The 230,686-nt window shown below is 40.5% G+C and carries 170 protein-coding genes, 2 tRNA genes, 3 rRNA genes, 8 pseudogenes, 1 CRISPR repeat array and 1 riboswitch (1 of these 185 cut by a window edge); of the genes and pseudogenes, 90 read left to right on the top strand and 93 right to left on the bottom strand.

Annotated elements, in window-relative coordinates; translation table 11 throughout:
• Window positions 1-70: 70 nt before the first annotated feature.
• A complete protein-coding gene (locus tag HG267_RS30860; protein ID WP_155539516.1) occupies window positions 71-217 on the bottom strand; it encodes a hypothetical protein in 147 nt (48 codons plus the stop codon).
• 130 nt (window positions 218-347) lie between these two features.
• Here HG267_RS30860 and HG267_RS30855 point away from each other — a divergent pair, with 130 nt between their 5' ends.
• A complete protein-coding gene (locus HG267_RS30855) occupies window positions 348-1,652 on the top strand; it encodes an agenet domain-containing protein (protein ID WP_045873047.1) in 1,305 nt (434 codons plus the stop codon).
• Between the two features lie 524 nt (window positions 1,653-2,176).
• On the opposite strand, the gene HG267_RS30850 is transcribed toward HG267_RS30855, so the two are convergent.
• The 22 genes and pseudogenes from HG267_RS30850 to HG267_RS30750 all read right to left on the bottom strand — a co-directional run bounded on the left by HG267_RS30850 (window position 2,177) and on the right by HG267_RS30750 (window position 28,735).
• Window positions 2,177-4,342, bottom strand: a complete 2,166-nt coding sequence (locus tag HG267_RS30850; protein ID WP_045873048.1) for an AAA family ATPase — start codon at window positions 4,340-4,342, stop codon at window positions 2,177-2,179.
• Window positions 4,343-4,365: 23 nt separating this feature from the next.
• A complete protein-coding gene (locus HG267_RS30845) occupies window positions 4,366-4,872 on the bottom strand; it encodes a hypothetical protein (protein WP_228045444.1) in 507 nt (168 codons plus the stop codon).
• 153 nt (window positions 4,873-5,025) lie between these two features.
• The gene (locus HG267_RS30840) at window positions 5,026-7,158 is read right to left on the bottom strand and encodes a DUF4157 domain-containing protein (RefSeq protein WP_052335338.1); all 2,133 of its coding nucleotides are present in this window, start codon (window positions 7,156-7,158) and stop codon (window positions 5,026-5,028) included.
• A gap of 109 nt (window positions 7,159-7,267) precedes the next feature.
• Window positions 7,268-7,696, bottom strand: a complete 429-nt coding sequence (locus HG267_RS30835; protein WP_045873050.1) for a hypothetical protein — start codon at window positions 7,694-7,696, stop codon at window positions 7,268-7,270.
• Window positions 7,697-7,717: 21 nt separating this feature from the next.
• On the bottom strand, window positions 7,718-9,607 hold the full coding sequence (locus HG267_RS30830; RefSeq protein ID WP_045873051.1) for a phage tail protein: 1,890 nt from the start codon (window positions 9,605-9,607) through the stop codon (window positions 7,718-7,720).
• A complete protein-coding gene (locus tag HG267_RS30825; RefSeq protein ID WP_045873052.1) occupies window positions 9,589-10,551 on the bottom strand; it encodes a baseplate protein J in 963 nt (320 codons plus the stop codon). The genes HG267_RS30830 and HG267_RS30825 overlap by 19 nt, the downstream gene beginning before the upstream one ends.
• Window positions 10,552-10,554: 3 nt before the next feature.
• A complete protein-coding gene (locus HG267_RS30820) occupies window positions 10,555-14,142 on the bottom strand; it encodes a baseplate J/gp47 family protein (protein ID WP_045873053.1) in 3,588 nt (1,195 codons plus the stop codon).
• Window positions 14,143-14,148: 6 nt separating this feature from the next.
• Window positions 14,149-14,535: a GPW/gp25 family protein gene (locus HG267_RS30815; protein ID WP_045873054.1), complete on the bottom strand. Its 387-nt coding sequence runs from the start codon at window positions 14,533-14,535 to the stop codon at window positions 14,149-14,151.
• Entirely contained in the window at window positions 14,535-15,242 is a 708-nt protein-coding gene (locus HG267_RS30810) for a phage baseplate assembly protein V (RefSeq protein WP_045873055.1), read from the bottom strand. Before HG267_RS30810 ends, HG267_RS30815 begins: the two co-directional genes overlap by 1 nt.
• Window positions 15,239-16,306, bottom strand: a complete 1,068-nt coding sequence (locus tag HG267_RS30805) for a phage late control D family protein (protein ID WP_045873056.1) — start codon at window positions 16,304-16,306, stop codon at window positions 15,239-15,241. The genes HG267_RS30810 and HG267_RS30805 overlap by 4 nt, the downstream gene beginning before the upstream one ends.
• Before the next feature lie 12 nt (window positions 16,307-16,318).
• Window positions 16,319-16,999 (bottom strand): LysM peptidoglycan-binding domain-containing protein, encoded by a 681-nt coding sequence (locus HG267_RS30800; protein WP_045873057.1) that lies wholly within the window; start codon window positions 16,997-16,999, stop codon window positions 16,319-16,321.
• Entirely contained in the window at window positions 16,990-20,508 is a 3,519-nt protein-coding gene (locus HG267_RS30795) for a hypothetical protein (RefSeq protein ID WP_045873058.1), read from the bottom strand. The genes HG267_RS30800 and HG267_RS30795 overlap by 10 nt, the downstream gene beginning before the upstream one ends.
• A 125-nt stretch (window positions 20,509-20,633) precedes the next feature.
• Complete coding sequence (locus tag HG267_RS30790; RefSeq protein ID WP_045873059.1) at window positions 20,634-21,101, bottom strand: phage tail protein; 468 nt, start codon at window positions 21,099-21,101, stop codon at window positions 20,634-20,636.
• A 252-nt stretch (window positions 21,102-21,353) separates the two neighbouring features.
• Window positions 21,354-21,500 (bottom strand): annotated as a pseudogene (locus HG267_RS41790) (DUF6760 family protein); the annotation flags it as partial.
• A 17-nt stretch (window positions 21,501-21,517) separates the two neighbouring features.
• The gene (locus HG267_RS30785; protein ID WP_045873060.1) at window positions 21,518-21,880 is read right to left on the bottom strand and encodes a hypothetical protein; all 363 of its coding nucleotides are present in this window, start codon (window positions 21,878-21,880) and stop codon (window positions 21,518-21,520) included.
• Between the two features lie 11 nt (window positions 21,881-21,891).
• Window positions 21,892-22,335 (bottom strand): phage tail protein, encoded by a 444-nt coding sequence (locus HG267_RS30780; RefSeq protein WP_045873061.1) that lies wholly within the window; start codon window positions 22,333-22,335, stop codon window positions 21,892-21,894.
• A gap of 24 nt (window positions 22,336-22,359) precedes the next feature.
• Window positions 22,360-23,550 carry a phage tail sheath family protein gene (locus HG267_RS30775; protein ID WP_045873062.1) on the bottom strand — a complete coding sequence of 397 codons (1,191 nt, stop codon included), beginning with the start codon at window positions 23,548-23,550 and terminating at the stop codon, window positions 22,360-22,362.
• A gap of 31 nt (window positions 23,551-23,581) precedes the next feature.
• Entirely contained in the window at window positions 23,582-24,739 is a 1,158-nt protein-coding gene (locus tag HG267_RS30770) for a phage tail sheath family protein (RefSeq protein WP_045873063.1), read from the bottom strand.
• Window positions 24,740-24,803: 64 nt separating this feature from the next.
• Window positions 24,804-25,709 (bottom strand): hypothetical protein, encoded by a 906-nt coding sequence (locus HG267_RS30765; RefSeq protein ID WP_045873064.1) that lies wholly within the window; start codon window positions 25,707-25,709, stop codon window positions 24,804-24,806.
• Between the two features lie 203 nt (window positions 25,710-25,912).
• Window positions 25,913-26,494: a DUF4255 domain-containing protein gene (locus tag HG267_RS30760; RefSeq protein WP_045873065.1), complete on the bottom strand. Its 582-nt coding sequence runs from the start codon at window positions 26,492-26,494 to the stop codon at window positions 25,913-25,915.
• A 38-nt stretch (window positions 26,495-26,532) separates the two neighbouring features.
• Window positions 26,533-26,763 (bottom strand): hypothetical protein, encoded by a 231-nt coding sequence (locus tag HG267_RS30755; RefSeq protein ID WP_045873066.1) that lies wholly within the window; start codon window positions 26,761-26,763, stop codon window positions 26,533-26,535.
• Between the two features lie 37 nt (window positions 26,764-26,800).
• Entirely contained in the window at window positions 26,801-28,735 is a 1,935-nt protein-coding gene (locus HG267_RS30750) for a hypothetical protein (protein ID WP_045873067.1), read from the bottom strand.
• Window positions 28,736-30,067: 1,332 nt separating this feature from the next.
• Here HG267_RS30750 and HG267_RS30745 point away from each other — a divergent pair.
• A complete protein-coding gene (locus tag HG267_RS30745) occupies window positions 30,068-30,472 on the top strand; it encodes a hypothetical protein (protein WP_096621773.1) in 405 nt (134 codons plus the stop codon).
• A 1-nt stretch (window position 30,473) separates the two neighbouring features.
• Here HG267_RS30745 and HG267_RS30740 read toward each other — a convergent pair whose 3' ends face one another.
• The 3 genes and pseudogenes from HG267_RS30740 to HG267_RS30730 all read right to left on the bottom strand — a co-directional run bounded on the left by HG267_RS30740 (window position 30,474) and on the right by HG267_RS30730 (window position 35,111).
• Complete coding sequence (locus HG267_RS30740; RefSeq protein ID WP_045873069.1) at window positions 30,474-30,713, bottom strand: hypothetical protein; 240 nt, start codon at window positions 30,711-30,713, stop codon at window positions 30,474-30,476.
• Between the two features lie 180 nt (window positions 30,714-30,893).
• Complete coding sequence (locus HG267_RS30735) at window positions 30,894-32,954, bottom strand: hypothetical protein (protein WP_045873234.1); 2,061 nt, start codon at window positions 32,952-32,954, stop codon at window positions 30,894-30,896.
• 652 nt (window positions 32,955-33,606) lie between these two features.
• A pseudogene (locus HG267_RS30730) lies at window positions 33,607-35,111 on the bottom strand (IS5 family transposase).
• A 727-nt stretch (window positions 35,112-35,838) separates the two neighbouring features.
• Here HG267_RS30730 and HG267_RS30725 point away from each other — a divergent pair.
• The 21 genes from HG267_RS30725 to HG267_RS30625 all read left to right on the top strand — a co-directional run bounded on the left by HG267_RS30725 (window position 35,839) and on the right by HG267_RS30625 (window position 64,480).
• Window positions 35,839-37,065 (top strand): succinate--CoA ligase subunit beta, encoded by a 1,227-nt coding sequence (locus HG267_RS30725; protein WP_045873126.1) that lies wholly within the window; start codon window positions 35,839-35,841, stop codon window positions 37,063-37,065.
• Between the two features lie 213 nt (window positions 37,066-37,278).
• The gene (locus HG267_RS30720; RefSeq protein WP_045873246.1) at window positions 37,279-38,163 is read left to right on the top strand and encodes a succinate--CoA ligase subunit alpha; all 885 of its coding nucleotides are present in this window, start codon (window positions 37,279-37,281) and stop codon (window positions 38,161-38,163) included.
• 1,426 nt (window positions 38,164-39,589) lie between these two features.
• A complete protein-coding gene (locus HG267_RS30715) occupies window positions 39,590-41,635 on the top strand; it encodes a polysaccharide biosynthesis protein (protein ID WP_045873127.1) in 2,046 nt (681 codons plus the stop codon).
• 97 nt (window positions 41,636-41,732) lie between these two features.
• The gene (locus HG267_RS30710) at window positions 41,733-42,611 is read left to right on the top strand and encodes a hypothetical protein (protein ID WP_228045690.1); all 879 of its coding nucleotides are present in this window, start codon (window positions 41,733-41,735) and stop codon (window positions 42,609-42,611) included.
• 38 nt (window positions 42,612-42,649) lie between these two features.
• Window positions 42,650-43,924, top strand: coding sequence for a lipopolysaccharide biosynthesis protein (locus HG267_RS30705; RefSeq protein ID WP_045873128.1), 1,275 nt, complete (start codon window positions 42,650-42,652; stop codon window positions 43,922-43,924).
• A complete protein-coding gene (locus HG267_RS30700) occupies window positions 43,921-44,643 on the top strand; it encodes a class I SAM-dependent methyltransferase (RefSeq protein ID WP_045873129.1) in 723 nt (240 codons plus the stop codon). Before HG267_RS30705 ends, HG267_RS30700 begins: the two co-directional genes overlap by 4 nt.
• A 41-nt stretch (window positions 44,644-44,684) precedes the next feature.
• Window positions 44,685-46,613: a glycosyl hydrolase family 28 protein gene (locus HG267_RS30695; protein ID WP_045873130.1), complete on the top strand. Its 1,929-nt coding sequence runs from the start codon at window positions 44,685-44,687 to the stop codon at window positions 46,611-46,613.
• 9 nt (window positions 46,614-46,622) lie between these two features.
• Window positions 46,623-47,828, top strand: coding sequence for a glycosyltransferase (locus tag HG267_RS30690; protein ID WP_235623109.1), 1,206 nt, complete (start codon window positions 46,623-46,625; stop codon window positions 47,826-47,828).
• Entirely contained in the window at window positions 47,825-49,408 is a 1,584-nt protein-coding gene (locus HG267_RS30685) for a hypothetical protein (protein ID WP_052335343.1), read from the top strand. Before HG267_RS30690 ends, HG267_RS30685 begins: the two co-directional genes overlap by 4 nt.
• A complete protein-coding gene (locus HG267_RS30680; protein ID WP_063749843.1) occupies window positions 49,405-50,709 on the top strand; it encodes a glycosyltransferase family 4 protein in 1,305 nt (434 codons plus the stop codon). Before HG267_RS30685 ends, HG267_RS30680 begins: the two co-directional genes overlap by 4 nt.
• Before the next feature lie 140 nt (window positions 50,710-50,849).
• Window positions 50,850-52,007: a glycosyltransferase family 4 protein gene (locus HG267_RS30675; RefSeq protein WP_045873131.1), complete on the top strand. Its 1,158-nt coding sequence runs from the start codon at window positions 50,850-50,852 to the stop codon at window positions 52,005-52,007.
• A 69-nt stretch (window positions 52,008-52,076) separates the two neighbouring features.
• Window positions 52,077-52,814 carry a sugar transferase gene (locus tag HG267_RS30670; RefSeq protein WP_045873132.1) on the top strand — a complete coding sequence of 246 codons (738 nt, stop codon included), beginning with the start codon at window positions 52,077-52,079 and terminating at the stop codon, window positions 52,812-52,814.
• A 113-nt stretch (window positions 52,815-52,927) separates the two neighbouring features.
• A complete protein-coding gene (locus tag HG267_RS30665) occupies window positions 52,928-53,632 on the top strand; it encodes a WbqC family protein (protein ID WP_045873133.1) in 705 nt (234 codons plus the stop codon).
• Entirely contained in the window at window positions 53,629-54,297 is a 669-nt protein-coding gene (locus tag HG267_RS30660) for a PIG-L deacetylase family protein (protein ID WP_045873134.1), read from the top strand. The genes HG267_RS30665 and HG267_RS30660 overlap by 4 nt, the downstream gene beginning before the upstream one ends.
• A 39-nt stretch (window positions 54,298-54,336) precedes the next feature.
• Window positions 54,337-55,422, top strand: a complete 1,086-nt coding sequence (locus HG267_RS30655) for a GNAT family N-acetyltransferase (protein WP_309227780.1) — start codon at window positions 54,337-54,339, stop codon at window positions 55,420-55,422.
• Between the two features lie 222 nt (window positions 55,423-55,644).
• Window positions 55,645-56,715 (top strand): 7-cyano-7-deazaguanine synthase, encoded by a 1,071-nt coding sequence (locus tag HG267_RS30650; RefSeq protein WP_045873135.1) that lies wholly within the window; start codon window positions 55,645-55,647, stop codon window positions 56,713-56,715.
• An 88-nt stretch (window positions 56,716-56,803) separates the two neighbouring features.
• Window positions 56,804-57,889, top strand: coding sequence for a peptidoglycan bridge formation glycyltransferase FemA/FemB family protein (locus HG267_RS30645; RefSeq protein WP_045873136.1), 1,086 nt, complete (start codon window positions 56,804-56,806; stop codon window positions 57,887-57,889).
• Between the two features lie 164 nt (window positions 57,890-58,053).
• Window positions 58,054-58,833 carry a class I SAM-dependent methyltransferase gene (locus tag HG267_RS30640; protein WP_045873137.1) on the top strand — a complete coding sequence of 260 codons (780 nt, stop codon included), beginning with the start codon at window positions 58,054-58,056 and terminating at the stop codon, window positions 58,831-58,833.
• Between the two features lie 143 nt (window positions 58,834-58,976).
• Window positions 58,977-60,143: a DegT/DnrJ/EryC1/StrS family aminotransferase gene (locus tag HG267_RS30635; protein WP_045873252.1), complete on the top strand. Its 1,167-nt coding sequence runs from the start codon at window positions 58,977-58,979 to the stop codon at window positions 60,141-60,143.
• Window positions 60,144-60,271: 128 nt separating this feature from the next.
• Entirely contained in the window at window positions 60,272-62,446 is a 2,175-nt protein-coding gene (locus HG267_RS30630; RefSeq protein ID WP_045873138.1) for a GumC family protein, read from the top strand.
• A gap of 267 nt (window positions 62,447-62,713) precedes the next feature.
• The gene (locus HG267_RS30625; RefSeq protein WP_045873139.1) at window positions 62,714-64,480 is read left to right on the top strand and encodes a hypothetical protein; all 1,767 of its coding nucleotides are present in this window, start codon (window positions 62,714-62,716) and stop codon (window positions 64,478-64,480) included.
• A 355-nt stretch (window positions 64,481-64,835) separates the two neighbouring features.
• Here HG267_RS30625 and HG267_RS30620 read toward each other — a convergent pair whose 3' ends face one another.
• Window positions 64,836-65,786: an NAD-dependent epimerase/dehydratase family protein gene (locus tag HG267_RS30620; RefSeq protein WP_045873144.1), complete on the bottom strand. Its 951-nt coding sequence runs from the start codon at window positions 65,784-65,786 to the stop codon at window positions 64,836-64,838.
• 358 nt (window positions 65,787-66,144) lie between these two features.
• Between HG267_RS30620 and HG267_RS30615 the strand changes: the two genes are divergently transcribed.
• Window positions 66,145-69,519, top strand: a complete 3,375-nt coding sequence (locus tag HG267_RS30615; RefSeq protein WP_052335345.1) for a filamentous hemagglutinin N-terminal domain-containing protein — start codon at window positions 66,145-66,147, stop codon at window positions 69,517-69,519.
• Window positions 69,520-69,962: 443 nt separating this feature from the next.
• On the opposite strand, the gene HG267_RS30610 is transcribed toward HG267_RS30615, so the two are convergent.
• The 4 genes and pseudogenes from HG267_RS30610 to HG267_RS30595 all read right to left on the bottom strand — a co-directional run bounded on the left by HG267_RS30610 (window position 69,963) and on the right by HG267_RS30595 (window position 73,741).
• Complete coding sequence (locus HG267_RS30610; RefSeq protein WP_045873146.1) at window positions 69,963-70,124, bottom strand: ribbon-helix-helix protein, CopG family; 162 nt, start codon at window positions 70,122-70,124, stop codon at window positions 69,963-69,965.
• Window positions 70,125-71,036: 912 nt separating this feature from the next.
• Entirely contained in the window at window positions 71,037-71,969 is a 933-nt protein-coding gene (locus tag HG267_RS30605; RefSeq protein ID WP_045873147.1) for a competence protein CoiA family protein, read from the bottom strand.
• 401 nt (window positions 71,970-72,370) lie between these two features.
• Window positions 72,371-72,553: a hypothetical protein gene (locus HG267_RS30600; protein ID WP_045873148.1), complete on the bottom strand. Its 183-nt coding sequence runs from the start codon at window positions 72,551-72,553 to the stop codon at window positions 72,371-72,373.
• 64 nt (window positions 72,554-72,617) lie between these two features.
• Window positions 72,618-73,741: pseudogene (locus HG267_RS30595) on the bottom strand (RNA-guided endonuclease InsQ/TnpB family protein).
• Between the two features lie 38 nt (window positions 73,742-73,779).
• Between HG267_RS30595 and HG267_RS30590 the strand changes: the two are divergent.
• From HG267_RS30590 to HG267_RS30570, 5 genes are all read left to right on the top strand, one after another.
• Window positions 73,780-73,926 carry a ribbon-helix-helix protein, CopG family gene (locus HG267_RS30590; protein WP_045868487.1) on the top strand — a complete coding sequence of 49 codons (147 nt, stop codon included), beginning with the start codon at window positions 73,780-73,782 and terminating at the stop codon, window positions 73,924-73,926.
• 566 nt (window positions 73,927-74,492) lie between these two features.
• Complete coding sequence (locus tag HG267_RS30585) at window positions 74,493-74,750, top strand: hypothetical protein (RefSeq protein WP_045873149.1); 258 nt, start codon at window positions 74,493-74,495, stop codon at window positions 74,748-74,750.
• A 212-nt stretch (window positions 74,751-74,962) separates the two neighbouring features.
• Entirely contained in the window at window positions 74,963-75,427 is a 465-nt protein-coding gene (locus HG267_RS30580) for a CYTH domain-containing protein (RefSeq protein ID WP_045873150.1), read from the top strand.
• Window positions 75,428-75,493: 66 nt separating this feature from the next.
• Window positions 75,494-77,038: a phytoene desaturase family protein gene (locus HG267_RS30575; protein ID WP_045873151.1), complete on the top strand. Its 1,545-nt coding sequence runs from the start codon at window positions 75,494-75,496 to the stop codon at window positions 77,036-77,038.
• 188 nt (window positions 77,039-77,226) lie between these two features.
• Window positions 77,227-79,458, top strand: coding sequence for an ATP-dependent RecD-like DNA helicase (locus HG267_RS30570; protein ID WP_045873152.1), 2,232 nt, complete (start codon window positions 77,227-77,229; stop codon window positions 79,456-79,458).
• Window positions 79,459-79,937: 479 nt separating this feature from the next.
• On the opposite strand, the gene HG267_RS30565 is transcribed toward HG267_RS30570, so the two are convergent.
• Window positions 79,938-82,463, bottom strand: a complete 2,526-nt coding sequence (locus HG267_RS30565) for a tetratricopeptide repeat protein (RefSeq protein WP_045873153.1) — start codon at window positions 82,461-82,463, stop codon at window positions 79,938-79,940.
• 203 nt (window positions 82,464-82,666) lie between these two features.
• On the opposite strand from HG267_RS30565, the gene HG267_RS30560 reads away from it, so the two are divergent.
• From HG267_RS30560 to HG267_RS30550, 3 genes are all read left to right on the top strand, one after another.
• A complete protein-coding gene (locus tag HG267_RS30560) occupies window positions 82,667-83,602 on the top strand; it encodes a ferritin-like domain-containing protein (RefSeq protein WP_045873154.1) in 936 nt (311 codons plus the stop codon).
• A gap of 198 nt (window positions 83,603-83,800) precedes the next feature.
• Window positions 83,801-84,547 carry an isoprenyl transferase gene (locus HG267_RS30555; RefSeq protein WP_045873155.1) on the top strand — a complete coding sequence of 249 codons (747 nt, stop codon included), beginning with the start codon at window positions 83,801-83,803 and terminating at the stop codon, window positions 84,545-84,547.
• A 253-nt stretch (window positions 84,548-84,800) separates the two neighbouring features.
• Window positions 84,801-88,130, top strand: a complete 3,330-nt coding sequence (locus tag HG267_RS30550; RefSeq protein WP_052335346.1) for a filamentous hemagglutinin N-terminal domain-containing protein — start codon at window positions 84,801-84,803, stop codon at window positions 88,128-88,130.
• Between the two features lie 919 nt (window positions 88,131-89,049).
• Here the strand turns inward: HG267_RS30550 and HG267_RS30545 are convergent.
• Entirely contained in the window at window positions 89,050-89,541 is a 492-nt protein-coding gene (locus HG267_RS30545) for a DUF1772 domain-containing protein (RefSeq protein WP_096621775.1), read from the bottom strand.
• A gap of 585 nt (window positions 89,542-90,126) precedes the next feature.
• Here HG267_RS30545 and HG267_RS30540 point away from each other — a divergent pair.
• Window positions 90,127-90,669, top strand: a pseudogene (locus tag HG267_RS30540) (carbonic anhydrase); the annotation flags it as partial.
• 289 nt (window positions 90,670-90,958) lie between these two features.
• On the top strand, window positions 90,959-91,252 hold the full coding sequence (locus HG267_RS30535; protein WP_045873158.1) for a hypothetical protein: 294 nt from the start codon (window positions 90,959-90,961) through the stop codon (window positions 91,250-91,252).
• Between the two features lie 141 nt (window positions 91,253-91,393).
• Here the strand turns inward: HG267_RS30535 and HG267_RS30530 are convergent.
• A pseudogene (locus HG267_RS30530) lies at window positions 91,394-92,275 on the bottom strand (sugar phosphate nucleotidyltransferase).
• 69 nt (window positions 92,276-92,344) lie between these two features.
• Window positions 92,345-92,482 (bottom strand): hypothetical protein, encoded by a 138-nt coding sequence (locus HG267_RS30525; protein WP_155539528.1) that lies wholly within the window; start codon window positions 92,480-92,482, stop codon window positions 92,345-92,347.
• Between the two features lie 242 nt (window positions 92,483-92,724).
• Between HG267_RS30525 and HG267_RS42035 the strand changes: the two are divergent.
• The 5 genes and pseudogenes from HG267_RS42035 to HG267_RS30505 all read left to right on the top strand — a co-directional run.
• Window positions 92,725-94,785: pseudogene (locus HG267_RS42035) on the top strand (PAS domain S-box protein); the annotation flags it as partial.
• Window positions 94,768-96,339 (top strand): PAS domain S-box protein, encoded by a 1,572-nt coding sequence (locus HG267_RS42030; protein WP_411863274.1) that lies wholly within the window; start codon window positions 94,768-94,770, stop codon window positions 96,337-96,339. The pseudogene HG267_RS42035 and the gene HG267_RS42030, both read left to right, overlap by 18 nt.
• Window positions 96,340-96,408: 69 nt before the next feature.
• Window positions 96,409-96,789 carry a response regulator gene (locus HG267_RS30515; protein WP_045873160.1) on the top strand — a complete coding sequence of 127 codons (381 nt, stop codon included), beginning with the start codon at window positions 96,409-96,411 and terminating at the stop codon, window positions 96,787-96,789.
• A gap of 650 nt (window positions 96,790-97,439) precedes the next feature.
• A complete protein-coding gene (locus tag HG267_RS30510) occupies window positions 97,440-98,069 on the top strand; it encodes a hypothetical protein (protein WP_045873161.1) in 630 nt (209 codons plus the stop codon).
• A 103-nt stretch (window positions 98,070-98,172) separates the two neighbouring features.
• Window positions 98,173-99,075 (top strand): alpha/beta fold hydrolase, encoded by a 903-nt coding sequence (locus HG267_RS30505; RefSeq protein WP_045873259.1) that lies wholly within the window; start codon window positions 98,173-98,175, stop codon window positions 99,073-99,075.
• Between the two features lie 109 nt (window positions 99,076-99,184).
• Here HG267_RS30505 and HG267_RS30500 read toward each other — a convergent pair whose 3' ends face one another.
• Together HG267_RS30500 and HG267_RS30495 are read right to left on the bottom strand one after the other, a co-directional pair.
• A complete protein-coding gene (locus HG267_RS30500; RefSeq protein ID WP_045873162.1) occupies window positions 99,185-99,784 on the bottom strand; it encodes a hypothetical protein in 600 nt (199 codons plus the stop codon).
• Window positions 99,777-100,415 (bottom strand): ParA family protein, encoded by a 639-nt coding sequence (locus HG267_RS30495; protein ID WP_045873163.1) that lies wholly within the window; start codon window positions 100,413-100,415, stop codon window positions 99,777-99,779. The genes HG267_RS30500 and HG267_RS30495 overlap by 8 nt, the downstream gene beginning before the upstream one ends.
• A 322-nt stretch (window positions 100,416-100,737) precedes the next feature.
• Between HG267_RS30495 and HG267_RS30490 the strand changes: the two genes are divergently transcribed.
• Window positions 100,738-102,120 carry a cytochrome P450 gene (locus HG267_RS30490; RefSeq protein WP_045873164.1) on the top strand — a complete coding sequence of 461 codons (1,383 nt, stop codon included), beginning with the start codon at window positions 100,738-100,740 and terminating at the stop codon, window positions 102,118-102,120.
• A 517-nt stretch (window positions 102,121-102,637) separates the two neighbouring features.
• Here the strand turns inward: HG267_RS30490 and HG267_RS30485 are convergent.
• On the bottom strand, window positions 102,638-103,222 hold the full coding sequence (locus HG267_RS30485) for an acyltransferase (protein ID WP_052335352.1): 585 nt from the start codon (window positions 103,220-103,222) through the stop codon (window positions 102,638-102,640).
• 205 nt (window positions 103,223-103,427) lie between these two features.
• Here HG267_RS30485 and HG267_RS30480 point away from each other — a divergent pair, with 205 nt between their 5' ends.
• The gene (locus HG267_RS30480; protein WP_045873165.1) at window positions 103,428-105,302 is read left to right on the top strand and encodes a HEAT repeat domain-containing protein; all 1,875 of its coding nucleotides are present in this window, start codon (window positions 103,428-103,430) and stop codon (window positions 105,300-105,302) included.
• 52 nt (window positions 105,303-105,354) lie between these two features.
• On the opposite strand, the gene HG267_RS30475 is transcribed toward HG267_RS30480, so the two are convergent.
• The gene (locus tag HG267_RS30475; RefSeq protein WP_045873166.1) at window positions 105,355-105,783 is read right to left on the bottom strand and encodes a hypothetical protein; all 429 of its coding nucleotides are present in this window, start codon (window positions 105,781-105,783) and stop codon (window positions 105,355-105,357) included.
• 80 nt (window positions 105,784-105,863) lie between these two features.
• Window positions 105,864-107,672, bottom strand: a complete 1,809-nt coding sequence (locus HG267_RS30470; protein ID WP_045873167.1) for an ABC transporter ATP-binding protein — start codon at window positions 107,670-107,672, stop codon at window positions 105,864-105,866.
• Between the two features lie 62 nt (window positions 107,673-107,734).
• On the opposite strand from HG267_RS30470, the gene HG267_RS30465 reads away from it, so the two are divergent.
• From HG267_RS30465 to HG267_RS30450, 4 genes are all read left to right on the top strand, one after another.
• Window positions 107,735-107,866: a histidine kinase gene (locus tag HG267_RS30465; RefSeq protein ID WP_096621777.1), complete on the top strand. Its 132-nt coding sequence runs from the start codon at window positions 107,735-107,737 to the stop codon at window positions 107,864-107,866.
• Window positions 107,867-107,882: 16 nt separating this feature from the next.
• Complete coding sequence (locus HG267_RS30460; protein WP_045873168.1) at window positions 107,883-108,731, top strand: prohibitin family protein; 849 nt, start codon at window positions 107,883-107,885, stop codon at window positions 108,729-108,731.
• An 81-nt stretch (window positions 108,732-108,812) separates the two neighbouring features.
• Entirely contained in the window at window positions 108,813-109,229 is a 417-nt protein-coding gene (locus HG267_RS30455; RefSeq protein WP_045873169.1) for a DUF1824 family protein, read from the top strand.
• Between the two features lie 82 nt (window positions 109,230-109,311).
• Window positions 109,312-111,240 carry an ABC-F family ATP-binding cassette domain-containing protein gene (locus HG267_RS30450; protein ID WP_045873170.1) on the top strand — a complete coding sequence of 643 codons (1,929 nt, stop codon included), beginning with the start codon at window positions 109,312-109,314 and terminating at the stop codon, window positions 111,238-111,240.
• Between the two features lie 71 nt (window positions 111,241-111,311).
• Here HG267_RS30450 and HG267_RS30445 read toward each other — a convergent pair.
• A pseudogene (locus HG267_RS30445) lies at window positions 111,312-111,506 on the bottom strand (DUF1778 domain-containing protein); the annotation flags it as partial.
• 92 nt (window positions 111,507-111,598) lie between these two features.
• Between HG267_RS30445 and HG267_RS30440 the strand changes: the two are divergent.
• Complete coding sequence (locus HG267_RS30440; protein ID WP_045873171.1) at window positions 111,599-112,096, top strand: pentapeptide repeat-containing protein; 498 nt, start codon at window positions 111,599-111,601, stop codon at window positions 112,094-112,096.
• A gap of 54 nt (window positions 112,097-112,150) precedes the next feature.
• Window positions 112,151-113,320, top strand: coding sequence for a formate-dependent phosphoribosylglycinamide formyltransferase (purT, locus tag HG267_RS30435; RefSeq protein ID WP_045873172.1), 1,170 nt, complete (start codon window positions 112,151-112,153; stop codon window positions 113,318-113,320).
• A gap of 156 nt (window positions 113,321-113,476) precedes the next feature.
• Here purT and HG267_RS30430 read toward each other — a convergent pair whose 3' ends face one another.
• From HG267_RS30430 to crtH, 3 genes are all read right to left on the bottom strand, one after another.
• Window positions 113,477-113,797, bottom strand: a complete 321-nt coding sequence (locus HG267_RS30430) for a CVNH domain-containing protein (protein ID WP_052335348.1) — start codon at window positions 113,795-113,797, stop codon at window positions 113,477-113,479.
• A 436-nt stretch (window positions 113,798-114,233) separates the two neighbouring features.
• Window positions 114,234-115,565 (bottom strand): serine hydrolase, encoded by a 1,332-nt coding sequence (locus HG267_RS30425; RefSeq protein ID WP_045873173.1) that lies wholly within the window; start codon window positions 115,563-115,565, stop codon window positions 114,234-114,236.
• Window positions 115,566-115,723: 158 nt separating this feature from the next.
• Window positions 115,724-117,226, bottom strand: a complete 1,503-nt coding sequence (gene crtH, locus HG267_RS30420; RefSeq protein WP_045873174.1) for a carotenoid isomerase — start codon at window positions 117,224-117,226, stop codon at window positions 115,724-115,726.
• A 786-nt stretch (window positions 117,227-118,012) separates the two neighbouring features.
• Between crtH and upp the strand changes: the two genes are divergently transcribed.
• The 9 genes and pseudogenes from upp to rrf all read left to right on the top strand — a co-directional run bounded on the left by upp (window position 118,013) and on the right by rrf (window position 125,566).
• Window positions 118,013-118,663 (top strand): uracil phosphoribosyltransferase, encoded by a 651-nt coding sequence (gene upp / locus HG267_RS30415; RefSeq protein WP_045873176.1) that lies wholly within the window; start codon window positions 118,013-118,015, stop codon window positions 118,661-118,663.
• 76 nt (window positions 118,664-118,739) lie between these two features.
• Window positions 118,740-119,093, top strand: coding sequence for a hypothetical protein (locus HG267_RS30410; protein ID WP_045873177.1), 354 nt, complete (start codon window positions 118,740-118,742; stop codon window positions 119,091-119,093).
• 233 nt (window positions 119,094-119,326) lie between these two features.
• Window positions 119,327-119,605, top strand: coding sequence for a YggT family protein (locus tag HG267_RS30405; protein ID WP_045873178.1), 279 nt, complete (start codon window positions 119,327-119,329; stop codon window positions 119,603-119,605).
• A 63-nt stretch (window positions 119,606-119,668) separates the two neighbouring features.
• A pseudogene (locus HG267_RS42025) lies at window positions 119,669-119,797 on the top strand (IS701 family transposase); the annotation flags it as partial.
• Between the two features lie 549 nt (window positions 119,798-120,346).
• Window positions 120,347-121,838: ribosomal RNA gene (locus tag HG267_RS30400) — 16S ribosomal RNA — on the top strand.
• Between the two features lie 121 nt (window positions 121,839-121,959).
• Window positions 121,960-122,033: transfer RNA gene (locus HG267_RS30395), tRNA-Ile, on the top strand.
• An 87-nt stretch (window positions 122,034-122,120) separates the two neighbouring features.
• Window positions 122,121-122,193: transfer RNA gene (locus tag HG267_RS30390), tRNA-Ala, on the top strand.
• 334 nt (window positions 122,194-122,527) lie between these two features.
• Window positions 122,528-125,355 (top strand): 23S ribosomal RNA (locus tag HG267_RS30385).
• A 93-nt stretch (window positions 125,356-125,448) separates the two neighbouring features.
• Window positions 125,449-125,566 (top strand): 5S ribosomal RNA (rrf, locus tag HG267_RS30380).
• The 16S, 23S and 5S rRNA genes sit together here with 2 tRNA genes alongside, the layout of an rRNA operon.
• A 103-nt stretch (window positions 125,567-125,669) precedes the next feature.
• On the opposite strand, the gene HG267_RS30375 is transcribed toward rrf, so the two are convergent.
• Window positions 125,670-126,941, bottom strand: coding sequence for a glycosyltransferase (locus tag HG267_RS30375; RefSeq protein ID WP_045873125.1), 1,272 nt, complete (start codon window positions 126,939-126,941; stop codon window positions 125,670-125,672).
• Window positions 126,942-127,077: 136 nt separating this feature from the next.
• Here HG267_RS30375 and HG267_RS30370 point away from each other — a divergent pair, with 136 nt between their 5' ends.
• The gene (locus HG267_RS30370) at window positions 127,078-127,719 is read left to right on the top strand and encodes a TetR/AcrR family transcriptional regulator (RefSeq protein WP_045873124.1); all 642 of its coding nucleotides are present in this window, start codon (window positions 127,078-127,080) and stop codon (window positions 127,717-127,719) included.
• Between the two features lie 185 nt (window positions 127,720-127,904).
• Here the strand turns inward: HG267_RS30370 and HG267_RS30365 are convergent, their stop codons facing one another.
• The 6 genes from HG267_RS30365 to HG267_RS30340 all read right to left on the bottom strand — a co-directional run bounded on the left by HG267_RS30365 (window position 127,905) and on the right by HG267_RS30340 (window position 135,052).
• Entirely contained in the window at window positions 127,905-128,876 is a 972-nt protein-coding gene (locus tag HG267_RS30365; RefSeq protein WP_045873123.1) for a glutathione S-transferase family protein, read from the bottom strand.
• Window positions 128,877-129,267: 391 nt separating this feature from the next.
• Window positions 129,268-130,248: a magnesium transporter CorA family protein gene (locus HG267_RS30360; protein ID WP_045873122.1), complete on the bottom strand. Its 981-nt coding sequence runs from the start codon at window positions 130,246-130,248 to the stop codon at window positions 129,268-129,270.
• 43 nt (window positions 130,249-130,291) lie between these two features.
• Complete coding sequence (locus tag HG267_RS30355; protein ID WP_045873121.1) at window positions 130,292-130,480, bottom strand: hypothetical protein; 189 nt, start codon at window positions 130,478-130,480, stop codon at window positions 130,292-130,294.
• Between the two features lie 125 nt (window positions 130,481-130,605).
• Window positions 130,606-132,666, bottom strand: a complete 2,061-nt coding sequence (locus tag HG267_RS30350; protein ID WP_052335342.1) for a hypothetical protein — start codon at window positions 132,664-132,666, stop codon at window positions 130,606-130,608.
• A 1,667-nt stretch (window positions 132,667-134,333) separates the two neighbouring features.
• Window positions 134,334-134,606: a GNAT family N-acetyltransferase gene (locus HG267_RS30345; protein WP_045873120.1), complete on the bottom strand. Its 273-nt coding sequence runs from the start codon at window positions 134,604-134,606 to the stop codon at window positions 134,334-134,336.
• Between the two features lie 248 nt (window positions 134,607-134,854).
• Window positions 134,855-135,052, bottom strand: a complete 198-nt coding sequence (locus HG267_RS30340) for a hypothetical protein (RefSeq protein ID WP_045873119.1) — start codon at window positions 135,050-135,052, stop codon at window positions 134,855-134,857.
• Window positions 135,053-135,591: 539 nt separating this feature from the next.
• Here HG267_RS30340 and HG267_RS30335 point away from each other — a divergent pair.
• The 4 genes from HG267_RS30335 (at window position 135,592) to HG267_RS30320 (ending at window position 142,676) form a co-directional block, all read left to right on the top strand.
• A complete protein-coding gene (locus HG267_RS30335; RefSeq protein ID WP_045873118.1) occupies window positions 135,592-136,554 on the top strand; it encodes an AAA family ATPase in 963 nt (320 codons plus the stop codon).
• A 15-nt stretch (window positions 136,555-136,569) separates the two neighbouring features.
• Window positions 136,570-137,919 (top strand): DUF58 domain-containing protein, encoded by a 1,350-nt coding sequence (locus HG267_RS30330; protein WP_045873117.1) that lies wholly within the window; start codon window positions 136,570-136,572, stop codon window positions 137,917-137,919.
• Entirely contained in the window at window positions 137,916-139,919 is a 2,004-nt protein-coding gene (locus HG267_RS30325) for a transglutaminase domain-containing protein (protein ID WP_045873116.1), read from the top strand. The genes HG267_RS30330 and HG267_RS30325 overlap by 4 nt, the downstream gene beginning before the upstream one ends.
• Before the next feature lie 506 nt (window positions 139,920-140,425).
• Window positions 140,426-142,064: a CRISPR direct-repeat array (repeat unit 37 nt; unit sequence GTTTCAATCCCTAATAGGGATTAAGTGAAGTTTAAAC).
• Between the two features lie 354 nt (window positions 142,065-142,418).
• Window positions 142,419-142,676, top strand: coding sequence for a hypothetical protein (locus tag HG267_RS30320; protein ID WP_263419989.1), 258 nt, complete (start codon window positions 142,419-142,421; stop codon window positions 142,674-142,676).
• A 330-nt stretch (window positions 142,677-143,006) separates the two neighbouring features.
• On the opposite strand, the gene HG267_RS30315 is transcribed toward HG267_RS30320, so the two are convergent.
• The 4 genes from HG267_RS30315 to HG267_RS30300 all read right to left on the bottom strand — a co-directional run bounded on the left by HG267_RS30315 (window position 143,007) and on the right by HG267_RS30300 (window position 151,864).
• Entirely contained in the window at window positions 143,007-143,807 is an 801-nt protein-coding gene (locus HG267_RS30315) for a DUF928 domain-containing protein (RefSeq protein ID WP_045873114.1), read from the bottom strand.
• Window positions 143,808-143,972: 165 nt separating this feature from the next.
• Window positions 143,973-146,318, bottom strand: a complete 2,346-nt coding sequence (locus HG267_RS30310) for a CHASE2 domain-containing protein (RefSeq protein WP_045873113.1) — start codon at window positions 146,316-146,318, stop codon at window positions 143,973-143,975.
• A 130-nt stretch (window positions 146,319-146,448) separates the two neighbouring features.
• Window positions 146,449-147,417, bottom strand: a complete 969-nt coding sequence (locus HG267_RS30305) for a DUF1822 family protein (protein ID WP_045873112.1) — start codon at window positions 147,415-147,417, stop codon at window positions 146,449-146,451.
• 1,702 nt (window positions 147,418-149,119) lie between these two features.
• Window positions 149,120-151,864: a CHAT domain-containing protein gene (locus HG267_RS30300; RefSeq protein WP_045873111.1), complete on the bottom strand. Its 2,745-nt coding sequence runs from the start codon at window positions 151,862-151,864 to the stop codon at window positions 149,120-149,122.
• Between the two features lie 814 nt (window positions 151,865-152,678).
• Here HG267_RS30300 and HG267_RS30295 point away from each other — a divergent pair.
• The gene (locus tag HG267_RS30295) at window positions 152,679-152,876 is read left to right on the top strand and encodes a hypothetical protein (protein ID WP_045873109.1); all 198 of its coding nucleotides are present in this window, start codon (window positions 152,679-152,681) and stop codon (window positions 152,874-152,876) included.
• A gap of 283 nt (window positions 152,877-153,159) precedes the next feature.
• On the opposite strand, the gene HG267_RS30290 is transcribed toward HG267_RS30295, so the two are convergent.
• Window positions 153,160-153,318: a hypothetical protein gene (locus tag HG267_RS30290; protein ID WP_155539524.1), complete on the bottom strand. Its 159-nt coding sequence runs from the start codon at window positions 153,316-153,318 to the stop codon at window positions 153,160-153,162.
• 308 nt (window positions 153,319-153,626) lie between these two features.
• Between HG267_RS30290 and HG267_RS30285 the strand changes: the two genes are divergently transcribed.
• The 13 genes from HG267_RS30285 to HG267_RS30225 all read left to right on the top strand — a co-directional run bounded on the left by HG267_RS30285 (window position 153,627) and on the right by HG267_RS30225 (window position 169,048).
• Window positions 153,627-153,995 (top strand): hypothetical protein, encoded by a 369-nt coding sequence (locus HG267_RS30285; protein ID WP_045873107.1) that lies wholly within the window; start codon window positions 153,627-153,629, stop codon window positions 153,993-153,995.
• 170 nt (window positions 153,996-154,165) lie between these two features.
• Window positions 154,166-155,893, top strand: a complete 1,728-nt coding sequence (locus tag HG267_RS30280) for an ArnT family glycosyltransferase (RefSeq protein ID WP_045873106.1) — start codon at window positions 154,166-154,168, stop codon at window positions 155,891-155,893.
• 680 nt (window positions 155,894-156,573) lie between these two features.
• The gene (gene der, locus HG267_RS30275; RefSeq protein ID WP_045873105.1) at window positions 156,574-157,935 is read left to right on the top strand and encodes a ribosome biogenesis GTPase Der; all 1,362 of its coding nucleotides are present in this window, start codon (window positions 156,574-156,576) and stop codon (window positions 157,933-157,935) included.
• Window positions 157,936-158,041: 106 nt separating this feature from the next.
• Entirely contained in the window at window positions 158,042-158,968 is a 927-nt protein-coding gene (locus HG267_RS30270) for an energy-coupling factor transporter transmembrane component T family protein (protein WP_045873104.1), read from the top strand.
• A gap of 110 nt (window positions 158,969-159,078) precedes the next feature.
• Window positions 159,079-160,602 (top strand): anthranilate synthase component I, encoded by a 1,524-nt coding sequence (locus HG267_RS30265; protein ID WP_045873244.1) that lies wholly within the window; start codon window positions 159,079-159,081, stop codon window positions 160,600-160,602.
• Window positions 160,603-161,122: 520 nt separating this feature from the next.
• Window positions 161,123-161,401 carry a transcriptional coactivator PipX gene (gene pipX / locus HG267_RS30260; RefSeq protein ID WP_045873103.1) on the top strand — a complete coding sequence of 93 codons (279 nt, stop codon included), beginning with the start codon at window positions 161,123-161,125 and terminating at the stop codon, window positions 161,399-161,401.
• A 731-nt stretch (window positions 161,402-162,132) separates the two neighbouring features.
• Window positions 162,133-162,810: a YggS family pyridoxal phosphate-dependent enzyme gene (locus HG267_RS30255; protein ID WP_045873243.1), complete on the top strand. Its 678-nt coding sequence runs from the start codon at window positions 162,133-162,135 to the stop codon at window positions 162,808-162,810.
• A gap of 366 nt (window positions 162,811-163,176) precedes the next feature.
• Window positions 163,177-163,767 (top strand): cell division protein SepF, encoded by a 591-nt coding sequence (locus HG267_RS30250; protein WP_045873102.1) that lies wholly within the window; start codon window positions 163,177-163,179, stop codon window positions 163,765-163,767.
• 160 nt (window positions 163,768-163,927) lie between these two features.
• Window positions 163,928-164,749, top strand: coding sequence for a pyrroline-5-carboxylate reductase (gene proC / locus HG267_RS30245; protein WP_045873101.1), 822 nt, complete (start codon window positions 163,928-163,930; stop codon window positions 164,747-164,749).
• 91 nt (window positions 164,750-164,840) lie between these two features.
• Window positions 164,841-165,077 (top strand): hypothetical protein, encoded by a 237-nt coding sequence (locus HG267_RS30240; RefSeq protein ID WP_155539522.1) that lies wholly within the window; start codon window positions 164,841-164,843, stop codon window positions 165,075-165,077.
• Window positions 165,074-167,743, top strand: a complete 2,670-nt coding sequence (locus HG267_RS30235) for a DEAD/DEAH box helicase (RefSeq protein ID WP_045873100.1) — start codon at window positions 165,074-165,076, stop codon at window positions 167,741-167,743. The genes HG267_RS30240 and HG267_RS30235 overlap by 4 nt, the downstream gene beginning before the upstream one ends.
• A gap of 385 nt (window positions 167,744-168,128) precedes the next feature.
• Window positions 168,129-168,746, top strand: coding sequence for a TMEM165/GDT1 family protein (locus tag HG267_RS30230; RefSeq protein ID WP_045873099.1), 618 nt, complete (start codon window positions 168,129-168,131; stop codon window positions 168,744-168,746).
• 128 nt (window positions 168,747-168,874) lie between these two features.
• Window positions 168,875-169,048, top strand: a complete 174-nt coding sequence (locus HG267_RS30225; protein ID WP_045873098.1) for a hypothetical protein — start codon at window positions 168,875-168,877, stop codon at window positions 169,046-169,048.
• On the opposite strand, the gene HG267_RS30220 is transcribed toward HG267_RS30225, so the two are convergent.
• The 4 genes from HG267_RS30220 to HG267_RS30205 all read right to left on the bottom strand — a co-directional run bounded on the left by HG267_RS30220 (window position 169,045) and on the right by HG267_RS30205 (window position 175,015).
• Complete coding sequence (locus tag HG267_RS30220; protein WP_045873097.1) at window positions 169,045-170,433, bottom strand: response regulator; 1,389 nt, start codon at window positions 170,431-170,433, stop codon at window positions 169,045-169,047. The two genes, HG267_RS30225 and HG267_RS30220, sit on opposite strands and share 4 nt — an antisense overlap.
• Window positions 170,430-172,643 carry an ATP-binding protein gene (locus tag HG267_RS30215; RefSeq protein ID WP_045873096.1) on the bottom strand — a complete coding sequence of 738 codons (2,214 nt, stop codon included), beginning with the start codon at window positions 172,641-172,643 and terminating at the stop codon, window positions 170,430-170,432. Before HG267_RS30215 ends, HG267_RS30220 begins: the two co-directional genes overlap by 4 nt.
• A 14-nt stretch (window positions 172,644-172,657) precedes the next feature.
• Window positions 172,658-173,620 carry a phosphate/phosphite/phosphonate ABC transporter substrate-binding protein gene (gene phnD, locus HG267_RS30210; protein ID WP_045873095.1) on the bottom strand — a complete coding sequence of 321 codons (963 nt, stop codon included), beginning with the start codon at window positions 173,618-173,620 and terminating at the stop codon, window positions 172,658-172,660.
• Between the two features lie 516 nt (window positions 173,621-174,136).
• Window positions 174,137-175,015: a tetratricopeptide repeat protein gene (locus HG267_RS30205; RefSeq protein WP_045873094.1), complete on the bottom strand. Its 879-nt coding sequence runs from the start codon at window positions 175,013-175,015 to the stop codon at window positions 174,137-174,139.
• A 374-nt stretch (window positions 175,016-175,389) separates the two neighbouring features.
• On the opposite strand from HG267_RS30205, the gene HG267_RS30200 reads away from it, so the two are divergent.
• Entirely contained in the window at window positions 175,390-176,415 is a 1,026-nt protein-coding gene (locus tag HG267_RS30200; protein ID WP_045873093.1) for a hypothetical protein, read from the top strand.
• On the opposite strand, the gene HG267_RS30195 is transcribed toward HG267_RS30200, so the two are convergent.
• The 4 genes from HG267_RS30195 to HG267_RS30180 form a co-directional block, all read right to left on the bottom strand.
• Window positions 176,387-176,575 carry a hypothetical protein gene (locus tag HG267_RS30195; RefSeq protein ID WP_071989463.1) on the bottom strand — a complete coding sequence of 63 codons (189 nt, stop codon included), beginning with the start codon at window positions 176,573-176,575 and terminating at the stop codon, window positions 176,387-176,389. The genes HG267_RS30200 and HG267_RS30195 overlap by 29 nt on opposite strands.
• Window positions 176,572-177,741 (bottom strand): homocysteine biosynthesis protein, encoded by a 1,170-nt coding sequence (locus HG267_RS30190; RefSeq protein WP_045873092.1) that lies wholly within the window; start codon window positions 177,739-177,741, stop codon window positions 176,572-176,574. Before HG267_RS30190 ends, HG267_RS30195 begins: the two co-directional genes overlap by 4 nt.
• Window positions 177,742-178,172: 431 nt before the next feature.
• Window positions 178,173-178,874, bottom strand: a complete 702-nt coding sequence (locus HG267_RS30185) for a histidine phosphatase family protein (RefSeq protein ID WP_210403124.1) — start codon at window positions 178,872-178,874, stop codon at window positions 178,173-178,175.
• 283 nt (window positions 178,875-179,157) lie between these two features.
• Window positions 179,158-180,306, bottom strand: a complete 1,149-nt coding sequence (locus HG267_RS30180) for an AI-2E family transporter (protein ID WP_045873241.1) — start codon at window positions 180,304-180,306, stop codon at window positions 179,158-179,160.
• 36 nt (window positions 180,307-180,342) lie between these two features.
• On the opposite strand from HG267_RS30180, the gene HG267_RS30175 reads away from it, so the two are divergent.
• Window positions 180,343-180,618 (top strand): hypothetical protein, encoded by a 276-nt coding sequence (locus HG267_RS30175; RefSeq protein ID WP_045873091.1) that lies wholly within the window; start codon window positions 180,343-180,345, stop codon window positions 180,616-180,618.
• 135 nt (window positions 180,619-180,753) lie between these two features.
• Here HG267_RS30175 and HG267_RS30170 read toward each other — a convergent pair whose 3' ends face one another.
• The gene (locus HG267_RS30170) at window positions 180,754-180,948 is read right to left on the bottom strand and encodes a hypothetical protein (RefSeq protein WP_071989462.1); all 195 of its coding nucleotides are present in this window, start codon (window positions 180,946-180,948) and stop codon (window positions 180,754-180,756) included.
• 300 nt (window positions 180,949-181,248) lie between these two features.
• Here HG267_RS30170 and ftsH point away from each other — a divergent pair, with 300 nt between their 5' ends.
• Window positions 181,249-183,186 carry an ATP-dependent zinc metalloprotease FtsH gene (gene ftsH / locus HG267_RS30165; RefSeq protein WP_045873090.1) on the top strand — a complete coding sequence of 646 codons (1,938 nt, stop codon included), beginning with the start codon at window positions 181,249-181,251 and terminating at the stop codon, window positions 183,184-183,186.
• 348 nt (window positions 183,187-183,534) lie between these two features.
• Window positions 183,535-183,882, top strand: a complete 348-nt coding sequence (locus HG267_RS30160) for a hypothetical protein (RefSeq protein ID WP_045873089.1) — start codon at window positions 183,535-183,537, stop codon at window positions 183,880-183,882.
• Window positions 183,883-183,946: 64 nt separating this feature from the next.
• Here the strand turns inward: HG267_RS30160 and HG267_RS30155 are convergent, their stop codons facing one another.
• On the bottom strand, window positions 183,947-184,156 hold the full coding sequence (locus HG267_RS30155) for a hypothetical protein (RefSeq protein ID WP_045873240.1): 210 nt from the start codon (window positions 184,154-184,156) through the stop codon (window positions 183,947-183,949).
• A 153-nt stretch (window positions 184,157-184,309) separates the two neighbouring features.
• Between HG267_RS30155 and HG267_RS30150 the strand changes: the two genes are divergently transcribed.
• On the top strand, window positions 184,310-184,867 hold the full coding sequence (locus HG267_RS30150) for a Uma2 family endonuclease (protein ID WP_045873088.1): 558 nt from the start codon (window positions 184,310-184,312) through the stop codon (window positions 184,865-184,867).
• A 34-nt stretch (window positions 184,868-184,901) separates the two neighbouring features.
• On the opposite strand, the gene HG267_RS30145 is transcribed toward HG267_RS30150, so the two are convergent.
• The 4 genes from HG267_RS30145 to HG267_RS41785 all read right to left on the bottom strand — a co-directional run bounded on the left by HG267_RS30145 (window position 184,902) and on the right by HG267_RS41785 (window position 192,330).
• Window positions 184,902-185,741: an SWIM zinc finger family protein gene (locus tag HG267_RS30145; protein WP_045873087.1), complete on the bottom strand. Its 840-nt coding sequence runs from the start codon at window positions 185,739-185,741 to the stop codon at window positions 184,902-184,904.
• A gap of 5 nt (window positions 185,742-185,746) precedes the next feature.
• Window positions 185,747-188,989, bottom strand: a complete 3,243-nt coding sequence (locus tag HG267_RS30140) for a DEAD/DEAH box helicase (RefSeq protein WP_045873086.1) — start codon at window positions 188,987-188,989, stop codon at window positions 185,747-185,749.
• 356 nt (window positions 188,990-189,345) lie between these two features.
• Window positions 189,346-189,741 carry a hypothetical protein gene (locus HG267_RS30135; protein WP_045871324.1) on the bottom strand — a complete coding sequence of 132 codons (396 nt, stop codon included), beginning with the start codon at window positions 189,739-189,741 and terminating at the stop codon, window positions 189,346-189,348.
• 1,023 nt (window positions 189,742-190,764) lie between these two features.
• The gene (locus tag HG267_RS41785; protein ID WP_045871323.1) at window positions 190,765-192,330 is read right to left on the bottom strand and encodes a caspase, EACC1-associated type; all 1,566 of its coding nucleotides are present in this window, start codon (window positions 192,328-192,330) and stop codon (window positions 190,765-190,767) included.
• Between the two features lie 551 nt (window positions 192,331-192,881).
• Between HG267_RS41785 and HG267_RS30120 the strand changes: the two genes are divergently transcribed.
• From HG267_RS30120 to HG267_RS30095, 6 genes are all read left to right on the top strand, one after another.
• Window positions 192,882-193,892 carry an alpha/beta hydrolase gene (locus HG267_RS30120; RefSeq protein WP_045871322.1) on the top strand — a complete coding sequence of 337 codons (1,011 nt, stop codon included), beginning with the start codon at window positions 192,882-192,884 and terminating at the stop codon, window positions 193,890-193,892.
• Window positions 193,893-194,567: 675 nt separating this feature from the next.
• Entirely contained in the window at window positions 194,568-195,434 is an 867-nt protein-coding gene (locus HG267_RS30115) for a hypothetical protein (RefSeq protein ID WP_045871321.1), read from the top strand.
• Complete coding sequence (crtA, locus tag HG267_RS30110) at window positions 195,410-196,282, top strand: cyanoexosortase A (RefSeq protein WP_263419988.1); 873 nt, start codon at window positions 195,410-195,412, stop codon at window positions 196,280-196,282. Before HG267_RS30115 ends, crtA begins: the two co-directional genes overlap by 25 nt.
• Window positions 196,279-196,995, top strand: a complete 717-nt coding sequence (locus tag HG267_RS30105) for a cyanoexosortase A system-associated protein (RefSeq protein WP_052335239.1) — start codon at window positions 196,279-196,281, stop codon at window positions 196,993-196,995. Before crtA ends, HG267_RS30105 begins: the two co-directional genes overlap by 4 nt.
• 27 nt (window positions 196,996-197,022) lie before the next feature.
• Window positions 197,023-197,703, top strand: coding sequence for an HpsJ family protein (locus tag HG267_RS30100; protein WP_045871319.1), 681 nt, complete (start codon window positions 197,023-197,025; stop codon window positions 197,701-197,703).
• Window positions 197,704-197,816: 113 nt separating this feature from the next.
• On the top strand, window positions 197,817-198,266 hold the full coding sequence (locus tag HG267_RS30095; protein WP_045871318.1) for a hypothetical protein: 450 nt from the start codon (window positions 197,817-197,819) through the stop codon (window positions 198,264-198,266).
• A gap of 639 nt (window positions 198,267-198,905) precedes the next feature.
• Here the strand turns inward: HG267_RS30095 and HG267_RS30090 are convergent.
• From HG267_RS30090 to HG267_RS30080, 3 genes are all read right to left on the bottom strand, one after another.
• Complete coding sequence (locus tag HG267_RS30090) at window positions 198,906-199,304, bottom strand: hypothetical protein (protein ID WP_045871317.1); 399 nt, start codon at window positions 199,302-199,304, stop codon at window positions 198,906-198,908.
• A gap of 132 nt (window positions 199,305-199,436) precedes the next feature.
• Entirely contained in the window at window positions 199,437-200,306 is an 870-nt protein-coding gene (locus HG267_RS30085; RefSeq protein ID WP_045871316.1) for a zinc metalloprotease HtpX, read from the bottom strand.
• Window positions 200,307-200,733: 427 nt separating this feature from the next.
• Window positions 200,734-201,144, bottom strand: coding sequence for a four-helix bundle copper-binding protein (locus tag HG267_RS30080; RefSeq protein WP_228045759.1), 411 nt, complete (start codon window positions 201,142-201,144; stop codon window positions 200,734-200,736).
• A gap of 109 nt (window positions 201,145-201,253) precedes the next feature.
• Here HG267_RS30080 and crcB point away from each other — a divergent pair, with 109 nt between their 5' ends.
• Together crcB and HG267_RS30070 are read left to right on the top strand one after the other, a co-directional pair.
• On the top strand, window positions 201,254-201,652 hold the full coding sequence (crcB, locus tag HG267_RS30075) for a fluoride efflux transporter CrcB (RefSeq protein ID WP_045871314.1): 399 nt from the start codon (window positions 201,254-201,256) through the stop codon (window positions 201,650-201,652).
• Window positions 201,653-201,888: 236 nt separating this feature from the next.
• A complete protein-coding gene (locus tag HG267_RS30070; RefSeq protein WP_045871313.1) occupies window positions 201,889-203,367 on the top strand; it encodes a CoA-acylating methylmalonate-semialdehyde dehydrogenase in 1,479 nt (492 codons plus the stop codon).
• Between the two features lie 411 nt (window positions 203,368-203,778).
• Here HG267_RS30070 and HG267_RS30065 read toward each other — a convergent pair whose 3' ends face one another.
• From HG267_RS30065 to HG267_RS30020, 10 genes are all read right to left on the bottom strand, one after another.
• On the bottom strand, window positions 203,779-204,858 hold the full coding sequence (locus HG267_RS30065) for a WD40 repeat domain-containing protein (protein WP_045871312.1): 1,080 nt from the start codon (window positions 204,856-204,858) through the stop codon (window positions 203,779-203,781).
• A gap of 27 nt (window positions 204,859-204,885) precedes the next feature.
• Window positions 204,886-205,887, bottom strand: coding sequence for a porphobilinogen synthase (gene hemB / locus HG267_RS30060; protein WP_045871311.1), 1,002 nt, complete (start codon window positions 205,885-205,887; stop codon window positions 204,886-204,888).
• A 143-nt stretch (window positions 205,888-206,030) separates the two neighbouring features.
• Complete coding sequence (locus HG267_RS30055) at window positions 206,031-206,153, bottom strand: hypothetical protein (protein WP_255325239.1); 123 nt, start codon at window positions 206,151-206,153, stop codon at window positions 206,031-206,033.
• 133 nt (window positions 206,154-206,286) lie between these two features.
• Complete coding sequence (locus HG267_RS30050; RefSeq protein WP_052335238.1) at window positions 206,287-206,889, bottom strand: nuclease-related domain-containing protein; 603 nt, start codon at window positions 206,887-206,889, stop codon at window positions 206,287-206,289.
• 377 nt (window positions 206,890-207,266) lie between these two features.
• The gene (locus HG267_RS30045; protein WP_045871310.1) at window positions 207,267-208,016 is read right to left on the bottom strand and encodes a metallophosphatase; all 750 of its coding nucleotides are present in this window, start codon (window positions 208,014-208,016) and stop codon (window positions 207,267-207,269) included.
• 484 nt (window positions 208,017-208,500) lie between these two features.
• Entirely contained in the window at window positions 208,501-209,313 is an 813-nt protein-coding gene (locus HG267_RS30040; protein WP_045871309.1) for a metallophosphoesterase family protein, read from the bottom strand.
• Window positions 209,310-210,080, bottom strand: a complete 771-nt coding sequence (locus tag HG267_RS30035; RefSeq protein WP_045871308.1) for a GTPase G3E family protein — start codon at window positions 210,078-210,080, stop codon at window positions 209,310-209,312. Before HG267_RS30035 ends, HG267_RS30040 begins: the two co-directional genes overlap by 4 nt.
• A gap of 36 nt (window positions 210,081-210,116) precedes the next feature.
• Window positions 210,117-211,358: an FAD-dependent oxidoreductase gene (locus HG267_RS30030; RefSeq protein ID WP_045871307.1), complete on the bottom strand. Its 1,242-nt coding sequence runs from the start codon at window positions 211,356-211,358 to the stop codon at window positions 210,117-210,119.
• Between the two features lie 76 nt (window positions 211,359-211,434).
• On the bottom strand, window positions 211,435-212,070 hold the full coding sequence (gene folE, locus HG267_RS30025) for a GTP cyclohydrolase I FolE (RefSeq protein ID WP_045871306.1): 636 nt from the start codon (window positions 212,068-212,070) through the stop codon (window positions 211,435-211,437).
• A gap of 467 nt (window positions 212,071-212,537) precedes the next feature.
• Entirely contained in the window at window positions 212,538-213,572 is a 1,035-nt protein-coding gene (locus HG267_RS30020) for a CobW family GTP-binding protein (RefSeq protein WP_045871305.1), read from the bottom strand.
• 250 nt (window positions 213,573-213,822) lie between these two features.
• Here HG267_RS30020 and HG267_RS30015 point away from each other — a divergent pair, with 250 nt between their 5' ends.
• On the top strand, window positions 213,823-214,635 hold the full coding sequence (locus tag HG267_RS30015; protein WP_045871304.1) for an SDR family oxidoreductase: 813 nt from the start codon (window positions 213,823-213,825) through the stop codon (window positions 214,633-214,635).
• 212 nt (window positions 214,636-214,847) lie between these two features.
• Here the strand turns inward: HG267_RS30015 and HG267_RS30010 are convergent, their stop codons facing one another.
• From HG267_RS30010 to HG267_RS30000, 3 genes are all read right to left on the bottom strand, one after another.
• On the bottom strand, window positions 214,848-216,083 hold the full coding sequence (locus HG267_RS30010; protein WP_045871303.1) for a membrane protein: 1,236 nt from the start codon (window positions 216,081-216,083) through the stop codon (window positions 214,848-214,850).
• Window positions 216,084-216,652: 569 nt separating this feature from the next.
• Window positions 216,653-218,059, bottom strand: a complete 1,407-nt coding sequence (locus HG267_RS30005) for a DUF456 domain-containing protein (protein WP_045871302.1) — start codon at window positions 218,057-218,059, stop codon at window positions 216,653-216,655.
• 340 nt (window positions 218,060-218,399) lie between these two features.
• Window positions 218,400-218,621: a hypothetical protein gene (locus HG267_RS30000; protein ID WP_045871301.1), complete on the bottom strand. Its 222-nt coding sequence runs from the start codon at window positions 218,619-218,621 to the stop codon at window positions 218,400-218,402.
• A 952-nt stretch (window positions 218,622-219,573) separates the two neighbouring features.
• Between HG267_RS30000 and HG267_RS29995 the strand changes: the two genes are divergently transcribed.
• Window positions 219,574-221,412: an APC family permease gene (locus HG267_RS29995; RefSeq protein ID WP_045871300.1), complete on the top strand. Its 1,839-nt coding sequence runs from the start codon at window positions 219,574-219,576 to the stop codon at window positions 221,410-221,412.
• A gap of 187 nt (window positions 221,413-221,599) precedes the next feature.
• Here the strand turns inward: HG267_RS29995 and HG267_RS29990 are convergent, their stop codons facing one another.
• The 7 genes from HG267_RS29990 to HG267_RS29960 form a co-directional block, all read right to left on the bottom strand.
• On the bottom strand, window positions 221,600-222,616 hold the full coding sequence (locus tag HG267_RS29990; protein ID WP_045871299.1) for an ABC transporter ATP-binding protein: 1,017 nt from the start codon (window positions 222,614-222,616) through the stop codon (window positions 221,600-221,602).
• Entirely contained in the window at window positions 222,613-223,698 is a 1,086-nt protein-coding gene (locus HG267_RS29985) for a FecCD family ABC transporter permease (RefSeq protein WP_096621785.1), read from the bottom strand. Before HG267_RS29985 ends, HG267_RS29990 begins: the two co-directional genes overlap by 4 nt.
• The gene (locus tag HG267_RS29980) at window positions 223,698-224,900 is read right to left on the bottom strand and encodes an ABC transporter substrate-binding protein (RefSeq protein ID WP_096621788.1); all 1,203 of its coding nucleotides are present in this window, start codon (window positions 224,898-224,900) and stop codon (window positions 223,698-223,700) included. Before HG267_RS29980 ends, HG267_RS29985 begins: the two co-directional genes overlap by 1 nt.
• A gap of 35 nt (window positions 224,901-224,935) precedes the next feature.
• The gene (locus HG267_RS29975; protein WP_045871297.1) at window positions 224,936-225,808 is read right to left on the bottom strand and encodes a (2Fe-2S) ferredoxin domain-containing protein; all 873 of its coding nucleotides are present in this window, start codon (window positions 225,806-225,808) and stop codon (window positions 224,936-224,938) included.
• Window positions 225,809-225,838: 30 nt separating this feature from the next.
• On the bottom strand, window positions 225,839-227,896 hold the full coding sequence (locus HG267_RS29970; RefSeq protein ID WP_045871296.1) for a TonB-dependent receptor plug domain-containing protein: 2,058 nt from the start codon (window positions 227,894-227,896) through the stop codon (window positions 225,839-225,841).
• A 317-nt stretch (window positions 227,897-228,213) separates the two neighbouring features.
• Window positions 228,214-228,624: a DUF1636 family protein gene (locus tag HG267_RS29965; protein WP_045871295.1), complete on the bottom strand. Its 411-nt coding sequence runs from the start codon at window positions 228,622-228,624 to the stop codon at window positions 228,214-228,216.
• Window positions 228,625-228,917: 293 nt separating this feature from the next.
• Window positions 228,918-229,061: riboswitch (cobalamin riboswitch) on the bottom strand.
• A 129-nt stretch (window positions 229,062-229,190) separates the two neighbouring features.
• Window positions 229,191-230,686 carry the 3' end of a GAF domain-containing protein gene (locus HG267_RS29960; protein WP_045871294.1) on the bottom strand. It continues 2,044 nt past the right edge of the window, so only the last 1,496 of its 3,540 coding nucleotides appear in the window; its start codon lies off the right edge, out of view — the gene reads right to left on this strand; the stop codon is at window positions 229,191-229,193.

Raw genomic sequence — 230,686 nt, 5'->3', positions numbered from 1 at the left:
AACATTTAGATTGCATATTTTTTTGTTGGGGTTGTCAAGGGGTCAAGGGTTAAGGGTCAAGGGTCAAAGGTTAAGGGTCAAAATTTCCCCCAGGATGTTGGCATTGTCCTCCAGAAGTAACTGCGATCGCATTAGTACCGTCGTGAATCCAAAATTCAAAATTCAAAATTGGTTTTGGGGAAAAGGTTAAAGGTTTTCCCTTCCCCTTTTTCCCCATTTCCCCCTTCCCCAACAACTCTTGCTATATTACAGAGGCGAAAAATTTCTATCTCTTAATAAATCAACCAACTCCCCAAAATACTTGAGTATAATTGCATACTATGTTTTGGCGTTGGGAGAACCCGCTCATGGATAAATCAATTGTGCAGTTGGTTGACGAATTACCAAGCGATAATATCAGTATCAAGGTTTTAAACGCTCTCAATTATGTTGCTCCCGGACAGTGGAACAACCTGGTAGGTTTTGACAATAGTGTACGTGCAATTACTGGTGAAACTGACCCCGCAGTTATTCAAAGAATCCGCGATCGCGCTGTTTCTCTTTATAACGATCCGCAAAATGGCTATCAGATGGCGGTGAAACTATATCAAACCATCGATAAAGCCGACACCGCTATGGCGACAGCAGCTTTAGCAAATAAAGTGGGTGAAAAAATTGGTTTTCTGTCTTTTTTAAGTAACATTACTCCCAAAGCAGACGTAACTCAAACTATAGATTTAGTCTTAAAAATTGCAATTGAAATTATTGCCTTCTCGAAAATAAATGGTATTCCTAGTCCTAATCCCCAAGAATTTGCTAAATCTCTAGCCGACAACTATCAAGATGCTTCCCTGATGCGGATGATAGCCTTAGTCTGCATAGATGGAATGCTACCTTTAGGGCCTGATTTCCTCAGTAAAATTCACAGCATTATTACTGGCTCTGATGCCAACGTAGTCGCACAAAATCCTGTATTCTTAGCAGTTAATACCGCTTTACCTGGTAATAATCCCTCCGAGAAATTTGGTTTTATTACTCAAGCTTTCAACTCCGTACAAGGCTGGATGAATGGCTTAGTAGCGAAGACAGGTTTAACACCGCAATCGATTACTAGCCATTTAGGTAACTTTATTCAGATTGCTGATGATAACTTAGATTTCGTCGCCGCATTCTTGGATCAAACCACCAATTACTTTGAGCATACAGGCATTCAATCAGTAGCACGCGCCATAATTTTGCGATCGCACTCTTTAGTGAAAGCCGAAACTCCTCCACCAGCACTACAACCTAGCACAGCACCAGCATCAGCAGCACAGCCAGGTAAAAGTCAGTATGCAGTTAGCAAAAATGTAGAAGTTTGGGACGAAGACGACGAAGATTGGTATCAAGCCACAATTGAGAAAGTAGAAAATGACCAATTCTTTGTCAATTACATTGGCTACGGTTCATCCTACAACGAATGGGTAGGCGAAGATGAAATTCGCATTCGCGAACATGGCTCATCCGATAGCAATGGATTTGCTGTGAATCAAAAAATCAAAGTTTGGGATGAAGATAACGAAGATTGGTATTCCGCCAGTATTCAGAAAATTCAAGGACAACAATATTATGTGCATTACCTAGATTACGATTCTTCTTATGATGAATGGGTGGATTTGGAAGAAATTAGGTAATTCGTAATTCGTAATTCGTAATTACAAATCTGTGTTGGATCAGATACCTGACTGTTTCAATAAGTCGGGTATCTTTTTGTTTATGAAGCAGTTGGCTATTACCTCAACAACTAATATCAATTTGAAAAAATAATTCGACAGATTGTAGGGGGACAACATTGCTCATCGGTGTCAACTTAAGCTAAAAGCGATATAAGACGGGTGTTGTACAAATACCTCGCGCCCTCATCCCCTAACCCCTTCTCCCCTTGGAGAAGGGGAACTAAATCTCTGGCTCCCTTCTCCCTGTGGGAGAGGGGCTGGGGGTGAGGGCGAAACCTTTCACAAGAGCGGGTTTCACGTTAATTTGACACCAATGGATATTGCTTAAACCCTACATAGCAAAGTTGGCTGATATTTTTCTTTCACTAGAATGAATGTCATTGATGCCATTCGTTTAGTTGAAAGTAAAAATTGTAGTTTATAACAAGCTTATAGCTAGATAGTTTGCAAATCTTGCTGATTTTTAATTAATCAAACTCATTTCAATTTAATTCTTTATCTTTGAGAATTTTGCCCATCTTTTGATATTCACGACGTACTGCTTGAATCAAATGAGGCATTTCAATTTGATTGCTATCCTCAGCAGCTAAAAAGGCAGCAGTTAAGGCAATATTACGAATATTTGCCCCTGTAAGTTCAAAATTATGGGCCAGAAAATTTAAGTCTATCTCAGAACTACAAGGTGTGCTTTTAGGAAATATTTTCTGCCAAATTTCGTACCTTTGCTTTTCATTAGGGAAAGGAAATTCAATAATAAAACGCAGTCTCCGGACAAAAGCATCATCCATGTTCATGCGGAGATTAGTAGTTAGGATAGTAATTCCTTCATACTCTTCCATTTTTTGTAATAGGTAACTGATTTCCAAATTAGCATAGCGATCATGAGCATCTTTAACTTCACTGCGCTTGCCAAATAGAGAATCTGCTTCATCAAATAAAAGAATAGCATTAGCATTAGTAGCAGCAGTAAAAATTCGATGTAAATTCTTTTCGGTTTCACCGATATATTTACTAACTATTTGGGATAAATCAATTTTATACAAGTCGAGTTGTAATTCTTGAGCAATGATTTCTGCTGCCATTGTTTTCCCTGTACCAGGGGTTCCAGAAAACATGACATTTAACCCTTTCCCCAGTGAAACTTTACTTTCAAAACCCCATTTTTCCCAAACTAAATGTTGGTGCTTGACTTGGTTGCAGATTTCTCGCAAGAGATGCTTTTGGTTAGCCGGTAATATAATATCGTCCCAACTATATTTAGGCTGAATGTGCCGCGCTAAGGTGGCTAAATCATGTGCTGATAAACCTCTAGCGGCGGTAGATAAATCAATTAATGTTATAGATTTTTGTAAGTTAACTTGAGTATTAGTAGCCTCTATAGCTTGATTTTTCCAGCCAACTTGATTGGTAGCATTTACCACAGCATCAGCAATTTGTTCAGAAGTGAGACGAAAGCGATCGCTTAAACTATCCAACTCTTGATTATCTAGGGTAATATCTGCTGCTTGCAAGTATTTCTGCCAATAAAAACGACGCTGTGCAAAATTTGGCATCGTGAAAGGAACGGCGATTAGTTCTACTACTTGATTTGTAATATTTACCCAAGGTTTGATAGCAGATAAGATAGTAAATAGAGAATATTCAATTAACTGCTTGAGAAAAATTTGATATAAAATATTATTTTCTGGAGCTTGCAAACTATCTAAAGATTCTATATAAAGTAAGGCATTTTTAAACCTAGCTTCACGAAATAATAATTTGATTGTTGATTCAAATTCAGCTTTAGCCTCGACAATCCTCGCCAAGTCTGCTATTAAAAAAGGTAACCCCAAGGATTTGGCCATAGCTTCAGCAGTCTGCCGTTTACTGGGGATATCCTCACCTTTAAAATATAAATTAAAAGGTTTAACTGTTTCTAAATTTGCTGTGATTAATGATATCAAATTTTGTTTAATTTCTGGCTCTAAAGGCAAGTTCTCAAAACTGATTTGAGGTGTAATTAATTGGCAAAAATCAGTAAGTCTAGCATCTATACCTGTTTCTCCTAATAAAAGTTGAATAACTTGCTGATCGAGTTTAATGTTATGAGCGAGTAGAGAAGGATCTGTGTGATTAGATTCTGGAATTAGATGTAGCAGTCGATGACGAATCAGTGGTGCATCAGCATTAAAATGAACCCGTCGTGTGAGTTTTTCTATAGCAGAAGTGCAGAGTAAATTGAGAGCTAAGTCTATGGTAGGTCGTTTGCAACGTACATCATCTTGGAGATAAGCATAGAGGCGTTCATAACGACGGTCAAGTTCTGGGGCGAGTGCGATCGCTATAATATTTACATCGAAATCTGATAAACCAAAAATTTCTTGAAGCCATGCTAAAGGAGAGCCTTCCCAAGCAATATCTGAAGGTAATTCATCTAAGTTTGCGCTGTTCTGTTGTAATACAGGTGTTACAGGTTGACTACTTAATAAACGTTCTACCTCTTCTTGACGAATGTGCATCCCATGATAAGGGCTATTTAATACTTCTGTATCATAGGTTGTGTGAGCATTGGTAATAGCTTTTTCTAACAGTTTGTCTAATTGTTGTAAGAAAAGGAGAAGTTGATTCAGGTAAGGAGTATAAGGATTTTCGTCTGCTAAAGCAACCATTATTAATCAGTAATAAGAATGTGTTAATTTGAAGAATCACTAGAAATAATTTGTGTTGAATGTAGAATTTCTCTAAATACTGGCATATATTTTGCTTCTAGTGGTTTCAAGGTTGCTGCATTAATTAGATAAAAAGATGAAGAATCATTGTAAATGAGAGACTGTAATTGGGAAAGGCGTAAACTTGTGGTTATTTCTGTCCATTCGTATTGTCTAATATAAGCTTTGTGACCAGAAATATGGCAAGATTCCTCACTGATTAACTGATATTCATTGTAGTCTTCTTGTATTTTATTACCAGAGTCAGTAATTAAGATTTCAAACCAATTACCAGAATTATTTTCCGGTTCAGCTAGGAGATAACTCATTGTAGAGCGATACTCCTCAAAATATTCCTCAAAGCCTGGTTCTGGGAGTCCAAAAATCCGAAATTGCCATTGATTAATAACTTGTGGATGCCAATATTCCGGCAAAGAAATAGATATACCAATTTCTTCACTACAATAGCTGCCCATGTTTGGTAATTTCATAATTTCCTGGCTTAATCTTTATTATTGGAGATGTTTTTCAATCCCCTCTTCCCTTTTAGGGAAGGGGGTGAGGTTGAGGGGATTTCCTATGTCAAGACTCTAGAATTCAAAAATGACAAATGTTTTCGGAGAGTGACATAAGAGGGGTATTAATCATTCGCTTTTGTAAGGCCACAAAAGTATTACACCTCTCCTGATACCAAAAGAACTTTCACTTGCTGCTATTAATTTAGGCTTTTCAGCCTCATTAGCAGCTTTAGTGGTAGCATCATAAGCCATTTCAGCTAATACTTCATCTGATTCTTTGTACCAAATAATTTCCGCCAATCTGTCACTTCCTTGTACCTCCTTAGCAATGATTTCTTGCACTACCTGTCGCTTGACATAATGTTTTGCACTGCCGCTCTTAGCTTTACCTTTAGCGTAATTATAAACTTTGGGGAACAAAGCATTATAAAGTTCCGCTTTCATGGCTCCTACCTCAGCTTCTGGCATATTCGGCCGCTTCTCAGCTACCTTGCTCATGAGTGTACTGGGGTTAGGACTTGAGCAAGCATCTTTGATTGCACCTTTAATTGCGGAAATATCTATTTCTATCTCGATTTCGGCACCACCACCTACTCCTAAAGTTCCCCCGACGGCAGTACCAAGTTTAAATGTACCCTTTGAGAATGTTGCTTCACCTTTCACTTTTGCGCCTACACCAGCCGATAGCGATCCACCAGTGGAGATATTAATTAATTTATTGCCCTTACGAGTTGTAATACTTCCAGATACCTTGCCACTGATTTGAGCGCCAGCAAGTGCTTCTGCGCTAACACTACCGGAGATACCGGCAGGACCAACTTGTGCTTTACTAGTAGCCTTAGCTGAAGCGCCACCATCATATTTACCTTCTGCTGCCACCTGAGCGCCCAAATTTCCCTTACTAAGTTCAGCCGAAACATTACCTGATAAAGAAATTCCTGCTTTTGCTTCAGCCGAAGCACTAGCTACCAATCCATCTAAAACATTCAGTTTTAACTCACTTTTGGCACTTGCTTTAAAACCAATAAAACTTTCTAGTTTTCCTTTTAATTTCAGACTTAATTCACCTGCATTGAAAGCTAGATCCTCTGCCAGTGTAGCTCCGATACCTCCTTGGGTGCTGATCTCAGCTAGTAACTTAATGCCTTCAATCACATCTTTTACTTCGGCACTGACTTTACCTTTAGCGTCTACTCCTGTAAAAAGCTCCTGTGAACTATTTCTAGAAAATGTACCTGTCTCTGTTTTAGTGCTATAAGAGCCAAAGAATCCTGCTCTCATTAATAATTCACAGGCCGCTTTAAAGTCTTGATCTTTAGCTTCTATAATTTTTTTTGCTGCTATTTCTGCTCCAGCCAATTCTGATGTTTTTTCAGTGACATTTTGATAACCTGATTTACTTTGTTTTAAGTATTTTTCTTCATCTTTAGTTTTTTTACCTGCTTCTTTAGATAAAAGTTTAGTTTCTTCGCGTTGAATAACTGCTGTATTTCCTAGTGCGGTAGTACCATTTTGCTGCACAACATGAGTTAATTCATGGGCAATTAACTCTTGCCCTTCTCGACTTCCAGGTTGATAAGCTCCTTCACGGAAAAATACATCTCGCCCTGTAGTAAATGCTTTGGCTTGAACAGTTTCATTTAGCTCATTTGATAAAGAGGTAGTATGCACCCGAACTCCACTCAAATCTGTGCCAAAAGCTTGCTCCATTGGTTCTCGGATACTTTGATGAAGAGGTTGCCCCGTACCCCGCTCCTGTTTGAGAGATGCTTCAAACTGTGGAGAAGTCCTTATATTATTTTCCTGTGTTTCAGCTTTTCGCATCAATGTTTGAGGCTGTATTGTTTCTTCAGATTGATAGGGCTGGATTTTTGAGGTATTTATCTGCTGAACAACTTGTGATGCAACTCGATCAGCTTCTTGTTCGTATTTATCCCCTGGTTGATTAACTGTTAGCTTGTCCTGTACCATATTACCCTGTTTATTAGCTGTTAATTCATGGGACAAACCTCGAAATAAAGGACGACGCTGGATTGCAGAATTATTAGTTGTGGAAATTTGCTTCAGAAGTAAGTTGGGAGAATTATCTGTTGGTTGATTTGGGAGACTTTGCGACTCAATCAGACGACTTAGCGCCCTATTACCAAACATATCTTGTAGTTCTTCTGCTGGATGGATATTGCGCTGATTACTAGATGCGGTTTGTTGATCAACAGTCGATTTAGCCTTTTTGGTTTGGCTTTGTCGCAAAGTACCCATAATATTAGCCTCGAATTTTTTAATTAGAAATATGGATGTAAATCTGGTGATAAAATTACTGATTATTGGGAGAATTGACGCAGATTAAATTTCAGGAAACTAACTTAAGTTATGTGCCTTTAACTCGAAAGTTAGTAGTGACAAAACTACCAGTACCGGAATATTGGGGAGTAGCATCAGGAACTGGCCCGCCTGGGGTTGGCTGTTGTGCAGGAACAACAACCTGAAACTTAGCTTTAAATGTACCTCCTTTGAGTAAAACAGGTTTCCCATTCGATTTGGTTCTTTGAGCTTTTTGATTGGGAGCAAGAGAATCTATCGAAAGGATACCCACACCAGGGATAGGATGTGATGGAGTCATATAAGGACAACCAGGAACAATAACGGTTTTTTCATCCCCATCAACACACACCATTTTTTTATTAATCATGTCTTTACTAGAACCCACAATATTACCCGGAATTACAGTGACAATTGCTTGTCCAAATGGTGGGTTAAACATAGCTATATCGCCTGTAGTTAAAATAAAATCAGACATAAAATTTGAGGTTTAATATAATTAATCTACCCAAGCTTCTTCTTGAATTGTGGAAGCTCGCAGCATTTGGGGAGTGACTCTACCAATGATAGTATTACCTGCAACTTCACCCTGATTATTCAAGTGACACATTTCTAGTACATTGGCTCTGGGACTGAGATTAAAATCTGCTTGGAGAATTACTTGAGACACAGGATGTCGATTAAGATTAAAGTTAAGTTTGATAGTAATGTTTCCTGCTACTTGACAGTCATTAATATTAGATAAAACTACATAAAACCCTTGGGGATTATCGAGAAATCGCTGATAGCTTACTTGGTGTGTAGCTCTGATTCCTTGAGCAGAAAATTCCAAATTGGGCATGAAGGGTCTAAAGGATGAAGTACAGGATTGAATTCGTAATACTAATAACCTGGCTATTTTTTCACCTTCATGTTCAGCTATACCTCTAAGTTCAACAATTGCTTCTATTTCTATTTTCTTTTTAACAGGGGAATCAAATAATTGAAATCGGTAAATTCTCTCTAACCATTGAGAATTTGTCACCAAACGCATGGTTGCACCTACTTCCGTACCCAAACGGGTATTACCAATTTTGTATTCTTGATGGTGACGGTAAATTTTCAATTGGGAATCATCCGTACCTGTGGGAATTTGTAGTGATTCTCCGACTTGGTTACCTAAACGAGTATTTCCCTCCATTCTGTCTAATAATGGTCGAGGTTTGTAAATTCGCAATCTTGCATCATGAACTAAGCGCATGGTTTGACCGACTTTAGAACCAAGGCGAGTATTACCATCTATCCATTTGATTTGTTGTTGATAAATGTTCAATGGTGGTTCTGCTTGCAAGCGCACTGTTTGCTCTGGATCGGAGTCAAGGCGAGTATTTCCTGGCATTAACTCCAATTGATTGAAGGGGCGATAAATTCTTAAATTAGGTTCTAAATTAAAAGGTAGAGAATCAAATATATTCAGAGAATATTGTTGGTGATTCAGATTAAAGTTAAGTTGAACAGTAATTTTGCCAGTGAGTTGGCGATCGCTCAAATTTGAGAGGGCAATAAAAAAGCCATCAGGATTACCAGTAAATTGGTGATAAAATACCGTTTGCTTGACAACTGGCCCTAGTTGGCTACCATTAGGTTCTAATGGCAAATTCTTGCCTTGAATGCGGATTAATATTTGCTGTTCTAGGCTATCTCCTTCTGGATAATCATCTAATTGAATCTTTGCCTCAATCTGCATTTTCTGTTGAGGCGGAGCGTCAAATAAAATAAACGGATAACAACCTCCCCATGCTTGGGTAATTTGCATGGTGAGTGTTAAAATTCTGAGCGCATAATAAGTATGGGCAGGTTTTTCTTGGTCGATAATTCCTTTAGCAATGCGGAATTCACGCCAATACCTTTCTGGGTGAATAACTTGGTTACTGGGTAAAGCTAGTTGGACTTGAAAATAATGAGGTTTTTGATCAAATTCAAAAATCGAAATTGTTCGTTCTGGATAGCTCAAACCGGAACTTTCTAAATAAATTTCCAGCATTTTTTTCATACCCGGAACAGTTCCCCGAATTTGATATAGGGGAACTATTTGGCTAATAAACTGACGTTTGGTTTTCTCATCCCAATCATCCCGCAAACTCAAAGCTACCCAACCAGCCAGCCAAGGTAAAAATTCGGCTGGGGTTTGTTGGGGGTCAAAATATGTATGAATTTGCGAAATCAGCGTTTCTAAACCCCACAAAGTTGGTGTATTGTGATCAACAATCTGGGGAGAAAATTGGGTTTCTGCTTCCGGAATACCAGAGAGAATACCTTCAAATGCCAGTAAAAACTTGCCTAAAAATGGATCTGTTTCTAAATAAGCAGGGAGATATTCTAAATAACTACTTAGTTGTGGCTTTGCCATTTGTCTCCTAAACGTTGCATAGTAGTAATTTGACCAATTTCTACCTTGACTAATTCATGTGGTTGTAAGGCGATCGCAATGAGTTGATTTTGCTCATTAACTCTCTGACGATATTCTGCAAAATCAGTTACTTGAATTGCTTCCACATAATCAACCCCTGCCATATCATCTAATAATTCATATAGTTCAGAAATATAAATATCTCTGCCAAAAGGATAACCTTGATTTCGCCAATAATCTGGGTGAGGGAAAGGATTAAAAAAGCCTTCAATACGTTGAGTTACTTCGGCTTTAACTGCTCGGAAATCCCCACTATCTCTTAAATATAAGATGGCAGAAACTTTGATATGTACATAGTTCGGTTCAACAATGTGCAGGCGAGTACTCAAGAGTCGTCTTTGATTGAGAAATCGCTTGAGAGTTTTTCTGATATTTTCACTATCAGGACTATTAACTTTTGGCAATACCACTAAGCTAATATGTGCTTCTACTACTTGATTAATATCTGAGTTTTCTAAATCGCGTTCTGGTAAACAATTTACCCGCGCCATAATCGCCGCTTCTCCCAAAGCTTGAGCGGTTCTAGTTTGCAACCAATCAAATAATATGAGTTGCTCAAAATCGTTCGCCGTCACAGCTCGATAGCGTTGCCGTATTTGTGCTAATGTTGTTTGGATTTCTGCTTGCAAAGATTTGCTATCGGATAAAGTCCAGGGTTTTCCTTTGAGCAGAGTTAAAAAAGCAGCTTGGTTGCGATCGGGAATTTGATTGGTGCGATACAGCACCATTTCCGTTAACCATGCCAACAATTCAATCAGAATAATACCCGTATCTGAGGGGTTGTGGTCTGTCCATTCTGGGGCTTCGCTGGGAATGAGAGCGATCGCATCTGCGACTAAATCTGCATAGGTGCGATCATCTAAATTAGGTAAAGGTAAAGGCATAGTTTAATCTGCATCCGTAGGTAATTTTAAAGTGACGATGTGCTGACCTGAGTAAATCAGGGTTTGGATATCAATTACTGCATCAGCAGGTTGAATATCTAAGGCGCGGACATAACTCACCCCTGGGACTTTTTCAATCACAGCATAGAGATCGGAATGATGAGGTTTGCGTCCAAAACTCCATCCTTGTTGGCGATCGCCTCCCGTGAGCGGATGGAGAAAACTATGTAGGCGATCGCTGACTGCGACTCTCACAGCATCGGCATTTTCTACAGCAACAGGCACAATTTCGGTAATTACTGTAATTTCCTGCCATTTCGGGCCAGATACCAGCAGTTTCATTGTAGGAACAAACCGAGCTCGCAAATATGTCTCCACACGATTAAGTAAAGCTAGTGTAGGTGTCGGCTGGCGTTCTTGACCGTGGGGAACGATAATTGCTAAGACTCGACCACCGCGAATTTCGTGCTGAAACACTCGGATATCATTACCCTCAATCACTTTCTCTGGTGTACCATCAGGCTGCAGCCATAATTCTTCTAGCAAGGGGTTGTAATCAGAAAACATCATTTCTGGGGTGATGATTTTCACCCTAGCGATATCTATAGATGATTCATAGACCAAATCCTCAAAATCCTGGGCTGTGACAGCACGGTTGCGGTGACGCAGACGTTGGGGCGATCGCTCTTTGAGCTTATCTAAGGATTCTTGCTCGTTTCCACCTGTAGCGGCTTCCCAGTTAATGACGCTGTCAATATAAGGGATAGTGGTTTTGAGTTCTATAATCGTTTGGGCAAGACGATTACCTCTCACACCCCCTCCAGTACAATACTTACTCAGCCGAATATTGTTACGTCCCCGTGGGGGAATCATCCCCGCTTGTCCATCACCAAAATAAATTTTCCCGGCTTGGCGATCAACCACATAGTGACGATCTTGTGCTTGAGAACTATAAAAATCTGGTACTTCTTGCCAAGGTACCCAAACTTCTAATAACCTACCTGTTTCATCTTCAATAGATGTAATAATTCCCGATGCTTGTTCAATAATTTTGCGCTCTTCTTCTGGAGGAAATCGCCCTTCTTGAACTTCCAATTGTTGCCCCAAAAGAATCGGTGATTGGGTGGTAGTAAATACTTGTCTTGGCTCGTTATTACTAGAACCTAAAATTTCTTGTTCTAAAGTAATAGTTTGACTAGCCCAAATCGTATTAGTCCGAACAGAACGCAGCCTTGGCGGTACAGTAAAATCAGCAGAAGCGGCTAATTTAGCACCAAAATAGCGCATAAAGCTGTATAGTCTGAACTGTTGAAATCCTAATGCCCAGGTAAAAAAATAAAGCAAAGCCAAGGGCAAACTTTCCCAATCATTTGGCTGTTTTCTCGCCCTAACCCAATAGAGTTCTTTACCAAAATATGGCGTTCCAATCAAGTCTGTAGGGCCGATAAATTGAATTAACCCTTTCTCAGCAAAGGCTTGGGTTTCATCCTTGACAACTAAAGGTTGCCAACCGTTCGGACTAGCATATTCCCAAGCTATTCTTTGCAAATTAATATCAGTTTGTCCCCGATAAGTATTGGGAGTAACTTCTTCTTGTTTTGGTGGTTCGACTTGGAAATAAAGACTATTAGGACGATTCGGAAATGCTTGATTAAATCCTAAATAAAGTGCAGATTGGCGATGCAGTTGCGGCGTTAAGGGATGAAAACAACGGCTGACTTTGTTTCCGCGTTGATGCTCAAAATTGACTGGTTTGGTAAAGATCAGCAAGTTGCGATCGCGATCAATTAGCTCAATTTGCAGTTTCTCCGGATGTTGATCGTCAAATTTGACAAACTCCCCGATTTTAAACTGGCTCGCATCATCAACATAAATAATATTCTCCCCTGGTTGAGCAGTTTGCCATAATCTCACATATAAAGGACTACCTTCACAATAAATAAAATCATTGTAAGCATAATAAATAGCAGGTTTTTCTAAAAGAACTTTATAAGTTATAGTTACTGATTGGAGGGCAGGCGGTTCAAAGGTATCAGGGGTGTTTTCCGCCATAATAAATTTGCTTAAAACCCGACTTCCGGCTGGATATGCATTCCGCGTTTTATTCTCTAAAATTAATTTTTTTTCTGCCTCGACTTTGCCAATAATTTTTATTTCTTCTTGCAGAGTTTGCGTACCTGATGATTGCAGCCGAATAATATCATCAATTGCCAATTCATCTACACTGTCAACATAGATTTCTAATTGTCCAGTAGCAATATTTTGGGCAACGAGAGTAACATCGTTGTAAACAACATATTTTCTTTCTCTACCTTTTCTCCCATAAAGACCGTTAGTAATTCTGGCACGTAGCCAATAATGATTTTCTGATTGATTATCTAAACTCACTTCAGGTAAAGTTTGGGGAAAAGAAAATGTAGCTGATGTACTACTTTCGATAAACTTTATAGGTGATGAATTCCGATTCCATCTAAATTTATTTTTACTAGTTGTTTTTTCAATAAGTTGCCAATTTTGATTATTGCCGATTTCCCAAGTAATTTCTAAATCTTCTGTATAACTAGGTTGCCGACTTAAATTAGTATTAATTAAGATAGCTACACCAGGTTTAATAAATTCATCATTGAGAGGAATTGCAAAAGTATCATTATGTATAGGTGCGAGTCCAAAAGGATGAAAATCTTTACTTAAATCTAGAGAAATATTGTTAAATAAACAAATTTTTGGTGTTTCAGTCTGATTCAGGCTAACACTGATATTAATTTGGGTAATTTCCGGTAAATTATCCCGTCTATAGGGTGTTAAAGTAGCTTGTAGCCATTGAGCTTTTTGCCCGTTAATTTCTACAGGCAGCAATTTAGGTAATTGATTAAAAGTAATAATTAATTGTGATTGATTTTCTTGGGTTTGAACATTAGTTAAGGGTTGCCATTGTTTTTTATCCCAATAAGACCAAATATGTAGTAATTCTTTGAGTTTGAGCGCACTTTCTGGGCTATCCGTATCAATGGTAATAGTAACAGTTGTTAATTCTGGGATGCTAAAAATTTCTGCACAACATAAATAAAGATAATGCTCGACTGGTTGAGAGCCACGAAAAGCTAAAAATGGTTCGTTGAGGTGAGATGTAGCAGCAATACTATGTTGAGTGCGATCGCTATAGTAATCTCTGTCTTCAACGACAAACATTGCTTGTAGTTTTGTCCCGCTTACCAGCAAATCTTGTTCGGTTTCAAAAATTACCTCTTCTTTTTCACCTTCTAGAGGTGGTGCAGAGATTTGCGTGTGCGCTGGAACCAGAGCATCCACAGGGCTACCCTCAGCTAAACTAAAGGTGAGAGGGACTCTGGCTGGCTGGGGTGGAGTTTGTTGAGTACCGATGAGATTCAGAAAAGCCAGCAAATTGCGATCGGGGACACGATTTAGGCGATCGCTTACCACTTTAGCCATGCGGCTAAATATGCGAATTAAAGCTAAACCTGCATTTGGCTGATGGAAATCTTTGAGCGTATATTTCTCTGCTAAAGCTTGGGTTTGTTCAACCAAGTCTTGATAGCTGCGGCGATCAATTTTGGGTGGAGGAATAGACATAGTTACCTACTGTAAATAGAACGGATAGACGAGATTAAAGGCATTATTCGTGGTACGAACTTGGTAATTAATGGAAATATGCAGCACATTAGGTTGAGAGGGACGAGACAGCACATCAATATCTAAAACATCGATGCGGGCTTCCCACTCCACCAAAGCCGATCGCACATCGCTAATGATTTCACCCACTGTTCCGGCGTTGTTAGGTGCAAAAACGCGATCGTGAATTCGACAACCAAAATTAGGACGCATCACACGTTCCCCTCTAGCGGTGCTGAGAATCGCCCAAATTGATTGACGAACGCAATCTTCATACTTCGCCATATCCATTTTTCCCTGCTGATTAAAATTCACAGGGTAAGTCCAACCTACGCCTAAAAAATCAATATCCATTACATCACCTCTAAGGCTCCATTATTGACTTTTACCCCCGCAGCACAATTAATTTCCATACCAGATTTAGCAGCAAATTCACCTTTAGATTTAGCTTGAATACTACAATTTGAACCAGCTTCAATTTTGCATTCTTGTTGAGTTTTAATTTCTAAGTTTTTACATTCTATAGACATATCTTTATCGGTGCTTTTGATGGTAATTTTACCCTTGGCTTCAATGTTGAGGTCTTCCTCTACTTGAATACTCATGGAATTTTTTTCGCAATCAATGGTAATTTTGTTTTTACCACTTTTATCTTGGATAATAATTTGTTCTTTATCTTTAGTATCATCGAAAACAATTTGATGGCCGCTGCGGGATTTAATCATGCGTTTATTATTCTTCCCGTCATCATTTTTTAACGGTGGTTTATCTTTGCCATTCCACAAACTACCTAAAATATAAGGAAAGGCAATATCCCCATGTTCAAAAGCCACTAGAACTTCGTCATCTACTTCGGGTAAAAAGTAAAATCCCCTATCTTCTCCCGCCATTGGAGTAAGTACCCTCGCCCAAGCACTTTCATCTTCACCAGAGAGCCAGGGAAATTTTACCTTAATTCTGCCGACTCCATCCGGGTCTTTAATGTTAGTAACCACAGCAATTGTTACACCATAAAAGCGCACATTCCGGTCATCGGGCATTAATAAATCTAGTCCAATCATGCGGCAGTTCTCCTAGCAGTAAATGAGGTATTATAACCCTGTCCCTCTGAATACTTATGTTCGGTTGAGGTAACATAATAAAGTCCACTAAATCGCTTACCTACGCCAGTCACCTCAATGACTTTAGCTATGCGTAAAGTAGGATTACCTCCACAAGCACCTTCAGCAGTAATATAAGCGATCGCCATATCTTTAAACTGTCCTAAAGCTATTTGATCGGCTTCGGCTTTGCTGGCTACAGGTTGACTAACTACTGTAGAAACAGATTTACCAAAGCTTTCTACAGCCTTAGGGCCAGTAGTTTTCCCACCCATTTTACTTCCCTCTTTACCCGCAGCAGCTTTACCCATTACTTCTTCTTTATCTTTTGGTATCCACCCACGAACTTCAACTTCTTGGACTTGTCCCATGCTGCTCAAACGGGGTAAAAACTCACTTAAATTTTCTTCAAACTTTAACGTTAAAACTTTTTGACTATCGTTTTGTGGAGGTTGAAAATATAATGTTTTATTATCAATAACTACTTCATAACCAATACGTTCTGCACGGCTTTGGAGAAAATCCCAATCAGTTTGATTATGCTGCAAAACATATTCGTGTTTTACCTCGCTATCTTTAACTTTTGGTGTTAATCCTCTAGCTCTGGCAATTTGGCTAGCAATATCGCTATCCTTCATTTTTGTATATGATTTTGTTTGCGAACCTCGCAACAAACGGTGACGCATATCATGTCCCCTTACCACTAATATGGGTGGAGAGTTGATAGAAAATTCGGGTTCTAATCCGGTAATTTCTCCGACAATTACTGTTTTTAAGTTATTGTCATAACCCATTTGAATTTCTACTTCATTGCCAATTTCAAATAAATCATCATCCACCCAAGTTAATTTACACTTGGCTAAATCCCAACTGCTAAATTCCAAGGTAAACATACTTGGTACGTCTATATCTTCAGATACTTTCACTGAAATTAAATCAGCACTAGCATCAGCAGAAAGCTTCTGTCCTTGGATGAGGACTCTAATATTAGGAGAAAGGGTTTTTACACCACTGTAATTAGACATATTTCTGCTCCTCTAAGTTTGACTAGCAATCCGCAAAGGAGGAATTGTCAGCACTAATCCAGGCTGGATTTTGCGGGGATTATCTAAGCGATTTTCTTCAGCAATAATGCGCCATAAAGCTGAATCTCCATATTCTTCATTAGCAATACTACTCAGCGTTTCTCCGCGTTTGACAATGCGAACTGGATCGTCAATTAAATTCTCTTCTTTTTGCTGTTTTTCTGGTTCTGTCCACTCTCTAAATGTGCAATTAAGTGTGGCGCGTACAGGTGTACCATCTTCTAAAAACTGTGTCAGAGTTTTAGTGACACTTTCTAAAACACCATCGGGTAATAACACACTATCTTTTCCCCCAATGGTTCCCCAAACTAGTTTACATCGAGGTGGTCTTTTTTTACTTTGACCAATTCTCGGTTTAGTTAAGTTAAAAATTTTCTTAGTATATTGCTGTACATTATCTGGTGGTGAACCTGTGAGAGTTGTATCAAAAAATAATTGTATTGTTAAAGTTGCTAAATCGTTAGCAGGAGTAACTTTTTCTCCACTGACTCCGTTATTGTCGCTGACAGTGGTTAATTTCCAGCCAGTTTTACTAATTTGTACTTGGTTAGGATTAAACAATACTTCAAATTCATCAGCAAAATCTCCTTCACTACTTTTCTCCGCTTTAATTTTTAGTTTTTCTAGCGCCATTTTTGCTTACCTCTCCTTTCACTTTCTACAACTAATCTCCGCATAATTCTGCGTTCTACTTTTTCTACTAAAGCATCAATATTAATCTGAGGTTGCGTATTCACTCCCAAAACAGAGCTTTGGTTAGTTAAGTTAACAGGAGGAGGATGATAATTAATAGATGAATTCGCTGTAATTGTGGTTGGCGGTGAAGCATTATTATGAGCTATAGAAGTTGGTTGATGAGTGAATGAGCTTCCCTTGTCATTAGCTGTCCTACTCAAGTTTGACTGATGATTTAATTTGCTATCAATTAAATCTTTATTTTGTTTGATAGCAGATAAATTAGCTAATATTAAAGGCTCAAAATCAAGTGACTCCGGCTCGCGTTCAACTTGTACAATTGGTAAATATAATCTCTCGTTGTCAGTATGATTTTGTCTAATGTTTTCTATCTGCTCATTGATGTTTGAAAACTTGTTTTCTGAAAACCGTCTTAATAATAAAAGAGGCTGATTAGCATTTAAATTATTGCTTTTATCTCCAGACTCAAATCCTGCTATATTTTTACTCTCTAATTTTTGGTTAATGGGTTTTATATAATTATCAATAGAAGTTTCATCATTAATATGATGTTCTAAGGTTTCAGCAGCAGGAGATAGATTATTAACTAAAGGTATTTCTTGTAGTTTTGCTGATATGCTTGGTTGGTAGAGCGGCGAAACTAAAGGAAGTTCCGAATTTATATTTAAGGATGTATTCTGAGGTAATAAAGGAATTTCTTGATTTGCGCTTAAGGATGTATTCTGAGGTAAGGTTTCAGAATTAGCTTTGACCACAGGTAAACTCAAGCTAGATGCTGAACCACTATCTAACTTGCGTTGAATCGTCAATTCGCCAACTGATGAAGTTTCAATATTAGCTAAAGGTTTTTTTTGAATCGTTGGTGATGATATTTGTTCAACTAAAGGAAGTGATTGATTTGTTGTTAAGGATGTTTTCTCAGTTAATATTTCAGAATCGGCTTTAACCACAGGTAAACTCAAGCTAGATGCTGAACTGCTATCTGACTTGCGCTGAATTGTCAATTCGCCAACGGATGAACTTTCAAGATGAGCTAAAGGTTTTTTTTGAATTGTTGATGATGATATTTGTTCAACTAAGGGAAGTGATTGATTTGTAGTTAAAGATGTATTCTCAGGTAATGTTTCCGCATTGGCTTTAACCACAGGTAAACTCAAGTTAGATGATGAATTATTATCTAACTTACGCTGAATCGGAAATTCTTCAACTGATGAAGTTTCAAGATTAGTTAAAGGCTTTTTTTGAATTGTTGGTGATGATATTTGTTCAACTAAAGGAAGTGATTGATTTGCAGTTAAAGATGTATTCTGAGCTAAGGTTTCAGAATTAGCTTTAACCACAGCTAAACTCAAGCTAGATGCTGAACCACTATCTAACTTGCGTTGAATCGGAAATTCGCCAACGGATGAACTTTCAAGATGAGCTAAAGGTTTTTTTTGAATTGTTGGTGATGATATTTGTGCAACTAAAGGAAGTGATTGATTTGCAGTTAAAGATGTATTCCGAGGTAATATTTCCGAATTAGCTTTAACCACTGATAAACTTAAGCTAGATGATTCATTATCTAACTTGCGTTGAATATTCAATTCGCTAAATGATGAACTTCCAAGCTTATCTAAAGGTTTTTTTTGAATCGTTGGTGATGATATTTGTGCAACTAAAGGAAGTTCTTGGTTTGCAGTTAAGGATGTTTTCTCAGGTAATATTTCAGAATTGGCTTTAACCACAGATAAACTCAAGCTAGATGCTGAACTACTATCTGACTTGCGCTGAATTGTCAATTCTCCAACTGATGAACTTTCAAGATGAGCTAAAGGTTTTTTTTGAATCGTTGGTGATGATATTTGTGCAACTAAAGGAAGTTCTTGGTTTGCAGTTAAAGATGTTTTCTCAGGTAATATTTCAGAATTGGCTTTAACCACAGGTAAACTCAAGCTAGATGCTGAACTACTATCTGACTTGCGCTGAATCGGAAATTCTCCAACTGATGAACTTTCAAGATGAGCTAAAGGTTTTTTTTGAATCGTTGGTGATGAGATTTGTGCAACTAAAGGAAGTTCTTGGTTTGCAGTTAAAGATGTCTTCTCAGGTAAGGTTTCCGAATTGGCTTTAACCATAGGTAAACTCAAGCTAGATGATTCATTATCTAACTTGGGTTGAATCGGAAATTCGCTAAATGATGAACTTTCAAGCTTATCTAAAGGTTGTTTTTGAATCGTTGGTGATGATATTTGTGCAACTAAAGGAAGTTCTTGGTTTGTACTTAAAGATGTCTTCTCAGGTAAGGTTTCCGAATTAGCTTTAACCACAGGTAAACTTAAGCTAGATGATTCATTATCTAACTTGCGTTGAATATTAAATTCGCTAAATGATGAACTTTCAAGCTTATTTAAAGGTTGTTTTTGAATCGTTGGTGATGAGATTTTTTCAACTAAAGGAAGTGATTGATTTGTAGTTAAAGATGTATTCTCAGGTAAGGTTTCAGAATTGGCTTTAACCATAGGTAAACTCAAGCTAGATGCTGAACCACTATCTAACTTGCGTTGAATCGTCAATTCGCCAACGGATGAACTTTCAAGATGAGCTAAAGGTTTTTTTTGAATCGTTGGTGGTGATATTTGTTCAACTAAAGGAAGTGATTGATTTGTAGTTAAAGATGTATTCTCAGGTAATATTTCCGCATTGGCTTTAACCACAGGTAAACTCAAGCTAGATGCTGAACTACTATCTGACTTGCGTTGAATCGTCAATTCGCCAACGGATGAACTTTCAAGATGAGCTAAAGGTTTTTTTTGAATCGTTGGTGGTGATATTTGTTCAACTAAAGGAAGTGATTGATTTGTAGTTAAAGATGTATTCTCAGGTAATATTTCCGCATTGGCTTTAACCACAGGTAAACTCAAGCTAGATGATTCACCATCTAACTGACGCGGAATTGAAAAATTTGCAATGTCGCTACTTATTGGTAATGTATTAGATAATATTAATGATTGGGCACTATAGGGAGCCTCTTCAAGAGAATTTATTGCTGGATTTTCTGTTTTAAAAGCTAAATTAGGTAAAGAATTATCTGGTGTGACAGCTAATTGCGATCGCGGATTTTGTAAATGAGTTTCTTGAAGTGGAATTTGTTGGTTATTGTGGTTAATCTTAGAGGCTGTAAATGTAAAATTTATTGTTGGCTTTGCTACTGCTTGACTACTCTGATTCTGGTTTTGTACATAAACAATAGGTGTTGATTCTGACTCTAGATCAATAGTTGTTGACCAACGTTGCATCTGTTGAGCTAGTAAAGGTAGCCGATTCAGCATATCAGGCGATCGCTCAATAATCTTTTGAGCCATGCCATGATTAATCATGCCAGGTTTAGTCAAGCGATTATGCAACCGTTCGAGAAGTTTGGGATTAATAGATTGTTGCCATTTTTGTAAATAATTAGATGTCATTTTCGATGGTTATTTGCATTTTCATGATCATTAATAATTAGATAAAGATAGAGATAGGGCTATTTTTTAGTAATTTATTGTCTTGAATAAATTACCATCAAAACTTACTCTTATTCCCATCCTCATTAAGCTTTATACACCCCCCTATGAACTAATTCTAAGCGTTCAAAACCAACGACATTACCATTACCAGCATTCAGTTGTGGCCCATCCCAAGCTACTGGATAAGCTTTTTTAAAGTTCCATCCTATCAATTTAGACTGCTGATTATCTCGTACCATAATTGTGCCGTTCAAGAGACGAATTTTGCCCCTAGTGACATCTTCATACCACTTCCATAAATCATCCCTTTCTCCCAATCCGCGAATCAAAACTAAATTAGGATAGGTGATGTATTTAGGAAATTGATGAACGCGGTGATTCACCCCACCTTCCACATAAGTTTCCAGTTCTATTTTGCTATTTAATCCTGTCACTTCTGAAAATCCGCCTATAGTCAGTCCCTCAATTTCTACTGTAAAATTAAAAGCCATATAGGGGTCATGAGGTTCGTCTTGAGAATTCCCTCCCTTTTTTTTTTGCGATTTTGCCATAAATATCTCCTTTTAATGGAAAAAAGCCTTAAGAGAATGTTTCAAAAGTCTTGTCGTTGGTAGCAAAATGTTTTCGATCCCCCTAAATCCACGCCACTTGCTACAACGGGGGGGAACCACCGCAACACAGTGGCTCCCCTGTTTAAGGGGTACTTTGAGAAGTTTTGCCTCCCTTTTTAAGGGTTGGGGGGATCAATAATTGCTTAAAATAACAACTAACCACTTTTCAAACATCCTCTAAATCTCAAATCATTATTTACCTGACTGCTGATTAATCTGTTGATTAATTTGAGCGACTTGAGCTACCCACTGTTGTCTTTCCCAATGTTCCATATTCATTACTTGGTGATAAGACCAGTGAAAGTGATAAGAAAGATAAGCTACCTCCTCAAGTAGACGTTCTGAGGGGTAGCGAACTACTCCCCCACTGGAGAAGTTTCTACTTCAAATTCTCCGCCACAATGGGGACAAGCTACCTGAAAGCGAGTATGACCATTTTGGTTAATTCGCTGATAAAAATCTTGCAGGTAAACCAAGTCCCCAGAAAACAATTCCTCAATAATTTTGGTATTGAGTTGGTCTAAAGTACCTAGCTTAGTAATCACTCTTGCTAGCAAAATAATCACCAAATAACCAGGATTTCTCTGTACCCTGGGGTCGCGCAGAGGAGTTATCTCATCATAGGCTGTTGATAGTCGCATAACTCCTTCTCGATGAAGGTTTCCTTCTGCATCGACATAGCCATGAGGTAGGGTAAAAAGAAATTCAGTCTGGTGCATTTTTCCTCACATTAACCAACGCTGATACCTTCGTGAACAAATTCTAATGATTCAATTGCTAGTTCGCTAGCAGTAGCATTAAAATCTGGGCCGCTCCAATTGGTAGGCCAACAATTTTCTAAGTTCCAACGAATAGTTTCTTCACCTTGATCGTTAGCAAGAATAATCGAAACATTCTTCCGTTCAATTTCCTTACCATCTATCAAATCTTTGTGCCATTTCCACAGTTCATCGTTATCAGTCATTCCTCGTTTTAAACTAATATTATTAAAACTATTTAAACCAGGAACTTTTCTTTGTCCTAGAGTTTTATCAGTCCCTTCTCGATATTCTACGACTGCTCTAGTACCATTTAAGCCTGTACATTCTCTAAAGCCTGCATGGACAATGCCATCCCACTCTACCCAGAAATTATATCCAGCAAATGGATCGTGAGTATCTTTGATATTAGGCATGATAATTTCTCCTGAAGTATATTACTAAGATTCAACAGATTGGACTTCAACAAACTTCACACCGTTACTACGGTGAACTAAGGAAATCACAATAAATTCGCTAGGTGCAGTTGGTGCTAAACCGATTTCTGTTACTATTTGTCCGGTATTACGAATTTCTGCTGGGTTGGTTTCTGCGTCACATTTGACATAAAAAGCTTCCTCTGGAGTGTCTCCATGAATAGCTCCTTTTTCCCAGAGAAATTCGCAATAGACTGTTAATTCTCTAACTATCCGATCCCATAAATCGATGTTATTGGGTTCAAAGATAGCGTCAGCCAAATTACGTTCTACCCAACGTAAGACAGTAATTTTTAAGCGGCGAATATTGATATATTGCCATTCTGGATTTTGGCTTAAGGTTCGCGAACCCCAAATCCGAATTCCTCGACTTCTAAAACTACGGATGCAGTTAACTCCGGCTCCAATTTCTGCATTTAAAATTTCCCAATCGGCATCAGTAAATAAAATACTTAAATCCAATACTCCTTCTAGTAAATAATTAGCTGGAGCGCGATGAACTCCAACTTCGGCATCATTACGCGCATAAATTCCAGCAATATGACCGCAAGGAGGAATATCAGTAGAAGCATTTTCTGTTTTCAGCCAGGGAGTATAGAGAGCAGCATTATCACCAATTAACCCTTGTTGTTGCTCTTTGAGAGTCTGTATATCTTCAATATTGGAGATATTGAAAGCATCAAGGATAGCAAAGCGATCGCCCATTCGATCACAATGTTCCAGTACGGCTCTCTGCATTTCCAGCACCTCTGTGGGAGGATTCTGCATAATGTCAGGCGCACATACTAAATCGATGACATCTAGTGATTCTATAGCCTGCAATCCATTTTGCAATGCTAATAGAGAGTTATCTGGCAAATGTAAAAAATAACACAAACGACCGCCATTTTCAAAGAAACCCCGTACCGCATTAGCTAAATAACTATCAAGAAATATATGTAATTGCACATCATCTAATGGCTGAAAATACTGCACAAACTGAGTCCAGAGGGTGAGCATTTTCGGTACAGGAAGACTATGATTCAGAGAATTGTTAACCTTGGGAACACCCAAAAACACCGGAACACCCGTGAGTAAATCCTTACCTGGTAGTGAAGGAATATCCTGTAAATAGACACCAGGAGCGCTTAATTTTAGGTGTGTAGATGTCTGCATAGGTTAATCAATTTTGAATATTAGCAATCAGTTATTTTTTCTCGTCTACCAGCTGGCTAATGCGGAAGATGACAAATTCTGCTGGTTCGATTACCGCCACACCAATTTCTGTGACAACCTGACCAAGTTTGCGAGTTTCTATCGGATTATTTTCAGCATCGCATTTGACGAAAAATGCTTCTTGAGGGGTTGTCCCAAATAATGCACCTTTACGCCATTCGTTAGTCAGGAATGCAGTAATATTGCGGCGTATCTTTGCCCATAGTTCTGTATTATTAGGTTCAAAGACTACCCATTGAGTGCCTTCATCAATTGATTCCCGTAGGTAATTAAATTGGCGACGAATATTGATGTATTTGAAGTCTGGATTATCCTTACCTGCGCCTAAAGTCCGCGCTCCCCAAATACGGATGTTCCCGTTGAGATTGCGAATGCAATTGATCCCATCACTGTTGAGAGGTTCTTGCTTGGCTTTGCTGATATCTTGCTTTAAGCCTACAGCCCCTAAAATTGGTTCGTTAGCAGGTGCTTTGTGAACGCCTCTTTTATCATCAACACGAGCATACACACCAGCAACATGTCCGCTGGGAGGAATAAATTTTAGCTCTTTGCTAACGGGATCGTAAACTTGAATCCAAGGATAATATACTGCCGCAAAGTCTGAATTTCCTATTAGTTTCTGACTACCTGGTTTGAGTTGCTCTGAATCAGGGGGGATATCTTCTTCTGTATCCAAAATCGCAAAGCGATCGCCTAAACTACGACAGTGTATATCAATTTTAGCTAGGGCTGTTTTACTGGTAACTCCAGGCGCAGCCACAATAGCAATTTCATCAATGGCTTCAAATTTATCTAGAGCATCATCGAGTTTAGCTTCTTCTGTCACCCAAGTGACAAAACACCTAGTCCCCCCATTTCTAAAAAAGCCATACACAGCATGAGCGAGGGTATTCTGACCAGAATTAGCAGCGAAATCTCCAAAATATTTCTTGAATTCTGTGAAGTTTGTACAGAGTTTCACTTCACCATGATTAGTTGGTATTGTTTCCGCTTCGACACCATCACTAGCCGCCGCTAGATTAATGATACCAATAAAACCAGCTGTACTGGTTCCTACACCAACAATAGGTGCTAATCCTGAAGAAACTTCTTCAACATAAACACCAGGGGCAAGATAAGTGGAAGGCATGATATTTTTTCCTTTGTTGATAATTGTAATTATCGGACAAATGCAATTGACAATTAAGCAAATTTCAATTGCTAGTCAACTGAAAATTTAAGGATTTAATTTCCCCTTTTTGTAGATTTATTTCTTTTTGTTGTTTGGTATATCCTTGAGCCGAAACTATGACTGTGATGGGAGTATTTCTAGCTGCTATACCAACAAATCGGTAATTCCATTCTCCCTGTATTTGTTTAATTATTTGCTTACAGCTAAAAGTGTAGTTTTCACTCCCTTGAATTTGCACTTTAGCCATACAAATCGCTTCGGAATCATCCGCACTTGTGATTTTTCCTAGCAGCGTTGTTGGTATTAATTTTAACTCTACTCTATTAATATCATCAAGTAGATCTATATTTTGATTTTGCTTAATAATATTAATATTAGTTGCATTTTTTGAGGCAATTGTAACTTGACCTTGACTCTTTGTATAACGCAGTTGAGTATCAGCTAAATATGCTTCTAATTGATATACTCCATCTGGTAAATCCATAAAGTAGAACCAACCATCAGAGATTGTTTGAGTACGTCCGAGTTGAGCTTGTTTAGTTTTTGGGGTGTTGGGTAAGTAGTCAGAAATTTCCTGAAAAGCTTGAAATTTATGCTGATTACTGAGGCGATTATCATCCAATATATCCTGAAATAATTGCAGCTTATCAGCATTTTTTAAGTAAGGACTTCTCAGTTGTTCCCGAAAATCTTGAATCTCAGGATTTAGATTTTGATTCTCTAGATTGAGGTTGGTATTTAATGAATAGCACTGCAGTGGCAAATTTCGTAATCCCAAAACTTTAGTCTGGAAAATAACAAAGTTAATAAACTCATCAGGAGCATCAATAATTTTAACCACAGCGCCTGAAATTCCCTGTCCTGTAATGGCATCCTTAACTTGTCCAGCCATTGCTACTTGATGATGAAATCTTTGTCGTTTCAGCATTTTTTTTGATGGTGTTCAGAAAAGAATTCAGAAATTAGGAATCATATCTGTGAAGGTCGGTAATGGGTAATGGGAAAGGAAAATACAATTTACCAATTACCAATTACCAATTACCAATTACCAATTAACAACCAGATAGTAAGTAATTAGCCGGACTTGATATCAAGATTAATAGTTGATTCTGTGGTTATTTATATTTAGCTTTACAATACCCTGAACAGTTCATTTCTTGCATCCAGAACTAGAGGAACTTCTGTTGTGGGTTCTTCAACAGGAACAGAAATTGTCACTGTGTAAGTGAGTGCGGCTTTTGGTTTTCCTCCTATTGCTTGCCAAAATTCCCCTAAACTTTGTAAGTAACTAGAACGTAAACTAACGCCACTGGGAAGTGGTTCTTGGCCTTTCAAACTGCCTTGTAAAATTGCTGCTGGTAATGTCCGATAACGCAGCAACAATTTCATTACTTCTCCTAAGATGTGATGTTCTTGTTGGGGGTCATCAGAATTCACCCAAGCGGTAATCAAATAGGAACAATCTATTCTAGCTGGAGAACGTTTTTTAACGGCTGTACCATTTTGTAGACGTTGCACCGACCATTCACTACTCCGTAATTCCAGATTTTCCCGCACATCATAAAGAAAAAGGTTGATGGCTGGTTTCTGTTTGATAGACCCTTCTATTGGCATATCAAAGCTAATCGCTACTTTTGTTTCGCTGGATTTATTTAACCCTGGCAATTCGTGAGTTATTAATTGTTCTAAGGTGCTATCCAAGTCATCTAGCATCACTAAATTCCTATTGAAGAAGCAGAAGGCTGAAGAAATTAAGGTTCAGACATCATTTCTATAGTAGAGTGGGAAAATTTCTCTACTTTATGATTCTGTTGGCTATTAAACAAAGCCAATTCTTCTTCTAATACTTGAATTGCACCACTAATGCGGAGTAATGTTTCTCGCAGGTTGGCTTTTTGTGCATCTAAATTAGCTATTGCTTTCTGCCCTGCTTCATATTCTGTTGTTAGCGCCTGAAGGCGCTTTTCTAGTTGTTCCTTCATTGCCATCTCACTTTTTATTCACAGGTCTTAATTAACCTTAAAAGCTATAAGGAGTTTCCAGATCGTGAGTACCAATTTCCCGGAAATTAATGCCAGCGTTCTGCTTACTCATATCGATTTTTACCTTGAGATATGGTATGACATCAGGTCTAGGTTTAGGAATTAAATCAGCTGGAATATAAGCGGCGATATAGCGGTTGTAGGATTTGCTAGTCCAATGGCGGGCGAAGGGGTTGTCGTAAGTAGCTAGGAATCTTTCAATGGGATTGCCATTAACAGTAATACCAGTGTGCATACAACCATTCCAGTTGCTGTTATGCTCGACCAGATAGAGTAATTTGTCACTTCCAGACCATACGACTGGAACCATTAATTCTAAACTGGTTTTTTGAGGAATCGATGTGTAGATATCCCCATTCCAAGAGTCACTGTCTTTTTCCCAATTTGTTGCATCACCCCCATTGACTTTCCAGTGGTATCCAAGTGCTGATTGAGTTGCGTGAGACCAAGGGTTTTTGCTAAATGCTAATCCAGATAACCAAAATTCAGTACCTTGTTTGGAAATCAGTTTTACTTTCCCAGATCTGCCAACTGGAATGGGGAGCCATTGATGTGCATCGTAATGGCTATCAGTTAGAGAACCATCAGGACAGTAGGAATTACCGTATCTTTTTCCACCAGCCCAGCGTCCTAAATCTTCCTTAAATCCATCTAGAAACTGCGCTTTGACGATATTCCACCCACCACTATGCAATCTGATCCAGAGAGTATTGTATCCTTCTGGAACGTTGACGAGTGCCCCTCCATCATCTTCATCTGCGCCTCCATAGCAGAGCATTTGACGGTCGTGCCATAGGTTTTTGCTTGTATGTCTGGTTTCAGCGTCACCAGGTGCGTTTTTTAAGACACCATGTTTAGCGATCGCACCCGCAGCTTTCGCTTCAAAAATATCTTGATAAACAAGCGCATCATTGGGATACATTCGATGCCGCATTGGATTTGATGATTCCAGATGTAAGGCACGGATTACACCGTTAACATCCAGTTTTCTTCCTGGAGTAGTTGTACCAATGCCAACATTACCTGTATCACGTTCGATGGTTAGCCGTGGGTTTGCTACTCCTGCACGATAGGATACCAATTTGATTACAGATGAAACATCTGCTGGATCGCCACCTTCGGTAGCCCAACCATATAGCCCATCTGCTTGACTAGAGAGAGCAATCGCTGGTTTTTCCTCTGTAGGAGCATTTAAAGCCGCTAATCTCTCTTTAATTCGCCTTTCTAAATGCTCTTTGACGGCTTTTTCTGAAGGTACAACATCAATGCGATCGCTATCTGTGGCGATCGTTTCCGATACACCAATAATTTCTGAACCGCCTAATTCTAATGTTCCAGATATACTCAAATTGCCTTTAATAGTTAAAGATTGACCATCACTACGGAGAGCAATCTCTTCACTTTGTCCACTAGGTAACCGCGCCCCGGAATATTGCCTGACACTGTTGTCTATGTTGATTTGTCCATTCTCTAGGGTGATTTTGGCTAAAGTAATGGTTTTCGTATCTTTAGTTTCAATCGCTTCTAAAGTTAATAGAGGTTCCTCGATAAAGCGAGTGAAGCTATCAGGAATTTCCGGCTGTTGTAATACTTTTGGCTCTTGATGATATCGCAGACACACCCAACATAAAGAATTAATTTTAATGTTGGTTTTTTCGTCTGGAAGAATAATCAAATTGCCTTCGCCGTCAATCGCTGTACCGGATTTAACAGTAATAGCCGATTCACCTGCGATCGCTTCTACTTCTAGTCCTTCTACAATACCTGCTAAATGAAGTTTACTATTGATGTAACGCTGGCGATCACTCAGATATTTATGCGCTAACTCGAAATCTTCATCTAGAAGGTATTGCCCCGGAAAATAGTTGGGACGTTGTAGGGAAAAATTCGTCCAATCTTGTGGCTTAATCATGCGAATTTAGTCTTAGATTGTACAATTATGCCCATAGCAAATAATCCTATTGAGGTTATGAAAGATATCCATTTTGGCTGTTGACTGTTAATAATTAACAGTCACCAAATCTACAATACTTCACAAATAATCTAGGATTGCTATATAGCTATTAAGTTAAAACATTAGAGATTTTTGACTCCAAGTAAAAATAATCCTGATTTTAGGTGAATACTCAACCTAAAAATCAAAGATCTGGATATCTAGAATCTATATTTGACAGTTAAATTTTGAAACAAACTGATTGTTTGATTCGATACCTGCCTCAGCCAATTCTTAAATATCGCCCGCCATATAAAATTTTCGGGCTATGGGTAGAACACAATACCCAAAAGCATAAAAGCTTCACATCATAAGCAAGAGAGCTTACGCTGCGCTTCAACGTCTCATTGTGACAAAGGTATCTATTTTTGGCAAGGGGTACCGAGAAACTTTACAGTCAAGACAGATAATTCATCAAATTATCTGGCTTGCCAAACTGAGATTGTGGGATGAAGTGCAACAGGTTAGGAATTTCCAACTAAAAAAATATCGTATCGTTAGGGTAGCAGAGGAGGCAGTGCGGTCTTGGGGTTTCCCCAAGTAGAGCAACTTGCCGTGGAGCAGGCAAGCAGAGGGAGAGAAAGAATTTGCTCAATATCTTCGCCCTTGCTGATTGAATAATTTAATTTTAGGAAAAATTGCCTTGTATAGTTCAGGTAAAAATAGTTGCAGTGATATCTGCGTTGCACCTGGAGATGCGATCGCCTATCTTCATTTTCTGCAATTTTTGTGCTTTCAGGTAGGATCCAGTTCCAGATAGTATAAGGAAATATAAAATAGTTAAGCGCATCATCTAGTAGACAGATAAGACAGATTTAGTTACTTTTAGTTTAAATACTCCATTGAAATTTCTAAGATGAAAATAATTTAACCAATATGGTTAGTTTGTTATTGATAATTTATAGCTAAGTATAAATTTAAATATGTAACTTCTACCTTGAGGTATATAGTTTAATTTTATTGCAAACTAACACAGCACTGCCAACAGGCGATCGCTCTTTGTGTAACTAAAAAATAAATTAGCAAAGAAACTAAGTAAGTCGGTGGGAAAAAACAAAACAAAACTACGTTAAGAAAGGTAAACAAAGCTATAACCCTCTTCCCTCCTGCCTAGCCTGCGGCAATGCTTGCGCGAACTGCCTCCTGCCTTGTCATAGCGATAATTTTTAACACTGAGCTACTTATTAGGCACTTGAGCAAGGTTTAATCCGTCACAATGTCTAATTGAAAACAATTAAAATGTTGCAGATCATGTCGGAGGATCAGGTGAAAACAGGGATAATTGCCAAAACAGTCATTGCATCACTCGGTTTGCTAGCTTTATTTAGCCCCAGCCGCGCATCTGCTCAACTCGTACCACAACCTTGGGTTTCGGTTGGTGGACAAGATGGCGATGTTACCTATGCTGTGGGAGCTAGAGCTTTAAATTTGGGGGTGGAAGTTGGAAGTGGCCCCGACGGTTCTGCGGGAGTCGATGTCCTGAAATTTCTCAGTTTGCCAGTGATTTCACCTTATGTGGGACTGGGGTATTATTCCGAAGATAAAGGTGTTGCGGTTTCTGGTGGTGTTCAGGTAGGCGCTACCGATCACCTGTTTGTAGGTGCTGGTTATAACTCTGTGCGTGGATTTAATGGGCAATTAGGAATTAGATTTTAATTTATTTGAGCCGTTCAATGCCGATAATTTCTCGGTTACCTGCAATCTCATTTTGAGTGTGAAATGTAAAATATCGCTGCTGTGCTAATTGTTGCCACTCCTGTTGTAACGCCGAGTCAGGATGCTGACCACCGTTGAGTACCTCCAGCATAGGAGGCCAAATTTTTTTAATATGGTTAACATCGCTAACATAAAGTTTGAAACGACCTATGTTAGCGATCGCATAAATCCCAGAAGCCATAAGCAATCAATTATCAATTATCAATTAGGTAGATGCGTTCAACTTATTGTGTTGGGCGCAGTCTTTGCCACAGGTATGAAAAATTATGAATTATGAAACAAAAGATTGTTGTTCATAATTCATAATTGAGGATTTATTATTCTTCCTCTGCTTCCTGCTCCCTTGCTTTGGGGAATTGGATTACCCTTGGAGCGATCGCGTATATACTGGTTTGCCTTGGGAATCGTAGACGGACAAAGGTAAGTGGGCATTATCGCTAATTACTCCCAGCGCTTGTTGTAAAATTTGCAAGTGCTGACTTAGCCCCGGAACCGCATTTGGTGACGCAGGATTAGTATTAGGTAAAGTACTCCTTGCTAGGTCATATTCACGGGTTAACCGCACAGTAATTCCTTTACTATCAACAGTGAAATTACAAATCCGAATGCCATTTGTACAAGTTCTACTCAGGTCGTTGCGGGTTTGTTGCAAACTATTAGCAATTTCTAATTTTCCTTGAGCCTCTTTGAGTGCAGCAGAGTAGGGTTCCCCTAAAGACTCAGCCTGGAGATATTGAAAGCTATCATTAGGGATCTGTTTTAGGGACTGTACAGCCTGTTGCCATTGGGTAACTGCGGCTTGCCATTGTTGTTTTTGCTCGGATACCTTAGCTTGCTTGGCTGCACCCACCGCTTGCTGATAGGTTTTAGCTGCTAATTGTTCTTTAGTAGTACGATTGCGTGCTGTGACTAGTTTTGGTTTGTACTCCCGCAATAGTTGTTGTGCTTCTGGGTGTTCTGAGCTAGCTGCAGGAATACTATTTAAGGCATTGACTGCTACCTGCCAAGCAAACTGCACTCTTTGTAAGTCATTTAAAGATTTAACAGTCGTTTCCATCTGGGTAGCATTATTAGCTACAGCTTTAGCTGCAGAGAGTTTTTTCACCCATTTTTCTGCCACCAATAGTTGCTGATTGACAGTTTGCAAGCTAGTACGATAACTAAGTAATTGTACTTGAGCTAGTTGGGCAAAATCGCTGTTAGCACTGATGCTTTCCAATGGTGCGATCGCGCGCCGCCAGAGTTTTTGTCTAGCTTGTAATTCCTCGATGTTCTGAGCAGGTGTTTGCGATTTTTTCGTCGCCAAGGCTGCTGCTTGCAAACCTTTTACCACCTGATCGATTTTGTCTGATGAGGCAGATAAACTCGTTCGTAGTTCCTCTGCTTGTTGAGAATAAGGTGACCAAGCTGGAATACTGGCTAATTCTGAGACTGATGCTTGCAGTTGTTGCTGTACTGTGACTAATTCTCTTTCCGATTTAGCACGTCGCAGCGATCGCCTAGACTCCGTTTTTAATTGTTCGGCTGTTTGCACGGGTTTACACTCTGACAGCAGACAAGGAGTCAGCAGTACATACCCACCAAGACCTAAGGCGATAATTCCCACAACGCCTAAACCAATAAGACCAGATTTAATCAGTTTTTTTGATTTAGAGGTCGATAAATCTGGGCCCCCAGCGAAGGGATCAAACGGTTCTTCTTCCTCAATGTCATCGTTGAAAGATGCTTTTGAGAAAGATGAGCTAAATGTGGAATTAGCGTCATCATCTAAAGAAGCCGCTCTGAAGGATGATGCATATGTAGAATCAGTGTCATCATCTAAAGAAGCTGCTGAGAAATGTGGCGCAAATGGCAAATCTGCCTCATCTTCTAAAGCAGCTGCTGATAAATTGGGCGGAAATGGCAAATCATCCTCATCATCTACAGAAACATCCGAAAAATTTGGCGTGAATGGTGAATCCGCCTCATCATTTAAGGAAGCGCCTGAGATAGATTCAGGGATTGGGGGAAATATCAGCCGACTACCAGCAGCTTTACTATCCTCTAAAGGAGAATTAGTAGATGTGCTGATAGGGGGTTCTGGGAGATGAGGATAGGTAGTAATTTCACCTAGTTCTACTCGCTGATGTAAATCGAGAGAACGATTGGTATAAGGATATTTTTCCCCCAATACTCGCAGAAAACATTGAACCTGTCGCTCCTGCTGAGTTGGTAGCGACTGGATCACATCCTCAATTAGTTGAAAGATGGTGCTAGTGTCAGCTATCAACCCTGGTGGATGTTGAATTAAAATCATCAATCCGTCTTTATTGACGGCACATTTAACTTGGAAGACTCCGCCAGATGGAACTTCCGCAAGTAATTGTTCTTGCAAAGTTTTAGCTAGCAGCTGTAAGTCATCCTGTTGAACTGCTACTTTCATAGAGCGTTCCCGCTGTTCTTCTATATTGTTTTTCTTATCTTCGAGGTTAGGAAAGTAAGGGCTTTCGTTTGTTGAATGCAGATGCACAGTTTAACCAACCATAGCCGGATAATTAGATTGAACAACTTTCTAACACAAATTCTCGAGTTTAACCAAAAATCAAAAAAGCAGTAATTTTACGGTCGTCATATTTGGTTAAGGAATACCAAAAAACAATTATCCAGCAAGTAGACAATCTTAAAAGCCAACCAATAGCTAGATTTGGCGACTTTTTCATCTGGTAATCTATGACGACTAGAGTCAAATTTTGACAATTAAGCAACAAGTATAAATTCACAAAAATAAAATGGGCATAATAAAAGATTTCGGCATTTTCACTGTTTGCCTCAGCACAATGAAATGCTTCAAAACTGCTGTCCTTTATTTCAGCATTTGTACTCAAGTTGTGACAAAATTATCTCAATGCAAAAGTATACAAATTTATATTAATTACAACTCTCAAATCTTAAAATTACATCGTTTTAGGTGGGCGATCGCGCTTACGAGTCAAAGCGATCCATCACTATCCGCAAGTTGGGAACTTCTAAGGCATAAATTACTTAGGGCTTGCTGAAAAAGTCATTCCAAGGCAAGAGAAAAATTGACTCAGTAGTCAGGGAAGAGCAAATATAAGTTTTTGTTGTCTGCAATCAAACGGAACATCACTTTTGCTAATAAAAGAAGTGAAAAAAGATGTAATGTTGAAAAATTGGCATAAAAATTCCCAAAAAAGCCGTGAAACAAGGGTAGAAAGATTCATGACTAAAAAAGTAATAGCAATAGCAGTGACAGAGGTATGAGGAAGTTTAGCCATGACTCTACCCAAGCTAAATCTTCGTTTACCTTGTCCGAATTTACCCTCAATAGAGTTACGAATTAGCTCATCTTCTCGTGCTTGTTTCTTTTTTTCAGGACTGACATTTTTAGGTGGTCTCCCTAAAGGTGGCCCACTAATTCTAATTCCTCTTTCTTGACACCAAGAGCGGTTGTCTCTAGTGCGATAAATTTTATCAACATGAACTGATTGAGGATAATACCCGGTGTAGTTTTTGTAGGCTTCTACTTGTGATTTTAAGTCGCCTGATTCGTTAAAATTATCCCAACTAATATGGTCTAAAAATACATAGCCATCATAGCAACTAGCTGAAAGCTTTGCCCCAAACTCTACTTTTTTTCCAGCTTTACCACGGACTATCGGACGAATGTGTGGTTGATTTAAACTGACAATACGGTCTTCTATACTAATTTTTTTATTTTCATATAACCAAAGTTGTTGACGATAAATTTCTGCTACTACCAGTAATTTCTTATATTGCCTATTACTCAGGTTGAAGAGTGACGCACCTAACTCCATTAGCTGCTGAATGTGAACTAAATTTCTTTTGATATATTGTAGTTGCCGTTTAATGGCTTTCCTTCTTTCTTTAATGGTCGGTTTTCTTTTTTTGGCTACCAATAAGTAATTCTTTCTAGCTATATTTCTATAGGTTCTCGGTTTTTTTGATACTCTTTAACAAGAGGGAGTTATATAAAATATCTATAATTGTTTCTGTATGCTTTCTGGCTTGATTTAATAATCCTAAGTCTGTGGGATAACTGATATCCGCTGGCGCACAACTCGCATCTAATATTAATTTTCCCCGATTGGTCGGCTCATTTTTTTAAATCCTCGGTTTCTGACTTTTTTGATTTTACTTCTACCTCCTCTTTACTTTCTAACACTTGCTTGACTATTTCTCGATTCAGTTTGTTAACTAATTTTATATCTATTCTTTCTCTAAAGTGAACTAACATTGACGCATCAAATGGGGCATTATTGCTATAGCAAGACATTCCTATAAAGTATTGCAGATAGGGATTCTCCCTAATTTGCTCTACTGTCTCCCTATCACTTATGCCTAGTTTTTCTTTAATTATTAATGCCCCTAATGCCATCCTAAATGTTTTGGCTGGCGCGCCCATTTCTGCTGAAAATATTGCTGCGTACTCTGCTTCAAATTCTGACCAAGGTATCATCTCCGCCATGATTACCCAACGGTTATCTGAGGCTAGTTTTCCCCCAAAGGGTAGTTCAAAGTCTTCTGCTGCTGTTTCTTGCTTTTGCGCTTTTCGATACATATCAACGCAACTTGCTACAAGGGTTTTTACTTACTTTATCCTTTTTCCTTGCACTTTATTCTCTTTTGTCCCCCCAAATCTCTTGATTTATCTAGGTTTTTTGTTTATTCTGCAAGCCCTACTTAATTCCGCCATTGAATATAAAAGACTTACGCAACGCCGATGATGTCATTGCGAGCGAAACGAAATGGCGTGTTAAGCGTTGGCGCAGCCTCTCGCAGAGAAGGCTTTAGGGACTTCCAACCCAAAAAATATCCTGTCGCTGAGTAGGTAGGGGGCAGGGAGTAGGTGAAGCAGCGCCTAGCTCTTAAAAGTCTGGATTTTCTAGAAATTCGACTTTAGGCTCTTGACAAAATATCCGCAAAAATTATTACAGGCAAGTTTACTCTGATTTCAGAAGTAATACGTTACGCTATAGTACTTCACACTCTACACTAGGAATTGTAGATTACCAAATTTATATGACTAACGGGTTATTAATGGGGATAGTAGTTTGATGATATCACTGCAAATTTACTGAGAAGATTAATTACGTCAGGTGGAACTACCGTGAAATTGTAGGCAGTAAAATTTAATTTACCCCATTTGCTGAATTCGATAAAATTTATCAATGAAAATGATTATTTATACCTGTCTCAGGCTGAATTCCGTAATGAGAGTGCTGCAGTAGATTAAAGAAAACAAAGAACAGAAAAGCTTTGCTAGTGTCGCTACCAGGTGCGTGTTCATGGATTTATTGGAGTACCAAGTTAAAGAATGGTTTGGGAAAATCGGCATTCCAGTATTGCCTTCCCAACGCATCGATCATCCCACAGATCTGAAGCGGTTAAAAATTCGCTATCCAGTTGTACTGAAATCGCAGGTACATGCAGCGGAAAGAGCCAAAGCTGGTGGAGTGAGAATTGTCGAAACTACAATCGATGCGATCGCAGCCGCGCAAACTATCTTCAATTTGCCAATTTGGGGCGAGTTACCAGAAGTTTTACTGGCAGAATCTAAATATGATGCCAAGCAAGAATTATATTTAGCGGTAGTATTAGATACCGCACTTTGCCGACCAGTACTTTTAGGCTGCAAGGAAGCAGATATTGACTGGGAAACGGCAGGAGAAAAAATGGAATATGTGGTTGTAGAACAAGAATTTTCGCCATTTTATGCCCGTAGACTAGCTTTAAAATTAGGTTTAGAAGGTACACTCATGCAATCGATCAGTGCTGTGATCGAGAAGATGTATCAGTTATTTATCCAAAAAGACCTCGATTTAGTAGAGATTAATCCTCTGGCTATTAGCGTCACGGGTCAAGTAATGGCTTTGAATGGTAAAGTCAGGGTCAATGAACGTTCCATAGGCCGTCATCCAGACATCGCCGAAATGGCAGCAAAAATCAACTCAACTCATCGGCCTGGAGAAGTTAATAGCAACTTGGGCAATTGGGATGGCATAGAAATGCACGGTAAAATTGGCATTCTTGGCAATGGTACTGGTTCAGTCTTGGCAACTTTAGATTTAGTAGCCAATGCTGGTGGTAAGCCTGGTGTCTGCTTGAATCTGCGTCATGGCTTTCAAACTGACACCGCGAAGACGACATTTTGCGATCGCCTCGATAGAAGTTTGCAAATCCTCGCTGCTGACAGAAGTATTCAAGTCATACTACTCAATCTTTTGGGTAGCATTCCCCAGTACGACGAATTAGCTGAAGTAATCAGTAAATTTTTGCAACTAGATAAAAGCGAACTCAGATCCTCATCTGTGCGTAGTAATGGTAGCAAAAGCCGTCGGGAAAGCCATGTCCCCCGTTTAGTTGTGCGGCTTGCTGGTTCTGAGTTCAGTGCAGCGAGAAAAGCTTTAGCCTCATTAAAAACCCAAGGCGATACGCTGATATTAGTAGAAAATTTAGATGAGGCAGTAGCAGAATCAGTCCGCCTGGCCAAATCAACTGCTTATAAAAAATAAGTAGCCATCATGATTTGTGTACGGACAAATGGCGATTTTGCCAAAATTTGTAGAGACACGATTAATCGCGTCTGGAGTCAATAGTCAAGGGTCAATAGTCAATAGTCAAAGATATGTCTTAATTTTGAATTGTTTTCCCCCAATCCCCAGTCCCCAATCCCCAACCCCCAATCCCCAATCCCCAGTCCCCAACCCCCAATCCCCAATCAGTTTATGAACTTAACGCCAGATAGCAAAGTTGTAATTCAAGGGTTCAGTGAATTTATCTCAGCAACTCATATTACTCAGATGAAAGCTTATGGCACAAATGTGGTTGCTGGTGTCAATCCCGGATTTGGTGGACAAAAACAGTATGATCTGCCTGTATTTGATTTGCTTGAAGAGGTAGTAGGACAATTTGGGCCCATTGACACAACAATTATTTGTGTCAACCCTTACCAAGTTCTAGATGCAGCCTTAGAAGCGATCGCATCTAATATTCGCCAAATTATTATCATTGCTGCAGGTGTACCACCTTTGGATATGGTGCAATTACTCAGGAAAGCTGAATCCCATGAAACTTTGGTGGTAGGGCCAAATAGTCCAGGAATTATTGTGCCAGGTAAAATTCTCTTAGGTACTCACCCCAGTGAATTTTACACTCCTGGTCATGTGGGAATTGTCAGCCGTAGCAGCACCCTCACCTACGAAGTTGCTTGGGAATTAACCAAAGCGGGTTTAGGACAATCGATTAGTGTCAGTATTGGGAGTGATGCGATCGTTGGTTCCTCATTTCTGCAATGGTTGCAAATTCTCGATGAAGATGAAACTACAGAAGCGATCGTTTTAGTCGGCCAGCCTGGTGGCGGTAGTGAAGAAGCTGCAGCGCGCTACATTAGCGAAGCGATCGATAAACCAGTAATTGCCTATATAGCAGGTAGACAAGCACCACCCGGAAAACATTGGCGACAAACCGGCACTTTAGCCACAATCATCGGCCGCGATCCTAACTTTGGTACTGCACAAAATAAATTAGCCGCTTTCCAAGAAGCACAGGTTCCAGTAGCCGAACGCCCTTCTCAAATTCCAGAGTTGGTGAGAAAAGGAATGAAATCATAGCGATTTCCACAATTCTCTACAAACCATCAATCATATTACTCTTTTGTACCCCTACTTATTAGATGTGATTCTAATGCATTGAAAATGCTTTGATGGAATTACAACTATCAAAAGGGGTATTTTTATTTTAACTATGATATAAATCACAAATAAGGGACAAAGTTTTATCTTTGAAAAAAGAATGATCCGTTGTCCAGGCAGATTGGATAGCAAGTAACTTTATTTAAACCTCATACAAACTTGGTCGCATTGGGACTATTTTTAGCAATGCTTCATGAAATCTATATAAATTTACGGAGATTATGTTAGCAATTTTATGAAATCTATATATAAATAATGAGTAAAATATGCTAAAAAAGTCGATAAAAGCTTAGTATCTGAGATATTGCAATTTATAAACTCATATATACATTCGCAAGAATAAAGTGATATATAGTTTATAGACAAAGCTGTAAATAGTCTCAGTGTTACCTATCTCTAGGAGGATAGTTACTACATCTGACAAATTAATCTGAAATTAACGCCAAGCTTTGACAGATTAAATAAAAACAAACTGATTTAACATTCATGGTTTATCGCTGAGGTAACTCAGAAAGTTTAGGAAAAATTATCTACCTAAAATAGTTGTGTATCAAACTTAAGTGGAAATGCACAACGCGATAAACAGGGTGTGCGTGTTTGAGAAAATTGCTTTGAGAATCGTATTCATCATTGCGAAAATTTAGAATTGGAGAGGCTTCCCAAAGAGTAGCCATCAAATTCAACCTCAAAATAACTTGCTTTAGACGTACTCATCTTGGGTTTTTTAGCGGCGAAATTCATTATAATAAGAAGAATTTTTCAATATTAATTTAGTTTTAATATTGGAAATATTTCAAGTTGGTCATGTAGGTTGGCTGCTCTCAATGACGAAGTGTCAAAAATTAGTGCTTTTTATATTGCAGCAATAGGCTACTCTAATTCGCGGTCAAACCAGAGTGTATTGCTGACAGTATATAGGTCTATATTGGCATCAATAATATCTATAGGATTCCTCTTTAATTTTGGCAATAATCTGTAAAGTGTGGCATGGCTCACTGATGCCAATTTAGTTGGTTTATTCCCAGCCTATAGATACTAAGAAGATGGCAAAAAATAACTAGATTTCCATAACTTCCATAACTGATATTCAATTAATAGAGTAAATATTTATTAAAATATTTACTCTCAAGAATGATGATTGCAATAAATCTTGTAGGGATTTGCGCTCATTAGTATTCAGCAAAAAAAGTCAAATTTCAGAAGTATCATCCAGAATTTATTCAGTAAAATTATGGCTAGTTTTAGCCATAACAAAAATAAATTTTTTGCCTGGTTTTCATAAAACTTCAAGGCTTGTTTGAACAATAAACATTGATCGTTTACCGGGGTGAAAAGCTCTAAGAGCATGAAATACCTAATGTTTAGCTTTCAGTCGGCATCTCGAAAAGTTGCCCAAACATTCTTATGCGGATTGCTAAAACTGCAAAATAAACATTTATTAATTTGTGATATTTGTTTATTTGCAATCACACCATTATTAGCTTTATTTCTCCGCTTAGATGGAGTTTTGGCATTAAAGGCATATATCACAGAACTAGAAATCGCCACAATCCTGTTCTTAGCAATTAAACTAATTTTATTTTGGCATCTGGGATTTTATCGACGTTACTGGCGCTATGCCAGTATTGAAGAACTAACATATATAGCTATGTTAATGTTGGCTGCGGTAGTTATTCAAAGCCTAGTCTTCGATGCTTTTCACTACATACCATATTTGACTATTAAGAAACTTCCCCAATCCCTACCATTTATTGATGGTTTACTGTCTTTTATTTTCGTGGGTGCGCTGCGTTTTAGCGTCCGCGCTGTTGATAAAACTAGCCAAAAAACAGTATTGTCTCCCACAACCGAACGAGTCTTAATAGTGGGTGCGGGTAGTGCTGGGGTTTCACTAGTGCAAGAGATGCAAAGAAATCCCCAACTAGGTTTTTATCCGGTAGCCTATATTGACGACGATCCGCAAAAATTGAACTTACGTATTCGCGGGATTCCTGTAGTTGGCGATCGCTTCCACATTCCCCAAGCAATTCAATCTCTCCAGATCCAAAAAGTAGTCATTGCAATGCCTACCGTAGTTGGGGGAGTGATTCGGGAGATTGTAGACATTTGCAAAGCCACAGGCATTCACACTAGTACCCTACCGGGAATACATGAGATTCTCAATGGTCGTGTTCGGGTAGACAACATTCGTGATGTCCGCATTGAAGACTTACTCAGACGGGAATCTGTACAGACAGATATTGAGAAAGTCGCCAAATTTATTACAGGTAAAAAAGTCCTGATTACAGGTGCAGGTGGCTCAATTGGTAGCGAACTGTGCAGGCAGATTTTTCAATGTCGTCCCACGCAAATGATCCTGATTGGACATGGTGAAAATTCTGTCTTTAATATCCAACAGGAATTAGAACAACTACTAGCAGTCCTGAAACAGGGTAGTAAAGCCCAACCAAACATCCCACGAATTTCTGCATTTATTGCTGATATTCGCTTTCGATCGCGATTAAAAAATGCTTTTGAGCAATTCCAACCGGATGTAATTTTTCATGCTGCAGCCCATAAACACGTACCTCTCATGGAAGACAATGCAGCAGAAGCAATTACTAACAATGTTGTAGGTACTAAAAATTTGTTGGACATGGCACTGCAATATGGTGTTCAACATTTCGTGATGATCTCCACAGATAAAGCCGTGAACCCGACAAATATCATGGGTGCTAGTAAGCGAGTGGCAGAAATGTTAGTACTGCAAGCCGCCAGAGAAAGCGGTAAACCCTATGTAGCTGTGCGATTTGGCAATGTCTTAGGTAGTAGGGGAAGTGTCGTTCCTACCTTCAAAAAGCAAATCGCCGCAGGTGGCCCTGTGACCGTCACCCATCCCGAAATCTGCCGTTATTTCATGACCATACCGGAAGCAGTTCAACTAGTTTTACAAGCCGTTGTTCTTGGTCGTAGTGGTGAAGTCTTAATGCTGAACATGGGACAGCCAGTCAAAATTGTGGACTTAGCCGCAGAACTCATTCGCCTTTCGGGATACGAAGTCAACAAAGACATTGAGATTATGTTTACAGGCTTGCGACCCGGAGAAAAGTTATTTGAAGAATTGTTTATTGCCGGAGAAGAATATGAACCCACCGAACATCAAAAGCTCTTAGTTGTGAAAAATGCCAGTCGGATTATCCCAGAGAGTATTAATGTTGTCGTCGAGTCTTTGTGTAAAGCAGCAGAGAGAAATGATGGGGATTATATTATGTTTTTGCTGGCACAAATAGTACCAGGATATAAACCCAAATCCTTAGGAAATAAAGTGTCAGCTAATGCCGCACAAAATATTTATGCCAAGACAAATTCCCATATCAATGAACGAGGAAAATTGAAACCTCAAGAAGCATAAATAGCGAGAAACTAAGTTAACAATCAGTCAAGATATGTAAACTTGCAAGTAATTTGCTTTTTCTCAAGCGAGGGAGAACTTGAAGGGGAATTAATCCATGACTAATTTACAGATAAGGCCAACTAATTCTGAAGCTGTAATCTTGTCCATGAACGAAGAAGCAGCAGCTGATTGGTATCGCCAGCAAGGAATGCAAATTTTCTACCATCAGGGGCATTATTGGAAACAGACAAAATTTGGTTTTTATGAACCCATTAATTTACTAGCTCGTTTGACTGTAAAGCAAGCAACTTGCCCCAAAAAAATTCACTTAGGATTTCGCGCTTCTTTGTGCGAAGCTGATGCGGCAGCAGCTAATGGCTCAATCCCCATTCATCTACTATCTGATGTTGAAGGCTACAACTTGCAAAGCCTGTCAGCAAATCGGAGAAATCACCTAAAAAGATGTCACAAACGCGCAAAAATTTTGCAGTTATTGAGTCCAGAACTCTTAGAGGAACAAGGATATGAAGTTTTTTATTCGGCAACAATTCGATTTGGCGGCAAAGTAATTCCTAAAAAAGTTTATTTATCTCAACTGGCAAAACATATACCCTCTGAACAGCGTTATGTTTTTGCAGGATTAATCAACGATAAATTAGGTGGCTATATGACAACTTACGTAGTTGACGGCACAGCTTATATCGAAAGAGCCTTGCTGGCCACCGAAGCACTATCAGCTTATATTGGTACAGGCTTAGTCTTTGAGTTTGTGCAAGCCTGTCGCCGCTCGGGGAAAATTCGTGAAATTGTCTACGGTTACCATACTCCTACAGATCCAGCACTCTCGACCTTCAAGGAAGGAATGGGTTTTCCCGTCAGACAGATTCCTGCCAAAGTAGCGGTGAATCCGTTGATCGATCCTATTTTCCGTTGGCGTTATTCATCTGCCTACTATTTCCTCACTGGCAAATATGCGATGGCTGGAAAGAAATGATCTCGGTGTCTACACCTATCAACAGATAAACAGAGGCTATGGCACAACTCACACCACTAACGCTGAAGTATAACTTTTCTTGGACATTCATTGGTAATGCTGTCTATGCAGGTTGCCAATGGGGGATGCTGGTAGTGATGGCTAAACTCGGCAGTCCAGAGATGGTAGGACAGTTTACTTTAGGCTTGGCTGTCACGGCACCTGTGATCATGTTTACTAATTTGCAACTACGAGCCGTTCAAGCAACAGATGCCAAACAACAGTATTTATTTAGCGATTACTTGGGTTTGAGGCTGCTGGGTACAACAATAGCACTGGTAGTCATTGCCGCGATCGCTTTAATATCTGGATACCAATGGCAGACATCGCTGATTATTTTGTTAGTGGGTTTAGCAAAAGCATTTGAGTCGATTAGTGACGTTTATTACGGCTTAATTCAGCAGCATGAACGTATGGATCGCATCGCCATGTCGTTGATGATTAAAGGTTCTCTGTCACTGCTGTTTTTAGGTACGGGAGTCTACATATCAGGCAATTTAGTATGGGGTGTAGTGGGATTAATCTTGGCTTGGGCTTTTGTGCTTGTAGGTTACGACATTCCTAGTGGTGTATGGCTTTTGAAAACTTCTCTTGGGAATTCGCAATCCCCAAGCCACAGTCGCTGGCGACCACGTTGGCATCTGAAAACATTAGCAAAATTGAGTTGGCTTTCTCTGCCTTTGGGTTTAGTCATGATGCTAATTTCACTCAACGATAATATTCCTCGCTACCTAATCAAATCCTATTTAGGTGAGCGATCGCTGGGTATTTTTGCCAGTATGGCTTACCTCATGGTTGCAGGCAACATGGTAGTACTGGCGCTAGGACAGTCAGCTAGTCCGCGACTGGCAAAATACTACGCACAAGAGAATACTCAGGCTTTCCGCACACTTCTCATCAAGTTAGTTGCAGTTGGTGCTTGTTTAGGTGGAATTGCTATTCTTGTAGCTTTATTAGCTGGTCGTGAGATTCTCACCCTGTTCTACAAACCTGAGTATGCAGAGCATTCAGATATTTTGATTTGGTTGATGCTAGCAGCAGCTATTGGATACATCGGCAGTTTTTTAGGGTATGGCATCACTGCAACCAGAGCATTTAGTTATTTTCTGCTGCCTTATCTAATGATGACCGGGATTACAGCTATAGCCTCTTTGCTACTGATTCCTACCTATGGTCTGATTGGTGCTACCTGGGCTTTATGTGCAGCTAACGTAGCGACATGTATCATGCCCATCGGCATTTTAGTCTTGATTAACAAAGGAAAACAATCATGAGTTCTGTTCGCGATCGCTTAATTGAAACCTATGCAGACTTTTATGGTCGTATTAACGACAACATCGAACCCCAAGCACTCACACTCCGAGATTTTCAAGCCATGCAATTGATGTATGGAGAGCTAGTTAAGGCGCTACCCCCTAACAGCAAAGTCCTCGACTTAGGCTGTGGGACGGGCTTTCTTCTCAATTGGCTTTCCCAGCAACCAGGTATTGTTCCCATCGGGGTTGATAGCTCAGTCAGTCAGGTGGAAATAGCAATCCGCAATTTGCCTGGTATTGAAATTGATTGCGACGAAGGACTTCATTATTTGCGACAACACCCCAACAAGTTTTCTGGCATTTTCTGTACAGATGTATTGGAACATATACCAGGAAAAGACTTATGTTTGGAATGGGTGGAAGCAGCAGTATCAGCCCTACAACCTGGTGGCTTCTTTTATTGTCGAGTTCCAAATGCCGCCAATTTAACAGGATGTTATTCCCGTTATATGGATTTTACACATGAGCGGGCTTTTACTAGTACCTCTTTATTGCAATTAATGGAAGTAGGCGGCTTAAAAAATTGCCGAATTGTACCTATTCGTTCTGCTCATTTGATTGGTAATCTGCGTCTGATAATTGAGTATCTTTTACACAGAAGTATTTTCCTAATTTGTGGTCGCGGCAGAGAAAGATGTTTTACCTATAATGTTTGCGCTGTTGGCTTTAAAAAGTGAATAACCAATTGTGATTCACCAAAGTTTTGGAGTAATCATTCATGCATTACACAAACTTCAGTCACCGCCAGCAGTGGTGGCATAAAAAAATTAATCCCCGAAAATTGTTGCTGATTTCTTTATTGATTGCAGTGTTATTTAACTTTTTTCTTTCCTCTTTGAACAGCACTGCACCACCTGCTGCCAGCATAGTGAAACTTTATCCGCCACTGACTACCGCTACCGCCAGTAGTATCTATTCAGTTACGGTAAATAACAAACCTGTATTTGTGGAAAAATATAACTCTTTAAGTTATGTACAATTTGCCTTTGCAGGTACGGCTAATATTGAAATTCAAGTCAAAGAAAAGGTTAATAAATACACAATTAGCCCCAAAAGTTACAAACTGCCATCACGCAAACAGGGTAACAAAATTTCCTTTTCTTTAACTGTTCCCAGAAAGCTGATTTTACATCACGTTAATTCCTTAGATGAGAAATTGTTTATTTTGGCAGATCCCTTAGAAGAAAATCCTCCCCAACTAGGTGATCGACAAGTAACTAATATCATCAATTACCAAGTAGATAACACAGGTAAAATCAATGCTACCGACAAAATTCAACAAGCCATTGATGATGTTGCCGAACATCATGGCATCTTATATTTTCCCGCAGGTGTTTACAAAACACGCCAACTTAACCTCAAAAGCCATATCACTTTATATTTAGCTCCAGGCGCTGTATTAGCTGCAATTACAGAAGCAGACCCTGCTCATGGTCGGGGATTACTGCAACTAGAAAATGTTCAGAACGTCAAAATTATTGGGCGTGGAACTATTAATGGCAATGGTTCTTATTGGCGACCTAGAAAAGGATGGTACACTTTAATCTTACTCAAAAATGCCAAAAACATTTGGTTGCAAGATATCCTACTCAAAGACCCAGCAGTCGCGAATGTGTGGATGTCTTATTCAGAAAATGTCAAAATTGATAATCTCAAAATTTTAGCTAATCCTCAACCAGAATTTTTAAATACAGATGGCTTTGATTTCTGGTCTTCGAGAAATATTACAATTAACAATGTACTTTATGTTGGGACAGATGATGCCACTGCTCATGGTGGCGATCGCGAGAGTCAGATTCATAATAATGAGAATATTAATGTGAGGAATTCCGTTTTCTATAATGGCAACGGATTCAAAATAGCGGCAACAAAAATCCCCAATTATATTAAAGATATTACTTATGAAAATATAGATGTGGTATTTGCCAACGAACTATCAGGATTTTGGCCAATTTCTGGGGGATATTTTGAGAATATTTACTTCAAAAATATTCGAGTAGAAGATATTCTTAATACCCCAGAAGATGATAAATCTGCCCGTCTATTTACCTGGCTAATTAGGGTGGGTTCAGGAGACCCAGATTCATCACCTGAACGTTTTGGGCATATCAGAAATATCTTTATTAATAACCTGACAGTAGAGCATCGCGGTGGTGCAAAATCAGTTTTTCTGGGATATGATGCCCAACGCAATATCAGCAACGTTGTTTTTGACAATCTCTGCATTGAGGGTAAAAAGGTTTCAAATCCCCAAGATGCCTATTTCGATATTCAAAATCAGTATGTGCAATTAAAGTTTACCAGCAGCAATCCCACGATTGTGAACATCAGAGCCAGCGCGCTGTATGCATCTCAGGGAAATGCTGGGCAGTTTCGGATTACACGTACAGGGGACAAGAGCAAACCTTTAACAGTGAAATATACCATTCGGGGAACAGCAAAAAACGGCAGAGATTACCAAAAAATTCCTGGTACAGTCACAATTCCCGTTGGTGCAGATACGGTAGCGATCGCCATTCAACCCCAAAATCACAACCAGCGTCAACGACTAAAGACAGTCCTTCTCTCTTTGGAGAACCAACCTCACAGTACCAGCTATATGCTGAGTCCTAATTTTCAAGCAGTGGTAAATATTCGTGAATCGTGAGGAACTGACGTGAAAACTTACACAAATTCCAGGGAAATCACCAACTATCGACAAATTAATCCAACGCCTATCCGTATCCTCCATGTCATTGGCGGGATGGTAAGAGGTGGGATTGAAACTTGGTTGATGCATATTCTGCGACATCTAGATCGCGATCGCTTTCAGATGGACTTTTTAGTTCACACCACAGATCCCTGTGCTTACGATGATGAAATTCGCCGTTTGGGTAGTCAGATCATTCCCTGTCCTCTACAGCGCTGGCGACCTTGGGACTACGCCGCCAACTTCCGGCAAATTCTCCGCGAATTCGGCCCCTATGACATTGTGCATAGCCATCTCCACCACTTCAGTGGCTATACTCTGCGGTTAGCTAGGCTGTCAGGTGTACCTATCCGCATTGCCCACAGCCACAACGATATTTCCGCCGAACATGCAAAGTCAGGATTATATCGACGTTGGTATTGTTCTGTCATGAAATCTTGGATAGCCGATAACGCTACCTTGGGTTTAGGATGCAGTCGCAAAGCCGTTGCCGACTTGTTTGGTTCTCAATGGCAAGCTGACCCGCGCTGGCAGCTTCTATATTATGGCATTGACCTCGAACCCTTCCAAAATCTTGTCGATCCGGTAGCTGTGCGCGCTGAATTCAATATCCCTGCCGATGCCTTTGTGATTGGTCACGTCGGTAGGTTTCACCCGCAAAAGAATCATCAATTTTTGATTGAAATTGCTGCCCAAATCGCCCAACGGGAACCCAAAATGTACCTGTTACTATTGGGAGAAGGCTATCTGCAATCAGAAATTTTCGACCGAGTTTTGCAGATGGGTTTAGGCGATCGCGTCATCTTTGCTGGTTCGCGATCGGATATTCCGAGATTAATGCGAGGTGCAATGGATGTCTTCCTTTTACCATCTCTGCATGAGGGGTTAGCTTTAGTATTAATTGAAGCACAAGCTACCGGATTACCCTGTATTTTTGCAAATATAGTACCAGATGAAGCCGATGTAATTAAGCCATTAATACGACGATTATCACTATCACAGCCTGCTTCTATGTGGGCGGAGGCTATTTTAGAACAACGAAATGCTGTATCTAAAATTACTCATAATTCTGCTTGGCAATTGGTAAAACAAAGTCAATTTAATATTGAAACATCTGTACAAAACCTCCAAAGGATGTATCAAACACAACTAGCTTGCGAGGTTATGGTATGAACCAACGCCAAGTGCGATCGCAAGTTATATATCCAGATAGTTTGGTCATTGCTGTTTTTATCTGTTTATTGACCATCTTGTGCTTGCTACAAATTTCCGGACAGTTTTTGCACTGGTTTGTCATTCCCGTTACCTTGTGTGGCATTCTCATTGGGATTGATGCTATTGACTGGTTTCGCGGTCAATTGAATCTTTTCGATCCAGTAGGAATTATCGGCTTATTAGGGTTTCATTTCTTTTTTGTCGCGCCGCTACTGCATGTTGGTTTGGACTTTTGGATTGATTCAGATATCATTCCCCCTACAGACTGGCGGCCTTGGTTGGGTGGTATGGCTATACTCAATTTTTTAGGTCTGGGGATTTATCGTTTTACCCGCAACATTATTTTTAATGCCACTAAAAATCAACCAACACAGACAATTTGGCAAATCAATCATCGGCGTTTTTTTCCGATTATTTCTATAGCGCTAATAATTTCTGCCAGCTTACAGCTGCTGGTTTATCAAAAATTTGGTGGCATCCTTAACTATATTGAAGCTGCTAATAGATCTGCTATGGGAGGCGGAGAAAATGAGTTTCAAGGCATGGGCATATTATTTGTACTTTCAGAAAGCTTTCCAATTTTGGCAATGATGGCATTTACCATTTATGCCCAACATAAAAAACCACTGCATAATGTAAAAGTATTGTTAGCAGCTTTAATTATATTTTTGATATTACAATTTTTATTTGGTGGACTCAGAGGTAGCCGCAGTAACACAATTTGGGCAATGTTTTGGGCAGTAGGAATTATTCATTTTTGGCTGCGCCAAATTTCTAAAAAGCAAATTGCGATCGGGCTAGTATTTCTGGTTTTATTTATGTATATATATGGTTTTTTTAAAACAGGAGGTTTAGAAGCAGTTAATACCGCCTTACAAGGGCAAGAAGCACGTGTAACTTTAGAAGAAAAATCGGGGCGGTCTTGGCAGAGTTTAGTCTTACAAGACCTTGGTAGAAGTGATGTTCAAGCTTTTTTACTCTACAGAATTCTACGCCAAGATAGTGATTATGAATATGCTTGGGGTCGAACATATTTACCAGCATTAACCATGCTCATACCCAGCGCTATCATGCCGGATAAACCACCAGATAAGATGAAAGAAGGCACAGAAGTTCAATATGGTAAAGGCACTTACGATCCTATATTTTTGAACTCTTCCAAAGTGTATGGACTTGCTGGTGAAACAATGCTCAATTTTGGCCCTTATGTAGTTCCAATTGCGTTTATTACACTAGGTATTGTTGTCGGCAAAGTGCGGCGGTGTTTGTGTAATTGGACAATGGGAGATGACCGCTTATTAATGTTACCTTTTTTGATAAACTTTTGTTTTATCATTCTTGCCAGTGATTCAGATAATTACATATTTTTTCTGTTTAAAAATGGCTCTTTAGCAAGCTTTGTAATTTTCCTCACTTCTGACAGAAAAGTTATCCCTAATCCTAATTTAGAACCTCGTCATTTGAAGTCTAAATTTCTGAACAAGCACACTCTATATAAGATTGAGCAACGCCATAAAAATCGGAGCTTATCAAAATGAACCAGGCATCACCACAGCAGCAAAGTAAAATGAATCTGCTCCTCACCTTAGACCATCGTTTTGACCGCACTCCCGACGGAGCAGTTTGGACACAAACCACATTTGCCCATTCATTCTATCAACGTTATTTGGCAGTGTTTGACCATGTGCGGGTAATTGCTCGTATCCGCGAAGTTGAGTCAGTTCCATCTCACTGGAAACGGGCGGACGGCGAGGGCGTTGCTTTTGCTGCTGTACCCTATTACATAGGGCCTTGGCAGTATCTTTTGATAGCAGAGAAAGTCAAAGAGGCAATCAAAAATGCCTTTACCCCTGGTGATGCTGTAATTTTGCGTGTTTCCTCCCAAATCGCCAGCCATTTGCATTCGCTGTTATGCAGATATGATTATCCCTACGCTGTAGAAGTAATAGGCGATCCCTACGATGTGTTTGCGCCTGGTGCAGTCAAAAATCCTTTACGTCCTTTTTTCCGGTGGTGGTTTCCGCGTCAGTTGCAAAAACAGTGTATGAAAGCTTGTGCAGTAGCTTATGTGACTGAATCTGCTTTGCAAAAACGTTATCCCCCAGCCAAGGAAGCTTTCTCAACAAACTATTCCAGCGTCGAATTACCTGATGAGGCTTTTGTCGCTGTTCCCCGTCTCCCTCGCCAGAATCAAATTCAGTTCACTATCATTACTGTGGGCACAATGGATCAACTGTATAAAGCTCCAGATGTGCTAATTGATGCTGTTGCTGTATGTCTCAAACTGGGACTAAATCTAGAGCTAGTTTTAGTAGGAGATGGTCAACACCGACCAGAATTAGAAGCCAGAGCCGCCAAACTAGGTATAAAAGAATGCGTCTATTTTTGTGGTGAGTTACCAGCTGGGGATGCCGTACGCGCCGAGTTAGATAGAGTCGATTTATTTGTTTTACCATCCCATCAAGAAGGTTTACCAAGGGCAATGATTGAAGCTATGGCACGGGGTTTACCTTGCATCGGTTCTACAGTCGGCGGTTTTCCCGAACTTCTACCCGATGAAGATATGGTAATTCCGGGTAATGTGCTAGTGTTAGCAGACAAAATTTGCGAAGTCATAGAAGACCCAAACCGCATGGCTCAGATGTCCGCCCAGAACTTGCAGAAAGCCAGAAATTACAGAGAACAGTTATTGCAATCTAGAAGAAATAATTTATACCAATATCTGCGCGAAAAAACAGAGAATTGGATGCAAGTAGAGGGTAGAAGTTGTTTGTACAAGAGTCAAGGGTCAAAGGTTGCAGAGACGCGATTAATCGCGTCTGTACTCAAAAGCCATTAGTTATTAGTCATTTGTCATTTGTCATTGGGTAATTGGTAATTGGTAATTGGTAATAAACATTTATCTACCTAATCCCCAGTCCCCAATCCTCAGTCCCCAGTCCCCAATCCCCAATCCCCAGTCCCCAATCCCCAATCCCCATGAAACTGTTAATCATTACTACCCTTCCTCAAACCCTCCGCGCCTTTTTCTTACCCTTTGCTGACTACTTTCGTGCTAGGGGTTGGCGCGTAGATGCTATGGCATATAGGGTGACAAATGATGTTGAGTGTTTGCAAACTTTTGACCGCGTTTGGGATGTGGATTTTGCCCGCAATCCCCTGAATCCACGAAATCTTTTAATTGCTCCAGCGCAAATCCGTCAGGTAATAGCCAAGGAAAAATACGACATAGTTCACGTACATATAGCTGTACCTGCTTTTGTGACTCGCTATGCTCTAAAAGATGTCCGAAAGGAAGGAACACCCAAGATAATTTACACATCTCACGGTTTGAATTTTTACCGTGGAGGCGAATCTATACAAAACGCTATCTTTTTGGCGCTGGAAAAACTAGCTGGTCGCTGGACTGACTACCTCGTAGCGATCAATCACGAGGATGAAGAAGCAGCGAAGCAGTATCATATCGTACCTCCAGAGAGGGTGCGCTATATGCCGGGAATTGGGGTGGATTTGCAACAATACAATGTGAATGCAGTTGCATCAGATGGGATTTTGCAAGTACGGCAAGAAATGGGATTAACAGCAGAAACTCAGCTATTACTATGTATTGCCGAGTTTATCCCGCGCAAGCGTCATCAAGATTTATTAAGGGCTTTTGCTGAGGTTGCTAGACCGAATAGTTGCTTGGCTTTAGCTGGGGATGGGCCTTTAAAAGCACAGATGCAGCAGTTAGCAGAGGAACTGGGAATCTCTACCCAGGTGCGCTTTTTAGGTTTCCGACGGGATATTGCAACTTTAATTGGCAGTGCGATTGCTACTATACTCGTCTCCGAACAAGAAGGGCTACCCAGAAGTATTATGGAATCTTTGTGTATGCAAGTTCCGGCGATTGGTAGCGACATTCGCGGGATTCGCGATTTGCTAGAGAACGGTTGTGGTTTGTTGGTACAGTTGGGAGATATTGCAGAATTAGCAAATGCGATCGCCTATATATTAGACCATCCCCAAGAAGCCAAAGCTATGGGTAAACGCGGCTGGGAAATTATGGCTAATTACGATTTACAACACATTTTGCAACTGCATGAAAGTTTATATGCAGAGGCTTTAAATCAGGTGAATTATCCTGTTTATGTTTGAGCATGGGGCATGGGGCATGGGGCATTGGTAATTGCAAAATTTAAAAAAAAACCAAGGAGTGCATTTCTGATGAAAAATAAATTTCAAAAAAATAAATCATTCCCGAATTATGGTAATATTTTTATAGATGTATGGACAGAAGAACAATGGCAGGAAGTTAAAAATTCATTTTTGACAGAGCATCCAAAAATGAAATGGCAACTAATATATAAGCGGTTATTAGATATTATTCTTGCCAGCATAGCCATCTTCCTTTTATTACCTGTTTTACTAACAATTGCCTTAGCAGTTAAATTAACTTCACCTGGCCCAATTTTATTTTGTCAAACACGCCTAGGAACCCTAGGAAAACCATTTGTGATTTATAAATTTCGCACAATGGTTGATGGCGCAATTAATCTCGGTGCTGGACTGAATACCTTTCGCGGAGATCCACGAGTTACTCCTATTGGTAAATTCTTGCGCGAATACCATCTTGATGAATTGCCACAACTATTTAATATTCTTCGTGGCGATATGAGTTTAGTAGGCCCTAGACCACTATTAGTTGCTAGCCTCTTCAACTACAGCGATTGGCAAAAGAAACGTTTATTAATGTTACCTGGGCTTACAGCTTGGGAAGCTGTTAATGGTGGCTTAGATAATAGCTTAGAACAGAGAATTAACTTTGATGTTTGGTATGTAGATAACTGGAGTTTTTGGTTAGATATATTAATTATCTTGCGAACGATTCCTGTAGTGCTTCGCAAGGAAGGAGTATATATCAAAGATGCAAATTTATCGGACAGTAAAACAATAGATAAATAGTCATTTTATGGATATTATCTATCAAACGCACAATAAATTGAGCCTCTGGCATAAGTATTTATTATCTGCGTTTATCTGTGGTTAATTATCATTTGAATTTTGGCTAATAACTTATGAAAATAGCGGTAATTCACCAAGCACAATTTTTGCCCTACCTGGGATTCTTTCACAAACTACAACAAGGCGACATTTTTGTAGTTATGGATAGTGTGCAGTTTCAGCGGCGTGGAATTCAACACCGCAACAGAATTAAAACCGCTAATGGAGTGCAATGGCTAACTGTACCAGTGTTCCATCGCCACAGAGATGAAGAACGAATCAATGAGATGTTAATTAACTCAGAATTACCTTGGGCGCGAAAGCTTTGGCAAACTCTTGTCACAAATTATGCTCGTACTCCCTACTTTCATCAGTATGCGCCAGAACTGGAACAAATACTAAATCAAGATTGGCGTTATCTGTGTGAACTCGATATGGCACTGATTCAATGGGTGATGGATGTTTTACACATTCATAAACCGATTGTGTATATGTCTGCATTGGGTGTAGAAGGTAACAAAACAGAACTACTAATCAATATTTGTCAAGCGGTAGGTGCGGATACTTACTTATCTGGTGTGGGAGGTAAAAGATATATGGATTTAGAAGCTTTTGCGGCGGCGGGGATTGATTTACTTTGGCAAGAGTTCGCTTACCCAGCCTATCCTCAAGCCTTTTCGGAATTAGGCTTTATCCCTGACTTGTCAATTTTAGATACTCTTTTTTGTTGCGGTGCAGAAACGAGAAATTTTGTAGGGCGTGATTTAGTGAAGCTATGAAAAACAATGTACTAGTTATTGCACCCCATGCAGATGATGAAGTTTTAGGTTGTGGAGGGACGATCGCACGTCATGTAGATCATGGGGATGAGGTTCACGCTGTTATAGTTACCTGTGGCGATCCAGATATTTATCCAGCAGAGGTACAGTTGCGACTCCGCCAAGAGTTAAAGGCATCTCACGATATTTTAGGGATATCCAGCGTCAGTTTTCTGGATTTTCTCGCTCCCAAGCTGGATATTTACCCAGGATATAAGTTAGCTGATGCTATTGGCACGGCAATTCGCTTACTGCAACCCAACATTATTTACTTGCCACATCGAGGTGATATTCATGCCGATCACCGACTCGTCTATCAAGCCACATTAGTTGCAAGTCGCCCCATTAATGGTTGTTCTGTGCGTGAGATTTTTTGTTATGAAACTCTTTCCGAAACAGAATGGGCACCCCCTTCCGGCGATGAGGCTTTTATCCCGACGGTATTTGTCGATATTACAGATTATTTAGAGCACAAGCTCAAAGCCATGACTTGCTATCAAAGCCAGATCAAAGAACCACCACATCCTCGTTCTTTAGATGCGATCGCAGCTTTAGCTAAGTTACGAGGTGCAACTGTTAGCCTGGGTGCGGCTGAAGCTTTTATGTTGGTACGTCAAATTCGTTAATACCATTTTAGACTTTTCAGTGCATGGGATTAAACCCTTATGTTGAATATTCAAATTATCGAGTTAAATAACCCTTTGTGGATGCAGATTTTGCAAACCGTACGTCATGATATTTACCACTTACCAGAATATGTATATTTAGAATCCCTAAGAACTAATACTACTCCCCAGGCGATTGTCATTTCTCATGGAGAAAAACTATTTTTTTTACCTTATTTACTACGTCGCTGTCACGATTTTTTTGCTGATCCCACAGAAAGTCCAGAACTTTTTGATGTAATTTCTCCTTATGGCTATCCTGGGATTTTATTAAGTGAAGCTGCGGCTAGTTCACCAGATTTTCTCGAATTAGCAATGCAGGAATTAATATCTAGATTTAGACAGCAAAATATCTGTTCAGCCTTTGTCCGGTTACATCCTATACTAAATGCTGGATTGGAGAAAGTTTATCCTCCTCATATTTGCCAAATTAGTGGAGAAACAATAGCTGTAGATTTAACACTTTCTGCTGAAGAAATATGGCGGCAGACTCGCTCGGATCATCGTAAAGATATTAATCGCCAGAAACGTTATGGTTTGCAAGCTAAAATTGTTGATTTTGACAAATATTTTGCTGATTTTTTAGAAATCTATTATCAAACAATGCAACGAGTAGGCGCGCCTCAGCTATATCACTTTCAGCAAGAATATTTTAGGAATTTGTTACATAAATTAGGTAGCAAATTGCACTTAGGAATTGTAGAATTTGAATGTGAGATTATGTGCGCTTGTCTATTCACAGAATGTAGTGGAATAGTTCAATCTTACTTAAGTGGTACAAAAAATAAGTTTTTAAAATTTTCCCCAGATAAACTACTGTTTGATTATGTCAGGTTATGGGCAAAAGAACGGGGTAATAAACTTTTGCATCTAGGGGGTGGATATGGGGGAAGAAAAGATGGTGTTTACAATTTTAAAGCGGGTTTTTCACAAAAATCTCAGAATTTTTTGACGCTGAGATTAACCATTAATGAAGAAAGATATGCTCATCTAGTGGAGTTAAGAGCCAAAGCTTTAAATAGCCAAGTAGGAACCTTACTAAAATCAAATTTCTTTCCAGCTTATCGCTCTACTGTCACAAATTAGTGGATAGAGTCAAAAGTCAAGAGTCAAGAGTCAAGAGTCAAGAGAAAATGACTTTGCTAATACTGGAAATCATCGTTAGTACGAAATATAGCAATTCTCCAGAAGTCTTGTTACACTTGTCTCTTTTATCTATATATCAAACAAGATTTCAATTTCGCTAATTTTTAATACCAGATTGGGCAATAATTTTCATCAAAAATATTTTGAGCATCCGAGGTATTTATGAGCAAAGCAAATACTTTATTACAAAGTTTCAATTTCTTACTTCCTCAATTCCTCCGGGAAGATTATTCTCCATATAAATGCAAAGTTTCTATTAACGGCATTAACTATAATCTTCGCGCGCGGAGAATACATTTACAAAATCAAATTAAAACTTGGGTAAATACAGGTAAGAATCCTTTTATTAAGCCTGTAGAATGCCAAGAATGTTTATTCGATACGCGGATACCAAACATCTACATCGGCTCTGATGGTGTTTGTAATATGTGCATGACTTACAAAAAGAATTTCAAACAAGAAATTCTAGATAGCGAATTACAAACGTTTTTGCATACTCCCAGAGAAGAGGGTGGCAAGATTGATGCAGTTGTGGGTTTTTCCGGTGGTAAGGATAGTGCAGTTTCTCTGATTACAGCACGACAAAAATTTGGATTAGATGTAACGGCTGTTTTAGTTCAAAATGGATTTATTCCTGAGCAGGTAATTGAAAATGGTAAAAAGTTGTGCGATAAATTAGGGGTGGAATTAGTTGTACTAAATATTGACCTAGCACCTTATGTAAAAGACATGATGGATAATAACTTTAAAAATGGTTATCCATGCTATAAGTGCGGGGATATGTTTTACAAAGAAATTCAAGATTATTGTATAAAACATCGTATCAATCGCATAATTATGGGGCGTAACTGGTGGCACTGGATAGAACCAGAAGTACGTTCTACAAAGTGGGTGACAGATGAAGCGACAGGGATGAAAATACAAATATTTTCTCTGCCATTTGTGTTGCAATTAACTGAGAAGGATATTTATAGAATCCTAGATGACTTTGGCTGGTCAACAGTAAAAATTCATGGTAATAGTACTAATTGTATTCTGCCGGGATTAGTAGAATACAAAGTTAGTCAAAGATTAGGCTATCATCCAGAATTACAGTTGCTTTCGCGAGAAGTTATTACTGGTTTTTTGGATAAAGAAGAAGCTAAACACCAACTCTCAGATGTTAAAGATAATACAGAAACTCTTGAGAAGTTGGTTAACAAGAAGCTAGAAGAAATTAACCAGAGAAAGTAGGGTGTTTTTGGGCAACGCACCGTGAAAATTCTAGGTGCGTTAGCCTACGGCAATCAAAATTATTTAATTTACTTGAATCTGAGGATTTATGAATATTCAGGTAATTGATTTAGAAAGCAATTATTGGCGAGAAATATTGCAAAATATCAAACATGACTTTTATCAAATTCCTGAATATTTTGCCTTAGAAGCAATGAGGAATAAAGCTGTTGCTGAAGCCATCTTCATCTCTGAAAATGACAAAATTTTATTTGCGCCTTATTTGCTACGTAATTGTGATGATTTAGGGGTAGAGACATCGATACCTATAGAAAGTATTGATATAGTTTCACCTTATGGCTATCCAGGTATTTTGTTAAGTGATGCAGCTAAGATTACACCAGATTTTGTAGAAACTGCTATTAAAAAGTTAAATTTTGTTTTGAAAGATAAGGGTGTATGTTCAGCTTTTTTTCGCCTACATCCGATTATCAATCATAATTTCAATGAGGTTTTGCACAATCAGGATATTTTAACTTTTAACGGTAAGACCGTATATATTAACTTGCATCTTTCTGAAGAACAAATTTGGAATCAAACCAAGCGCGATCGCCGCAAGAAAATTAACAACTGTGTGCAAGTAGGTTTAACAGCAAGAATGGTAAATTTTGATGAATATCTTGAGCAATTTATCGCAATTTATCAAGAAACAATGCAGCGAGTAGCAGCAGCGGAAATTTACTATTCTTTTAATGCTCAATATTTTAAAAAAATGAAAGATGTGCTAAAGGAGAAATTACATTTATGTATAGTTGAAATTGATAATCAAGTAGCATCTGCTGGGTTATATACCGAATATAGCGGCATAGTGCAGAGTGTTTTTCGAGGAACTAGCAGTAAGTTTATTACACTTTCTCCAGGTTCCTTAGAAATTAATTATGTCCGATTTTGGGCTAAAAACCGTAGTAATCATATTTTTCATTTAGGAGGTGGATTAGGTGGTGCTACAACAAATCTTTATAATTTCAAAGCGAGTTTTTCTAAACTCCGGCATAACTTTTTAACAATGCGGCTAATTCTCGATGAAGAAAAATATCTTGAATTAGTTAACTTACAAGCGAAGACTTTAAATCTTGATTTGAAAACCATACTCAATTCTCACTTTTTTCCTGCCTATCGTTATCAGGAAATATAGTGATTCAATACTACGCGGTTAAGCATTTTGAAATCAAAATTGGTTTTTGGGAAAAGGTTAAGGGTTAAAGGGTTTTTCTTTGCCTTGAACTATTCCCCTTTTTCCCCTTAACCGACAAGTATTGCATAGTGATTGATTACCAGAAAAACCAGGAGTTTATCAGCATGGCTAGTGCAGTTAAAATATATAGCCCAAAAGAAATGTATAGCACGGTAGAATTTAACTTTTGGGCATATAAGGAATATTCTTTATCATCTTCTGATAAATATTTGATAGCCACCTATTTAGATGAAAATTTGAAAACATTAGAGGCTGGTACAGGAGGAGGCAGAATAATTTCCTGCATGAGAGAAGGAGGATTCACCAATCTATATGCTTTCGATTATGTCCCTAATTTTGTTGAAATAGCGAAACGAAGAGATATGACTAATAGCATTAATTTTGCTGTTGAGGATGCAGTATCATTAAGTTATGGTGATAATGAATTTGAGCAATTAGTTTATCTGCAACAAGTACTTTGTAATATTGAAGATGAAACTGGCAGATTTAATGCTTTTAAAGAGGCATATCGGATTTTAAAACCAGGCGGCACAGTAATATTCTCATTGCTGAATTTTGATAGTCGAGCCAAAAGTTTATTGTACTTACCTTATTTAGCCTATTTACGCTTATTAAGGAAACTTACTCATGTCAATCGCTCAATACAATATCTACCGCAATTGAAGTATGCAGGAAATACTAACTTGCAATCGCTACTCGATCAACCACCATATTTATATTGGTATCGAGTCGAAGAAGCATATCAAATTATCAAAGCAGCAAATTTTGAGATACTTGCACTGGGTTCCAATTTTCAAATAAATCAAGGCAAATTATCGACTTCTCTAGAAGCTTTTCTCCAAGAACCAAATCAGGGAATGCTGTATTTTGTTTGTACTAAATAGTTTGGGGGGATGGGTAATTGGTAATTGGTAATTATGACTTTTTATTAATCCCTAATCCCCATTACCCCTTATCCCCAGAGGGGGCCCCGAGTTCCCCAATCCCCAATCCCCAGTCCCCAGTCCCCAGTCCCCAATCCCCCACTATGAAACCAATTCTCCTGTCACCGCCTCACATGGGCGATCGCGAGTTAGAATTCGTCAAGGAAGCATTTGCAACTAACTGGATTGCGCCAGTAGGGCCGCATATCGATGCTTTTGAACAGGAATTTTGTCAAGTCATAGGAGCACCTTATGCTGCGGCTGTGAGTTCGGGAACGGCGGCGATTCATTTGGCTTTGCGATTGGTGGGGGTACAGCCTGGGGATGAAGTCTTTTGTTCTACTTTGACGTTTGCGGCTACAGCTAACCCCATTACTTATTTAGGTGCAAAGCCAGTTTTTATTGACTGCGATCGCATTTCTTGGAATATGAATCCCGATCTATTATGGGGAACGTTGGAACGCCGCGCCAGAATTGGTAATTTACCTAAAGCTGTGATTGTGGTTCACCTATATGGTCAAAGTGCAGATATTGACCCCATTTTAGAAGCTTGCAATCATTTTGGCATACCCTTAATTGAAGATGCAGCCGAATCTTTAGGTGCTACTTATAAAGGACGTGCCACTGGAAGTTTCGGACGCATCGGTATTTTTTCCTTTAACGGCAATAAAATTATTACCACTTCTGGCGGTGGGATGTTAGTCTCTCATGATTCCCAACTAATAGAGAAAGCGCGGTTTTTGGCTACCCAAGCCCGCGATCGCGCTCCCCATTACCAACATTCAGAAATCGGTTACAATTATCGTCTCAGCAACGTTTTGGCGGGAATTGGTAGGGGTCAATTGCAGGTTTTATCTGAACGAGTTACAGCCCGCAGACGCAACTTTAAAATTTATCAACAAGCTTTAGGAAAGCTACCAGGAATCGAATTTATGCCAGAAGTGGGTTTTGGTCAAGCTACTCGCTGGCTTACTTGCTTGACAATCGACCCCAAAGCCTTTGGTGCAGATCGAGAACAAATCCGCCTCGCCCTTGCAGAACAGCAAATTGAATCCCGTCCTGTGTGGAAGCCTTTGCATCTACAACCTGTATTTGCTGACTGTGAATGTATCGGTGGTGCGGTGTCTGAAGATTTATTTACCAGAGGTCTTTGTTTACCTTCAGGTTCCAATTTAACCGACGCAGATTTAGAACGGGTAATCAGTGCGATCGCCACAATTCACCATCAAAATTCTACAACTAATTTACGAAATCACCTTTCATCTTGTTAAGCTCACAAGCTTCTTATTAGAAAAATATCTTATCACCATATAGCGAGAGCAATAATTTTTTAATTACGAATTACAAATTACGAATTAGTAATTACTTAAATCTGTTTATTATAAAAACAAAAACCGTTATGCATACAATCGAATCTGCATCCTCATTTGATAAATATTGGCAAATTATCCAGCGCCGTTGGTACCCTAGTTTAGGAGTTTTCTTCCCAGTCATGTTTCTGACTCTACTGGCTTTACATTTCCAAAAGCCAGCTTATGAGGCAGAGGGTAAACTGATGTTTCAAAGGTCAAATACGATTTCTACTATGACCGGAGTAGCACCAGAATTAGGCAAACTAGAAGCAGTAACCCAGGATGATAAAACTAATCCTTTAAATACAGAAGCAGAAATTATCCGTTCTATTCCTTTAGTACAACAAACTATCATTGAACTTGACTTGAAAAATGACCAAGGGCAACCCTTAAAACCACGGGAATTTTTGAAGAATTTTACAGTGAAAGATATTAAGGGGGCGGATGTCATCCAAATTTCTTATCGAGATAGAGACCCAGAAGTTGCTGCAGAAGTTGTGAATACAGTGATGCGTGCCTATTTAGATCATAATGTATCTTCCCGACGCAAAGAAGCATCCGCCGCCCGCAAGTTTATTACTATGCAATTACCTACTGCCGAATCAATTGTCAGTAATGCCGAAGCTGAACTAGCAAGATTCAAGGAAAGAAATAAAATCGTTTCTTTAGAAGAAGAAGCCAGTAAATCAATCGAATTAGTGACAGATTTTCAAAGACAAATAGGTGAATCTCAATCTCAAATTGCCGATATCAACTCACAGTCAGAATCACTCCGTCAGCAATTAAACATGACCTCGCAACAGGCTGTAACTGCAACTAACGTCAGCCAAACTGCTGGAGTGCAAGATATTCTCAAGGAAGTTCAGCAACTAGAATCGCAACTAGCTGCAAGGCGTACTGTTTTACAGGACGATCATCCAGAAATCATCAGTTTAGTAAATAAACAAAAAGCTTTAAAAGCAATATTAAACCAGCGTATTAAACAAGCTGTAGGCACAACACAAACACAAGATAATAGCAATTTTCAAAATGGAGCGCTCAAACAACAACTGGCTGGAGATTTGGTAAAATTAGAGTCAAATCGTCTGGGTTTAGTCAGTAAAGTTGCAGCCTTATCTAACTTACAATCAGCATATAAGCAACGGCTCAATATTTTGCCACGGTTAGAGCAACAACAGCGACAGTTAGAACGCAAAGTTCAAGCATCGCAAAATACATATTCATTGCTACTACAAAAGCTACAAGAAAGCCGTATTGCCGAAAATCAAAATGTAGGTAATGCCAGTTTAGTATCTGAGGCTCAAGTTCCTGATAAGCCTGTAGCTTCGCCTTTAATTGCATATATCAGCGCAGGTTTATTAGCTACTTTAGCGGCGATAGCATATATGTATATTTTAGAAGCCAAAGATAAATCAATTAAAACAATTGATGAAGCTAAAGAATTACTAGGATTAACTTTGTTGGGGGTGATACCCTTTTTTCAAGAGCCGAGAACATATCATCATAGCCAGGAGGGTTTAGAAATTTATCCTTCTAGGTTGGTTTTGAGAGATTATCCACGTTCTCCTATTAGCGAAGCCTACCGAATGCTGCGCGCTAATTTGAAGTTTATGAGTGCTGATAAAGAGTTAAAAACTATTGTGGTGACTAGTTCCATACCAGGTGAAGGTAAATCAACAGTAGCAGCTAATTTAGCTCTAGCTATGGCACAAACAGAACGTCAAGTTCTACTCATAGATGGGGATTTACATTGTCCAGTTCAGCATAAAATTTGGGAACTCACTAATAGTCAAGGTTTGAGCCATGTAATTATTGGACAGGCTGAAAGTGATATAGCTATCAAACAAGTTACAGATAATTTAGATGTGTTGACAGCGGGAGTTGTACCGCCTTCACCCGCATCTTTATTAGACTCAAAACGTATGGCTTCTTTAATGCAAACTTATGCTACCAACTACGATTTTGTGATTATTGACGCGCCTTCATTAAACGTCGCCGCCGATGCAGCCACCTTGGGACAAATGGCTGATGGTGTTTTATTTATCGTTCGTCCTGGGGTAGTTGATTCTGTCCATGCAGCGATCGCTTGTGAAATTTTGGAAAAATCTGGTCAGAATGTCTTAGGACAAGTTGTTAATGGTGTGATTCCCAAAAACGAAAGTCATAGCTACTACTATTTCAACCAGGAAGCTCACCAGCAAGAGTATTCTGTAGCGAGGTAGTGGGGATTGGGGATTGGGGATTGGGGATTGGGGATTGGGGACTGGGGATTGGGGGACAAGGGGAAATTATCAGCGAATAAGGACACAAGAATGTTGTGCGCCTGCAAATTGTTGAGATTAATAAACTTACCGTTCGCGCAATCGAGGATGAGTTTGGTGAAATAGATGAAATAAGGGAGAGTCTCTAAGCAGGCGATCGTTTTTGGCATCCCTTATGCCAGAAAGAAAGTTGTGTAGGGTGTAACGGTTTAATGGTAAGTGTGAGAAATGGCACATTTACCCCAACAAATAATCTCAGAACGAATCGACGATGTGGTTCTGCTGCTAGAGGTGATGAAAAAAATGGGACTGCCAGAAATCCTCAACCAAAATTTGCCACGTCATTGGAAACAGGAAGGGCTGGATTGGGGATGGGTAGCTTGCATTTGGTTATCATATATCATCTCACAGGGCGACCACCGAAAAGTACGTGTTCGGGAATGGGTGGAACAACGACACTACACCATAGAGCAAGTATGCGGATTCAACATTCGAGAAACCGACTTTACAGATGACCGTTTAGGAATACTGTTGAAGCGTTTAAGCAAGCCCGAAACTTGGGAACAAATAGAACGGTGTCTCACGCAAAACACTATCCGAGCCTATGACTTAGCGGTGGAGCAAGTGCGTTTAGACGCAACAACAATTAGTGGACACCATCTCGTCAGTGAGTCAGGTTTATTCCAATTTGGACACAGCAAAGATGATCCAAACTTGCCACAGGTAAAACTCATGATGGGGATGATAGACCCATTAGGGATGCCTCTTGTCACTCAGGTAGTATCTGGAGAACAAGCAGATGATGGGTTGTACATTCCCGCCTACCAACAAATTGCTGCCACACTGAACAAAAAAGGGTTGTTGTTTGTTGGCGACTGTAAAATGAGTTCACTATCAACACGCTGCAACATACATATTCAGGGAGATTACTACCTATGTCCATTATCCCTAGTTGGTAAAACTCCAGAACTTCTTGCCGGCTGGGTAGATGATGCTGTTGCAGGTAAATTTCCCCTGATTGATATCAAGCGAACCAGTGTTCATCACAACAGTGAAACCAGCCCAGACTTGGATGTCCTTGAAACAACTATCGCCACTGGCTATGAGGTGTGTCGTCCTGTCGAGGTGGTTGATGAACAATTGCCATTACTATGCTGGCAAGAAAGGGTGTTGATTGTTCACTCACCAACACTTGCAAAACAACAGGTTCAGGGATTAGAGAAGCGACTTCACAACGCACAGCAGAAGTTGATGGCGTTAACTCCACAAAAAGGTCGTGGTAAACGACAAATCAACGACCTACAGGTTTTATTGCAAAAAGCTACAGAAATTCTGCACCTTTATCGAGTCGAAGGCTTACTGAGTTTCGATTATGAGTGCCAAGAAACTGTTGAAGAAACCTATATTGGTCGAGGTCGTCCCACATCTCGCCCCAAGCAAATTACTCGAAAAATTAGGTATCAAATTCAGACTGTTATCCGCAATGAAGATGCTATTGCCCAAACTCACAAAACTTTTGGCTGGAGAGCTTTTGTCACCAATGCTCCCAAGAGTCTGTTAGGAGTTGAACAAGCTGTACTGACTTATCGAGACGAATGGATTGCTGAACGTGGTTTTCATCGTCTCAAGGGTGCGTCACTTTCGATTGCTCCCATGTTTGTGCAACGTGACGACCAAGTTACCGGGCTGATTAATTTACTGAGTCTAGCCCTACGTTTGCTGACAATTATCGAGTTTGTTGTCCGACGGCAATTAACTGCTATTGAGGTCAACTCTCTTGCTGGACTGTATCCCGAACATCCAAAAAAAAGGACTGCTCAACCTACTGCTGAACGGTTGTTACGTGCTTTTTCTAATATCACTTTGACGATTATTGAAGCCCGTGGTCAGCGTTTTGGTTATGTTCCTCCTTTAAACCCTCTACAACAGGAAATTATGAGTTTGCTTGGTCTTCCTTCGGATATTTATAGCAATCTTGTAGATAATTCCTCTTAGTCAAATTCTATTACGCGAACGGTGAGTTAAAGCTTCAGTAAAAGTATTTAAAGGTTTGTTAGCCCACCTTCGTCTTAACCCCCCAGTCAATTGATGCCAAAGAATAAAAGTATAGGCACAAAAAATTAAGAGAAAATTTTGGCGATCGCATTTATTGTAGTTAAGAACTCAATTGCAGCAATTGCGATCGCCTTTCAATACTACTCTGGTTTGGGGAAAAGGTGTACCCCTGCGCTTAAGCAAGCTACGCGTAGCGTCTGTGCAGGAGAAAGGGTAAGGGTTAAAGGTTTTTTCTTGCCCCTTTTCCCCTTCCCCTTTTCCCCTTAACCGACAAGTATTGGATCGCCTTCAATTTTTAACTATACAAAGCCTTGATCCAATGCCATTCCTGGGTCAAACCTTCTTTGAGAGAAACTTTGGGCTGATATCCGAGAATTTCCCGCGCTTTAGATACATCAGCAGCAGTGTGGCGCGCATCTCCCATTGCTTTTTCTATGTGGTTTCTTTTGATGGGTTTGCCAATTATTTCTTCCATCGTCGCTAATACTTCTGCTAACACTACTCTGCTACCACCACCAATATTGAATATTTCGCCAATCGCATTAGGTGCAGTGGCGGCGGCTAAATTGGCAGCAACAGCGTCATTAACAAAGGTAAAGTCTCGCGTTTGCTGTCCATCGCCAAAAACGGGAATGGCTTCATCTGCTAAAGCCGCCTTGAAAAACTTGTGGAATGCCATATCCGGGCGCTGTCTTGGCCCGTAAACTGTAAAGTAGCGCAAAGATACAAAAGGTACACCAAAGTTTTTGTGATATAACCCACACAAACGCTCGGCTGCTAACTTGGTAATACCATAAGGAGAAACAGGCCGAGGTGGAATTCCTTCGTGAGTGGGTAGAGTTTCTGCATCACCATAGACGCTGGATGTAGAAGCAAACACCAGCCTTTGCAAGTTTTTCGCATCTTTAGCAGCTTCTAGTAAAACTTGTGTGGCATTAAGATTTCGTTCGGTATAAGCGCGGAAGCCTTTACCCCAGCTAGCTCTAACTCCCGCTTGCGCTGCTTGATGGTAAACTACTTCCACATCCTGAAGTAGTGCTGGCCAATCTAATAACTGAATATCTTCTTCAATAAATGTAAAGTTAGGAAATACTTGTAAGTGTGCCAGATTTTTGCGCTTAAATATTGGGTCATAGTAATCATTAACTTCATCAATACCAATTACTTCTTGACCTTGTTGGAGCAATGCTTCTGCCAGATGAGAACCAATAAATCCAGCTGCTCCTGTAACGATTATTTTAGCCATATTTCCTATTTGTGGGATCTATTATTTCACAGTGTAATACTTATACCCTGTAAAAGTTATTACCTGAAAAGTTGGCGATCGCTCTCCCAGAAATAATTTCACGCTATTTGCACCTAAATTTACATTTAATTTAAAAAACTACTGATTTCTGGCAACCTAAGCAGTAATACTTGCAATTTCCCCCTAACCAATTCAAGAAAGCGGATTTATCCTGAATTTTGAATTAGGAGTATTCGTGCAGCGTTGATTGAAGAGAAGCAACGTGACAGCTTTTTCTCTACTGTCACCCACATTATGCATAAGTTAAATCAAGGCAGAAATATAGTTCAATAGCGTAATTCCAGTCCCAACCACATCTATGCATCACCACAACCATTACTCACAAGAGCGCAGTCATCCCCATTTGAGAAGACAGAACTGGTTTCAGTTGTTGCTGTTCTGCGGTGTTTTAGTATTGACAAGCACATCTGTTCGTGCTCAACTTACACCAGATAAGACTTTAGGCGCAGAAAGTTCTCTTGTTAGACCTAATATTTTGATTAATGGCGCAAATGGCGATCGCATTGAAGGTGGTGCTAGGCGAGGAAGCAATCTTTTTCACAGCTTTAGTCAATTTAATATTAACGATGGACAAAGAGTTTACTTCGCCAACCCGAATGGAGTTGAGAATATTTTAACAAGGGTGACAGGCGCTCAAGCTTCCAACATTCTCGGAACTTTGGGAACCGAAGGTAGTGCCAATCTCTTTTTAATCAACCCCAATGGGATTTTGTTTGGTGCTAATGCAAGGTTAGATATTGGTGGTTCCTTTGTCGCCACAACAGCAAATGCAGTTCGCTTTGGCACAATAGGCAACTTCAGCGCTACTAATCCCGAAGCACCACCTCTGCTAACTATCAAGCCTGATGCATTGTTATTTAACCAAATTACCAAAGGTGCGATCGCTAATAACTCCGTTGCGCCTTCCGGGTTAAATCCATCTTCTAGTTATATTGCTCAGGGTTTGCGCGTACCAGATGGTAAAAGTTTGCTGTTAGTTGGGGGCGACATCCAAATGGATGGCGGAAATTTATACGCTTTTGGTGGGCGAGTCGAGTTAGGTGGTTTGGCTGGTGTGGGAACAGTGGGATTAAATGCAGACGGACAGAATCTCCGTTTAAGTTTTCCCGAGGGTGTAGAAAGAAGTGATGTTTTCCTCAGCAATGCTGCTTTAGTAAATGTTATCGCAGGTAAAGGTGGAAGTATTGCGGTAAATGCGCGGAATTTAGAAATGACAGGTGGAACTGTCTTATATGCTGGCATCGCGAGTGGCATAGGTGCTGATAGCAGTCAGGCAGGAAATATTGATATTAATGCTACTGTCGCCATCAATCTTAACAATAGCAGTGCGATTATAAATGATGTACAAGAACAAGCAAAAGGACAGGGCGGTAATATCAACCTTAGAACTAGCAAGTTATTACTTCAAGGTGGATCGGGAGTAGGCGTTTTGATATTCGGTGAAGGTAAAGCAGGTTCTTTAACTGTTGATGCTGAAGATATACAACTAATTGGTGAATCTAACAACTTGATATCTTACACACAGTCAACAGGGGATGCGGGAAATTTGACAATCAAAACTAATTCCTTGCTAGTCAAAGATGGGGCACAAGTATCTACTTTTACATTTGGTGCGGGTAAAGGGGGTGTATTGACTGTTGAAGCTCAAGATGTGCAATTGATTGGTAGAACTTCTGACGATCAAGCTCCCGGCGGCTTTATTACTGGCTCACAGCGCAACTCCACTGGGGATGGAGGAAATGTGATCCTAAAAACCAATTCCTTGTTAATCAAAGATGGAGCACAAATATTTACTGGTACATTTGGTGCAGGTAAGGGGGGTTCTGTAGCTATTGAAGCTCAAGACGTACAACTTATTGGTACAGGTGTTAATACTCGCTTAGGCAGTGGTATCCTTGCTTCCTCAATCCCAAACGCAACAGGGGACACAGGAAATATAACCATAAAAACTGATTCCTTGTTAGTCAAAGATGGGTCACAGGTATTAATTAGTACATTTGGTGCGGGTAAGGGAGGTTTGTTGAGTGTTGAAGCTCAAGATGTACAACTCATTGGTACTAGTGCTGATAATAGGGTTCCCAGTGGCTTGTTAGCTGCCGCAACAGAAACCTCCACAGGAGATGCGGGAAGTTTGACATTGAAAACTAATTTCTTGCTAGTTAAAGATGGGGCAGTAGTAAGTGGTTCTACCTTTGGTGAGGGTAATGGGGGTTCTTTGAATATTGAGGCTCAAGACGTACAACTCATTGGTACAAGGCCTGATGGGCGGGTTGGCGGCGGCTTGTTTGCTTCTTCATACTCTCAAGGAAATGCCGGAAATTTGACATTAAAAACTAATTTCTTGCTAGTCAAAGATGGAGCAGTAGTGAATGCTGCTACATTTGCTGAGGGTAAGGGAGGTTCTTTAGCTATTGAAGCTAAAGATGTGCAACTTATTGGTACTAGCGCTGATGGTCGAGTTAGCGGTTTATTCGCTTCCACAGAGTCAACAGAGGATGCAGGAGACTTGACATTAAAAACTGATTCCTTGCTTGTTAAAGATGGGGCGCAAATATTTACTGGTACATTTAGTGCAGGTAAGGGCGGTTCTTTAACTATTGATGCCTCAAATCTGGTAGAAGTTATCGGTAGCTCTGCAAATGATGCGTTTATTAGTTTTATCGGTACATCTACAAATAGTTCTGGTGATGCTGGCAATTTAACCTTAAACGCCAGACGCTTAAATGTTCTTGGTGGTGGTTCTGTGGCAGCAGATACATCACAAACAAGTACCGGTAGCGGCGGTAATTTACTCATTAATGTTCAAGATGCGGTACAAGTAACAGGCATTTCTACCATAAATGAGTTTCCCAGTTCTCTGTCCGTTCGCAGTCGCGGTCAGGGAAAGGCAGGTAATCTAACTGTAAACTCACCACGCATCAGTGTAAAAGACCAAGGCACAATCAATGCAGAATCTTTTGCTGCTGATGGTGGGAACATTATACTTAACACCGATTTACTGCTGCTGCGGCGTGGTGGCAATGTTTCTGCCACCGCAGGGATTAGCCAAGGTGCGGGGAACGGCGGTAATATTACCATTAATACCACTGCGATCGCAGCTGTCGCCGAAGAAAATAGTGATATCCGTGCCAATGCTTTTCAAGGCAACGGTGGTAATGTCACCATCAACACCGAAGGATTATTTGGAATCTTGCCAGCTTCCTTCCCGACAGACCGAAGTGAAATTACTGCCAGTTCGGAATTAGGAGTGCAAGGGCAAATTGACATCAATCAACCCGAACTGCAACGCACCCAAGGAATCATCGAACTCCCCTCTACTGTCATTGATGCTACTACTAAATTTGCTCAAGTGTGCCCTCAAGGCCCAAATGCCAAACCTCTAGGAAAATTTATTATTACTGGACGCGGTAGTTTACCCCCTAGTACTTTCGACCCCATGACAGGTACTTTCAACTTAATTGAACTAGCAACATTGGATAGCAAAAGTTCCCCAAGCGCACGAATAGAAGAAATCAAACGTTTAGATATTGATTCTAGTTCTGAGACTATGGTTGAAGCGCAAGGATGGGTCAGAACTGCAGATGGTCAAATTGCACTTGTGGCGGGAGTAGTGGGTGGTGTATTCAGCTCTTCCATGACTACCGCCTCATCCTCATGTCCAGTTTCTTCGTAACTTTTATGCTTGGCTGTGACATTTATTTCATTGGAACTGCTGCCTTCACAATCGGTTTTTCCCCAAACATAATGTGATTGTTTCTTTCCTGTTCCCTATTCTCTTGCGTAGCAATTAATAGCAATTCAAAAAAGGTTGGCGACAGATAAATTTCTTGTCAGGGCACGGCATCCATAATCTTTTGATATATCAAATTATCTTACTGGTGCCGTGCCCCTACCCATCTGTCGCGTTCTTTTTTTAAAATGGCATAATTCCGCATCAAACTTAATTCTTATTTAAACAAGTATCATCGCCACCCAAATAGGTTTCGGATAAGTATTTTGCATCTCCCTTGTGATTTGGGAAAAGGGGTAAGGGTGGATTCAATCCTTTTCCCTTTTTCCCTTTCCCCCTTAACCGAACTGTATTGATCGCCACCCAAGCAGTATTTGCTAAATTTCTCAACTATCTTTCTCCGGTGCTTCAGTTTTTAAAGAGCGAATTAATTCCCGAATCACATCAGTAGCCGGTCTACCTGTGAAATTGCAGTATTTTTCAAGTTTCTCGGCTTCGTTGGATGTGAGATTAATTGTGATGCGTTTAACAGCCCATTTCTTATTCATAATTTTCAGCAAGCAATAGTTGGAATCTCCTTTTCAAATATCAATCACTTAGACTGCTAATACAATGATATAAATCAGCATATTTAAATTAAGTAGTGATGAAGATCATACTATTTACTTCTAAGTAAGAGTAAAGAAGTAAATGAGTTTTGAGAGTATAAATTTTATCTATTTTTCTATGGATAAATTATGAACGAATTGTAAAAAATATATGTGAATATTGCAAAAATCAATAAATATTTAGATAAGCTAACTTGGGCAGCGATTTTCTGGAAACAACCCAGCGTCTAATGTACAGCTATTTGCAGGTAAATAAATCACCCTCTACGAAATAGTGCTGAGTCCGTACAAATAAAACAGTGTCATACAATTTTGGATTTTAGATTTTGCGGAAAGTTGTGTGGGCGGCTTTGCCGACTTGTAGCAACTGCCGTCAAACTTTCCAAAACGGATTGACTCCATAGCGAAATGAGGGGCTTGTAGCATCAAGGAACTATGGGTAAACAAATCTTTCTAGATTTTTCTTAACTCATTTTTCAACTACATTTGAGTTGGATCGGCCATCGCTCCTTTGATGGCATCTCGTGGTACTAGCTATTCTATTAAATAGGCGATCGCAAAATTCAAATGTCCAAAAACCAACAACCGCAATGTGAACTTTGCCACCGAGAGATGGAAAATTTAACAGCTAAAAGCTATATAGGGCGGGCGTTGTAAAAATACCTCGCGCCCTCATCCCCTAACCCCTTCTCCCGCAGGAGAAGGGGAACTAAATCTCTGGCTCCCTTCTCCCTGAGGGAGAGGGGCTGGGGGTGAGGGCAAAACCTTGCACAAGAGCGGGTTTCACGTTAAGTTGACACCAATGGGGCAATGCCTTGCCACTACCTACTATTAACAATGGGATGAGCTAAATTAAACAGCAATTTGAATTAAACGAGAATTCTCGGCAAGAATATCTATTTCTATTGGCGAAAGTAGTTTAAGTTTCATTTGTTGCAAGTCGTTCAGCACGACTAAAATCTCTTCTGGATTGAATTTATAATATTCTGTGAAGCTGCGTATTTTGTAATTAAATTCACGATAACGATGTTTGAAATATAATTCTACATTGCCGCGATTAGCCCAGGTTCCTAATATTTTAATAGCAACATTTTGGTAATGTGCGAGTAAATCTTTTTTGACTTCTGCTACTCTTGCAGTTATTTGGCGTTCAGTTACTCCTATTTTGTAGATTGTTCCTTTATTGGTTTGAACTTCTAAAAAATATAATGTACAAGATAAGATGCGTTTGAGTTGCGCGCGGTAGAGTTTTAAATCAGTGAGCCTATATGCTAAATCAGGAGTATTTTTGTGCAGTGCATGTTCCGCAGCTAACTGTAGTTTCAGCAGTTTTTTCAGTAATAGGGGTTCTTGAACTTCGTTGAATAGCGTTAATTCTAACGCCGCCGCAGGAATTTTACCTAATTCCGTAAATTCATATTCAGGCGGGCTGAAATACACATTTTTTTTCAAGATTCCTGCTTTGAGTAACCCAGGAGTAACTAAATAAGCACTTATGGGGTAATTTTTTGCTCCGTACTCCTGCCACAGCAATTTTAACTGTGCTACATCCTTACCTGATAGTTGAATATTAAAATTATCATACAGTGGTAGAGTGGGAAATTCTCGGTTAGCTACAGGGCGACAAGTCTCTTCATTATGAGCAAAATGATGTTCTTTAACCTTGCCTTTCTTAGCAATTAAATCACCCTGACAATAAGGGCACTTAAGTGTGGTTTTACCACTACTGATATCTTCGATACTTACTAATATACCATCTCTATCTACACCATATTTTAGCCACATTTTCACACCATGATTGGAACTAAAAGTTGCTCTTACCAGTGTGCTGCAACTTTTAGAAAATGTCTCTATCTTTAGAGCTAAAATAGGTAAGTAAGTTTAATATTGATTTAAAGAACTTAAGCACAATTAGGCAAAGTGACGCAGCTTTATATATGCCTAATTATTCAGTAATGCAGATATCTTGGTACGCTACTTAGTGACAGAGCGTTGTACAAAGACTGATAATATTAGACTTCTTGCAGAAGTTGGTAAAAGGTTAAGGGGGAAGGGGGAAAGGTTTTGTATTTTCCCCTTTAATCTTTTCTCTTCGCCCATCTCTTGCAAAAAATGCAGCCCATTGACAGCGCCTAGTCACAAAGTAGTTACATCAGCTTAACTAAAACATCAGCAATAAGTAAGTTCTAAGCGGCTGAATCTGAACGTTCTATTTGCTGGCGAATGGTATCAATAGAAGCATTAATACCAGCCAATCTGGATTCTAAATCATCTCGTAGCCAAAGCAAGAATTTTAATTTACGTTCTAAGCTAGCTTTGCGCGAAATGGGTTCGCTTCCATAATAGGGGTTACCCCAAAAAGGAAACATAGTTTACCTCTGTAATTAGCTTTTTTGACATACTCCCCAGCCTGAAGGCATGGGGATTCTAGCTTCAGACAGCGATTGCTGGCGTAGCCAGTCTGACATCACCTAAGCCAACAGTCGATGCCCCGACTGCACAAATATTGCGACTAGCGTTTTCGTCTCTTCCATTAACTGACTGACAGGAAGGACAACGCCACTCTCTAACTGACAAATCAAGACTTTCTAGAATATGTTTACAATTAGAGCATGTCTTGCTACTTGGATACCACTGGTCGATAAAGACAACCAGTTTATTCTTCTTCTTGGCAACCCATTCTAGGATTTGCAGAAACTCACCAAACGCTAAGTCTGATATTTGCCTGCCCCAAAGACGTTGCATTCCTTTGAGATTTAAAGTCTCAAAACAGAGAATATCGAACCTATCTGTTAGCTCATGAGCTAATTTCCAGAACCAATCACGCCGACGGTTGGAAATATCTTCATGCTTGCGTACTAAATTCTTTCTGGCTCGTTCTCTGTTAGATGAGCCTTTTAGCTTTTTGGAATGCCGCGAACTTGCTTTTTTTAATGGCGCTTAGGGATTGCTTGAAAAATTGGGGCGATTCAATTTTAGTGCCGTCTGAGCAAGTGAGGAATGTCTTTAACCCAAAATCAAAGCCAGCGATTTTACCCGTCTTAACTTCAACTTCTGAGCTACCCTCATCAACAACCAAAACCATAAATAACTCACCTAACGGGGTGCGTTTAATAGTTAGGGTTTTGACTGTTCCCTCAATTTCTCTGGACTTCCAAAACTGGTAAACTCGACTACCAATTTTTACCCTATTTCCACCCAAAAACTTATAACCTGCCTGCTTAAGGGTGAACGATTTGTATTTCTTGACCTTCTTAAATCCTGGTGGTCTTACTCCTTTGTTATTGTGTTTGAAAAACAATTGGTAAGCTTTCTCAATGCGTTGACAAATATCTTGTGCTGCTTGAGAACCTACTGATTGCCAAAAAAGAATTACGCTTTCTTAATTTGGCGATATGAGCCTGAAGTTTTGCACAGTTTAAATGCTTGCCAAACATCCGGTAATACCTTTTATGTAGAGCAATGCAATGGTTATAAATCACTCCAGCAGCGTTGATTGTGCGCTTGAGGTGTCTATTCCTTTTGTGTTCGTACAATTTAAACTTCAGTGTTTTCATGCTAGTATTATACCATAAAACGACGGCAATATGACGGCATGAAGAAATTAACAGTTCGATGCTCTAATGAAGAGTATGAAACGCTTTTGAAATACTGCGAAGAAACAGATCGCACTCAAAATGACGTACTTAGAGAGATGATCCGGAAGTTGAAGAAAAGCCGTGCTAGAAGCACGGGGCTTTAGACCCAATTTTTTGGTAACAGTGCAATTGCTTGTACCAATACATTCTGACTAATCACTATTAAATGCAGATGAGTGATAACCGAACATTATTGTACGTGCTTTGCGATCGCCAGTTCAAATTTGCCCAAATATCAGTTTCATAGCTTGTGTTAGGCGTAAGCCGTAACACACAAAAAGCATTGCTACAGGTGACGTTCGCTACTAACGTATGCGACAGATGAAACAAGCGATCGCTTCAATAATTCAGTTTAGCTGATAGGGGGATAATGCCATTGTAGTTTTTTGGCAATGGCTCTAGGCATGATAAGTATAAGTCTCAGAAGTAATTAGAAAAACTAATGATGGTGAGTTTATTGCAGTCTGCGGCTGATAGCGTAATAAAACTTATAGGAAAATCATCAGGAAACCTTCTTGCTCAATGTGGATTTAAACAGAGCAAGTTTCTCCATCTTTCATGGTGCGCTCCACTCAACCTCAATAATGATTTACAGTAGTTAAGGATAGTGATTGTGAATTCAGATTTTTAGATAATTATTGATTTTTTTTCTGAGAGACAAGGGGTTATTATGACAGAATCAAACCGCATTATCAAAGAAAACTTTATCTATCCTCGCAGTCGTTACTATGGACAAATAACACCAGAAAGCTTATTATTCAATGCAAATCTCCAAGAGTTTTCCCAAAAAATCACTTATATTTCCTGCCTGGAAACTAGCGGTAAACTTTCACCAGATGAAGCTTATCGGCAAATCAAAAAAATTTGGAAGCAGTTAAAAAAATCTAAAAAAGAATTAGGAATTAATCCCAATATCAACGGTCTGTAAGGCATGATATAACAGAGCTAATACAGCTAAATTTTAAATACTATCATGTCTAGGCAGTAGGGTGCGTTAGCCTTGTTGTAACGCACCACCAAAGCTTTTGTTGCGTTATTTACTGATATTTTTCAGAAATCAAATTCAATAGATATTTGGGTTGCTACCATTTACGAAATATTGGTAAATTTAAATATCTATGACATCTATTTTAAATCACAATGGCAGCAGAAATCGAGAGAAAATTTCTAGTCCAAGGAGATAGTTGGAGAAACCTAGTTGAGGGTAGTTTATATATTCAAGGATATATTTCTACAAAAAAAGAAGCGACTGTCCGCGTTCGGATAGCAGGTAACCAGGCATATTTAACAATTAAAGGCAAGACTGTTCAATATAGTAGGTCAGAGTTTGAATATCCAATTCCACTAGAAGATGCTCGCGAAATGCTAAATACTTTGTGCGAAAAGCCTCTAATAGAAAAAACTCGCTACAAAATAGCATACGGTAATTTAATATGGGAAATAGATGAGTTTGATGGTGTTAATAAAGGATTGATATTAGCAGAAGTTGAACTCAGCCACGAACAACAGCAAATTGAACTACCAATTTGGGTCGGTGAAGAAGTTTCCCATGATCCTAAGTATTTTAATAGTAATTTAGCTAAATATCCTTTCTCCGAATGGTAGCCACCGATGTTGATTGTGCAAGACTTGGCAGAATAAGTATGGACTATGCACTCATGACTAGCGGCTATGAACCAAACAGATGTAGTTGTAATTGGTAGTGGGATAGGAGGTTTGAGTTGTGCGGCTGTTCTGGCTCGCTATGGCTTTGATGTGATTGTGTGTGAGAGTCATACAATTGCTGGTGGGGCGGCGCACAGTTTTGAACGTCAAGGATTTAAGTTTGATTCGGGGCCTTCTCTTTATTCTGGGTTGTCTTACAGTCCGTCTGTGAACCCTTTACGACAAGTATTAGATGTAATTGGGGTTGATTTGCCTTGTGTGACCTATGATACTTGGGGCTGTCGCCTACCAGAGGGTGATTTTGATACATCTGTAGGTGCAGAAGAGTTTTGTGAAGTACTGTCTAGGCTGCGGGGAGAAGATGCGGTGTCTGAATGGCGACACTTGCAAGAGGTGATGACACCACTAGCCCAAGCTGCGATCGCTCTCCCTTCAGCTGCATTACGCTGGGATATAGGTGCGGCTTTAACTGTGGGCAAATTCGCGCCATATTTGGCTCAACACGCTGGCAATATGATGAAATTAACGGGGCCCTTCTCCCGCATTATGGATGATGTTGTCCGCGATCGCTTCATTAGCAATTGGCTGAACTTACTATGTTTTCTGCTCTCTGGACTACCCGCATCGGGGACTAACGCCGCCGAAGTAGCATTTATGTTTGCCGACTGGTACAAACCCGGAGTCACTTTAGATTACCCTGTCGGTGGTAGTGGTGCTTTGGTCAATGCACTGGTGCAAGGACTAGAAAAACATGGCGGGAAAATCATGTTAGGCGCTCATGTTGAGCAAGTTTTGGTAGAAGGAAATAGAGCAGTTGGTGTAAGGTTGCGTGATGGTGAAGAAATTCGGGCGCGGCGGGCGGTTGTGTCTAATGCTGCGGTGTGGGATACATTGAAACTACTACCACAAGGGGCTTTACCAGAAAAATTTCGCAGCCAACGCCAAGCCACACCGGAATGTGACAGCTTTATGCATCTGCATTTAGGTATTGATGCTCAAGGTTTACCAGCAGATTTAGCTTGTCATTATATTGTGGTGAATGATTGGCAATTGGGTATTACTGCACCGCAAAATGTCGTGCTGGTATCTATCCCCTCAATTCTCGATCCATCCCTTGCACCCCCAGGTAAGCAGGTAATTCATGTATATACGCCTGGTAATGAACCCTACGCACTTTGGCAAGGAATGGATAGGAGAAGTCAGGAATATGAACAACAAAAGCGATCGCGCGCTGAGGTAATGTGGCAAGCTTTAGAACGCATCATTCCCGATATCCGCACCCGTTGCGAAATCACCTTGGTTGGTACACCTCTTACCCACGAACGTTTTTTACGTCGTCATCGTGGTTCTTACGGCCCTGCAATTTCTGCTGCTTCTGGTTTATTTCCTGGTCATGGTACACCCTTAGCGGGGTTAATATGCTGCGGTGATTCCACATTCCCTGGCATCGGTTTACCCGCCGTTGCCGCTAGTGGGATGATTGTTGCTAATACCCTGGCTCCTGTGAGTAAGCATTTAGCTCTGTTGAAGGAGATAGGGGCTTTTCGCTAATAAAAATATACAGTCGCGTTGGTGAGCAGAGGGAGCAGAGGAAGCAGGGGAGCAGAGGGGGAGAAAAGAAATACCCAATTTCCCATGCCCAATGCCCAATGCCCCATGCCCGCTAACATTTAGTACTAATGTACTATAATAATTTTATTTCTATGCTTATAATGATGTGCGGCATTTTTAATTGAGCAATGTCCACTTCCCCAACCCATCAACAGCAAACAATCAACGCCTCACCTAACTACGAAACCATTACCGGAGTAGTAGAACGCCTGACTTTTTACTCAGAGGAATCAGGCTATACGGTAGCGAGGCTGGTACGTCCTCATGCTAAGGACTTGACCACAATTACTGGTAGCTTTGCCAATATTCAACCAGGACAAACACTGCAACTCACAGGTTTTTGGCGCGAGCATCCCCAGTATGGCCCCCAGTTTCAAGTCGTCAATTATCAGGAAACTAAACCAGCTACACTCACAGGAATTGAAAAGTATCTAGGTAGTGGACTGATTAAGGGTGTGGGGCCAGTCACAGCCAAACGCATTGTTGCTCACTTTGGACAGGAAACCTTGGAGATTATCGAGCATCAAATTGAGCGATTGATTGAAGTTCCAGGGATAGCCAAAAAGCGCATCAAGTTAATCAAAAACGCTTGGGAAACGCAAAAAGCCATTAAAGAAGTCATGGTATTTTTGCAAGGGCATGGTGTTTCTACGACATACGCGGTAAAAATTTACAAGCAGTACGGAGAGCAGGCGATCGCCAAAGTTACAGAAAATCCTTACCAGTTGGCAGCCGATATTTATGGGATTGGATTTTTGACTGCCGATAAAATTGCTCGTAATATCGGAATCGCGCCAGATAGTGAGTTTAGATATTGTGCAGGTATTATTCATGCTTTGAGTGCAGCCGCAGAAGATGGGCATTGTTATTTACCTGACAGCGAATTGACCGAGAGTGTCATTAAATTGCTCACCACTGACGAGCATCAGCCACAAGAATCTGCCATTGCTCAAACTATTAAAGACATGGCACTCAAAGATGACTTAATTAGAGAGAAAACACCAGAGAAAACGGTACTTTGTTATAAGCCAACTTACTACCACACTGAGGAAAATTTAGCACAACTCATATCTCAGCGTTTGAGTCAACCAGTAGTACAAGATATTCCCAGAGTGCGGGCTTGGCTAGAGCGATTTACCAGCAGCCAGAAAATTCAGCTTTCAGAACAACAGCAACAAGCCGTAGAAATGGCGGCTTATTCTCCTGTAATGATTTTGACAGGCGGCCCTGGTGTAGGTAAAACCTTTACTACCCACACCATAGTCAGTTTATGGAAGGCAATGGGCAAATCTATTGCTTTAGCTGCACCAACTGGGAGAGCCGCTCAAAGACTGGGCGAAATGACTGGGTTAGAAGCGAAGACGATACATCGCTTACTGGAATTTGAACCAAAAACCATGAGTTTTAAGTGCGACAATCACAATCCTTTGCCCCACCAGGCGATTATTGCTGATGAAGCATCAATGCTGGATTTATTTTTGGCGTATTCTTTAATAAATGCTGTAGCAGCTGGCGCTCAACTATTATTAGTAGGAGATATCGATCAGTTACCCTCGGTGGGGCCAGGACAAGTACTGGCTGATTTGATCAATTCTCGGCAAGTGCCAGTAGTGCGCTTAACACAGGTATTTAGGCAAGCTCAACAAAGCGCCATTGTCAGCGCCGCACATCAAATTAATCGCGGACAATCTCCCACAATTGAGCCAATTTCCGATCAGCCGGTATCTGATTGTCTGTGGCATGGGGGAGGATTTGAACCAGAACATGGAGTACAAACGATTTGCGAGTTAATTACAGACTTAATTCCTCGCTTAGGATTTAATGCCGCTACCGATGTGCAAGTACTTTCGCCAATGACACGCGGGGTTGTAGGCACTCGCAACCTCAATACTGTATTGCAACAGCTAATTAACCCTCCCAGCCCCGACAAGGTTGAGATTACTAGGGGTGGGATGACTTTACGTGTAGGCGATCGCATTATTCAGCAGATGAACGACTACAACCGCGAAGTTTTCAATGGGGATTTGGGAATTATCGCAGGTATTGATACAGAGGAGCAGGAAGTGACAGTGCAGTATGGCGAGCGCTTAGTAGTTTACGATTATGCTGACCTAAATGAAATATCCCTAGCATTCGCCACCACAATTCATAAATCTCAAGGCAGTGAGTATCCAGTAGTAATTTTGCCACTATATATGCAGCACTATATGATGCTGTCGCAAAACCTGTTTTACACTGGGCTAACTCGTGCTAAAAAGTTGGCAATTGTGATTGGCTCGAAAAAAGCCATATCCCTGGCTGTGCGCTCCAGTGACGATAAACAACGCTACACAAGATTACAACAGCGATTGCAGAACTAATAGGGCGGTGCATTTCAAGATTACTAGTCAGGGCTGTCATTTGACATTTGTCCTTTGTCATTTGTGATTGGTAAGAGTTTCGAGCCTATTGACGTTTCATAAGGGACTTCCAAGTAAAAAAACATTCCATTGCTATTGTTCACTGTTGAGCGTTGACTGCTGACTGTTAACTGTGAACCGTCAACAGTCAACGAATTGAACGGAATAATTTATTTTTTGGAGTTCCCTAACATAGTTTGGTGCAATTACCGACTTATACCAATTTGAAAAAAGAACGCGACAGATGAGTAGGGGCACGGCACCAGTAAGATATTTGATATGCCAAAAGATTGCGGATGCCGTGCCCTTACAAAGAATTTATCTGTCGCAAACATTATTTGAATTGGTATTACTTAATACCAATTCAAATAATGTTTGATGTGATACCAATTTGAAAAAAGAATGCGACAGATTGTAGGGACAAGGCAGTGCCTTGCCCTCTAGAATATTATTGATGTGTAGCTACTTTCAATACTAGCAATTAGAGAAATTTTTGCAACTTGTTTTGGAGCTTTGATTTCCGTAAATAGCTGAATTGCTTGATGAAAATATATTTGACTTTCATCAATCTTGCTCAAATTTTTGTAAGTCAAACCCAACTGAAAATAAGCTGCTGCTAAGTCACATTTAGCGCCGATTTTATCCAAAAGTTCAATTGCTTCTGTATGATTGTCAAGAGCTAATTGATAATCTGCTTGTTGGCGATAAATTTCTGCTAAACCATTTAGAGTTTTGGCTTTGACTTGCATATAATGACTGGCTTCAGCAAAAGTCAATACTTGATGAAACATTTGGTGAGCTTTAGAGAAATCGCCTAAATTTATATATGTTTGCCCTAAAATTTGCATAAAATAAGCAAAGCTACCATTCTTGAGCAGTTTTTCATTTTTAAGATTTTCATAGGCGATATTTGCTAACTCATGGGCAGCATCAAATAACCCTAAAGATGAATTAACTAAAGCTAAACACACAGAAGCTTTTTCTGCCCAGCGATGATGAGCAGTATTTTGAGCCAGGTAAATTACTTGTTGAAATAACTCAAAAGCTGCTTCCAATTCCCACAAATCTATTTTGTAAAGACCAATGCTTAAGAGGGAATCTACTTCTAACATTCTCAAATAGTAAACTTGATTGGCAGCGACAGGAAACTTCATTTTGGGCATAGGGCATGGGGCATTGGTAAATTCTTCTCTATCCCCTATACCCTGTTCCCTATGCATAAAAACTCCATCACCTTGTGGTTGGATTTTTTCATGTTTATTTTCTGAGTTTGGTACAAGTAATTTGAGTGCTTGCTTGGCTAAATTTATAGTTTTTTCTTGGCAAGTTAGTGCCTGATTAATATCACCTGTTATCCAATACAAATCACCCAAAATATTGTATAATTCAATAATATTTTGCTCATTTTCAATATGAGTTAATATATAATTAATTGCTGTAAGGATGGGCTGAATTAAACCCATGCGGTACAGCGTACTTCCAAGTGGTAAAAACTGCTGCCATTGATTATTACGGCTCTTGAGAATTACCTTACCAGCTAACTCAAATTCATTAATTTCTATGTAGTGATAATAGGATTCTAGAGCCTGTAAAGCATCTTGAAAAGTGGCAATTTTGGTAACACTAGCTGTCCAAAATTCTGCAGCTTTGTGGTTAGTAATTTTCCACTCATCACTCATGCGTAAACGCGCGATCGCCTCGGCTTGAATGACTGGATGTAGCCAATATTCACCTTGAGCGCACTCTACTAAAGAACGATTTCGCAGGGAAGTGATGATTTGCAGATGTTCAGCAGGTGGCACATACCATAATAAACAAAAGATTCCTTGAACTGGAATAGTTGGTATATCTTGATAACGATAACAACCTAAACGGCAAAGCAGACGATAGGCTTGGGAATCGAGAGATTGCAGACGATTAATTTGACTAACGGCTAAATTTTTTAAATCTGTGGCGGCTAAAGGATCGCCATGATTTTGTTGCCAATAAAGCGCCATATCACCGCCAAAATCGGCTTGCATCGCACCGCAGAGAATACCCATTGCTTTGGCATTACCGCCGTAGGTACGATGCATTTGTTGCAAGCTAGGAAGGTCAATAGTTAATCCCCCATTGCGAAAAAACTTCAGCCAAGCGCTTTGATCTAAACCTGGAAGCCGATAATGATGTACATTCAACTCTGGTTCACACAAGCGATCGCGACTGGTAATTACTGTGAGAGATTGTACCCTAACATCAGCCAGAATCCGCAGCAGTTCTAAATAGTTGCGGTGGGGAGGAATTAACTTTCCTTGTTGATCTAAAGCTGGTTCCAGATTATCAATTAACACCCCAATCCGCCGATGATGGAGTAGGCGCTTGAGTCGTCCCAAAGTTACACCAAATTCTACCCCCGGTTCTTCACCAAAGTCTTGTTTGAGCCATTCCTCTACCACTCGTTGCGCTGAAGTGATGTTGTGGGTTTCTTTCGCCATCAACAATTCCAAAACCAACTCGAAACCCTGATTTTGCAGGTATTGCTGTGCGAGAGTAGTTTTACCTAAACCGCCTTCACCTTGGATGACAATGACTTTCGACCCCTGATTTACCAAAGCATTTAGGTGTGCGATCGCATCTTCTCTACCAAAAAAATTGCTATCCTCTGGTTGAATAGCAGAAACTTGGGGTGGTTTTGAGTAATCAATCAGACCGGATATCGCCGCAGTTTTTCTCAGCACCCGTTCTAAAGTAGCGCGACAATTACTTTTAGTAATCTTTTCTCTGAGTACCCGAGACAGCAACTTCCATAACTGCGAACCCACATCCTTAACGTGTCCTTCTGTACAACCGTAAGCATGGGCAATATCTAAATATTTTCTACCCAACCAAACTTGCACAAGAATAACTTTTTGCAAATCGCTCAACCGTTCCCCGGTCTGAGCAGGAATTATGGTATCTAACCATGCTAATGCTGCTTCAGCGTCCATTCTGTAGCGATGAGGGTAGTTAAATATGAGAACTATAGATTAATCTACAATCCCTCTGAGCTAATTTTCGGATAAGATTCTGTGAATCCTACTTTTTTACCAACTTTTGCAACCACATCAGATAAAAGTGCCAACTTCAGCCGACTGACAACAGAAAGTGCGATCGCTTAGGCTATTGGGCATAGAGTTAAATTATAAACATTATGCTGAATACCGCCAGCCCACAAATAGAAACATCGGCGGCGCAAAGCTTTTCTAGTCTGAATTACTGGCAAATACAGCACAGAATTAATTCTTTAATAGATAACTATCTTGCAGATGAAAAACTCCATGAACGCTTGCAAGATTTACCTTTACAATTTACCAATCCCCAACCGCGCCCTTGGAAACCTATTGATTGGCAAGCTATTAACCGCAATCAAATTATCGGCATCAACCCAGAAGTATTTTTATCCATCTTAATTGGTGCAATGGACACAGAAGCCCCAATTCGCGGTTACACCCAAACCAGCCGCAAGTATTTAGAGAAATTACATCCGCAAATGGCACGGTTTGTCGGTGGAACAGTCAGTAAAAACGGCGAACTCCAAGAAATTGGCTTGTGGGAAAAAGAAGAACGCCAACACACACCCGCATTAATGAAGATTTACACCCAATTAACAGGCGAAAAAATCACCCCTAAACAGCGCATCGTTAGAGGCTATCTCCCCACAAATGACCCCCAAGAAGACCTATATCGCCACGGCTTACATCGCGTAGCTACAGAATATGGTGCAACCTGTCTTTACCTGTGGCTGATGGCGCACACCACAGGCGCACTCCAAGATGTTCTCGAAGAACTCACCAAAGATGAAATCAACCACATGACTAAATTCTGGGGCTTTGGAGTCTGGGCTTTCCCTGATACCGGACTCATACGAGTAGGAAAAACCCTGATCAAAACCCGTTCCCAAACCTATCAACGTAACAACCTCATCCGTACCCTACGCCGGATGATGGCGACACTCAATTGGAATGCTTGGACTTTCACCAACAAAGCCACCCTACTATACACCTCCAGCCACACCATGCACCGCCTCTGGACATGGCACAACAGCCTCACCCCAGAATATCTCAATCATCTACTAGAAACCCGATAACCTCCTCACCCTCCAATACTTGTCGGTTAAGGGTAAAAGGGGAAGGGGAAAAAGGGCAAGAAAAAACCTTTAACCCTTACCCTTTAACCTTTTCCCCAAACCCAATTCCGAGTTGAAAATCCTTAACCGAGCAGTATTGCCTCACCCTCTCCTCTGCGTGAGCCTTCCACAGATCCACACATCAATACCAAAAATCTCATGAATTCCCTACCCCCAGACCTCAACCCCGAAAAAATTCCCCAACACGTAGCCGTCATTATGGATGGTAACGGTAGATGGGCTACTAGCCGAGGATTACCACGCATCGCCGGACATCGCCAAGGCGCAAGCACCCTCAAACAACTATTACGCTGCTGCAAAGATTGGGGAATTAAAGCCCTCACCGCCTATGCATTCTCTACTGAAAATTGGCAACGTCCCATTGAAGAAGTAGACTTTCTCATGCACTTATTTGAACGATTGCTACGCCGCGAGTTAGCCCAGATGCATCAAGAAGGCGTGAGAATTTCCTTTATTGGCGATTTATCAGCTTTACCTCCATCTCTGCAAACAGAAATGGAACGTTCCATGACAGAAACATTGCATAATCAAGCAATTCACTTTACTGTTGCAGTCAACTACGGTAGTCGCACCGAAATCACAAAAGCCTGTCGTCAAATAGCGCAACTAGCGCAAAAAGGTCAACTCAGTGTAGACGCAATCAATGAAAGCCTTGTAGAAAAATATCTCTACACAGCAGATACTCCAGCACCAGATTTACTGATTCGTACTAGTGGCGAGATGCGCTTGAGTAATTTTCTATTATGGCAAATGGCTTATACAGAGATGTACTTTACTGATATTCTCTGGCCAGATTTTGATACAGAAGCATTTCATCAGGCTTTGTTGAGTTACCAAAAACGCGATCGCCGTTTTGGTCAAGTCAAAGCTTTACTCTCAGCCTAACACAGCCTTTACTAGCTATCTCTGCTCCTCTGCAACTTCTAAGAAAAATAAAATAGTCAGTAATTTCACGTAAATTTTCAGTTATACTAATTTAAACGGTTAAATCCGTCAAAAATCGGCTCAGTTCCATGACTTGCCAAATGCGATCGCGGGTGTTTAGTGCCAAGTGTCCTGAAAATTTACTTAAAGTTCACATAAAAAGAGCACTTAAGTAAGTTTCAATAAACTTAATCTGTTAATTATATTTTTCCAAATGAGACAGATTGCTCAAAAGATTTTACTTACTAGCAGTACAGTTGTTTGCTGTATATTAACAAATAATATCGCTCAGGCACAAATTTCCTCAGATGGAACGCTGCCGACACCAAGCAATGTCAATCAAATTAATAATGTTTTTGAAATTACCGGAGGCACACAAGCTGGTAATAACCTATTTCACAGCTTAAGAGAATTTTCTATTTTTAATGGTAGTGAAGCTTTTTTTAAGCAAAGTCCTAATACAAGTAATATCGTCAATATTATTACTCGAGTTACAGGTGGATCAATTTCTAATATTGATGGATTAATCAGAGAAAACTATGGCGCAAATTTGATTTTAATTAATCCGAGTGGGATTAATTTTGGTGCTAATGCTCAACTAAACATAGGTGGCTCTTTTTTAGGAACTACGGCTAGTAGCCTCATATTTGCCGATGGTACAGAATTTAGTGCTACCAATACTCAAAATTCTCCTTTACTGACAATCAGCGTTCCCGTTGGCTTGCAATTTGGGCAGAATCCCGCAGCAATTCGCGTACAAGGTACAGGTCATAATTTCACGGTGAGCAATCCCATCTTCTCACCTGTAACCAGAAGCAATAGTTTAACAGGTTTGCGGGTACAACCAGGGCAGACTCTAGCTTTGATTGGTGGCAATCTCAGCTTAGATGGGGGTACTCTCACTGCAGAAAGTGGACGAATAGAATTAGGTAGCGTGGCTGGAGGTCTGGTTAACCTGAATCCAATTGTTGGCGGTTGGACTTTCAATTATCAGAGAGTACCTAGTTTCAGCGATATTGAGCTATCTCAAAAAGCCTTAGCAGATGCTAGTGGTAGTAATGGTTTTATCCAAGTGCAAGGGCGCAACCTTGTAGTACGCGATGGTTCACTAGTTTTGATTCAAAATCAAGGGTTTCAACCAAATGGCAACATCCAAGTGAATACTTCCGAGTCTGTCAAAGTCAGTGGTGTCAGTACAGACGGAAATATTCGCAGCAGTCTCACAAACGAAACAGTGGGACTTGGTGGTGGGGGAGATGTTGCTGTTTCCACTAGAAATTTAGTTGTGGAAGGTGGAGCCAGCATCGTTGCGAAAACCTTCACTCCAGCCACAGGCGGTAACATCAATATCAATGCCTTGGATTCGTTACAAGTGAATGGCGCAAGTATTGTTAATCCTAGCGTTACTAGTTCTATTGTTGCTGCAACTTTTGGCCCAGGAAACTCTGGCAATAACACCGTATCAACTAGAAGTGTCAGCGCCACAGGAGGAGGAACGATCGCTTCTGCTTCTTTTGGTAGCGGTAAAGGCGGAAATTTGAATGTTAATGCCGCTGATGTTGTAGAAATTATGGGTGTGGAACCCAACTTTTTTGCACCCAGCGCTTTATTGGTGACTGCATTTAATGCCGGAGATAGCGGTAACTTGACACTTAATACATCCAAATTAACAGTTCAAGATGGGGGGAGAGTTGGTACTTTAACCTCTGCCAGTGGTGCAGCTGGTGATGTTACCATTAACGCCCCTGAGTTCGTGGAAGTAAAAGGTACAGTATTAGGATCAGTCAATCCCAGTCTGATTGGCTCCGCTGCCAATTTAGTCGATCCCAGCTTGCAACAGCTGTTGGGCTTACCTCCCATACCCAGTGGAGCTTCTGGAAATGTGACAATTAATACAGGTCAGTTGCGGATTACAGATGGTGCTACAGTCACAGCCAGAAATGATGGCTCAGGAAATTCCGGATTTGTGAAGGTGAACGCTGGCTCTATTTTGTTAGATAGCGGAGGTAGTATTACATCCGAATTGGGAGGAAGCATCAGACAAGGGCAGTTTTTCTTCTTTTCACCTGTAACTTTGCTTGGTGGTAAAGGAGGAGACATTGCCATTTCCACCCAAAATTTAGTTGTCCGGGGAGGAGCCAGCATTTCCACTGCTACCTTTACAGATAGGGCAGGTGGCAATGTCGATGTCAATGCCTCCGATTCTGTACAAGTGAGTGGATTTGTACCATTTAATCCCAGTGCCATCAGTTTTATCAGTGCTTCCACCTTCGGTTTAGGTAAATCGGGAAATGTCAACCTGTCCACAGGAAAGCTGACCATTGCTGATGGGGGAACTGTGGGTGCTGCAACCTTTGGTACTGGTTCTGGCGGAGATATTAGCATCAATGCAACTAATTATGTAGAAGTCATCGGCGTAGAACCCAGCTTTTTGAAGCCTAGTATTGTGGGAGTTTCAACTTTCAATGGTGGCAATGCTGGTAACTTGACTATCAATACACCCAAGCTATTTGTGCGGGATGGTGGCAGGGTTGATGCTTCTACTGTTGCTACTGGTTCAGCCGGAAGCATTACAATTAACGCTCCGCAATCTGTAGAAGTAACTGGCACAATTGTGGGAACTTCTATTCCCTCTCAAATCAGTTCTGGAGCCAATATAGAAAGTGAAATCACTAGGCAGTTGTTTAGACTACCGCCTGCACCAAGTGGTGCTTCTGGTGGTGTGACGATTAATACTAGTCGATTAGTGGTCAAGGATGGAGCGCAAGTAACCGCCCGCAACGAAGGCTCAGGTAATGCCGGAGACCTGAAGATTAATGCTGGTTCTACTTTTATCGATACTAGAGGTGGCATTTCAGCTGCAACCATATCCGGCGAAGGTGGCAACATTTTCTTGCGGACAAATTCTCTAGTGATGCGTGGTGGCAGTCAAATATCTACAGAAACAGGCGGGACTGGCAATGGAGGTAACATTACAATTACTGGCAACAGCCCTGCTGATTTTGTGACTTTGCTAGAAGGTAGTAAAATCATTGCCAATGCCTTTCAGGGGAATGGCGGCAATATTAGTATTAATGCTCAAGCTCTGTTTGTGTGCCCAGAATGCCAGATTAGTGCCAGTTCTCAGTTCGGCATTGATGGACAAGTAAAGATATTGACATTTGATACTAGTAAAAATCCAGAAGTTTTGGACTTATCGCCAGAAATTGCTAAACCCGAAGAAGTAGTAGCGCAAGCCTGTCCAGCACAAAAGACCCAGAGTCGGAGTCAGTTTATTATCTCAGGACGCGGAGGATTACCACCCCGCCCCAGCGAACCCCTCAGCAGTAACACGTTGGCAAGTTTTGAGTCTACTTCTACTCAAGCAGAATCTTCAACAAATGCGATCGCCACAGCCAAAACCCATGTCTCCCCACTACCACCCCCAGCCCAAGGTTGGTATGTTAACCCCAATGGTACAGTCATCCTCACAGCAGATCCTTCTACAACTACCCCCTACGCTTCTGGCTTAAGTTCAGCATCATGTCATACTGCTGTTAATTAATGATCATAAGGATGCAGTCATTGGTAATCTTGAAGTAGCAATTTGACCAGATTTTGGATTTGATATTTTGGATTTCTCAAGCGTTGCATGAAAATTAGAATGCTACTTTTAATCAAATACAGTTCAGTTAAGAAAATTAATTGATAACAAAACCAAAAAACTAGTACAAGTCGGCGTAAATAGCGCAAAGTTGGCGGTGTCGGTTTCCGTCCCGCCAAACTTTGTAAGAGAAACAGACCATCTGTAATTGCTAAAAGGCTTGTGGTATAAGTATTCTTTCTTTTGACTTTTGACTCCTGCGGAGTTCGCCAGTTGCTTTATGCCGACGGCACTTCCTTCAAGTCGGCAAAGCCGCCCAACGGAGTGCCTTGGGAACCCGTCCACCGCACTGGCTCACTTTTGACTTTTGCCTTGTTGTACTAGTTACTCAACAAAAAAACAGAACAATAATTTTGGAGGGGGTTTGGGGGACGCAACCGTCACCCAATCGGGGGTTTGGGGGATTCTCCCCCAATTCTTCTAGCTTCTTTAATAAGTGACAAATCAATCGCTAATGAGCTTAACTGCACTGTATTGACTTTTAATCAACACTCAGCACTCATCTTTCAACTAATACCAATTTGAAAAAAGAATGCGACAGATTGTAGGGGCATGGCATTGCCCATTGGTGTCAACTTAACGTGAAACCCGCTTTGTAGCTAGGTTTTCGCCCTCACCCCCAACCCCTCTCCCGCCGGGAGAGGGGAGCAAGAGATTTAATTCCCCTTCTCCCCAAGGAGAAGGGGTTAGGGGATGAGGGCGCGAGGTATTTGTACAACGCCCGCCCTATATCGCTTTTAGCTTAAGTTGACACGTATGGGCAATGCCTTGCCCTCTAGAATATATTGATGTGTCGCAAACATTATTTGATTTGGTATAACTATTGCTTACAGAGAGCGATCGCCAATAAAGCAGCTGCGCTAAATGCCGCTATTGTTCGCACATGGTTCCAGAATGTCCAGTTAGCAAGATATCTAGCCCAGAGATTTGCGCCCTCAGTGCTATCTGGTTTGGCGATCGCCAGAGCATCATTGAGGGGTACATTAAAAGCAATTGTTACCAGAATTGTACCTACGAGATAGAATAGGCTCCCAAGCAGCAAGTAGACTGCACCAGGTTGATGTAACTTTGATAGTGATGCGATCGCCAGAAACAAGCAAGCCAATGCTGTTCCAAATAGCGCCACCATAAACCACGGATTGATGGCTGTAATATTGATGGATTGCATAGCAACAATGCCTTCTCTAGGCTGAAGCCGAGCCAAAGCACTCATCACAAAAGTGGAAAAGGCAAAGAAGACTCCCGCAACCAAAGAGCAGCCCAAGACTGTGAAAAGTTTTAATGTCAATAGCCAGTAATTAACATTTGTCATACAACCCTCTGCAAATGTATTATTTTTAGCTTCAGGAAAGAATTGATTCCCTACTATCTGATTCTTGTGCAACTATCAAAATCTTGTGATTATTTTTTCCTACTGATACCAATAAAAATAATATTGGCGATAGATAAATTGTTGTAGATGTACAATATTGTAGCGAGAGATACTGATTGCTTAGATCCTCACTTGTCAATACTGCTCGGTTAAGGATTTTAAACTCTTAATTTGGTTTGGGGAAAAGGTGAAAGGGTAAGGATTAAAGGTTTTTTCTTGCCCCTTTTCCCCTTAACCGACAAGTATTGCCTCACTTGTGAGGATGAGTACTAACAAGACTTAATGCAGTTAGAGAAAATACTAACTTTATTCCTAATTGCAGATTGCTGTTAAATTAAATGTATAACTAAAGATAGTAGTTGAGTAACATTACTTCAGCAATACAATAATAGGTTTCACAGGCAATGTATTCAGAGATATGACTAAATGAATTTAGCCAATAATTTTGATTGATATTATCTCACATTTTTGGGTAAATAATTATCCGAAAAATTTCAATTATGACCATATTGATTTAGGTGCCAGATGAAAAAACTGATTAGAGGATTGCGCGAATTTCAAAGTAGTTATTTCCCCGCCAATGAAGAACTATTTGAACAACTTTCTCAAGGTCAAAAGCCCAGAGTTCTCTTTATTACTTGTTCCGATTCGCGTATCGACCCCAACCTAATTACACAAGCTGGGTTAGGCGAATTATTTGTCATCCGCAATGCAGGCAACATTATTCCACCCTATGGTGCGACTAATGGTGGTGAAGGGGCAACAATTGAATATGCTATTCAAGCATTAGATATTCAACAAATTATTGTCTGTGGACACTCACATTGTGGTGCCATGAAAGGGTTAATGAAATTAGACAGCTTGCGGGTAGAAATGCCGCTTGTACATGACTGGCTCAAGTATACAGAGGCAACCAGACGGCTGGTAAAAGATAACTATAGCCACTATAAAGGCGAAGAATTATTAGAAATAATTATTGCGGAGAATGTACTGACTCAAATCGAAAATCTCCGGACTTATCCAGTGATTCGCTCTAAACTACACCAAAAACAACTTAGTATTTACTCATCGTTCGCGTAATCGATTCTGAAAATAAAGAATTCATCAAAATGGTTAAAAGGCTTACAAAAAAAGGATTAATCGCATCAAACTTTTATCCATATACCCTTTAGAGGCGTGGTTAGTTCACAGTGCGATGACGGTGCGATCGCACCGATACATTCAGATTCCTACTGAAATCTTTGAGGGAAATCGGGTAAGTGTAAGCTTTCTATTCTGATTACCAAAACCAAAGCTATATATAGTAGGAATTTCATGGTTTTTTGGGAATTAATTATTTCCGATTTGGATTACGCGAATGGTGAGTATTTACGCTTGGATATATCAAATTGAGACAGGAGATGTTTTAGTATACAATCCACAACAGCACGCCTATGTATTACTTCCAAATCATCTGCCCCCATCAGAAATAGATGAAACTTTAATTAGCCCCCCGTTAATTAGCAATGGGGACATAGATTTCCCAAAAAATGAACAACGAGCAGTTCGATTACCCAAGCAACTTCCTAGTTCTGAATATGAATGGTTTCCCATGACAGAACTTTCTCCAGAACAATGGGAGCGCATTTATCGAGGCTCAAAAACAAATTAATATCAATTCAAAATTTGTCTTCTCCCAAAGGGAGAGGCTACGCCAAGGAAAGTTTGCCAGGGCGCGGTCAATTCCCATACCCTGCAGCAACGGGTTCAGCGAAGTGGTTAGGCAATTTATTCAGCGTGAGTTGCTGTCATATTAGCGAAAATCAATTAATGTCTGGCGATAGGTATCTGGTAAACCAGTATCAAAACATTTACCTTTGATCACATAACCTGTCATTCCTTCTGCCTGACATAATTGATCCAAACAAGTTGTTAACTGAAATTCGCCACGATAGCGCAAATTTTCCTGAATACTTTGTGCCAAGTAATCAAAAATGTTTGGTGTCAATATATATAAGCCAAATACACATAAAAATTCATCTTCTGCCATACCTTCTACTCGTAGATGTTGGCGTGCATAATCAATACTGGGTTTTTCTGCTAGTTGAGTGATTTGCAACAGCGAATTGAACTCTTACCACACTCCTGTGACGCATCCTGCTTTATTAATGATTGCAGAGGGCATTGTAGTTAAGCTGACTACACTTTGATTCACTTGGGCATAAAGTTCAACCATTTGACGCGCACAAGATTTATCAATGTCAGATTTATAAACATGATCGCCTAACATTAATAAAAATGGCTCATTTTTTACCCAATCTTTTGCACAGAATACTGCATGACCATATCCTTCTTGTTGTGTTTGGGTTAATAGCACAACTTTCTTACCCAATTCTTGCAGATATTGGCTATATTCTTGATTGGCTGGTGAAAGTTTTTGCCAAAGTTCCTCTGGAGGTGGATTTTTAAATAAATCTGTAAAAACTCCTAAATCATCAGGTTGGACAACAATTCCTACTTCTGTAATACCCGCACTAATTGCTTCTTCTACAATTGCTAAAATTACAGGTTTAGCTCTACCATCTTGGTCAATAATAGGGAAAAGTTCTTTTTTGACAACTTGAGTTGCAGGAAATAATCTAGTACCAAAACCAGCAGCAGGAATTACCGCTTTTCTGACTTGATTGATTGGCATTCAGAACAATACCCCACTTATTTCAGATAATTCTCCCCTACTCTCTGGACATTTTCCAGAAAATATAAATTATCCCACTTTCAGGGGAACATATTCTTTCTCCTCTGCTGACATAGCGTTCGCGTAGCGTCCCGCAGGGATGGAATATTTTTTCAGTTGCAAGTTTCTTCCTTTAGCACTATGCTGTCCGTTCGCTGCTGCCTTCATGATAAATCTTGAACTGGACACAAGATGAGGGAGAAGAATGCAATTAAGGGATTTCCAAGAAATAAATTATTCCATCTTGTGGGGCGGGCATCTTGCCCGCCACATAAGCTGGGCGGACAAGATGTCCACCCCACAATAAATACTGGGATATTTTTTTATTTGGAAGTCCCTAAGGAAAAGTAAGCAATGAAGGCAATAGACTAGAAAAGTCATAGAATGGTCAACGCTGCTCCCCTGCTCCTATGTTTCCTCTACGTCCTTCCCTGACAAAAATTTCTTTGCGGTGGGTATTATTAATTCCTTTTGTTTTGCAAACAATTGGAGCAGTTGGGCTGGTGGGTTATTTTTCCGATCGCAGCGGTGAGCAAGCTGTGGAAAATTTAGCGAATCGGCTGATGCATGAAGTGAGCCACCGCATTAGCGATCGCCTCGATAGTTATTTGCAAACTCAGCAGCAAGCAATGGCGATCAACGCTCAAGCTGTAGAGCAAGGAAGTCTAAATATTCAAGATTTTGGGCAATTACGTAACTACTTGTGGCAGCAAATTACCCTATTTCCATTGCTGGGTAGTAATTTCTTTGTCAATGCACAGGGTGAACAAATTGGTTACGGGCGGCTTCAAAGTCAAGAGATAGTAGAACAAGCAAAACAGCTGACAAAAGAAAATTTGTCGATTGGTACTGTCTTCTTGAGCGAACTGCAAAAGTCTCATTTAGGCAAACGGAAACATTATTTAGTTGACTCCAAAGGACAGCCCAAAAAACTTGTTTACACCCTAGAAGTTGATAACCGCCAGCTACCTTGGTATGTTCATGCCAAAATTGCTAAAAAACAAACTTGGTCGCCAATTTTTCTGCATAAAGTCACTCCTTCTTTAGGAATTATGGCCTTGGCTCCAATTTACGATCGCGGCGGTAACTTCCAAGGAGTGTTTTTTTCTGATGTGTTGTTGTCAGAAATTAGTACTTTTTTAGATAATTTGCAGTTCTCACCTTCAGGTAAAGCATTTATTTTGGAGCGTTCTGGAGATTTGGTAGCGACTTCTACTTTAGAAATACCTGATTTATCCCAGGGAAAAGGTCAACTGCAAAGATTGCCAGCTGTGCAGAGTCAGGATGTGCAAACGCGATCGCTTGCTCAACAAATCTTGAAAAAGTCTGGTAGCTTCCGTCACATAAAAAAAGATACTCAAATGAGTTTAGAGGTTGATGGACAACGGTATTTTGTCCAAATCTTTCCTTACAGCGATCGCTATGGCTTAGATTGGCTGGTGGTAACATCGTTACCAGCATCCGACTTTATGAGAGAAATTGAGGCCAATAAAACTCAGACGGTGATCTTCTGTTGGCTAACGCTATTTGCTACTATCTGTATTGGTATATTTACGGCAAGCAGGATTACCAAGCCGATTGTCCGGTTGAGCGAGGCTAGTCAGGCTTTAGCACAAGGAGAATGGCAGCAACCCCTATCAGAAAAAATTGCGATCGCAGAACTCCAGCTACTAACTAAATCTTTTAATCAGACAGCTAAAGATTTAAAAGCAGCCTTTGAACGCGCTAAACTTGCTCTGAATGAATCTGAGGACAAATTTGCCAAAATTTTCCGCAATAGCCCCGATTTTATTCATATTATTAGCTTTGAGACTGGCTGCTATGTCGAGGTGAATGATCGCTTTTTAGAAATTACTGGCTATTCTCGTGCAGAGGTGATTGGTCATACTCCTTTAGAACTGGGAATAGCAGTACAACCGGAAAAATTATCACAAATGTGTCAGTTATTACGAACTGAGCAGCGTGTATACAATTTTGAGTTGGAATTGCGAACCAAATCAGGGGAAATTAAAATTGGCTTAATTTCTTCAGAATGGATTGAATTAGCAGGCAAACCTTACATTCTCTCTATATTTAAAGATTACACAGAACGCAAACAGGTAGAACTAGAACTAATACAAGTCCGAGAATTGCGAGAAGCAATTTTTAATGAATCTGCCGATGCCATTTTTTTGGTAGAACTACCCCCAAACAGACGGATTCTGGATTGCAATCAGCGCGCTGTTGAGTTGTTTGAGGTAGAAAGTAAAGCTGAATTAATTGGCATTCAAGGCAATATCCTACAGAAACAAAAATTCATGGAGGAAGAACTGGCTGAGATTGCTATCAAAATCGAACAGCAGGGATTTTGGAGTCGAGAAGTGGAATACCTAACCAAAAAGGGAGATTCCTTTTGGGGCAATTTAGCTATCAAAATGATTCAGGTAGCAGGACAATCTATGTATCTTGTCCGCGTGACAGATATTACTGATATTAAGCGGATAATTACTGCTCTACAGCAAAGCGAAGAAAGATTTCAGCTTTTAGCAGCCACTTCACCGGGAGTAATTTATACCGTTGTTGAATACCCCAGTGGCCCAGTTCGTTATGAATACCTCAGTCCAGCATTTGAGGAAATACATGAAGTTTCAGTGACAACAGCCCTTGAAGATGCTGCCATTACCATTAACCAGATGCATCCTGATGATCGTTTGGGTTATCAACAGGCAGTTGCATCCAGTATTGAAAATATGCAACCGTTTAAGTATGAATGGCGCATTATTACACCTTCGGGCAAGATTAAATGGATTCAGGCCAATTCTCGCTCCGAAAACAGGGAAAACGGAGAGATTGCTTGGCATGGGATAGTCCAAGAGATTAGCGATCGCAAACAAGTAGAGGCGGCACTACGAGAGAGTGAAGAAAAATTCCGTCGTGCCTTTGATGATGCAGCAATTGGTATGGCCTTAATTTCCCCTGATGGGCAGTTTTTACAAGTCAATCGTTCCTTGTGTGAAATGGTAGGCTATAGCGAAGCCGAACTGTTAAGGCTGAATTCCCTAGAGATTACCCATCCCGATGACATTGAGACCAATTTAGCAGCTGCAACGCAAGTATTAAAAGAGAAACAACGCATCTATCAACTCAAACAACGCTATATTCATCAAAGCAGGTCTATTATTTGGATTCTCATCAGTGTCTCTTTAGTAAGAGACCAGAATCGCCAGCCTCTGTACTTTGTTGCTCAAATTCAGGATATTAGCGAACAACAAGCTGCACTGCGCGAACGCCAACAAATCGACAAAATGAAAGACGAGTTTATCTCCGTCGTCAGTCATGAACTTCGCACACCTTTAACAGCTATTCATGGCGCTTTGGGAATGCTAGGAACAGGAATTTTTGCAAAACGCCCAGAACGTGCCAAAGAAATGCTAACCATTGCCTTGAATAACTGCGATCGCTTAGTACGTCTAGTCAACGACATTCTTGACTTAGAACGTTTGGACTCTGGCAAAACTCAGTTGATGATGGAGACTTGCCAAATTAATACCTTAATGCAGCAAGCTGTAGACACCGTGCAAGTGATTGCTACCCAAGCCGCCATTAACCTAGAATTCACCCCCTTATTTGTCACCATTACGGCTGCACCCGATGCGATCGTGCAAACTCTCATCAACCTCCTCAGCAATGCCATTAAATTTTCTCCCGCCAACAGTACAGTTTGGCTCAATGCAGAGTTAGTAACTGAGGAATTAAACTTAAAACAGACAAAATTTCCTATGACTAGCCCTTATGTTCTCTTTTCTATTAAAGACCAAGGACGAGGTATTCCCACGGATAAATTAGAGACTATCTTTGGCAGATTTCAACAAGTTGATGTCTCCGATTCTCGTCAAAAAGGTGGAACAGGATTAGGTTTAGCAATCTGTAGAAGCATCGTCCAACAACATAGCGGACAGATTTGGGTAGAAAGCATTGTTGGGCAAGGTAGCACTTTTTATTTTACGTTGCCACTAAATCAGAGAAAATTAAGTAAACAAAATTAATTACATATAATTGCATCAGTTAAGAGTTGCCTGAATTTCAGTAATGAGTTTTATTTTGCCTCACAAGTTATGACGAAACGCGTTTTAATTGTTGATGACGAACCTGATATTCGTCGTATTATCCAAGTATCCTTAGAAGAAATGGCAGGATGGAAAGTCAGCACAGCTCAGTCGGGTAGTGACGCATTACTGACAGTAAAAACCGGACATTGGGATGCCATTCTTCTAGATATTTCTATGCCCGATATGAGTGGATTTGATGTCTGTCAGAAGCTGCAATCCGATCCCGCTACACAACTGATTCCCATAGTGTTGTTAACAGCAAAAGTACAACCGAGCGATCGCCGTCGTTTTGCCCAGATGGGTGTCGCTGGCGTGATTGCTAAACCTTTCAACCCCGTTACTATATCTAACGAGGTAGCCCAAACTTTAGGATGGGAATTGTTCTAAGGCAATACGCTTGGGTTAAGAAAATTAATTGATAAGTAACCACGCAAAATTAATTACAGTCATTGCGAGCGCAGCAAAGCAATCTCAACCCTTGCGATTGCTTCATTACGCTCCGCTCCATTCGCAATGACATTGTGTAATTAATTTTGTTTAACTACTTAACAAAACCAAAAAACTAGTTACTCAACAAAAAAACCGAACAATAATTTTGGAGGGGGTTTGGGGGACGCAACCGTCACCCAATCGGGGGTTTGGGGGAGAATCCCCCAATTGATCTGGCTTGTTTAATAAGTGACAAATCAATCACTAATGAGCTTAACCCAAGCCTATTGTTTTCTCAGGTACTTTTACTACTGCAATCAACAGGCGATCGCACTTTTGATTATTGAGCCAATTTACACAATCCAGTAGAAATTTACCCACATAAAATTATCGACTCATACCGGAATCATTAAGTAAGTTCGTGGAAATAAACCAAACCATGTTACGAAACGTAAATAAGCTTGAAACTCTTACCAATGAATAATTCCAGCCTCAGCCAGTTATTTTTAATTTTGCCAACCTAGTTATTTAATTTTTACAAAAACTTACAATAAAATCACAAAAATTCAGAGATATCTCCCTGATTATCTGCATAAATAGCAGCTTTAATGGAATTGTCAATTTCAATAGACAATCCAATGTTACAAACAAACCGTAAATTGAACCAATTATTTTTAGCTGCTGTATTTTTAGTATTAGTAGAAACACTGAGCAATCCAAAAGTTGAAGCAAAACCGATAAACAATCTTCAGCAATTACCCACATCAAGCGTTATTGCAGCCACACCAGCATGGCAAGAATTTTCTTCATCTGAAGGAAAATTTTCTGTGCTTTTTCCTAATGGCAAAGTAGAAGAGATATCTCAGCCTGAAAATTCTAATTCCTCAGGTATTAAATCTTTAAAAATGCACGGTGTTACTGGAGATAAAAATGCTTTTATTGTGGGATATGCAGACTTTAGCATTGATGTCAGCCAGGTAGCTCCGGGAGAATTAATCGATGCTTTTCTAGAAGGAATGTTACAAAATGAAAGCAAGTTATTGAGTCAAAAAAATATTCAGTTTGAAGAATATCCCGGTAAAGAAATTAAAGTCAAAGATGAAAAAAATGGCACGATTTATAACAGTCGCTTTTTTCTGGTTGGACAGAAAATATATTTTATGATGGTTGGTAGTATAGAAACTCCTGAAGTTAGCGATACGCAAAAATTCTTCAACTCTTTCCAGTTGATTAAGTAATGCCAATTTAAAAACAGAATGTAACAGATCAGAAGGGCACAGCAATGCTGTGCCCTTTGAATTATTGGCAAAACTGTCCAAACAGTATGGTAAACTGAAGTTTATGTTTGGAAGTTTTTTACCTACAGCCGTTGGGCAACTACAAGAACCTGCTGCGATCGCACTTGCTCAAAGTATTCAATCTCAGGCGATCGCCACTCCTCTGGCTACTCAACCAATCAATACTACCTATGTACATCAAGGTAGTGGTGGTGTACCAATTTTATTAATTCATGGCTTTGATAGTTCAGTTTTAGAATTCCGGCGACTACTCCCATTATTAGCCGCAGAAAATGAAACTTGGGCTGTGGATTTATTGGGTTTTGGTTTTACAGAAAGACTATCTGGAATTAACTATAGTCCCACTGCAATTAAAACTCATCTTTATTATTTTTGGAAAACCCTCATTAACCAACCTGTAATTTTGCTTGGTGCATCAATGGGGGGTGCAGCAGCAATTGACTTTACACTCACCTATCCTGAAGCGGTAAACAAACTAGTGTTAATGGATAGTGCAGGTTTGCAGGGTGGTTCACCATTAAGCAAATTCATGTTTCCCCCTTTGGATTACTTCGCCACAGAATTTTTGCGTAATCCCAAAGTGCGCGATCGCATTTCTCGCGCAGCTTATAAAGCTCAACAATTGGTAACCAATGATGGTGTAGATTGTGCCGCATTACACCTACAAATGCCAAACTGGAGTCAAGCTTTAATTGCTTTTACTAAAAGTGGTGGTTATCGCGCTTTTAGATTTAAAAAATTAGCCGAAATTCAGCAGTCTACACTAATTTTATGGGGTGACTCCGATAAAATTTTGGGTACTAAAGATGCTCAAAGATTTAAACGCGCAATTCCCCACAGTCAACTTTTATGGATACAAGATTGTGGGCATCTTCCTCACCTAGAACAACCACAAATCACCGCTAAAAACATTTTAGAATTTGGCCGCAATACCCCTGAATTTTAAAAACGTAGGATGCGTTAGCGTCAGCGTAACGCATCCCTATTTTGCCAGAGGTACTGCGTTACAGCTACGCCTCACACACCCTTTTATATAGAATTCACGGGAAGCATTATCAATCAAGCAACCACATCTGCGAAGAACTATCTTCTGGTTCATCTGGTTGTGCGATCGCTAATCTTTCTGATGATCTATGTGATTTTCTATAATAGTCTTGACCATGAGTCTGTTTTACTGGTTTATAAGTTTCTTGTTGTTGCTTTAAAGCATTACTTTGGGCTACAAGCTGCGAATTAGCTTCTACAAATTTTTCTTGTTCAGCTTTCAAAGAATTAATTTCTTCTATCAGCTTTGAGTTAGATTCTGCTAGATGTAAAGCAGCTTGTTTAGCTTCCTCAAGTTCTTTTGTGAGCTTTGTAGCTAATGCTTTTTGTTCAGATACAGCTGATTCTAAATCTGTAACTTGTTTTTGGAGGTTGGTTTCTGTGGCGTGAGATTTTTCCAGACTTTCTTTTAGCTCTTTAATAGTATTTTCTAAATCAGCCTTGGTGGGTGTGGAACGCCTAGCTGTAGTTGATGAATCAGGTGTCTGCGTTGATGTTTCTGCTGATTCGCTAACAGCTTCAGCAGTTACCTCAATCGCTGTTTCACCTTCAGACGGCGTAAATTTTTGTGCTTCTTCTTGTAATAAATCAGATAGACGTTTTTTAACCATTATTCCTCCAATCAAGCTGTAATTCATTAGCTACACGACGATAGTCTAACTGCGCTTCCAGTGCGTGTTTACCTCGCCATTGAGTAATCGCCACACCCTCAAGTGCTGCTCTCTCGTGCGCTTTATAGGCGCGGATAAAGGTTTTACAAGCGGGGATTCCTAATCGCGTGAGGGTGTTTTGCGCCTCAACTGCTTCCCCAACACTCCGCGGATCGACTTTGGTAAGCAGCACCCGATGGGGAACTCCCAAAGGAATGACAGCTTTTCTGACTGTCTCAATTAAGACGGTTAGATCCATTGGTGCTGGGGGTGTGGGTAAAACGAGATAATCTGCGATCGCTACTACCGTCGCCAATGCTTCAGAGTGCAGCGCCGGAGGCGTATCCACTATTACTAAATCGTAACCTGTTAGCTTTCTTAAATCACCTAAAAGTTGCGGATTTGTTTCTTGAGATAGATCAAACCCCATACCATTCTGATTGCGCCCAAACCACCAACTGGCAGAACCTTGAATATCTGCGTCAATCAGAATTACATTGTATTTTTGGGCAAAGTTTGCAGCCAGATTGACTGCGGTAGTCGTTTTACCGACACCTCCTTTACCGTTGAGTATAGCAATGATGTTTGGCACTTTTTAACTTCCGACGCTGCCATATAAGAATATACTGCTTTGTGCCTCCACTACTTATTTTGCTAACACTTGCTTACAATTCCCAGCAGCCAGCAATCTCTTTCGTCTTTTGCCAACACAAAAGGCAAATGACCAATGACTAAAGACGGTCTAAATGTAAAAATTTACAATCTCGACGCGTATCAGTTTAACTTTATTCTAATAGAATTTGGCAATTAATTAGTAGCAAATACTCATATCTTGCGAGGGATTTTTCCGCCCTCAATATTAGAAAAACTTGTAACAATAAAAGCCGAAACTTATCTCATCCTCGGAATTTTATATGACACTCACTTACAGCTTACCTGATGGGCCAAAACTACCGCGTTGGCAAAGGCTTTTCAAGTTTGTGACTCAACCAGTGCAATATTTAGAAGGTTTTGCCAAAATCTACGGTGATTCATTCACTGTTTGGAGTAAGGGTGCTAACCATCTAGTATATTTTAGCCATCCCCAAGCGATAGAGGAGATTTTTACTGCCGATCCGAGTTATTTTCAGACTGGTGGGGGGGACGGAATTTTAAGATTGTTGTTAGGTGATAATTCTGTAATTTTACTTGATGGCGATCGCCACCAACGCCAACGGCAGCTATTAACCCCGCCCTTTCATGGTGAAAGAATGCGGGCTTACGGCCAAGATATTCGTGAAATTGCTGAACAGATAAGTAACGAATGGCAGATTGGTAAGCCTTTCAATATCCGTAACTCCATGCAAGAAATTACCTTGCGCGTCATTTTACGAGTAGTGTTTGGTTTGGATGAAGGTGAGCGGTTTCAAGAACTGCGGCAATTGCTCAGTTCTTTGCTAGATTTTATCGGTTCTCCTGTGCTGTTTGCTTCCTTCTTGTTTAAATTTATGCGACAAGATTTAGGTGCATGGAGTCCTTGGGGTAGGATAATCCGCCAACTGCAAAAAATTGACCAATTAATTTATGCTTTGATTCAAGAACGCCGGGCTGAATCTAACCACAATCGTCAAGATATCCTCAGTTTGATGATGGCGGCTCGTTATGAAGACGGACAACCAATGTCAGATTTAGAATTACGTGATGAATTAATGACATTATTGGTTGCAGGGCATGAAACTACTGCTTCTGCATTAACATGGGCTTTTTATTGGATTGACCAATTACCAGAAGTGCAAGAAAAGTTACTACAAGAACTAGATACCCTTGGTGTCAATCCTGATGCGAGTAGCATTGCTAAGTTGCCTTATTTAACAGCAGTCTGTCAAGAAACATTGCGGATTTATCCAATTGTGATCAATGGTTTTCTGAGGGTGGCAAAATATCCAATTGAAATTATGGGTTACAAATTACCTGTAGGAACCTTCATTGTTCCCAGCATTTATTTAGCGCATCATCGCGAAGCAGTTTACCCAAATTCTGATCAATTTCGCCCAGAACGCTTTTTAGAAAGGCAATTTTCCCCATACGAATACTTACCTTTTGGTGGTGGTAATCGTCGCTGTATCGGGTTAGCATTTGCTCAATACGAAATGAAAATTGTTTTAGCAACAATTCTGTCACATTTTCAAGTTTCATTAGTAAATAAACGTCCTGTGTCTCCTGTACGCCGTGGCTTAACTCTTTCCACACCCCCAGGATTGCGAATGATTGCAAGACTTCAAGTAAAGCGTGGAAATAGTTTAATTACTAATTCGTAATTCGTAATTCGTAATTCGTAATTAAGACGTAGGATGCGTTCGCCAAGGCGAACGCATCATTCAATTAGAAAATTACAGAAAATCTTTCTTCTATAGGAATCCGATTTAATTTCCGAAAAAATCTCAGTATATGTAGTGGCGTGGCATGGCTAAAATGTGGCAATATAATTTTCTTGTGGGGTGGACATCTTGTCCGCCCAGGAGGGGTGAGACACCCATCCTACAAAAGTTTTTTCATGCACTATTTTAGTCTAGACAGTCCAGTAGCGTTACACTTCGTGATAACGCACCGTATTCGAGACTTTGGTGCGTTGCGCTGCGCGACAACACACCCTACATATAATTCAAAATTAAATATGAGTCTTATATAGACCTCAATACTTGTCGGTTAAGGGCAAAAGGCGAAGGGGAAAAGGGACAAGAAAAAACCTTTAACCCTTACCCTTTCACCTTTTCCCCAAACCAAATTAAGAGTTGACAATCCTTAACCGAGCAGTATTGATATAGACCCTAGTTTTTAGCTAATATTTTGCTCGCTTGCAAGGCGTTGATAATGTTCTTTATCGCGATATTTAATAGTTCTCATCGGTTGATTACCAACAATTGCTAAAGGCTCAACATTGCCAGTGACAACTGTACCAGCTGCGATAATTGCTCCATCTCCAATTGTCACGCCAGGAACAATGAGAACATTACCACCAATCCAAACATTACGACCAATAACTACTGGTTTATGAATATAAACATTATATTCATAGGGCAGTTCATTACTTTGATAATCATGATTTGCAGACAGGATAACAACGTTAAATCCGATTGTACTATTATCGCCAATTGTGATGCCACCACGACCATCTAATAAAACATCCGGGCCAATATAAACTTTATTCCCTAGAGAAACATTTTGTGGATGCTCAATTTTGATATCTCGCTTAAATCGCACATCTGCACCACAAAATTTTAATTGCGGCTTCAGTTGTTGATGCTTGTAACGCCTAATTTTATTTTCTAAGTATTCTCCCCACTTGACTAAACGGGGTACTAAATTTTGCTCTAATATTCGTTCTAATTTATTCGTTACTTTATTTTTTAACTGTTGCATAAACATTCGCAAGATTTAGGAAACCAGGCGGGTATTAAATTACCAGCCATATTTGTTAGGTTTCCCAAGAAAAGCCATTTTATCGCAAGTGAATTGAGTCTTACTACAAAGAGGTTAGGCACTAAGACTTGACAGGCAGCCAAGTGATGTAGCAAAATCCAATTCAAGTCCCTTTCGTCCCACGTTGTAAAGTGGATAGGAGGCTATGCATGATTGGCAATATTTCTTTAACTGCGATGGCTGCGCCAACTTCTCTGACGAACGCACTCTTCTAAATCAAGGTAATTACCGCATTTTTGAGCCAGAGTGGAAAGCTGAAATTCTGTACTGGTTTAGGCGAGAGGATGTATCTAAGGCGCAAAAAGAAGAATTTATCCAGGCTTTAATAAATTTTGATGATAATTGCGGCGATTTTTATCGTTACCGCGCCTACTTCTTGGCTGCTGAAGCTTTAGCTTACTTCCCGGAATGCAGTTTAGGGGATGCGATTGTTGCACAACTGCTGAAATGGAGTTATGGCTATTTTCGTCAGGATAAGCGAGATTGGCAAATAGTTCCAAAACCTCTAGTTAAAGCAGCTAGAAAAACTCTGGAATTAACCGATAAAAACCGTGTAGTTGCTGCCTTTGTGGATTTAGTTCATACTACTGAAAGTCGCACAATTATGCGCCTAGCAGCAGAGAAATTAGCACAATTCGATCCGGGTAATCAAAGTGCATTTGCAGCTTTGGCGCTACTACATTCGGTTCCAAATCAGGAGAAAATAGCTGTTAGCAGTGAAAGTGCGATCGCATCTGTAATTCAAATTATGGAGACAACGCCAAACAAGTATAATTGCTGGGAGGCGATCGCAACTTTAGGAAAAATCGCTGTCGGTAATCAAACTGCGTTCGTCAAAGACGTTGGCGCAGCCATCGCATCTCTCGTCAAATTCTTGCAAATCAACCAAGGCGATAGAATTTGTTTAGATGCAGCTAAAGTACTTTGGCAACTCGATCCCGGTAATGCTGCTGTAATCCAGGCTTTAATTTATCTTCTGGAAAATTCTGCGAGTATATCTCTCATAAATTCCGTAGCTGCATATGTGCTGGAAATCGATCCAGGTAACAAAGTTGCTATTAATGTTTTATGCGAGTTAGTAAAAAATCTAGGACAATCCCCAGCAGATCCAGAGTATGCCAAATATATTGCATGGGCAGCAACTAAGAAGTTGTTAGAAATCGACCCCAGTCATCAACTGGCAATTAACGCCTTAGTTCAACTGATTAAGACTGCTCAAAATCATTCTTATCTTAATATAGCAGTTAAGGATTTGGGAAGTCTGGGCGCTGGAAATCAAGCTGTTATTGCAAGTTTAATTGAATTGATTTTTGCCACTAACAATGATTACATATTATGCGATGCAGCTTGGAGCTTAGGTAGAATTGATCCTGGTAATCAAATAGCGATCACTACACTAATAGAAAAAATTGTCACAACTGAGGATGAGTCTATTTGTTGTATTGCTGCTGTCTATTTAGGAGAGTTAATTCCTGGGAATATACTAGTAATTAACACCTTATCTCGGCTTCTGGAAACTACTCAGAGTGAGTGGGTGCAGATGTATGCTAGCGAAAACCTGATAAAAATTGATCCTGCTAATCCAAAAACGATCGCTACTTTATGCCAGATAGCACAAAACAATCCGTATAAATATGCATCATTTTTAATTATTGCAGTTCATAATTTTGAACAACTTGATTGCAGTGACAAATTGGTGCGAGACAAACTCAACGAAGTTATCACTACTCTTATCCAATTCATTCAAACCTTTACGCAGGATGATGACAATAAGAACTGCTGCAATAATAACGCCACTACTCAGTTATGCTATGAATCTTATTTAATGGATATAGCTGATGTTTTGACAAAAATCCTCCGCAGCGAACATCTACCGCAAGTCATTACAGCTTTAAAAGGCTACCTCAGCCAACCGTTTGCTAAAAATAGTTCTTATCGCTACGATGCTGTATTTCATATTATCTGGCATTGTGCCAATAATCTAAACTATCCAGATTTCTACACAGCTTGGCACAAATGATGAGATAAAAACTAGCGCAGAGGTAAGCAGAATTATTCTGTTTTCCTCTGCTTTACAAAGCAATCTGTTCTCGCATCCGTTGTTCTAACAATTCCAATAAACTATCGACATCTTTACCAATTTGCTCAAAACAAGCTGGTGGTGGTGGTTCTGGCGCAAATTGAATTAACTTAATTTCACCTTTACCAATACCAATCATCACCACTTCTACTTCTGGTTGATGATTCTCAATAATTCCTATAATTTCTTGCAGTCGATTTTCAACCCGACTATTTAATTTCTCTACCTCATCTTTTGGACAATAAACAAAATGCGGTGCTGGCTGTAAATCAATACCAATAGTACCCTGACTGTTACCATTTTCTAACCACAGTCCCCAAAACAGCGCCGCCAATTCTGGTTGATTTGCTTTGACAAATCTCTCTAATTGACTACGCCATTTACTATCGCCTGATTCCGGTTGGGTACTACCAAAAAACATAAATAATTCGTAATTTGTAATTCGTAATTCGTAATTCTCCCCTCTCTGCTTGCAAAGAGGGGTTGGGGGTGAGGTTGACTTTATCTCAAACCAGATTGTACGCGCCAGAGGCTAGCGTAAACACCGTTTTGTTCTAGCAATTGCTCATGGGTTCCAGACTCTACTAATTTCCCATGTTCCATGACATAAATGCAATTAGCATTACGGATGGTAGAAAGACGATGTGCGATCGCAATTGTGGTTCTATTAACTGTAATCCGTTCGAGCGATCGCTGAATTGCGGCTTCTGTTTCATTATCTACCGCCGAGGTCGCTTCATCTAAAATCAAAATCGGGGGATTTTTTAACACTGCACGCGCGATCGCAATTCTCTGTCTTTGTCCACCAGATAATTTTTGTCCTCTCTCCCCGACGATTGTCTCATAACCTTGGGGCAGGTGCATAATAAAGTCGTGGGCTTCTGCTACCTTCGCCGCTGTGATAATTTCTTCCTCAGTCGCTGCAAAGCTACCGTAAGCAATATTCTCCGCTACTGTGCCATGAAACAAAAATACATCTTGACTGACTAAACCAATGCAGCGGCGTAAATCCCGCAAATTTAAATCTTGTAAGTCAATACCATCTAAGGTAATGTTGCCAGTTTTGATTTCATACAGCCGCAACAAAAGTTTAACTAAAGTACTTTTACCGGAACCCGTAGAACCGACAATCGCAATTGTCTGACCAGCCGGAATTTGCAAAGATAGATTTTTAACTACCGGGAATCTATCTTGATAGGCAAAAGTCACATTTTTAAATTCCACTTCACCACGCACTGTCTTTGCAGGTAAAGCCCTATCACCGGGGTGAATTGCTATGGGTGTATCCAATAAATCCATGACGCGATTAGTAGAAGCCATTGCCCGTTGATATTGGTCAAAAGTATCCCCTAATCTAGTTAAAGGCCACAACAAGCGTTGAATTAAAAATACCAACACGCTGTAAGTCCCCACAGACATCTTGCCTGCCACAGATGCCATACCGCCGTACAATAGTAATGCTGTAAAACCCACCAAAATCAGCATCCGAATTAGAGGTACGAAGGCAGCAGAAAGTTGAATTGCTTTAGCGTTACTTTGCCTGTAAGCGTCACTGTCTTGCTTTAAGCGGGAAGTTTCGTAATCTTCAGCGGTAAAACTTTTAATCGTCATAATCCCGCTTAAGTTATTCACCAAGCGCGCATTCAAGAAACCCACCTTTTCCCGCACATTGGCGTAACGTGGCGCAAGCAACCTTTGAAAAGCAAAGGAACCCCAGAGAATAAACGGCATCGGCGACATCGCCATCCACGCTACACTAGGGGCCAAAACAAAGAAAGCACCACCGATAATGACTACTGTTGTGGCAACTTGGATAATATCATTAGCCCCTACATCCAAAAACCGCTCTAGTTGGTTAATATCATCACTGAGAATGGACATTAAACCGCCAGTGCTGCGTTCTTCAAAATAAGCTAATTCCAAATCTTGCAAATGATTGTATGCATCTAGACGCAGATTATGCTGAATATTTTGCGCTAAATTACGCCAAATCCGAGCGTATGCGTACTCAAAAACCGATTCTAGTATCCAAATGATGGCAGTGAGCAGGGAGAGAATTAAAAATTGTCCAAAGACATCTTTTACCCCTAACTGAGCAATAATAGAATCCTGTTGCTTAACAACGACATCCACCGCTACCCCAATTAAAGCGGGTGGTGCTAAATCAAACAGCTTATTCAGGATGGAACAACCAATCGCCAGCCAAATTTGTTTACGATACTGATGCCCATAATCCAAAAGACGCTGGAGGGGATGCACAGAATGCCTACGCTTTCTTGATACCTGATGAGATTTAAATGCTGTAGCCACAATGAGTCTCAGTTGCGTGCAATTGATATTACCACGACATTTGAACCAGGCGATCGCAGAGCGTGGGAGATGAGGGAGATGAGGGAGATGAGGGAGATGAGGGAGAAATTTTTATTACCAATTACCAATTACCAATTACCAATGCCCCATGCCCAATGCCCCATGCCCATAAAAATATTTACTTGCGGAGATAATTAAGGAGATGAACAATTGAAGAATCAGCAATTTGCGAATTGGCAAACCACTGTTTTAGGTGTCTTTTTGGCAATCCTGGTGAGTATTGCATTTAATTCCTTTATTATTATTAACCCAGGTCAAGCTGGAGTAATTAGTATCTTGGGTAAAGCCAGAGATGGAGCCTTATTAGAAGGTATCCACCTTAAACCACCGTTTATTTCGGTAATAGATGTATATGATTTAACTGTACAAAAATTTGAAGTGCCGGCAGAGAGTTCTACTAAGGATTTGCAAAATCTATCGGCACGGTTTGCCATTAACTTTCGCCTCGATCCCACCCAGGTAGTAGAGGTGAGACGTAAACAAGGCACCTTAGCCAATATTGTCTCCAAAATCATTGCCCCGCAAACCCAAGAAGCCTTTAAAATTGCTGCTGCTCGCAGAACCGTAGAAGAAGCAATCACCAAACGCAGCGAATTAAAGGAAGACTTTGACAATGCATTAGGCGATCGCCTAGATAAATATGGGATAATTGTATTAGATACTAGTGTAGTTGACTTGACTTTTTCGCCCGAATTTGCGCGAGCAGTCGAAGAAAAGCAAATCGCTGAACAACGGGCGCAAAGAGCCGTTTATGTAGCGAGAGAAGCTGAACAGGAAGCACAAGCTGAAGTTAATCGTGCTAAAGGTAAAGCAGAAGCGCAAAGATTGTTGGCAGAAACGCTCAAAGCCCAAGGTGGACAGTTAGTTTTGCAAAAGGAAGCGATTGAAGCATGGAAAGCTGGCGGCGCTCAAATGCCCAACGTCTTAGTGATGGGTAACGACGCAAAAAATAGTGTACCCTTTATTTTCAACTTAGGTAATACTCAAAGTCAGCCCTAATTTGGATAAATCATTTTAGTATAGTAGGAAATTACCACCTCAAATCCAAATAATCACCAAAAACCTCCATCAACCATATTCATGTCAACTCCTAATCACCCCAATCTCACGGCTGAAGACGCAAGAAAAATTCTCAACAAGTTTAACTGTTTAGATATTGCACCAATCCTCAAGCCATCAGAAAAAGCTTCAGTGCGGCGGGCTTTAATTCTCATAACTAGCCTTTCTGATTACCAAATTTTGGGTATTTGTGCGGATACAGCCGAATCAGGAAAGCTGTCCATGAAAACTTATTCCCAGGCTTTTGGTTATGAAGCACCGAGTAATTTACCTGACATTGAAGGGCCAGTTTATATTAAATTAAACGGCAAAAATGGCTTGTGTTATATCGATTCCTACGCTGGTCATCATCGTGGTGTATTAGTCTCTTGTCAGTCATACAATACTGAGGGCATCAACGAAATGTATGGACATTTACCCCTCGATTTATTTGTCTAAATTTCAGCCAGGTAGGTAAAGTAATTGCTTTATCTACCTGGCTGACAAATGACAAATTAGCCAGGATAAATAACTAAGTTTTATGAGCATTATTACACTACAATCTGTTAAAAAAGACTTTGGTATTAAGGAAATATTAAAAGATGCCAGCTTTAGTTTAGATGCTACTGATAAAGTTGGATTAATTGGTACTAACGGTTCGGGTAAATCCACTTTATTAAAAATGATTGCTGGGCTAGAACCAATAGATAGCGGACAAATTTTAGTTAGCTCTGGTTCTAAGGTGATTTACTTACCACAGCAACCAGATTTAGATGAGAAGCGTACAGTTCTGGAGCAGATTTTTGCTGATAGTGGCGAACACATGGCTTTGGTGCGTGAGTATGAAGAACTCTCCGATAAACTAGCGCACTACCCCGAAGATAGTCAGCTGATGTCGCGCCTATCGGTGGTAATGCAAAAAATGGATGCAACTGGTGCTTGGGAATTAGAAACCAACGCCAAAATTATCTTGACAAAGTTAGGTATTTCCGACTTTGATACCCGCATTGGTACATTATCTGGTGGCTATCGCAAGCGGATTGCTTTAGCAACAGCCTTGCTATCCGAACCAGATGTATTGTTGATGGATGAGCCAACCAACCATCTCGATGCGCTATCTGTAGAGTGGTTACAAAGTTATTTAAATCGCTATCGTGGTGCATTATTTTTAATTACTCACGATCGCTACTTTTTGGATCGTGTCACCAATCGCATTATTGAAATCGATAGAGGTGATATTTACACCTACACAGGTAACTATTCATATTACCTGGAAAAGAAAGCTTTAGCGGAAGAATCTGCCATTAGTAGCCAACGTAAACACCAAGGTGTATTGCGGCGCGAATTAGAATGGCTCAAACGCGGCCCCAAAGCCCGCAGCACCAAACAAAAAGCCAGAATTGATCGCATTCAAGCTATGCGAGAAACTGAGTTTAAACAAACTCAGGGTAAAGTTGATATTTCTACAGTTAGTAGAAGGATTGGCAAAAAAGTTATTGCCATTAATAATGTTTCTAAAGCCTATAATGGACGCACCTTAATTAAAGATTTTACCTACGAATTTAGTCCCGAAGACCGGATTGGGATTATTGGTGGTAACGGCGCAGGTAAATCAACATTAATGGATATGATTACCGGACGAGCGCAGCCAGATGCAGGTAATGTAGAGATTGGTTCTACAATTCATATCGGTTATTTTGACCAACATTCGGAAGAATTGCTCACAGCTTTAAACGAAAATCAGCGTGTGATTGACTATATTAAAGAAGAAGGTGAATTTATCTCTATTGCTGATGGGACTAAAATCACAGCTTCTCAAATGCTAGAGCGATTTTTATTTCCTGGTAATCAGCAATATGCGCCAATTCATAAACTATCTGGTGGTGAAAAACGGCGGTTATTTCTGTTGCGCTTACTGATGAGCGCACCCAACGTTTTAATTTTAGATGAACCGACTAATGATTTAGATGTGCAAACCTTAGCGGTACTAGAAGACTATTTAGAAGATTTCACAGGCTGTGTAATTGTAGTTTCGCATGATCGCTACTTCTTAGACAGAACTATCGACACAATTTTTTCCTTTGAAGAAGGCGGAACTCTTAGACAATATCCTGGTAATTATTCAGTTTACCTTGACTATAAAAAAGCCGAGGAAGCCGCACAACAAGAAGCTGCTAGTAAAGAGAAATCCAGCAAGGTGAAGGTAGAAAAACCTGCATCTCAGCCAAAAAATTCCGAATCTAAAAAGCGACGCAGGATGTCAAATTGGCAAAGGAAAGAATTTGAACAGCTGGAAGATAAAATTACTCAGTTAGAAACTGAGAAAGCTGAAGCGGAGAAAGCTTTATTAAATGTGCCGGCGGGAAATTATAGCCAGGTACAAAAATTGTACGAGCAAGTGGAAACGCTCAAGCAAGCGATTGACAAAGCGACTGAAAGGTGGATGGAATTAGCTGAGATGGATGCTTAAATTAATTGGCTTGTGCAACGAATTAATTTAGTGTTTGATTACCACTGTTAAAGAATTATTAGTGTTATTGCTTATCCAATAATTCCATGATTCTTCCTAAAAAACTCTTTATGCTGATTCCAGGCTGCTGTTAACCTTGCATTCGCTACAGGAGGGTACTCAATCAGGCTTAATACAGTATGAGTATCCCGTTGCGATAAAATAATCACTCGTTCATATTTTCGCATCTTTTTTGCTTCTTTCAAGCTTAGTTTAATCATAAACTGATTTAATGTATTACTAAATAATTATAATGCTCATAAAATAGCAGATTCATAGGGTCAATATCAAAGTTATCTCTAATATCTATCTAAAGAATATGTTAAATACTTATACTCACAATCTCCGTGACTCTGCTATCCATTTTTTAGAACAAACTCCAGAGTATAGGCTACAAATTCTCCGAGAATTAGGTATTGCACGGTATGAATTTTTAACTCAACTGCACCTCAATGAAGCAAATATAAACTGTATTATCAGATTTTTAGTCAATCCCAGCCAATTAAAATTTCCTAATTTAATCGGTGCCGATTTATCTAATTTAAATTTAGCAGCAGTTAATTTTATTCGGGGTAATTTATCAGGCGCAAATTTGCAAAATACCATTTTAGTAAATGCAGACCTATTATTCGTAAATTTCACCCAAGCTAATTTAAGAAATGCAGACTTAAGCGGTGCAACCCTCAACCAGACTATCTGGTTAGATACACTAGTAGATGAATGTCAGTTGGGGAATGGGACTGGTTTATCACCGCAACAACGTAAAGATTTACAACTGCGTGGTGCTAGATTTAATGCTTCGGCAGATGATAATTAAACGTAAAAATAAAAATTATCAGATTCTCTCGTTAATATTCACTTGGATTAATTCATGCATAATGAAATTAAATTGCCTAAAAAATTAATGTTGTTGGGTGCAGGAGAGTTGGGCAAGGAGTTTGTAATTGCGGCTCAACGACTCGGTAATTATGTAATTGCTGTGGATCGTTACCCTAATGCACCGGCAATGCAAGTTGCTGATTGCTCAGAAGTGATTTCTATGTTGAGTGGTGATGATTTAGAAGCTATCGTCAGCAAGCATCAACCTGATTTAATTATCCCAGAAATTGAAGCGATCAGAACTGAGAAACTCGTAGAATTTGAGCAACGCGGGATAATAGTTATTCCGACTGCGGCGGCGACTAACTACACAATGAATCGTGACCGAATTAGAGACTTAGCCAATGAACGATTAAATATTAGAACTGCTAGATATGGTTATGCAAATTCTCTAGAAGAGTTGAAAGTAGCTGCTGATTTAATTGGGTTTCCGAATGTGCTAAAACCTGTGATGTCATCATCAGGAAAAGGGCAATCTGTAGTTCAAAATAAAGATGAAGTTGAGCAGGCTTGGAATTATGCGATCGCAAATTCTCGCGGTGATACTCAAAAGGTAATTGTAGAAGAATTTATTAACTTTGAAATAGAGATAACTTTACTGACTATTAAACAGTGGAATGCGCCTACTATTTATTGTGAGCCTATTGGTCATCGCCAAGAAAGAGGAGATTATCAAGAATCTTGGCAACCAGCCGGAATCTCTGAAGATCAAATTTTAAAAGCTCAAGAAATTGCCAAAAAAGTTACCGATGCGTTAGGAGGAGCCGGGATTTTTGGGGTTGAGTTTTTTATTACTAAAAATGAAGTGATTTTTTCAGAACTTTCTCCCCGTCCCCATGACACAGGTATGGTGACTTTAATATCGCAAAATCTCAATGAGTTTGAATTACATTTACGGGCTGTTTTAGGCTTACCAATTCCCAATATAGAACAATTTGGCCCTTCAGCTAGTGCGGTAATTTTAGCGTCCGAAAAATCAGATTCTATTACCTATATAGGTGTGGCGGATGCATTAGCCCAAAAAGATGTAGATATTAAACTATTTGGTAAACCTAGTTCCCATCCTTATCGGCGTATGGGAGTAGCTTTGGCTAAAGGTGTAAATGTGGAAGAAGCCAGAGAAAAAGCTACAAGAGCAGCTAGTAAAGTTAAATTAGTCTGATAATTTTCTCTAAACCGTTACGCATTGAAGTTGCATAGTTACTCATCAGGATTGTCAAAAGTTGTAGAGACGCGATGAATCGCGTCTCTACTGTTTATACTTGACAACCCTAACGCCAGAATATTTGGTCTAGGCGCGTATCAGCTTAAATCTGCTTTATGGGCTACCTGTATATTCTAGGTTGCCATCAATGTTTTCAATTCCATCCAAAACTAGAGAACTTTCGTTCCATAAACCATCCATTCTGCGGCAAGTGGCGGATAGTACATCTCCATCAATAGAGATATTCATCGCACTTAACTGAAAACTACTACGTGCGTAAGGATCAGTTACTTCTAGAATGCCATCAATGTTTTCAATTCCCCTTAAGGATAGTGAGGTTTCGTTCCAAGAACCATCGCGTCTTTGACAAGTCGCTGATATTACATCTCCGTCAATAGAGATGTTTTCGCAAGTGTATTGATAACTGCTACCCATAGCTTATGTGTTTTTTCTAGTTTAAATCCCGTAGAAGTTGTATGATATTCAACTTACAAGAGGTATGTACTACAAAAGCGTTTTTAGGATATATCGCCTATATTCCTGATAAATGAGGTTTAATGCGATATATCTATATGTCATTTAAGACACATTGCTTTTGTTAGTAGTAGATATTACTTCTAACTTTTACAAACCATCGATTTACTTAAGTTTTTTTTAATACTTATTTTTTTAACGTGGAAAAAGTAAAAAATATATCAGCATAATAAACATAAAAGCAGGATAAACACTTAGCTAATGGCTGTGTTTATCCTCATTACGGTTCGATTAAGAATTTTGCGTCATGATTGTGGGTTGTAGAGACGCGATTAATCGCGTCTTTGTAGATTCATCGCGTCTCTACAAGATTTAAATTCTACAACCCGACTATTTGCTAGAAGTTGACGCTGGTAGGATCATTACCAGTGGCCACGGGGTTAGGCTGATTGAGGTAATTGTAGACAAGTTGGGAAACTTGGCGAATAAAGTCTCTTCCCCTAGTATCTTTATAGGGACGCTTCACAAAAATTGCTGCTAGGTAACGCTTACCATTTGGCATGGTGATAAATCCTGCATCGCCAATGAGAAAGCCGATATCTCCAGTTTTGTTGGCGATAACTGCGCCTTTACCTAAACCTGCAGGAAGCAGAGTATGCACGGTGGTATGACGCAGAATATCTAAAGCTTGTTCTTTGCTACCGGGAGAAACTAGCTTGTTATTGACTAACAAAGCTAAGACTCTGGCCATGTCTTGAGAACTGGTAGTGTTGGTTCCTCGCAAGTCAGCTAACAGATGGCGAATTACAGTGTCTTTCAATCCCCAGCTACGGAAACGCTGATTGAGTTTCGCAGCGCCACCCAAGCGGTCAATAATCATATTAGTGGCGGTATTGTCACTAATAGTCACCATTTTGGTGATTGTTTCTAAAGCTGTGTACTTTTTACCAACACGTTCATACTGCATATCTCCCGAACCGTTGGTGACTAAATCGCCGCGCATAGTCAGCTTTTCATCTAGCCTGACTTTACCAGCATCTAAATCTTGGAAAAAGGCAATGAGAATCGGCAGTTTAATTGTACTAGCTGCGGGAAAAACGCGATCGCCTTTAATATCCAAATAATTGCCAGTATCCAAATCGAGGAAAAACATCCCGGTGGTGAGGAAACTGTAGCGACTCATCAAGGCTTGAATTTGCGGTTCTAAAGCCTTCATTGATGAATTTAAAGGGACTACACCCGCAAACAAATTTCTATTAGTAACTATAGGTTGCTCTGGAGTAATTACTGGTGGAATACTGGGTTGAGTAATAGCGACTCTCGTGAGTTGGGGTAACTGTACAGACCAATGATTTGGGGATTTTTCTTGTAGCAGGACTTGGGCTGGATCTATGGTGTAACCGGGCGCTAAAGTAATCAGGATGCGGGTACTATTAGGGCCAAACTGTCCAATTTGAATTTGTTGCGTGACTGGGCCTATCTTTTGAGTCACCTGGGGATAATTCAGGTTAACGCCTGGTAAGTCGATAGCTAAACTGGTAGAAGTCAAAAGTTGGACTCGTGGTTGTACAGTCTCATCTGTAGTAAAGTCAAGATGATTGCGGTTGCTATCAAAATGCCAATTAGCTACTGTCGCCGCTTTCACTGTTGCACCTAACAAACAGGTACTTAAAAAGCTGGCTAATACCCAGCTTGCTTTGACAATATTGTGTTTGTGTGTGAGTCGCATTAATTAAAACTTTCTGTGTAATGAAGATTGAGAAATTAACAATTAGTAGTGGTTACAAAAATACAAATCTGACAAATCGTCAGAATTATATACTGCCGCGATAACTTTACAACTAGCGATCGCAATTTCCGGAAAGTTCTAACTCAATCTTTCAAAAATCACAACCTTAAATCTACGGCAATTCGGTGAGCACAAGCAAAACCCGAAAATGCTACTGCATTCAACCCCTGACCAGGAAAGGTACTATCCCCTACACAATACAATCCAGGGATAGCGGTGCGATTAAATGGCATACTCAATAATCCGCGCAACTTCCGCCGAGGAATTGGCCCGTAAGTCCCATCTTCTCGTCCCAAAAAGCGGCGATGGGTGCGGGGTGTTCCTACTTCCAAATAATCCATTCCCGCATCTAAACCAGGAAAAATTTGCTCTAAGCGGTCAATAATTCGCCAGGCTGCTGCTTCTTTCCGTTTCTCATATTCCTGCTCAGTTAAACCTTGCCAATTATCTATCCAATCTGGTGTAAAAGCATGAATGATGTGATATCCTGCTGGTGCTAAAGCAGGGTCAAGTAAGGTAGGAATGGAAACAAAAATAGTACCTTGTGCTTTGGTCATATCCTGCCAATTTTCTAGCAAAATATGATGACATTCCGTCCCTGGTGGCAGAACTGACTGCTTAACCCCCATATGTAAACTGAAAAAACTGGGTGATTTCTGATATAGTTGTTGCCAGTTTTTCTCATTACGTGGCATTTCCTCTACAGGTAGTAATTTTTCAAAAGTGTCCCAGCGTGTAGCATTAGAAACTATGCGTTTTCCCCGATAGATTTGACCATTAACCAATTCCACACCAACAGCCTTTCCGCGTTCGGTGAGAATTCTTTTAACTTTAGCTTGATACTGAATTTTTCCCCCAGTTTTCTCTAAACCTGTGGCTAATGCTTGAGCAATCTTTCCTACTCCCCCTTTGGGGTAGTTAACTCCGCCATAGTGTCGATCAGAAAAGACCATTCCTGCATTAATCATGGGTGTCATATTGGCTGGAACCACCGACCAGCAATAACATTCCATATCAATAAATCTTAATAATTCTGGGTCTTTAATGTAGCGGCGTGCGATATCTCCGGCATTTTGGGGCAAATATTTGACTAAACCCAGACAAGCTAAAGGATGTTTCAAAAACGTCCGTAACAAATACCGAGGTTCTTCTAATGACAGCAAATCCATGCTGTTGAGACAGTTAAATACTCTCCAGCATTCGTCATAAAAACGACGAATCCCCTTCGTTTCATGAGGAAAATAAGCAGTAAGATTTTGCAAATATTTTTCATAAACACGGTCAACTTTCAAGTCTAAACCGTTGGGTAAGTGGTAATGAATCTGCACCGGATCGGCAATTGTCTCTACACTGACATTTACAGCATTAAGGGCGCGCGTAAGTAAATTTGTAGTGCCATTTTGCCCCATCCCAAAAATCATTGAAGCTCCCACATCAAAGTGATAGCCTTGACGTTCAAAATAGCCAGCACTACCACCAGGAATGAGATAACTTTCTAGTACCAGTACTTTAGCTCGTTTTGCTGCTAGCTGGGTTGCTGTCACCAAGCCACCAATACCAGAGCCAATGATAATTACATCAAACAAAGAATTACGGGTCATAAACAATTAAAAATGCACAATTAGTCTTGAAAAATTTTTCCAGTCGTTTTCGCACTAAAATAAGTTTGAATTTCAACAGGCTACGAGAACGCAAAATTCAAAAATCTCATCTATGCAATTCGTCATTACCATTGAATAGTTAGATATTCCACATAATCCCTTGAAAAAATGTAGCAGATATTACTTTTCACAGAAAAGATAATACTTAACTACTTTGATCAACTGCGATCGCCAACTAAAAAAATATCCCAATGTTGCCAATATAGAAAGCTTTCGCACCAACAAATATCTTAATTTACGTTCCCAATTTGCGAACCTTTTATAAATTGCGATCGCATCTGTTCTCAGTACACAGCATTGTCCCTTACAGCAGAGTCAATTTATAGAGTAAAACCACAATTGCTGGTGAAAACGGAAGCTAGCGCGTTCCTCCGCCCAAAAAAAGAGGGACGAGCCGCTACTGCTGGCTAATCCCGTCTGCCGATCCTTAAAGAGAGGAGAACACTAGATAACAATATAACCTTGGTTGAGAATACCTGTCAACTACTAATGCAATTTATTATCAATAAGCTAGAGGTTGTTGATTTTTCCCAATCCCCATTACCCCTTATCCCCAGAGGGGGCCCCGAGTTCCCCAATCCCCATTACCCCTTATCCCCAGAGGGGGCCCCGAGTTCCCCAGTCCCCAGTCCCAAATCTAAAATTGTATTAGCTGTCAGTCGGAGACGCGACAGAGTATTATGATGTTTCAGTTCTTATATAGTAAAGAGTCGCCTTTTCCTGGCTATGACGGTACAACTGCGCGTTTATGTTCCACCCCATCCTCTAATTAAGCACTGGCTAGCAGTAGCCCGTGATGCGGCTACACCTTCGGTACTATTTCGCAGTGCAATGGTAGAGTTGGGAAGATGGCTAACTTATGAAGCAGCACGAGAGTGGTTGCCGACTCTAGAGACAACTGTGCAAAGTCCTTTAGATACAACTGCGGCCACTTTCATCGATCCACAAGTACCTGTGGCAGTAGTGCCGATTTTACGAGCAGGTTTAGGATTATTAGAAGGGGCACAAACCTTGCTACCCTTGGCTTCGATTTATCATCTTGGCTTAGTGCGAAACGAGGAAACATTACAACCTTCCTGTTACCTAAACAAATTACCAGAAAAGTTTGACCCTCAAACAAGGGTGTTAATTACCGATCCGATGTTGGCAACCGGAGGATCAATGATGGCAGCCATGTCAGAATTGATACAACGAGGTGTTGATCCAGCCTTGATCAGGATTGTTTGTGTAGTAGCAGCTCCGCCAGCTTTACAAAAACTGAGTGTGGCTTATCCTAGTTTAAATATTTACACTGCGACTATAGATGAGAGCGTCAACGAGCAGGGATTTATTGTACCAGGATTAGGAGATGCAGGCGATCGCACCTTTGGGACTTAAGCTAGTATGCAGCTAGGGTAGGAAAATAAATTAACTGGTGTAAAAGTCACGAAGTTTCTTCAAGGCGGTTAAGAATATGAGTCAGCGTGATGGTTTTGTAGGTGGTTTTTTCGCAGGCGCGCTTTTTGGTAGCGTTGTGGGTGGGGTTCTGGGAGCCTTGATTGCTACCCGTCAAGATCCAGAACTACTAGCCGAAGATGAAGCAGGACAGACGAATAACTCCGAGGAAGCTAAAAGAATACCTGGGAAACGTCGTCAGATGAAAGCTTCTGAAACAGACGGGCTAGAAATGGAAACAGCCAGGCGATCGCTAGAAGACAAAATTGCCCAGCTCAATGCCACAATAGATGAAGTACGAAAGCAGCTGGGAAATGTCAATGGCACTGCACCACAAACCATGAGCGATCGCTCTTTTACCAAAGATTCTTGACAACCTCAGGGACTTCCAAGGAATCAATTACTCAATTCCAGCATCGAAATATAATTATCAGATTTCTGTTCCCCCTGCTTTCTCTGCTCGCCAAAGCAATTGATTATTTTTTGCTTTGGAAGTCCCTAATCATACAATCAGTCTGCCAAACTCTGCTATACAGACGGCATGACACAGACTAAATTAAAATTTATGGTAATACCTTGTTCGCTTAGTAGGAAACTAAACCATCCATGAATCTACTGATTGCTACACTGGCTACTTTCATTCATATTTACACTGTTTTACTCATTGTTCGGGTTCTGCTGACCTGGTTCCCCAATATTGACTTTTATAGTCAGCCTTTTGCGGCCTTAGCCCAGATTACAGACCCCTATCTCAACCTCTTCCGCTCAATTATTCCCCCACTGGGCGGTATGGATTTTTCTCCCATCCTCGCTTTCTTAGTACTACAATTAGTTGGCGACTGGCTGCTTCCTACTTTGCAGAGATTCATTTATACAGCGTATTAAAACAAATCAAGTACACCAGTAGGGGCATAACTAACATGTTGTGACCCTACTATTACCCTTCGGGAAGCCGCTTCGCGTCTACATGTAGGAATGATTTCAGAAATTAAACGCAAAACTCTACCAGAGAGAGCGCGAGTAGTAGGGTTAGGGAACGAACAAGGGTTATTGCATTTCCTAACAAAATCACCTTGGGAAATAGATATTTCAACGCTTCAAAACTTCTAACTTTTGGAAACAGCTTTCTATACCATGCCCAGTAATCATCTATGAATTTTATAGTTTCTGCAGGCTCTCTTCACGAAAACATAGACCAATCAAGAGTTTACGACACTTTACCCTATTATTTTCTCATCAGAGTGATGGAAGAGCGATAAGCAGTCACACAACAAAGAGTCAAGGACGAGCCAAGGGGGCAAGATAGCGAAATTGCTCACAGAGTTTATGGATTCCTACGCAACATCCAGGAACAGTATAGGCGAAAAGGCTGACTGTACAAGGGATAGAAGGGCGAACAAAAAAAATGAAACTTTTCCCGAAAAAAAGTTGACAAACGGAAGTAGGCTCGATATATTAGATAAGTGCCTGAGAGCGGAGCGCGAAAAGCGGCGCTGGTAGGGACACCGAACCTTGAAAATCATATAGTTTGAAAGCCAGTATATAACATATACCCTGCGTCAGTAAAGAGAATTACCGGACTGAGGTATAAATCAGTCGATTAAGAGCTAAACGAACTTTATCTACAAAATGGAGAGTTTGATCCTGGCTCAGGATGAACGCTGGCGGTATGCTTAACACATGCAAGTCGAACGGTCTCTTCGGAGATAGTGGCGGACGGGTGAGTAACGCGTGAGAATCTAGCTCTAGGTCGGGGACAACCACTGGAAACGGTGGCTAATACCGGATGTGCCGGAAGGTGAAAGATTTATTGCCTAGAGATGAGCTCGCGTCTGATTAGCTAGTAGGTGTGGTAAGAGCGCACCTAGGCGACGATCAGTAGCTGGTCTGAGAGGATGATCAGCCACACTGGGACTGAGACACGGCCCAGACTCCTACGGGAGGCAGCAGTGGGGAATTTTCCGCAATGGGCGAAAGCCTGACGGAGCAATACCGCGTGAGGGAGGAAGGCTCTTGGGTTGTAAACCTCTTTTCTCAAGGAAGAAAAAAATGACGGTACTTGAGGAATAAGCATCGGCTAACTCCGTGCCAGCAGCCGCGGTAATACGGAGGATGCAAGCGTTATCCGGAATGATTGGGCGTAAAGCGTCCGCAGGTGGCAATGTAAGTCTGCTGTTAAAGAGTGAGGCTCAACCTCATAAGAGCAGTGGAAACTACATAGCTAGAGTGCGTTCGGGGCAGAGGGAATTCCTGGTGTAGCGGTGAAATGCGTAGAGATCAGGAAGAACACTTATGGCGAAAGCGCTCTGCTAGGCCGCAACTGACACTGAGGGACGAAAGCTAGGGGAGCGAATGGGATTAGATACCCCAGTAGTCCTAGCCGTAAACGATGGATACTAGGCGTGGCTTGTATCGACCCGAGCCGTGCCGGAGCTAACGCGTTAAGTATCCCGCCTGGGGAGTACGCACGCAAGTGTGAAACTCAAAGGAATTGACGGGGGTGCCCGCACAAGCGGTGGAGTATGTGGTTTAATTCGATGCAACGCGAAGAACCTTACCAAGACTTGACATGTCGCGAATCCTCTTGAAAGGGAGGAGTGCCTTCGGGAGCGCGAACACAGGTGGTGCATGGCTGTCGTCAGCTCGTGTCGTGAGATGTTGGGTTAAGTCCCGCAACGAGCGCAACCCTCGTTTTTAGTTGCCAGCATTAAGTTGGGCACTCTAGAGAGACTGCCTGGTGACAAACCGGAGGAAGGTGGGGATGACGTCAAGTCAGCATGCCCCTTACGTCTTGGGCTACACACGTACTACAATGCTACGGACAAAGGGCAGCGAGCTAGCGATAGCAAGCAAATCTCATAAACCGTGGCTCAGTTCAGATCGCAGGCTGCAACTCGCCTGCGTGAAGGAGGAATCGCTAGTAATTGCAGGTCAGCATACTGCAGTGAATTCGTTCCCGGGCCTTGTACACACCGCCCGTCACACCATGGAAGCTGGCAACGCCCGAAGTCATTACTCCAACCATTCGTGGGGGAGGATGCCGAAGGCAGTGCTGGTGACTGGGGTGAAGTCGTAACAAGGTAGCCGTACCGGAAGGTGTGGCTGGATCACCTCCTTTTAGGGAGACCTACCCAACTTTGAAATCAATTGCAAACAGTCAATAGAGACAAAGATGGTCTACTCTAGGTCGGTCGCAGGTATAGTGAAGGCTTTCAAACTATAGAGAGGTTCTCAATTATGGGCTATTAGCTCAGGTGGTTAGAGCGCACCCCTGATAAGGGTGAGGTCCCTGGTTCGAGTCCAGGATGGCCCACCTGAACAAGTAAAAAGAGCAAAGTAAAAAGTAAAAAGAAAGTGTAAATTCTTTTGAATTTTTCCTTTAAACTTTTACCTTGTGGATGGGGGTTTAGCTCAGTTGGTAGAGCGCCTGCTTTGCAAGCAGGATGTCAGCGGTTCGAGTCCGCTAACCTCCACATGATATCTGTTGTGACAGCAGCAAAAGTGAATATATCACAGGTAAAAATTAGCCAAAAGTGATAGAGTGAGTAGTTTTTGTGTTCATAGCAGAGAATGTGGTAAGATAAGAGATTGTGGGTAAATTCAGCAATTGACGTCAAAAAGAGTCAAACTGCTGGAAATAGTCCAGCCAGAACCTTGAAAACTGCATAGTAACGCGAAAAATAGCAGGCAGACGAAATTTCAAGTAATGAGTGCTGAGTGCTGAGTGCTAAGTGTAAAACACAAAGGCTCCCATGAAAGTAGTCAGGAAAGAGAAAGAGTTTGCAGATGTGAAACCAAATGTATTGTGGTCAAGCTAATAAGGGCTGATGGTGGATACCTAGGCACACAGAGGCGAAGAAGGACGTGGTTACCGACGAAATGCTCCGGGGAGTTGGAAGCAGACTATGAGCCGGAGGTATCCGAATGGGGCAACCCTATGTACTACCTGCTGAATATATAGGCAGGAAAGAGCCAACCCAGCGAATTGAAACATCTTAGTAGCTGGAGGAAGAGAAATCAATTAAGAGATTCCCTCAGTAGTGGTGAGCGAAAGGGGAAAAGCCTAAACCAGTTGGTTTACTGACTGGGGTAGTGGGACAGCGATATCGAATCTAGAGGTTAGACGAAGCAGCTAAATACTGCACCAAAGAAGGTGAAAGTCCTGTAGTCAAAAGCTGAAGGATAGTAGCTGAATCCCGAGTAGCATGGGGCACGAGGAATCCCATGTGAATCAGCGAGGACCACCTCGTAAGGCTAAATACTACTGTGTGACCGATAGTGAACCAGTACCGCGAGGGAAAGGTGAAAAGAACCCCGGGAGGGGAGTGAAATAGAACATGAAACCATCAGCTTACAAGCAGTGGGAGTCCGATTCAACGGATGACCGCGTGCCTGTTGAAGAATGAGCCGGCGACTTATAGGCACTGGTAGGTTAAAGCGAGAATGCTGGAGCCAAAGGGAAACCGAGTCTGAAAAGGGCGATAATCAGTGTTTATAGACCCGAACCCTGGTGATCTAACCATGTCCAGGATGAAGCTTGGGTAACACCAAGTGGAGGTCCGAACCGACCGATGTTGAAAAATCGGCGGATGAGGTGTGGTTAGGGGTGAAATGCCAATCGAACCAGGAGCTAGCTGGTTCTCCCCGAAATGTGTTTAGGCGCAGCGGTAATGATTATATTTGGGGGGTAAAGCACTGTTTCGGTGCGGGCTGGGAGACCGGTACCAAATCGAGACAAACTCAGAATACCCAAAGCACACATTGCCAGTGAGACAGTGGGGGATAAGCTTCATTGTCAAGAGGGAAACAGCCCAGACCACCAGCTAAGGTCCCCAAATCATCGCTAAGTGAGAAAGGAGGTGAGAGTGCATAGACAACTAGGAGGTTTGCCTAGAAGCAGCCACCCTTGAAAGAGTGCGTAATAGCTCACTAGTCAAGCGCTCTTGCGCCGAAAATGAACGGGGCTAAGCGATGTACCGAAGCTGTGGGATTTGTTGAAAAATAAATCGGTAGGGGAGCGTTCCGTGGTAGGGAGAAGCAGTAGCGGCAAGCAGCTGTGGACGAAACGGAAGTGAGAATGTCGGCTTGAGTAGCGCAAATATGTGTGAGAATCACATACCCCGAAACCCTAAGGGTTCCAGAGCCAGGTTCGTCCGCTCTGGGTTAGTCGGGACCTAAGGCGAGGTCGAAAGGCGTAGTCGATGGACACAGGGTGACTAATCCCTGACTAAGGTATGGGAGCATTGCTAGGGACGCATGAAAGATAGCTACACCCTGATTGGTTTGGGAGGAGTTTACGAACTCCGAGTAGTGATTCGATTGTGCCAAGAAAAGCTAGGAATGTGATGAACATATCTTACCCGTACCCGAAACCGACACAGGTAGGGAGGTTGAGAATACCAAGGGGCGCGAGATAACTCTCTCTAAGGAACTCGGCAAAATGGCCCCGTAACTTCGGAAGAAGGGGTGCCCACGAGAGTGGGTCGCAGTGAAGAGATCCAGGCGACTGTTTACCAAAAACACAGGTCTCCGCAAACTCGAAAGAGGAGGTATGGGGGCTGACGCCTGCCCAGTGCCGGAAGGTTAAGGAAGCTGGTCAGCGAAAGTGAAGCTGGCGACCGAAGCCCCGGTGAACGGCGGCCGTAACTATAACGGTCCTAAGGTAGCGAAATTCCTTGTCGGGTAAGTTCCGACCCGCACGAAAGGCGTAACGATCTGGATGGTGTCTCAGAGAGAGACTCGGCGAAATAGGAATGTCTGTGAAGATACGGACTGCCTGCACCTGGACAGAAAGACCCTATGAAGCTTTACTGTAGCCTGGAATTGTGTTCGGGCTTCGCTTGCGCAGGATAGGTGGGAGGCAAAGAGATATTCCTTGTGGGGAATATGGAGCCAACGGTGAGATACCACTCTGGCGAAGCTAGAATTCTAACCTCGCACCCTTACCGGGTGTAGGAACAGTTTCAGGTGGGCAGTTTGACTGGGGCGGTCGCCTCCTAAAAAGTAACGGAGGCGCGCAAAAGGTTCCCTCAGCACGCTTGGAAACCGTGCGGCGAGTGTAAAGGCATAAAGGGAGCTTGACTGCAAGAGTGACCACTCGAGCAGGTACGAAAGTAGGCCTTAGTGATCCGACGGCGCAGCGTGGAATGGCCGTCGCTCAACGGATAAAAGTTACTCTAGGGATAACAGGCTGATCTCCCCCAAGAGTCCACATCGACGGGGAGGTTTGGCACCTCGATGTCGGCTCATCGCAACCTGGGGCGGAAGTACGTCCCAAGGGTTGGGCTGTTCGCCCATTAAAGCGGTACGTGAGCCTGGGTTCAGAACGTCGTGAGACAGTTCGGTCCATATCCGGTGCAGGCGTAAGAGCATTGAGAGGAGTCCTCCTTAGTACGAGAGGACCGGGAGGAACGCACCGCTGGTGTACCAGTTATTGTACCCACAGTAGACGCTGGGTAGCCAAGTGCGGAGCGGATAACCGCTGAAAGCATCTAAGTGGGAAGCCCACCTCAAGATGAGTGCTCTCACTACAAATGTAGGTAAGGTCACGGGCAGAACACCCGTTGATAGGCTCTATGTGGAAGTGCAGTAATGCATGAAGCAGAGGAGTACTAATAGACCGAGGGCTTGACCTCATCAATCATTGGTTATTTCGCGTTACTTGCAGTCTTCAGGGTTTTGTTGACAGTTAACTGTTAACCGTTAACCGTCAACCAACCACAAGTTTTCCTGGTGTCTATTGCGCTGTGGAACCACACTGACTCCATCCCGAACTCAGAGGTGAAACGCTGCTGCGGCCACGATAGTCTAGGGGTTGCCCTACGCCACAATAGCTCGATGCCAGGTTTATTCATGAAACAAAAAGCCCCGACTGCATTCAGTCGGGGCTTTTTGTTTACCGGAAGATATGGATAATTGGCATTAGAGAGATAAATTGTAGAATGCTTCTTCAGCCAGCTCTGAGATTTGTGATTGTCTGTATAGCGGAAACTGCATTTGCAATCCCATCTTCATCTCGAATTGTTGCGCCTAAGTGAGCTGCTCGTTGACGCATCGTTTGATCGCTCATTGCCTGTCGAATTGCTTGTGCAAGTCCTTCTGCCGTTAGTTGTTGACGTGGAATCGGTTCTGTGCATACCCCTAACTGTGCTACACGTTGCCCCCAAAAGCTCTGATCTCCAAAGAACGGAATAATAATTGTGGGAACGCCCGCCCTTAGACCAGCAGCTGTGGTACCCGCACCGCCGTGATGCACGATCGCAGCGACACGCTCGAAAAGCCATGAATGAGGTATAGAATCTACAAGATAAACGTTATCCGGCAAATTTTTGGTACTTATACCACCCCAGCCAGAGAGTATAATCGCTCGTTGTTGAGTTGTTTCTAAGGCTTGCAATACAAGCTCGGCAGTTTGTTCTGGATTTCTGTTACCCATACTGCCAAAGCCAATATACACAGGGGGTGGCCCACTTTCAAGAAATTCTATTAGGGCTGAAGGTGGAGTCCAATTTGGTGCTGCATCTAAAAACCAGTAGCCTGTCACGTGGGTATTCTGCCAATCTGATGGTTTGGGAATCACAGATGGGCTGATACCGTAGAGAGTTGGATAACGATGCAGATGAGCGCTTTGATAGGGGCCGAAAAATGGAGCTACAGGTAAATTCAGTACTTGCTTTCGAGCTAATGCATCACCTGTGCGAGATCCATGCCACATGATTTGTCTGATCGCGTGATGGGATAGCCAATTTACAGTACCTCCGAATTTGGCTAGAGATTGGGGAAAAAGAACCCCAGGAAATGTTTTTGTTGGGGTAAAGGGAAAGACATAGGCTTGCAACAAGGGAACGTTCAACTTCTCGGACAATGAAATGCCAAGGTATAGTCCCCCAACTCCTGACACTAATAAATCCATGCCTTGACAAGCCAATAAACCTGCTTGCGCCCAATTGATAGCTGCACGTTGTGTTTGTTGTGCCGTGTAAGCAGTAATCTTCAGAAAATTTCCTGTCTCTAAGAGCTGCCGCATTTCCTGACTTTCGACAATTTCTTGCACATTGCCGTGCATTGGGGAAAATTCTAGCTCGTAGGAACTTACCAGATCTGCAAAGTTTTCATGGCTTAATAGGCGTACAAAGTGCCCTGCTGCTTTTAAGCCTTTTCCTAAAGCGATATAAGGTTGAACATCCCCTCGACTTCCCAAGGCAATGATCGCAATACGCATGACTGGCACTCCTGCTGCACATAATTGGTGTTAATTAGCAATAAATGACATTAAAGTCATTTTGACGTTTTCGTCATTTTGATACTAGCATCAACACCAAGTTATGCTAAGTGAACCGCTATTTTTATGCTGCAATATGAAGCCATCTCGTCGAGCATCAATTGGTTTAGAAAAACGAGAACGCACAAAATCACGTCTGATTGCGGCAGCTTATCGAGTATTTGCTGGTAAAGAAGCAGATGCAGTGACAATTGATGACATCATTGCAGAAGCCAAGGTTGCTAGAGGAACTTTCTATAACTATTTTCAAACCCGGGAGGATGTGCTGAAAGCGGTTGCAGCCTCTTTGAGTGATGAGATGAATCAAAAGATTTGGGCGCAGTCTGTGGTGATTGACGATCCGGCGGAACGAATGGCGATCGCTCTTCGCCAATTCCTGCATCAAGCGCAGCAAGATTCGACTTGGGGATGGGTAATTGTCCGGATTGGATTAGTGGCAGCCCCACTGAGTGAAACAATCGAAAGGGGTGTGATGACTGACTTGGAAGCAGGTATACGACTGAAGCGTTTTCAGGTTGATAGCTTGCAAGCAGCAATCGACCTGATATTGGGCACAGGATTGATGGCAATGCGTAGTATTTTGGCAGGACACACAGAGCCAGACTATCCCGAGCAGATTGCTAAAATGATTCTCAAAACTCTAGGTGTTGCTGATGCTGATGCTCATGCGATCGCATTTAAATTTCTAGAGCCACTACAAGATGAAAGTATTTCCTAAATTTCCACAGCCTTTAGAAGTGCATGACGAAAAGCTGGGGTCGTCTCTTGAAAGATGACTGGCATAAATTCTAGCAAGGGTCGATATCTGCTGTGATAGTTGCAACGTAGTGGATAACTGATACAAGATTCAAGGTTTTACTCCAGTTAGATTGGGCAATTTTTTTGATACTGAGGCGATCGCAACTACACCTGAACGAAGCGATCGCGGTTGTGCCGTTCCTCAAAATTAATGATTGGCCCAGAAGGTACAATTCTATTAGGATTGATCTCAGTCATACTCATGTAATAAGAACTCTTGGTATAGCCTAGATTGCAAGTGGCTTTGAACTCCGGCTGCTGATATAAATCCTTGAGATAATTCCAGAGGTTTGGATAGTCGATAATTCGCCGCAAATTGCACTTAAACAGACTGTAGTATACTGAGTCGAAGCGATATAGGGTTGCAAACATACAAATATCAGCTTCCGTGAGTTGATTACCACACAAATAGCGCTGCTTGTTCAGAATAGTATCCCATCTATCTAAATTCTCGAACAGTTCAGTGACTGCATCTTCATAAGCTGTTTGCTCCTTCGCAAAACCTGCTCGGTATACACCAGCATTAATTGGTAGATAAATGGCATCAATTGTTTCATCAATCTGCTGCTGTAGTTCCCGTGGGTATAAATCTATTTTTTGTGTTGCTAAGGAAGCAAACTCTACGTCAAACATTCGCATAATTTCGCGAGATTCGTTGTTGACGATGGTTTGATTTTGTTTATCCCATAACATCGGAACTGTAACTCTACCCGTATATTGAGGATTGACTTTCAGATATATTTCTTGGAGATATCGAGCGTAATTTACCGAGTCAGAACTTGCTCCTGAGGGTTGAGAAAACTTCCAGCCCTTGTCACTCATAACTATATCGGCAATAGCAACGGAAATAACATCATTCAATCCTTTAAGTTCTCGCATAATTAAGGTGCGATGTGCCCAAGGACAAGCTAAAGAAACATAGAGGTGATAGCGTTCTGCTTCTGCCTTAAAGCCGCTAGATCCATCAGATGTGATACGATCGCGAAAGGTTGTTGGTATGTCATGTAAATCACTACTTTGATTTTGCTCGCTTGCATCGGTTATCCATTTACCTGCGAGCATCATTCCTGATGCCATAATGCTGTCCTACAAGTGATAGTGTAATTATGCTTTTGCTTTGAGTAAACTTGAAAAATTAATTATTAATAGCCTTTATTGAACAAGAATATACAATTAATTTTTACTAAGTCTAATAGTTGAGAAAGAAACAAAATATTTTTGTATTATTTAGCTGTTCATAAAATATATAATCTTTATTCAGTATGAATACTTTTATATTAAAATTGATGATAAGAATTAACATCTGAAAAAAGTCTGAAAGACATCATCAACGAAATATATAAATTCGCTATGACTTTCGTTGTTAACATCAGCATATATTCCTATAACAAAAGTTATAGCCAGAATAACAATCTGTAGTTTATGATTTGTATTCCAAGGCGAGGAATCTTTAATTGCACTGATTTACTTAAAGCCAACTTTGTTTTTTAGCATACATAATACTGCCAAGCACAATACATACCATCACACAAATCACCATAGGATAAGCCAAAGGGTGTTCTAATTCAGGCATATGTTTGAAGTTCATGCCATAAAATCCGGTAATGAAAGTAAGTGGTAAAAATACTGTAGAAAGGATAGTCAGGCGATTAATTCGTTCACTCGTTTTGCTAGCAGTATTATCGCGTTGAATTTCGAGTAATTCTGACATCCAGATTCTCAAAGCTTGGTATTCTTGCCAGAGTTTATCGACTTGGTGGGCTAATTCTTGATGAAACAGTTCCTTGACTGGCGAACTTAACCATTGAAAATCTTCATAATCTATCATAGCTAGCAGAGACTTGATGCTTTGAAAATTACGTCTGCCGCAGCGAGTAGATTGCCTCATTGTGGCAATTTTCTGGTAGGTTGATTCATCGCCAGAATTATCCAAAACTGCATCTTCTAAATCATCCAGTTGTCTAGAAATATAGTCAAATACAGTATAGTAATTATTTAATATATCTCTATAAATAAGATAGATGAGATAATCTACATTCTGATTTTGGAGATTGATAATTCCCTTTTGTATATTATTAGTTAGGGTAGTTAAAATTCTGATTTCGGTAGTTTCAAATGTGAGGATAAAATTGCTGCCTACTACAATACTGCCACGCACTATCTCAAACTCGCGATTTTTTATTTGATTAGTCATAATTTCATAGTTATCAAATAAACAATCCTCTATATCTTCATCAATTCCTAGAGGAAAATGATTGAAAACCATATCAACGCGAGATGGCAGAAGTCCGAAGTGGTTAATAATTTTAGCAATGGCAGTGCGATCGCGGAAGCGAATACAACGCAACCAGATATTGTCAAAGCTACTAATCCTTTCCAGTATGGAGTTGACATCGTTACTGGTGAATAGTTCCAGATGATTCTGGGAAAAGCGGAGCAGAATTAGCATATCGCAATCCTAATTGAGCCGTGCACAACACGGTTACTGGCAATCATACCTTGAGAGACGAACTGTCTGATCGTTGCCAGTGATACAAACTGCTGCAAGCAAAAGCTGTTTGAAGTTTGTATGCAAGTATACATTGCTCAATAGCAATAGCGATCACATCTTCTTTGCTGGATAGAGAAAGCAAGCGAACAGAGGAAGCAACTTGCAGAAAGCTTTGATTGTGAGCCTTCATTTTGCTTCCCCCTCTGCTCAATATTGGTGTAAGTTAAAAATGCTGAATCCTTAGTCAAAAATATTATTTAACGTCTAGTCCTTATTCTCTAAGCCTTTTCCATCCGGTTACTCAGTTCATAGTGGTTACTTATTCTCAACCCTAGTCCATTGGATCTGAGGAGATTCAACTGCAGCAGTACTAGAAACCGGAAGAATCACGTCGTTTTTCTTAGGTACTTGAACTCTGGTTCCAGGTGTCAGCACCTTACCATTGACGATGCTGTTTCCTCCGAGGGTTGTTCCTCTTGTGGTGTAACCTGTTGCGAGAGCAGGCAAAATGGTATTCCCTTGTTTGTTGACAACTTCTTTGACAACCATCAACTCAGCAGGAGAAACCTCGCGAGCTTTACCAACCAAAGGCTGGGATAAGTCGCTATCCACCACACCAATCAGGCGGTTCTGGTAAGTGAAGGCAAAACCAAGCTGTTGTACTGAAGCCAGAGCCATTCCTTTTTCCTGTGCAATTCTTTTTACTTCTTCCTCAAGGTTGAAGTTCTTGTCTTGTTCCTCAGCTTGGAGCAAGTTGCGAATCTCTTCAAATGCTTTTTGCGGTTCGCGATCAGCTGCAAGTTTTTCAGCTTTGTCAAAAGTTTGAGGAGATATAGAATTTCTTACCAAGAGGATCTTGTCGGGTGTACTCTCTACCTCAACAGCACTAACAACTAACTTTTCCTCAACCTGTGATTTCTCCCCTACCCAACGTTCAGATTGGAGGCGATATGCTTCAGGATTTGCATTAGGAGGAGTTAGCCCAGCCTTTGTTACCTCTTGAGCAGTGGGATTAGCTCCGATGAGAGTCACAAGGTATTTAGTAACTTTTACGACATTAGAAGAGGCGCTTGCTTGCTTGATACCACAAGGAGTTCCTACAAAGTCAAAGTTAACAACCCCTCTTACACCCCATTCCGAGTATTGGTTAGATCCAACGGTATAGTCTCCAACTAAGGCGGCTCCAGATGTACAAGATAGAGCTACAGACATACCGCCAGAAATTCTTGCGGCTTGACCTTGTGCTGTCTTTGCAAAAGAGTACAACCGTTGGGCTGCTTCTGCTTGAGCAAACACAGATACTTTTTCTCCCACAGGGCGCTGAACCCCTCCAATGATTCCTACGTTGCCAAAGGCAGTTTGAGAAACCTCGTCTCCACCAGTATTTCCAACACCAACGACGTTGCTATAAACTCCGACATAGCTGTTGTGACGAAGAGAATCACCAGGTGCATTCAATACAACTCCAGCAGTTACGCCTCCTGCTCCAATTGCATCAGATGGAGCTGCAGGATTGTATGTAGCTTGTCCAAAGAGGAATGTATTTTTAGCCAAACGATGGCTAACAGTGCCTTCAACTCCAGCTGTGGGGAAGGTACCACCGCCTGCAAACACAGAACCGGAAATGTCTGTATGACCAACTTTTACCCTTCTAGCACCAGCAAGTGGCATAGAAGAAATAGGAACAAGGTTTCCAACTACTTTGCTTTTCTTTTTAGGTTCCGGCTGAGAATCAGCAATAGGTTGGCCATTGGGTTGAGTACTAGGACTAGATTGCGGGTTTGGTTGGGGTTGAGAATTGACATTACCTGGTGGATTGTTTTGAGGATTGGAATTTGGTTGGGGATTATTAGGATTGGGTTGTGGATTTGATTCAGGGTTCGGTTGGGGGTTGGGATTTGGTTGCGGATTTGATTCAGGATTCGGTTGGGGGTTGGGGTTTGGTTGGGGGTTGGGATTGGGTTGCGGATTTGATTCAGGATTCGGTTGGGGGTTAGGGTTTGGTTGTGGATTGGGATTGGGTTGCGGATTTGATTCGGGATTTGGCTGGGGGTTAGGGTTTGGTTGGGGGTTAGGATTCGGTTGTGGGGTTGGTTTGGGATTTGATTCAGGATTAGGTTGCGGCTTGGGTTGGGGATTAGGTTTGGGATGTGCTTCAGGATTGGGTTGCGGTTTGGGTTGGGGATTAGGTTTGGGATGTGCTTCAGGATTGGGTTGCGGTTTGGGCTGAGGATTAGGTTTGGGATGTGCTTCAGGATTAGGTTGTGGCTTATGTTGGGGATTGGGTTTTGGCAAACAAGGTTCTCCGGCGAATGCAGATTGCGTCACCAAGAGCAACAATAGATGAGATATTGCAACAGAAACTCTATAAATCATTGATTTCCTCCTCACGTGTATAGATTTCAAACTCTCCATTCCCAAGGATGAGAGAGTAAATAGGTAGCGGAAACAATCGCACAACTGATGCCGATCGCCCATCATGAAAGAAATATAGATAGTAAAAAATCTTAAGACAGCAAACTATAGGCAAGCTGTCTCTCGCCAATGGCAATATATGCATAGATGATGCATCCCAGAATTATAAAGTTGGAAAAATCCTAGTTTGTCTCAGTCAACTAGTCCTAAATATGCCAAAACTTAATAGGGAACTTAATTGAAGATATACAAGCAATCTTTACCAATTCCGTAAAGTTTGTACTTGATATTTCTCAAAAAACCTCTTTATGAGTTGATGTGAAAGATAAATTATTTTGATAGGGTATCTTTTTTTATTCCATCTCAAGGTTGATACCTGTATTCAAAATAAGCATCTCTGCCAAATAACCAAGCAATATTTTAGTTGGCTCTAAGAATGCGATGACATTTAGAGCAAATTCAGCACCTTCTTTAAAGAGAATGCAAGTTTTAAGATATTGACTGATAATCAAAAGAGAAAATTGATTGCAGGCAGATGATTACTCAGCCTTAGCAATTTCAAGGATTGAATCCTGTAAACATTAAAGCTGCAATTTTGCAGTTACAATTCCACCAATTGTCATATTTGCCTCACAATATTTAGATGCATTTTACCCAATTCGTCTTTAGAGACTCAAAATCATCAGATAACTTTTTGTACCTGATGATTTAGTTCTTTACCCTAACTCAAAAAAACTATAGAAGCTGGAAATCCAAAATAATTAGCATTTTTAATTAATTACAGACAAAATAGTCTATAAATCTCGCACAGTAGGAGCTTTAGCAAAAAACTGCTATTTTTGATATCTTGCTAGAAAATAAACACTCAAACGCTTATTTTATAAGCATTCAAGAGATTAAATATTGCTTTTTCTGCCTTACAGAAATTTAGGCTGGTTAAATACTGTAAGTCTTGCGTATTTTGTCGGATGCACTCAGATAGAAGATTCATCTCTGTTAGTAGAAATGCTGTATAAATATCCTTTTACCATATATCAACTAGTTTTTGGATAAATTAAACACATATTCATCTGGCATACATGGGGTTGACACAACAATGCATATATGCACTAAAATACTGAATTGGAAATATGAAGTTACCTTTATGAGACTTTATCTATTCTTAAAAGATATTTTCACCGCTAAAATTCACTGCTTTGGAGCCGTGGTGATGGTTTATGTAATTAAGTAAAAATAATTACATGATTAATTGCTGGTAGATTCCTAACTAATTTTTCAATATCTTTTACTCAACCTCATCTAAGAGGTTAATGGGAAAAAGGGGAATGGGAAAAGGAAAAGAAAACACCTTTAACGCTTAAGCTTTAACCTTTTCCCCAAAACCAATTTTGAGTTCAAAACGCTTAACCGAGTATTGGGTAGGGCACGGCATCTATAATCTTTTGGTAGATTCAATTATCTTACTGGTGCCGTGCCCCTACATAGAATTAATCTGTCACAGACATTATTTGAATAAGTAACCTATTAAAAATTAATTTGATTTCATGCATTGTAAATCTTACCCAAAGATTTTAAGCCAAAGATAATTAGTTAAATCTAATCTGAGATTACTCACGTAAGAATTGAGTTTAAATTACCTCTTTCCAATAACCGGAGTAGCATTTGCCAATAATATGAAAACCCAAGGATTGATACAGCCTAATTGCCTCAATATTATCTTCATCTACCCACAGCCTGACTCTTGGGTATATGTGCAATAATTCCTCAATTAAAAATGCTAGTAGCTTGCGGGCAAATCCATGTCTGCGGAATTTTACGAAAGTAAAAGGGGCAATGACGAGAGCATCAAGTTTGGTTGTAATATAGCTAACTACAGAGACAATTTGGTTTTCATGTTCCAAAACTGCGATCGCTCTATAATTTAAGGATCAATACACCTGCTTTTACTGAATTTCCTGTATCGAACTATATCACCACGGATAAAATTGCTAATTTAATGCAGATATACAGAAGTGTGGTTGAGCAATGATGGCGATCGCTTCCCCTTCCGTAGAGTACAGTATATTTAACGTAAATCCGATTACAAGGGTAGGGGCACAGTATTTTGTGCCCCTACAATTATCAAACTTCTACCTTGTGCAATCCGACATCACCATCGAAAAAGTTTGAGATAGAGTGCAGCATCGATACGACAACCTTGATAGGCTAGAACATATAATTCTTTCAGGTCGTTCATTAGCGGATAGCGGGGGTTTGCGCCTGTGCATTGGTCGTCAAATGCTTGTTCTGCCATTTCTTCCAGCTTGGCATAGCATTCTTGATCTTCATCTCCCAACGCTTGTTTCATTGTGGCAGGAATATCAATTTGACGTTTGATATTCTCGATTTCCCTAATCTTTGATTATTTTTTATTGTGTGATTTTCGTTTGGACAATTGGGTAATTTGAGATTGTGCATAAGTTATAGTTACTTTGAAATCAGCCATCGACCTGGCTTTTTACTCTTATACCAATTTAAAAAAGAATGCGACAGATTTTAGGGGCAAGGCAGTGCCTTGCCCTCTAGAATCTATTGATGTTTCGCAAACATTATTTGATTTGGTATTACTTTGAGTTATAGGTAAAAAATGTGAGGAAGTTGTGGGGATATTTTGGTTTCCACAATTAAGTTCAGAAAATACTGCAAGAGAAAATCTCGGAGGGTGCGTTACGCGAGCCAATGCATCCTACTCAATGAAATGTGGGTGAAATTTTCTGGCTTGTGTAGGAATAATTCGCTGATCTTCTTCTTTGAAAAATTTAGGATTATTTTATTTTTAGAATTACCCAAAGTTACAGGTGGTAAATGGGTACATTAACTTCATGACATTCTGTGCAATGAAGGAAAATGGATAATCCTAACCTACAAACTCATCAATTGCCAAGCCAAGAAATTTATCAAAGAATTTTTCATAATATCCAAAAGGTCATAAAAGGGCAATCAACTGCAATTAGAAAATTGCTATCAGCCTTTGCTAGTGGTGGACATGTGCTACTGGAAGATTATCCAGGAACAGGTAAAACAACCTTAGCAAAAGCTCTCGCATACTCTGTAGATGTCACTTTTAAGCGGATTCAATTTACACCAGATTTGTTGCCTTCGGATATTTTAGGCTTATCCATGCTTGATCCCAACGAACGCACCTTTCATTTCCACGAAGGCCCGATTTTTGCTCATATTGTCTTGGCTGATGAAATTAACCGTGCTTCACCACGTACCCAATCCGCATTACTAGAAGCTATGGCAGAGTTTCAAGTCAGTATTGATGGGAATTTGCGAAAACTGAAAGACCCCTTTTTTGTGATTGCTACTCAAAACCCTGTGGAATCTCGCGGTACTTACCCTCTTCCAGAAGCGCAAATGGATCGCTTTGCACTGCAGTTTAGTTTGGGGTATATATCGCCGGAAGATGAGGTGAATTTACTTTCTGACCAAATTCAACAACACCCTATCGATACCATTCAACCTTGTGTTGATTTGCAGGACATTATGACTTTAAAACAGCAAGTCAAACAAGTCCGTATTTCTCAAGAATTAAAAACTTACCTTGTAGATATTGTTAATGCTACTCGCTCGGCTCCAGGGGTGCAATTAGGCGCTAGTCCAAGAGCTTCTATTGCTTTGATGAAAATTGCTCAAGCATTAGCCTTATTTGATGGCTATGAATTTGTCACACCAGAACATATCCAAGAACTAGCGGTATCTGTAATTGCTCACCGTTTGGTTATGGAACCACAAGCGCGTTTTTCTGGGAGAACCGCCATCAGTGTTGTGGAAGATATTCTCAAATCTGTTAAAGTTCCAGTTTGATAGCAACAGTGAAAGATGAAACTTTTTATCTATCGTCTTTTCTATTTTAGTTATGGCATCCACCGCAAGTTAATTAGACGAGTTACTGTTAGCGGTATGTTGATTTTATTACTAGCGATCGCATCTGGTTTTACTGGCTCTAGTAATGAAAGTATGAACTATCAAGTAGTGACTTTCTTGTTATCTATTATCACTATTGCTATAGTTTATAGCTTATTTTTTCGCTATCGTTTTAGTGCTCATCGCCATCTACCTAGATTCGCAACTGTGGGCGTAAAACTAAATTACAAAATTGTCATTCATCACAAAAGCGATAAAATTCAACAAGGACTAAAATTATTTGAAAATTTGGCAGATTCCCGTCCTAGTTTTAATGATTTCATAGCAACATCAACAACAGTCAAAACTCGGCAACGGTCTTTAAATCAAGCTTTTGGATACGACAGATGGCTGTGGTTAATTGCTCGCCAACAATGCGGTGTAGCTCTACCAATAAAGTTACCAGTCTTAGCACCTCATAGCAAAACAGAAATTATTGCTGAAATCATCCCTACTCACAGAGGTATAATGCGGCTCACTGGGCTGACAGTAGCTAGACCCGATCCTTTTGGTTTATTTAATGCTTGTAAAACTATTTCTTTACCCCAATCTTTATTAGTTTTACCTAAGTTATATCAACTGCCACCAATTCAACTTCCTGGTGTTAAAAAACATCAATCTGGTGGTGTGGCTTTAGCTTCTTCTGTAGGTGATTCAGAAGAATTTAGGTCATTGCGTGATTATCGTCCGGGAGATCCACTGCGAAAAATTCACTGGAAAAGCTGGGCGAAAGTTGGTAAGCCAATTGTTAAAGAAGAACAGGATGAGTTTTTTGTCCGACACGCGTTGATTTTAGATACATTTCAAAGCGTGAACTATAGCGAAATTTTAGAATCAGCAATCTCAATTGCTGCTTCATTAGCTTGTGAAGTGCAAACCCAAGAATCATTATTAGATTTAATGTTTGTCGGTCATGAAGCTTATTGTTTTACCTTTGGTAGGGGAATTAGCCATACTGATAAGATGCTGGAAATTTTAGCTTCTGTTGTTGCCTGTCGAGATAAAACTTTTGATGCAATTATTCCCGCAGTATTGGAGAAATTATCTTTATTGAGTGGCTGTATCTGTATCTTTCTCTGTTGGGATGAAGATAGAAAAAGATTAGTTAATTATCTCAAAACTATGGGTATCCATACTTTAGTTTTAGTCGTTACCAATCAAGCAGGTGAATTAGATCACTCTGATTTAGCCTCGATGAACGATGAACTAGCAACTTTTCATATTTTAACTTTGGGCAATATACAAGAGGAACTAATGCATCTATGAAAGCGCCAGTGCTGCTGTTGAGTGCGGCTTTAATTTTTTGGGGATCGCAGACAGGAATGTGGATTTTTGCTATACCCATGTCTGCAATTTTAGCAGGATATCACTTGATAAATTCGCGGTGGGATTTTTCCAATGATGATTTCCAACGCATTGCTAAGTTGTGTGTGATGATTTTCCTGGTTGTATTTGGTTCTTTAATCACTACTAACCGTTCCATTTACTTAGTCTACACTCTCTTGCAGTGGTTGCCATTAGTATTTTTTCCTCTGCTAGCTGCTCAAACATATTCGATAAATGAAAGTTTTGATATTCGGACACTTTTTGTATCGCTGAAGAAATTAACACAAGTAGAATCAAAACGCTTCATTATTAATTTAAATTATCCCTATTTTGGTATTTGTATTTTATCGGCGGGAGCCGCAAATAGTCAGGAAATTTCTTTTTATCTTGGGATGTTTATTCTGATTGGCATTGCCCTATGGTTTGTGCGATCGCAGCGATTTTCAGTAAGTATCTGGCTGAGTTTAATTTTACTAGCTGGAGGTGTAGGTTTTATCGGACAAATGGGAGTCTATCAACTGCAACAGAATTTAGAAAGTGCTGTTGTTTCATGGTTAAGTAATGCTAATAGTATAGGACAATTAATCGATTCAAAAACCAAACAAACGAGTATTGGTGAAATTGGAGTTTTAAAGCAATCAGATACAATTATATTCCGAGTCAAATCTGATAATTCCCAAGTTTCTCCCGGTTTATTAAAAGAAGCAACTTATAATAAATATAAATCTGCGGTTTGGATAGCCGCTAATCCTAATTTTACTCCTGTACAATCTGATGTTAGTGGTAGCAATTGGCGTTTAGATAATAAACCAGTCACAGGCTCAACTCTCACTATTTCTGCTAATTTGAATAGAGGTAAAGGCTTACTGCGGTTGCCTAATGGCACATTTGAAATTGACAATTTACCAGTCAGCCGCATGGAAAAAAATAAATATGGCACAGTAAAAGTAGAGGGTAAAAATGATGCGATCGCTTACCGAGCCATGTTTAATGATCGCCTTTCCTTAGATAGCCCACCCACAGCAGATGATTTGCAAATAGCTACAACTGAACAGGAAACAATCAATCAAGTTATTAACCAATTAAATATTACCGGAAAATCGCCACGCCAAATTTTACAGCTTGTAGATAGCTTCTTTATCAAGAATTTTCGTTATTCTTTAAAACTTACAGGTAAAAATAATCAACCAACACCTTTATCAGCGTTTTTATTAGAAACTCGCGCTGGACATTGTGAATATTTTGCCACTGCTACTACATTAATTTTACGTGCTGCTGGGATACCCGCTCGTTATGCAGTAGGTTATTCAGTTCGCGAATTTAGCCAATTAGAGAAACAATATATAGTACGTAGTCGCCATGCTCATGCTTGGACATTGGCTTATATAAATGGTAAATGGCAAACCTTTGATACAACACCTGCTGATTGGGCAAATATAGAAAATGCCAATGCGTCTAAATTAGCATTCATCTCTGATTTATGGTCATTCTTTAGATTTAAACTTTCAGGCTGGTTACGTTCTAACTTAGTTAAAAGTCTATTGAATTATGGCTGGTGGCTAATTATGCCATTAATGTTGTTGCGGTTGTGGAAGTTTAATTCTAAAAGTACCGCTCGCCGTTTATCTAAAAAACAATTAGTCACTGAGAAACGAGCTAAATCTGATTTCCATAGAAAGGATGATGAATTTTATTTAATTGCACAGAAGTTAGAAGATTTAGGATTACACCGTCATCCTTCCGAGTCTTTAAAAACTTGGCTACAGAGGCTAAAAGAGGAATTACCGGCAGCTAATTTAATTGATGATTTGCCATTGATAGTGGAATTATATTACCGCGATCGCTTCGATCCGCAAGGTATTAAAGAGACTGAAAAAGCTAAATTAAAATCTGCTGTTGCTGCATGGCTAGTTAAACATAACCAGGTAAAAAACACATAATAAGCTAATGCGCGCCTAAATGGCATAACTACTCATGAAGGCTGTTAACTGTTAACGGTTGACTGTCAACGGTCAACCGTCAACAGACCTCATGAGGGATTGTGCAACTTAAAAGCAGAATAGCTTACCATTTTGAAAAAAGAATGCGACAGATTTTAGGGGCACCAGTCAGATAATTTGATATACCAAAAGATTGTGGATGCCCATACGTGTCAACTTAAGCTAAAAGCTATATAGGACGGGCGTTGTACAAAACTTTCGCCCTCATCCCCTAACCCCTTCTCCCCCAGGAGAAGGGGAATTAAATCTCTTGCTCCCCTCTCCCGGTGGGAGAGGGGTTGGGGGTGAGGGCAAAAACCTTGCAACCAAGCAGGTTTCGCGTTAAGTTGACACGTATGGTGGATGCCGTGCCCCTACAAAGACTTTATTTGTCGCCAACATTATTTAAATTGGTATTAGGTGAAATTTCAATCAGGCTAGGGAATGTGCAGAGAAATTAAATATCAGTTTCAATCCTTAATAGGGATTAAGTGAAGTTTAAACTGCAAAGTTTTGTATGGGCTTAGTGGGGGTTCTGGAGTTTCAATCCCTAATAGGGATTAAGTGAAGTTTAAACTTGATGCAATCAAACCTTGATTGCTACCTACTCTTGTTTCAATCCCTAATAGGGATTAAGTGAAGTTTAAACGCTATATATAGTCCAAGATTGCGATGCTTTAATTCTTTGGTTTCAATCCCTAATAGGGATTAAGTGAAGTTTAAACCTGTGAGGCGATCAACCGTTTTGCTGAGAAACTACTAAGAGGTTTCAATCCCTAATAGGGATTAAGTGAAGTTTAAACCCGCATCCATTAATTCATCAATTCTGCGGTATCCTGGTTTCAATCCCTAATAGGGATTAAGTGAAGTTTAAACTTGAGTTAAGAGAGTTTAAAAGCGTGTTTTGTTGAGTTTCAATCCCTAATAGGGATTAAGTGAAGTTTAAACTGATTTGATGCTAGGTAATGCCACGAATTTAAGTGGTTTCAATCCCTAATAGGGATTAAGTGAAGTTTAAACCAGTCTATACGCCTGAAGAGATGGGTGCAACAGTTGTTTCAATCCCTAATAGGGATTAAGTGAAGTTTAAACTTTCTGATTAATTTCAGCCGCATACTTTTGAGTAAGTTTCAATCCCTAATAGGGATTAAGTGAAGTTTAAACTTGTTCCGTATGGAGGGTCAACATTCTCAATAAAGTTTCAATCCCTAATAGGGATTAAGTGAAGTTTAAACCATCAAGCCTGGCCCGAATGGGTTGCCTTGTAGAGTTTCAATCCCTAATAGGGATTAAGTGAAGTTTAAACTCTACCTCTATTCAAAATACCATTTATTTATTCCATTGTTTCAATCCCTAATAGGGATTAAGTGAAGTTTAAACTCAACTAGAGGGGTTTTTATTTTGCCTAAAATTAGTTTCAATCCCTAATAGGGATTAAGTGAAGTTTAAACAAAGGGTAGGCAAACAGGCGCATCAGTAGTATATGTTTCAATCCCTAATAGGGATTAAGTGAAGTTTAAACTTCTAGAGTATCTAGCAATATTGAAGAAGTTGAAAGTTTCAATCCCTAATAGGGATTAAGTGAAGTTTAAACAAAACTCTTCCAATGACTATTTAAGACAAGCTCGTTTCAATCCCTAATAGGGATTAAGTGAAGTTTAAACCAATGGCGCAGAAGCAGCAGTCAGTTAGAACACCATCCCTGTTTCAATCCCTAATAGGGATTAAGTGAAGTTTAAACGGGACTTCTCCAAATAATTCCTTTGATAATTCCCTGTTTCAATCCCTAATAGGGATTAAGTGAAGTTTAAACATTGAGGAAAGAAATACAAAGGTCATTCAAGTGATTGGTTTCAATCCCTAATAGGGATTAAGTGAAGTTTAAACCATTTGCTCTTTTAGGTGTTATTCCTATTTCCACTGTTTCAATCCCTAATAGGGATTAAGTGAAGTTTAAACTCATAAAAAAACGCCCGTAGGCGTGTAATTTGGTTGTTTCAATCCCTAATAGGGATTAAGTGAAGTTTAAACCCTCACGTGAGGGCTATTTCTTAAAACTCTATTTCTTTGTTTCAATCCCTAATAGGGATTAAGTGAAGTTTAAACTGCGGCAGCCCCAAAGCCAATGTATATATAGTTTTCAAGGTTCTGTTGCGCGGACAGTGCAATCATAACATAAGCAAGAATGAAGCAGCAAACCCAAAATGGCTGAAAGTCAATCCCTGTAAGGCGCGCGGGTGATTGAGAAGCAATAAAACAATGGAAGCCTTATATACAAATAGTTTTAACGGTTTTTGGTGAGATTACTTTTTTAACACCTACCCATCCGCGCATTCTGGCAAGAAAAGAGTATCGTTACGGGCGGCTGATATTCAATCATAGCAGCACAGCCAATGCATTAGGGAAGGCTAAAACATCAATTATTGAGAGCTAGTTAATCGAAAAATTGGCTCGTTGGTTGTGAAGGAGATCTGGTTGTGCGTGAAGGAGATCTGGTTGTGCGTGAAGGAGATCTCATTGATAGAGAACCCGATCTGGTTGGTTGTGAAGGAACCGATGTTCTCTATGGATGAGCGCTCATTGATAGAGAACCCGATCTGGTTGGTTGTGAAGGAACCGATGTTCTCTATGGATGAGCGCTCGTTGATAGACAACCCGATCTGGTTGGTTATGAAGGAACCGATGTTCTCTATGGATGAGCGATCGCAAGCTATGTAAGTACTCACGCAAAATTATTTATGTCATTGCGAGCGAAGCGAAGCAACCCCAAAACCCTTGTGATTGCTTCACTCCACTTCGTTACGTTCGCAATGACAAATGTATATTTAATTTTGCATCACTACTTAGACGCAGTATATCCGTAGAAATCGCACCCAGTAATGCTAATTATTAACTTGGTCATTTAAAAAAGAGAAATACATGAATTAAGGGCGCAAAAATTTGCGCCCCTATAGATAATTTATGTGTTGCAATAACTTAGGATTGTGTCAGTACCTAGGCAGAATTAATTACACAAATTGTTTTTTCTCCTACCTGAATTAGTGCAAGTTACTGTGAAACAATCGGTTGCGTTGCTACGTTACTTAAACCAATGCTGGTAATTAAATTTTGCCATTCGGCTTGCAGCTTGCTATCGTTAGGGTTCTTTTGAAGCAATTGTGCCAAAATTGTCACTGTTTCGTACCAAATGCCATTTTGGGCGTAAATCGCTAGCTGCTGTTGAGGTTTAGCTTTTTCTATTTGTTGAGCGATCGCCTGATTCAAATTCACTCGCTGAACTACTCCTTCAACATAAATGGGCGGCGATTGTTTTTCTGGATCGCAATAAACACTGAGAAACCAGCGATATTGTTTGTTCAATTCCAATGGTGCTACAGTTTGCGGTAAAGAAACGTTGATAACTCCCGGTTGGTTGGGTAGAGCGATCGCAGTTTGGTAAATTTGGTTGGCAGCGTCATCTTGCAAAGTAAACTCCACTCGATTACTCCAATTTTTTGGTAGTGGTAGATAAAACCAAAAAGTTGGGCGTGCTGCTGTCGTCAATCCCCAAACATCCTCAGTTGAGTCCGCTTTTTTAATAAAGGGTACTAAAGCTGTGAGTTCAGGTTTAAACAGTGGACAAGTACCACGTTTGGCCCCTCCCAAAACGCGACCCCCTGGCGGTGGCTCTGGCGGTGGTGTGGGTACATTAAAGTTAACGGTTGTAATAGTAGTGTTACTTGACTTTGTGTTGATTAGCTGTCTATAGTTCCCTGGTTCTGCGACGATTGATGTCTGTCCCAGCAGTATACTAGTGCAACTAACAGCAAATACTAAAGACAATTTCATTGGTAATGAAATGAATTTCATAAGATTTACTGGGAATAAAAGATGAAATTTGGGATTGGGGAATGGGGAATGGGTAATGGGTAATGGGTAATGGGTAATGGGTAATGGGTAATGGGGAAATAACGATAATAAATGCCCTATGCCCTATGCCCTATGCCCTATGCCCTATGCCCTATGCCCCATGCCCTAAATATTTTCCCGGATTAATTTGGAATTTTGAATTTTAAATTTGGAATTTTGGATGAGTATCACGCCAACTGTGCCTACTAATGAGGCAGATGAGGGTATAAAAGGTACCCAAAAACCCCAAATTAATAGACCAAAGCAGAATAAATACAGTACGCCTGAGGTCACGCCAAGGGCTATGACTAATGAGGATTGGGAAGAGATTCGCCAAGTTAGCAGTCCGCCAATGAAAGACCAACTCCAAATCCAGAGGATTTCTACCCAAGGTGACCAAACTTGCAATAAGGGACGATGATCTAAAACTGCACTGAGAATCTGGCTCACCATGTGCCCTTGTACTACGACTCCTGACATTTGCTTGTCTAAGTTATTACCGTAGGGTGTAGCCCAGTAGTCTGGGAAATCTCCTTTGGCGGAGACACCAATCAAAACAATGCGGTCTTTGATGGCTTTGGGGTTGACTTGTCCAGAGATTAATTGTGTGAAGGTTACCTGTTCCGCTATCTTTTTGGTGGAACGGTAGTTGAGTAATAGTTGACCGCCATTTGCATCAATACTTTGATAGCCACTCGCACGGGACGCTAGGCGAGGTAATACTGTTTTGCCTAGTTGTAACTGTTTTTGTGGGGTAAAGGTCGGTTGAATTCCTAGAGGTAAGAGATAGCGGAATGCGAGTTGGGTACTGAGTGCATAGTGTGTAGTACATAATGATGCGGCTTCTGGTGTCATGAATAACAGCTGGCGGCGTACTACCCCATCTGTATCATGTAAAAAGTCGCTGAATCCTAGGCGTTCTACTGGAATTTCTGGTGGTGGGGCAATGCCTTTAGTTTTTTCTGTGGTATCACTTCCTTTACAAACTCCTATTAAGTTATCGGTTTGTTGCAGCCGGGAGATTAAATCTTTGGGTTCGGCCTGAAAATCACGGTAAATATCTAAACCAATGGCCCGGGGTTGATACTTTTGCAGTGTTAGCAAAAGTTGGTTGAGTGATTTATCTGAGAGCGAAGTTCCTTTTAACTCTTCGCGATTTTGGCGTTGAAATGCCAGGTCGTTATCGTCAATGGTGACTAATAGCAACCGCGAATCTGGCCCTTCATCAGGACGCGATCGCATCATTTGATCGAAGGCTTGAAATTCTAAACCTTGTAATGTTCCCAAAAATCTCAATCCGCAAACGATCGCAGTCATTACCACGCTGGAAAAGAATGCTGCTTGAAATCCGGGTTTTGTGACTAAAGGTAAACTTGGGTTGACTTTTTTGTAGGTGCGTGTCAAACATTCCCAAGTCATGGGCGGTTGTGAGGGATTTTGAAAAATCACTGGTAACCAAGTTGCACAGGGAAATCTATCTTCAAGCCCTTGTAGGCGTTCTCTGGCTTGCCTAACTGCTTGATATAATAAATCCCCACCTGCAAAGCTACCGATTAAATACTTTAAAAACTCTTGCGCTACGCGATCGGGGACAGGTTCTCGCATGACGATCATTTGCGGTATTTGCAAATCTGCAAGTTCTGTTGCTAATCCCAATCCATCGCAGGAGTTGAAAATTGCTAATTGTAAGCCGCGTTCAATGGCTTTTTTCAGGGCGTACTTTAATTCACCGATTGTTAAACTATCTGTTTTATTTAAATATATTCGCCCAGTCCCATCTTTGCCTTGACTGGAACTATGTCCGGCGAAAAATAGAATATCCCAGTTTTTTTCCCAAAGATGATCGGTTAATTGTTTGCGTTCTGGTTCTACTAATAAACAAACATCTGCATTGCGACATTGTTGTAGTAGTGCTAAATCAGCATGAGTATCAATTCCTTCGCTATTACCCACGATCGCCAAAATATTCACCACTTTGTTGGGGGTGCGTGATTTTGGTATGCGCTCATAAGTTGGCGATGATAAAGCAATTTCGGCTTTGGGGTAGCGTTCTAGTAAGTCCCAAAGATGCCAAGGTAATCGCTGCAATTGGCTATTTTCTGCTTGCAAAATTACTCGCACTTGGTCTGTGGGTAAGAGGCTTTCTAGCCATTTTTCCCGGATGGGGCGAAATTCTTCTGAGCGCAGCCAAGTATTGAAGCGTGCCCGTAAAATATGAGATGTATGCAGGCAGTCTTGTGTCATTGACACATTCGTTATCTGTACTTTATCTGCATCTAGGCGATAAACATTACCTAAGCGACGATAAATAGTTTGCCAGTGACTATAATATAGGGGAATTTCCGGACATGGCGGCAGCTTACCCATGATTTCTGTGTTAGGGCGATCGCATTCTTCACCAATTTGGAGAGTAACAGCAAATCCTTGCTCGAAACTACCGTATGCAAACTTCAGAACCACTAACTTACTCATGACAGTCGCTGCGCTCCCATTGAAAATTCAAAATTCACAATCATCAGCCTAGAATTTTGAATCACCCTGTGTGTTAAAAATATTACATCCCTATTACCAATTACTGACAATGGGGAAAGTAGCTGCACCTTCAGATCACAAACTGTTCTGTAATACTGATATCATTAAATGCTACTCTGACGCTAAATATTTCTTTAGTCACACCGCGAAACTGTAACTGAATGTAATTGTCGGCGCTTCTGGCTTGCGCTTCTAAAAATACTGCGCCTGAATCATCTAAAACTGTGAGTTGCACTCCTGCTGGTAAAAAATTTAACTTCCCTGTGGGATGTAACTGCAGGCGAATATGGGTTTTGTCGTTAGCTTGGGGGCAAAGTTCCACAATCAACATCAGGGGTTTATCGGCAATTTGAATGCCAAAATCCATCAATTTTGCCCGCCTCGTAATTGTTTCTAGCCGATGGGAAGTTTCTTGTTCAAAAGTTTCCGGGCCGCGAAACCCATAAGCTAATTCAGGTGCTTGAGAATTCCACAATGCTTCGACAGTTTGCCAACTGGATTCAAATATACCAGCAAACCACTGACTTAAATTTACTGGCTTGCTGGCTGAAGATAGTTTTAATTGTGCTAAATGTTCAATGAAAGCTTCAGGAGATTTTAATTTACTCAAAGACAGTTCTTCCGTATCCACACTGGCTACAAAACCCAGCAATTTTGCTTCTTGTAGAGATTCATCAATTTGTATAACTATGTAACCTATGCGTTCTTCCCATGTTTCTGGGGGAACAGCACAAGTATTTGCTAAAACACCAACAGGGCGACATTCCAAACGACCTAGTCCGGGTATAACTAAGTCGGCGATATCTGCAAATAATCGCATTGCAGGATTCCAGCTATCACCAGCGCTGAGATTTGTTTCAATCTCCATCATTTGCAAATAGTCATTTACTACCAACACAGCTAAGGTATTTAGCCTCACTTGTGCTGCTTTTTCGGGAGTTGGTTGTTGGTTGGCAAACTTTTGAGCAATTGTGCGTGCTGCTTGAGCGATCGGCAAGGGTACAGAGAAATTATCTAGGTTATAAGTGGTGTAAGTCATGTAGTTAAGTCCCCAGTGATCAATGCTGCTATACACATATCAACTGCATTCACTAAATTTATGCCAAAAAATTTGAATTATTAAATTTTTGTGATCAAGAAGTAAATTTCATAATTTCGCTCAATTATGAATAAATTATGAATAATGAACTATTGATTATCAACTATCAATTATCAATTCCAACACTCCTTGAAAGCGACTATTTCAATTTAGTCATGATCGATGATATAGGAATCATATTTGATTGCTGCAAAGCTAGGAATAGCTTAGACAAATTTTGGATTTTAGATTTTGGATTTTAGATTGAAGACCATGAAAACAATGCTGTTACAGAGGCCTTAATTACTTCTTGCTTCATTTGAAAGTGTTGAGTAAAAATCCCGTTCTCACTTTCATATATGGCTGTCTTCTTCCTAAAGAAGTATTTTTACTTAGGTTGATATGAAACAGGAAAGAAAAGGATGAGAGAGCAGAGCAAGCAGAAGCGGTAGGGGAAGAAATCATTGGTGTCAACTTAACGTGAAACCCGCTCTTGTGCAAGGTTTCGCCCTCACCCCCAGCCCCTCTCCCTCTGGGAGAGGGGAGCCAGAGATTTAGTTCCCCTTCTCCTGCGGGAGAAGGGGTTAGGGGATGAGGGCGCGAGTTATTTGTACAACGCCCGCCCTATACGCTTTTAGCTTAAGTTGACACCAATGGGAATAAATCCCCATTCCCCTTTGGTTGCAAGGTTTCGCCCTCACCCCCAGCCCCTCTCCCTCTGGGAGAGGGGAGCCAGAGATTTAGTTCCCCTTCTCCTGCGGGAGAAGGGGTTAGGGGATGAGGGCGCGAGGTATTTGTACAACGCCCGCCCTATATAGCTTTTCGCTTAAGTTGACACCAATGGGAATAAATCCCCATTCCCCTTTGGTTGCAAGGTTTCGCCCTCACCCCCAGCCCCTCTCCCTCTGGGAGAGGGGAGCCAGAGATTTAGTTCCCCTTCTCCTGCGGGAGAAGGGGTTAGGGGATGAGGGCGCGAGGGATTTGTACAACGCCCGCCCTATACGCTTTTAGCTTAAGTTGACACCAATGGGAATAAATCCCCATTCCCCTTTGGTTGCAAGGTTTCGCCCTCACCCCCAGCCCATCTCCCTGTGGGAGATGGGAGCAAGAGATTTAGTTCCCCTTCTCCTGCGGGAGAAGGGGTTAGGGGATGAGGGCGCGAGGGATTTGTACAACGCCCGCCCTATATCGCTTTTAGCTTAAGTTGACACCAATGGGAATAAATCCCCATTCCCCTTTGGTTGCAAGGTTTCGCCCTCACCCCCAGCCCCTCTCCCTGTGGGAGAGGGGAGCCAGAGATTTAGTTCCCCTTCTCCTGCGGGAGAAGGGGTTAGGGGATGAGGGCGCGAGGTATTTGTACAACGCCCGCCCTATATAGCTTTTCGCTTAAGTTGACACCAATGGGAATAAATCCCCATTCCCCTTTGGTTGCAAGGTTTCGCCCTCACCCCCAGCCCATCTCCCTGTGGGAGATGGGAGCAAGAGATTTAGTTCCCCTTCTCCTGCGGGAGAAGGGGTTAGGGGATGAGGGCGCGAGGGATTTGTACAACGCCCGCCCTATATCGCTTTTAGCTTAAGTTGACACCAATGGGAATAAATCCCCATTCCCCATTCCCCATTACCCCTTATCCCCAGAGGGGGCCCCGAGTTCCCCAATCCCCAATTACAGCCAATTCCCAATTAATACATAAGCCGACCAATAGGAAGGTGCTTTGTAACTAGAGTTTTGCAATAATTTTAACTGGGCATGACGGAGAGCTTGGGCTTTAGTAACTTTCTTGCTTTGCAGTTGTTGATAGAAATCACCTACAAATATGGCTGTGGATTGATCGTCAATTTGCCATAAAGATGCTACGGTACTGCGCGCTCCAGCTCTGACTGCGGTTCCAGCTAAACCCAGTGCGGCGCGGTGATCGCCGGCGGCGGTTTGACAAGCGCTCAATACTAATAATTCCACTGGTTCTGGTTTAGTTTCATCCCGTGTACGGAGTAGGCGATCAAATTGCTTGACATTGATGGCACCGTCAGCAGCTAAGATAAAGGTGTCTTCAGCGCGGGAGCTAAATTGTCCGTGAGTTGCCAAATGTAGGATGTTAAAGGGGACTTGATTAACTTCCTTTGCTAATGCCTTTTGGGTAAATTTTTCATCTAAGAGATTAGTTGTAGAAACTCCAGCTTGAGCAATTAAACCCACTTCCGATTTAATTGCAGGTAACGGTGAGAAGTTGGGGAAGTCTGGCGGAGGTTCTGTTAATCCAGCAGTTAAGGCTCGCAATTGCTGTTTTTCTATGGGTTTGGGATCAAGTAATTGTAATCCCACACTGAGAGCGATCGCATATTTCTCGATTAAATATTGTTTGCCATCGTAGAGTGATGCCATTGGCAAGTTGCGTAATGCGCCATCTAGTACGAATACGAGGGTATTGACTTTGTTTTCTGGCAATTGCGATTCAATAGGCTTAATTAGCCAATCATAAACCTGTTTTCCTTGGGTTTTAACAGCGTTAAGCGCAGTCGGACTAACCAAATTTCTTCGCAGTTCTGCCAAGACTTGGTTAACTTCCCCTTGGGGAACTTTGGTACTGTAATGCTGTAGGGGTTTTTGGGGAATTTTGACAATTACCTGAATTTCTTCTGGGAGAATAATTGGATAAAGAATTGCTGCATTGGGATTATCTTTATCTACTACTTGATCTAACGCCACACTCTGTCCTAAAAGACAAGCTTCGCGAAAGAAGTTATCTAATTCTGCTAACTGTAAAGCTTCGATGCGCTGGCGTGCTTTATCTAAAATTTTATCGTTAGCTTTTCCCGCTTGGGATTCCAGCAACAACTCTACAGACTCTCGATAGACTGGTTCCACACTATCGCGGAAGCTAAATTGCACATCTTGATTAATTGCAACTAAATCCCGGCGCAGAGAATTGAGAGTTGCTACCGCTCCATCATAAGCTGCGATCGCTTTTGTTAAATCTTTTTGTGCCCAAAAAATTCTGCCTAATTGCCACTCTAAACGATAAGCTATTTCCGGTGCGTTGTTGGTTTGCGCTAAGACTAATGCTTGTTTAGTCAGCTTTTGCGCCTCTTGCCAATTTTGGGCTTGCTCGTTCAAATTAGCTAAACTGCCTAAAGCATAAGCCTCTGTTTTTTGATCTCCCAAATTGCGAGATTGTTGAATAGCGGTGGTGAGTTGCAGAGACGCGATTAATCGCGTCTGTACAAGAGTGCTGAGGAGCCAGTGCGTTGCGGAGGACAGTTGCGTGGGCGGGTTTCCCGACTTGAGCAAACTGTCCGTTGGGGTTCCCCCCGTTGTAGCAACTGGCGTTGCTGAGTGGGGAGTGGGGAGTTTGTTGAGGCTTTGGGCGAAGTTAATAGCGGCGTAAATACTTGCACGGCTGGGGGGGAGTTGTGCAAGCTGGGATTGAATGGCGGGTACTAGAGTTTCGGCTGTGGAATGCTGTTTATCTGCGATGAGTAGGCTGAGAAGATTTAGCTGTGCCTGTACTTTGGTTAAAGGTGAAGGGGATAATTGCAGAGCTTCCTGATAATAAGCGATCGCATCTGTTGTTTGCTGCTGTGTGCGGGCGTTGTTCCCTAAACTCACAAGAATCGCCCCAAGCTCTGCATTTGATGGTAAACTCTTGGCAATTTCTTGGCTTTGCTTTAACACCGCTTCCGATTTTTTCCCATCACCTATGGCTAACAGACTATCGCCAAGCGATCGCAATCCCACTGCTTTTTCTATGGAGTTTGGTTGCGATTGTAATTTTTGATGCGCTTCTTCTAGTATTTCTACAGCCCGCAAGTAAGCGCCTTGGCTTCTCCAAGCCTGTGCTTGATTAATTAGCGTCCGCACTACGCCAGGTTCGTACTTTAGCTGCGTATAAATTTTTGCTGCTTGTTGCCAGGTTATTAAAGCCGCCTCCGCTTGTCCCGTGGCTAATTGCAAGCGTCCTTGAATATCTAAAGATTGAGCGAATATTTGCAGACTTTGGCTATTTTGTTCTGTATTGAGCAAATTTAAACTGTCTGTAATTGCCTTTTGTGCTTCCTGCCAAGCACCGAGTTGCTGGTAAGCTAGGGAAAGATTACTCAAAGTGGCAGCTTGTTTGATGCGATCGCCTTGAGTTTGATATTCCTTGACAGCTTGCTGCAATACCTGCACTGCCTCACTAAAATTGCCTGCATCGTAAAGCAATTTACCCTGTTGCAGTAGGGAAGCTGGATTGGCAATTTCCTTGACAATCGGTTGAGATGAAGCAGCAATTCCCGGAACTACCGCCATAATTGGTGAACTCAAACTGCATAGCAAAGCCATAATAAAGTAAATAAACAGGCGGAAAAATTTGATTTTTCGCCTATTTTCACCGGAATAACTGGCTATAGACAATTGAGTTAATTTCTTCATGGGATAGATTGTCAGCCTATTTACAGCAGAGTCTGCAATCAAATCCTACAGGAATAGGGTCACTTTGATAAGCACCTCATAACGCTCGCCTGCAACTAAAGAAGTCACGATAGTTAGGTAGTCATAACTCCACAAGATGTAAAAATTTTTGCGTTTTAGGGACTTCCAAATAAAAAAATATCCCAGTATTTATTGTGGGGTGGACATCTTGTCCGCCCAGCTTATGTGGCGGGCAAGATGCCCGCCCCACAAGATGGAAGAATTTATTTCTTGGAAATCCCTTATATTTTTTTATCATCAGTAGGGTGGAATATAACTTAACTTTAGCGGTATTTAGATCCCCGACTTTTTCAAAAAGTCGGGGATCTGGGAAGCAATGTTTACTTAAGTAAATGCTATTCATTAGTAGTGGACTAACACACCTAAAATGAGGCATTAGATTTGATTAAATTAACCGCAGATAAACGCCGATAAACGCCGATAAACGCCGATGAATTTTTGATATTGCATCAAATTCTTGAGCAAGGTACAACGAAGTCCAACAGTCTGCTTTTAGCTAGCTAATAAATGTCGAAAACGACTGTTGTTCATAGTTTTTTAGAGAAATATTTAAATTTTGTCTCCCCATATATTTACCTGAAGCATATAATCCTCTAAACATTATTAAATATTTTAATCAATTTATATGTAGCAAAAATCTACCAAAATATGGCATTTTAGTTAATAAGCTAACTCAGCCTAAAATTTTAAATTATTTTACGGAAAATTAACGTCATTTTAACACTAGAAAAAGAAGTTAACATTTTTATTAAAGATGGAAACCGTACAATTTAGTGAACTTAAGATTAATGAAATATATAAAATTGAGTTCCTCAACGGCTACAAATTACAGGGTAAATTTATAGGCATTAAAAGTGGACGTTACTATTTTTTAGATGACAAAGGACAGAAATTCTCTTTCACCAACAACACTATTGTGCATCTGCGCTTTTATAAATCTCATGCTGAATAAAGTGTAATTGCAGAATCGCCAAGCCTAAACCAGACTAATCGCCGGGATGCGATCGCACATTCTAACTCAAATACCAATAGTACAGATAATTTTAAGGGCAAGGCAGTGCCCAGTCGTGTCAACTTAACGTGAAACCCTCTTGGTTGGAAGGTTTCGCCCTCACCCTGTGCCCCTCTCCCACAGGGAGAAGGGAGCCAGAGATTTAGTTCCCCTTCTCCTGCGGGAGAAGGGGTTAGGGGATGAGGGCGCGAGGTATTTGTACAACGCCCGCCCTATATCGCTTTTAGCTGAAGTTGACACCTATGGGCAGTGCCTTGCCCCTACCTGCGACATTGTATATTGAAAGTAAAATGAATGCGATCGCTTTGTAAACTAGCACTTGCAATTCACAAACTAGCACTTGCAACTCGTAAACTTGCTTTTGCAACTCGCAAACTAACACTTGCAACTCTTAAACTTGCTTTTGCAACTCACAAACTAACACTTGCAACTCACAAACTAACACTTGCAACTCACAAACTAACACTTGCAACTTGTAAACTTGCTTTTGCAACTCGTAAACTTGCTTTTGCAGTTAATTTCCGGAAATATACTCTTATTTATGAATTTTGCTCATACTATTGCTAGCAAACTTCTGTAGCTTCACTGTGGCTAGTACATTTATTCATTGCGTATCTTAAAGGTATCTAAGGAACTCCGTATTAAGCATTATCAGGGTTCTTCATATCAAAATTTCAACAGGAAAACTTTATGGCGCAAAAGAGACGCAATTCCATCGCACTCACCAAAGCTGAACGACGGATTGAAGGGATGCAGATGATCAATTCTGACTTAGACTTTGGTAATGGGTTATCAATCGCCAGTTATCAAAATAAAATTTTGGAGATTCGAGATAAGTTAACCGCCTATAACCAAGCAAAAACAATGGTGGAGACAACACACTCTGCATTAGTAGCAGCAGAAAGTGAGTTGAATATGATTTCTGAGCAAATGCTGCTGAGTGTTGCATCTCGCTATGGCAAAACTAGTGATGAGTATGGCATGGCTGGTGGAACACGCAGGATATATAGAAAGAAAGCACGTCCAGCAGTTCCAACAACATTGACTACGGATAAATAATTAAAAATTTGCAATTACTTGCATTAGCCAGCAAAGAGGTAAATTGAAAAAATTTGCCTCTTTACTTGTGTAAAAAACCAAAATGAACGATGATTTACCCAAAATACGTGCCTGCACTACCTCCTGCCGTTTTTTAGCTCCGTCGAACTCACGTTATATAAACAAAATTTATGCTTAAGTATCAACAGGTTGATATCAAAAATATTGTAATAATAATTGCTACATGGATTGTCCTAGTCATTCTCGTAAACCCTATCGGGGATTTTCCTCTCAACGATGACTGGGCTTATGGTTGGAGTGTAAAAACTTTACTAGAAACAGGTAATTTTCAACTTTCAGACTGGACTGCGACAAACCTATTATCTCAAGTTATCTGGGGAGCGCTGTTTTGTCTACCTTTTGGTTTTTCATTTACAGCACTTCGACTCTCAACTTTAACTTTAGGATTAATTGGTGTTCTCACCACTTATGGTCTATTGAGAGAAGTTAATACTAGCCCTAAAATTTCTCTGCTTGGAGCACTTATAATTGCTCTAAATCCTTTATATTTTGCGCTCTCTAACTCATTTATGAGTGATGTTCCTTCATTTACATTCACATTTGTATCTTTATATTTTTTAATTAGAGGTCTTAAAAGAGAGTCAAATATTGAATTTTTTTTGGGTGTATTAATTTCTTTTATATCTATTCTTAATCGTCAGTTGGGTTTATTAATTCTTCCAACATTTAGTTTAGCGTACCTGATAAAAAAAGGTTTCAAAATTAGAACCTTTATTGAAGCTATAACTCCAACTATTCTAGGGATAGCTTTGTATATATCCTATCCTCGTTGGTTACAGGCAACAGACCGAGCTCCTATCCTTTACAACTTTCAGAGTCATAAATTAGTAGAGACTTTTTCAAAAAGTTTTTTAGAAATTGTTGCAATTTACTCTAAAAATATATTATTAATCTCAGTATATTTAGGATTATTTATTTTCCCTTTTTTAATTCTTAATTTTTCTATACAATTTAAAAACTTTTCTCTTCGTCAAAAACAAATTAGTCTTTTTTTCAGTTTTTTTATAGTCGCCATAATTTCAGTGTATTGTTTAGCTAAACACCAGCGAATGCCTTTTGTAGGCAATGTTATAGAATCTTTTGGTTTAGGTCCTCAAACAATAAATGGTTATAGCGCTTTCTTAAATCCAAATCTTACTTTAATAACTTTAATTTCTAGAGTTTGGCAGATACTAACATTAGTAAGTATGGTTGGTGTTGCTTTATTGTTTCAGTGCTTATTTTTGGCTCTACTCCAAGTATTTAACCAAAAGACAGACTTAAATCGAAAGTGGCTGTTAATGTTAACTATTTCTAGTATTATTCTATTCTTTTTACCAATTGCTGGATTAAAAGGTTTTTGGTTTGATCGCTACCTCATTATTTTCTTGCCATTTTTATTGATGCTTATTTCAATGGCAATCACAAATTATAGTAAAAATAAGCTTACATTGAGAGCAGCTTCTATCTGCTTAATGATGCTTTTGTTCTATGGCGGATTCACCATCACTGCAACCCATGATTATCTGTTATGGAACCGTGTTAGATGGCAAGCTGTCAACGATTTGATGCAAACATCCCAAATATTGCCCAATCAAATAAACGGCGGATTTGAATTTAAAGGTTGGTATTTTGGGAATAAGCTGGAAATATGCAATCCTAAATATCATAAAAGTTCCGCATATACTAGAGTTAATTGGAATGACTTCACTTGCCTTTGGGGTAGTGATAATTATAAATATAGTCTTTCTTTTGTACCTAATATTGGTTATGAAATAGAGAAAAAATATTCTTTTAGAAGATGGCTGCCTTGGAGGAAAGAAGACCTATATCTTTTACGTAAAAAAACAAAAATTTAAAATACAGTAGATTGCAAATTTGTGAGCCAGTAAATTAGCTTCCAAACTTGACCGAGACAATTTTGGATTTTAGATTTTAGATTAAATCTAAAAATAAAATCCAAAAAACGGTTTCAAGCCTACGCCAGTTGCTTTATGTCGGGAAACCCGCCCACGAGAGTGGCTCACGCCACTTCTCTCAAGTCGGGAAACCCGCCCACGAGAGTGGCTCCTCCGTTTACGAAGAAGGAGCAAAAAAATCATTCAATACTTAAGTTCGTAGGGTGTGTTATGCCGTAGGCTAACGCACCTTGTTGTTGATGATGCGTCGGTGCGTTGCGCTGCGCGACAACACACCCTACATTTAAATTCTTTCTCACGTCTCTTGGCGATCGCAATTATCCCCAACTATCAAAGCCTTGTCATTAGCTAATGATTTTCAGACTCAGCGTCGGTGCGTTGCGCTGCGCGACAACACACCCTACATTTAAATTCTTGAGTAAATATACCTCGTGCTGCAAGAAATGGGCAAAGGGAAAAGGTTAAATGGGAAAGGGAAAATCCAAACCCTTTCCCCCTTCCCCTTTCCCCTTTCCCCAACTTCTACAAAAAGTCTATTGACCTAAGCAATTAAATCAAGACTTAAAGTAGCTAAAATGTAAAAACGTGATATATTACGTCTCTTACTTAATCCTGGTTTTATGGCACTGCCAATTGTTGCAATTATCGGTCGCCCCAATGTGGGCAAATCTACCCTGGTTAATCGTCTCGCCGGGGAACAAACGGCGATAGTCCATGATGAACCAGGAGTAACGCGCGATCGCACTTATATGCCATCTTATTGGAGCGATCGCGAATTTTTGGTTGTCGATACAGGTGGCTTGGTCTTTAATGATGATACGGAATTTTTACCACTGATTCGCCAACAAGCAATGACGGCGCTAACCGAAGCGAGTGCGGCTATTTTTGTGGTTGATGGGCAAACTGGGCCTTCTCACGCTGATGAAGAAATTGCAGAGTGGTTACGTCAACACCCTGTACCTGTACTGTTGGCTGTTAATAAATGTGAATCTCCCGAACAAGGATTAATCCAAGCTGCAGAATTTTGGCAATTAGGCTTAGGTGAACCTTACCCAATTTCTGCAATTCATGGTAGTGGTACAGGCGAATTGCTGGATGAGTTAATTAAGCACATTCCCCAGGTAACAGATGTACCGGAAACCAATGAAATCAAAGTAGCAATTATTGGTCGCCCCAACGTTGGTAAATCTAGTTTATTAAACGCTTTTGTGGGAGAAGAAAGAGCGATTGTCAGTCCCATTTCTGGTACAACCCGCGATGCGATTGATACCATGTTTGAGCGGGATGGACAAACCTATCGCTTGATTGATACTGCTGGTATTCGCAAAAAGAAAAGCATAGAATACGGCACAGAATTCTTTAGTATTAACCGCGCTTTCAAAGCAATTCGCCGCGCCGATGTGGTGTTAATGGTAATTGACGCTTTAGACGGAGTTACCGAACAAGACCAAAAATTAGCAGGACGAGTGATTGATGAAGGGAGAGCTTGTATAGTTGTAGTCAATAAATGGGATGCTGTGGAAAAAGACTCCTACACCATTTATGACTATGAAAAGACTATGCAATCCCGGTTGCATTTTACCGAATGGGCAGACACAATATTTGTCAGTGCTTTAACAGGACAACGCGTCGAGAAAATTTTAGAATTAGTCAATCAAGCTGCAGAATCGCACAAACGCCGTGTCAGCACATCTGTAATTAACGAAGTTTTAGAAGATGCAGTCAGTTGGCATTCACCACCAACCTCACGGGGTGGGCGACAAGGTAGAATTTATTACGGTACTCAAGTCAGTAGCCAACCACCCACGATCGCACTGTTCGTTAACGATGCAAAACGCTTTAACGAAAACTACCGCCGCTACATCGAAAGACAATTCCGCCAACAACTAGGATTTAAAGGCACTCCCATTCGTTTATTGTGGCGCAGTAAGAAAGTCCGTGATGCTGAAGTTGCTAGTATCAATCGTGCTACCCGCGTTTAAAATTTTGGATTTTGGATTTTAGATTTTAGACTGGAGTGGACTAACTGGAAATCAGAAGCTTTCATACCTAACACAGGCTTAATAATCTAAAATCTAAAATTGCCACATGGATTTACTGCGATCGCTACCTCTGGGACTTTATTTAGAAGAACCTCAAACTTGGCTGCATAGAATTGATCCCCGCGTCAAGTTTGCTTGGTTGATGAGTTTACTCACCAGTTATTTATTTGCCCCTATCGAATGGCGGGTACTGCTGGTCATAGTATTGATTTTTGTGACTCTCACTGCCAGAATTCCTAAAAGAGTATGGCAGCAGCAAATGGGCTGGTTATTACTATTGTCGGTTCTTGTTTTATTAATTGCCGCTATCAGCCCAGATGGTTTAGGTGTAAATTATCAGCCCCGTCTCCCAGCCAACGAGCAAATTTTAACTCAGCCATCCACTGCCAAGCCGCCAAATATTGATGAAAAAGCAGAATTTGGCAATAAAGAATATAGATATGTGTTATTTCACCAAGGGCCAGTCAAAGTCAATCGCCGTTCTTTAGATTTAGCGGTGCGCTTAAGTACAATTTTATTTACCGTAATTTATAGTACTAACCTCTACCTGCTAACCACAGCGCCAGAAGAAATTACAGCAGGTTTAGAAAGCTTAATGCAACCACTGCGACGGCTGAAATTACCTGTAACAGAAGTAGCTTTAACTTTAACTTTATCTTTGCGGTTTATTCCTCTAGTCTTAGAAGAAGTGCAGAATTTAGTGCGATCGGTAATGACTAGGGCGATTAATTGGAAAAAGCTAGGAATCAAAGGCGCAGTCAAGCTTTGGATGATTGTAGCAGAAAGATTATTAGAAAATTTGCTACTCCGTGCCGAACAAATGGCGAGTGCAATGATGGTGCGCGGTTTTACCAGCCCTAACGAGCATCGCGTATTGTGGCATGACTTACGCTTAAAAAGGTGGGACTGGCTAGCGATCGCAATTTTAAGTTTATTTTGGGGCGTGCGCTTATTACTCGGCATCCAGGTTTAAGTTTCAGACAGCGATTGCGAAACAGCCGCGATGATGGACGGAATCTCAACTCCGACAACCTCTAACCCTTTGTTAATTACGAATTACGAATTACGAATTAGTAATTTATGATGACCCACCCTTGGTATTGGCGATCGCTTCCTTTAAAAAATCGTACTGGTTCCGAAGTATTCGCGGCTCTGTTTCGCCCCAATAATAACTCTGAAATCGCCACCCTACTAGAAAGCACCTACCCCACCCCAAAAAACCATCCCCAACTCAATCGCTATTCTATTTGTGCCGGCGCACCTCGCATTATCAATGGTGTCCCCCAAATGTGGACACCCACACTAGGAAAAGTTCTACCCTTTTTATCCGATTTACTACAAACCAGAGGAATCGGACAACAAATAATTTCCCCCTCATCCCCCCCTCACCTCCCCTTCACCGGCGGTTGGCTGGGATGGTTGGGTTATGACATAGCTTGGGAAATTGAACAACTACCGCAAAATAAATGCGATCGCTTGCCGTTTCCTGTAGCTTTTTGGTATGAACCAGATTGTTTCGCCATTTTGGATCACGCCGAACAAACTCTTTGGCTAGCGGCTAGCGATGAGAGTCAACTCGATGATTTACAAGAAAAATTAGCTAAAAAAGCCGCAATTCTCCATCAGGAATCCGTAGAAAACAATCGCAAAATTTCAAATTACGCTATTTCCCCCCGCTTCCACACATCACAATCAGATTACGAGACAGCCGTTAACCAAGCGAAAAAATATATTCAGGCGGGAGACATTTTTCAAGCAAATTTGTCATTGCGATTTGAAGCCACCACAAACGCTTCTGGTTGGTCAATTTATCAAACATTGCAGCAAATCAATCCTTCTCCTTTCGCTAGTTATTGGCAAACACCTTGGGGAGAAGTAATGAGCTGTTCACCAGAAAGGCTAGTATTATTGCAAAACGGCCAAGCCGAAACTCGACCAATCGCCGGGACGCGATCGCGGGGGATCACGCCAGAACAAGACATTCAGCTAGCACAAGAATTGCTGAGTAACACCAAAGAACGCGCCGAACACATCATGCTAGTGGATTTGGAACGCAACGACTTAGGGCGAGTTTGTGAATGGGGAACTGTCTGTGTTGATGAATTGCTAACAATTGAGCGCTATAGCCACGTGATGCATCTTGTTAGTAATGTTAAAGGCAACTTAAAGAGCGATCGCACCGCTATCGATTTAATTCGCGCCCTCTTCCCTGGTGGCACAATTACAGGGTGTCCCAAAGTTCGTTGCATGGAAATTATTGAAGAACTGGAACCAGTACGGCGTAGTTTATTCTACGGTTCCTGCGGTTATTTAGATTGGCGAGGCAACTTAGACTTAAATATTTTAATTCGCACCCTCTTATTAGCAAAAGCCCCAGGGGAACAGGGGAGCAGCGAAAATGATATTAACTCAGCACTCCCAACTCCTCACTCAGCACTCACAACTCCCCACTCAGCACTCAGCACTCAGCACTCCCAACTCAACATCGTTTGGGGACAAGTTGGCGCAGGTATTGTCGCTGATAGTGATCCTGAGCGAGAATGGTATGAATCTCTGCACAAAGCTCAGGCACAATTGGTAGCACTGAATATGCTAAATCATCAATAGTGTACCCTTGGCGATTGTGTGCCAACAGGCGAAAATTATGGCAGCATTAAAAGAGGTTTATGCACACAGAAGTCTAAGGGCTGAATTTTATCTTGAGAAACCTTGCATGACGTATCCCTTGGTCGTTCTTTACAGGAGATAAAATGGCTGATATTTTCTGAGCCTTACCCTACATAGCACCTGAATGTAGGTTTCCTAGGCGAACTTGCCATTACTCTTGTTGTTGTCCCCTACTAGTACAGCAGGCGCAAACACCAAACTAGCAACTCAAAATTAGCGAAAAGCTTATTTAATCAACTTTTTGGTGCCTTAATTTTGAGTTTCGCGTAGCGCTACTAGCTTCAATACTGCCTTAAAAACACTAGATCAAGGGCTTGGCAAACACCACTCTACAGCAAACATTGTTGTATTTCGCGTAAATTTGCACAAATATTCTCACGAAAGCGGTGTATCATCGTCTGAATGTTTGTACTAAAACTGCGGAAAGATATAAAAAATAGACGCTTACCTTGACCACTAAATGAATTCAGAAAACTCAGAAACTTACATAAATCATCCAACTTGGGGTCTCCTTTACAGAATCTGTATGGTTGACGAGACCCAGGATTTGTTCACTACACTTTATGCCCAACGTTTATTTTTTTTGGTAACAAATGACATCAAAGGTATAAAATTTCAGCCCATAGGCCGCACCGAAGCCAGAATGATGTTGGAAAATCGCTTGCGTACTCTGCGTCGCACCGGGCATTCTCAGGAGTACGATCTGCTTCACGGTGTTTTCCAACGCACATTCCAATAGGGAGCAGGGGAGCAGGGGAGCAGGGGAGCAGGGGAGCTAATCTTCACTCTTGTACAAACGCGATTCATCGCGCATACGTGTCAACTTAAGTAGTTAAACAAAATTAATTACACAATGTCATTGCGAATGGAGCGGAGCGTAATGAAGCAATCGCAAGGGTTGAGATTGCTTTGCTGCGCTCGCAATGACTGTAATTAATTTTGCGTGGTTACTTAACGTGAAACCCGCTTTGTGCAAAGGTTTCGCCCTCACCCCCAGCCCCTCTCCCTCAGTGAGCTACGGTGTACACACAAGTACTCTCCGCATACGTTTCAGGGATTTCAAGCCCCTGAAATCGTCATTGCGAGGAGGAACGACGAAGCAATCGCTTGGTGCTCTTATTGCTTCTCTTCGAGACGCTACGCGAACGCTTCGCTCGCAATGACAGGTTTTGAGCGATTTTTATCTGAGTTTAAAACTCCCTTCCAGGTAGGATTTCAAGACTTCTGTGTACACCGTAGCTTCTCCAGGGGGAGAAGGGGTTAGGGGATGAGGGCGTGAGGTATTTGTACAACGCCCGCCCTATATCGCTTTTAGCTTAAGTTGACACCAATATTCATCGCGTCTCTCCAACTCGCAATGAATCGCGTCTCTTCAACTCAGCACTTTGCTAGACCTAGAAACTGCTGTAATGTAGGGGATCGTTAATTTTGAATTTTGGATTGTGAATTGTGAATTCCGATCGCAGCGAAGTGACTAGTTCAATTGGCGAACGTATTACCAAAATTAGCTCCTCCCTACCTTCCTCGGTACGGTTGATTGCAGTTAGCAAAACAGTGTCGGCGGAAATGATGCGCTCTGCATACGCCGCAGGAATCCGCGATTTTGCCGAAAGCCGGATTCAAGAAGCCGCGAAAAAGCAAGCTCAATTACAAGATTTAAGCGATATTACCTGGCACTTTATTGGGCATTTGCAAAGCAACAAAGCCAAAAAAGCCCTAGAACAATTTTCCTGGATTCACTCTGTTGATAATTTGCAGTTAGCACAGCGCTTGGATCAAATAGCAGAACAATTAGGGGTAACTCCTAATGTCTGTCTGCAAGTTAAAATTCTTCCCGATCCCAACAAAGGCGGCTGGACTATACCACAACTGTTAAATGACTTATCCGTAATTAATCAATATAAAAATTTACATATTCAAGGTTTAATGACAATTCCGCCTTTAGGATTAAATGAAGCGGAAATTTTAAATGTATTTAATACTACTCGCGACCTGGCAAAAACCATTAGAGATCAACACTGGTCACACATTGAGATGCAGCACTTGTCGATGGGGATGTCTGGTGATTATCACCTAGCCGTACAAGCAGGAGCAACGATGGTAAGGTTAGGAACCATCTTGTTTGGCGATCGCACTGAGCAGATATAAGAATATTAGTTAATAACTTGTAAGTATTGGTATCAGAAGCTTTCAGCCGTTTTTGAGAAGACTTCTCAAAGAGACCATTGCAATAAGTAACAAAAGATATAGTTTTGCCACAAGTTTGATCCCCGAAAAATGGGGTGGAAATTAACTTTCATTCGGAGAAACATTAGTATATAATCTTGACTCATTATCGCGTTTAGGTAATCATGCAGATGCAGTCAACAACATCTGTTCTGCACCTAAGCCTGTAGTAGAAACTACCTCTAGTACTAAAATTGCTGAATAAGGCATCCATGTAGCGATCAAAGCTAGCTACATTGATTTATAGTCAGGTAAAAATAAAGCTAAATTGCACCAGGAGCGTACACAATGAACAATATATTTTCTAAACTAAGAGACTTTGTTGGACTAAATGAACAAGTAGAATACGAATACTACGAAGAAGAACCAGAAACCGAAAGCTACCAAAATCTCTATCAAGAAGAGAATCCCCAACCGGCACCCCAAGAACCTGCTGCGCCAAATCGACGTTGGCGGGAACCCATGCCTACAATGGGTAATGACGTAGCGACAGGGTCAAAATCAATGGGGAATGTGATAGGTATGCCAGGAGCAATTAACGGAATTTCGGAAGTATTAGTACTTGAGCCACGCACATTTGAAGAAATGCCTCAAGCTATTCAAGCTTTGCGCGAGCGCAAATCAGTAGTATTAAATTTAACAATTATGGATCCCGACCAAGCTCAACGGGCGGTAGATTTTGTAGCAGGTGGTACATACGCATTAGATGGACATCAAGAACGTATTGGAGAAAGTATCTTTTTGTTTACACCCAGCTGTGTGCAAGTTAGCACTCATGGCGGAGTTATTCACGAAGTACCACAACCACCCGCACGTCCTCGGACAACAACTCCTACTCCAGCATGGGGCAATGAAGTTAACCGGATGGCAGCACAATAAAGGTAAAGTAGTCAAGGGTCAAGGTCAAAAGTAAAAAGTAAAAAGTAAAAAGTAAAAAGAAAGATAAATTTAATATTTATTTTGCCTTTTAACTTTTGCCTTATTTTGACTTTTGACTCTGGACTCATAAAGTATTGACTATTGGTTATTTGACTAATTAATGACTATTAAATTTGGTTTAATTGGTGGCGGGGTAATGGGAGAAGCGCTATTATCCCGCCTTATTGCGCGTGAAATTTATCAACCATCAGAAGTTATAGTTAGCGAACCCCAACCTGCGCGCCAGAATTTTTTAAAACAACAATATAACGTGGCGGTAACTACCGATAATCGCCTGATTTTAGAGCAAACTCAGGAAGTTGTATTATTGGCTGTGAAACCGCAAGTGTTCAGTGCGATCGCCCAAGAAGTAGCAGAGATGATCGACCTGAAAATTACTGAACACTCACCCCTATTAATTTCTATTTTGGCAGGTGTGCCTTTAAGTCAGCTAGAAGCTGCATTTCCTAGCTTACCAGTCATTAGAGCCATGCCCAATACACCCGCCACAGTCGGCGCAGGAATGACAGCAATTTGCTCAGGTGCTTACACCAACCCCAAACATCACCAAATAGCCCAGCAAATATTTGCCGCCGTGGGAGAAGTGGTAGAAGTTTCAGAATACTTAATGGATGCAGTCACAGGACTATCCGGAAGCGGCCCGGCTTACGTAGCCTTGATGGTAGAAGCACTTGCTGACGGCGGAGTAGCCGCAGGGTTACCCAGAGCGATCGCCAATCAACTAGCCCTACAAACAGTCCTCGGAACCGCCACACTCTTACACGAGAGCAAAATGCACCCCGCAGAACTCAAAGATAGAGTTACCAGCCCCGGTGGTACCACAATAGCTGGTATCGCCCAACTAGAAAAAGGCGCATTCCGTTCCGCCTTAATCGAAGCAGTGAGAGCCGCCACAGAGCGATCGCAGGAATTGGGGAAGTGAGGGGTTGGGGATTGGGGACTGGGGACTGGGGACTGGGATGAGGAAGATGAGGGAGATGAGGGAGATGAGGGAGATGAGGAAGATGAGGAGGATGAGGGAGACAGAACAAATAACAAATCCCTATTACCCATTACCCATTACCCATTACCCATTACCCATTACCCATTACCCATTACCCATTACCCAATGCCCAATGCCCAATGCCCAATGCCCAATGCCCAATGCCCCATGCCCCATGCCCAATGCCCAATCCCCCATACCCCATTCCAAAGTTGACAAAATAGCCGTTAATATAGTAGACAGTCTGGTTGCAAATTTGATTGAGTGAACTATCCCGCACCGTCCCAAGAAGTTGACCTAGAGTCAATATTTCCTTTTCATCTAGATCAATTCCAAAAAGATGCGATCGCGTCCCTCAATGCTGGTCGTTCTGTAGTCGTTTGTGCGCCTACAGGATCGGGCAAAACGTTGGTGGGTGAATATGCTATTTATCGTGCTCTGGCGCGAGGTAAGCGCGTATTTTACACTACTCCTTTAAAGGCGCTGTCGAATCAAAAGTTACGTGATTTCCGCGAAAAATTTGGGTCTGAACAGGTCGGTCTGTTAACTGGAGATGCCTCCATTAACAGGGATGCGCCGATTGTGGTGATGACTACAGAAATTTTCCGTAATATGCTCTATGGCACACCCATAGGGCAAGTTGGCGTATCTTTAGTAGATGTGGAAGCGGTGGTATTAGATGAGTGCCACTACATGAACGATCGCCAACGCGGAACTGTTTGGGAAGAATCGATTATTTATTGTCCCCGGGAAGTGCAATTGGTGGCGCTGTCGGCAACGGTTGCCAATAGCGATCAGCTCACCGATTGGCTAAATCGCGTTCACGGGCCCACTGACCTGATTTACTCCGATTTTCGCCCCGTACCTTTAGAATTTCATTTTTGCAATCCCAAAGGATTGTTCCCCCTACTCAACGACAGTAAAAACAAAATTAACCCCCGCCTAGCTAATAGGGGAAAAAGGCGACCAGCAGACAAAGGCAAAGGTGGTAGGCCAGAAGCTCCCAGCATAATTTATACATTGAATCAGCTACAGCAACGGGATATGCTACCCGCCATTTACTTTATCTTCAGTCGGCGGGGATGTGATAAAGCTGTGGCAGAGGTGGGTGATTTATGGCTGGTAAATAATGATGAATCCCAAATCTTACGCCGCCAAATTGATGACTTTTTAAGCCGCAACCCGGAAGCGGGACGTTCGGGACAAATTGCGCCTCTCTATCGCGGCATTGCGGCTCACCATGCTGGAATTTTACCTGCCTGGAAAGTGCTAGTAGAAGAACTATTCCAGCAAGGGCTAATTAAGGTTGTATTTGCCACCGAAACACTAGCAGCGGGAATTAATATGCCCGCCCGTACCACTGTAATTTCCACCCTTTCCAAGCGTACCGACACCGGACATCGCCTATTAAACGCTTCCGAATTCTTGCAAATGGCAGGACGCGCTGGTCGGCGTGGTATGGATTTACAAGGTCATGTAGTTACAGTCCAAACCCCCTTTGAAGGTTCCAAAGAAGCGGCATATTTAGCAACCTCCAAACCAGATCCTCTAGTTAGCCAGTTTACCCCCAGCTATGGGATGGTACTGAACCTACTGCAAACCCATACATTGGACGAAACCAGAGAACTCATCGAACGCAGTTTTGGCCAGTACATGGCGACTCTGCATTTACAACCAAATTACGATGAGATTGCCGAACTGCAAGCCCAATTAAACCAACTGCAGGAGCAAATTGCCGCAGTAGATGAAAATGAACTGGCTGTGTATGAGAAATTGCGCCAACGGCTGAAAGTAGAACGGCAATTATTAAAAACTCTACAACAGCAAGCACAGGAAGACAGACAAGAACAATTAGCCATGATGTTGGGCTTTGCTGTCTCCGGGACAATGTTGAGTATCAAGGGCAAAAACATCACAGTTCCCACACCAATTACAGCCGTGTTAATTGGTAAAACTTCTGGTGAGCAAACTCCTTACTTAGTTTGCTTAGGACGAGATAATCGATGGTATGTAGGCACAACCGAAGATATCGTGGATTTGTATGCCGAACTACCACGAATTGATATTCCACCGGAGATTTTGCCACCACCGGAACTAGTGTTTAAACCAGGACAGATATGGCGTGGTGACGCACAAACAGCAGCCATAGCCCAAAGAATTCCGCAACCAGAGGAATCTTTATATATGGCTCCAGAAGTTGCAGAACAACTCAGCCGTGTAACTGCTGTACAGGAGCAATTAGAAGCCCATCCTGTGTATCAATCGGGTAATGCTGGCGCTATTTTCAAACGTCGGGCACGTTATGTAGAACTAGAAGCCGAACTGCAACTATTGCAAGAGCAAGTAGAGCAACAATCCCAACATCACTGGGAAGAGTTTCTCAATTTAATTGAAATTTTGCAGCATTTTGGCTGTTTAGATAACTTAGTACCCACAGCATTAGGGCAAGTTGCTGCGGCTATCCGGGGAGAAAATGAATTGTGGCTAGGTTTGGTATTAGCTAGTGGTGAATTCAATAATTTAGATCCGCACCATTTAGCCGCCGCAGCTGCAGCGTTAGTGACAGAAACTCCTCGCCCCGATAGCAAAGTGCGGTTTGATCTCAGCAATCAAGTTGTAGATGCTTTAGCAAAACTGCGGGGAATTCGCCGCCAGATGTTCCAAATCCAACGGCGTTATAATGTGGCGTTACCTATATGGTTAGAGTTTGAGTTAATTGCCCTAGTAGAACAATGGGCGCTGGGAATTGAGTGGACAGAACTATGTGAAAATACGACCTTAGATGAAGGTGATGTGGTCAGAATATTACGCCGGACTTTGGATTTATTATCTCAAATTCCCCATGTGCCGAATTTACCCGATTCACTGCAACGCAATGCTTACCGCGCTATGCAGTTAATTGATAGATTCCCTGTGAATGAGGTTGTGGAATAGGGCATTGGGCATTGGGCATTGGGCATTGGGCATTGAATTGGTAATGGAAATTTCTTCCTCATCTCCCTCATCTCCCTCATCTCCCTCATATTCCCCAGTCCCCAGTCCCCATTAAAAATTGATTTCAAGCGATCGCACATTATCTTGACTCTTTCCGAAGACAAATATACAATTCAGATTGATATAGAAGGGGAGTAGCTGCTGGCATGAAAAGCCAGCCCATCTGAGTCAACATACTGGCGATGAGCCTGGTTCAGATGACAAGTATCAAGTATTTGGTAGCGAGACCTTCACCGAGTTCACACCCAAAAGGGTGGAGCTTGGTGAGGTCTTTTGGTTCTCATCAAGCTCCATCGCAGTAAACGATTTTCAGGAGCTTGAAAGAGTGCTAACAGCTTTTACCGCAGGTTTGTTACTAATTACAATTTCCGAGTTAGGGGATAAAACATTTTTTATCGCCGTGATTTTGTCAATGCGTCACCCACGACGCTTAGTCTTCTTGGGGGTGACAGCCGCTTTAGCTGCAATGACAATTCTTTCGGTGGTTTTGGGACAAACAATATCTTTGTTGCCCAAAATTTATATTCATTATGCCGAAATCGCGTTGTTTATCGCCTTTGGTCTAAAGCTGCTATATCAAGGTAGTAAAATGTCAAAGGCTTGTGATACGGAAGTTGTAGAAGAAGCAGAAGCTGCGGTAAAGCAAGCAGATTTACAACTACCCAAACGCAAAACCCCACTGGCAATTTTAATCGAAGCCTTTACCTTAACATTTATGGCAGAGTGGGGCGATCGCACACAAATCGCTACCATTGCCCTAGCAGCAGGTAATAATCCCATTGGGGTGACTGTAGGTGCAGTATTAGGACATGCCATTTGTGCTGCGATCGCAGTCATTGGTGGCAAAATAATTGCGGGACGCATCTCAGAACGTCAAATAACTTTAATTGGCGGCTGCTTATTTTTAATCTTTGGTGTTGTAGCAGCCATTGAAGGAGCGTGAGGGGATTGGGGATTGGGGGCTGGGGACTGGGGATTGGGGATTGGGGATTGGGGACTGGGGATTGGGGATGAGGGAGATGAGGGAGATGAGGGAGACAAAACAATTCACAATTCAAAAGAATAGACTGTTTGCCATCCCCTCTCACAAACACCAATTACCAATTACCAATTACCCATTACCAATTACCAATTACCCATTACCCATTACCCATTACCCATTACCAAACACCAATTACCAATTACCAATTACCCATTACCAATTACCCATTACCAATTACCCATTACCAATTACCAAACACCTAACTTCTCACCAAAGGAATTTCAATGGAAAATTCTGTACCTTTTCCTAGTTCAGATACAAATGAAATTGCTCCTTGATGTTGTTCTTCAATAATTTGCCGACTAATAGACAAACCTAATCCGGTTCCTTTACCAACAGGTTTGGTGGTAAACATTGGTTCAGATAAACCTTGTTGAACTGCTTGTGTCATACCAATGCCATTGTCAGCAATTTGAATAATTACTACTGAACGTTGTTCTATTACGCTAGTACGAATTGTAATTTTTCCTGTGTACTCTACCAATGAAGAATTGCTTTTGGCAAATGACTCTTCTATGGCATCAATAGCATTAGCAAGGATATTCATAAATACTTGGTTTAAGGGGCCAGGAAAACATTCTACTAGCGGTAGGGTATTATATTCTTTAATTATTTGAATGGCTGGACGTTCTGGATTAGCTTTGAGGCGATATTGCAAAATTAATAATGTACTGTCGATACCTTCATGAATATTTGTGGGTTCAGCGCTTGCATCATCGCGGCGAGAAAAATGTCTCAGGGCGCGAATCATTTGCGCCATGCGCTTTGTGCCTTTATGCATCGATAAAATAATTTCTGGAAAGTCGCATATCAAATAATTCAAGTCGATTTCATCGATTTTATCGGCTATTTCATCGACTGGTTCGGGATAATATTTTTGATAGAGATTTAATAATTCAATAAAACTTTGAGTATATTCGGAAGCGTGACCAAGATTTCCTAAAATAAAGTTGACAGGATTATTAATTTCATGAGCAATTCCGGCGACTAATTCACCTAAAGCAGACATTTTTTCTCGTTGTACCAGGTTTACCTGAGTTTGCTGGAGATGAGATAAAGCATGAGAAAGTTGAGATGTTCTTTCTTCTACCCGTTGTTCTAAATCTTGAGTCAGGCTTTGTAATTTCGCTTCTGCTAACAGACGTTCTGCTACTTCTTGTTGCAGTTGCTGATTTTGAGTTTGCAGTTGCTTGGTGAGATGACGAATTTTTAAATGAGTTTGCACACGTGCTAATACTTCTTGTTGATCACATGGTTTGGTAATATAGTCTACCGCTCCCAAATTTAAGCCTTTAACTTTATTGACAGTTTCTGAAAGAGCCGTCATAAAGATAATGGGAATATCAGCCGTTATGGGATTTGATTTTAAGCGATCGCAGGTGGTAAATCCATCAATTCCCGGCATCATCACATCTAAGAGAATAATATCAGGGTGAGCATATTCAGCTTGGGCGATCGCACCTTCACCATTCACAGCCACTAAGATTTCCCAGCCTGTATCCATCAAGGCTTCTGATAAAACTTCTAAATTATTGGGGTTATCATCAACAATCAAAATTACCCCTATTTCCACAATTGCTAAACTCATTTTTGTTCTCCTCGATATAGCTGAATAAACTCTTTGATTTTGTCGATTTGAAAGCTTTTTGCCAGTTGCAGTAACTCTTGAGCAAAGGGTATAAATTTTTCATCTAATTGTTTAAGCTTTTCTGCTTGCTCACGAATACCCTTAATATTTCCTCTCATCGCTAATTCAAAAAGTTGCTCAACTTCTGCAGATGGAATTGTAATTAATTTATTGACTGAAATTGGAGGATTCACAGGTATCACTTCTACAGCTTCTTTTGACTGTAGCGACTCATAAATCCACTCAACTTGTAAGTACTGCTGTAACTTCAAAAATAAATCTTCCATCTGCACAGGTTTAGGCAGAAAATCATCTGCACCAACTCCTATACTTTTATGTTCGTCAGACTCAAATACGCTAGCAGATGAAACAATAATTGTTAAATTTTCAAACTCAGGTAACATCCGGAGACGACGTGTCAATTCAAAGCCATCCATTACAGGCATAGTTAAGTCTGTAATTATTAAATCTGGTAAAAATTGACAAGCCTTTTCTAAGGCTTGCTCACCATTAGTTGCTTCTGCAATTTCAAATCCAATTTCTTGAAGCAAATTGACAATTACAGAACGATTTTCCCATTTATCATCGACAATTAATAATTTCCGCTTACCATTAGCAATGCCAACAATTTTATCGTCGGCTATCATTCTGGCTGATTGCATCCAGTCTAATGATTCCTGTAAATCCAAATCCATCCAAAAGCTACTACCTTGATTTAATTCACTTTTTACCTGAATTTTACTGCCCATTAATTTGACAATTTTTTGGCTAATAGCCAAACCTAAACCAGTACCTTCAGATTGTTTGTGAGTATCTCCAGCTTGCTCAAAAGGTAAAAATATTTTCTCTATTTGTGCTTGGCTTATACCAATTCCTGTGTCACTAACTTGGCAGCGAATTTTTGTAGTTAATGTTGATTTTTCTAATACAGTAACAGTAAACTGTACACCTCCTGTTTCAGTGAATTTAATAGCATTACTCAATAAATTAATTAATACTTGTCGTAACCTTTTTTCATCTGCAGATATAGCTGTTGGCAAATCGTGAGATGGTTGATAAATAAATGAGATACCTTTTTGTTCTGCACGAATGCGGCAAATTTCTACAACACTTTGAAGAAATGCTGGAAAATGGAAATCATGACAATAAAGTTCCATTTTCTGAGCTTCGATTTTAGATAAATCTAAAATATCATTAATTAATGTTAAAAGATGTGAGCCACATTGGTGAATAATCCTTAAGCCATCGCGCTGTTTAGTTGTGATGCTGATATCTCGTTGGAGAATTTGAGCATAACCTAAAATACCGTTCAACGGAGTTCGCAATTCGTGGCTCATATTAGCTAAAAACTCACTTTTAGCACGATTTGCTCTATCGGCAAGTTCTTTCTTTAATTCCAGAGAGCGATAAGATGCAGCTAAAGTTGCAGACATTTGGTTAAATGCATCTGCTAATTCTTCAATTTCATCTTGCGTCTTGATATTTAGGCGATACTCTAGATTGCCATTGCCAAGAATTACTGCTCCCTGTTGTAGCTGTTGAATTGAGCGAGTTACTGGTAAGAGAATCAGTAATAACTGCCCGATAAAAATTAGCAGAATAGACAAGATAATGATTTGTCTTGCAAGTTGAGTATTCTGTTTGAAATGCTCAAATTCTTGCTTGTCTAGCGCATAGTGTTGTTGGAGTTTCTGAGTTAAGACATTTAAATATAGTTCAATATCACGAGAAAAAGCATTAATCACGCGAAAATCTTGCTGTGATTGAGCTAACTCTAAAGGTTTATCGATTTGTGATTGATTCGTGAGTTCTGTGACTACCTCAGCTAAAAGATGATGGCGATCGCGAATTTTATTTAACTCTGAAGCCACACCTGGATTTAAATTTTCTAGTTCAGATAAATTAGTGATAAATGCCGATAATGCATCTTGGTATTTCAGCAGATTTACCGCATCACGCCTCAGCAAAATCATATCTTTAAGCGCTGCTACCTGATTATTTAAGGCAACATTAATTCGCAAAATAGTAGTTAAAGCCTGAGCATTTTTGGTTTGGGTGTCTTGGGCTGTAGTTTCAGATTTCCTAATGAAGATGTCACCACCAACTAGAGTAGAAACAACCAGTCCTCCGACAATTAAAGACGAGCCAATACACTTGGTCGTGATTCGCATAATTTTTTGTCGTTCTATTGAGTGGGAACCCGCTTTTGAAAGTCTCTAATAATGTCATAATCGGAATCTTGCACCAGAGTATAGCCAATTCCCACAGCACCGCTAGGGTCGATTAAACCCGCCGGTGCATCAATCAATACCTTTTTCAAAGTATCTTTGAGTTCAATAGAGACTTTACTAGCTGCAACAATAGGTATGCTTGGGAGCGGCACAGATTCCCAAATAATCGTGTATTTTTTAGGGTCGATTTTCCCTTCTTTAATTTGTTGTGTAAATGATCGCTTGTCATCTGCGATCGCATCTACTTCACCTTTGATTAAAGCTTGCTTAGATTTATCATGGCTACCCAAGAAAACAACTGAGCGAAAATCTCTTTGAGGATTAATACCCAATTCTTGTAATTTAGCCATTGGGACAACATATCCAGAAGCAGATATCCTACTTACAAAAGCAAAGCGTTTACCTGGTAAATCTTGTAAAGTTTTAATACCGCTAGTTTTGCTAGCGATAATTACAGATGTATACCAAGGTCGCTTGGTATCTTGATTAATTGGAGAAACAAGGGGTTCAATTTGAGAATCTCGAAGGCGGGCCGCAATGTAGCTACTTGGCCCCAGGTACGCTAAATCTACTTTCCCTTGAATTAATAATTCAACTGCTGTTTCGTAGTTCTTAGTAATTTCAAATTGAAAAGGCCGCTTCAGGGTTTTGCCTAAATAGTCAGCCAAAGGTTGCAGTTTCTGTTCTTGCTCAGAGGAAACTTGCCAAGGAATCACCGCCATTGTGATTGCGGCTTGTTCGTTTTCAGTTCGCTGGCTGTGAGGTGATGGAACCGTCAGGGGTTGAATTGCAGACGAACTTTCACGATTTGCAGTACAGGCTGTACCGAATAGTGCGATCGCTAATACTGAAAGCCAGACAGTAGCCCTTATTTTAGGTAAATTATCGACAACTTTACAAAAAAGTTGCTGATACATAAATTTTTTCCTTTTGTAGCCTGTTCTGTGAACAACGGTGTACTCGTTTATTAATCCCAAAACCGTACATCTACTCACATCAAGGCTGGAAAATTTTTTATTTCATATAATCTAAGTATTATTACTTGAAAGGGGAAAGGGGAAAGGGGAATGGGTAATGGGGAATGGGTAATGGGTAATGGGGAATGGGTAATGGGGAATGGGTAATGGGGACTGGGGACTGGGGAACTCGGGGCCCTCTCTGGGGATAAGGGGGAATGGGGACTAGGGACTGGGGAACTCGGGGCCCCCTCTGGGGATAAGGGGTAATGGGGAATGGGGAATAGGAAAGGGAAAAGTACGACAGGAGAAAAATTTGGCTTTTGAAGGCCAGTTGCTACCCTGTGGGAACGCTTTCATCGGTACAATTCGGGGAACCGTAAGGGCGCACTGGCTCCTTTTGACTTTTGACTTTTGACTTTTGACTTTTGACTTTTGACTTTTGACTTTTGACTTTTGACCCTTAACCCTTAATCCTTACGGTTTACTTGCTGGTGAGGCTGTAGACGATGCAGTTGGCGCTGGAACTGGAGCAACTTCTGCTGCTTTATTAATTTCGTCTTTGTATTGAGCAGGTGCTAAAGCCGAAGCTGTATTGAATAAAGGTTTAGCTTCAGCAACTTTGCCTTGTTGCTTCAGTAACATTGCCTTAGCCAAAACCGGACGAAAATCCTTGGTATCTTTTTGGATTGCTTGATCGTATGCGGAAATAGCTTGGGGATAGCGTTTTTGAGACGCATGAACAGTGCCTAAAAGCACCTGTACTGCAACTGTATCTACACTTCCGGGCTGAATTTTATTAGCTTGGGGTGCGGCGGATAAAGTATCTTGCAATAAACCAATAGCAGCTTCAGGGCGTTGTTGACTGAGTAACAGAGACACCATTCCTTGCAAAGCTTTCAAATCGCCTGGTTTTGTACTTAAAACACTACGATAGGCTTGAGCTGCGCCTTCCTTATCGCCAATTTGCTGCTTGGCTTGAGCCAAAAGAACAGCGTATTCGGTTTGTTCTGGATTCAGCTTGGCTAACTTTTCTAAAGGTTCAATTACACCTTGAATATCTCCTTCTTTGAGAGTTAAAAGTTGTAACCTTGCTTGGAGCAAGCCTTTAAGAGCAGTTTGATTTTCTGGTTCCCGTTGTAAAACCAGCTGATAACCCCGAACTTCATCTTGGAGTTTTGATTTTTGGTCAGTTGAAGCCACATTGTTCCCAGCGCTGGCATTGTTCTGGGCTGGAGTTTGCTTATCATTTTGTTGATTAAATGCAGCAAACAGTGGAACCATTGAAATACCCACAAAAGCAAGAACTGCCAGAGCCAGCACGACCTTAACTAACCAGCTGCGCGTTTGAGACACAAGACTTCCTTCTTTTGAACATTAATGACATTATCATTTACAGAAAACGCAAAGTTAAAAATTTCCAAAACTTTGCGGAATACCGTCTATTGCCTGTGAATTTTATAACAAATAACGATCAACGCTTGCTAAAGTAAGTGATGACTTTAGGAGGAGCCGTCAGCATTGTAGCTATGATATGCTTCCGAAACTAGTGTAAAGACGCTAAATTACACATTTAGTGTACAAATAAATTTGCGTCTTTAGAATTGTATAGGGCGCTCTGGCGTGGCTGGGTTGAAAGTAAATATACTTTCATCTGCCGCACAAACGCTCTTTTCAGCTGCCTTCGTAAAATCCCACAATGGGATGTGTCTCCGCCGCAAGGAGTTTTTATGAATTCCGACCTGATGCCGTCGCCTGAATCTTCCAACTCTTCTGCCTCTAACCAGGGCCCTATTGAAGAGGCAGCCGCTAGTGTTCCTACAGTAGCAGCCCAGTCCTCTGAAGTTGACAACTCGACCGTTGAACCCAGCGAAACTGCTGCTAATAGCAACTTCGCGAATCGCCAGCAACCGATTCCACCACCTAGCGAACCAATGCAGTACCGTGCCATTGGGTTAGTTCGCGGTCGCTATCTTGCCAGTGATGAACAATTTACCCAAGGTTCTCTGCTAACCGCAGATGGGGTAGAACTCAATGCCGTTCTCCTAGGACGGATTATGAGTTTAGTTAAGAATCACTTAGATTTAGAACAAGAACATCTTTGGGTAGTTTATCCGCGCACCAGACAAGAAAATGATGCATTGCACCTTCAAATTGTCGGCGTTTGGGAGCCAGAAAAACTGGCTAAACAACTGACAGATGAAGACGAGCCAGATTCTGAATCATCAGACTTAGATAATGCTGATGATACTGTGTCTAAAACTGCCGAAGAAACTACTAGCACCCCAAAACCCTCATCAGAAATTCCAGATGGTGGTTTTTCCGTTCGCGGTGAAGTCGTCTACCAGTCATTTGATGCTAAAAGCTTAGTGGTCAAAATTAAGCAGGCTCCGCGTAAACCTATCGATAAACCCAAATATTTTAAATTGAAATTGACGGGTGTGCTGACGACTAAAGCAGTAGGAAAGTTCTGGGACTTTCAAGTGAAGCGGGAAGCTGACTTACTGCTCATAGAAAATGCTGAAGCGATCGCCGATTTACCCAAAAAGCGCAGACCATCATTCAGAGGTGGCCCTCGTGGTGGTGGTGGCGGCGGTGGAGCTGGCAGAAGACCATTCACACCCCGACGCGGTAGTAGCGATACTCCACGCCCAGTCAAGAAAATAGGCGGTGGTGACTCTGCTGCTGTCTCAAAACCAGTACCAAAAACCCCTGCGCCTAAGCCAATTAAACGGCCAAAACCGGCTCAGGAATAGGAATGGGGCATGGGGCATGGGGCATTGGGCATGGGGCATGGGGCATTGGGTAATTGGTAATTGGTGATTGGTAATTGGTAATTGCTGTTCTCCCCTTGTCTCCCTCATCCCCCTCATCTTCCCCAATCCCCAGTCCCCAATCCCCAATCCCCAGCCTCAAAACTCCGTCCAACGGTCTTGGGGGATGAAAGAGCGTTCCATCGGCACTGGGGATACTGGTTCGGTGAGGGTGAAGGTGCCAGCTTCAATCCAATTTTTCAACTCTAGGGCAACTTGCCGAGATAAATATAAACTTGCCAATGGTGCTACACGCACGGTTTTGCCTTCAATGGTGACACGTCCAGACTTGAGTTGCGCGTAACTCACCAAACCAAATGTAGGACGAACGCGCCGGGGAATGGAAAAGTCTACGATTGGCGCGACTAAGTCTTTATCTAGCACGGCACAATGTTCCACTACTTTTTCTGATAACACGGGAATTGGAACCCCAACGCCTAACATTAATGAAGGGCCATAGCTTTTGAAGTAGCATCCCCTCACCCAACGCGCATCCATGTGCTTGGCATCACCGATTAAAGCTAAAGTCGCAGATGGCCCTATGGGCGTATTATTAGCCAAGCGTTTTTGTAAGGGGAAGTGTTGAGTACCTTCCCAAGCCACATAGCCAATACCACCACCTAAAAAAATTCTCGTGCCAATGCCAACAACTTCTAAATTCGGGTCGTTAAGTAAAGGCGAAATTGCTCCCGGGTTAGAATAAACTGCATTGCCTAAACGTGGCTGTAACGGCCCCAGATAAGTAAAAAGTGGGCGATCGCCTCCATTAACTCCCACAATAAAATTTTGGTAGAGATTTCGCGGATTAAATAAATAAAACTGATTTATCGTTTCCCGCATGATCGTGGTTTCAAAGGTGGCGCGCGGGTAACAATCGGTCACTTGTCCTTGGGCTCGTAATTGTACAGCTTTACCTGCAATCAAATCTTCAATGACATGACCACCGCCACGTTCTTTAACTTCTTCCCCATCGATCGCATCGGCTGGACAACTAGCTCCAATGTATAAATCTACCGCACCAAATCCAGAGTAAGCTGGTACACCATCTAACCAACAACGGCGAATTTTGATTGGTGGGTCAGTATGTCCCAGATTAATAATTGCACCACTTGATTCCATTGGCTCAAATGTGCCAGTGGTAACTACATCAACTTCTTTGGCAGCTTTTGCTACACCAATTTCTGCAACTCTGGCTTTCAGTTCTTCAACTGTCAACACCACTGCACGTTGGCTAGTAATTTTTTCGTTGATTTCCGCAATTGTTCGCATATTAAATGTAGCAAATTAGCATATTGATTATGGGGCTGGAAGCTGCCACCTAATTGATTAAATCAGTTTGGCTGGAGAAATCTTATAAGCTATTCTGCTTTTAAGTTGCACAATCAATCGTGAGGACTGTTGACGGTTGACGGTTGACCGTTGACAGTTAACCGTCAACAGTTAACAGCCCTGATTAGTAGTTATGCAATTTAGACGCGCATTAGCTTATCAACAGTTGTTGGCTCAGGGACTTCCAAATAAAAAAATATCCCAGTATTTATTGTGGGGTGGACATCTTGTCCGCCCAGATTATGTGGCGGGCAAGATGCCCGCCCCACAAGATGGAATAATTTATTTCTTGTAAATCCCTAAGGGAACAATAGCAAGAAAAACCTTTAACCTTTACCCTTTCACCTTTCACCTTTCCCCAATGCCGATTCCTATAAAGCTTTAATTTGTCCAACTAGCTCGATTTTGTTATTTTTATTAGCTCGCACCACAACAGATTCACCAGATTTAGGGTAACTATCACCGATCAGTGCTGTAATGTTGACTTCGTGGGTCACCATTACAACTACACCAGGACGGTTACGATTATTGACAATAAACTGACGCAGTTGTGCAGTTTGCTGTGGTTGAGTTTTGTAATTATTAAAAAAGGAATTGAGCGATGGATAAGGCTCAACCTGACCCAAATTCATCAATTTGGCTGTTTCTAAACAGCGACACCACTGACTTGATAGTACTCTAGAAACTTGAATATTATTGGTTATAAAAGCCTTGCCAGTTCTTATTGCTTGCTGTCTACCAGCTTCTGATAGGTTACGTTGTGTAGAACAATCATTCAAGCGAAATTCAACAGGATCGCCAATCCCTGGGGCTAAGGCATGACGCATAATCACTACATAACCCCTTCCCTGCTGAAGCACAGACCAAATTTTTGCTTGAGAAGTAGCAGAAATATTAGTTGCAACTGGTAAAGTTGAAGTTTGTTTTTTACTAACTACAGAAGGTTGCGGTTGCTGTGTAGGTGCTGCTGCTTGTGGTGCTTGTGGTTGAGGATTGGATTGCATCCATAAAGGTTTAAGTATTAACCATAGTGCCACAGCACCAAGACCAAAAATAATGTAGCGACGCATCATGATTTAGCAAACCAATTTTAGATTTTAGATTTTGCAAAAAGCTGCGTGTTTTTCTCCCTTGAGTATACTTTTTAGGCTGGACATTCCCCAATACTTGTCGGTTAAGAGGAAAAGGGGCAAGAAAAAACCTTTAACCCTTACCCTTTAACCTTTTCCCAAACAAAATTAAGAGTTTAAAATCCTTAACCGAGCAGTATTGGGACATTCCCAATTAATTATACAAATAGGGCATGAAAAGCGGTCTTTCCCATGACCCATGCCCAATGCCCAATGCCCAGCAATACTAATCTTTTTCTTGCCAAGCATCATCAGTTGTCCGTTCTACATCATTATGTGGGCTATCTGCCTCCCAAGGATCATCTACCCCTGGCGAGTTAGAAACGATAACTAATTCAGCTTCTTTTTGATGGCTATTTCCCCATTCATCTAAAACATCTTTAATCAAAACTTCTTGTAGCCAAATCTTCGCCACAACAGTGAGAGGTAGAGCTAAAAATAGTCCTAAAAAACCGAAGAATGTCACAAAAAATAACTGAGAAATTAATGTCACAGCTGGTAGTAAGGAAACTTGATGAGCCATGACAACTGGTGTAATAAAATTACTTTCAGCTTGCTGGATGAAAAAGTAGAGAATCAAGACAGCAACAGCTTTCCAAGGTGCATCCAAAAGTGCGATCGCCATTGCAGGAACTACACTCATTGTCGGGCCAAGGTTGGGAATCAAGTTTAAAAAGCCTGCTAAAACTGCTAAAGCCAAAGCCGCCTTCACACCTAAAGCCGACAAGCCGATAACGCTCATCAATCCCACTACACCCATTGCAATGAGCGCACCGATTATCCATCCTTCTAAGGAAGTTTCGCACTGATTCAAAATTCCATCTACCCGCCGCCGATAAAATGAGGGGAAAAGACGCACAAATACTCGGCGATAAGCTAGGGGATTAGCTAATAACATCCCCGTTAAAACCAGCACAAGTAAAATTTTGAGGAGCGCTTCTAATGAACCAGAGACAAAAGCGAAAGAGTTTCCTACTAGCTTATTAATAAATGGCTGTGCTTGTTGGATCAGACTGTCTAAATCTGGAATATAAGGTACTAGTTGAGCGGGAACTTGAGTTTTCATCGCATTCACCCAACTATTTAAGCGTTCTAAACCTTGGGGAACTCGATAAGTCAGTTCGTGAAACTGTGCTGTAAAAGGCGGTACAATCAACCAGAAAAAGCCGACTATTAAAGCAAAAAATATACCTACGGCGATAAGTACGGCGAAACCACGTTTGATTCCCCAACGTTGAAACCATCGCGCTAGACGATTTAAGGTAGAAGCTAATACAACTGCGGCAAACATCAGCAATAAAACTTCTTTAATTTGCCACAAGATGTATAAAGAAAGAACTATGGCGATTAAGCCTATCCATTGACCTAGGTTCACAGGCTGACTCCCAGCTGTTGGCAAGCTACATTTTTCATGGGGATTGGGGACTGGGGACTGGGTACTGGGGAAGATGAGGGAGATGAGGGAGATGAGGGAGATGAGGGAGATGAGGGAGATGAGGGAGATGAGGGAGATGAGGGAGCAGAGGGAGATGAGGGAGATGAGGGAGCAGAGGGAGATGAGGGAGACAAGGAGAAATTACCAACACCCAATTACCCATTACCCATTACTCATTACCCATTACCCATTACTCATTACTCATTCCCCATGCCCAATGCCCCATGCCCCATGCCCAATTCCTACAATTAATGCAGCTAGGTTAGCTGATTTTAGCAACTTCCGCCTAGACGATGAACAGCTATCAAGAAGGATGAAGTTTTAAGGATAAAGGATGAAAAGAATCGTTACATACCTGCACATTTTTGGGTGAGGTAATTTCAGCCTTCACACTTGAGACTTCAGTCTTTGGAATCGCCATAATAATGCGATCGCCATAATCGTCGCTGGTGATAAGACCATAATCAGGGCTACTACATCTGTCCCGGGGATTCTCAAGCTGGGTGCTGCATATTTAATGAAGAACGACAGCACAATCGAGAGTATAAATACCTTGAGCAGCAATCCTAGCTTATTTTCCATAGAAGTTCGGCAATACGCATTTTTCTGTGGGGTATACACGAATTTGGTCTACGCCATCTAGTTTCTAGAATAAACCTAAGAGATACAAAACTTTGCAATTCACGTTACGTTGTCATTGGGGATTTGGTAATGGGTAATTGGTAATGGGTAATTGGGTGTTTGGGGTTTGTCATTAATTATTTCTCCCCTGCTTCCTCTGCTTCCTCATCCCCCTCATCTCCCTTTGTCCCCAGTCCCCAGTCCCCAATCCCCAGTCCCCAATCCCCAATCCCAAAAACATTAAATTGAGGGTACATCAAAATGCCTGTAGAAAATAATAATAAAAATCAATTGAAACCTTCGAGATGGCGGCAGTTTGGTGGCAGCTTCTTGATATTAGTAACTGTATTATTGCTGCTTAACTTTATTGTTCCCAGTTTCTTAGGCCCGAGATTGCCACAGGTTCCTTATAGTGATTTTGTGGTTCAGGTAGAAGCTGGTAAAGTTGAACGGGCGATGGTAGGTAGCGATCGCATTGAGTATGTCCTCAAAACTCAAACCCCCGATGGCAACCCGACAGAACAAGTATTAACTACTACACCTGTAGCTTTGGATCTCGATTTACCGAAGATTCTCCGCGAGCATAATGTAGAATTTGCTGCGCCTACACCAGACCAAAATGGTTGGCTAAATACTTTAATTAGCTGGGTAGCTCCACCGTTAATTTTCTTTGGTATTTGGGGCTTTTTAATGAATCGTCAAGGAGGCGGCCCTGCTGCTTTGACGGTAGGCAAAAGCAAGGCGCGGATTTCATCTGATGGCAGCACAGGTGTGAAATTTACTGATGTGGCTGGTGTCGATGAAGCCAAAGTGGAATTAGAAGAAATTGTTGATTTCTTAAAGAATGCTGACAAGTACACCCGCTTGGGAGCGAAAATTCCTAAAGGTGCATTGTTGGTAGGGCCTCCAGGGACAGGTAAGACATTATTAGCAAGAGCGATCGCAGGTGAAGCTGGGGTTCCTTTCTTTAGTATTTCCGGTTCTGAATTTATCGAATTGTTCGTTGGTGTCGGTGCTGCACGTGTCCGCGATTTATTCGATCAAGCGAAAAAACAAGCTCCCTGTATTGTCTTTATCGACGAGTTAGACGCACTGGGTAAATCTCGTGCTGGTAATGGTGGCTTTGTGGGTGGTAATGATGAACGTGAGCAAACCCTCAACCAGTTACTCACCGAAATGGATGGTTTTGATGCCAATACAGGCGTAATTATTATCGCCGCTACTAACCGTCCTGAAGTCCTTGACCCCGCATTACGTCGTCCCGGACGCTTTGACCGCCAAATTGTAGTTGATCGCCCTGATAAAATTGGTCGGGAAGCGATTCTTAATGTTCATGCGAGAAACGTTAAATTAGCTGAAGATGTGAATTTAGCTACTATCGCTATCCGCACACCAGGGTTTGCAGGAGCAGATTTAGCCAACCTCGTGAACGAAGCCGCACTGCTAGCAGCCCGTCAAAATCGGCAAGCGGTAATTATGGCAGATTTCAACGAAGCAATTGAGCGCTTAGTGGCTGGTTTAGAAAAACGCTCTCGGGTGTTAAATGAAACCGAGAAGAAGACTGTAGCTTATCACGAAGTTGGTCATGCGATCGTTGGGGCTTTAATGCCTGGGGCTGGTAGAGTAGAAAAAATCTCCGTTGTCCCTCGTGGTGTTGGTGCTTTGGGTTATACAATCCAAATGCCAGAAGAAGACCGCTTTTTAATGGTAGAAGACGAAATTCGCGGACGGATTGCAACTTTATTGGGTGGACGTTCGGCTGAGGAAGTTGTCTTTGGTAAGGTATCTACTGGTGCGTCTGACGATATCCAAAAAGCTACTGATATGGCAGAACGGGCGATTACCATTTATGGTATGAGCGATAAACTGGGGCCAGTAGCATTTGAGAAGATTCAACAGCAATTTATCGAAGGCTATGGAAATCCTCGCCGTTCGATTAGTCCCCAAGTAGCAGAAGAAATTGACCGCGAAGTCAAGCAAACCCTAGATAATGCTCACCATATCGCTTTGAGTATTCTGCAACATAACCGGACATTGCTAGAAGATACTGCACAAGAATTGTTGCAACAAGAAATTTTAGAAGGTGCATCATTGCGGGAACGTCTCCAGCAAGCTGTCGCACCAGAGGAATTAAATGAATGGTTGCGGACAGGGAAGATATCGGAAGATAGACCTTTGTTGCAGACGCTTTTGGTGTAAGGATTTCAGATTGAAATAAAAAAGCGATCGCATTTTTAGGGTGCGATCGCTTTTTTGTTATTGAAAAATAGTAGGCGATCGCAATACGGTTTGAATAAGATAAATCAATTGACATTTAAATCTTGTAGAGACGCGATAAATCGCGTCTCCACTAACCGAAAACCATGACGAAAAATTTTTAACTGAACCGTATTGTAGGTGATTGGACTTTCATAAAATTCATCAGCGCCATGATGTGATACAGAAAAATAAAAACACATTTTGGAAACTTATAAAATTGCACTCAGGCAGATTGGAGAAAATTTTTATAAAATAAATTAACAGTTAAATATAAACTTGGTCAAGAAAATGAAACTCTCTTTTAAAGATATTCAATTTATTATTGAAGCAATTAACAACTTAATAAAACTATATGAATTAAGGCTAAATGATGAAAGCATAAATGAAGATGAGTTATCAGATATTGCTAATGATTGTATGTTTTTGGAAACACTACGTGTAGATTTAGAAAATTATTCACAGCAAGTGCTAGCACAAAATAAAAATAATCAAAATACTGTAACAGGAGATTTAATCAATGTATCTACACAGGATTTAAAGCAATCTGTTGTGCAATTACCAATTAGTCAACGCTTGGGTTTAGTCGATGTAATTACTGAATCAATTAGACAAGAATTATCCTTGAGTCAAAGGTAAGGCGATCGCAATACTTATTTAATTTTGCTCAAATCCTTTTCAAAGCTTTTACGGAACTCAACAATCATCCCTTATTTCCCAAAATCTTAAAAATTGCCTCTCGGCTTACTGGTTCTGTATCTTCACCTTCTTTAATTGCTTTTTCAAGAGCGATATCTTCGATAATTTCTGCTAACAAATCAGAAAATACTTCTTTCTGTTCTTGAATTACTTCGATAAGTGCGCTTTTAAATAGTTGCTTAATTTTCTCTTCGTCAAAGTTAAGTTCTGTCATATTATTCATTTAATTCGGGTTGCAATAATATTAACATCTTAATTAGGGATAGATTATGGATATAATCTGATTTCATTCTCACACATATCCTTCACGACATAACAAAGGCGATCGCAACTCGATAAAATAATAGTAATCCAAAACAGTTGGCGTATGACAACAGCACCAGCCTTGACTTTGAACGAATTTCTCAAACTACCAGAAACTAAGCCAGCTAGTGAATATATTCATGGTCGCATCTATCAAAAACCTATGCCTCAAGGGAAACATTCGCGTCTACAATTTAAATTTTGTGACGTTGTTAATCAAGTTGCAGAAACGCCGCAAATTGCTTTAGCATTTCCAGAATTGCGCTGTACATTTGGCGGACGTTCCATAGTTCCCGATGCTACTGTGTTTAGCTGGGAGAGAATTCCCTTTGACGAAGATGGTGAAGTACCTAACGTATTTGAGATTTATCCTGATTGGACGGTAGAAATTCTGTCACCTGACCAAAAAGCTACTAAAGTTATTAGCAATATTTTGCACTGCCTAAAATATGGTACTAAACTTGGATGGTTAATTGACCCAGATGAGCGATTAATTTTAGCTTTTATTCCTAGACAAGAGCCTTTAGAGTTAACTGGTAGCGAATCTCTACCAATACCCAATTTTTTAACACTAGATTTGACAGTTGACCAAGTATTTGCTTGGCTGAAATTTAATCGTTAAATTTAATTCTTTATGCTTCTGTATGAAACTTGATTCACATAATATTCTGATTTTTCGTCTTCACTCGCTGATATAATTCCTCCATCGTTTCAATAAAAGAATTATCCTTGTGCCAAAAAGCCGGAAAATCTCCTTGCTTCTTCACTAAAATTGCTGATACCCCGCTTTGACTACCTACTTCAATTGTTTGTGGTAATCGCTTCGTTCCTAACCAAAATTCTCTCACGCTTGGTTGTTGTGCAATAGTTTGCTTTTCTAATTTTGTATACAGCGAAGTGGATAATTCTAAGGGAATTTCCTTCGTATTCAATTCTTCCGATAGCGCTTTACCTAAATTTGACTCAGCCAGCTTTGCTTGTAGTTCTGTTTTGGATAATCCCCGCAATTCAAATAAAAGAAATGGGTTTTCATCTAACTGCGAAGCAACTAAATAATATACACCAGCGATATGCTTGCAGGGATTAGCGTAATCTGGACAAGAACATTTAGTTTTAAAATCTTTGCTGCTGTGGGGTAATAAATGTAATCCCAAGTCAGCAAAAGTATTTTCTATATTTTCTGGGACTTCGTTAATTAGCAACCGCGAAACAATACTCGCTTTTGAGGAAAGCTTTTGAATCGCTTCACTCCAGCGATTTTTAGCAATTGGTGTAATTTCAATTGATATATTATAAGTTGGTTCTTTGTAAACTCCAAAGTAAGGATTTATTGAGCCTTTAACTTTAGCTGTAATTTTATTTTTCTCTACTTCAAAATTTAAAACTTTACCTCCACGCGCATAGGAACGTCCGCGTTGCAATCGTCCTTCATCGGTGAATTGCTCTAATGCTTGAATAAAGCGATCGCCCCACCAAGTTCTGCTAAATTTAGCCATGAGGTTTACTCCAAAATTGCGCTTTTATTTAAGGAGATAAGTTGTTTAAAGGCTTCGTTATCTAGTTCTGTGAGCCAAGATTCATCACTCCCGACAACAGCAGCCGAGAGTTTTTTCTTATCTTCAATCATTTGGTTAATTTTCTCTTCAAGAGTGCCAATGGCGACAAATTTATGCACAAAAACATTCTTTTTTTGACCAATTCTAAAGGCTCTATCTGTTGCTTGATTCTCAACTGCTGGGTTCCACCATCTATCAAAATGGAATACATGATTAGCTTTGGTGAGTGTAATCCCGACACCACCGGCTTTGAGGGAAAGAATAAATACAGATGGTTCGGTATCGGGTTCTTGAAATTCGCTAATCATTTGTTCCCGACGTTTACGGTTTGTACCACCATGTAAGTAATAAGTATTGCAGCGTAAGTTGTGTTTGAGATGCTTTTCGATGTTTTCGCAAGCTTCCGTAAATTGGCTAAATATCAGTAAACTTTCGCCTTCGGAAATTGCTTCTTCTACCATTTCTGATAATCGGCTGAGTTTGTGCGATCGCTCTGGGGAAAATTCGCTGTTATCCTGTAAGAATTGGGCTGGATGATTGCAAATCTGTTTCAATTTCATTAAGGTCGAAAGGATTAATCCTTTGCGTTGGATTCCTTCAGCCTTTTGCAATTGTTCTTCAACATCTTTCACCACCACTTCGTAAAGTGAGGCTTGTTCTTTGGTTAAGTTGGTGTAGAGGATTTGTTCAACTTTATCGGGTAAATCATTGATAATTGATTGATCAGTTTTCACCCGACGTAAAATTAAAGGTTCGACTAATTTTTTCAGAGTAACTGATTTGACGCGATCATTATCCTTCTGAATGGGAATTTCAAATGATTTACGAAATTGTGCTTCTTTACCCAAGTAACCAGGATTGAGAAAATTAAAAATCGACCATAAATCAAGTAATCGGTTTTCTACCGGAGTTCCTGTCAAAGCGAGTCGATGTTTAGCGGAGAGTTTAAGAATTGCTTTAGTTTGCGCTGCTTTGGGATTTTTGATATTTTGCGCTTCATCTAAAACCAGACGTTGCCATTCCACACTGTTGAGTAGTTTCTCATCTTTGCGAGCCAGGGTAAAGGAAGTAATGACAACATCGTGCTGAAGACAAGCGGCTTTAAAGTCTGCGGAATTTTGCGTGCGATCGCCTCCATGATGCACCATACTTTTTAAATGTGGCGCAAATTTGGCAATTTCTTTTTGCCAATTTCCGACAACGGAAGTCGGCGCGATTAATAATGTGGGTAGTGGGGATGAGGGGGATGAGGGGGATGAGGGAGATGAGGGAGATGAGGAGGAAAATATTGCTTCGGTTTGCGTTATTTCATAAGCTGCTTTTTCTTGTACTAACCTAGCTATTACCTGCACGGATTTACCTAAACCCATATCGTCTGCAAGACAGCCATTTAATCCCAATCTTTCTAAATATTGCAACCAAGAAACACCACGCTTTTGATACTCGCGCAAATTCCCTTGCAAATTTAATTCTTCAGAAATTGGTTCTAGCTGACTTTTATCTTGCAGCTTCGCCATCATGTCCGATAAAACTTCATCATGTTCAATTTCCCATTCGTCCCCAGCTTCCGCGCTACGTTGCAGAAATTCCAGCAAATTCATCTGGGGTTGTTCATCACCATGAGATTGCCAAAATTCTAGCAACTGTTGCATTTTATCTCGGTCTAATTCCATCCATTGACCGCGAAAATGCACTAAAGGAGCTTTAGCATTAATTAATTGTTCCCATTCTTGGGGTGTGACAACTTGCTCACCAATTGCCAATTCATATTCATACTGTACTAGGGAATTTAAACCAAAATAGCTCTTGGTTTCACCTTTTGTTGGTGCTAATTTTTTACCGGAAGCTTTGAGGCGAATTTTGGCGCGACGGCGACCTGCGGGAGTATACCAAGCAGGTACAATTACTTTAAAACCAGCATCTTCTAACACCCAAGCACTTTCTTGAAGGAAAGCAAACGCTTCTTCTAAAGTGAGTTGCATTCCCGTAGGTTGATCGGTTTCCAATCCCTGCCATAATTTAGAATACATCCTCGCTGCATAACCTAAATTCAGCAGTAAATGCGTTTCAAAATCCTTGCCAAATTGTTTATGTACACCCGCTTTAGCTGTTTTATTCATCCTCCAGTAATCTGACAAATCCAACTTCAGAGAAGGGTCTTGTGTACTGGCTACCAAAAATTGCATTTGCCAATTGTCTATCTCTTCAGCAGTCGGAGAATACAATTGGAAGCAAAGATGAAAACCAGCATCAACTTGAGTACGGTTAATTTTAGTTTTCCATGCTAACCATTGCTGATATTCTGCTAAAGTTTTGTTAGTTTTTAAGGGATTATATCTCTGAGGATAAAGGCAATATTCCACTAAAGAATCAGCGATTTGTTTATCAAAAGCGGCTGTAGAGGGTGTCTGCGTGATGATATTAGTGAGAATAGATTCAGAAAAATGCCTTAATAACGTTTCTCTATCGAAAAATTCTATGCGATCGCTCGGTGTTGCCGCACCTGCCACACAAATTAGTGGCATATAATCAATATACTTTTTAATATTCTCTTCGTAGGCAGGAGAAATAATTTCCCAAGTAGCGTAAATCTCAAAAGGTTGTACAGTTGATGACTTGCTTTTTTTCTTAGTTGTGGCTGCTTCTAACTGTCGATATTTCAGTGCTGGAATATATTGGTCTTTGAGAATGACTTGCTTAAAAGCTTGGGTGTAGTGATACCAAAATAATAAATCCGAACCGAGTTGCACTTCATCGGCATTGTGTAGCGCTAAAAAATGAATATCATTGAGCAGCTTAATAACGTTATTTACTTGTGCAGTTTTCACAGATATCAATGTTTTATAACAATCCACCTGCCAATATTGAAAATCTGTATAGTCTTCCGGAATTTCCGCTTCTAGATACTTAATTAATTCTGGTGAAGGTAAAGGCTGATTATTAGCAGTAGGTAAAGCAAAATATTGAGGTGATACGCGTTGAATTAATTGATTTGCTGGTTCTTTCAACCCCAAAGCTGACGTTAAAAAACTAATTAGTTCAGCTTTTGGTAGATGTCCGGGATGAATATTTTGATGATTACTACGGCTTTTTTTAACTATTGGGGTTTCTATCCACAAATAAAAAGAGCCTGGCTGAATAAAGTCAGATGACGCATTTGGTATCCAGGTTCCATGAATAACTTTCATAGTTTTGATGCTCTGGATTATCTAGTAATTCTAGCTTGGTTAAAATTACTCTACCAAAGTACGGTGATAAATTATAAGAATCTGATTTGATTATCGGGCGTTGTACAAATATCTCGCGCCCTCATCCCCTAACCCCTTCTCCCGCAGGAGAAGGGGAACTAAATCTCTTGCTCCCCTCTCCTGGTGGGAGAGGGGCTGGGGGTGAGGGCAAAAACCTTGCTAAAAAGCGGGTTTCACGTTAAGTTGACAACAATGGGCATCTACAAACTTTTGGTATTGCCAATATTTTATCGGTGCCGTGCCCCTACCCCCGTGGGTATTGTTTTAATTGGAAGTCAGACTTCCGCCTGGCGGTGCTAGGCTGTTACTACATTATTATCTGCTGTTTTCTCTGCGCTATTTTTTAAGCGGGTTAATCTACTTTTGCGGACACGTTCGCTTAGTTTAACGCCACCTGCAAGTTCATATTCATTGCTGTCTTTGCCATACTTGAAACCAACCCCAGCCAGCATTTTATCGGAAATATTGCTGATGGTTTTTTCCATCTCGTCAAGCTTGGTTTTAGAAGATTCAATTACAGCCATAGAATCATTATATTCATCAAGCATACTGTGAAACTGCTGTATTAATTGAGTCAGATTTTGTAAGTTGTAATTATTATCAAATGCTATGTTTGGATCAATAGCTTTGATTCCAGCGACTCTAAACTCAGCTTTTTGTAGAATCCGGGATGTACGTTTCTTACGAGTCATATATTTACTCCTTTAAGACATTTCTATAGCTAGTTTGCCTCAATTGAGCTAGATTCTAGTTCAGCGAAAATAGCATTTTTTTTAACAAAACTTTTTATTGATGTCCGTAATTTCTCTGTATTTAATTATTGAGTGTTATTTTATACCAATTTAAATAATGTTTGCGACACATCGATATATTCTAGAGGGCAAGGCAATACCCAGTGGTGTCAACTTTACGTGTAACCCGCTTGGGTGAAAGGTTTCGCCCTCACCCCCAGCCCCTCTCCCAGAGGGAGATGGGAGCCAGAAATTAAATTCCCCTTCTCCCTCAGGGAGAAGGGGTTAGGGGATGAGGGCGCGAAGTATTTTGTCAACTTAACGTGAAACCCGCTTGGGTGAAAGGTTTCGCCCTCACCCCCAGCCCCTCTCCCTCAGGGAGAGGGGAGCCAGAAATTAAATTCCCCTTCTCCCTCAGGGAGAAGGGGTTAGGGGATGAGGGCGCGAAGTATTTGTACAACGCCCGCCCTATATCGCTTTTGAAGTTAAGTTGATACCAATGGGCAGTGCTGTGCCCCTACGCGAAATCTATATGTATCAGGGTTTTAGTGAAATGGTATTAAGAGTAAACCAAAAAGTTTTTCCTAAAGAGCGATCGCTTCAATTTTAATTCTTAATGGTGAAGGTTTTGTTCTTAATGGTCGAGGTTTTGTTCTTAATGGTCGAGGTTTTGTTCTTAATGGTCAAGGTTTTGTTCTTAATGGTCAAGGTTTTGTTCTTAATGGTCAAGGTTTTGTTCTTAATGGTCAAGGTTTTGTTCTTAATGGTCAAGGTTTTGTTCTTAATGTTGTAACGTTGATAACTAAATTGTTAATAAATTTAAATGTAGGGTGTGTTGTCGCGCAGCGCAACGCACCGACGCACCATCAAAAATTCAAGGTGCGTTAGCCTACGGCATAACACACCCTACGGACTGAAATGTTTATTATTGCGTGTGTAGAGAGCTTGCATTCAATCTTTATAAATTTCTGAAAGCTTTAACTGTTACAGTTTACAAGTCTCGATGCGAGAGAAAACCAACCCCGCACTCCAATAAACCAAATACCCCCTCACCCTCAATCTCTCCCCCTCCTCCCCAAAAACAACTGGGAGGTGTGCCCTAGGGGCAGAGGTACTAAAAGTGACGTGGGTGTAACTAATCCAGGAGCTTTCCACTCTCCATCCTACGCGATCACGAAATTGATTCCAGGCTTCATCGTCGTACGTGCCATCTAGCTTACCGCCAACGCTCAAGTAAATTTCCTTTTGAACGCTGAAGCCAAAGTGTCCATTGCTGTATTTTACCCATAAGCGGTCAATCGTGCGGAGGTCTGTACAAGGAAAGTTTAATAATTCTTCATCCTTAAAGTAATCACCTTCCTTTTTACCTAGAGCCTGAATCATCACTCGATATGTTTCCATATCAGCATCTTTCCAGTTCCCTGCTGCTAGCAAGTCGCGCAGTTTGGTATAGTATACGCCTTTCTCTGAACTGAGAATCAAGAAATTATGTATGGCCGCAACATCCTCATCTCGAAGTTTGAGAACTTGCTGTAATCGTTTTAATAACTTAAGATTACTATCACTTAAATTTTGCTGCTTTTGTAATACTGCAGTCAGTGCTTTTTCATATTTCTGTAAGCTTTCCTGAAACTCACGGAATGGTTTGAGAACTTCATTTTCTATCTCTTTTGCTTTTTCTGAAGTTAACCCTAGTTCCGTTTGTCTGAGATCCAAAATAAAGCGTCCCAGTTCCGATATTTCACTATCTATTACACATTGCTCAACTTCTTTGCGATACTCTAATTGTGGATCATCAACTGGTGCTTTGGCTAGACGAATTGTATAACCTTCTTTAACGGCAAAGATTTCTGGCTTCATCGCTGGTTTTGCTTCCTGCACCTTGCGCTTGGCATATTCATGCAGTTCAGCTACGGTAATCACACCATCATTGTCACTATCAGCTGCTCCTTTTTCAATTCCCTCAACCAAGTAGCGGGTGTAAACTCCGCCGCCTGAATCTTCAAAGGATTGTTGTGTAGCTGTTGATGAAGTTAGCACAGCTCTACCTTCACCACCTAATTGCTCACCAATTTCATTTTTAATACTAAGATTAGCAATATCTTTGGCACTCATCCTCTCTGCAAAAGCACCGCTAAAGCAACAGTCAAGAATTAATACTTGTCGCTTAGATTTGCTGCGACTCATGTAATTTTGATGGATGAATTTAGCATCTACTGCTGTACCAATTCTAGGGAAACCTTGAGGATTAACTTGAGTGTTGCGGCTGATAAAAAATAAACTTCCGTCTTCATGTCTATAACCATGTCCAGAAAAATAAAGCAGTACTACGTCATCTTTCTGGCATTTTTCCATAAACAACTGCTCAATTTCTGAGCGCATGGTATCGGAATCAGGATTAGACAAAAATTTGACTTCATCAAATCCACCTATCCCTGAATTCTGCAAAACACGCTGCATTGCTTCAATATCTTTAACTACACCAGATAAGTTATTTATTTTTTGAGACTCATACTCACTAGCTCCAATCAGCAATGCATATTTCGCCATTTTGCTTGCTTAGTTCCGTTAAAATACGCGAATTTTCTCTAATTTTATATTTTATACAGTATACATCTGAAAAATTCCGTAAATTGGGATATTGCAGGTAATAATGTGAAGTTGCACATATCTTGATCCCCCTAAATCCCCCTTAAAAAGGGGAGCCACTGCGTTGGGCGGCTTTGCCGACTTGAAGCAAGTGGCGTGGACTTTGATAGATTTTTTCTAGTTCCCCCCTTTTTTCAAGGGGAGCCAGCGTCGTGGGCGGGTTTCCCGACTTGAGACGACTGGCGTGGGTTAGGGGGGATCTAATTTTATGCAGCCTCATAAAGAATTGCTTTAAGAAGTCTAGTGATTAGCGCTTTTGCGATCGCTTGATTTTTAAGATAGTCGCTATAAATTACTACGTTAGTTGGATGTGGCTACTGATATTGTTGAGGTAAATTCTACAGCAATACATCCAAAAAGCCGATTATTGAAAGATGACTCAACCACAAAATAATTGAGTCACTTGAATTTATTTATGCAAATTTTTAATTTTTAGTGTGGAGCAAAGCGGCGTGACAATTAATATTCAGAACACAGCAGAAATTCTGGAAAAAGTTCAGCAATCAGAGTCTAACATGGGACTCAAAAACGAAGCTTGTCGTTCAAAATTCTTTGTCCATTCTCACGCCACTGAGAAAGTATGTCTATTCTTGCATGGCTTTACAGCCGGGCCTTATCAATTTGAGCCAATTGGTAAAGCATTTTTCCATCAAGGATACAACGTTTTAGTTCCTTTACAACCTGGTCATGGACTCTCAGGTGAATGGAACCGCAAAAATCCGCCACCACTTCCTACAAACATTCAGACTTATCAACAATTTGTGCTGGATTGGTTAGAAGTTGCTAAAACTTTAGGTAAAGAAGTTGTAGTGGGTGGATTATCAACAGGTGGAACTTTAGCAGCTTGGTTAGCTTTAGAATATCCGCAGTTGATTGATCGCGCTTTATTGTTCACACCTTATTTAGGTAGTAATCAGTTAATATTCGATTGGTTAATTAAAATTCTGCCAATTTACTTTGAATGGTTCAACAAAGACGCATCTGGTAATTTTGGCTATAAAGGTTTTCGGCTTCCCGCATTACGCATATTTCTAGAATTAGGAGAAACGCTGTTAAAACAAGCTCAAAATTCTGTTGCTGCTCCGATATTAATGGTTTGTAGCGAAGGCGATCGCGCTGTGAGTCGTCCTAAACAGCAAGATTTTTTCACAACGGTACTCCAGCAGCAACCAAAGTCTTGGTATTACTGCTTTGATGATTCGCTACATATTGAACACCGGATGATGACAAAACTTGAAGATAATGATTATGAGGAATTGGTAATTACCCTCGCTAAAGCATTTGTGGAAAGTGATTTAACTTGGACACAGTTTCAGCAAATAGCAAATAGGATAGTGCAGGGAGAAAGCTATGAGCAAATTAAGCGAGAATTAAATATTGATGGTTTAGCTTCTCAACAACTATCTGCAATGATGACTCAACATTTAGGTTGCGATCGCCTTAAGTGCATTAAACCACGCTAATACAAATTTTACCTTCGGCTTGATGCGATCGCACACTAATACCTGTGTGTCTAGTACAAGTCGGCGTAAATAGCGCAAAGTTGGCGGTGTCGGTTTCCGTCCCGCCAAACTTTGTAAGAGAAACAGACTATCTGTAATTGCTAAAAGGCTTGTGGTATAACTATTCTTTCTTTTGACTTTTGACTTTTGCCTTTTGCCTTGTTGTACTAGTCTTCCCTATGCTAATTTTTATCTCAATTTATAGTAATACTAAGTAACAGTATTGAAATAAAATTTACACTATTTACCTTTTTATACCCAAGCTTTTCTGGAATCCTCGGATATAATGTTGTGTGATAAATTACACATTAACTCCAGAAGATGCTAATAATTCTTAGGTTTCAGGCAAGAATTAAGGTAATAATTCCAACTTTGTAATTACGGTAATTTGCATTGAGGTTAGGCTACAGGCTTAACACGCAAAACTGCTATAGGACTCATATTTGATTTTTGAAAAAACCTAAGTACACTTTTATTTCTTCTTCCCTGTTCCCCGTTCCCCGTTCCCTGTTCCCTGTTCCCTCCCTACGCAAATAATTTCAGGAATCAAAGCGGATTCCTATATTCCATTAAAATTACTTGTATTTAAGGTGTTTGAAAATAACTGTAATTACTAACACGAAATATATAAATTAAATGAGAAACAAAATAATTGCTCTCAGCGTAGGATTTATCATGCTGCTGACAGCTAACCGCAGCATAGCGGGAGTCATCACTCTTTATAATGGGACATCTGGTGTCACACCTAATTTATATAATTCACCAGAACTCAACAATTCACCTGCGCTAACTTTTGGTTCTCCAAATGGTGGTACCCAGAGTTTCAGCAGCGGTGTCACCAATTTGAATACTAATGCAAGTAATAATAATGGTATATATGGTGGTTATAGTAACTATAATTTAACCACCTCAGCTTCTCCTTCTGTAATCACTCCTACTAGCCTAGTCAATTCATCATTTCCCTCACTAGATAGGAATGCTGGTTATAGTCTCACTTTTACAGTCAAAATTAACTCCCAAGTTAATGATGGAACGAATGGCGCTTATCGCGCTGGCTTTAGCGTTGTCGCTATCAGTAGTGACAAGCAAGGAATAGAAATAGGTTTTAGGAATAGTGATATTTTTTCTCAGGCTAGTTCTTCTTTTAACTCTATTGGTGAACAAGTAACTAATGTTTCCAGTTTGCTATCCAGCCTAAATACTTATACTTTGAATGTTGTTGGTAGCAACTATACGCTAACTAATAACACTACAACTCTTTTAAGCGGTGCGCTGCGCGATTACACTACAGCTAGTGGATTTGGTAGTGATGTTTATCGAACCTCTAACTTTATATTTTTAGGAGATGATACCACTTCAGCACGCGCAGATATTGACTTAGAATTTATCAGTCTTGACACTAACACTGCTGGAGTTCCTTACAATTTTTCAGCAACTCCAGGTATTTTAGCAGTGGTTGCTGGGGGAGCGCTTCATAATTGGTTGAAAAAGAAAAAGTCATGAAAATATCTGGCTTTAATATTGTTGAAAAGCTACAAAAACCTAATTTTTGGTTGTGTGCGATCGCTGTTGGTTTAATTATTATTCAATTAGATTTAGCTGGAAAATTTATCGCTAGTTTAGATGCTTTAACTATTCGTTGTTTATTTTGGGCATCGATATTATATTTAATCTGGAAAAAGCGAGATAATCTCAGTTTAGAAAGTGATATTATCTCAACTCTTTTAGGATTATTCTTAATTTTTGTTCTTCTGGTTAAAAGCCTCAGTTTGCTGTGGTTTGATTCAATTTTTGTAAAAATATCAGCTTTAATATCATTTTTAGGTTTAGCTTTAATAGCCTCCGGTATCCGAGGATTAAAGCAATATATTCAAGAATTTGCAATTTTACTGCTGCTATTATCTGAAAGTTTAATATCGGGTTTCATTGACAGTAATTTTAATGTCAGCATCTTAGCTGCAAAATTTTCTACCTTTGTGCTGTGGTACTTAGGATTTCCAGTTTCTCGACAAGGTGTTAATGTCATCCTCCCTACAGGTGCTATAGAAATATATCCTGCTTGTTCGGGTTTAAATGCAATTTTAATCTTGCTGCAACTATCATTACTATTTATATTAGTGTTCCCTATAAAAATATTTCACAAAATTATGTTGCCAATTGTGGCTATATTTTTAGGATTTGTAATTAATGTATTTCGGTTAGTATTGATGACACTTTTGGTAGCTGCTAAAAATCATCAAGGATTTGAATATTGGCACGAAGGTTCAGGAAGTCAGATATTTTCTACATTTTCAATTTTGGCTTTTGTGTATGTATGTTATTGGGTATTACAACAATATAAATCAGCATGACAGGATTAACTAAATCAAAGCCAAAAATCAAATCCCAAATCGAACCACGGCTAGGATTGCTAGTTGTAACTTCTTTAAGTGTTTTCTTGACTATCGCTAAACTAATTTTTGCACCAAATACAACTATCCAGAAAATTCAACCGTTTTTGTTCCCGGAAACTGTAGTCTTGGACAAAAATACAATCTGGAAAAGCCAAGCTTTGACTGATATAGTTGTACAGCAACCAAAGCAATATGATGCTGTAATTTCTGGGAGACGGTATCGATATTATTATGACCACATTCCTATAGATATAGAGATGCGTTATGTTGTAGGAGCCTTAGGAAATGTTGAAGGAATGATCTACAAGAATACAGAGATAAAATTACCTATAGGTAAGCTATTTCAGACTGTACGTCAGCAACCTGGAATAGGCTATTATGGTTTATTTACTCATAACAATAAAGCATATTTAAGTAGCTGTATTAATCCCCAAGGTGAAAGTACAGTGACTCCAGATGAGTTTATGCAAAATCGCTATCTGTACAATCTGAGTTTTCAGCATATTTTCTCTTGGTTATTAGGTAAAGAAAGTTTTTTTGATAAGCGTTGTTTATGGGCGCATTTATCTACACCAATTAATGGTTTTAACTCTCACAGCGCTTATCAGCGTTTAGAAAAAGCTTGGTTTAATTCTTATTCATGGTGGAGTTATCACTTTCCTAAACCTTAATATTTAAACAAACAGGAATTATTACTTATGAATCAATTTGAAGATGAATACTGGAATTCTATTTTTAATTTGCGTGTTGTCGGATATATTTTATTATTATTGGCAGCAATAGATGTTGTTAATATCTTTTTACCTTGGCATTTTACCAATGCTGTTTGGGAATTTCAAATGCTGGGAGCGCTAGTAGAACACGCACCGTTACCTTTAATAGCTTTAATACTGGTATTCTTCGGAGAAAGAGTTTATCGTGATAAAAGAGAAATTTATCTATTAAAAATATTATCCTGGTCTGCTTTATTAGCTGGAATTGGATTTATATTATTATTACCTTTAGGTATTCATAATACATTGCGAATTAATAATCAAAACCTGATCCAAATTAACAATCAGTCTTCGCAACAAATTACTCAAATCAGACAAGCCAAGTCACTATTAAATCAAGCGAAAAATACTGAAGATATTAATAAAATTTTTAAATCTTTAAATCCCCAAAAGAATACGCCTGAGTTACAGGAACCCCAAAAACTTAAGAATGAATTACTTTTACAAATGGGTCAATTAGAAACAAAAATCAGTAATCAAGCTAAAGCAGCTAAAAATAATACTTATGATGATCTGATCAGAAATTCTGTTAAATGGAATTTAGGTGCCTTAATTTGCGCCTTTGCATTTGTCTGGATGTGGTACGCTACCTACTGGGCACGCTAAGTAATTCACAACTATTACTTAAATTATTACTAATAAATTTATACCCCTAATTTCAACTATTACGGGAAACAAAGGCTATAATATAAGTATCATTTTTGACTTAAGCTATTTTTATGAAATTAGTCAAAAAATTTTTAGCTGTATTTTTTTTATTATTTGGCATTCCATTTTCTGCCGCAATGATGATTGATATCCTCAATCCCAAAACTACTGAAAAAGGTAAGAATGATGCAATAGCAGCTTTAACTATTTTGACTCTTCCCTCAACCATGATAGGAGGATGCTTGACTTTATCTTTAGTCCAGCAGAACAGAAAAGAAAAAGCATTAATTCTCGCATCAGAACAACAGCGTCTGGAATTAGTATTTTTAAAATTAGTCGAAACCAATGCTGGCAAAATTACAGTATTACAAATGGCAAAAAATGCTGATATTTCAATTCAGTCATCTAAACAATATTTAGATGAAAAAGCTCAAGCACTTAATGCTGCTTTTGAAGTAGATGAAGAAGGGAATGTTTCTTATAAGTTCTCGGGTGCATCCCAGTTTTTATTTTATAACTAGAGAATTAAGCGTCATTGCGAGGAGGAACGACGAAGCAATCGCATGGATTTATTCCTGGTGAGAGATTTTGCGATTGCTTCACTCCACTTCGTTGCGTTCGCAATGACATTGAAAAAAGTGGGATGCTCCCTAAGTTCTCTTTTTGATAGGAGTATTGATGAGAGTATTTCAGCACAAGATATAAAAATCTGATTTGATTTGATTTTTGCAAAAATCTCAGTTACTTATGCGTTACTCTATCGCTAACGCATCCTACTACTCCTACGTGAACTTCAAAAATCAAATATGACTTCTATATAAACAAATACAGTTCAGTTAAGAAAATTAATTGATAACAAAACTAACAAACTAGTTACTCAACAAAAAAACCGAACAATAATTTTGGAGGGGGTTTGGGGGACGCAACCGTCACCCAATCGGGGGTTTGGGGGAGAATCCCCCAATTCTTCTGGTTTCTTTAATAAGTGACAAATCAATCCCTAATGAGCTTAACTGAACTGTATTGCTATATAAACTATTTGTAAGGGCACAACATTGTTGTGCCCTTACTCATTTATTCTATTTTAATTACTATTAGTGAATCTACCTTTCTTCAAGTTTAGATTAGGTAGTAATTCTCCTCAGAGTTTGTATATCTGATTAACTGTGAGGACGAGGGGCGTTGAAGGCTTCCCAAGCAGCTTTAGCGGCACTTTGCACGCGATCGCCAAATCCTGTAATCTCTTTAATTAGCAAGTGCAAATTTTTTTCAGCTTCATCCTGCATTACCGCCCAGGAACGTTCAATGCGATCGCGTTCTATGAGTTTTTCCCCTTCTAAGGCTTCCCGCGCTTGGCGTACAGCATTTAAATAAGTTTCGCGGGTAAGAGTCCCGGCTGACTCGGCTTCAGTTTGGGCGCGTCTTTTGAGTGCTTCAATTAACGCTTTCGTTTCGCGCTTCACTTCATCAGTTTCGCCAGCCATTTCAGTTTCTACTAATTCGTGAGTTTGAGAACTAATTTCTACTACTACTGTTGATTCAAAGTTATTGTCAGTCATAGCTAAAACATCCTTAAATTGCAAATTTTCTTATCCAATTAAGAATTGCACCCTGTTCGTAATTAGCCACTCATAATTTGACTTTTGAGTACAGACGCGATTAATCGCGTCTCTGTGACTTTTGACTTCAACTTAATAAGTTGTAGTTGTCAATTGTTGCTCTAATTTAAGCAATTGCTCAACACGATCCTCAGTAGATGGATGACTAGAGAACAAGCTACCGAGAAACTTTCCAGAAATTGGATTGATAATTAATAATGGTTCAAAAGCTGGATTAGTATCTAAAGGTAACTGTCTAGCTGTAGCTTCTAAACGTTGTAAGGCTCTAGCTAAAGCGCGAGGATTACCTGTTAGTTTCCCAGCACCAGCATCAGCAGAAAATTCTCTGGTACGTGAGATACCTAACTGAATAATTGTGGCAGCTAAAGGTGCAAGTAATACTGTTAATAAAACACCTAAAGGATTTCCACCTCGATCATCATCTCGTGAACCACCGCCAAACCATAAGCTGTAACTTACCATTTGCGCCAAGAATGAAATTGCACCAGCGATTGTGGCTGCAACAGCTTGTGTTAGGGTATCACGATTAATAATGTGGGTGAGTTCGTGAGCAATTACGCCTTCGAGTTCATCCTCTGGTAATATCTGCAAAATTCCTTCTGTAACAGCAACAGCCGCATGTTCTGGATCGCGTCCTGTAGCGAAAGCGTTAGCAGTTTGGCTAGGGACAATATAAACTCCTGGCATGGGAATATTTGCCCGCTTAGATAACTTTTGCACCATCCGATAAAGCTTTGGTGCTTCTGCTTCACTTACAGGTTGGGCGCGATATACAGCCAACGCAATTTTATCTGATTGATACCAGGAAAATAGGTTTGTGACTGCTGCTAAACCAATACCTATAATTAAACCAGTACTGCCGCCAATTACCCAGTAACTAATTGCAATCAATAAGCCACTAAGAGTAGCTAGCAATACTAAAGTTTTGAATTGATTTCCCATATTTTTGCTCTCCTATTAATGCTGTAATTGATTTTTTAAACAACAGCATTACTCAAGCCGTACTATGATTCTAACCATCTAAATAGGTATTTAACAGGTAGAAATTACGCTCCAATTCAGTACGGTTTTCCCACTAAAGTTGCAAAAATACTATTAGCTTTGCTTCTATATAATTGTTGGGAAAAATGAACTGTATTATAAATTACTTCTTTATTAAGAATTAAGTATCGTCATACTCAATAAATACTTAGTCAGGACTTTAGGGATGTCTAAGAAATAAATTATTCCATCTTGTGGGGCGGGCATCTTGCCCGCCACATCAACTGGGCGGACAAGATGTCCACCCCACAATAAATACTGGGATATTTTTTTATTTGGAAGTCCCTTAGCCCTTAATTTGAAGGCTGAGAACCTCATTAGGAAATTTTCAAATTTTACTCGCACTAGCTAATTGACGGCAAGAATCAGCACAACGGTGACAAGATGCAGCACAGCGTCGGCAATGGTCATGGTGATGTTTATCACATTCTCTACCACAGCGATCGCAAGCTTCGGCACATAAATTACACAGATGAGGATAGAGAGGCGAATTGCGTGCCATCAAGCGAGTACAAAGCGTACAAGTATCAGCGCAGTCTTGGCACAGCTGGATACATTCAGCCATCATCTGTACCATATCGCTATGTAAACAAGCATCTGCACAGTTTTCGCAATCGCGTACACAATCAAGACAATTTTGGATGCAAATATCAATCAAAGATTGGTAATTTGTAGTAGTTGTCATGCTTTTACTGTTAATGAATAATTCTAATTGCAGTATTTCGTCTGCTTTTGCCATACATTAAAAAATTACCAAACTCAATACTTCTACTAATGGTATGAATTTAATTCTTTCTTTTGGTGTATAAATAACTATATTTGCCAATTTCAATGCTTAGTTTTGTAATATGTTACAAGACCCTAATTTACGTAATCCTATTGCCATTAGTTTAGGTGCGATTGCAGGTGCTTTAAGCCGATATTATCTAACATTGTGGTTTGCTAATCGCTTTGGCATGAGTTTTCCCTATGGCACTTTTTTTATTAATCTGAGTGGTTGTTTAGCTATGGGATTTTTCGCCACATTAACTCTAGAAAAAGTGGAAATTATTTCTCCAGAAATCAAGTTAATGGTAGCAACCGGATTTTTAGGAGCATATACAACTTTTTCTACTTATGGCTTAGATACTATCGGCTTAATCCGTAGTGGTAATTTATTAATTGCAACTGGCTATTGGGCAGGCAGTGCCATATTAGGAATTATCTGTATTCAGTTAGGTGTAATTTTTGCCAGATTATTGCCATAGTATATTCATCATCAATAATTTGTGAAATTATTAACTTATACCAAATCAAATAATGCAGGACTTACGCAACTGGTACACATATCTTCTGATTTAAGAGTCAAGTGTCAAGTGTCAAAAGTCAGAAGTAATTTATCCCCAATCCCCAATCCCTAGTCCCCAGTCCCCAGTCCCCAATCCTGAGGAGTTCTTTAATTTTGAATTTTGAATTTTGAATTTTGAATTCGGAGCGCAGCGACGTGACTACAACCCCCACCTTACCTAACTACATCAACGGAAAATGGTGTGCATCTAAGACTACAAATTATCTAGATGTCATCAACCCAGCAACAGCAGAAATATTAGCTCTAGTGCCTGTATCGCCTGCATCTGAAGTCAATCAAGCAGTAGCAGCAGCCGCAGCAGCTTTTGTTACATGGCGACGCACACCAGCCACAGAAAGAGTGCAGTATTTATTTAAACTTAAAAATTTGCTGGAAGAAAATTTTGAGGATTTGGCACGCACAATTACCTTAGAATGCGGTAAGACTTTGGCAGAGTCCCAAGGAGAAATGCGACGGGCGATAGAAAATGTCGAAGTTGCCTGTGGTATCCCAATGATGATGCAGGGAACGAATTTAGAAGATATTGCCAGAGGGATTGATGAGATGATGATTCGTCAACCCTTGGGAGTGGCGGCGGTGATTTGTCCGTTTAATTTTCCGGGGATGATTCCATTTTGGTTTTTACCCTATGCGATCGCAACTGGCAATACTTACATTGTCAAGCCTTCGGAAAAAGTACCGCTGACAATGCAAAAAATCTTTGGATTAGTAGAAAAAACGGGTTTACCCAAAGGTGTACTCAATCTCGTCAACGGTGCGAAAGAAACTGTCGATGCCATTTTAGATCATCCCCAAATTCGGGCAATTAGTTTTGTGGGTTCCACACCAGTCGCTAAATATATATATAGTCGCGGTGCAGCCAATGGGAAACGGGTGCAATGTCAAGGTGGGGCAAAAAATCCCTTGATTGTTTTACCTGACGCAGACATCGAAATGACTACACGCATCGCTGCTGATAGTGCTTTTGGCTGTGCGGGACAACGTTGTTTAGCGGCTTCCATTGCTGTCACCGTTGCAGATGCGCGTGACTCATTTACAGAAGCTATGGCCGAAACTGCCAAAAAGCGTATGGTAGGTAATGGTTTAGACCAAGGTGTAGAGATGGGGCCTGTAATTGATCTTCGCAGTAAAACCCGCATCGAACAATTAATTCAACAGGGTGTAGAAGAAGGGGCAAATCTCTTAGTTGATGGACGCAAACCGCAGATTTCTGGTTACGAACAAGGTAACTTTATTCGCCCGACAATTCTGCAAAACGTCAACCCTGCAGGAGAAATCGCCCGTACAGAGATTTTTGGCCCAGTATTGAGCTTAATTCATGTCAATACTATTGATGATGCGATCGCCTTCGTCAATAGCGGTCAATATGGAAATATGGCTTGTTTATTTACCAGCAGTGGTGCAGCCGCCCGTAAGTTTCGCTACGAAGCCGAGGTTGGTAATATTGGCATTAATATTGGAGTGGCTGCACCAATGGCATTTTTCCCCTTTAGTGGTTGGAAAGAAAGCTTTTTTGGCGATTTACATGGTCAAAGCAATCACGCCGTAGAATTTTTCACCCAAACAAAAGTCGTAGTTGAACGCTGGCCCAAGGATTGGTCACGTCAATTTTGACCAAAAAGCTTCTAGGGTTGATTTTGCTGTTATCAACATTTATTCATAATACTAGCTTGAAAATGGGCATGGGGCATGGGGCATAGGAAAGACAGATTTTAATGTTTGGTTGTGCCAAAACCTGGCGTGAATAGCTAATTTGAAACAAGAATGCAACAGATTGTAGGGGCATGGCACTGCCCATTGGTGTCAAATTAAGCTAAAAGCGATAAAGGGCGTTGTACAAATACCTTGCGCCCTCATCCCCTAACCCCTTCTCCCGCAGGAGAAGGGGAACTAAATCTCTTACTCCCCTCTCCCTGCGGGAGAGGGGCACAGGGTGAGGGCGAAACCTTGCACAAGAGCGGGTTTCACGTTAAGTTGACAGAGGTGGGCAGTGCCTCCCCTACTTAATACTTATACTCTTGACTCTTACTTCTTTTTCCCAAATCCCTGGCCACGCTGACCCTTTGACCAGATAATTAATTCACCATTGTTACCGCCAGCTGCTAATAAATGTCCTTGTGGATGCCAAGATAGACAAGAGAATCCGTTAGCTACACCATCAAGAACTTGAGTTAGCCGCTTTCCTCTATTGGAGAGACATACACAACCATCTTCAGATGCAGAAGCTAAAAGGTGGGTTTTGGGTTGAAATTGGAGCGATCGCACTGTATCTTGATGTGTTGGTAGAACTTGCGCTTCCCAGTCATCATTTTGTTTTTCCCACACTACTACCCCTTCTGCACTAGCAGCAGCCAATAGAGGCGCACCAAATTTTGTCACTGTATCCGACCATGTTAAATAGCGAATTTTACCTGGAAAGCCCCGCATCATCCAAGGGTTGGGATTCTCCCATTCCAAAACAGAAATCGAAAGATCCATATTCCCAGAAGCGATATATTTACCATCAGGCGACCAAGAGATCATCAAACTTGCGGAATCAACAGGTAACAAAGAAGGTTCATCATCCCAATTTTCCGCCATCCAGATTTTTACTTCTTGATAACCTGCAACTGCTAAACTTTCGCCATGAGGATGCCAATTAATATCGAGAACAGAAGAAGTATCAAAATTTAGCGTTGCCTCAACCTCACCGATTTCTGCATTCCATACTTGCACTACTCGACCTAAACTAAATGCTAGTTGGTTATTCGTAGGACTCCACGCCATCCGGTCAATCCAAACATGGTAATTTTGCAAAATCCTGAAGATTTCTGGCTGTTGTGACTGTAAACGCCAAATTTTTACCTCTCCATTTTGCCCAGATGCAGCGATAAATTGACCATCCCAGGAAAAAGCTAAACAGTCTACAGATTCGCCATTACCCGGTTGTAGAGAGATTTCATCAAAGGTTTCCCCAATACGCCATATCGTCACCTCTCCCAGCGCCGAACTAGCAGCGAGAATCTGACCATTTGGTGACCAAGCGATCGCTGTGACATAATCTGAGAGCATCCCTCGCCAGTGCTGCTCAAAGTCTCCTTGTATTTTTGCTTTTAAACTAGACACGCCCAAAATCCTCTCTAAAAGCTGCTACTAAGCCAACATCAACGCTACTTCCTTGGCAAAATAAGTCAAAATTAAATCAGCACCAGCCCGTTTCATACTGGTTAAAGTCTCTAAAATCACCTTTTTCTCATCAATCCAACCATTTTCAGCCGCAGCTTTAATCATGGCGTACTCACCACTGACGTTATATGCTGCTACAGGCAAGTTCGTATAATCTTTTACGCGCCGAATAATATCTAAATAAGCCAAAGCCGGCTTAACCATAACTATATCTGCACCTTCAGCAATATCTAGTGCTACTTCTTTAATCGCTTCCCGTGCATTTGCTGCATCCATTTGGTAAGTTTTTTTATCCCCAAACTTCGGCGCAGAATCTAATGCATCGCGAAATGGCCCGTAATATGCGGAAGCATATTTTGCAGAATATGCCAAAATCCGCACATCAATATATCCGGCTGCATCTAAAGCCTGGCGAATCGCCCCAACTCTGCCATCCATCATATCGGAAGGAGCTACCATGTCAGACCCAGCCTCAGCTTGGGAAACCGCCATTTTCACTAATACTTCTACTGTGGGATCGTTGAGAATTACACCATGTTCATCGACAATGCCATCATGACCATGTGTAGTAAAAGGGTCAAGAGCTACATCGGTAATTACTAAGATATCTGGCACAGCTTGTTTAATTGCCTTGATAGTGCGCTGTACTAATCCTTCTGGGTTGTAGCTTTCAGTACCAATATCGTCTTTTTTAATTTCTGGGATCACAGGAAATAAAGCGATCGCATTTATCCCCAATTGAGATACTTCGGCAATTTCTTTGAGTAACAAATCTAGAGTATATCGATAACACCCAGGCATGGAAGTGATTTCAATTTTCCGATCCTCTCCTTCCATCACAAACATTGGATAAATCAAGTCATCGACACTAAGAGTAGTTTCTTGCACCATACGGCGTAAAGTTGCAGTGCGACGCAAACGACGCGGACGTTGAACTGGGGTAGTAGGAGCAATATTTTCTGCTGACATGGGATTTGTAGATGATTACCACTAAAATATAATGATAATCGTTTTCATCACTCCTCAATACTTTCCCACAAAAATGGCCATCCTTTGAGCCTATAAATCACATAAACTTCACTCCAGGGCTTTGGCGCACTCCCGTTTAAAATTCAATTGGGATGATTTTGGCGTTTCACAAGTTTGGGCTTGGGAATCGGTTCCGGAATTGGAGTAGTATTTTCCGCAAGTTTTAATTCTGCAACTGCTTGAGCAATTGCTTCTATAGGATTCATATTTGATTTCTGAACTAGACGTAGGGTGTGTTGTCGCGTAGCGCAACGCACCAAAGCTGAGAATACGGTGCGTTACACTTCGTGATAACGCACCCTACACATACTTAGATTTTTCAATAATCAAATCGGATTCCTATACTTGTGTTGCTGTTAAACAGTTGGAACAACTAACGATCATCTGTAACAATGCGGGAATACCTTGGAATACAGGAACTGAACAATTATTTATTCCGATCCATTTAGCAATGGGGAAAACTACGGGAGCGAAAACAAATGCATCAGGAAGGTTAGGAATTAAAGCAGTAATCCATTGCTGAAACATTTTTTGATGGTACATACTTTGAGAAGTCGGGCTATTAGATACCTCTACCCAGTTATTACCTTCCCGTCGTTTCCATTTGTCTTTGTAAGCAGTAAATGAACCTTTCCAAGTTTTTACTTCTACTAAAAAGACACCCTGATCACCGATAATTAAATGGTCTATCTCTGTTAGAGAGCCTAAATTCGTAGGAATTAAAGCATTATTAAATATTACCCATGTATCGGGAAATGATTGCAAAATTAGTGCAACACTCCATTCCCCAATATTACCTTTAAATTTATTTTTTGCCTGATTGAATTCAAACATAAATGAACCTAAGCCACCCAAAAAACCATTTCCTAATGTTTCCTGAATTTCTTGGTGTTTGGCTGATTTTTTAGCATCTATCTTTTTTTTAAATTCCGCCTTCAGCAATGGTGATTAGTGTAGAGTTCTCATAAAATTTGTGGGAATATTTACAAGATTTGCAGTTAGCTAATACCACTTAAAATAATGTTTGCGACAGATAAATTCTTTGTAGGGGCACGGCACCAGTAAGATATTTGAGATACCAAAAGATTGTGGATGCCGTGCCCTTACCCATCTGTCGCGTTCTTTTTTCAAAATGGTATAATAAAAGCGATCGCTGATTCAGTCTCTATCCTTAACCTCTAACTGAAAAATTAAAATATGACTGACTTCGGTTAGATAAAATTTAAGAATTATGCATGAGTTCAGAAAACGCCACTATTATTAAAGTTCCCAAATTACTATGAACTCTCACAAGCACGTCATGGCAAATTAATTGTAAATTATGCCAATTTAGTAGACCGTAAACTTTTGCTAAATCCTTTATTTACCCCATAACGAATAGTTTTAAACTCCACATCATTTGTGCTGGGGTTGTAAAGAGTGTAAATTGCTGTTCCTGGGGTGCGTCCAACATTACCTACACCCACAACTTGACTTGGGGTAATGTTAACCGTTTGCGAAGCAGCGCTACTATCCAGGGTAGTAACACCTGTAGTAATGGAACCTGCTTGTAATTGATATTGAAAAGCTAAACCAGAACGACCGCAAAATAAATTATGAGCTTGCATTCGTGACAATTGGTCGCACATCATAATTGGAGAACTATCTGGTGTTAATTCCTCATCCACAGATACCGTTGTCCCGTGAATTAGCAAACAATCCAGTTCAAAAAAACCAAAATCAAGGTTTCTAATCCATTGCACTGTTTGGCGAGAAACACTATCCCAAAGCATTTTCGCTGTATCTCCGCCATACTTAGCCATCAACTCAGTAGGTTCTCCCGTTCCAGCCAAACCATGCAAAATCAAACATTGTTCCTCCCACCACCCCTTACAAACCATAGGTTCTAACTCACCGCGCCGAGGTTTGCGTACCCGTTCCACCAGTTTTTCCGATTCTGATGTCGGCCCAACTAAATCACCAAGAATATACAAAGCCTCTATCAACCGACTTTGACGCTTAATATCCGCCATCACAGCCTCATAAGCCGCCAAATTACCCTCAATACCACTCAAAATCGCCCATTTCATATAATTTTAGATTTTAAATTTTAGATTTTGGATTTCCAATTGTTGATACCCTCCCAATACAGTTCGGTTAAGGGAGAAAGGGAAAAGGGGAAAAGGATTGAATTGACCCTTACCCTTTTCCCATTACCCTTTTCCCAAATCACGAGAGAGATGCAAAATACTTATCCGAACCGTATTGGATACCCTCCCCCATTACCCATTACCCATTACCCATTCCCCATTAAGTAGTTAAACAAAATTAATTACACAATGTCATTGCGAATGGAGCGGAGCGGAATGAAGCAATCGCAAGGGTTGAGATTGCTTCTCTTCGAGACGCTACGCGTTAAGCGAAGCTATGCCGAAGGCTTTACGCTGCGCTCGTAATGACTGTAATTAATTTTGCGTGGTTACTTACCCATTACCCATTACCCATTACCCATTCCCCATTCCCCCTCTCCCATTCCCCATTCCCCATTCCCCATTCCCCATTCCCCATTCCCCATTACCTCGTACAAACATGAGTCGGATCATCCGCCCGTTCCGCAAATTCCAAACCCTGCGCTAAACGCCAAGCAAAAATTGCAGGTAAGCCTTTTTCAATAATCGCCGCGCAAGTTTTTTGATAATCGTAAGGAACTTCTCGCAACATTACTTCTTGAGTATCCGTGTCATAAATTACATAAGTTGCATTGGGTCGCCCATGTCGTGGTTCCCCCACAGAACCAACATTAATAATTCGTTTTACAGATGTATAAAAACTCCTTTCTTGGGCTTTTACACCTTCAGTTTTGATGCAAACTTTTAAATTACCTGCATCCAAATTCCGAATATAAGGTACATGAGTATGACCACAAAATAGCACATCTGCATTTACAGATAGTACTCTTTCTAAAGCCACAAAAGCATCTATTTCTGGTAATAAATATTCGTGATTACTGTGAGGGCTACCATGCACAAAAGCCAGTTTTTCTTGACGTAAACTGTAGGGAAGTTGGGCAAGAAATTCGCGGTTTTCGGGCTGAATTTCTTTGTTTGTCCACTCATGAGCTAAATGTCCCCGTTTTTCAGCTAACAATGAGGGATAACTGCACTCACAAGCATTTAAGCCTTCAACAATATCTTCATCCCAACAACCAGCACAAGTGGGAATTTCTAAAGAACGAATTTGAGCTACAACTTCATTCGGATAGGGGCCATATCCTACTAAATCACCTAGACAAAAAATTTTGTCAGCTTTGTGTTTATCAATATCTAATAAGACAGCATTTAAAGCTTCAGAATTACCATGAATACATGAGATGACTGCTATTTTCACGCTTCTATTTCCTCTGCCAGCAATTGTTTTGTCTGTTCTTGATAATGCAAAATAGCGGCTTCAGATAAACAGCAATCTTGCAATGTTTTCGCTACATTCACTTCATCTAAGTTTTCTGCAAAAACCTCTATACCACTAAAGCGTTGTGGTCTTCCTTCTAAATAGCGGGGTAAGTTTAATTCCCTAAAATCATCTTTGGAAATACCTGCAACATAATCTGTATACAAATAACGCCCATCAGCAAGATTAAAAATACCTTTTGCACGGGTAACTGCGCCATAAGCATTATGTGTTAATTCGTACCAAAATTCTGCTAAACTACTTTCCTCAACCACTTCACCAGCGCTTGAAGCTCGCCATAGCCTAGGTTGTGACACAGTATTTGGAATATTTACACCTGGTATAATTTCATTCGCCCAATCGTGCCATTCCGAATTTTGCAGGTGTGGGGGTAAGATAGCGATCGCATGGTACTGTAAGTTATCCAAAATTTGGGCTACTGCGCTTAATTCCAAATAAAATCCCAATTCTAAATAAACCGCATCCGCTACTGTAAGTTGGTTTAAAAACTCAACTCTTTCACTATCGCTAAAAACTTTCACAAATGGGAATTCAGCACCTAGGCGCGTTTGGTCAATGGGAACAGCACCTGTACCAGGGCTAAAATACAGTACTTTTTCTTGCTGTTTTAATCTCAACTGCTGCTCAATCCAAGTAGTTTTGCCACAACCCACTGGCCCAGCCACTACAGTAATTATCGGTATCATACCAGAATGATAATCGTTTTTATAGTTTTAAAAAAATCAAGCACTTCTTAAATGGGAAAGCGCCAGACTCCGCTTCACAATTGCCGGAACAATCTTGTCACTGGCCATTCTCGCACCTGACAAATTTCTGGCGGTTGGGCCTACTTGTAAAGCCGCTAACCCACCCATAATAAATAATTCCGAACCAGGAATACGTAAATATTCATCTAACACAGGTAAACCATTAACTATAGGAGTGGGATAAGCTGCCAAAACTTCTTGTAATAATGGCTCAGATGTAGCATCAAATTGAGTGCCAGTAGAAAGCCAAATTCTGTTGTATTCATGCTGGCTACCATCACTACATTTAACTAACCAATTCGTACCCAACCACTCAGCTTTTACAACTTCACAGTTTTCATCAATTTTGAGATTGGCACTACGCACTTGCCGCCGCAGTTGCATCCCCATTGCTGGTGTCATGGAACCCCCATTACGCGCTTGTCTAATTATGGTAAAGCGCTGTTCATAATTCGGTTCTGCAAAAAATCCTTTGAGATATTTGGGCCCTAACCAACCTGGTTCTGCATCAAATAATTTTTCTTGCAATTGTCGGCGCATCATTAAATGGACTTTTGCACCATGCGAAATCGCACCTATTGCTAAATGTCCACTAGTTAAACCGCCACCAATAATTAAGATTTTTTCCCCCATGAAATGCAACTTCCGCAAATCTACGGATTGGGAATGACACAACCTATCTTGGGGATACTCTGACTCAATTTGATTTACCCAGTTCGGGAAGTTTGGTTTAGCGCTACCCGTTGCCAATACTACCCGCCGCGCCATAATCGATTGTCCATCTTGCAACCACAGGCGCAAGCGCGGGCGAATTAAATGGCGCAGAGGTTCAATGCGAATCACGTTTACAGGAACTACTTGCTGTGACAATGAAAAGCGAGTAATTACATCCTGACAAAAATCTTGAAATAGCTGAGTTCCAGGTAAATCATAGGGTGCGAATAACTCACTAGAACGAGATTCAGCAAACTTCCGCAATGCAAAAGGATTGGGGTCAGGATGATGAACGGCGGGGGAACGCAAATGAGGAATTTCTAAAGCTGTAAATTGGTGCTGCCAATTACTCATCCACCTGCCACTGGGGTCAAACACCAAAAACCTACTCCGCATAGTTTGCCGCTTTTGTAGCAAGTGAGTAGCTAGGGTTAAGCCATGAGGGCCAGCACCAATAATTGCTAGGTCTATTGTCTGAGGTATTGATGGTGGAGTATCTTGCATTTGCTCACAAAGATTATGATAATCATTATCATAATAGTTTAAAGCAAATCAACTAATTCCTAGCCCTGATTTCAAGCTAAAAGCTAGCATTGTGCCGAATCAAATTCATAAACTCCTGACGAGTGCGGACATCTTCTGCAAACACTCCCCGCATTGCACTGGTGACAGTCCAAGAACCCGGTTTTTGAACACCGCGCATTACCATACACATATGCGTTGCTTCTAATACCACTGCTACGCCTCGAGGTTTCAGTAAACCTTGCAGTGCATCGGCAATTTGTATAGTCAGGCGTTCCTGAACTTGCAAACGGCGTGCATACATTTCACAAATTCGGGCAATTTTCGATAATCCTATCACCTTGCCATTAGGAATATACGCCACATGAGCGCGACCAATTATCGGTAATATATGGTGTTCGCAGGAACTAAAAATATCGATGTCTCTAACTAACACCATTTCATTGGTATCTTCTGTAAATACTGCCCCATTTAATAATTCATCCAAAGATTCATCATAGCCTTTGGTGATAAATTGCAGGGCTTTAACTACTCTTTTCGGAGTATCTTTTAAACCTTCTCTATCAGGATTTTCTCCTAAGCCGATTAACAAAGTACGTACAGCTTGAATCATGTCTGATTCTGTAACATGAGGTAATTGTTGATTGGGTAAAGCGGTAGCAGAAATTAGTTGTGGAGGAATTGAGAGAGTCATAGGTAATAAGTTGATGAATGGGCTGGTAAAGTATTAGTCAAAAAAGAGGACAAGGGTCAGGGGAAAAGACTTTATCAATACAGCGTATTTCAAGTAATTTAGTTAAGCGGGTAGGGGCAAGGCACTGTACGTGTCAACTTAAGCTAAAAGCGATATAGGGCGGGCGTTGTACAAATACCTCGCGCCCTCATCCCCTAACCCCTTCTCCCGCAGGAGAAGGGGAACTAAATCTCTTGCTCCCTTCTCCCTGCGGGAGAGGGGCTGGGGGTGAGGGCAAAAACCTTGCTACAAAGCGGGTTTCACGTTAAGTTGACACCAATGGGCACTGCCTTGCCCTTACAATTATCTGTACCTCACCAACTTGCAATCTGCTGTAATTTTCAAGGCTTCATACATGAGAAAATAGAAATTAAATGCTCAATAACTCATCTTTTTGACCTATTCTGTAATTTAGTAAAAAGTTTTTCTCATACTAAACATTCATTCAGGAGTGAGGTAACTTCTTTAGTATCTAGATTTCTACCAATTACAACTAACTGATTTTTTGGTGTAGAAAGCCATTCATCTGCATCTAATTGATAACGTGCCCCACTCAGTTGAAAAATATGTCTTAATTCACTTTCGCTGAACCACAGTATACCTTTAGCGCGAAAGACATTTGTAGGTAATTTATCAGCAAGAAAGGTTTGAAACTTACTCACATCAAAAGGGCGATCGCTCTGAAATGATATCGCTATAAATCCATCATTTTCTAAATGATGAGAGTGATGTTGATGCTCGTGGTGGTGGTCATGATGGTCATGATGATGCTCATGATTATCTGCTCCTAGTTTTGAGGTATACTCATCTACTGGAGTTAGTTCTACATCTAAAATTAAAGGTAAAGCTACTTCACCAAATCTCGTGTTAATAATTCTAGCTTCGGGTTTAACATCCTGAATATAAGCTTCTAATTCTGCTAGCTTTTGTGTGGTTGTCAGGTCAGTTTTATTCAACAGAACTACATCTGCATAGGTGATTTGTTGTAGTGCAGCATCGCTTTCATAATGCTCAGGCGTAAACGCTTCAGAATCCACTACGGTGATAATAGAATCTACTTTTGTTAAATCTCTAAGTTCTGTACCCAGAAAGGTCAGAATAATTGGCAGTGGGTCGGCAATACCAGTAGTTTCAATTACTAGATGGTCGATGCGCTCTTCTTTTTCTAAAACGCGATAAACAGCATCAACTAAGCCATCATTAATAGTACAACAAATACAGCCGTTACTCAGTTCTACCATATCTTCATCCATAGATACGAGTAGCTGACTGTCAATATTAATATCGCCAAATTCGTTAACCAAAACGGCAACTTTTAAGTCATGCTTATTCTTGAGAATTTGGTTGAGGAGAGTTGTTTTCCCACTCCCTAAAAATCCTGTAATGATTGTGACTGGCATTCCCCGTTTAGGAATATCAAGTAATCCATCGTTCGTTGCTGGCTTTGGGGCTGTGGTAGTCATAAATTCTAAGCTGATGCCAGAGATAAAATGATAACGATTCTCATTCTACCTAAAAAGTCACAATATGCAAGTCTTGGGAAAGGCAAAAAAGCTAAAAACCTTTACCCATTTCCCCTTCCCCATTCCCCTTATTTCTCCAGACGCTTATCCAGGCTTACCCTCAGAGTGATGGCTGCGATTGTCCCAAGGGGAGAAGCTTGATGATCGCATTTTTGATTAGATTAGCAATAGGCTATATTTAGGGACGATTATGACTTCTGCTGTTAAAAATTTAGTGCTAGTTGCTGGTGCTACAGGTGGAGTAGGGCAACTAGTAGTAGGTGAACTATTAGAGAAAGGCTTATCAGTTCGTGTGCTGACACGCAATGCAGAAAAAGCCCGAAAAATGTTTAATAATCAAGTGGAAATTGCTGTGGGCGATATCCGCGATGCAGCAACGCTACCAGATGCGGTGCAGAATGTTACCCATATCATCTGTAGTAGCGGTACTACAGCCTTTCCTTCTAAGAGATGGGATATTGACCCTGAACCTAATTTGCTGGAATGGGTGCAGTTGCTTACTGACCGCAAACATCTAGAAGCTAGGGCAAATAATAGTCCGCTAAAGGTTGATGCAATTGGTGTTAGCAACTTAGTAGCAGCAGCACCGCGCAATCTGCAGCGATTTGTTTTTACTTCTTCTTGTGGTATTTTGCGTAAAAATCAGTTTCCTTTTAATGTCCTCAATGCGTTTGGCATACTAGATGCCAAACAAAAAGGTGAAGAAGCAATCATTAATTCTGGGTTACCTTACACTATCATTCGTCCCGGACGCTTAATTGATGGCCCCTATACCTCATACGACCTCAACACTCTTTTGCAAGCAAAAACAGAGGGTAAATTGGGTGTAGTCATCGGTCAAGGCGATAAGCTGGCGGGTGATGCTAGCCGAATTGATGTGGCTAAAGCTTGTGTCGAAAGCATTTTTTACCCAACGACTGAAGGAAAGGTGTTTGAGTTAGCAAATCAGGGACAAAGACCGCCTGTGATTGACTGGGAAAAGCTTTTCTCTCAGCTCAGCTGATGAATCGAGTAAGTTTTAATGTTGCAATGTCTGCGACAGGCTTGTCTATGCATGTGTTATGAGGAAAAGGCTCGGCATTGTGCCAAGCCTCTTTATATCCTGGTGCTTAAACAGACATCCCAGACTACTGTATGCTGAAATTTAATCGGATTCATCTTCCCGGAGGCTGTATTTCAATATCCTCAAGGCTGAGATGGCTGGAGCAACATGACTTAATTAGTAGAATCTTGAAAATATCCACAATGCTTACAATAGGGTAAATGCTTGTAAGTTAAGTTGTGGCAATTTTGACATTCAACATATTGATAATAACCACAATGCGGACAGTGGCTATCTTGATGGCGAATTTTTTTGGCACATTTAACGCAGCGTGATTTTTGGACTCTATTAGCTGCTTGTAATTTGGCATTAAAAACAACTTGTTGAAAGAACTTAATAATTCCAAAACCAATCAGGGGAATTAGCAAGATATAAACGTAACTGATGAGGAAAAGTAGACCACCGAAAATGGCGCTAATAATATCGAAGAGGAATTGGAAGAGTACACCGACTTGCAGAAATTCAAATATTTTCAGGATGAGTGGGATAAAAAAGATGACTAGTAAATGCCAACTAATGAGCGCAACTAGTCCATATCTGCGATGTTGAGCAAAGTTGTGAACTGAGAAAGCAATGAGAATCAGGGGTATGAGAAATAAGGATTGGAAACCAAGTTGAATGCTAGGATACCAAAATGATGCTTGCTTATAGCCTTTTTCTACTTCACTAAATTTATTTTCATCTTTCAGAAAAGTTAGCAAATTAGTGCTTTCTGGTTTGGATAGTAGCCCATCTTTTAAAGTAGATATTTCATTTTTGAGCGTAGAAATTTGACGGTTATTCTGCTCTAAAGTTAGTTTGGCTTTTTCCGCGCCAACTTGATTAATTGATTGTTCACGTGGCTGTCCGGCAATTTTTTCTAAAAGCGTTGAGTCATATTGAGTGCGAATTGTCCGATTGCTTTGTTCTAGCCTACTGATATTAGCTTGTTTCTGGTCTATGCTTTTAATAGTTTGCTGATTTTCAGCATTTTTAACTTTATCTTTGGTGTCAGCATACTGCAAGCAAGTTGCAGAAACTTTACCTAAATGTCCAGTTTCAGCTTGTTGATAGCTTTGCTGAAAACTAGGCTGATTGATGTTATGTGGTAATGCTAGTCTGACAATTTCATAATCTTTATCTTTACTGGTTTGTGTCCGGTAATTTTGCCATTCTGAATAACAGGGATAAGTCTGAGAGGGGCTGAGATGCCATCTGCTAATATCATCCAGTCCTGTAAATACATTGATTAATATAAAAATATCAATCACAATAATTACTATCAAACTGACTTTATTAAGAGGTTCGTTGTTGATTGTCCAGGATGTATTAAAAAATTGGTTTAAAAGACGGCGGATTCTCGCAAGCATATTACTATTTAATAATTAGAAGTTGAGATTCAGTTGATTTTAATTGATAGTGAGCTAAATATGAATGTAAATGACATGATCAATATAAAATAATTAATTATTTGTTACATAATAATTTTGCTTTCTAATATCAATTCAAATAATGTTTGCGACACATCAATATATTCTAGAGGTCAAGGCAGTGCCTTGCCCCTACTAAGTAACCACGCAAAATTAATTACAGTCATTGCGAGCGCAGCGTAAAGCCTTCGGCATAGCTTCGCTTAACGCGTAGCGTCTCGAAGAGAAGCAATCTCAACCCTTGCGATTGCTTCATTCCGCTCCGCTCCATTCGCAATGACATTTTGTAATTAATTTTGTTTAACTACTTATCTGGCGAATTCTTTTTTCAAATTGGTATAAATTTTTCCACCAGTTACAAAAAATAAAATGCCTTGATTCATTATTTATGTATCGCCAAATTTATTGGTATTAGTATGAGATTTTGGAGAAATAAAGAGTAATAAATTAATAACTTTAATGGTGCGTTGCGCTGCGCGACAACGCACCCTACAAAATCTACTTAAGTATTATTTATGGGTATTGACTTCTTGTGGCAAAGTTTGCCAGCCATACCAGTGTTGTACTGCTAGCCAAACTGCGGAGAGTAAAGCAGCTAGGCTGAGAGTAAGTCCGCTAAATGGTACTAACAATCCAAATACGGGTATGACCGCACCCGCTAGAGTGCAAATAATAGCGGCTAAAGCAGCACGACGATTTGACCCTAATCCCCACATTAAACTTAAAAAGACAAGGGAAATCATTGTCCATACTAATGGAGGATTAATTAACCTGCCTAAATAGGTTAAAGTCAATAGACAAGCAAAGAAAATTCCGCCTGCGATCGCCACATTTTTGAGATGCATGGGTAGCGATAAATATAGTAATAATATCCACCACAAAAATATGGCTGGTGCTAACAGTAATAACCGGGGAATAATGCCAGTATTGCGAACAGGTGCAGTGTTAGTAAACACACCAAAAGGATTTTTGACGGAAACATTTTCATCAAATGCCCAAGTAAACTGGGTGTTATCTCCCTCAACTTTGGTATTGCTAGGTATCACACCACTAGCAAACTCAACTGGGCTAAAGTTTGCAATTGTGGTGAGGCGGAATTTAGAAAGCAACTGTCCAGTGGCGTTATAAACCCAACGCGGCCCGCCTTGGGCTTTATAGCTAACTTTAAAGGTAGTTTCTGCGCCTGGTTCTAAGCGGAAGGGAAAGCCATAATCACCAGGATTAGTTTGTGTTAACCGAGTACTATCTCGTTCTACTTTGTAAGCATCTAGTAGCGAATAACCATCAGGTGGTGGTGCTTCAAAAAAGAAACTATTAATCTTGGAAAGCTTATTAATAACTTTGTATTCAGCAGTGTAATCTACCAAATAAATAACGCTGCGTCCGTTAACATCTACGCTTTGCTTTAGCTTTACCTGAATTTGCGATCCAGCTAGTGCTAAATAACGATTTACTTTTTGCGTATCATTTACTTTAACTACTTTGTCTTTAACTTGAGTTGTGTAGGTGTATGGTTCTTCAGCAATGTAGCGGACTTGAGGTGCAGTTTGTTCTAGCTTATCACCAGCGACGCTTTCAGCTACTTGAGCTACTCTCGCTTGTTCCCAATGATGGTAGCGATTGCTTAAGGTTGTACATAGAAAAAACCCGACAACTACTAAAACTAAAATTAAAGCTAAATGCTGTAGACCCTTTAACAGTTGAGAATAGCGAATCGACCATTCGCCAAAGAAAACCGATTGTTCTAGAGAACTTCGCCGCAAAGAAACACTAACTAGTGCGATCGCAATTCCTAAAGCTATAACTAAAAATACAAATAACAGTGAACCTTTAAGTGCTTGGGTGCCAAATTGCACCAACTCATGAGGATGTGTTAAATCAGGTAATCCGGGAATACCTTGAGCAGCAGGATTCATGGAGGGATATTTGGATACTGTGAATCAGCAGACCGATGTATCCTAACAAAAGTTTCTGCTACTTCATCAAAATATTCACAGAAAAAACCGAATTTATCACTAAAAATCAAGGTAATTCTGGAATTCCAGAATTACCCTAACTGTTGTGAATATAAATCACTAAGTGTAACTTTGCGTAAAATAGCAAGCTGCCATTTTGGGTGGTTTTCTCTATGGGAATGAAAAGTGTTCTCTCTCACATAATCGACCTTTTCAATTTCTACATACTTCTAAAACTCCCAGCGCTAAAACGCTGACTACCAGTGCAGTAAACAATGATTTGAATGCAAAATCGATAATTTTATGAACCCCTCGGTACTGGCTTTAAAAATAGCCATGCTACAAAGAATGTAGCAGCTGTAAATAGTTGCGTTAAATCCAATGCAGATAAATAACCATCTGCAAATGAAGCAATGCTGCGATCTGTAATCCCAAACAGCCAAGATGAAAGGCCAAACAGCCAAATTCCATTCTTGAGATATCCCAGAACATCTTTAGAGTCGGATGGTTTCTGGTCGTTCATTGTCTTCTACTCCGTTGGTGAAGAATTGAGTGATTGATACAAAATCACGTTCAGAGATTTTTCACTCTTAACGGTGAAATCTATATTCTATATTAATAAATATTTCAGGATATTGACTAAACTGCCAAAAGATACATATACATTCCCTGACATTCTACCTTTTGATTTGTTACTCAGTAGTATTTTTACTAGAGCCATATATAGGCTAAATGGTTTTTTCGCTTTACAACTCTTTTCCAGTAAAAGATTATGTCTAATACACCTTAAATATAGGCAAGTGTTTACAATGAATAGCAGAGTATAAATTAATTTAGTATTTCCATTGATGTATTAACTACATCTGCCATCTGCTTAAACCTACAAATATGAGTAACTCAATAGGCTTCGTTTTACTGACTCACACGAAACCTCAGCAGATTTATCAACTAATAGCGAAGTTAAACAGGATCATCAAAGGCGGCGGGAAACCCACTCCTTCAAGAGGTGGGAGGGATAGCCCACCGTTAATTGTTCAAAGTCAACAGTTAACAGTCAACCGTCAACCGTCAACGTGAAATCCCATCCCCTTTTAGGGGTGGGATGAGCTTAACTAGTCGTGTAACATTAAATGCATTGCTTGCCAAATGGAACAGAGAACAAAAATCATGTGTGTAAATAATTCTGTTTAGGCACTTATGTAGTTCCCATTACCCATTACCCATTACCCAATCCCCAATTCCCTATCGTCTAATACCTGAGCAATCTGCCAAAATTGCTATATTCCTAGCTCAGTTTTTAGTAGTCCTCTTGCAAAAGATACTTTTGTAAACAGTGGGGATAAGGTAAAGGTTAAGGAGAAAGGGAAATTCCATTCCTTTGATTCTTCCTGCTTCCTGTTGATCCAACTTCTACATGAAGTTACACTACCAATTCGATTGAGCAGGAGTACTAACCTTTTTCAGGTGGACTCAGTATGTCCCTCTACCCACAAATAAAACAATTTCTACTCGGTAAATCATTACCAACCAGCGCACATAGTGAAGAGCGATTGAGTAATGCGGCGGCTTTAGCAGTTCTTTCTTCGGATGCGCTCTCCTCTGTGGCTTATGCAACAGAAGAAATCCTGTTAGTTTTAGTCGCAGCGGGAAGCGGCGCACTTGGTTTGTCTCTACCGATTGCGATCGCAATTATTCTCCTGCTGTGTATAGTTGTACTATCTTATCGGCAAACTATTCGCGCTTATCCTCAAGGTGGTGGTTCCTATATTGTTGCTAGAGAAAACTTGGGTCTTTATCCCGGTCTAGTAGCAGGGGGTTCACTGATGATTGACTATATATTGACAGTCACCGTCAGTATATCTGCGGGTACAGCCGCTCTCACATCAGCCGTTCCAGCGCTTAGGCCTTTCACTGTCAGTTTGTGCTTAATTTTCATTTTTCTGTTGACGCTGGCAAATCTTAGAGGTGTAAAGGAATCAGGCAGAATATTTATGATTCCTACCTATGGATTTATTGTGAGTATTTTTGTGCTGATTGCAATTGGCTTGTTCAAGCAAGTTACAGGACAAGCGATCGCAGAATATCCTCCCATTCCTGTGCAAGAAGGACTGAGCTTGTTCTTTATTTTGCGAGCATTTTCGGCTGGATGTACAGCACTCACAGGAGTAGAAGCAATTTCTGATGGTGTCTTAGCATTTAAGGAACCTGAGTGGAAAAACGCCCGCATCACCTTGCTTTATTTGGGTGGTATTCTTGGCTTGATGTTTATTGGGATCACATATTTATCAAATGTGTACCATGTTGTACCAGAAGAGGGACAAACAGTAGTATCTCTTTTAGGTAGGGAGATTTTGGGGAATAATGCATTTTATTATTTTGTGCAAATTGTCACCTTGCTAGTTTTACTATTAGCAGCAAATACCAGTTACGCAGATTTCCCTAGACTGTGTTACTTCTTGGCACGAGATGGCTTCTTACCCCGACAATTAGCCTTATTAGGCGATCGCTTAGTCTACTCTAACGGGATTATTCTCCTCAGCTTGTGTGCAGGAATTTTAGTAATTATCTTCAAAGGACAAGTTAACGCCGTTATTCCCTTATATGCGGTGGGTGTATTTACTTCCTTTACCTTATCGCAAGCTGGGATGGTGCGTCATTGGTTCCAATCGCGGGAACCGAATTGGCGTGCTAGTGCTTTCATGAATGGGTTAGGTGCGATCGCAACATTGGTGGTGCTAATAGTTATTGTTTCTACAAAGTTTCTTTTAGGCGCTTGGTTAGTTGTAGTAGCTATTCCTGTAGTAGTCGCGCTATTTTCTAGCATTCACCGTCACTATCAATACGTAGCCGAACGCCTGAGCATTCAAGGAATCGCACCTCGCAGTTATATTCCTCGCCCAAAACCAGAAGTAGTTACTCACCCAGCTGTAGTTGTGGTAGGACATCTAAATCGCGGGACAGTAGAAGCCTTAGATTATGCACGCACCATTGCAGATGAAATTGTCGCAGTCCATGTAGATATTAACGGTTCTACAGACCGCGAGAAACTGCAAGAAAAATGGCGACAATTAGAGTCAGATATTCCTTTAGAAATTATCGACTCCCCCTACCGTTCTGTAATTACTCCCATTGTCGATTTTGTGGCTCAGTTTGAAGAACGCCATCCCGATGTTTTCACTACAATTGTTATTCCTGCTTTTGTAACTCGCAACTGGTGGGATAGCATTTTGCATAACCAAACAACCCTGTTCTTAAAAACTGCTTTAAGAGCTAAAAAAAGTCGCGTTATCTCTACTGTTAGGTATTACCTATAAGTACATATAGTGCAGATAAAGCTACAAACCAAATCAGCTAACAACTAGATCAGCATAATTGTGAGTTGCATGAGTATTGGGTATTTATTTGATTTTAAATAAAGTAATGAGTCAGATATAATCCAACTTTTTGCACTCACACCATTATTCTGAATTAATTAATTACAATATCGTTAGAAAACCATCGCTAATACAATAAATTTAAATATTTAATTAGATCGTACAGTGAATTATAAATATTTACGCTTTGGTTATTGGTAATTTTCCAGAAAAATTGTTGTGAATTTGATATTAATTCTATGGAAATTGGCAAGTTATCGTGACTTTGAACAATTTGAAATCCTGCACGTTTTAAAGCACGTATCGTCCATAGCGAGGCGATATCCTCACCGATGAAATTAATATTTCCTTTGTTGTGTGTATGTAAATGAAACTCACCAGAAAAGATATCAAATTCCACACCTTCACTGCGGAAAGTATTAGCAAAAGCACCATTTAACACCAAATCTTCTGGTGCGCCAACCTGTAAAATTCCCTCATATGTTAATAACCAAACTTGATCAGCCAGCCGCAAAGCTAAATCTAAATCATGGGTAGAAAGTAAAATTGCTTGCTGAGTTTCTCGTGCTAACTGACGCAACAATTGCATAATTTCTACCCGTCGAGGTAAATCTAAAAAAGCCGTCGGTTCATCCAATAACATCACCATCGGCGACTGCGCCAAAGCACGCGCAATCATAATTTTTTGACGTTCACCGTCACTCAGTTCGCTAACTTGACGCGCCGCTAAATGTAACGCACCTACAGATTTTATCGCCCAATGGATAATCGCCTCATCTTCAGGCGTTAACCTTCCCCACCAGTCTGTATAAGGATGTCGTCCCAAACTCACCAGAGTATAAGCCGATAACATACCCACATCCACCCTTTCCGTCAGCACCAAACTCAACCGCTTGGCTAAATCCTGCGGTGCTAACTTATACATATCATCACCCAAAAGCCGCACCTCCCCCGCTAGAGGTGGTTGCATTCCGGCGAGCGATCGCAGTAAGGTAGACTTACCCGCACCATTCGGCCCCAATAAACACACCAATTCCCCAGCTTCCAGACACACAGAAATATCCCTCGCCACACACCGCACATTTTTGCGCGATATTTGATAACCGATATTCAGATTATGAGTAGTTAAAATCGCATTATTCATGATGGAAAGGATTTTTGGGAATTACGTCGCAGAATTACCCAAGTGACAACCGGAGTTCCAATCAAAGCCGTAATCGCATTTAAAGGTAAAACCATCTGACTTACCCAAAGTTGGGAAAATAAATCAGCCACCAAAGCCAAGATTCCCCCCATAATCATCACACCAGGGATTAAAATTCGATGGTCAGAACTCATAAACAGACTGCGACACAGATGAGGAATAGCCACACCCAAAAATGCGATCGGCCCGCAAAAAGCCGTAATTCCACCAGCTAAAATAGAAGCACTACTAATAATAGAAAACCTAGCTTTCTCCACCGTTAAACCCACACTCCGCGCATAAGCTTCCCCCAACAACAGCGCATTCAAAGATTTCGATTGCAATACCGCTACCAATAAACTACAAACTATCACTGGAATTAACACAATTAACTGTTTCCAAGTCACTCCAGCGAAGCTACCAAAAGTCCACATAATATAACTTTGAATCCGTTCTTTAGAGCTAAATTGCAATAAAATACTTACAATTGCACTCGTAGCATAACCAAACAATAAACCCAAAATTAGCAGCGTCATCGTCTCTTGTACTCGACGCGCCACCACTAACATTAAACCCAAAACCGCAGCCGCACCCAGACTAGCAGCTATCACCAACCCAAAATCAGTAATGATTCCCAAATCATTTAATAAAGTTGGTGTAGTTAAACTCGCAGTTAACACCACCAAAGCTACACCCAAACTTGCACCAGAACTAATTCCTAACACAAAAGGCCCCGCCAAGGGATTTTTAAACAAAGTTTGCATTTGCAAACCACTCACACCCAAAGCCGCACCAGCTAAAGTTGCAGTCAACGCTTTCGGAAGTCTAAATTTCAGAATAATATTTGCCCAAGTCGCTTTTTCAGGTTCTTGTCCCAGTAAAATATTGATAACTTCTTGAATCGGAATCGAGACAGAACCTAAAGCCAAATCTAGTAAAAATACCAAAATCAACCCGATAATTAACAGCGAAAATACTAAAGTTCTGATAGAAGTAGATTTAAAAATTATTAATAAATTAGACGGCAAATATTTAAGTAACATTATTTGCTAAATTTCCGATAATAAAACAATTGATGATTCGGTAATATTTCTGGATGCAGGATTTTAATTAAATCTGCCAGCACAATATCAGGGTTACTAATTCCCCCTTCCCAGTAATCATTACCACCATTCGCATTCACACGCCCATTGTTATTATAAAGATTGCCTGTTTTCACCGCTTGAAAATCAGCATAGCGGTTATCATCTGCGATTAAATCCTTGGCACTTTGCCAAGCTTGGCTAAAATTCAACCAATAATCAGCATTAGCTGCGCGTTCTAAAACCACTTCAAAAGAAAGCGGTAAACTACCATTAGATTTATCATCACTCCACAGATAATTTCCTCCAGCATCGGCCAGATATTTCGCTACATAACTATTACCAGCCGGCATAAACCAAGTACCTTTAAAGTTAAAGCCAACAAAGACACTCGGACGGTTTTTCACAGATTGAGCTTTTGCAGCTATTTGTGTATATCTACTCGCAATTTCATTAAATATCTTTTCTGCTTTGGCTTCTTGATTAAAAAACAAAGCGGTAAATTTTAACCATTCACTTCTCCCTAAAGGTGTATCTTCCATATACTCAGCATTTATTCCCACCTTTAACCCCGCTTCTGTGAGTTTGCCATAACTATCAGTTTGGGAATTTCCTGTACCGAAGGTTGTTACTAAGTCGGGATTTAAGGCTAATAATTTTTCGATATCTACATTGGAATTATTGCCGACTTGGGTAATATTTCCCGCTTTAATTCTCTCAACAACCTCAGGCGTATTGACTTGTTTAATATTACTCACTCCAATTAATTTATCAACTACATCTAATTTAGCTAAGTGGGGTAAATGTGTAGTTGATAAAGAAACTATAGAGTTAATGGGAACTGTAATTACTTGCGCTTGCTTAAATCCTTGGGGTGTGGGAGTTCCGCATTGGACTAAAACATATTGAAATTGAGTTTTAGCATTTTGCCAAGGGTTTTTAATGGTGACCACTTTGTAATTATTATGATATTCTACCGCCAAACCTCTGGCGTGGGTGATTTTGATTTTATTGGGAAAGTAATCTTGGTTAGGGTTATAGTTGGGGGTGCAGGTGTTAGTTGATGTGTGAATTGTGGTGTGATGACAGGCGATGATGAGGGTGGCTATGAGGCATAGTTGACAGAGGAAAATGATTGATTTTTGGTGAGGGAGTTTTATCATTTTTATCTCACGCAGAGGCGCAGAGAGAGAGAGAGTTAGGGAGTTTGGGGTGGGTAGAGGTTTTCGGTGATTTTGTTACCTTTAATGAGGTGTTCGTTGACGATATTTTCGGCAACATTGGGGTTAACGCGAGTGTACCAAGTTCTATCATTGGAATAAAAAACAACTGGGCCGAGTTGACAGACTTCTAAACAGCCAGAGGTTCTAACTTCGATGTCTAAACCTGCATTTTCTACTGCTGATTTTAAAGCATCAAATGTAGGTTGCCATTTGCGAGAAGGTAGACAGCGTGTAGAGGTACAAACTGAGATATAAGAATGTTTGAGAGGATTTTTGGTAAATGGTATTGGTTTTTTACCTAATACATAAATATCACGCAAATCTTGATAAAGAGCTAACTTATCTAGATTTGGTTTCCCCTCCGGTAATAAATTTTCTCCATCTACCAAAGGATTAGGTAACAAAATCGTCATCAATTGTTCATTCGCACCATTCCAAAACTGAATACCCCAACTTCTAGGATTTCCTTCTGGGTTAAACCGCCGATAAAAAGCAGCACGAGAAACTAAACGTTGCTTCCTCACTTCCACAGGAGTTTTACACAAAGGGCCGCCAAAATTAGTATCAATACATAAATGTAAATGCCATCCCTCAGTAGCCACCGTCAAATAGCCATCATAGAGAATACAAAGCTTTGGTGGTGCATTAAATTCCAATTCTAAAACACTACCTTGAACAATATGAGCAATCCCAACCTGCTGCCAATTCTGTTCAAACAAAGTATAAACTAACGATGCTAAAACATCACTCCCACAATCAAAATATTCATACTCAATAAACCCCCCCGTAGCTAAATCTTCCTTAACTACCTCATTAACTGGTGTCACCCAACAATTAAACTCACTCATTTATAACTCTCCTTTGCGTGAAAAAACTCTTTAAAACCGAGAACTCAACCCAACCTGAAAAACCCTCCCCCCATCAGGATAACCAGGAAACAACTGATAACGCTGATCAAACAGATTATCCAAACTCCCAGTTAAAATTAAACTATCACTAATAGGTACACGCATCTTTAAATCAAAAGTAGTATACCCCGAAAGAAACTCCGTATTAATATTATTAGTAGGATACCCATTTAAAGAATTCATCAACACACCAAAATACCAACCTTTAGCATTTTCATAAGACACACCCAAATTTAATTTATCTGCACCTGCAAACCGCAACTCCTTATCAATTTCCGCCGGATTAGCACTTGCTAAAATACGCGGATCGTTCGCCGTATAATTAACAAAAGTATAAACATTCCTCGCTATTTGTAAATTTAACGAAGCCTCAATTCCCGTAGTTTCTACTAACCCGATATTTTCCCAAGTTCCTGTATTACCATTTACAGGTGGGATTAAACTTTTGAAGGCAATTGTATCAGAAACAAGGTTTCTAAAAAATGTCAGCCTCAACAAACCAATATTCCCTAACTTTTGGTCAATCCCCACATCAAAACTATCTCCTTGTTCTGGCTTGAGGTCAGGATTACCAATGTTAGTAGGATTAGTATTAAATAAATTAGCTATGGTTGGAGCGCGGAAGTTTCTGATATAGTTAGCTCGGAGTGTAGTTGAATCTGATACCGCTAACTTTGCCCCTACAGATGGCGAAGTAAACGAACCATTGACCAAACTACTAAAATCTTGCCGCACTCCCAAATTCATACTAAAACTAGGAGAAAAGTTAATTTCATATCTCCCAAAAATTGCCCCTTGACCTATAGCATCATCATAATTTTCTCTGGTAATATTTGTTCCATAATTAAATGTGGTGTTGCGTACATTGGTATTCCGATAATCAAAGCCATAAACTAAGGTCTGATTCTTCGCAATGTTCCAGTTATGGGTAACTTGAAGACCATAGGAATCTTGTTTGGTATCAAAGCGGTTTTGGGATGTAATTGCGCCACTGCGATTATCAAAACGAGTGTTGAGAAAATCAGCGTAAACTCTCGCTGTTAAAAGTGAATCATCGCCGCTACCTAATTTGGAGTTCCAGGTTAAATCAGTGAGAACTTGGTCTGTGTATTTACGATTATTATCGGTGAGAGTGTTAAAAAATCCCTGTCCAAATTGAGGTACAGGAATGGGTACGCCTCCTGGTACTCCCTGTTCTTTACCTAAATATAAGGTGGAGAGAGTTAAGGTGTTACGTTTTCCTAAATTTGCTTCTAATTTGACATTAAAGTTATTAAAGAGTGCGTCATTATTCGTTCTTGTCCCCTCAAAGTTAGCTTCAGGAATACGAAAGCGATAATTATTTTGTGCTTGAGTCCGGCTATATCCAACTAACCAAGATATATCACCGGATTTTCCACTATTTTGAATACTTTGTTGGTTCAATCCATAGGAACCAAAATTAACTTTGGTGTCTGTGGTAATTTGCTCTGTAGGACGACGGGTAACAATATTAATTACCCCACCTATTGCATCTGAACCATAAAGAGTTGAACCACCTCCGGGTAAGACTTCGACTCTTTCAATATTGTTCGTGGTAAATTCTGATAAATCGAAACCACCACCACCTAAATTATTAATTGGTCTACCATCCAATAAGATTAAGACTTGTCCGGTATTAGAACCGCGAATAAATTGGCCACTTAAAGCGTTTACTTCTGTCCCAACTGTACCGTCACCTAAAATACCAGGAAGAAATCGCAGTGCTTCTCTGACAGTTCTTGCACCTTGCGCTTCCATTTCTTCGCCGGTAATGACATACACCGGACGGGTGGAATCTTTGACTGTTCCCTCGCGGCGAAAAGGGGAAAATACAGGTTCATTGAGGAGTTTGTCAATAACTGTCAGTTCAATATCTGGTTCTTTCTCTTCTGCTTGTGCAATTTCTGTGGCGATGATGCTGGAATTTTCCCACAGCATCCCTGTGGTGATAGTCACGCTAGAGATGATAAGTTGAGTTCCCCATCTGGCGATAAGTTGATTACGCATTGGTAATTTCAGCCACCTGTATAACTAAAAAAATTGGTCGTGAGTGAAGATGAGAGGTTTTTTGCAAAAACTCTCAGCCAGGAGGAAAATATGATAATGATTATTATTATCATTTTGGACAGCAATTTACAAGAGATTAGGGGCGGGTTTACAGATATGTATCGATGATGAACAGGGATATTGCTTCACCTGCCCCTACTACTGGTGTTGGATTAAGGGACTTCCAATTAAAAAAATATCCCATTGCTATTGTTGACTGTTGACGGTTCACGGTTAACAGTCAACAGTGAACGGAATAATTTATTTTTTGGAGTTTCCTAACAGCAATTACGGTGGAATTTTGCCCATTTACTGAGGGGTGGTATTTTAGCTAAGATGCCTGTTTTTAAAGCTTCTGGACGTTCTGACCAAGGTAGTAAACCATTGGGGTTTGTGTAGTATTGAATAGCACATTGCAGAATAGCAGATGCATTATCATCGACTGCTAAATTGCCAAAAAGATAGGTGAGTTTCTCTTGTGCTTGGAAGGCGATAACGCAAGCATGACTGCAAGCACTCATACATTCAACACCTTGAATGGAGAATTGATTTTGCAATTCCCAATCTTGTGCAAGTTGTTGCAGTTGCTGTAATAGCAGATGTCCGCCACTTTCACCAACCCGCTTGCCATCTTGCCACACACTAGCGCAGGTTGTGCAGACGAATAAAGTATGTTGTTTGTTGTTCATTAATTTTGAAATATTGCTGATGAAGACAAGAAATGCACACTAGAGTTGTCAGGTTGGCGTGTAGTATGGGTGCAAACCTGCCTAGATATCATGTAAATATGCGAAGGCCAAGGTTAGGATACAAATGGGTTTTCAGGCTTGTATCTATAACCTTGTGTCAGTATGAATATTTGTAGGTAAAAGTCTACAATCTCATAGCAATTGCGATCGCGTGGCTTGGATCTGCAACTATGAGAAAGTGACACTTCTTAATGAAAAGAGTATTAGCAAAGTTCATCTGTACCTCGCAGATGGGAGTTGGTGGTAATTTCGGCGGGCATTCTGACTTTGAAGCAAGAACTTCATTACAGCTGCGGGACAGTGCTGGATTTACACCAGTCTTTCCCCGTTACCTCTGATGGCTGCTCCCCATTAGAACCGAATTGATACTGGAGGAATAATACCACAGCAATGAGCTAAATTGCGCCAGCTACTTAAAAGTAATCCACAATTTACCAAAATTAGTAAAATCGTAGACTGAGAAAGGTCAATTATATACCTTGTTTATCAATCCATTAATCCTGATGTTAATGTTTAATCGGAATTTCAATCACAAATTCTGTACCTTGTCCGGGTTGGGAAGAACATCTAAGCTGACCATGATGTTTTTCAACTACTATTTGATAGCTGATAGATAACCCCAAGCCTGTACCTTTCCCTACTTCTTTTGTAGTAAAAAATGGTTCAAAAATACGAGTTCTGATTTCTTCGGGAATGCCTAAGCCATTATCAGCTATTTTAATGACAATGTGGCTATTTAAGGTTTGCGTACTAATCCAAATATTTAAAGGAGTATTTGGAGGCTCTATTGATGAATGTAAATATCTCTTATTTATGTTTTTAAATTTTTCTTCTAAAGCATCAACGCTATTACTCAAGAGATTCATTATCACTTGATTGATTTGCGCGGGATAGCATTCAACTAAAGGTAAAATGCCATATTCTTTCACAATAGAAATTGGTGGGCGCTCTTTATGATTTTTGAAGCGATGTCCTAAGATGAGCAAAGTACTATCTAAGCCTTCATGAATATCGACTAACTTCAATTCACCTTCATCTGTACGCGAGAAGTTTCGCAATGATAGTACAATCTGGTCGATTCTGTCGGTGCCTATCTTCATTGAATCGATAGTTTTGGGTAAATCTTTGATGATAAATTCCAATTCTTTACGATTAATTTGTTTCTGAATCTCTGGAAATAATGAATCATGTTGCCAATAAAGATTGACAACTTTCAAGAGTTCGTCAGTATACTCATTTAAATGTACAAGATTACCAGAAATAAAAGTTACAGGATTGTTTATTTCATGAGCAACTCCAGCAATTAATTGCCCTAAACCAGCCATTTTTTCGCCTTGAATTAAACGCGATTGAGTTTGTTTTAATTCCTGTAGAGCTTGAGTTAATTCTAAAGTTTGACGTTTGGTTTGCTCAAGTAATTCTCCTTGTTGAAGTGCAATCCCTAATTGCACGCCTACTTGCGCCAGTAAATTAATTTCTTCATCTTTCCAATAACGGGGTTGGGAATTTTGATAAGCAACTAATAATCCCCATAATTTTTCTCCTTGACGAATCGGCACAAAAGTTTCGTTACGAGGAAGTTCATTATCGTCATCAGTACTAGCAAAGTCTTCGATGATCATTGGTTGGGCTTGTGTCATCGGTTTCCAACCATCCTTGAAAGAATCGGCTACAAATTTACCACTCCAATCTGAGTTAAAGCGGTAGATAGCAATCCGCTCAACTTCTAGTAACTCGAGAACTGCTTGAGTAGTAGTTTTAAAAATAGTTTGAATATCGAGAGATTGCCGAATTTTATCAATAGTTGCAGCTAGCAATTTTTGCCTTTCCATAGCTTTTTCTCGTTCTTTAGCTTCTGCTAACTGAACTGCTTGCATTTGAAACTGCTTTAAATAAGAATCTTGTTTTAAGGCTACTCCTAATTGTTCGGCTATTTGACTGACAAATTCAATTTCTGAAGTTTGCCAATTGCGAGGTGCGTCACATTGATGAATGCAAAGTA

The sequence above is a fragment of the Tolypothrix sp. PCC 7601 genome, from assembly GCF_025677855.1.
GTDB lineage: Bacteria > Cyanobacteriota > Cyanobacteriia > Cyanobacteriales > Nostocaceae > Aulosira > Aulosira diplosiphon.
Note: the sequence above shows the minus strand (reverse complement) of the source record. Positions and strands in the feature narration are given on the sequence as shown.

Coding starts and splice junctions, on each gene's coding strand:
- HG267_RS30350 (WP_052335342.1), bottom strand. CDS start 132,666: ATGATTTATAGAGTTTCTGTTGCAATATCTCATCTATTGTTGCTCTTG.
- HG267_RS30750 (WP_045873067.1), bottom strand. CDS start 28,735: ATGATTAAGCCACAAGATTGGACGAATTTTTCCCTACAACGTCCCAAC.
- HG267_RS30330 (WP_045873117.1), top strand. CDS start 136,570: ATGAAACTTTTTATCTATCGTCTTTTCTATTTTAGTTATGGCATCCAC.
- HG267_RS30560 (WP_045873154.1), top strand. CDS start 82,667: ATGCTGAATACCGCCAGCCCACAAATAGAAACATCGGCGGCGCAAAGC.
- HG267_RS30315 (WP_045873114.1), bottom strand. CDS start 143,807: ATGAAATTCATTTCATTACCAATGAAATTGTCTTTAGTATTTGCTGTT.
- HG267_RS30010 (WP_045871303.1), bottom strand. CDS start 216,083: ATGCTTGCGAGAATCCGCCGTCTTTTAAACCAATTTTTTAATACATCC.
- HG267_RS30795 (WP_045873058.1), bottom strand. CDS start 20,508: ATGACATCTAATTATTTACAAAAATGGCAACAATCTATTAATCCCAAA.
- HG267_RS29975 (WP_045871297.1), bottom strand. CDS start 225,808: ATGAGTGAGTTTAATTGTTGGGTGACACCAGTTAATGAGGTAGTTAAG.
- HG267_RS30575 (WP_045873151.1), top strand. CDS start 75,494: ATGAACCAAACAGATGTAGTTGTAATTGGTAGTGGGATAGGAGGTTTG.
- HG267_RS30555 (WP_045873155.1), top strand. CDS start 83,801: ATGAATTCCCTACCCCCAGACCTCAACCCCGAAAAAATTCCCCAACAC.
- HG267_RS30355 (WP_045873121.1), bottom strand. CDS start 130,480: ATGAAGGCTCACAATCAAAGCTTTCTGCAAGTTGCTTCCTCTGTTCGC.
- HG267_RS30725 (WP_045873126.1), top strand. CDS start 35,839: ATGGATTTATTGGAGTACCAAGTTAAAGAATGGTTTGGGAAAATCGGC.
- HG267_RS30270 (WP_045873104.1), top strand. CDS start 158,042: ATGGATTTACTGCGATCGCTACCTCTGGGACTTTATTTAGAAGAACCT.
- HG267_RS30000 (WP_045871301.1), bottom strand. CDS start 218,621: ATGAACGACCAGAAACCATCCGACTCTAAAGATGTTCTGGGATATCTC.
- HG267_RS30105 (WP_052335239.1), top strand. CDS start 196,279: ATGACAGGATTAACTAAATCAAAGCCAAAAATCAAATCCCAAATCGAA.
- HG267_RS30660 (WP_045873134.1), top strand. CDS start 53,629: ATGAAAAACAATGTACTAGTTATTGCACCCCATGCAGATGATGAAGTT.
- HG267_RS30185 (WP_210403124.1), bottom strand. CDS start 178,874: ATGATGCGTCGCTACATTATTTTTGGTCTTGGTGCTGTGGCACTATGG.
- HG267_RS30175 (WP_045873091.1), top strand. CDS start 180,343: ATGGGGATTGGGGACTGGGGACTGGGTACTGGGGAAGATGAGGGAGAT.
- HG267_RS30785 (WP_045873060.1), bottom strand. CDS start 21,880: ATGCACCAGACTGAATTTCTTTTTACCCTACCTCATGGCTATGTCGAT.
- HG267_RS30675 (WP_045873131.1), top strand. CDS start 50,850: ATGAAACTGTTAATCATTACTACCCTTCCTCAAACCCTCCGCGCCTTT.
- HG267_RS30810 (WP_045873055.1), bottom strand. CDS start 15,242: ATGATTGGACTAGATTTATTAATGCCCGATGACCGGAATGTGCGCTTT.
- HG267_RS30735 (WP_045873234.1), bottom strand. CDS start 32,954: ATGAAAGTAGCAGTTCAACAGGATGACTTACAGCTGCTAGCTAAAACT.
- HG267_RS30600 (WP_045873148.1), bottom strand. CDS start 72,553: ATGTTTCCTTTTTGGGGTAACCCCTATTATGGAAGCGAACCCATTTCG.
- HG267_RS30525 (WP_155539528.1), bottom strand. CDS start 92,482: ATGAAGGCAGCAGCGAACGGACAGCATAGTGCTAAAGGAAGAAACTTG.
- HG267_RS30370 (WP_045873124.1), top strand. CDS start 127,078: ATGAAGCCATCTCGTCGAGCATCAATTGGTTTAGAAAAACGAGAACGC.
- HG267_RS30480 (WP_045873165.1), top strand. CDS start 103,428: ATGCATGATTGGCAATATTTCTTTAACTGCGATGGCTGCGCCAACTTC.
- HG267_RS30100 (WP_045871319.1), top strand. CDS start 197,023: ATGAATCAATTTGAAGATGAATACTGGAATTCTATTTTTAATTTGCGT.
- HG267_RS30855 (WP_045873047.1), top strand. CDS start 348: ATGGATAAATCAATTGTGCAGTTGGTTGACGAATTACCAAGCGATAAT.
- crtH (WP_045873174.1), bottom strand. CDS start 117,226: ATGACCCGTAATTCTTTGTTTGATGTAATTATCATTGGCTCTGGTATT.
- folE (WP_045871306.1), bottom strand. CDS start 212,070: ATGACTCTCTCAATTCCTCCACAACTAATTTCTGCTACCGCTTTACCC.
- HG267_RS30150 (WP_045873088.1), top strand. CDS start 184,310: ATGACAACAGCACCAGCCTTGACTTTGAACGAATTTCTCAAACTACCA.
- HG267_RS30755 (WP_045873066.1), bottom strand. CDS start 26,763: ATGAAGGAACAACTAGAAAAGCGCCTTCAGGCGCTAACAACAGAATAT.
- HG267_RS30580 (WP_045873150.1), top strand. CDS start 74,963: ATGGCAGCAGAAATCGAGAGAAAATTTCTAGTCCAAGGAGATAGTTGG.
- ftsH (WP_045873090.1), top strand. CDS start 181,249: ATGCCTGTAGAAAATAATAATAAAAATCAATTGAAACCTTCGAGATGG.
- HG267_RS30565 (WP_045873153.1), bottom strand. CDS start 82,463: ATGGACGCTGAAGCAGCATTAGCATGGTTAGATACCATAATTCCTGCT.
- HG267_RS30055 (WP_255325239.1), bottom strand. CDS start 206,153: ATGAATCCTATAGAAGCAATTGCTCAAGCAGTTGCAGAATTAAAACTT.
- HG267_RS30770 (WP_045873063.1), bottom strand. CDS start 24,739: ATGCCTTCCACTTATCTTGCCCCTGGTGTTTATGTTGAAGAAGTTTCT.
- HG267_RS30005 (WP_045871302.1), bottom strand. CDS start 218,059: ATGAATCCTGCTGCTCAAGGTATTCCCGGATTACCTGATTTAACACAT.
- HG267_RS30485 (WP_052335352.1), bottom strand. CDS start 103,222: ATGCAACAGTTAAAAAATAAAGTAACGAATAAATTAGAACGAATATTA.
- HG267_RS30030 (WP_045871307.1), bottom strand. CDS start 211,358: ATGCAAGATACTCCACCATCAATACCTCAGACAATAGACCTAGCAATT.
- HG267_RS30680 (WP_063749843.1), top strand. CDS start 49,405: ATGAACCAGGCATCACCACAGCAGCAAAGTAAAATGAATCTGCTCCTC.
- HG267_RS30800 (WP_045873057.1), bottom strand. CDS start 16,999: ATGGCGCTAGAAAAACTAAAAATTAAAGCGGAGAAAAGTAGTGAAGGA.
- HG267_RS30155 (WP_045873240.1), bottom strand. CDS start 184,156: ATGACAGAACTTAACTTTGACGAAGAGAAAATTAAGCAACTATTTAAA.
- HG267_RS30815 (WP_045873054.1), bottom strand. CDS start 14,535: ATGGATATTGATTTTTTAGGCGTAGGTTGGACTTACCCTGTGAATTTT.
- HG267_RS30135 (WP_045871324.1), bottom strand. CDS start 189,741: ATGACTCGTAAGAAACGTACATCCCGGATTCTACAAAAAGCTGAGTTT.
- phnD (WP_045873095.1), bottom strand. CDS start 173,620: ATGTATCAGCAACTTTTTTGTAAAGTTGTCGATAATTTACCTAAAATA.
- HG267_RS30535 (WP_045873158.1), top strand. CDS start 90,959: ATGGTGAGTATTTACGCTTGGATATATCAAATTGAGACAGGAGATGTT.
- HG267_RS30655 (WP_309227780.1), top strand. CDS start 54,337: ATGTTGAATATTCAAATTATCGAGTTAAATAACCCTTTGTGGATGCAG.
- hemB (WP_045871311.1), bottom strand. CDS start 205,887: ATGTCAGCAGAAAATATTGCTCCTACTACCCCAGTTCAACGTCCGCGT.
- HG267_RS30775 (WP_045873062.1), bottom strand. CDS start 23,550: ATGCAGACATCTACACACCTAAAATTAAGCGCTCCTGGTGTCTATTTA.
- HG267_RS29995 (WP_045871300.1), top strand. CDS start 219,574: ATGTCCCTCTACCCACAAATAAAACAATTTCTACTCGGTAAATCATTA.
- HG267_RS30695 (WP_045873130.1), top strand. CDS start 44,685: ATGCATTACACAAACTTCAGTCACCGCCAGCAGTGGTGGCATAAAAAA.
- HG267_RS30295 (WP_045873109.1), top strand. CDS start 152,679: ATGGAAACCGTACAATTTAGTGAACTTAAGATTAATGAAATATATAAA.
- HG267_RS30090 (WP_045871317.1), bottom strand. CDS start 199,304: ATGACTGACAATAACTTTGAATCAACAGTAGTAGTAGAAATTAGTTCT.
- HG267_RS30545 (WP_096621775.1), bottom strand. CDS start 89,541: ATGACAAATGTTAATTACTGGCTATTGACATTAAAACTTTTCACAGTC.
- pipX (WP_045873103.1), top strand. CDS start 161,123: ATGAATTCAGAAAACTCAGAAACTTACATAAATCATCCAACTTGGGGT.
- HG267_RS30515 (WP_045873160.1), top strand. CDS start 96,409: ATGACGAAACGCGTTTTAATTGTTGATGACGAACCTGATATTCGTCGT.
- HG267_RS30440 (WP_045873171.1), top strand. CDS start 111,599: ATGTTAAATACTTATACTCACAATCTCCGTGACTCTGCTATCCATTTT.
- HG267_RS29965 (WP_045871295.1), bottom strand. CDS start 228,624: ATGAACAACAAACAACATACTTTATTCGTCTGCACAACCTGCGCTAGT.
- HG267_RS30365 (WP_045873123.1), bottom strand. CDS start 128,876: ATGGCATCAGGAATGATGCTCGCAGGTAAATGGATAACCGATGCAAGC.
- HG267_RS30645 (WP_045873136.1), top strand. CDS start 56,804: ATGAATATTCAGGTAATTGATTTAGAAAGCAATTATTGGCGAGAAATA.
- HG267_RS30845 (WP_228045444.1), bottom strand. CDS start 4,872: ATGAAATTACCAAACATGGGCAGCTATTGTAGTGAAGAAATTGGTATA.
- HG267_RS30630 (WP_045873138.1), top strand. CDS start 60,272: ATGCATACAATCGAATCTGCATCCTCATTTGATAAATATTGGCAAATT.
- HG267_RS30780 (WP_045873061.1), bottom strand. CDS start 22,335: ATGCCTAATATCAAAGATACTCACGATCCATTTGCTGGATATAATTTC.
- HG267_RS30720 (WP_045873246.1), top strand. CDS start 37,279: ATGAACTTAACGCCAGATAGCAAAGTTGTAATTCAAGGGTTCAGTGAA.
- HG267_RS30215 (WP_045873096.1), bottom strand. CDS start 172,643: ATGCGAATCACGACCAAGTGTATTGGCTCGTCTTTAATTGTCGGAGGA.
- HG267_RS30490 (WP_045873164.1), top strand. CDS start 100,738: ATGACACTCACTTACAGCTTACCTGATGGGCCAAAACTACCGCGTTGG.
- HG267_RS29990 (WP_045871299.1), bottom strand. CDS start 222,616: ATGAATAATGCGATTTTAACTACTCATAATCTGAATATCGGTTATCAA.
- HG267_RS30625 (WP_045873139.1), top strand. CDS start 62,714: ATGGCACATTTACCCCAACAAATAATCTCAGAACGAATCGACGATGTG.
- HG267_RS30585 (WP_045873149.1), top strand. CDS start 74,493: ATGACAGAATCAAACCGCATTATCAAAGAAAACTTTATCTATCCTCGC.
- HG267_RS30825 (WP_045873052.1), bottom strand. CDS start 10,551: ATGCCTTTACCTTTACCTAATTTAGATGATCGCACCTATGCAGATTTA.
- HG267_RS30140 (WP_045873086.1), bottom strand. CDS start 188,989: ATGAAAGTTATTCATGGAACCTGGATACCAAATGCGTCATCTGACTTT.
- HG267_RS30250 (WP_045873102.1), top strand. CDS start 163,177: ATGAACAATATATTTTCTAAACTAAGAGACTTTGTTGGACTAAATGAA.
- HG267_RS30500 (WP_045873162.1), bottom strand. CDS start 99,784: ATGGTTAAAAAACGTCTATCTGATTTATTACAAGAAGAAGCACAAAAA.
- HG267_RS30375 (WP_045873125.1), bottom strand. CDS start 126,941: ATGCGTATTGCGATCATTGCCTTGGGAAGTCGAGGGGATGTTCAACCT.
- proC (WP_045873101.1), top strand. CDS start 163,928: ATGACTATTAAATTTGGTTTAATTGGTGGCGGGGTAATGGGAGAAGCG.
- upp (WP_045873176.1), top strand. CDS start 118,013: ATGACGGTACAACTGCGCGTTTATGTTCCACCCCATCCTCTAATTAAG.
- HG267_RS30590 (WP_045868487.1), top strand. CDS start 73,780: ATGAAGAAATTAACAGTTCGATGCTCTAATGAAGAGTATGAAACGCTT.
- HG267_RS30020 (WP_045871305.1), bottom strand. CDS start 213,572: ATGACTACCACAGCCCCAAAGCCAGCAACGAACGATGGATTACTTGAT.
- HG267_RS30325 (WP_045873116.1), top strand. CDS start 137,916: ATGAAAGCGCCAGTGCTGCTGTTGAGTGCGGCTTTAATTTTTTGGGGA.
- HG267_RS30665 (WP_045873133.1), top strand. CDS start 52,928: ATGAAAATAGCGGTAATTCACCAAGCACAATTTTTGCCCTACCTGGGA.
- HG267_RS30850 (WP_045873048.1), bottom strand. CDS start 4,342: ATGGTTGCTTTAGCAGACGAAAATCCTTATACTCCTTACCTGAATCAA.
- HG267_RS30805 (WP_045873056.1), bottom strand. CDS start 16,306: ATGTCTAATTACAGTGGTGTAAAAACCCTTTCTCCTAATATTAGAGTC.
- HG267_RS30860 (WP_155539516.1), bottom strand. CDS start 217: ATGGGGAAAAAGGGGAAGGGAAAACCTTTAACCTTTTCCCCAAAACCA.
- HG267_RS30550 (WP_052335346.1), top strand. CDS start 84,801: ATGAGACAGATTGCTCAAAAGATTTTACTTACTAGCAGTACAGTTGTT.
- HG267_RS30035 (WP_045871308.1), bottom strand. CDS start 210,080: ATGATACCGATAATTACTGTAGTGGCTGGGCCAGTGGGTTGTGGCAAA.
- HG267_RS30650 (WP_045873135.1), top strand. CDS start 55,645: ATGAGCAAAGCAAATACTTTATTACAAAGTTTCAATTTCTTACTTCCT.
- HG267_RS30765 (WP_045873064.1), bottom strand. CDS start 25,709: ATGCTGAAACGACAAAGATTTCATCATCAAGTAGCAATGGCTGGACAA.
- HG267_RS30835 (WP_045873050.1), bottom strand. CDS start 7,696: ATGTCTGATTTTATTTTAACTACAGGCGATATAGCTATGTTTAACCCA.
- HG267_RS30670 (WP_045873132.1), top strand. CDS start 52,077: ATGAAAAATAAATTTCAAAAAAATAAATCATTCCCGAATTATGGTAAT.
- HG267_RS30080 (WP_228045759.1), bottom strand. CDS start 201,144: ATGGCAAAAGCAGACGAAATACTGCAATTAGAATTATTCATTAACAGT.
- HG267_RS30160 (WP_045873089.1), top strand. CDS start 183,535: ATGAAACTCTCTTTTAAAGATATTCAATTTATTATTGAAGCAATTAAC.
- HG267_RS30425 (WP_045873173.1), bottom strand. CDS start 115,565: ATGCGACTCACACACAAACACAATATTGTCAAAGCAAGCTGGGTATTA.
- HG267_RS30450 (WP_045873170.1), top strand. CDS start 109,312: ATGAGCATTATTACACTACAATCTGTTAAAAAAGACTTTGGTATTAAG.
- HG267_RS30745 (WP_096621773.1), top strand. CDS start 30,068: ATGTCGGAGGATCAGGTGAAAACAGGGATAATTGCCAAAACAGTCATT.
- HG267_RS30045 (WP_045871310.1), bottom strand. CDS start 208,016: ATGAAATGGGCGATTTTGAGTGGTATTGAGGGTAATTTGGCGGCTTAT.
- HG267_RS30220 (WP_045873097.1), bottom strand. CDS start 170,433: ATGAGTTTAGCAATTGTGGAAATAGGGGTAATTTTGATTGTTGATGAT.
- HG267_RS30605 (WP_045873147.1), bottom strand. CDS start 71,969: ATGTGGCTAAAATATGGTGTAGATAGAGATGGTATATTAGTAAGTATC.
- HG267_RS30840 (WP_052335338.1), bottom strand. CDS start 7,158: ATGGGTACTTTGCGACAAAGCCAAACCAAAAAGGCTAAATCGACTGTT.
- HG267_RS30830 (WP_045873051.1), bottom strand. CDS start 9,607: ATGGCAAAGCCACAACTAAGTAGTTATTTAGAATATCTCCCTGCTTAT.
- HG267_RS30310 (WP_045873113.1), bottom strand. CDS start 146,318: ATGAGTAAGTTAGTGGTTCTGAAGTTTGCATACGGTAGTTTCGAGCAA.
- HG267_RS30265 (WP_045873244.1), top strand. CDS start 159,079: ATGACCCACCCTTGGTATTGGCGATCGCTTCCTTTAAAAAATCGTACT.
- HG267_RS30760 (WP_045873065.1), bottom strand. CDS start 26,494: ATGCTAGATGACTTGGATAGCACCTTAGAACAATTAATAACTCACGAA.
- HG267_RS30820 (WP_045873053.1), bottom strand. CDS start 14,142: ATGTCTATTCCTCCACCCAAAATTGATCGCCGCAGCTATCAAGACTTG.
- HG267_RS30635 (WP_045873252.1), top strand. CDS start 58,977: ATGAAACCAATTCTCCTGTCACCGCCTCACATGGGCGATCGCGAGTTA.
- purT (WP_045873172.1), top strand. CDS start 112,151: ATGCATAATGAAATTAAATTGCCTAAAAAATTAATGTTGTTGGGTGCA.
- HG267_RS30615 (WP_052335345.1), top strand. CDS start 66,145: ATGCATCACCACAACCATTACTCACAAGAGCGCAGTCATCCCCATTTG.
- HG267_RS30790 (WP_045873059.1), bottom strand. CDS start 21,101: ATGGCAAAATCGCAAAAAAAAAAGGGAGGGAATTCTCAAGACGAACCT.
- HG267_RS30200 (WP_045873093.1), top strand. CDS start 175,390: ATGAATTCCGACCTGATGCCGTCGCCTGAATCTTCCAACTCTTCTGCC.
- HG267_RS30610 (WP_045873146.1), bottom strand. CDS start 70,124: ATGAATAAGAAATGGGCTGTTAAACGCATCACAATTAATCTCACATCC.
- HG267_RS30570 (WP_045873152.1), top strand. CDS start 77,227: ATGTCCACTTCCCCAACCCATCAACAGCAAACAATCAACGCCTCACCT.
- HG267_RS30300 (WP_045873111.1), bottom strand. CDS start 151,864: ATGAAGAAATTAACTCAATTGTCTATAGCCAGTTATTCCGGTGAAAAT.
- HG267_RS30475 (WP_045873166.1), bottom strand. CDS start 105,783: ATGTTTTTTGGTAGTACCCAACCGGAATCAGGCGATAGTAAATGGCGT.
- HG267_RS30285 (WP_045873107.1), top strand. CDS start 153,627: ATGGCGCAAAAGAGACGCAATTCCATCGCACTCACCAAAGCTGAACGA.
- HG267_RS30705 (WP_045873128.1), top strand. CDS start 42,650: ATGGCACAACTCACACCACTAACGCTGAAGTATAACTTTTCTTGGACA.
- HG267_RS30700 (WP_045873129.1), top strand. CDS start 43,921: ATGAGTTCTGTTCGCGATCGCTTAATTGAAACCTATGCAGACTTTTAT.
- HG267_RS30715 (WP_045873127.1), top strand. CDS start 39,590: ATGAAATACCTAATGTTTAGCTTTCAGTCGGCATCTCGAAAAGTTGCC.
- HG267_RS30410 (WP_045873177.1), top strand. CDS start 118,740: ATGAGTCAGCGTGATGGTTTTGTAGGTGGTTTTTTCGCAGGCGCGCTT.
- HG267_RS30685 (WP_052335343.1), top strand. CDS start 47,825: ATGAACCAACGCCAAGTGCGATCGCAAGTTATATATCCAGATAGTTTG.
- HG267_RS29970 (WP_045871296.1), bottom strand. CDS start 227,896: ATGCGTAATCAACTTATCGCCAGATGGGGAACTCAACTTATCATCTCT.
- HG267_RS30170 (WP_071989462.1), bottom strand. CDS start 180,948: ATGGAAAATAAGCTAGGATTGCTGCTCAAGGTATTTATACTCTCGATT.
- der (WP_045873105.1), top strand. CDS start 156,574: ATGGCACTGCCAATTGTTGCAATTATCGGTCGCCCCAATGTGGGCAAA.
- HG267_RS30740 (WP_045873069.1), bottom strand. CDS start 30,713: ATGGCTTCTGGGATTTATGCGATCGCTAACATAGGTCGTTTCAAACTT.
- HG267_RS30620 (WP_045873144.1), bottom strand. CDS start 65,786: ATGGCTAAAATAATCGTTACAGGAGCAGCTGGATTTATTGGTTCTCAT.
- HG267_RS30190 (WP_045873092.1), bottom strand. CDS start 177,741: ATGCGAACAATTGCGGAAATCAACGAAAAAATTACTAGCCAACGTGCA.
- HG267_RS30240 (WP_155539522.1), top strand. CDS start 164,841: ATGAGGGAGACAGAACAAATAACAAATCCCTATTACCCATTACCCATT.
- HG267_RS30405 (WP_045873178.1), top strand. CDS start 119,327: ATGAATCTACTGATTGCTACACTGGCTACTTTCATTCATATTTACACT.
- crcB (WP_045871314.1), top strand. CDS start 201,254: ATGTTACAAGACCCTAATTTACGTAATCCTATTGCCATTAGTTTAGGT.
- HG267_RS30510 (WP_045873161.1), top strand. CDS start 97,440: ATGGAATTGTCAATTTCAATAGACAATCCAATGTTACAAACAAACCGT.
- HG267_RS30085 (WP_045871316.1), bottom strand. CDS start 200,306: ATGGGAAATCAATTCAAAACTTTAGTATTGCTAGCTACTCTTAGTGGC.
- HG267_RS30015 (WP_045871304.1), top strand. CDS start 213,823: ATGACTTCTGCTGTTAAAAATTTAGTGCTAGTTGCTGGTGCTACAGGT.
- HG267_RS30340 (WP_045873119.1), bottom strand. CDS start 135,052: ATGAAACAAGCGTTGGGAGATGAAGATCAAGAATGCTATGCCAAGCTG.
- HG267_RS30430 (WP_052335348.1), bottom strand. CDS start 113,797: ATGGGTAGCAGTTATCAATACACTTGCGAAAACATCTCTATTGACGGA.
- HG267_RS30280 (WP_045873106.1), top strand. CDS start 154,166: ATGCTTAAGTATCAACAGGTTGATATCAAAAATATTGTAATAATAATT.
- HG267_RS30145 (WP_045873087.1), bottom strand. CDS start 185,741: ATGGCTAAATTTAGCAGAACTTGGTGGGGCGATCGCTTTATTCAAGCA.
- HG267_RS30455 (WP_045873169.1), top strand. CDS start 108,813: ATGTCAACTCCTAATCACCCCAATCTCACGGCTGAAGACGCAAGAAAA.
- HG267_RS41785 (WP_045871323.1), bottom strand. CDS start 192,330: ATGGCGAAATATGCATTGCTGATTGGAGCTAGTGAGTATGAGTCTCAA.
- HG267_RS29985 (WP_096621785.1), bottom strand. CDS start 223,698: ATGTTACTTAAATATTTGCCGTCTAATTTATTAATAATTTTTAAATCT.
- HG267_RS30115 (WP_045871321.1), top strand. CDS start 194,568: ATGAGAAACAAAATAATTGCTCTCAGCGTAGGATTTATCATGCTGCTG.
- HG267_RS30305 (WP_045873112.1), bottom strand. CDS start 147,417: ATGACTTACACCACTTATAACCTAGATAATTTCTCTGTACCCTTGCCG.
- HG267_RS30640 (WP_045873137.1), top strand. CDS start 58,054: ATGGCTAGTGCAGTTAAAATATATAGCCCAAAAGAAATGTATAGCACG.
- HG267_RS29980 (WP_096621788.1), bottom strand. CDS start 224,900: ATGATAAAACTCCCTCACCAAAAATCAATCATTTTCCTCTGTCAACTA.
- HG267_RS30360 (WP_045873122.1), bottom strand. CDS start 130,248: ATGCTAATTCTGCTCCGCTTTTCCCAGAATCATCTGGAACTATTCACC.
- HG267_RS30095 (WP_045871318.1), top strand. CDS start 197,817: ATGAAATTAGTCAAAAAATTTTTAGCTGTATTTTTTTTATTATTTGGC.
- HG267_RS30505 (WP_045873259.1), top strand. CDS start 98,173: ATGTTTGGAAGTTTTTTACCTACAGCCGTTGGGCAACTACAAGAACCT.
- HG267_RS30710 (WP_228045690.1), top strand. CDS start 41,733: ATGACTAATTTACAGATAAGGCCAACTAATTCTGAAGCTGTAATCTTG.
- HG267_RS30335 (WP_045873118.1), top strand. CDS start 135,592: ATGGATAATCCTAACCTACAAACTCATCAATTGCCAAGCCAAGAAATT.